212 protein-coding genes, 8 pseudogenes and 2 riboswitches are annotated in these 225,930 nt (G+C 71.2%); of the genes and pseudogenes, 91 read left to right on the top strand and 129 right to left on the bottom strand.

The genetic code is table 11. From position 1 onward, the window contains the following. Window positions 1–36: 36 nt before the first annotated feature. From NOO62_RS37210 to NOO62_RS37200, 3 genes are all read right to left on the bottom strand, one after another. Entirely contained in the window at window positions 37–1,218 is a 1,182-nt protein-coding gene (locus NOO62_RS37210) for an LCP family protein (RefSeq protein ID WP_268775197.1), read from the bottom strand. A 56-nt stretch (window positions 1,219–1,274) separates the two neighbouring features. After that, a complete protein-coding gene (locus NOO62_RS37205; RefSeq protein ID WP_268775196.1) occupies window positions 1,275–2,618 on the bottom strand; it encodes an ATP-binding protein in 1,344 nt (447 codons plus the stop codon). A gap of 100 nt (window positions 2,619–2,718) precedes the next feature. Then, a complete protein-coding gene (locus NOO62_RS37200) occupies window positions 2,719–3,396 on the bottom strand; it encodes a response regulator transcription factor (RefSeq protein WP_268775195.1) in 678 nt (225 codons plus the stop codon). 380 nt (window positions 3,397–3,776) lie between these two features. Between NOO62_RS37200 and NOO62_RS37195 the strand changes: the two genes are divergently transcribed. From NOO62_RS37195 to NOO62_RS37175, 5 genes are all read left to right on the top strand, one after another. Continuing rightward, window positions 3,777–5,510 carry an ABC transporter permease gene (locus tag NOO62_RS37195; RefSeq protein ID WP_268775194.1) on the top strand — a complete coding sequence of 578 codons (1,734 nt, stop codon included), beginning with the start codon at window positions 3,777–3,779 and terminating at the stop codon, window positions 5,508–5,510. A 101-nt stretch (window positions 5,511–5,611) separates the two neighbouring features. Beyond that, the gene (locus tag NOO62_RS37190) at window positions 5,612–6,949 is read left to right on the top strand and encodes a nitrate/sulfonate/bicarbonate ABC transporter ATP-binding protein (protein WP_268775193.1); all 1,338 of its coding nucleotides are present in this window, start codon (window positions 5,612–5,614) and stop codon (window positions 6,947–6,949) included. Continuing rightward, complete coding sequence (locus NOO62_RS37185) at window positions 6,946–7,161, top strand: hypothetical protein (protein ID WP_268775192.1); 216 nt, start codon at window positions 6,946–6,948, stop codon at window positions 7,159–7,161. The genes NOO62_RS37190 and NOO62_RS37185 overlap by 4 nt, the downstream gene beginning before the upstream one ends. An 18-nt stretch (window positions 7,162–7,179) precedes the next feature. Then, window positions 7,180–8,097 carry an endonuclease/exonuclease/phosphatase family protein gene (locus tag NOO62_RS37180; protein ID WP_268775191.1) on the top strand — a complete coding sequence of 306 codons (918 nt, stop codon included), beginning with the start codon at window positions 7,180–7,182 and terminating at the stop codon, window positions 8,095–8,097. 145 nt (window positions 8,098–8,242) lie between these two features. Next, window positions 8,243–9,358 carry a hypothetical protein gene (locus NOO62_RS37175; protein WP_268775190.1) on the top strand — a complete coding sequence of 372 codons (1,116 nt, stop codon included), beginning with the start codon at window positions 8,243–8,245 and terminating at the stop codon, window positions 9,356–9,358. A 39-nt stretch (window positions 9,359–9,397) separates the two neighbouring features. Here the strand turns inward: NOO62_RS37175 and NOO62_RS37170 are convergent, their stop codons facing one another. Beyond that, window positions 9,398–11,779, bottom strand: coding sequence for a glycoside hydrolase family 95 protein (locus tag NOO62_RS37170; protein ID WP_268775189.1), 2,382 nt, complete (start codon window positions 11,777–11,779; stop codon window positions 9,398–9,400). Window positions 11,780–11,938: 159 nt separating this feature from the next. Beyond that, window positions 11,939–12,439: a hypothetical protein gene (locus tag NOO62_RS37165; protein ID WP_150187755.1), complete on the bottom strand. Its 501-nt coding sequence runs from the start codon at window positions 12,437–12,439 to the stop codon at window positions 11,939–11,941. A gap of 113 nt (window positions 12,440–12,552) precedes the next feature. Between NOO62_RS37165 and NOO62_RS39380 the strand changes: the two genes are divergently transcribed. Next, window positions 12,553–12,870, top strand: a complete 318-nt coding sequence (locus NOO62_RS39380; RefSeq protein WP_414930951.1) for a hypothetical protein — start codon at window positions 12,553–12,555, stop codon at window positions 12,868–12,870. Window positions 12,871–12,895: 25 nt separating this feature from the next. On the opposite strand, the gene NOO62_RS37155 is transcribed toward NOO62_RS39380, so the two are convergent. From NOO62_RS37155 to NOO62_RS37130, 6 genes are all read right to left on the bottom strand, one after another. Continuing rightward, window positions 12,896–13,795, bottom strand: coding sequence for a universal stress protein (locus NOO62_RS37155; protein WP_268775953.1), 900 nt, complete (start codon window positions 13,793–13,795; stop codon window positions 12,896–12,898). 147 nt (window positions 13,796–13,942) lie between these two features. Next, entirely contained in the window at window positions 13,943–14,185 is a 243-nt protein-coding gene (locus NOO62_RS37150; RefSeq protein WP_268775188.1) for a DUF397 domain-containing protein, read from the bottom strand. Window positions 14,186–14,293: 108 nt separating this feature from the next. Beyond that, window positions 14,294–15,460 carry a thiolase domain-containing protein gene (locus NOO62_RS37145; protein WP_268775187.1) on the bottom strand — a complete coding sequence of 389 codons (1,167 nt, stop codon included), beginning with the start codon at window positions 15,458–15,460 and terminating at the stop codon, window positions 14,294–14,296. Next, window positions 15,453–16,517, bottom strand: coding sequence for a thiolase domain-containing protein (locus tag NOO62_RS37140; protein ID WP_268775186.1), 1,065 nt, complete (start codon window positions 16,515–16,517; stop codon window positions 15,453–15,455). The genes NOO62_RS37145 and NOO62_RS37140 overlap by 8 nt, the downstream gene beginning before the upstream one ends. Then, entirely contained in the window at window positions 16,518–17,480 is a 963-nt protein-coding gene (locus NOO62_RS37135) for a Zn-ribbon domain-containing OB-fold protein (RefSeq protein ID WP_268775185.1), read from the bottom strand. A 95-nt stretch (window positions 17,481–17,575) separates the two neighbouring features. After that, window positions 17,576–18,400, bottom strand: a complete 825-nt coding sequence (locus NOO62_RS37130; protein WP_268775184.1) for a crotonase/enoyl-CoA hydratase family protein — start codon at window positions 18,398–18,400, stop codon at window positions 17,576–17,578. Between the two features lie 210 nt (window positions 18,401–18,610). Between NOO62_RS37130 and NOO62_RS37125 the strand changes: the two genes are divergently transcribed. Next, the gene (locus tag NOO62_RS37125; protein ID WP_268775183.1) at window positions 18,611–20,224 is read left to right on the top strand and encodes an acyl-CoA synthetase; all 1,614 of its coding nucleotides are present in this window, start codon (window positions 18,611–18,613) and stop codon (window positions 20,222–20,224) included. Between the two features lie 73 nt (window positions 20,225–20,297). Here NOO62_RS37125 and NOO62_RS37120 read toward each other — a convergent pair whose 3' ends face one another. Together NOO62_RS37120 and NOO62_RS37115 are read right to left on the bottom strand one after the other, a co-directional pair. After that, complete coding sequence (locus NOO62_RS37120; protein ID WP_268775182.1) at window positions 20,298–21,164, bottom strand: SigB/SigF/SigG family RNA polymerase sigma factor; 867 nt, start codon at window positions 21,162–21,164, stop codon at window positions 20,298–20,300. Between the two features lie 107 nt (window positions 21,165–21,271). Beyond that, the gene (locus NOO62_RS37115) at window positions 21,272–21,661 is read right to left on the bottom strand and encodes an ATP-binding protein (RefSeq protein WP_268775181.1); all 390 of its coding nucleotides are present in this window, start codon (window positions 21,659–21,661) and stop codon (window positions 21,272–21,274) included. Window positions 21,662–21,889: 228 nt separating this feature from the next. On the opposite strand from NOO62_RS37115, the gene NOO62_RS37110 reads away from it, so the two are divergent. The 5 genes from NOO62_RS37110 (at window position 21,890) to NOO62_RS37090 (ending at window position 25,022) form a co-directional block, all read left to right on the top strand. After that, entirely contained in the window at window positions 21,890–22,255 is a 366-nt protein-coding gene (locus tag NOO62_RS37110) for an STAS domain-containing protein (protein WP_268775180.1), read from the top strand. Between the two features lie 75 nt (window positions 22,256–22,330). Then, window positions 22,331–22,504, top strand: a complete 174-nt coding sequence (locus tag NOO62_RS37105; protein ID WP_268775179.1) for a CsbD family protein — start codon at window positions 22,331–22,333, stop codon at window positions 22,502–22,504. A 78-nt stretch (window positions 22,505–22,582) separates the two neighbouring features. Then, the gene (locus NOO62_RS37100) at window positions 22,583–23,386 is read left to right on the top strand and encodes an alpha/beta fold hydrolase (protein ID WP_268775178.1); all 804 of its coding nucleotides are present in this window, start codon (window positions 22,583–22,585) and stop codon (window positions 23,384–23,386) included. Then, the gene (locus NOO62_RS37095) at window positions 23,386–24,687 is read left to right on the top strand and encodes a PP2C family protein-serine/threonine phosphatase (RefSeq protein ID WP_268775177.1); all 1,302 of its coding nucleotides are present in this window, start codon (window positions 23,386–23,388) and stop codon (window positions 24,685–24,687) included. The genes NOO62_RS37100 and NOO62_RS37095 overlap by 1 nt, the downstream gene beginning before the upstream one ends. Then, window positions 24,684–25,022, top strand: coding sequence for an STAS domain-containing protein (locus NOO62_RS37090; RefSeq protein WP_268775176.1), 339 nt, complete (start codon window positions 24,684–24,686; stop codon window positions 25,020–25,022). The genes NOO62_RS37095 and NOO62_RS37090 overlap by 4 nt, the downstream gene beginning before the upstream one ends. A gap of 39 nt (window positions 25,023–25,061) precedes the next feature. Here NOO62_RS37090 and NOO62_RS37085 read toward each other — a convergent pair whose 3' ends face one another. Beyond that, window positions 25,062–26,528, bottom strand: coding sequence for a PLP-dependent aminotransferase family protein (locus NOO62_RS37085; RefSeq protein WP_268775952.1), 1,467 nt, complete (start codon window positions 26,526–26,528; stop codon window positions 25,062–25,064). A gap of 103 nt (window positions 26,529–26,631) precedes the next feature. Here NOO62_RS37085 and NOO62_RS37080 point away from each other — a divergent pair, with 103 nt between their 5' ends. After that, window positions 26,632–27,276, top strand: coding sequence for a YczE/YyaS/YitT family protein (locus tag NOO62_RS37080; RefSeq protein WP_268775175.1), 645 nt, complete (start codon window positions 26,632–26,634; stop codon window positions 27,274–27,276). Here the strand turns inward: NOO62_RS37080 and NOO62_RS37075 are convergent. Both NOO62_RS37075 and NOO62_RS37070 read right to left on the bottom strand, forming a co-directional pair. Continuing rightward, window positions 27,259–27,453, bottom strand: a complete 195-nt coding sequence (locus NOO62_RS37075; RefSeq protein WP_414930950.1) for a hypothetical protein — start codon at window positions 27,451–27,453, stop codon at window positions 27,259–27,261. The genes NOO62_RS37080 and NOO62_RS37075 overlap by 18 nt on opposite strands. Before the next feature lie 16 nt (window positions 27,454–27,469). Continuing rightward, on the bottom strand, window positions 27,470–28,315 hold the full coding sequence (locus tag NOO62_RS37070) for an alpha/beta fold hydrolase (RefSeq protein WP_268775174.1): 846 nt from the start codon (window positions 28,313–28,315) through the stop codon (window positions 27,470–27,472). 234 nt (window positions 28,316–28,549) lie between these two features. Here NOO62_RS37070 and paaK point away from each other — a divergent pair, with 234 nt between their 5' ends. Then, entirely contained in the window at window positions 28,550–29,833 is a 1,284-nt protein-coding gene (gene paaK / locus NOO62_RS37065) for a phenylacetate--CoA ligase PaaK (protein ID WP_268775951.1), read from the top strand. A gap of 21 nt (window positions 29,834–29,854) precedes the next feature. On the opposite strand, the gene NOO62_RS37060 is transcribed toward paaK, so the two are convergent. Further along, on the bottom strand, window positions 29,855–30,673 hold the full coding sequence (locus tag NOO62_RS37060; protein ID WP_268775173.1) for an ANTAR domain-containing protein: 819 nt from the start codon (window positions 30,671–30,673) through the stop codon (window positions 29,855–29,857). 127 nt (window positions 30,674–30,800) lie between these two features. On the opposite strand from NOO62_RS37060, the gene NOO62_RS37055 reads away from it, so the two are divergent. Continuing rightward, the gene (locus NOO62_RS37055; RefSeq protein WP_268775172.1) at window positions 30,801–31,151 is read left to right on the top strand and encodes a helix-turn-helix transcriptional regulator; all 351 of its coding nucleotides are present in this window, start codon (window positions 30,801–30,803) and stop codon (window positions 31,149–31,151) included. A 56-nt stretch (window positions 31,152–31,207) separates the two neighbouring features. On the opposite strand, the gene NOO62_RS37050 is transcribed toward NOO62_RS37055, so the two are convergent. Continuing rightward, window positions 31,208–32,728, bottom strand: coding sequence for an acyl-CoA synthetase (locus NOO62_RS37050; protein ID WP_268775171.1), 1,521 nt, complete (start codon window positions 32,726–32,728; stop codon window positions 31,208–31,210). Window positions 32,729–32,846: 118 nt separating this feature from the next. Here NOO62_RS37050 and NOO62_RS37045 point away from each other — a divergent pair, with 118 nt between their 5' ends. Beyond that, window positions 32,847–35,270 carry a penicillin acylase family protein gene (locus NOO62_RS37045; protein ID WP_268775170.1) on the top strand — a complete coding sequence of 808 codons (2,424 nt, stop codon included), beginning with the start codon at window positions 32,847–32,849 and terminating at the stop codon, window positions 35,268–35,270. Between the two features lie 49 nt (window positions 35,271–35,319). Here the strand turns inward: NOO62_RS37045 and NOO62_RS37040 are convergent, their stop codons facing one another. Then, on the bottom strand, window positions 35,320–36,870 hold the full coding sequence (locus NOO62_RS37040; protein ID WP_268775169.1) for an acyl-CoA synthetase: 1,551 nt from the start codon (window positions 36,868–36,870) through the stop codon (window positions 35,320–35,322). Continuing rightward, window positions 36,867–37,979, bottom strand: coding sequence for a nitronate monooxygenase (locus NOO62_RS37035; RefSeq protein ID WP_268775168.1), 1,113 nt, complete (start codon window positions 37,977–37,979; stop codon window positions 36,867–36,869). The genes NOO62_RS37040 and NOO62_RS37035 overlap by 4 nt, the downstream gene beginning before the upstream one ends. A 127-nt stretch (window positions 37,980–38,106) precedes the next feature. Here NOO62_RS37035 and NOO62_RS37030 point away from each other — a divergent pair, with 127 nt between their 5' ends. Continuing rightward, entirely contained in the window at window positions 38,107–38,559 is a 453-nt protein-coding gene (locus NOO62_RS37030) for a VOC family protein (RefSeq protein WP_268775167.1), read from the top strand. Window positions 38,560–38,608: 49 nt separating this feature from the next. Next, complete coding sequence (locus tag NOO62_RS37025) at window positions 38,609–38,947, top strand: VOC family protein (protein WP_268775166.1); 339 nt, start codon at window positions 38,609–38,611, stop codon at window positions 38,945–38,947. Window positions 38,948–38,973: 26 nt separating this feature from the next. Here the strand turns inward: NOO62_RS37025 and NOO62_RS37020 are convergent, their stop codons facing one another. Beyond that, on the bottom strand, window positions 38,974–40,179 hold the full coding sequence (locus NOO62_RS37020; RefSeq protein ID WP_268775165.1) for a beta-ketoacyl-[acyl-carrier-protein] synthase family protein: 1,206 nt from the start codon (window positions 40,177–40,179) through the stop codon (window positions 38,974–38,976). Next, complete coding sequence (locus tag NOO62_RS37015) at window positions 40,176–40,469, bottom strand: acyl carrier protein (RefSeq protein WP_268775164.1); 294 nt, start codon at window positions 40,467–40,469, stop codon at window positions 40,176–40,178. Before NOO62_RS37015 ends, NOO62_RS37020 begins: the two co-directional genes overlap by 4 nt. A 109-nt stretch (window positions 40,470–40,578) precedes the next feature. On the opposite strand from NOO62_RS37015, the gene NOO62_RS37010 reads away from it, so the two are divergent. After that, window positions 40,579–41,343, top strand: a complete 765-nt coding sequence (locus NOO62_RS37010; protein WP_268775163.1) for a 1-acyl-sn-glycerol-3-phosphate acyltransferase — start codon at window positions 40,579–40,581, stop codon at window positions 41,341–41,343. Between the two features lie 3 nt (window positions 41,344–41,346). Here the strand turns inward: NOO62_RS37010 and NOO62_RS37005 are convergent, their stop codons facing one another. Together NOO62_RS37005 and NOO62_RS37000 are read right to left on the bottom strand one after the other, a co-directional pair. Then, a complete protein-coding gene (locus tag NOO62_RS37005) occupies window positions 41,347–42,813 on the bottom strand; it encodes a hypothetical protein (protein ID WP_268775162.1) in 1,467 nt (488 codons plus the stop codon). A 36-nt stretch (window positions 42,814–42,849) separates the two neighbouring features. Then, window positions 42,850–44,334, bottom strand: coding sequence for a lipase family protein (locus NOO62_RS37000; RefSeq protein ID WP_268775161.1), 1,485 nt, complete (start codon window positions 44,332–44,334; stop codon window positions 42,850–42,852). Between the two features lie 148 nt (window positions 44,335–44,482). Here NOO62_RS37000 and NOO62_RS36995 point away from each other — a divergent pair, with 148 nt between their 5' ends. Together NOO62_RS36995 and NOO62_RS36990 are read left to right on the top strand one after the other, a co-directional pair. Beyond that, window positions 44,483–45,883, top strand: a complete 1,401-nt coding sequence (locus NOO62_RS36995) for a hypothetical protein (RefSeq protein ID WP_268775160.1) — start codon at window positions 44,483–44,485, stop codon at window positions 45,881–45,883. 27 nt (window positions 45,884–45,910) lie between these two features. Continuing rightward, entirely contained in the window at window positions 45,911–46,651 is a 741-nt protein-coding gene (locus tag NOO62_RS36990) for a DUF4239 domain-containing protein (protein ID WP_268775159.1), read from the top strand. On the opposite strand, the gene NOO62_RS36985 is transcribed toward NOO62_RS36990, so the two are convergent. Further along, window positions 46,635–48,221, bottom strand: coding sequence for a phytoene desaturase family protein (locus NOO62_RS36985; RefSeq protein ID WP_268775158.1), 1,587 nt, complete (start codon window positions 48,219–48,221; stop codon window positions 46,635–46,637). The genes NOO62_RS36990 and NOO62_RS36985 overlap by 17 nt on opposite strands. Window positions 48,222–48,358: 137 nt before the next feature. Between NOO62_RS36985 and NOO62_RS36980 the strand changes: the two genes are divergently transcribed. Continuing rightward, on the top strand, window positions 48,359–48,700 hold the full coding sequence (locus NOO62_RS36980; RefSeq protein WP_268775157.1) for an FtsX-like permease family protein: 342 nt from the start codon (window positions 48,359–48,361) through the stop codon (window positions 48,698–48,700). A gap of 63 nt (window positions 48,701–48,763) precedes the next feature. Here NOO62_RS36980 and NOO62_RS36975 read toward each other — a convergent pair whose 3' ends face one another. Beyond that, window positions 48,764–51,001 carry a serine/threonine-protein kinase gene (locus tag NOO62_RS36975; protein WP_268775156.1) on the bottom strand — a complete coding sequence of 746 codons (2,238 nt, stop codon included), beginning with the start codon at window positions 50,999–51,001 and terminating at the stop codon, window positions 48,764–48,766. Then, a complete protein-coding gene (locus NOO62_RS36970; RefSeq protein WP_268775155.1) occupies window positions 50,983–51,963 on the bottom strand; it encodes an oxygenase MpaB family protein in 981 nt (326 codons plus the stop codon). Before NOO62_RS36970 ends, NOO62_RS36975 begins: the two co-directional genes overlap by 19 nt. Before the next feature lie 247 nt (window positions 51,964–52,210). On the opposite strand from NOO62_RS36970, the gene NOO62_RS36965 reads away from it, so the two are divergent. After that, complete coding sequence (locus NOO62_RS36965; RefSeq protein WP_268775988.1) at window positions 52,211–52,609, top strand: hypothetical protein; 399 nt, start codon at window positions 52,211–52,213, stop codon at window positions 52,607–52,609. Between the two features lie 9 nt (window positions 52,610–52,618). On the opposite strand, the pseudogene NOO62_RS36960 reads toward NOO62_RS36965, so the two are convergent. Then, a pseudogene (locus NOO62_RS36960) lies at window positions 52,619–52,808 on the bottom strand (phytanoyl-CoA dioxygenase); the annotation flags it as partial. A 263-nt stretch (window positions 52,809–53,071) separates the two neighbouring features. Here NOO62_RS36960 and NOO62_RS36955 point away from each other — a divergent pair. Then, a complete protein-coding gene (locus NOO62_RS36955; RefSeq protein WP_268775154.1) occupies window positions 53,072–53,674 on the top strand; it encodes a hypothetical protein in 603 nt (200 codons plus the stop codon). Between the two features lie 178 nt (window positions 53,675–53,852). Here the strand turns inward: NOO62_RS36955 and NOO62_RS36950 are convergent, their stop codons facing one another. From NOO62_RS36950 to NOO62_RS36935, 4 genes are all read right to left on the bottom strand, one after another. Next, entirely contained in the window at window positions 53,853–54,899 is a 1,047-nt protein-coding gene (locus NOO62_RS36950) for a methyltransferase (RefSeq protein WP_268775153.1), read from the bottom strand. A gap of 270 nt (window positions 54,900–55,169) precedes the next feature. Next, complete coding sequence (locus NOO62_RS36945) at window positions 55,170–55,592, bottom strand: peptidase inhibitor family I36 protein (protein ID WP_268775152.1); 423 nt, start codon at window positions 55,590–55,592, stop codon at window positions 55,170–55,172. Between the two features lie 33 nt (window positions 55,593–55,625). Beyond that, entirely contained in the window at window positions 55,626–56,717 is a 1,092-nt protein-coding gene (locus NOO62_RS36940; protein ID WP_268775151.1) for a helix-turn-helix domain-containing protein, read from the bottom strand. 158 nt (window positions 56,718–56,875) lie between these two features. Continuing rightward, the gene (locus NOO62_RS36935) at window positions 56,876–57,508 is read right to left on the bottom strand and encodes a hypothetical protein (protein WP_268775150.1); all 633 of its coding nucleotides are present in this window, start codon (window positions 57,506–57,508) and stop codon (window positions 56,876–56,878) included. A 91-nt stretch (window positions 57,509–57,599) separates the two neighbouring features. On the opposite strand from NOO62_RS36935, the gene NOO62_RS36930 reads away from it, so the two are divergent. After that, entirely contained in the window at window positions 57,600–58,307 is a 708-nt protein-coding gene (locus NOO62_RS36930; protein ID WP_268775149.1) for a restriction endonuclease, read from the top strand. A 28-nt stretch (window positions 58,308–58,335) separates the two neighbouring features. On the opposite strand, the gene NOO62_RS36925 is transcribed toward NOO62_RS36930, so the two are convergent. Then, complete coding sequence (locus tag NOO62_RS36925) at window positions 58,336–58,794, bottom strand: Lrp/AsnC family transcriptional regulator (RefSeq protein WP_268775148.1); 459 nt, start codon at window positions 58,792–58,794, stop codon at window positions 58,336–58,338. Window positions 58,795–58,856: 62 nt separating this feature from the next. Between NOO62_RS36925 and NOO62_RS36920 the strand changes: the two genes are divergently transcribed. Then, on the top strand, window positions 58,857–59,636 hold the full coding sequence (locus tag NOO62_RS36920) for an AzlC family ABC transporter permease (RefSeq protein WP_268775147.1): 780 nt from the start codon (window positions 58,857–58,859) through the stop codon (window positions 59,634–59,636). Beyond that, window positions 59,629–59,958 (top strand): branched-chain amino acid transporter permease, encoded by a 330-nt coding sequence (locus tag NOO62_RS36915; protein WP_268775146.1) that lies wholly within the window; start codon window positions 59,629–59,631, stop codon window positions 59,956–59,958. Before NOO62_RS36920 ends, NOO62_RS36915 begins: the two co-directional genes overlap by 8 nt. 84 nt (window positions 59,959–60,042) lie before the next feature. Here NOO62_RS36915 and NOO62_RS36910 read toward each other — a convergent pair whose 3' ends face one another. Both NOO62_RS36910 and NOO62_RS36905 read right to left on the bottom strand, forming a co-directional pair. Continuing rightward, entirely contained in the window at window positions 60,043–62,250 is a 2,208-nt protein-coding gene (locus tag NOO62_RS36910) for a glycosyltransferase (protein WP_268775145.1), read from the bottom strand. A 555-nt stretch (window positions 62,251–62,805) separates the two neighbouring features. Continuing rightward, on the bottom strand, window positions 62,806–62,997 hold the full coding sequence (locus tag NOO62_RS36905) for a hypothetical protein (protein ID WP_268775144.1): 192 nt from the start codon (window positions 62,995–62,997) through the stop codon (window positions 62,806–62,808). 385 nt (window positions 62,998–63,382) lie between these two features. On the opposite strand from NOO62_RS36905, the gene NOO62_RS36900 reads away from it, so the two are divergent. Together NOO62_RS36900 and NOO62_RS36895 are read left to right on the top strand one after the other, a co-directional pair. Next, window positions 63,383–64,027 carry a hypothetical protein gene (locus NOO62_RS36900; protein ID WP_268775143.1) on the top strand — a complete coding sequence of 215 codons (645 nt, stop codon included), beginning with the start codon at window positions 63,383–63,385 and terminating at the stop codon, window positions 64,025–64,027. Beyond that, complete coding sequence (locus NOO62_RS36895) at window positions 64,018–65,061, top strand: hypothetical protein (RefSeq protein ID WP_268775142.1); 1,044 nt, start codon at window positions 64,018–64,020, stop codon at window positions 65,059–65,061. Before NOO62_RS36900 ends, NOO62_RS36895 begins: the two co-directional genes overlap by 10 nt. A gap of 383 nt (window positions 65,062–65,444) precedes the next feature. Here the strand turns inward: NOO62_RS36895 and NOO62_RS36890 are convergent, their stop codons facing one another. After that, window positions 65,445–65,732 (bottom strand): hypothetical protein, encoded by a 288-nt coding sequence (locus NOO62_RS36890; RefSeq protein ID WP_268775141.1) that lies wholly within the window; start codon window positions 65,730–65,732, stop codon window positions 65,445–65,447. 29 nt (window positions 65,733–65,761) lie between these two features. Between NOO62_RS36890 and NOO62_RS36885 the strand changes: the two are divergent. Beyond that, window positions 65,762–67,123 (top strand): annotated as a pseudogene (locus tag NOO62_RS36885) (RHS repeat-associated core domain-containing protein); the annotation flags it as partial. Between the two features lie 400 nt (window positions 67,124–67,523). Continuing rightward, complete coding sequence (locus NOO62_RS36880; RefSeq protein ID WP_268775140.1) at window positions 67,524–67,817, top strand: hypothetical protein; 294 nt, start codon at window positions 67,524–67,526, stop codon at window positions 67,815–67,817. A gap of 34 nt (window positions 67,818–67,851) precedes the next feature. Here the strand turns inward: NOO62_RS36880 and NOO62_RS36875 are convergent, their stop codons facing one another. The 11 genes from NOO62_RS36875 to NOO62_RS36825 all read right to left on the bottom strand — a co-directional run bounded on the left by NOO62_RS36875 (window position 67,852) and on the right by NOO62_RS36825 (window position 80,162). Then, on the bottom strand, window positions 67,852–68,961 hold the full coding sequence (locus NOO62_RS36875; RefSeq protein ID WP_268775139.1) for an alpha-hydroxy acid oxidase: 1,110 nt from the start codon (window positions 68,959–68,961) through the stop codon (window positions 67,852–67,854). Then, complete coding sequence (locus NOO62_RS36870) at window positions 68,958–70,214, bottom strand: ATP-grasp domain-containing protein (protein WP_268775138.1); 1,257 nt, start codon at window positions 70,212–70,214, stop codon at window positions 68,958–68,960. The genes NOO62_RS36875 and NOO62_RS36870 overlap by 4 nt, the downstream gene beginning before the upstream one ends. A 38-nt stretch (window positions 70,215–70,252) precedes the next feature. After that, window positions 70,253–71,173, bottom strand: a complete 921-nt coding sequence (locus NOO62_RS36865; RefSeq protein WP_268775137.1) for a branched-chain amino acid transaminase — start codon at window positions 71,171–71,173, stop codon at window positions 70,253–70,255. Then, a complete protein-coding gene (locus tag NOO62_RS36860) occupies window positions 71,170–72,477 on the bottom strand; it encodes a GNAT family N-acetyltransferase (RefSeq protein WP_268775136.1) in 1,308 nt (435 codons plus the stop codon). The genes NOO62_RS36865 and NOO62_RS36860 overlap by 4 nt, the downstream gene beginning before the upstream one ends. Beyond that, window positions 72,474–73,736, bottom strand: a complete 1,263-nt coding sequence (locus NOO62_RS36855; RefSeq protein WP_268775135.1) for an ATP-grasp domain-containing protein — start codon at window positions 73,734–73,736, stop codon at window positions 72,474–72,476. The genes NOO62_RS36860 and NOO62_RS36855 overlap by 4 nt, the downstream gene beginning before the upstream one ends. Beyond that, window positions 73,733–74,836, bottom strand: coding sequence for an Ldh family oxidoreductase (locus NOO62_RS36850; protein WP_268775134.1), 1,104 nt, complete (start codon window positions 74,834–74,836; stop codon window positions 73,733–73,735). The genes NOO62_RS36855 and NOO62_RS36850 overlap by 4 nt, the downstream gene beginning before the upstream one ends. After that, entirely contained in the window at window positions 74,833–76,335 is a 1,503-nt protein-coding gene (locus tag NOO62_RS36845) for a GNAT family N-acetyltransferase (protein ID WP_268775133.1), read from the bottom strand. The genes NOO62_RS36850 and NOO62_RS36845 overlap by 4 nt, the downstream gene beginning before the upstream one ends. Further along, window positions 76,332–77,642: a KamA family radical SAM protein gene (locus tag NOO62_RS36840; RefSeq protein ID WP_268775132.1), complete on the bottom strand. Its 1,311-nt coding sequence runs from the start codon at window positions 77,640–77,642 to the stop codon at window positions 76,332–76,334. Before NOO62_RS36840 ends, NOO62_RS36845 begins: the two co-directional genes overlap by 4 nt. 62 nt (window positions 77,643–77,704) lie before the next feature. Further along, the gene (locus tag NOO62_RS36835) at window positions 77,705–78,742 is read right to left on the bottom strand and encodes an AurF N-oxygenase family protein (protein ID WP_268775131.1); all 1,038 of its coding nucleotides are present in this window, start codon (window positions 78,740–78,742) and stop codon (window positions 77,705–77,707) included. A gap of 102 nt (window positions 78,743–78,844) precedes the next feature. After that, window positions 78,845–79,573: a TauD/TfdA family dioxygenase gene (locus NOO62_RS36830; protein WP_268775130.1), complete on the bottom strand. Its 729-nt coding sequence runs from the start codon at window positions 79,571–79,573 to the stop codon at window positions 78,845–78,847. Window positions 79,574–79,952: 379 nt separating this feature from the next. Next, window positions 79,953–80,162, bottom strand: coding sequence for a hypothetical protein (locus tag NOO62_RS36825; RefSeq protein ID WP_268775129.1), 210 nt, complete (start codon window positions 80,160–80,162; stop codon window positions 79,953–79,955). A 1,075-nt stretch (window positions 80,163–81,237) separates the two neighbouring features. Here NOO62_RS36825 and NOO62_RS36820 point away from each other — a divergent pair. Together NOO62_RS36820 and NOO62_RS36815 are read left to right on the top strand one after the other, a co-directional pair. Then, complete coding sequence (locus NOO62_RS36820; protein WP_268775128.1) at window positions 81,238–82,572, top strand: MFS transporter; 1,335 nt, start codon at window positions 81,238–81,240, stop codon at window positions 82,570–82,572. 583 nt (window positions 82,573–83,155) lie between these two features. Beyond that, a complete protein-coding gene (locus tag NOO62_RS36815) occupies window positions 83,156–84,154 on the top strand; it encodes a helix-turn-helix transcriptional regulator (RefSeq protein WP_268775127.1) in 999 nt (332 codons plus the stop codon). 127 nt (window positions 84,155–84,281) lie between these two features. On the opposite strand, the gene NOO62_RS36810 is transcribed toward NOO62_RS36815, so the two are convergent. Continuing rightward, complete coding sequence (locus NOO62_RS36810) at window positions 84,282–85,391, bottom strand: aminotransferase class V-fold PLP-dependent enzyme (protein WP_268775126.1); 1,110 nt, start codon at window positions 85,389–85,391, stop codon at window positions 84,282–84,284. Window positions 85,392–85,433: 42 nt separating this feature from the next. Here NOO62_RS36810 and NOO62_RS36805 point away from each other — a divergent pair, with 42 nt between their 5' ends. Then, the gene (locus NOO62_RS36805) at window positions 85,434–85,568 is read left to right on the top strand and encodes a hypothetical protein (RefSeq protein WP_268775125.1); all 135 of its coding nucleotides are present in this window, start codon (window positions 85,434–85,436) and stop codon (window positions 85,566–85,568) included. A gap of 34 nt (window positions 85,569–85,602) precedes the next feature. Here NOO62_RS36805 and NOO62_RS36800 read toward each other — a convergent pair whose 3' ends face one another. Next, window positions 85,603–86,283: a class I SAM-dependent methyltransferase gene (locus NOO62_RS36800; RefSeq protein WP_268775124.1), complete on the bottom strand. Its 681-nt coding sequence runs from the start codon at window positions 86,281–86,283 to the stop codon at window positions 85,603–85,605. A gap of 341 nt (window positions 86,284–86,624) precedes the next feature. Between NOO62_RS36800 and NOO62_RS36795 the strand changes: the two genes are divergently transcribed. The 4 genes from NOO62_RS36795 to NOO62_RS36780 all read left to right on the top strand — a co-directional run bounded on the left by NOO62_RS36795 (window position 86,625) and on the right by NOO62_RS36780 (window position 89,177). Beyond that, window positions 86,625–87,422 (top strand): DUF998 domain-containing protein, encoded by a 798-nt coding sequence (locus NOO62_RS36795; protein ID WP_268775123.1) that lies wholly within the window; start codon window positions 86,625–86,627, stop codon window positions 87,420–87,422. 9 nt (window positions 87,423–87,431) lie between these two features. Beyond that, a complete protein-coding gene (locus tag NOO62_RS36790) occupies window positions 87,432–88,304 on the top strand; it encodes a DMT family transporter (protein ID WP_268775122.1) in 873 nt (290 codons plus the stop codon). 175 nt (window positions 88,305–88,479) lie between these two features. Continuing rightward, the gene (locus NOO62_RS36785) at window positions 88,480–88,980 is read left to right on the top strand and encodes a phosphotransferase (protein ID WP_268775121.1); all 501 of its coding nucleotides are present in this window, start codon (window positions 88,480–88,482) and stop codon (window positions 88,978–88,980) included. Window positions 88,981–89,006: 26 nt separating this feature from the next. Continuing rightward, window positions 89,007–89,177, top strand: coding sequence for a hypothetical protein (locus tag NOO62_RS36780; protein WP_268775120.1), 171 nt, complete (start codon window positions 89,007–89,009; stop codon window positions 89,175–89,177). Window positions 89,178–89,256: 79 nt separating this feature from the next. Here NOO62_RS36780 and NOO62_RS36775 read toward each other — a convergent pair whose 3' ends face one another. Both NOO62_RS36775 and NOO62_RS36770 read right to left on the bottom strand, forming a co-directional pair. Next, window positions 89,257–90,687: an erythromycin esterase family protein gene (locus tag NOO62_RS36775; protein WP_268775119.1), complete on the bottom strand. Its 1,431-nt coding sequence runs from the start codon at window positions 90,685–90,687 to the stop codon at window positions 89,257–89,259. Window positions 90,688–90,963: 276 nt separating this feature from the next. Continuing rightward, entirely contained in the window at window positions 90,964–91,701 is a 738-nt protein-coding gene (locus NOO62_RS36770) for a dienelactone hydrolase family protein (protein WP_268775950.1), read from the bottom strand. A gap of 275 nt (window positions 91,702–91,976) precedes the next feature. Between NOO62_RS36770 and NOO62_RS36765 the strand changes: the two genes are divergently transcribed. From NOO62_RS36765 to NOO62_RS36750, 4 genes are all read left to right on the top strand, one after another. Further along, window positions 91,977–92,603 carry a hypothetical protein gene (locus tag NOO62_RS36765; protein WP_268775118.1) on the top strand — a complete coding sequence of 209 codons (627 nt, stop codon included), beginning with the start codon at window positions 91,977–91,979 and terminating at the stop codon, window positions 92,601–92,603. Then, window positions 92,603–92,842, top strand: coding sequence for a helix-turn-helix domain-containing protein (locus tag NOO62_RS36760; RefSeq protein ID WP_268775117.1), 240 nt, complete (start codon window positions 92,603–92,605; stop codon window positions 92,840–92,842). The genes NOO62_RS36765 and NOO62_RS36760 overlap by 1 nt, the downstream gene beginning before the upstream one ends. 522 nt (window positions 92,843–93,364) lie before the next feature. Next, the gene (locus tag NOO62_RS36755; protein WP_268775116.1) at window positions 93,365–93,628 is read left to right on the top strand and encodes a hypothetical protein; all 264 of its coding nucleotides are present in this window, start codon (window positions 93,365–93,367) and stop codon (window positions 93,626–93,628) included. A gap of 71 nt (window positions 93,629–93,699) precedes the next feature. Continuing rightward, complete coding sequence (locus tag NOO62_RS36750) at window positions 93,700–94,269, top strand: hypothetical protein (protein WP_268775115.1); 570 nt, start codon at window positions 93,700–93,702, stop codon at window positions 94,267–94,269. Window positions 94,270–94,651: 382 nt separating this feature from the next. Here the strand turns inward: NOO62_RS36750 and NOO62_RS36745 are convergent, their stop codons facing one another. Both NOO62_RS36745 and NOO62_RS36740 read right to left on the bottom strand, forming a co-directional pair. After that, the gene (locus NOO62_RS36745) at window positions 94,652–95,233 is read right to left on the bottom strand and encodes a hypothetical protein (RefSeq protein WP_268775114.1); all 582 of its coding nucleotides are present in this window, start codon (window positions 95,231–95,233) and stop codon (window positions 94,652–94,654) included. Then, complete coding sequence (locus tag NOO62_RS36740; protein WP_268775113.1) at window positions 95,230–95,700, bottom strand: hypothetical protein; 471 nt, start codon at window positions 95,698–95,700, stop codon at window positions 95,230–95,232. The genes NOO62_RS36745 and NOO62_RS36740 overlap by 4 nt, the downstream gene beginning before the upstream one ends. Before the next feature lie 174 nt (window positions 95,701–95,874). Here NOO62_RS36740 and NOO62_RS36735 point away from each other — a divergent pair. Then, a pseudogene (locus NOO62_RS36735) lies at window positions 95,875–95,973 on the top strand (IS5/IS1182 family transposase); the annotation flags it as partial. Window positions 95,974–96,077: 104 nt separating this feature from the next. On the opposite strand, the pseudogene NOO62_RS36730 reads toward NOO62_RS36735, so the two are convergent. After that, a pseudogene (locus NOO62_RS36730) lies at window positions 96,078–96,338 on the bottom strand (winged helix-turn-helix transcriptional regulator); the annotation flags it as partial. A 39-nt stretch (window positions 96,339–96,377) separates the two neighbouring features. On the opposite strand from NOO62_RS36730, the pseudogene NOO62_RS36725 reads away from it, so the two are divergent. Together NOO62_RS36725 and NOO62_RS36720 are read left to right on the top strand one after the other, a co-directional pair. Continuing rightward, window positions 96,378–96,605, top strand: a pseudogene (locus NOO62_RS36725) (MFS transporter); the annotation flags it as partial. 234 nt (window positions 96,606–96,839) lie between these two features. Beyond that, window positions 96,840–97,004 (top strand): annotated as a pseudogene (locus NOO62_RS36720) (transposase); the annotation flags it as partial. Between the two features lie 18 nt (window positions 97,005–97,022). On the opposite strand, the gene NOO62_RS36715 reads toward NOO62_RS36720, so the two are convergent. The 3 genes from NOO62_RS36715 to NOO62_RS36700 form a co-directional block, all read right to left on the bottom strand. Beyond that, a complete protein-coding gene (locus NOO62_RS36715) occupies window positions 97,023–97,508 on the bottom strand; it encodes a hypothetical protein (RefSeq protein WP_268775112.1) in 486 nt (161 codons plus the stop codon). Window positions 97,509–97,761: 253 nt separating this feature from the next. After that, complete coding sequence (locus NOO62_RS36705) at window positions 97,762–98,595, bottom strand: PIG-L family deacetylase (protein ID WP_268775111.1); 834 nt, start codon at window positions 98,593–98,595, stop codon at window positions 97,762–97,764. 197 nt (window positions 98,596–98,792) lie between these two features. After that, window positions 98,793–99,365, bottom strand: coding sequence for a TetR/AcrR family transcriptional regulator (locus NOO62_RS36700; RefSeq protein WP_268775110.1), 573 nt, complete (start codon window positions 99,363–99,365; stop codon window positions 98,793–98,795). 326 nt (window positions 99,366–99,691) lie between these two features. Between NOO62_RS36700 and NOO62_RS36695 the strand changes: the two genes are divergently transcribed. Beyond that, window positions 99,692–100,330 (top strand): CatB-related O-acetyltransferase, encoded by a 639-nt coding sequence (locus NOO62_RS36695; protein WP_268775109.1) that lies wholly within the window; start codon window positions 99,692–99,694, stop codon window positions 100,328–100,330. A gap of 109 nt (window positions 100,331–100,439) precedes the next feature. After that, window positions 100,440–101,675 carry a serine hydrolase domain-containing protein gene (locus NOO62_RS36690; RefSeq protein ID WP_268775108.1) on the top strand — a complete coding sequence of 412 codons (1,236 nt, stop codon included), beginning with the start codon at window positions 100,440–100,442 and terminating at the stop codon, window positions 101,673–101,675. 10 nt (window positions 101,676–101,685) lie between these two features. On the opposite strand, the gene NOO62_RS36685 is transcribed toward NOO62_RS36690, so the two are convergent. The 16 genes and pseudogenes from NOO62_RS36685 to NOO62_RS36610 form a co-directional block, all read right to left on the bottom strand. Next, on the bottom strand, window positions 101,686–102,633 hold the full coding sequence (locus tag NOO62_RS36685; RefSeq protein ID WP_268775107.1) for a hypothetical protein: 948 nt from the start codon (window positions 102,631–102,633) through the stop codon (window positions 101,686–101,688). Window position 102,634: 1 nt separating this feature from the next. Beyond that, window positions 102,635–102,880, bottom strand: coding sequence for a class I SAM-dependent methyltransferase (locus NOO62_RS36680; RefSeq protein WP_268775106.1), 246 nt, complete (start codon window positions 102,878–102,880; stop codon window positions 102,635–102,637). Between the two features lie 137 nt (window positions 102,881–103,017). Next, window positions 103,018–104,217 carry an acyl-CoA dehydrogenase family protein gene (locus NOO62_RS36675; protein ID WP_268775105.1) on the bottom strand — a complete coding sequence of 400 codons (1,200 nt, stop codon included), beginning with the start codon at window positions 104,215–104,217 and terminating at the stop codon, window positions 103,018–103,020. 128 nt (window positions 104,218–104,345) lie between these two features. Further along, window positions 104,346–105,575 (bottom strand): MFS transporter, encoded by a 1,230-nt coding sequence (locus NOO62_RS36670; protein ID WP_268775104.1) that lies wholly within the window; start codon window positions 105,573–105,575, stop codon window positions 104,346–104,348. Further along, on the bottom strand, window positions 105,572–106,813 hold the full coding sequence (locus tag NOO62_RS36665; RefSeq protein WP_268775103.1) for an ATP-grasp domain-containing protein: 1,242 nt from the start codon (window positions 106,811–106,813) through the stop codon (window positions 105,572–105,574). The genes NOO62_RS36670 and NOO62_RS36665 overlap by 4 nt, the downstream gene beginning before the upstream one ends. After that, window positions 106,810–107,970, bottom strand: a complete 1,161-nt coding sequence (locus NOO62_RS36660; RefSeq protein WP_268775949.1) for a pyridoxal-phosphate dependent enzyme — start codon at window positions 107,968–107,970, stop codon at window positions 106,810–106,812. The genes NOO62_RS36665 and NOO62_RS36660 overlap by 4 nt, the downstream gene beginning before the upstream one ends. 92 nt (window positions 107,971–108,062) lie before the next feature. Further along, a complete protein-coding gene (locus tag NOO62_RS36655; RefSeq protein WP_268775102.1) occupies window positions 108,063–109,091 on the bottom strand; it encodes an ABC transporter substrate-binding protein in 1,029 nt (342 codons plus the stop codon). Then, window positions 109,088–109,915 carry an ABC transporter ATP-binding protein gene (locus NOO62_RS36650; RefSeq protein ID WP_268775101.1) on the bottom strand — a complete coding sequence of 276 codons (828 nt, stop codon included), beginning with the start codon at window positions 109,913–109,915 and terminating at the stop codon, window positions 109,088–109,090. Before NOO62_RS36650 ends, NOO62_RS36655 begins: the two co-directional genes overlap by 4 nt. Then, a complete protein-coding gene (locus tag NOO62_RS36645; protein ID WP_268775948.1) occupies window positions 109,916–110,935 on the bottom strand; it encodes a FecCD family ABC transporter permease in 1,020 nt (339 codons plus the stop codon). It abuts the gene before it with no gap. Between the two features lie 86 nt (window positions 110,936–111,021). Next, on the bottom strand, window positions 111,022–111,795 hold the full coding sequence (locus NOO62_RS36640; protein WP_268775100.1) for a class I SAM-dependent methyltransferase: 774 nt from the start codon (window positions 111,793–111,795) through the stop codon (window positions 111,022–111,024). 132 nt (window positions 111,796–111,927) lie between these two features. Further along, window positions 111,928–112,377 (bottom strand): ferredoxin, encoded by a 450-nt coding sequence (locus NOO62_RS36635; RefSeq protein ID WP_321170639.1) that lies wholly within the window; start codon window positions 112,375–112,377, stop codon window positions 111,928–111,930. A 273-nt stretch (window positions 112,378–112,650) separates the two neighbouring features. Continuing rightward, a complete protein-coding gene (gene mmsB, locus NOO62_RS36630) occupies window positions 112,651–113,595 on the bottom strand; it encodes a 3-hydroxyisobutyrate dehydrogenase (protein WP_268775099.1) in 945 nt (314 codons plus the stop codon). Next, window positions 113,592–114,668 (bottom strand): enoyl-CoA hydratase/isomerase family protein, encoded by a 1,077-nt coding sequence (locus tag NOO62_RS36625; protein WP_268775098.1) that lies wholly within the window; start codon window positions 114,666–114,668, stop codon window positions 113,592–113,594. The genes mmsB and NOO62_RS36625 overlap by 4 nt, the downstream gene beginning before the upstream one ends. Continuing rightward, the gene (locus NOO62_RS36620) at window positions 114,665–115,810 is read right to left on the bottom strand and encodes an acyl-CoA dehydrogenase family protein (RefSeq protein WP_414931042.1); all 1,146 of its coding nucleotides are present in this window, start codon (window positions 115,808–115,810) and stop codon (window positions 114,665–114,667) included. Before NOO62_RS36620 ends, NOO62_RS36625 begins: the two co-directional genes overlap by 4 nt. 14 nt (window positions 115,811–115,824) lie before the next feature. Further along, entirely contained in the window at window positions 115,825–117,324 is a 1,500-nt protein-coding gene (locus tag NOO62_RS36615; RefSeq protein ID WP_268775096.1) for a CoA-acylating methylmalonate-semialdehyde dehydrogenase, read from the bottom strand. A 221-nt stretch (window positions 117,325–117,545) separates the two neighbouring features. Beyond that, window positions 117,546–117,726, bottom strand: a riboswitch (cobalamin riboswitch). A gap of 182 nt (window positions 117,727–117,908) precedes the next feature. Beyond that, window positions 117,909–118,798: pseudogene (locus NOO62_RS36610) on the bottom strand (helix-turn-helix transcriptional regulator). Window positions 118,799–118,895: 97 nt separating this feature from the next. On the opposite strand from NOO62_RS36610, the gene NOO62_RS36605 reads away from it, so the two are divergent. Continuing rightward, window positions 118,896–119,291: a RidA family protein gene (locus tag NOO62_RS36605; RefSeq protein WP_268775095.1), complete on the top strand. Its 396-nt coding sequence runs from the start codon at window positions 118,896–118,898 to the stop codon at window positions 119,289–119,291. Window positions 119,292–119,365: 74 nt separating this feature from the next. On the opposite strand, the gene pstS is transcribed toward NOO62_RS36605, so the two are convergent. The 4 genes from pstS to NOO62_RS36585 all read right to left on the bottom strand — a co-directional run bounded on the left by pstS (window position 119,366) and on the right by NOO62_RS36585 (window position 123,408). Next, window positions 119,366–120,529, bottom strand: coding sequence for a phosphate ABC transporter substrate-binding protein PstS (gene pstS / locus NOO62_RS36600; protein ID WP_268775094.1), 1,164 nt, complete (start codon window positions 120,527–120,529; stop codon window positions 119,366–119,368). A gap of 137 nt (window positions 120,530–120,666) precedes the next feature. Continuing rightward, window positions 120,667–121,437 carry an SDR family oxidoreductase gene (locus NOO62_RS36595; RefSeq protein WP_268775093.1) on the bottom strand — a complete coding sequence of 257 codons (771 nt, stop codon included), beginning with the start codon at window positions 121,435–121,437 and terminating at the stop codon, window positions 120,667–120,669. Then, on the bottom strand, window positions 121,434–122,654 hold the full coding sequence (locus tag NOO62_RS36590) for an acyl-CoA dehydrogenase family protein (protein WP_268775092.1): 1,221 nt from the start codon (window positions 122,652–122,654) through the stop codon (window positions 121,434–121,436). The genes NOO62_RS36595 and NOO62_RS36590 overlap by 4 nt, the downstream gene beginning before the upstream one ends. A 94-nt stretch (window positions 122,655–122,748) precedes the next feature. Further along, entirely contained in the window at window positions 122,749–123,408 is a 660-nt protein-coding gene (locus NOO62_RS36585; RefSeq protein ID WP_268775091.1) for an HAD family hydrolase, read from the bottom strand. A gap of 184 nt (window positions 123,409–123,592) precedes the next feature. Here NOO62_RS36585 and NOO62_RS36580 point away from each other — a divergent pair, with 184 nt between their 5' ends. Together NOO62_RS36580 and NOO62_RS36575 are read left to right on the top strand one after the other, a co-directional pair. Next, window positions 123,593–124,534 carry an alpha/beta fold hydrolase gene (locus tag NOO62_RS36580; RefSeq protein ID WP_268775090.1) on the top strand — a complete coding sequence of 314 codons (942 nt, stop codon included), beginning with the start codon at window positions 123,593–123,595 and terminating at the stop codon, window positions 124,532–124,534. A 69-nt stretch (window positions 124,535–124,603) separates the two neighbouring features. After that, complete coding sequence (locus NOO62_RS36575; RefSeq protein ID WP_268775089.1) at window positions 124,604–125,254, top strand: TetR/AcrR family transcriptional regulator; 651 nt, start codon at window positions 124,604–124,606, stop codon at window positions 125,252–125,254. 27 nt (window positions 125,255–125,281) lie between these two features. Here the strand turns inward: NOO62_RS36575 and NOO62_RS36570 are convergent, their stop codons facing one another. Beyond that, on the bottom strand, window positions 125,282–126,277 hold the full coding sequence (locus NOO62_RS36570; protein ID WP_268775088.1) for a LysR family transcriptional regulator: 996 nt from the start codon (window positions 126,275–126,277) through the stop codon (window positions 125,282–125,284). A 65-nt stretch (window positions 126,278–126,342) separates the two neighbouring features. Further along, the gene (locus NOO62_RS36565) at window positions 126,343–127,215 is read right to left on the bottom strand and encodes an LLM class flavin-dependent oxidoreductase (protein WP_268775087.1); all 873 of its coding nucleotides are present in this window, start codon (window positions 127,213–127,215) and stop codon (window positions 126,343–126,345) included. A 110-nt stretch (window positions 127,216–127,325) separates the two neighbouring features. On the opposite strand from NOO62_RS36565, the gene NOO62_RS36560 reads away from it, so the two are divergent. The 3 genes from NOO62_RS36560 (at window position 127,326) to NOO62_RS36550 (ending at window position 130,691) form a co-directional block, all read left to right on the top strand. Beyond that, complete coding sequence (locus tag NOO62_RS36560; RefSeq protein WP_268775086.1) at window positions 127,326–127,850, top strand: GNAT family N-acetyltransferase; 525 nt, start codon at window positions 127,326–127,328, stop codon at window positions 127,848–127,850. Window positions 127,851–127,926: 76 nt separating this feature from the next. Beyond that, window positions 127,927–128,382, top strand: a complete 456-nt coding sequence (locus tag NOO62_RS36555; RefSeq protein WP_268775085.1) for a hypothetical protein — start codon at window positions 127,927–127,929, stop codon at window positions 128,380–128,382. A gap of 74 nt (window positions 128,383–128,456) precedes the next feature. Next, window positions 128,457–130,691 (top strand): hypothetical protein, encoded by a 2,235-nt coding sequence (locus tag NOO62_RS36550; RefSeq protein ID WP_268775084.1) that lies wholly within the window; start codon window positions 128,457–128,459, stop codon window positions 130,689–130,691. Here the strand turns inward: NOO62_RS36550 and NOO62_RS36545 are convergent. Continuing rightward, a complete protein-coding gene (locus NOO62_RS36545) occupies window positions 130,675–131,466 on the bottom strand; it encodes a GNAT family N-acetyltransferase (protein WP_268775946.1) in 792 nt (263 codons plus the stop codon). The two genes, NOO62_RS36550 and NOO62_RS36545, sit on opposite strands and share 17 nt — an antisense overlap. 107 nt (window positions 131,467–131,573) lie before the next feature. After that, a complete protein-coding gene (locus tag NOO62_RS36540; protein ID WP_268775083.1) occupies window positions 131,574–133,049 on the bottom strand; it encodes a short-chain fatty acyl-CoA regulator family protein in 1,476 nt (491 codons plus the stop codon). Between the two features lie 305 nt (window positions 133,050–133,354). Here NOO62_RS36540 and aceA point away from each other — a divergent pair, with 305 nt between their 5' ends. The 4 genes and pseudogenes from aceA (at window position 133,355) to NOO62_RS36520 (ending at window position 139,214) form a co-directional block, all read left to right on the top strand. Next, window positions 133,355–134,638: an isocitrate lyase gene (aceA, locus tag NOO62_RS36535; RefSeq protein WP_268775082.1), complete on the top strand. Its 1,284-nt coding sequence runs from the start codon at window positions 133,355–133,357 to the stop codon at window positions 134,636–134,638. 127 nt (window positions 134,639–134,765) lie between these two features. Then, window positions 134,766–135,686 (top strand): annotated as a pseudogene (locus NOO62_RS36530) (malate synthase); the annotation flags it as partial. Between the two features lie 191 nt (window positions 135,687–135,877). Beyond that, a riboswitch (cobalamin riboswitch) is annotated at window positions 135,878–136,097 on the top strand. Between the two features lie 163 nt (window positions 136,098–136,260). Beyond that, a complete protein-coding gene (gene metE / locus NOO62_RS36525; protein WP_268775081.1) occupies window positions 136,261–138,585 on the top strand; it encodes a 5-methyltetrahydropteroyltriglutamate--homocysteine S-methyltransferase in 2,325 nt (774 codons plus the stop codon). 212 nt (window positions 138,586–138,797) lie between these two features. Beyond that, window positions 138,798–139,214, top strand: coding sequence for a hypothetical protein (locus NOO62_RS36520; protein WP_268775080.1), 417 nt, complete (start codon window positions 138,798–138,800; stop codon window positions 139,212–139,214). Here the strand turns inward: NOO62_RS36520 and NOO62_RS36515 are convergent, their stop codons facing one another. After that, on the bottom strand, window positions 139,215–139,748 hold the full coding sequence (locus tag NOO62_RS36515; protein ID WP_268775079.1) for a MarR family winged helix-turn-helix transcriptional regulator: 534 nt from the start codon (window positions 139,746–139,748) through the stop codon (window positions 139,215–139,217). Between the two features lie 81 nt (window positions 139,749–139,829). Between NOO62_RS36515 and NOO62_RS36510 the strand changes: the two genes are divergently transcribed. Further along, a complete protein-coding gene (locus NOO62_RS36510) occupies window positions 139,830–140,693 on the top strand; it encodes an alpha/beta fold hydrolase (RefSeq protein ID WP_268775078.1) in 864 nt (287 codons plus the stop codon). A 28-nt stretch (window positions 140,694–140,721) separates the two neighbouring features. Here the strand turns inward: NOO62_RS36510 and NOO62_RS36505 are convergent, their stop codons facing one another. The 5 genes from NOO62_RS36505 to NOO62_RS36485 form a co-directional block, all read right to left on the bottom strand. Continuing rightward, window positions 140,722–143,457, bottom strand: coding sequence for a discoidin domain-containing protein (locus NOO62_RS36505; RefSeq protein WP_268775077.1), 2,736 nt, complete (start codon window positions 143,455–143,457; stop codon window positions 140,722–140,724). A 205-nt stretch (window positions 143,458–143,662) separates the two neighbouring features. Then, entirely contained in the window at window positions 143,663–145,084 is a 1,422-nt protein-coding gene (locus tag NOO62_RS36500; RefSeq protein WP_268775076.1) for a pyridine nucleotide-disulfide oxidoreductase, read from the bottom strand. Between the two features lie 211 nt (window positions 145,085–145,295). Next, window positions 145,296–145,970, bottom strand: a complete 675-nt coding sequence (locus NOO62_RS36495) for a hypothetical protein (RefSeq protein ID WP_268775075.1) — start codon at window positions 145,968–145,970, stop codon at window positions 145,296–145,298. An 89-nt stretch (window positions 145,971–146,059) separates the two neighbouring features. Beyond that, window positions 146,060–146,254 carry an antitoxin gene (locus NOO62_RS36490; RefSeq protein ID WP_268775074.1) on the bottom strand — a complete coding sequence of 65 codons (195 nt, stop codon included), beginning with the start codon at window positions 146,252–146,254 and terminating at the stop codon, window positions 146,060–146,062. 116 nt (window positions 146,255–146,370) lie between these two features. Next, window positions 146,371–146,784 carry a hypothetical protein gene (locus NOO62_RS36485; protein WP_268775073.1) on the bottom strand — a complete coding sequence of 138 codons (414 nt, stop codon included), beginning with the start codon at window positions 146,782–146,784 and terminating at the stop codon, window positions 146,371–146,373. Between the two features lie 178 nt (window positions 146,785–146,962). Here NOO62_RS36485 and NOO62_RS36480 point away from each other — a divergent pair, with 178 nt between their 5' ends. The 3 genes from NOO62_RS36480 (at window position 146,963) to NOO62_RS36470 (ending at window position 149,118) form a co-directional block, all read left to right on the top strand. Continuing rightward, window positions 146,963–147,772 (top strand): NPP1 family protein, encoded by an 810-nt coding sequence (locus NOO62_RS36480; RefSeq protein ID WP_268775072.1) that lies wholly within the window; start codon window positions 146,963–146,965, stop codon window positions 147,770–147,772. Window positions 147,773–147,898: 126 nt separating this feature from the next. Further along, a complete protein-coding gene (locus tag NOO62_RS36475; RefSeq protein WP_268775945.1) occupies window positions 147,899–148,657 on the top strand; it encodes an alpha/beta fold hydrolase in 759 nt (252 codons plus the stop codon). Beyond that, window positions 148,654–149,118 (top strand): hypothetical protein, encoded by a 465-nt coding sequence (locus tag NOO62_RS36470; RefSeq protein ID WP_268775071.1) that lies wholly within the window; start codon window positions 148,654–148,656, stop codon window positions 149,116–149,118. Before NOO62_RS36475 ends, NOO62_RS36470 begins: the two co-directional genes overlap by 4 nt. Before the next feature lie 53 nt (window positions 149,119–149,171). Here NOO62_RS36470 and NOO62_RS36465 read toward each other — a convergent pair whose 3' ends face one another. Further along, a complete protein-coding gene (locus NOO62_RS36465) occupies window positions 149,172–150,074 on the bottom strand; it encodes an endonuclease/exonuclease/phosphatase family protein (protein ID WP_414930949.1) in 903 nt (300 codons plus the stop codon). Between the two features lie 49 nt (window positions 150,075–150,123). Between NOO62_RS36465 and NOO62_RS36460 the strand changes: the two genes are divergently transcribed. Both NOO62_RS36460 and NOO62_RS36455 read left to right on the top strand, forming a co-directional pair. Continuing rightward, window positions 150,124–150,666, top strand: a complete 543-nt coding sequence (locus tag NOO62_RS36460) for a DapH/DapD/GlmU-related protein (protein ID WP_268775070.1) — start codon at window positions 150,124–150,126, stop codon at window positions 150,664–150,666. Window positions 150,667–150,812: 146 nt separating this feature from the next. Beyond that, entirely contained in the window at window positions 150,813–151,805 is a 993-nt protein-coding gene (locus NOO62_RS36455) for an aminoglycoside phosphotransferase family protein (RefSeq protein WP_268775069.1), read from the top strand. A gap of 47 nt (window positions 151,806–151,852) precedes the next feature. Here the strand turns inward: NOO62_RS36455 and NOO62_RS36450 are convergent, their stop codons facing one another. Next, complete coding sequence (locus NOO62_RS36450; protein WP_268775068.1) at window positions 151,853–152,227, bottom strand: VOC family protein; 375 nt, start codon at window positions 152,225–152,227, stop codon at window positions 151,853–151,855. 185 nt (window positions 152,228–152,412) lie between these two features. Here NOO62_RS36450 and NOO62_RS36445 point away from each other — a divergent pair, with 185 nt between their 5' ends. Both NOO62_RS36445 and NOO62_RS36440 read left to right on the top strand, forming a co-directional pair. Further along, window positions 152,413–153,045, top strand: coding sequence for an RNA polymerase sigma factor (locus NOO62_RS36445; RefSeq protein WP_268775943.1), 633 nt, complete (start codon window positions 152,413–152,415; stop codon window positions 153,043–153,045). Next, on the top strand, window positions 153,042–154,151 hold the full coding sequence (locus tag NOO62_RS36440; RefSeq protein ID WP_268775067.1) for a CU044_5270 family protein: 1,110 nt from the start codon (window positions 153,042–153,044) through the stop codon (window positions 154,149–154,151). The genes NOO62_RS36445 and NOO62_RS36440 overlap by 4 nt, the downstream gene beginning before the upstream one ends. Window positions 154,152–154,218: 67 nt before the next feature. Here NOO62_RS36440 and NOO62_RS36435 read toward each other — a convergent pair whose 3' ends face one another. Then, a complete protein-coding gene (locus tag NOO62_RS36435; protein ID WP_268775066.1) occupies window positions 154,219–154,515 on the bottom strand; it encodes a hypothetical protein in 297 nt (98 codons plus the stop codon). A 4-nt stretch (window positions 154,516–154,519) separates the two neighbouring features. Continuing rightward, entirely contained in the window at window positions 154,520–154,969 is a 450-nt protein-coding gene (locus NOO62_RS36430) for a MarR family winged helix-turn-helix transcriptional regulator (RefSeq protein ID WP_268775065.1), read from the bottom strand. Between the two features lie 204 nt (window positions 154,970–155,173). Here NOO62_RS36430 and eno point away from each other — a divergent pair, with 204 nt between their 5' ends. Next, window positions 155,174–156,529 (top strand): phosphopyruvate hydratase, encoded by a 1,356-nt coding sequence (gene eno, locus NOO62_RS36425; RefSeq protein ID WP_414930948.1) that lies wholly within the window; start codon window positions 155,174–155,176, stop codon window positions 156,527–156,529. Between the two features lie 87 nt (window positions 156,530–156,616). On the opposite strand, the gene NOO62_RS36420 is transcribed toward eno, so the two are convergent. Further along, complete coding sequence (locus NOO62_RS36420) at window positions 156,617–158,224, bottom strand: AMP-binding protein (protein ID WP_268775064.1); 1,608 nt, start codon at window positions 158,222–158,224, stop codon at window positions 156,617–156,619. A 308-nt stretch (window positions 158,225–158,532) separates the two neighbouring features. On the opposite strand from NOO62_RS36420, the gene NOO62_RS36415 reads away from it, so the two are divergent. The 3 genes from NOO62_RS36415 to NOO62_RS36400 all read left to right on the top strand — a co-directional run bounded on the left by NOO62_RS36415 (window position 158,533) and on the right by NOO62_RS36400 (window position 161,200). Continuing rightward, window positions 158,533–160,110, top strand: a complete 1,578-nt coding sequence (locus NOO62_RS36415; protein ID WP_268775063.1) for an amidase family protein — start codon at window positions 158,533–158,535, stop codon at window positions 160,108–160,110. A 222-nt stretch (window positions 160,111–160,332) separates the two neighbouring features. After that, window positions 160,333–160,923, top strand: a complete 591-nt coding sequence (locus NOO62_RS36405) for a DUF2975 domain-containing protein (RefSeq protein WP_268775062.1) — start codon at window positions 160,333–160,335, stop codon at window positions 160,921–160,923. A 31-nt stretch (window positions 160,924–160,954) separates the two neighbouring features. Further along, complete coding sequence (locus NOO62_RS36400) at window positions 160,955–161,200, top strand: helix-turn-helix domain-containing protein (RefSeq protein ID WP_268775061.1); 246 nt, start codon at window positions 160,955–160,957, stop codon at window positions 161,198–161,200. Here NOO62_RS36400 and NOO62_RS36395 read toward each other — a convergent pair. The 6 genes from NOO62_RS36395 to NOO62_RS36370 form a co-directional block, all read right to left on the bottom strand. Then, window positions 161,143–162,291, bottom strand: a complete 1,149-nt coding sequence (locus tag NOO62_RS36395) for a hypothetical protein (protein ID WP_268775060.1) — start codon at window positions 162,289–162,291, stop codon at window positions 161,143–161,145. The two genes, NOO62_RS36400 and NOO62_RS36395, sit on opposite strands and share 58 nt — an antisense overlap. Before the next feature lie 80 nt (window positions 162,292–162,371). Continuing rightward, window positions 162,372–163,421, bottom strand: a complete 1,050-nt coding sequence (locus tag NOO62_RS36390) for a hypothetical protein (protein ID WP_268775059.1) — start codon at window positions 163,419–163,421, stop codon at window positions 162,372–162,374. Beyond that, complete coding sequence (locus tag NOO62_RS36385; RefSeq protein WP_268775058.1) at window positions 163,418–164,281, bottom strand: hypothetical protein; 864 nt, start codon at window positions 164,279–164,281, stop codon at window positions 163,418–163,420. Before NOO62_RS36385 ends, NOO62_RS36390 begins: the two co-directional genes overlap by 4 nt. A 14-nt stretch (window positions 164,282–164,295) precedes the next feature. After that, on the bottom strand, window positions 164,296–168,219 hold the full coding sequence (gene fxsT, locus NOO62_RS36380) for an FxSxx-COOH system tetratricopeptide repeat protein (RefSeq protein ID WP_268775057.1): 3,924 nt from the start codon (window positions 168,217–168,219) through the stop codon (window positions 164,296–164,298). Window positions 168,220–168,243: 24 nt separating this feature from the next. Then, window positions 168,244–169,023: a hypothetical protein gene (locus NOO62_RS36375; RefSeq protein WP_268775056.1), complete on the bottom strand. Its 780-nt coding sequence runs from the start codon at window positions 169,021–169,023 to the stop codon at window positions 168,244–168,246. After that, a complete protein-coding gene (locus tag NOO62_RS36370) occupies window positions 169,020–170,231 on the bottom strand; it encodes an FxsB family cyclophane-forming radical SAM/SPASM peptide maturase (protein ID WP_268775055.1) in 1,212 nt (403 codons plus the stop codon). Before NOO62_RS36370 ends, NOO62_RS36375 begins: the two co-directional genes overlap by 4 nt. A gap of 531 nt (window positions 170,232–170,762) precedes the next feature. Here NOO62_RS36370 and NOO62_RS36365 point away from each other — a divergent pair. Genes NOO62_RS36365 through NOO62_RS36355 form a run of 3 tightly spaced genes read left to right on the top strand, consistent with a single transcriptional unit; the run spans window position 170,763 to window position 174,066 of the window. Beyond that, the gene (locus tag NOO62_RS36365; protein WP_268775054.1) at window positions 170,763–171,854 is read left to right on the top strand and encodes a toll/interleukin-1 receptor domain-containing protein; all 1,092 of its coding nucleotides are present in this window, start codon (window positions 170,763–170,765) and stop codon (window positions 171,852–171,854) included. Beyond that, window positions 171,851–173,566, top strand: a complete 1,716-nt coding sequence (locus NOO62_RS36360; protein WP_268775053.1) for a hypothetical protein — start codon at window positions 171,851–171,853, stop codon at window positions 173,564–173,566. The genes NOO62_RS36365 and NOO62_RS36360 overlap by 4 nt, the downstream gene beginning before the upstream one ends. Before the next feature lie 35 nt (window positions 173,567–173,601). Next, window positions 173,602–174,066, top strand: a complete 465-nt coding sequence (locus NOO62_RS36355; RefSeq protein ID WP_268775052.1) for an HIT family protein — start codon at window positions 173,602–173,604, stop codon at window positions 174,064–174,066. Here the strand turns inward: NOO62_RS36355 and NOO62_RS36350 are convergent. Beyond that, window positions 174,052–174,495 (bottom strand): hypothetical protein, encoded by a 444-nt coding sequence (locus NOO62_RS36350; protein WP_268775051.1) that lies wholly within the window; start codon window positions 174,493–174,495, stop codon window positions 174,052–174,054. The genes NOO62_RS36355 and NOO62_RS36350 overlap by 15 nt on opposite strands. Window positions 174,496–174,702: 207 nt before the next feature. Between NOO62_RS36350 and NOO62_RS36345 the strand changes: the two genes are divergently transcribed. Then, window positions 174,703–176,904, top strand: coding sequence for an ATP-binding protein (locus NOO62_RS36345; RefSeq protein WP_268775050.1), 2,202 nt, complete (start codon window positions 174,703–174,705; stop codon window positions 176,902–176,904). Between the two features lie 23 nt (window positions 176,905–176,927). On the opposite strand, the gene NOO62_RS36340 is transcribed toward NOO62_RS36345, so the two are convergent. Together NOO62_RS36340 and NOO62_RS36335 are read right to left on the bottom strand one after the other, a co-directional pair. Further along, the gene (locus tag NOO62_RS36340; RefSeq protein WP_268775049.1) at window positions 176,928–178,592 is read right to left on the bottom strand and encodes an AMP-binding protein; all 1,665 of its coding nucleotides are present in this window, start codon (window positions 178,590–178,592) and stop codon (window positions 176,928–176,930) included. Then, window positions 178,585–179,205 carry an ester cyclase gene (locus NOO62_RS36335; RefSeq protein ID WP_268775048.1) on the bottom strand — a complete coding sequence of 207 codons (621 nt, stop codon included), beginning with the start codon at window positions 179,203–179,205 and terminating at the stop codon, window positions 178,585–178,587. Before NOO62_RS36335 ends, NOO62_RS36340 begins: the two co-directional genes overlap by 8 nt. 72 nt (window positions 179,206–179,277) lie before the next feature. Here NOO62_RS36335 and NOO62_RS36330 point away from each other — a divergent pair, with 72 nt between their 5' ends. After that, a complete protein-coding gene (locus NOO62_RS36330; RefSeq protein WP_268775047.1) occupies window positions 179,278–180,795 on the top strand; it encodes a DHA2 family efflux MFS transporter permease subunit in 1,518 nt (505 codons plus the stop codon). A 194-nt stretch (window positions 180,796–180,989) separates the two neighbouring features. Further along, a complete protein-coding gene (gene sigJ / locus NOO62_RS36325; RefSeq protein WP_268775046.1) occupies window positions 180,990–181,901 on the top strand; it encodes an RNA polymerase sigma factor SigJ in 912 nt (303 codons plus the stop codon). Window positions 181,902–181,915: 14 nt separating this feature from the next. Here sigJ and NOO62_RS36320 read toward each other — a convergent pair whose 3' ends face one another. From NOO62_RS36320 to NOO62_RS36290, 7 genes are all read right to left on the bottom strand, one after another. Next, window positions 181,916–184,264, bottom strand: a complete 2,349-nt coding sequence (locus tag NOO62_RS36320) for a helix-turn-helix transcriptional regulator (protein WP_268775045.1) — start codon at window positions 184,262–184,264, stop codon at window positions 181,916–181,918. 121 nt (window positions 184,265–184,385) lie between these two features. After that, complete coding sequence (locus NOO62_RS36315) at window positions 184,386–185,633, bottom strand: benzoate/H(+) symporter BenE family transporter (RefSeq protein ID WP_268775044.1); 1,248 nt, start codon at window positions 185,631–185,633, stop codon at window positions 184,386–184,388. Continuing rightward, complete coding sequence (locus NOO62_RS36310) at window positions 185,633–186,934, bottom strand: nucleotide sugar dehydrogenase (protein ID WP_268775043.1); 1,302 nt, start codon at window positions 186,932–186,934, stop codon at window positions 185,633–185,635. The genes NOO62_RS36315 and NOO62_RS36310 overlap by 1 nt, the downstream gene beginning before the upstream one ends. Window positions 186,935–186,945: 11 nt before the next feature. Continuing rightward, the gene (locus NOO62_RS36305) at window positions 186,946–187,902 is read right to left on the bottom strand and encodes a UbiA family prenyltransferase (RefSeq protein WP_268775042.1); all 957 of its coding nucleotides are present in this window, start codon (window positions 187,900–187,902) and stop codon (window positions 186,946–186,948) included. Further along, complete coding sequence (locus NOO62_RS36300) at window positions 187,899–188,711, bottom strand: class I SAM-dependent methyltransferase (protein ID WP_268775041.1); 813 nt, start codon at window positions 188,709–188,711, stop codon at window positions 187,899–187,901. Before NOO62_RS36300 ends, NOO62_RS36305 begins: the two co-directional genes overlap by 4 nt. A 29-nt stretch (window positions 188,712–188,740) precedes the next feature. Next, window positions 188,741–189,859, bottom strand: coding sequence for a DegT/DnrJ/EryC1/StrS family aminotransferase (locus NOO62_RS36295; RefSeq protein WP_268775040.1), 1,119 nt, complete (start codon window positions 189,857–189,859; stop codon window positions 188,741–188,743). Continuing rightward, window positions 189,856–191,061, bottom strand: coding sequence for a DegT/DnrJ/EryC1/StrS family aminotransferase (locus NOO62_RS36290; RefSeq protein ID WP_268775039.1), 1,206 nt, complete (start codon window positions 191,059–191,061; stop codon window positions 189,856–189,858). The genes NOO62_RS36295 and NOO62_RS36290 overlap by 4 nt, the downstream gene beginning before the upstream one ends. A gap of 473 nt (window positions 191,062–191,534) precedes the next feature. On the opposite strand from NOO62_RS36290, the gene NOO62_RS36285 reads away from it, so the two are divergent. From NOO62_RS36285 to NOO62_RS36245, 9 genes are all read left to right on the top strand, one after another. Beyond that, window positions 191,535–192,566 carry a polyprenyl synthetase family protein gene (locus NOO62_RS36285; protein ID WP_268775038.1) on the top strand — a complete coding sequence of 344 codons (1,032 nt, stop codon included), beginning with the start codon at window positions 191,535–191,537 and terminating at the stop codon, window positions 192,564–192,566. Between the two features lie 73 nt (window positions 192,567–192,639). Continuing rightward, window positions 192,640–193,692, top strand: coding sequence for a Gfo/Idh/MocA family oxidoreductase (locus tag NOO62_RS36280; protein ID WP_268775037.1), 1,053 nt, complete (start codon window positions 192,640–192,642; stop codon window positions 193,690–193,692). A gap of 49 nt (window positions 193,693–193,741) precedes the next feature. Then, a complete protein-coding gene (locus NOO62_RS36275) occupies window positions 193,742–194,665 on the top strand; it encodes a sugar phosphate isomerase/epimerase family protein (RefSeq protein WP_268775036.1) in 924 nt (307 codons plus the stop codon). 50 nt (window positions 194,666–194,715) lie between these two features. Continuing rightward, window positions 194,716–196,011 carry a M20/M25/M40 family metallo-hydrolase gene (locus NOO62_RS36270; RefSeq protein WP_268775035.1) on the top strand — a complete coding sequence of 432 codons (1,296 nt, stop codon included), beginning with the start codon at window positions 194,716–194,718 and terminating at the stop codon, window positions 196,009–196,011. After that, window positions 196,008–197,168 (top strand): Ldh family oxidoreductase, encoded by a 1,161-nt coding sequence (locus tag NOO62_RS36265; protein ID WP_268775034.1) that lies wholly within the window; start codon window positions 196,008–196,010, stop codon window positions 197,166–197,168. Before NOO62_RS36270 ends, NOO62_RS36265 begins: the two co-directional genes overlap by 4 nt. Continuing rightward, entirely contained in the window at window positions 197,165–198,097 is a 933-nt protein-coding gene (locus NOO62_RS36260; protein WP_268775033.1) for a Gfo/Idh/MocA family protein, read from the top strand. Before NOO62_RS36265 ends, NOO62_RS36260 begins: the two co-directional genes overlap by 4 nt. Beyond that, window positions 198,094–198,510 carry a DUF6917 domain-containing protein gene (locus NOO62_RS36255; RefSeq protein WP_268775032.1) on the top strand — a complete coding sequence of 139 codons (417 nt, stop codon included), beginning with the start codon at window positions 198,094–198,096 and terminating at the stop codon, window positions 198,508–198,510. Before NOO62_RS36260 ends, NOO62_RS36255 begins: the two co-directional genes overlap by 4 nt. A 74-nt stretch (window positions 198,511–198,584) precedes the next feature. Further along, window positions 198,585–199,523, top strand: a complete 939-nt coding sequence (locus tag NOO62_RS36250) for an alpha/beta hydrolase (protein WP_268775031.1) — start codon at window positions 198,585–198,587, stop codon at window positions 199,521–199,523. 21 nt (window positions 199,524–199,544) lie between these two features. Next, complete coding sequence (locus tag NOO62_RS36245; protein ID WP_268775030.1) at window positions 199,545–201,677, top strand: methyltransferase domain-containing protein; 2,133 nt, start codon at window positions 199,545–199,547, stop codon at window positions 201,675–201,677. On the opposite strand, the gene NOO62_RS36240 is transcribed toward NOO62_RS36245, so the two are convergent. From NOO62_RS36240 to NOO62_RS36230, 3 genes are all read right to left on the bottom strand, one after another. Beyond that, a complete protein-coding gene (locus NOO62_RS36240) occupies window positions 201,642–201,851 on the bottom strand; it encodes a hypothetical protein (protein WP_268775029.1) in 210 nt (69 codons plus the stop codon). The genes NOO62_RS36245 and NOO62_RS36240 overlap by 36 nt on opposite strands. 137 nt (window positions 201,852–201,988) lie before the next feature. Further along, window positions 201,989–203,098, bottom strand: a complete 1,110-nt coding sequence (locus NOO62_RS36235) for a hypothetical protein (protein WP_268775028.1) — start codon at window positions 203,096–203,098, stop codon at window positions 201,989–201,991. A gap of 113 nt (window positions 203,099–203,211) precedes the next feature. Next, window positions 203,212–204,042 carry a helix-turn-helix transcriptional regulator gene (locus NOO62_RS36230; protein ID WP_268775027.1) on the bottom strand — a complete coding sequence of 277 codons (831 nt, stop codon included), beginning with the start codon at window positions 204,040–204,042 and terminating at the stop codon, window positions 203,212–203,214. 120 nt (window positions 204,043–204,162) lie between these two features. Here NOO62_RS36230 and NOO62_RS36225 point away from each other — a divergent pair, with 120 nt between their 5' ends. Then, on the top strand, window positions 204,163–205,224 hold the full coding sequence (locus NOO62_RS36225; protein ID WP_268775026.1) for an aldo/keto reductase: 1,062 nt from the start codon (window positions 204,163–204,165) through the stop codon (window positions 205,222–205,224). A 98-nt stretch (window positions 205,225–205,322) separates the two neighbouring features. On the opposite strand, the gene NOO62_RS36220 is transcribed toward NOO62_RS36225, so the two are convergent. Both NOO62_RS36220 and NOO62_RS36215 read right to left on the bottom strand, forming a co-directional pair. Continuing rightward, complete coding sequence (locus NOO62_RS36220) at window positions 205,323–206,441, bottom strand: fatty acid desaturase family protein (RefSeq protein ID WP_268775025.1); 1,119 nt, start codon at window positions 206,439–206,441, stop codon at window positions 205,323–205,325. A 7-nt stretch (window positions 206,442–206,448) separates the two neighbouring features. Further along, window positions 206,449–207,459, bottom strand: coding sequence for a ferredoxin reductase (locus tag NOO62_RS36215; RefSeq protein WP_268775941.1), 1,011 nt, complete (start codon window positions 207,457–207,459; stop codon window positions 206,449–206,451). Between the two features lie 132 nt (window positions 207,460–207,591). Between NOO62_RS36215 and NOO62_RS36210 the strand changes: the two genes are divergently transcribed. Beyond that, window positions 207,592–208,731, top strand: coding sequence for a PucR family transcriptional regulator (locus tag NOO62_RS36210; RefSeq protein ID WP_268775024.1), 1,140 nt, complete (start codon window positions 207,592–207,594; stop codon window positions 208,729–208,731). Between the two features lie 30 nt (window positions 208,732–208,761). On the opposite strand, the gene NOO62_RS36205 is transcribed toward NOO62_RS36210, so the two are convergent. The 5 genes from NOO62_RS36205 to NOO62_RS36185 form a co-directional block, all read right to left on the bottom strand. Next, window positions 208,762–209,313, bottom strand: coding sequence for an EF-hand domain-containing protein (locus NOO62_RS36205; RefSeq protein WP_268775023.1), 552 nt, complete (start codon window positions 209,311–209,313; stop codon window positions 208,762–208,764). Window positions 209,314–209,655: 342 nt separating this feature from the next. Next, entirely contained in the window at window positions 209,656–209,850 is a 195-nt protein-coding gene (locus tag NOO62_RS36200; RefSeq protein ID WP_268775022.1) for a hypothetical protein, read from the bottom strand. Continuing rightward, a complete protein-coding gene (locus tag NOO62_RS36195) occupies window positions 209,847–210,131 on the bottom strand; it encodes a hypothetical protein (RefSeq protein ID WP_268775021.1) in 285 nt (94 codons plus the stop codon). The genes NOO62_RS36200 and NOO62_RS36195 overlap by 4 nt, the downstream gene beginning before the upstream one ends. Continuing rightward, a complete protein-coding gene (locus NOO62_RS36190; protein ID WP_268775020.1) occupies window positions 210,122–210,253 on the bottom strand; it encodes a hypothetical protein in 132 nt (43 codons plus the stop codon). Before NOO62_RS36190 ends, NOO62_RS36195 begins: the two co-directional genes overlap by 10 nt. Window positions 210,254–210,255: 2 nt before the next feature. Next, entirely contained in the window at window positions 210,256–210,795 is a 540-nt protein-coding gene (locus NOO62_RS36185; protein WP_268775019.1) for a VOC family protein, read from the bottom strand. A 138-nt stretch (window positions 210,796–210,933) separates the two neighbouring features. Here NOO62_RS36185 and NOO62_RS36180 point away from each other — a divergent pair, with 138 nt between their 5' ends. After that, window positions 210,934–211,989 (top strand): type II toxin-antitoxin system Phd/YefM family antitoxin, encoded by a 1,056-nt coding sequence (locus tag NOO62_RS36180; RefSeq protein WP_268775018.1) that lies wholly within the window; start codon window positions 210,934–210,936, stop codon window positions 211,987–211,989. A 253-nt stretch (window positions 211,990–212,242) separates the two neighbouring features. Here NOO62_RS36180 and NOO62_RS36175 read toward each other — a convergent pair whose 3' ends face one another. The 3 genes from NOO62_RS36175 to NOO62_RS39375 form a co-directional block, all read right to left on the bottom strand. After that, entirely contained in the window at window positions 212,243–213,469 is a 1,227-nt protein-coding gene (locus NOO62_RS36175) for a cytochrome P450 (protein ID WP_268775017.1), read from the bottom strand. Between the two features lie 161 nt (window positions 213,470–213,630). Then, window positions 213,631–214,809: a cytochrome P450 gene (locus NOO62_RS36170; RefSeq protein ID WP_268775016.1), complete on the bottom strand. Its 1,179-nt coding sequence runs from the start codon at window positions 214,807–214,809 to the stop codon at window positions 213,631–213,633. A gap of 315 nt (window positions 214,810–215,124) precedes the next feature. Then, window positions 215,125–215,502 carry a transposase gene (locus tag NOO62_RS39375; RefSeq protein WP_414931040.1) on the bottom strand — a complete coding sequence of 126 codons (378 nt, stop codon included), beginning with the start codon at window positions 215,500–215,502 and terminating at the stop codon, window positions 215,125–215,127. Here NOO62_RS39375 and NOO62_RS39370 point away from each other — a divergent pair. Continuing rightward, a complete protein-coding gene (locus tag NOO62_RS39370) occupies window positions 215,407–215,640 on the top strand; it encodes a hypothetical protein (protein ID WP_414931045.1) in 234 nt (77 codons plus the stop codon). The genes NOO62_RS39375 and NOO62_RS39370 overlap by 96 nt on opposite strands. Before the next feature lie 211 nt (window positions 215,641–215,851). Here the strand turns inward: NOO62_RS39370 and NOO62_RS36160 are convergent, their stop codons facing one another. Next, the gene (locus NOO62_RS36160) at window positions 215,852–216,346 is read right to left on the bottom strand and encodes a DinB family protein (protein ID WP_268775015.1); all 495 of its coding nucleotides are present in this window, start codon (window positions 216,344–216,346) and stop codon (window positions 215,852–215,854) included. A 112-nt stretch (window positions 216,347–216,458) separates the two neighbouring features. On the opposite strand from NOO62_RS36160, the gene NOO62_RS36155 reads away from it, so the two are divergent. After that, window positions 216,459–217,007 carry a hypothetical protein gene (locus NOO62_RS36155; protein ID WP_268775014.1) on the top strand — a complete coding sequence of 183 codons (549 nt, stop codon included), beginning with the start codon at window positions 216,459–216,461 and terminating at the stop codon, window positions 217,005–217,007. Between the two features lie 360 nt (window positions 217,008–217,367). Here the strand turns inward: NOO62_RS36155 and dapF are convergent, their stop codons facing one another. Next, complete coding sequence (dapF, locus tag NOO62_RS36150; protein WP_268775013.1) at window positions 217,368–218,264, bottom strand: diaminopimelate epimerase; 897 nt, start codon at window positions 218,262–218,264, stop codon at window positions 217,368–217,370. 406 nt (window positions 218,265–218,670) lie between these two features. Here dapF and NOO62_RS36145 point away from each other — a divergent pair, with 406 nt between their 5' ends. After that, window positions 218,671–219,861, top strand: coding sequence for a cytochrome P450 (locus NOO62_RS36145; protein ID WP_268775012.1), 1,191 nt, complete (start codon window positions 218,671–218,673; stop codon window positions 219,859–219,861). Window positions 219,862–220,262: 401 nt separating this feature from the next. Here NOO62_RS36145 and NOO62_RS36140 read toward each other — a convergent pair whose 3' ends face one another. Beyond that, entirely contained in the window at window positions 220,263–221,228 is a 966-nt protein-coding gene (locus NOO62_RS36140) for a pirin family protein (RefSeq protein ID WP_268775011.1), read from the bottom strand. A gap of 131 nt (window positions 221,229–221,359) precedes the next feature. On the opposite strand from NOO62_RS36140, the gene NOO62_RS36135 reads away from it, so the two are divergent. Then, window positions 221,360–221,701 (top strand): tetratricopeptide repeat protein, encoded by a 342-nt coding sequence (locus NOO62_RS36135; protein ID WP_268775010.1) that lies wholly within the window; start codon window positions 221,360–221,362, stop codon window positions 221,699–221,701. Window positions 221,702–221,709: 8 nt separating this feature from the next. On the opposite strand, the gene crcB (NOO62_RS36130) is transcribed toward NOO62_RS36135, so the two are convergent. The 5 genes from crcB (NOO62_RS36130) to NOO62_RS36110 all read right to left on the bottom strand — a co-directional run bounded on the left by crcB (NOO62_RS36130) (window position 221,710) and on the right by NOO62_RS36110 (window position 225,801). Continuing rightward, window positions 221,710–222,084: a fluoride efflux transporter CrcB gene (gene crcB, locus NOO62_RS36130; protein WP_268775940.1), complete on the bottom strand. Its 375-nt coding sequence runs from the start codon at window positions 222,082–222,084 to the stop codon at window positions 221,710–221,712. After that, the gene (gene crcB / locus NOO62_RS36125; protein WP_414930947.1) at window positions 222,081–222,539 is read right to left on the bottom strand and encodes a fluoride efflux transporter CrcB; all 459 of its coding nucleotides are present in this window, start codon (window positions 222,537–222,539) and stop codon (window positions 222,081–222,083) included. Before crcB (NOO62_RS36125) ends, crcB (NOO62_RS36130) begins: the two co-directional genes overlap by 4 nt. Before the next feature lie 170 nt (window positions 222,540–222,709). Further along, the gene (locus tag NOO62_RS36120) at window positions 222,710–223,822 is read right to left on the bottom strand and encodes a glutamate--cysteine ligase (RefSeq protein WP_268775008.1); all 1,113 of its coding nucleotides are present in this window, start codon (window positions 223,820–223,822) and stop codon (window positions 222,710–222,712) included. A 70-nt stretch (window positions 223,823–223,892) separates the two neighbouring features. Then, entirely contained in the window at window positions 223,893–224,999 is a 1,107-nt protein-coding gene (locus tag NOO62_RS36115; RefSeq protein ID WP_414931038.1) for a M20/M25/M40 family metallo-hydrolase, read from the bottom strand. 28 nt (window positions 225,000–225,027) lie between these two features. Continuing rightward, window positions 225,028–225,801 carry a PAS domain-containing protein gene (locus tag NOO62_RS36110; protein WP_268775006.1) on the bottom strand — a complete coding sequence of 258 codons (774 nt, stop codon included), beginning with the start codon at window positions 225,799–225,801 and terminating at the stop codon, window positions 225,028–225,030. Window positions 225,802–225,930: the final 129 nt, after the last annotated feature.

Here is a 225,930-nt window from a genome sequence, read left to right as displayed (position 1 = left end):
GGGCGTCGAGGGCGCGAGGGCCTGCGTCGCGGGCGTTCAGTCCACGCACGGCACACCTCCTCCGGCGACCTTCGGGGAGTGGTCCCCGGAGTGGCTTCCGGAGGTGTCCTCGGACTTCTTCCCACCCTTGTCACCGGTCCCCTTCCCGGCTTCCCGCACCCGTTTGCGCACCAGGTCGCGGTCGACGATGTTCACGTCCTCGCCGTTGTGCTCGGCGAAGCTCTCCACCGGCAGGGTCGTGAACTCCACCTTTCCGCCGGTGAGGTTCTTGGCCTGCCGGACGAAGGAGAAGACGCCCCAGCCCTTGTCGAGGACGACGTTGTCCTTGGCGACGTTCTTCAGGTCGAGCAGGCGGGCGGGGTTGGTGAGGGTGCCGACGCTGTTCACCTGGTGCAGGGCGGAGGCGAGGAACGCCTGCTGGCGGCGGGTGCGGTCCAGGTCGCCACGGTGCAGGCCGTGCCGCTGGCGTACGAAGGCGAGTGCCTGCTGTCCGTCGAGTTCCTGCTTGCCCGCGGGGAAGTCGGCGCCCGAGTAGCGGTCCTTGACCGGGTGGTTGAGGCAGACCTCGACGCCGTCGAGCGCGTCGGCCAGGCGGTAGAAGCCGGAGAGGCTGACCTCGGCGAAGTGGTCGATGGGGACGCCCAGGAAGTCGCGCACGGTCCGGATCTGGGACTGGCGGCCCGCCTCCCGGCCCTCGTGCTCCAGCTGGTGCCCGTCCGTGACGCCCTCGCGGCGCAGTTTCTCCTCCTCCGCCGCCTTCGCGAGCCCGTACGCCTTCTTGATCTTGTCCTTGCCGTACCCCGGTATGTCGACGAGGTCGTCGCGCGGGATGGAGAAGCCCTTGGCCTTGCCGCCGTCGGCCGGGACGTGCAGCAGGATCAGCGTGTTGGCGTTGTAGCCGCCGATGTCGGAGCTCCCGGCGTGCAGTTTCTTCAGCACGTCCTCGGGCAGGTCGTCCCCGTTCTGGTCCTTCCGCGTGTCGAGGCCCATCAGCAGGATGTTCGTCGAGCCGTCCTTCGACTTGGGTGCGTCGGTGCCGAGAGCGGCCGAGGAGCCGATGCTGTCGATCTCGCGGTACAGGTACCAGGCCGCGGCGCCGCCGCAGAGCACCAGGACACCGGTGAGGGCCAGCAGCGTGCGGCCGAGCCGGGCCCGGCGGGAGAGGCGACGCGCGCGATGTCGTCGGGAGCGGGGGCTGACGGCTCGGTGCTGGGGCATGGGGACGATCCTGAACGTCCGTTCCTGAGCGGATCCTGAGGAATCGGAAGGGGTCTTCAGGAACGGGGTGGAGCGTGCGTGTCAGCCGTCGGGAGCCGCAGGGCCAGGCGTGCGCCGCGCTCGCTCGGCTCCACCCGCAGGCTCCCGCCGTGGGCGCGGGCGATCTCACGAGCGATCGCGAGGCCGAGGCCGGTGCCGCCGCTGGCCCGGTCGCGGTCCGCCTCCAGCCGGGTGAACCGGTCGAAGACCTCCTCCGTCGCCTCGGGCGGGATGCCGGGCCCGTCATCGGTCACTTCGAGCAGAGCCCTGCCGGTGGCCCGGTCGGTCGCGGTGCTGACGCGCACCTCGGAGTCGGCGAACCGCTGGGCGTTGTCCAGGAGGTTCGCGAGCAGCCGCTCCAGCTGTCCTGGATCGGCGCGTACGAGGACCGGATCGTCGTCCGGTACGAGGAGCAGCGGCACCCGTGCCGAACGGCGCCGGGCGATCAGCTCGGCCGCGAGCAGCGACAGGTCGACGAGCTCCACGTTCGGCGGCTGCTGCGCGTCGAGCCGGGCGAGGAGCAGGAGGTCGGCAGCGATCCGCTCCAGTCGTACGGTCGAGTCGAGGGCCTGGGCGAGTGAGGCCGCGGTGTCGGGGCCGGGCTTGTTGAGGAGGGCCAGTTCGAGTTCGGCGCGGGCCGCGGCGATGGGGTTGCGCAGCTCGTGCGAGGCGTCGGCGACGAACTGGCGCTGCCGGGTGACGGAGTGCTCGAGCCGTTCCAGGGTGTCGTTGACGGTCTCTGCGAGCCGGGTGATCTCGTCCTGGCCGCCCGGCGCGGGCACGCGGCGGCTGAGCCGGTCCGCGGAGACGGCGACGAGCTCTCTGCGCATGGACTCGACGGGCCGCAGCGCGGCACCGGTCACCGACCAGGCGATGAGTCCGGTGAGCAGGACGACCAGCGGGCCGCCGACGAGGACGGTGACGCCGAGGGCCCGCTCGGCGTCGGCCACGGCGTCGAGGACGGTCAGCGCGTAGACGTAGAGGTCGCCGTCACCGTTCGGCGAAGGGGTGCGGACGACCGCGACGACACTGGTGTGGCTGGCCAGCGCGGGCGCGGCGGCGAAGTCCCGTACCGCGGAGTCCTCGCCGCGGCCGGGGCGGAACCCCGCGAGGACGGCGGCGCGGGCGGCGGGGCGCGGGGCGGTGCTGGCGAGCGGGCGCCCCTGGTCGTCCAGGACGAGTACGGCGTCCACGCCGCCGTCGGGCTCCGGCATGTCGCCGTGCGGGCGGCCCTGCTCGGCGGCGATGTCCGCGGCGGCCTGCCGGGCGGCGAGTTCGGTGCGGGCGCCCGCGTTGTCGATCAGGTTGCCGCGCAGGGTGACGTACAGCCAGCCGCCGCCGATGGAGAGGGCCACGACCATGATGAGGACGGCCGCGGCGGTGGCCCGGCCTCGGAGGGTGCGGGGGATGCGGGGGCGGAGGCCGCGGGGTCGACGGGGCCCCCGGGCCGCACGGGTTCTGTCAGGGGGCATCGGGAGCCAGCCGGTAGCCGATGCCGCGCACCGTGCGGATGGTGTGCCTGCCGAAGGGTGCGTCGACCTTCTTGCGCAGCGAGCTGACGTACACCTCGACGATGTTGGGGTCGAGGTCGGACGGCGAGTCCCACACCTCGTCGAGGATGTCCTGCTTGGAGACCGTGCCGCCGTCCACGGCCAGCAGACAGCCGAGCACCTCGACCTCACGCGCGGTCAGCTCGATCGTCTGCTCGCCGCGCTTGCAGAGCCGGGCGACGACGTCGAGGGTGAGGTCGCCGACCTGGAGGGTGGCGGGGCGCTCGCGTCCGGCGCGGCGGCCGAGGGCGCGCAGCCTGGCGAGGAGCACGACGAGGGAGAACGGCTTGGTCAGGTAGTCGTCCGCGCCCGCGTCGAGGCCATCGGCCTCGTCGTACTCGCTGTCCTTGGCGGTGAGGATCAGGACGAGGGCGTGCTCGTCGTGGCTGCGCAGCCTGCGGCAGACCTCCAGGCCGCTGAGCCCCGGCAGCATCAGATCGAGCACGACCACGTCGTAGCCGCCGGTCAGGGCCAGCTCAAGGCCGGTGTGCCCGTCGTGGGCGACGTCCACCCAGTGGCCGTCCGAGGAGATGGCCCGGCGCAGGGTGTCGGCGAGTGCGTGCTCGTCTTCGATGACCAGGATCTTCACGGTGCAAATATCACATATCCGAAGAAGGGGAAGCTGAAGAGGCGTTCAGGTCGCTCAGGTTCTCTTCAGCGGCGTGGCGGGATCCTTTGGGGACCGGTGCGAGAAACGCGCTGCCCGAAGAGGTGAGGAGGTGGTCGTTGTGCTCTACGGCGACCCTCCCAGTCGCGTGTCCCGCTGCTCCATGCGTGCCGTCACCGCTGGACCGCAGCGGCGGACCGCCGTCTGACGCACACCGTCACGGCGGGCTTTCCCCTCCCCTTCCCCCGGGCCCTTCCGCGCGCGGTGCCCTCCGCGGCATGCCGCCGTACCGCCGTGCCGCCGTACCGCCGTGCCGTCACGCCGTCGCGCTGTCGTGCCCGCAGAACACATTCGGGTTCCCCATGTCCAAGCTCCGTCAGTTCCCCTCCCGCGGCGCCGTGCGCGTCGCCCGTATGCGCCCCGTGGACCTCCTCGTGCTGCTCGGGGTCGTCGCGCTCTTCTACGTCGTGGCGCGGGTCGGCGCCTCGACCGACCAGCCCTACGACGTCGACGAGCCCCCGGTCGTCTCCACCGATCCGGGCGAGCTGCCCTACTACGCGGCACGCTCCCTGCTGCGGATGTTCGCCGGGCTCGTGCCCGCCGTGCTCTTCACCTTCGTCTTCGGCACGTGGGCGGCCCGCTCGCGGCGCGCGGCGAAGGTGATCGTGCCGGCCATCGACATCCTGCAGTCGGTGCCGGTCCTGACCTTCCTCAGCATCACCGTCACCGGTTTCATCGCACTGTTCCCCGGCTCCACCCTGGGGCTCGAACTCGCCTCCGTCTTCGCCGTGTTCACCGCACTGGTGTGGAACATGGCGATGGCCTTCTACCAGTCCCTCATCACCCAGTCCAAGGAGCTGGACGAGGCGGCACGGCTGATGCGCCTCACCCGCTGGCAGCGGTTCTGGAAGGTGGACGTGCCCAGCGGCATGATCGCCCAGGTCTGGAACGGCATGATCAGCTTCGGGGCCGCGTGGTTCGCGCTCTCGGCCTCCGAGACGATCAGCGTCAACGGCAGCGACAACGGGCTGCCGGGCGTGGGCTCCTACGTCGCGCAGGCCCTGGACAACGGCGAGGGCACGCGGGTCACGCTCGCCATCGTCGTCATGATCGCGATGGTCGTGTCCGTGAACTTCTTCTTCTGGCGGCCGATCACCGCCTGGGCGGAGCGGTTCCGCACCGAGGACTGCGAGCTCGCCGAGCAGCCCCGCAGCTGGTTCCTCACCCTCCTGCGCCGCTCCACGGTGCCGTCGCTGCTCGGCCGCACGGCGCGTCCGGCCGGTGAGCGGCTCGACCGTGCGATGCGTGTCCTCGGCACGAGCCCGGGGCGGCTGCACCACGATCCGGTCCGCCGCAGGCGCGCCGACATCGCCTTCTACGTGCTGTACACCGCCGCGGTCGCGGCGATCCTCTGGCAGGCCTGCACGTACATCCTGGACAACGTCCCGGTGGGCGAGATCGGGCACGCGGCGTGGCTCGCGCTGGTCACGTACGGCCGCGTGATGATCCTCGTGGTGTTCTCCACGCTCGTCTGGGTACCGATCGGTGCCTGGATCGGCATGAACCCGAAGGTCAACCGGATCGCCCAGCCGGTCGTGCAGGTCCTTGCCTCGTTCCCGTCCAACTTCCTCTTCCCGCTCGCCGTCGTGGTGCTCGGCGCCTCGGGCATCTCGCTGAACTGGGGTGCCGTCGCGCTGATGGCGCTCGGTGCCCAGTGGTACGTCCTGTTCAACGTGATCGCCGGCGCCAGCTCCATCCCCGGCGATCTGCGCGAGGCCTCCGACGACCTGGGGCTGCGTGGCCGGCTGCGCTGGAAGAAGCTCATCCTGCCCGCCGTCCTCCCGTCGTACACGACCGGTGCGCTGGCCGCGTCCGGCGGCGCCTGGAACGCCTCGATCCCCGGCGAACTCGTCAGCTACGGCACGACGACGCTCACCGCCGTCGGCATCGGCGCCTACATCACGCAGGCCACGGATTCGGGGGACTTCGCCCGCAACTTCCTGGGTGCCGTCCTGATGAGCGTCTACGTCGTCATCATCAACCGGCTGCTGTGGCGGCGTCTGTACCGGTTCGCGCAGAAGCGGTGCGCGCTGTGACGGCGCACCGTCACAGGTACCGGGCCCGAGCGCACCGGGTGCGCACGCGGCGTCGCTGCCACCTCCACCACCCCACCACCCCGTCGCCGAGGAGCGATTCCATGAACAACACCTCAGCCGTCGCCGTCGCGGACCCCACGGTCATCACCGTCCGCGGCCTGCACAAGCACTTCGCCTCCCCCACCGGCGGTGTGCTGCCGGTCCTCCAGGACATCGACCTGACCGTGCGCGAGGGCGAGATCGTCGCGCTCCTGGGCAAGTCCGGTTCCGGCAAGTCGACGCTGCTGCGCCACATCGCGGGCCTCCTCGCCCCGTCCGCCGGCACGGTCCACTACCGGGGCAGGCGGGTGAACGGCCCGAACCCGGGCACGGCCATGCTCTTCCAGTCGTTCGCCCTCATGCCGTGGCTCACGGTGCAGCAGAACGTCGAACTCGGCCTCCAGGCGCAGGGCGTCGAGCCGATCGCGCGCCGGGAGCGGGCCCTTGCGGCCATCGACATGGTCGGCCTCGACGGCTTCGAGAACGCCTACCCGAAGGAGCTCTCCGGCGGTATGCGCCAGCGGGTCGGCTTCGCTCGTGCCCTGGTCGTCGAGCCGGACGTGCTGCTGATGGACGAGCCGTTCTCCGCCCTCGACGTACTGACCGCGCAGACCCTGCGCAACGAACTCGTCGAACTGCTCACCCGTCCCGAAAGCCCCACCTGTACCGCCCTCCTGGTCACCCACTCCATCGAGGAGGCCGTCCAGCTCGCCGACCGCATCCTGATACTCGGCACCGACCCCGGCACCATCGAGGTCGAGCTGCGGGTGGACCTCCCGCGCCCCCGCAACCGCCGTACCCGCGGCTTCGAGGCGCTCATCGAGGACGCGTACGAATGCCTGACCGGCGAGCGGGCCGAACTCCCGCCCGCCCTCGGCACGCACGACCCGCTCCGGGCCGCCTCTCCCCTGCCGCACGCCGACGTGGAGCAGCTCACCGGGCTCCTTGAGGAGCTCGACAGCCGGGGCGGCGCCGTGGACCTCCCCTCTCTGGCGGACGCGCTGAACTACGAGGTCGACGACCTGATGCCGTTGGTGGAGGCGGCGGTGACGCTCGCCTACGCCCGGATCCGGGCCGGTGAGCTGCGGCTCACCACCACCGGCAGCGGCTTCGCCTGCGCCGACATCCTCACCCGCAAGCATCTCTTCGCCGCCGCCGTGCTCGCCAACGTCCCGCTCATCGCCACCATTCGTACGCTCCTCATGGCGTCCGGCAGCGGGCGCCTTCGGGAGCACCACGTCACGGAACGGCTGCGCGCGAGCTCCTCGGACCGCGCCTCGCGGCAGCAGCTCAACACCGCCATCACGTGGGGCCGTTACGCCGAACTCTTCGAGTACGACGCCCGTGACCGCGTCCTGCTGCTGCCGCGCGAGGACCAGGTGGCGGGGGACGAGCGATGACGTCGCGCGAGTCCCTGCGGGCCGCCGCCGCCCTGGTCGCGGTCGCCGCCGTCCTGCTGGCCGCGGTGTCCACCGCGGCTCCCGGGGCGGCCCGGCTGCTCTGCGGTGTGCTGCTCGGCGCCTCGGTCACGGCGGTGGCGTTCGCCCTGGTGGGCTGGGGTGTGGCTGGGCGAGGCGTGACCGGGCGGGGCGCCCGCGGTGGCGACTTCTGAGAGGGGACGGTGCCGACGATGCGTATCGCCCTCCCCGCCGTCCTCCTCACGGCGCTCCTGGTCTTCCCCGGCGTGCTGCCCAACACGCCGGGGCACCTGGGGAGTCTGGTGGAGACCGCGCTGCCGTGGTTCGGCCTCGGCATTCCGCTCCTGCTGGCGGCGGCAGCGGTGCGCCGCTCGCTCAAGGGGCTCGCCTTCGCCCTGGTCCCGACGGTCGCCTGGGCCGCCCTGTTCGGTCCGGGCCTCGTCTCCTTGCCCCAACCGAGCCCCGGCCGTACCGACTTCCAGGTCCTCACCCTCAACGTCGGCGGCGACCGCACCGCGCCACGCGACGTCGCCCGCGACATCCTCGCCGCCGACGCCGACGTGGTGGCCTTGGAGAAGGTGCCGAACGGCGCCATGAAGACGTACGAGCAGGAGCTCCACGCCATCTACCCGCACCGCGCGACGGGCGACACGCTCGGTCTGTGGTCCCGGTATCCGCTGCACGGAGTCGAGAAGCTCGACCTGGGCGGTGCCTGGCCGCACGCGGTACGGGCCGTGGCCCGCACGCCCGTCGGCGACACGGCGGTGTACGCGGTGCGGCTGCCGTCCGTACGGGTCACCGTCCGCGAAGGCTTCGCCGTGCGGCGGCGCGACGCGAGCGCGGCCCGGCTGGCCGAGCGGGTCGCCCGGGATCCGGCGCGGCGCGTGGTGGTCCTCGGCGACCTCAACGGCAGTCTGCGGGACCGGGGCCTGGCCCCGCTGACCCACAGGCTGCGCCCCGCGGGTGGCGGGTCGGGCCACGGCCCGGGTTTCACCTGGCCCGCCGCGTTCCCCGTCGTCCGTCTCGACCACGTCCTGCTGCGCGGCCTCACGCCGACGGGGACGACGGTCCTTCCGGACCTGGGCAGCGACCACCGGCCGGTCCTCACCGGGCTGCGGTCCTTCCGGTGAGCGCCCACGGAGTCGCCAGGACCAGAGGGCCAAAGGCCCCCGCTTTGAGGACCTTCGCCAGGTCGATCGGCGGTGTCGAACTGTGACGATCAAGGTGTACGCAAAGATCATCCGTCACCGTGAGAACGTGCGAAAGGGTGCCCCGATGACCCCGATGACCTCCCTCTCGGACTCGGACGATCCACTCGTCCACGGCTTCCTGCCTCAGCGGCTTCCCGCGCCTCACCTCTCCGGAGGCTGGACGGATCTGGACGCGCTGGCCCACGCGGCCGCCGCCGCGCCGAGCCGGGAGGAGGCCCGCCTTCTCGTGGAGGAGGCCTGCCGGTCGACCGAGCTGCCGCTGTTGCGTCATCGTGTCGCCCGTCTTTCGGAGCATCGGGCGAGAGCGGCCGCGATGCGTCTTGCGGTGATCGTGGCGGCCTGCGGGTGGACCGACCTCGACCCGTCCTCGGCCGGGGCCGGGCGCGTGGCGAACGAGCGGTTCCTCGCCCTGTGGACGTCCCTCGCGCACCGCAGTGACCACTCCCGGCTCGTCGGACTTCCCATGCTGGCGCTCTTCAACTGGGCACCGCTGCGCAAGCCGGGACGCGCCCTGCCGGTCGACCAGCTGGCCCGTACCGAATCCCTCGTGCCGATCGTGCGCTGGTCGGCCAGGGGTGAGCCGCTGTCCCGCCTGGACCGGCTGATGCTGGCCACCGTGCGCCTGGAGGCCCACGGCGTCTGGCTGTGCCGGCTCGCCGAGACGCTGGCGGGCCGGTCCCCCGGCGACCGGTCCGTCTCCGTGGCGCTGTGCCGCATGACCCGCGTCCAGCACGCGCTGCACGGTCAACTGCGGTCGGCCGCCGTGAAGTTGAACCTGGCGCCCGCGTCCGGGCAGCAGTGCGCGGTGCTCGCCTCGCTGGCCGGGAAGGAGGCGCTGGAACCGCCGGTGCTGCTCGCCGCCGACGCCGTCCTCGGCATGGGCGGCCCCCTGGGTGTCGGCAGCCGGTACCAGCAGCGTCGGCACCTCGCCGCCCGGCACCGCGCCTGGCTGTCCACCCTGGACCGCCGCAGCACGGCCGTCAGAACCCTCGCGCACCGGCGCGGACCGGACGCGGACGCCTACCGCGACGCCCAGGAGTCCCTGGTCGCGCTGCGCTGCGCGTACGCGGAACTGGTCCGGATCGCCGCGCAGCCCGCCGCGACAGGCTGCGCGGGACCGGCGCACCGCGTCGTCGGTGACATGCGGCGGAACGGGATGACCGTCGACGGCGCGGCCTGACCGACGGGCCACGCGCCCGCCTCCGCGGGAGGTCCAGGGTCAGCCGCCGAAGACGTAACGCTTGCCCGCACGCACCTTCAGCGTCCTCGCGCCGCCGCTGAACAGCCCACTGCGCAGGGAGAGTTCGCGCGTACGCGAGGCAAGCAGCACAACACGCGTGGCGCGGCCCGACGCCCAGTCGATGCCGATCGTCGCGCCGCCGCGGGCCCGCAGGCCGCGCACCGAACCGTCGGGCCAGCCGGACGGCAGTGCGGGCAATATCTCGATCACGCCGTGCTGGCTCTGCAGCAGCATCTCGACGACGCCCGACGTCGCGCCGAAGTTGCCGTCGATCTGGAACGGCGGGTGGGTGTCCCAGAGGTTGGGAAGCGTCGAGGACTTCAGCTGTTCGCGGAGCATCTTGTGCGCGTGGTCGCCGTCCAGGAGCCGCGCCCAGAAGTTGATTTTCCAGGCCTTGGACCAGCCGGTGCCGCCGTCGCCCCGCGCGGTGAGGGAGACCTTCGCCGCCTCGGCCCACTTGCTGCCGGGTTCGATGTGGCGGCCGGGGTGCAGGGCGTAGAGGTGGGAGACGTGCCGGTGGCCGTCCGTACGGTCGTCCAAGTCGGCCTTCCACTCCTGGAGTTGTCCCCAGGAGCCGATGCGCAGTCCGGGGTCCAGTGCACCCAGGGTCTTCTGCAGCTCGGCGCGGAAGGCCGGTGAGTCCCCCAGGACGCGGGCCGCCTCCAGGGTGTTGGTGAACAGGTCGTGGACGATCTGCTGGGCCATCGCGGCGCCCGCGGTGAAGTCGCCGTGCTCGGGCGAGTAGCTGGGCGTCACGATCAGGGTGCCGTCGCGCGGGTCGGTGCGCAGGTTGTCGAGCCAGAACTCGACGGCCTCCTTCATCGCCGGGTAGGCGGTGGTGCGCAGGTAGTCCGTGGAGCCGCCGAAGCGGTAGTGCTCGTAGAGCTGCGCAGTGAGCCAGGCCGCGGCTTCGGGGAACCAGAACGCGGTCGACCAGTCGTGGACGCCGGTGAAGCCGTAGGGGTTGGTCTCGTTGTGCACGACCCAGCCGCGGCTGCCGAACATCTCTTTCGCCGTACGTCGCCCGGGAGCGCGCAGCGCCTCGACGAAACGGTCGTACGGGGCGGTCGTCTCGGGCAGGTTCGCGGCCTCGGCGAGCCAGTAGTTCATCTGCAGGTTGATGTTGGTGTGGTAGTCGGCGGACCAGGGCGGTGTGGTGCTGTTGTTCCAGACTCCCTGCAAGTTGGCGGGGAGCGATCCGGCGCGTGAGGAGGCGATGAGGAGGTAGCGGCCGTACTGGAAGAACAGCGCCTCCAGCGCCCGGTCGGCCGCCCGGCCCGCGGTGGTGTCCGTCCCCGTCCCGTACTGCTTGAGCAGCCGGTCCGTGGGCAGGTCGGCGGGGAGTGCCTGGCCGATGTCGAGCGTGACGCGGCCGAACAGGGCGCGGTGGTCGCGCAGATGGCGGGCGCGCAGCGTTCCGTGGCCCGCCGCGACGGCTCTGTCGACGGTGCGGGTGACGGTGGCGTGCGGATCGGTGCCGCGGTAGCCGGGGTAGGTGTCGGCGTAGTCGGTGCCCGCGGCGAGGACGAACCACACGTGGTCGGCGCCGGTCACGGTGATGCTGCCGTCGTCGTGCGCGGTGCGCGTGCCGCCCTGGTGCCGGATGCGGAGCTGGGCCTCGAACTTCAGGGCGTTGTCGGCGAGTTCACCGCGTACGGTGAGCCGGTCGCCGGTCGCCTTCGCGGTGCGGTCGGCGCGGGGCGAGGTGTACCGGAAGGTGCAGGTGAACTGGGCGGGGCGGTCGGCGGAGAGTCGGCCGACGATCACTCCATCAGGGTACGAGGCGAAGAACTCCCTTTCGTGCCGCACCTGTTCCCTGCGGTACGTGACGGTCGCGAGAGCCTGCCCGAGGTCGAGGGCGCGGCGATACGTGGCGTCGGGCGCGTCGGGAGCGCCGGGGACGTCGACGTGGAGGTCACCGAAGGTCTGGTGGGCGCCGTAGCCGCGCCGGGGCTGGCCGAGGTCGGCCGCGACGTCGTCCGGGTTCAGTCTGCCCTTCGCGTCGAGCTCGTCGCGCACGGCGTCGAGGGCGCCGGGCCGGGGCGCGCGCCAGTTGCCCGAGTCGTAGCCCTCCCGGGAGCCGGGGCCGCCGGTCCACAGGGTCTTCTCGTTGAACTGGAGTCGCTCGGAGGCGAGCGTGCCGAAGACCATGGCGCCGAGGGCGCCGTTGCCGATGGGGAGGGCCTCGCGCTCCCAGTCGGCGGCGGGGGCGGCGTACCAGAGCAGCGATTCATCGGAGGTGTCCGGCTCCGACTTCCCGTCCTCCTCGGCCCGCTCCGTGGCGGCCGAAGCCGTCGGGGCGCCGCCGAGAGCGACGCCACCCGCTGTCAGAGCGGCCGCTCCGCCGACGGCGGACTTCATGGTTGTCCTTCGCGTGATCCCCTGAGTCATGACCGGTCACGTTAAAAGTCCGATGACTGGTTGACAAGAGTCTGCACAACCCTGCGGGGGCGCGACGCAAAACTGCCCCGCTCCTCGGACGGAACGGGGCAGGACGCGGGATGTGGGCCGGCCGTGCGGTCAGCCCTGCTGGAAGAGCTCGGCGGGCAGCGGCTTCAGGAGCGCGTACAGGTCGTCGGTGATCGGCCGGTCCCAGGCGGCGATGGTCACCAGGACGTTGTCGCTGCGGTCGAACTGCACGCAGGAGATCCGGCTCTCGGAGAGCTTGAGGCGTCGCACGATCAGGAGGTTGTCCCCCTGCATCACCGGTACGTCCTCGCTGGAGACGACCGTGACGTCCTCGTCGTTCTCCAGGGCGAGCAGCAGCTGGGCCACCTCGAAGGGGACCTCGCCCTCGGCGGTCTCGCGCGCGGGCGAACCCTCGGGGAGGTTGCCGATGATCATCGCGGGGCCGCGGCCGCCGAAGAGGTCGTAGCGCAGGAAGACGCCCTGGCAGCTGCCGTCGGGGGCGGGCAGGAGGCCCGCGCCGAGATTGCCGGGCCAGTCACCGGGGTCCATGGCCAGGACATCGAAGTCCGGGCCCGCGGGAGTGGCGGAGCTGCGGCGGCGGAGGAAGGACATGCGCCCATGGTACGTGGCCTGCGGGGCGTTCCGGCGCGGGGGCGGGCGCGTCCCGGGGCACCGGCGACTGCCCCACCAGCCACGGAGCGGACCCGGCCGACCCCTCGGCCACAATGACGACGACTCGGGTACGCCCGAAGACCACCCTGCGAGCGCCCCGGGAGCAACCGAAAAGCCCGCAGACCACACCCCGGCCGCACCCACATCGCACTCTGACCGCGTCCGCAGCACACCCCGACCGCACCCCAGCCGTACCCGCACCCCCCGGGCTGCGCCGCCTGGACCTGCGCGGCAACCCCCTCGCCGCGCTGCCCGACTGGCTGGCCGAGCTGCCCGCGCTCGAGAAGCTCGACCTGCGCTGGACCGACGCCCCGGTCGGCCGGAACCTGCTGGACGGGTTGGAGAGCAGGGGCTGCGTCGTCCTGTACTGATCCGGAGCGGACGGCGCCGGTTCCGCTACGCCCCCGCGGTCTCCGGCGGCACCACCGCCACCGGGCACGCCGCGTGCAGCAGCACCGCGTGGGTGACCGAGCCGAGGATGCGGCCGGGGGCGAGCCTGCGGCGGTGGCGGCCGACCACCACCAGGTCGGCGGCGTGGGAGGCGTCCACCAGGTGGCGGGCCGCGTCGCCCGGGGCGACGAACACGTCCACCGGGACATCGGGGTGGCGTTTTTGGTGCGGGGTGAGCAGGTCGTCGGTGAGGGCCGCGTAGTCCCGTTCCGTTTCCTCGTCCGCGACGGCCTTCATCACGAACTCCCCGGCGGGCGTGGAGCTGAGGACCGGCCACGGATACGCGGCGACGACCTGAAGCCGCGCCCCGCGCCGCCCGGCCTCGGCGAAGGCGAACGCGACGGAGTGCTCGTCCGGCGCGGGCGCCGAAAGGCCGAGGACCACGCGCGCTGCGGTGTCCGGCGCCTCGGGCCCCGCGGGGCGCGGCACGACCACCACAGGACAGGCCGCCTCACGGGCGCACGCGAGACCGTTCGAGCCGAGCAGCAGGCTGGCGAAGCCGCCCCGGCCGCGGGAGCCGAGGACCAGCAGTCCGGCCCCCGCACCGAGCCGCGGCAGCTCGCGCCCCGGGCTGCCGTCCACCGTGACGAACTCGAGCTCGGGCAGACCGGCCCGCCCCACGAGAGCATCGCGGGCCCAGTCCACCACCGGGTCGCTCTCGTCGCGCTCCAGTACGGACGCGAAGGGGCCGTCGACCAGCGGTACGTCGTATCCCCGTACGTGCACGATCCGCAGCGGCACGTCGCGCAGCGCGGCGGCGGCCAGCGCCCATTCCAGGGCGCGGCCGCTGCCCTTCGAACCGTCCACGGCCACGACGACGGGTCCACCGCCGCCCTCCGGCCCCATGCCGCTCACGGACCCACTGCTCACGCTGCCGACCGGTTCGCTGCTCATGGCTTCAGCTTCGTGCAGTCCGGGGCGCGCGACGAGAGTCGAAGGTCACGTGATCGGCAGGGACCGAAGACCGTCGCGGCCGCGTGCCGTGCCGGCGTGCTACGTCAGGTCGAACTCGCCCTCCCGGGCGCCGTGGACGAAGGCTCCCCACTCCGCCGGGGTGAAGATCAGGGAAGGGCTCTCCGGGCGGTCGCCGTTGCGCATGGCGATGAAGCCCTCGACGAAGGCGATCTCGACGTCTCCGCGCCCCTCGCTGCTCGATCGCCAGTCCGCCGTGCTGAGGTCGAGCTCCGGCTTGTCCCAGCCCGCGAGCGGATGTTGCTGAGTGGTGCTGTCGGCCACGTCCGTGCTCCTCCCGAATGCGTCGGTCCGGCCGTCAGCCTAGCTTTCGCTCCGGGCGCCGGACAGGCCGCGGTGACAGGACCTCGGTCCGTCCGGCGCCGGGCTCCGTCAGCCGGTGGGCGGTTCGGCGCCGACGAGCCACATGGAGAAGAACTGCGAGCCGCCTCCATAGGCGTGCCCAAGTGCCTTGCGCGCTCCGTCCACTTGGTGGTCCCCCGCCCGGCCGCGCACCTGAAGTGCCGCTTCGGCGAAGCGGATCATGCCGGATGCGCCGATGGGGTTGGTGGACAGGACGCCGCCGGACATGTTGACGGGCAGGTCGCCGTCCAGTTCCGTGACGCCGGATTCGGTGAGTTTCCAGCCCTCGCCCTCCTCGGCGAAGCCCAGGTTCTCCAGCCACATCGGCTCGTACCAGGAGAACGGCACGTACATCTCGACGGCGTCGATCTCCCTGCGCGGGTCCGCGATGCCGGCCTGCCGGTAGACGTCGGCCGCGCAGTCCTTGCCCGCCTGCGGCGAGACGAAGTCCTTGCCCGCGAAGAGCGTCGGCTCGCTGCGCATCGCGCCGCCGTGCATCCAGGCGGGCGGTCCGGGCGAACGGGCCGCGCCCGCGCGGTCGGTGAGGATCATGGCGCAGGCGCCGTCGGAGGACGGGCAGGTCTCCGAGTAGCGGATCGGGTCCCAGAGCATGGGCGAGGCCTGGACCTTCTCCAGGGTGACGTCGTGCTCGTGGAGGTGCGCGTAGGGGTTCTTCAGGGCGTTGCGCCGGTCCTTGTACGCGACGAGGGAGCCGACCGTGTCGGGGGCGCCGGTGCGCCGCATGTACGCCCGCACGTGCGGGGCGAAGAAGCCGCCCGCGCCCGCGAGCAGCGGCTGCTGGAACGGCACGGGCAGGGAGAGGCCCCACATCGCGTTGGATTCCGACTGTTTTTCGAAGGCGAGGGTGAGGACGGTGCCGTGGACGCGCCCGGCGACGAGGTTCGCGGCGACGAGTGCCGTGGAGCCGCCGACGGAGCCCGCCGTGTGGACGCGGAGCATGGGTTTGCCGACGGCGCCGAGCGCATCGGCGAGGTACAGCTCCGGCATCATGACGCCTTCGAAGAAGTCGGGCGCCTTGCCGATGACGACGGCGTCGATGTCGGCCCACGTCAACTCGGCGTCCCGCAGGGCGCTTTGGGCGGCTTCGCGGACCAGGCCCGCGATCGACACGTCACGGCGTGCGGCCACGTGCTTGGTCTGGCCGATCCCGACGACCGCCACGGGTTCCTTAGCCACGGGTCTCTCCTTCCAGGAGGGCGACCAGGTTCTGCTGAAGGCAGGGGCCGGACGTGGCGTGGGCGACGGCCCGGTCCGAGGCGCCCCGGTGGATGCGCGCGGCGGCCTCGCCGATGCGGATGAGTCCGGCGGCCATCATGGGGTTGGCGGCGAGGGCGCCGCCGGACGGGTTGACGGTGACGTCGTCCGCCAGGCGCAGGGCCTTGCGCAGGACGACTTCCTGCGAGGTGAAGGGGGCGTGCAACTCAGCCGTGTCGACGGGGCGTTCGAAGACTCCGGCGCGTTCGGCGGCCAGGCGGGTGGACGGTGAGTCGGTGAGGTCGCGGACGCCGAGGCCGTGTGCCTCGATGCGGTGGTCGATGCCGCGGATCCACGCCGGCCGCTCGCAGAGCTCCCGGGCTCGCTCCCCCGCGGCGAGGATCACGGCGGCGGCGCCGTCGCCGACGGGCGGGCAGTCGCCGGTGCGCAGGGGGCGTACGGCGTACTCGCCCCGCGCGACCGCACCGCGCAGTTGCGCGTGCGGATTGGTGGCGGCGGCCGTCCGGCTCCGGGTCGCGACCCCGGCGAGCGCGGGTTCGTCGGTCTCGCCCGCGTCGATCAGTGCCTGTGCCTGTAGTGCGGCGAGCGCCACGGAGTCGGGCCAGAGCGGGGCGACGTAGTACGGGTCCAGCTGCCGGGTGAGCACGTCGCGCACGGAGCCGGGCGAGGACTTGCCGTAGGAGTAGACGAGCGCGGTGTCGGCCTCGCCGGTCTGGAGTTTCACCCAGGCCTCGTACAGGGCCCAGGCGCCGTCCATCTCGACGTGCGACTCGGAGATCGGCGGCCAGGCGCCCACCCCGTCGAGCGCCATCGTGAAGGAGAAGGCGCGGCCCGCGAGGTAGTCCGACGAACCGGAGCAGGTGAAGCCGATGTCGCTGGTCTTCAGGCCGGTGGCGGCGAGGACTTCGTGCAGCACCGGCATGAGCATCTCGACCTCGGAGACCTCGTCGGTGGTGCGCCGGTGGTCGCTCTGCCCGAAGGCGACGACGGTGACGGGCCGCCGCTCGTGGGGCGCCATCTACACCAGCTCCTTGTACGTGTCGTAGTCGGCGTCGGGTTCGCCCGTGGGCCGGTAGTGGTCGGGGTAGCGGCCGCCCTCGGTCCAGACCGGTTCCACGCGCAGGCCCATGCGGACCTGGTCGCAGGGGATGCCCGCGATGCGGGCGTGCAGGGCCAGGTCGGCCCCGTCGAGGGCGATGTGCGCGTAGACGTAGGGGACTTCGATGTCGAGGTTCTTCGCCTTGATGTTGACGATGCAGTACGTCGTGACGGTGCCGCGCGGTCCGACCTCCACGCGCTCCACCGTGGCGACCCCGCAGGTGGGGCAGGCGCCGCGCGGGGGGACGTACACCTTGCGGCAGGACGGGCACCGCTCGCCGACAGTGCGCCGATCGGAGAGGGCGTTGATGTACGCGGACTGCGCGCGGCCGGGCGAGTAGGTGTAGTCGAGTCGTGCGGCGGCGACGATGCCGGTGACGGGGTCGTCGAACGCGCCGGTGTGCGGTGCGGGCCCGGCCTCCGCCGCCTCCCCCTCGTACGCCTCGAAGCAGGCGATGTCCGTGATGGCGCCGACGCGTTCGCCGGCCCAGCGGACGCGGACCCGCATGCCGGTGCGCACGGCGTCGGGCCCCGGCACGTCCAGTGCGTGGAGCAGGGCGGTGTCGGCGCCGTCGAGCCTGACGAGAACCCAGGCGAACGGGGTGTCGAGGGGCTGGCCGCGGCGCGGTGCGTGGTTCCAGGCCCAGGTGGTGACGGTGCCGGTGGCGGCGACCTCGACGAGGTCACGGATCTCCTCGGCGGTCACGGGGTCGTACTCGACGGGCGGGACGAGGGTGCGGCCGTCACCGGTCCGCACGCCGAGCACGGTGCGCTCACGCAGCCCGGTGAGGAAGGCGCTCTGCACGGGCCCGAGCGAGCGGGTGAAGGGAAACTCGACGACGAGAGGGGCTCGAAGCACTTCTGGGGAGGGGACGGACGCCATGAGGGGACTCCGTTTCCAAGTGGGCGGGGCGCCCCTGAGAGGGGCGCGGGGAACTGCGCGACCTGCCACAACAGGCCCGCGGCAGAAGAACGGCCCTACGCACGCCGGAAGACAGGTGCCCGCTTCTCCGCGAAGGCTCTGGAGCCCTCTTTCGCGTCGGCCGTGTCGAAGACGGGCCACCCCCGTTTCAGCTCGGCCGCGAGGCCGTCCGCCTCGGTCATCCCGGCGGTCTCGTACACGGACGCCTTCACCGCCTCCACGGCGAGCGGCCCGCACGCGTTGATCTGTTCGGCGATGACGAGTGCCTTCTCCAGGGCCGTGCCGTCCGGCACCACGTGTCCGATGAGGCCGATGGCCGCGGCCTCCGCCGCCGAGTAGGGCCGCCCGGTGAGCAGCATCTCCAGGGCGTGCGTACGGGGGATCTGCCGCGGCAGCCGTACCGTCGAGCCGCCGATGGGGAAGAGCCCGCGTGCCACTTCGAACAGGCCGAACGTCGCCGACTCCCCCGCCACACGGATGTCCGTGCCTTGCAGGATCTCCGTGCCGCCGGCCACGCAGTACCCCTCGACGGCGGCGATGAGGGGTTTGCGGGGGCGGTGGTGGCGCAGCATCGCCTTCCAGTGCAGATCGGGGTCGGCCTTGAGGCGGTCCCGGTGCTGTTCGCCCTCCATGCCTTTGCCTGCGAGCGCCTTGAGGTCCATGCCCGCGCAGAAGGAGCCGCCCGCGCCGGTGAGCACGATGGAGCGGACCCCGTCGTCGTCGTCGGCCTCGACCCACCCGTCGTACAGGCCGACGAGCATCGCGAGCGACAGCGCGTTCTTCGCTTCGGGCCTGTTCAGCGTGAGGACCAGTGTGGCGCCCTCGCGCCGCACGGAGAAATGTTCCGTCCCACGTTCCGTACCGCTTTCCGTCCCGCCCATCGCCCTGCTCCCTCCATCGACGGCCGCCCGTGCGGCCGGCCTGTCGGCTGCGGACCTGGAACAGGTTGCAGTAGCCGGGGAGCCAGTTCAATAGTTTTCTGACACTCAGTCAGTTTTCTTCCGCGGGGACCCTTCCCACTTGTGGGCCCCTCTGCTCTGATGACCGCCAGGCGAGACGTCAGTGTGGACGCCGGGGTCAGGAGGAGTGCGGTGGAGTACAACCTTGCCGACCTGTTCGAGTCGGTCGTCGACGTGGTCCCCGACCGCGAGGCGCTCGTCTACATCGACCACCCCGGCACGGGAGCGGAACGCCGCCTCACCTACGCCGAGCTCGACGCGGCCGCCAACCGCGTCGCCCACCACCTCGTCGACAGCGGCCTGCGCCCCGGCGAGCACCTGGGCCTGCACCTGTACAACGGCGTCGAGTACCTGCAGACGGTCCTCGGCTGCCTGAAGGCACGTCTCGTACCGGTCAATGTGAACTACCGCTACGTGGAGGAGGAGCTGGTCTACCTCTACCGCGACGCGGACCTCGCGGCGCTCGTTTTCGACGCCGAGTTCACCGAGCGGGTCGCGGCGGCGCTGCCGCGCACGGAGAAGCTGCGGCACCTGGTGCGGGTCGGCGGGCCGCCCGTCGGCGCGCCCGCGCTCGACGTGGTCGCGTTCGCCGACGCGGAGGCTTCGGGGTCGCCGGAGCGCGGGTTCGGGCCCCGCTCGGCCGACGACCTGTTCATCATCTACACGGGCGGCACGACGGGCATGCCCAAGGGCGTCATGTGGCGCCAGGAGGACCTGTTCTTCGCCGGGCTCTTCGGCGGGGAACCGGCGGGCGAGCCGGTGAAGCGGCCCGAGGAACTCGCCGAGCGGGTCGCGGCGGGCGGGCCCGGCATCACGTTCTTCCCCGCGCCCCCGCTGATGCACGGCACGTCGACCCTGACGTCGTTCATCGCCTTCAACTACGGGCAGCGGGTCGCCCTGCACCGCAAGTACGTCCCCGAGGAACTGCTTCGTACGATCGAGAAGGAGCGGGTGTCCAGCGTCTCGCTGGTCGGCGACGCGATGCTCAGGCCGCTCATCGACGCGCTGCGCGGGCCGCTCAAGGGCACCGACCTGTCCTCCCTGTTCAGCGTCTCCTCGTCCGGGGCGATCATGTCGGAGACCGTCCGCGCCCAGTTCCAGGAGCTCGCGCCCGACGTGCTGCTCCTGAACAACTTCGGTTCCTCCGAGTCGGGCTCCAACGGCAAGGCGACGGACGACTCGGGGCCGGAGAAGGGCTTCCGGCTCGAGGTCAACGAGCGGACGCAGGTGGTGGACCTGGTCACGCACGAGCCGGTGCCGGTGGGCGAGCCGGGGCGCCTGGCCCAGCGTGGCCACGTGCCGCTCGGCTACTACAACGACGCCGGGAAAACCGCGGAGACCTTCTTCCAGAAGGACGGCGAGCGCTGGGTGCTGCTCGGAGACATGGCTACGGTGGACGAGGACGGCATCGTCACCGTGCTCGGCCGCGGCTCGCAGTGCATCAACACGGGCGGCGAGAAGGTGTACCCGGAGGAGGTCGAGCAGGCCCTCAAGTCGCACCCCGACGTGTACGACGTGCTGGTCGCCGGGGTCCCCGACGAGCGGTGGGGCAGCCATGTGGCCGCCGTCGTCCAGCTCAGGGACGGCGCGGCCGCGCTGGACCTGGAGGCGGTGCAGACGCACTGCCGAGCCCTCCTCGCCGGCTACAAGATCCCGCGGTCCGTGGTCTTCACCGACCACATCCAGCGCTCCCCCAGCGGCAAGGCGGACTACCGCTGGGCCAAGGCGGTGGCCGCCGAGGGCTGACACGACGAAGGCCCCCACCCGACCGCTCCGGTCGGGTGGGGGCCTTCGTCGTGGCGGAGGGGTGAGCCGCGGATCAGTCGGTGGTCAGCAGGCCCGCGCGGAGCTTGCCCACGACGCGGGAGAGCAGCCGGGACACGTGCATCTGCGAGCAGCCCAGGGTGTCCGCGATCTGCTGCTGGGTCTGCTCCTCGACGAAGCGGAGGTGGATGAGGGTGCGGTCCCTTTCGTCGAGGTCCGCGATGAGCGGTGCCAGGGAGTGGAAGTTCTCGACGAGTTCGAAGGATTCCTCGTCGATGCCGATGAAGTCGGCCAGCATCGTGTCGGACTCGTCGTCCTGGCCGTTGACCGCGGCGTTCAGGGAGACCGCGCTGTAGCCGTTGGACGCCTTCTGCGCCTCGGAGACCTCCGCGGGCTCCAGCTGCATCAGCTCCGCGAGCTCGGCGGTGGACGGCATGCGCCCGAGCCGGGTGCGCAGTTCCTCCGTCGCCTTGGACAGCTCGATCCGCGCTTCCTGGAGCCGGCGCGGCACGTGCACGGCCCAGGAGGTGTCGCGGAAGAACCGCTTGATCTCGCCTGTGATGTACGGAACGGCGAAGGAGGTGAACTCGACCTCACGGGTGAGCTCGAACCGGTCGATCGCCTTGATCAGACCGATGGTGCCGACCTGAATGATGTCTTCCATCTCCTGCTGGCCGCGGTGCTTGAAGCGCGATGCCGCGTACTGCACCAGCGAGAGGTTCATTTCGATCAGCGCGTTACGCACGTACTGGTACTCGTGCGTACCCTCCTCGAGCTGCGTGAGGCGGTCGAAGAACCGCTTGCCGACCTCACGCGCGTCCCTCGGCGCGATGGAGGAGGGGTCCGTGTACGCGCGCTCGACGAGGTCCTCCCCGGCACGGGTGGCCGTGTCCTGCGTCTGCCCCTGCGTCACGGTAATCATGGCGTTCCGCTCCTTGTTCAGCTCGGCTGTTTACCCCCGCAGCGCCACGGTTACCCCGTCGATCGCATCTCACGCGTACAGTTTTTCGAAGAATTCGCGCCGAGCCCTCAAGGCAGGTTCAGAGCGGCGACGATGGTCTTGCCCCCGTCCTCCGCCTCGACCGTGACGCTGGAGCTGAGGCGCTGGACCATCAGCCAGCCGAAACCGCCGGGCCGGGCCGGATCCGAGGGCACCTGAACCGGCACCCCCTCGCTCCGGTCGCTCACGCGGATCAGCAGGGCACCGCCCTGGACGCGGACAGTAAGTCCACTCAGGCCCCCGCCGTGCCGCATCGCGTTGGCCACCAACTCGCTCACCACCAGCAGCGCGTCCTCGTTCACCCGCCGCGCCTGCTCGGCCGGCAGCCCCTGACTCACCGTCAGCAGTGCCGCGTCGACCTCGGCGCGGGCCCGAGCGCAGGTCGTCCGCACTGTGTCCGGCATCTCGGGAGCGCTCATAAAGCTGTGATCCTTTCCCTGCACACGTGCAAACGCGACCGCATCGCACCCTTCCTTGTGTTCGCATGCCCGACGCCATTGCCCGCACACCCCCCGCACCCCACAAGGACGAAACACGTTCACAACAGTGAAACGGCCTCCTGTGGGTCCTCTCTCGCGGCGGCCCGCTCCACCCGTGAAAGGGCCGCTCCATTCTCACCCGGCTGCGGCATATGACAAGGTCGGGGCATGTCCCTCAACAGCATCGAAGTCACCAGACAGGACCGGGTGGCGGTCGTCACGTTGCGCCACGACATCGACCTCGAGAACGGCAGCGAGGTCACCGCCGCCTTCCAGCGCGCCCGGACCGAGAGCGGCACCGAGGCCACCCTGCTCGACCTCGCCGGGCTGACCTTCGCCGACAGTGCCCTGCTCAACCTGATCCTGCTGGCGCGCGCCGAGCACGAACAGGCGCAGCGCCCCTTCGTCCTCTGCGGCCCCCTGCACAGCGCCATCCGGCGGCTGTTCGAGATCACGGGTGTCATCGACATCCTGATCCTGGCCGACACGCACGAGGACGGTCTGCGGCAGCTGAACAAGCTCCTCGACGGCTGACGATGTTTGACACGGCGCTGAGCGGTCAGGCGGATCTTCAGCACATGATGTCGATGCCAAGGAGCGTGAGCGGACATGACCGCCAACGAGAAGGCCAAGGCGAAGACCGAGCAGACCAAGGGCGCCGCCAAGGAAGCGGCCGGTCGCGCTGTCGGGAACGAGCGTCTCACCGCGGAGGGCCGCGCCGAGCAGATGAAGGGTGACGCGCGCCAGGCCAAGGAGAAGACCAAGGACATCGGCAAGCACTGACCGCAGCACCGTTCGACGCCGTCGGGGCGGCCCCCTTGGAGGGGCCGCCCCTTCCGGGTGTCTGAGATCATGGAAGTCATGGACATCATCCACAGGAACAACGTCACCGTCACCGGCAACCCGCAAGGGCCGACGGTGGTGCTGGCCCACGGTTTCGGCTGTGACCAGAACATGTGGCGCCTGACCGTGCCCGCCCTGGAGCCGCACTACCGCGTGGTCCTGTTCGACTATGTGGGCGCGGGCCGGTCGGACCTGTCCGCGTTCTCCGCGGAGCGGTACGGCTCGCTGGACGGCTACGCCCAGGACGTGGTGGAGGTGTGCGAGCGGCTCGACCTGCGCGACGCCGTGTTCGTCGGTCACTCGGTGAGCTCCATGATCGGTGTGCTGGCCGCCAGGCGGGCCCCCGAACGGATCAAGGCCCTCGTGATGGTCGCCCCGTCCCCTCGGTACATCGACGACGACGGCTACCGCGGCGGCTTCAGCGAGGAGGACATCGACGAGCTCCTGGAGTCCCTCGAGGCGAACTACCTGGGCTGGTCGGCGGCGATGGCCCCGCTCATCATGGGCAACCCTGAGCGGCCCGAGCTCGGCGACGAGCTCAAGAACAGCTTCTGCGCCACCGACCCGGAGATGGCCCTGGTCTTCGCCAGGACGACGTTCCTCTCGGACGCCCGGGAAGAGCTGACGAGCGTACGCATCCCGACGCTGGTCATCGAGTGCACGCAGGACGCGATCGCGCCCCGCGAGGTCGGCGCCTACGTGCACCGGGCCGTGCCCTCCTCCCAGCTGGTCACCCTCGACGCGACGGGACACTGCCCGCACCTGTCCGCGCCGGACGCGACCAACGCGGCGATCACCGCGTTCCTGGCAGGCCTCGGGTGATGTGCCGCACCGGAACGGGTCCGGGTCCCGAGGAGGCCGACGGCAGCACCTCTTCGGACTCCGTGTTCGCCGCCCTTCTTGAGGACAGCTCCGAGGACCTGTACGAGAACGCGCCGTGCGGCTACCTGTCCACGCTGATGGACGGCACCGTCGTGAAGATCAACGGCACGTTGCTGGACTGGCTGGGGCTCGACCGGGACGCCGTGGTGGGCCGGCTGCGGTTCACGGACCTGCTGCCCGTGGGCGGCAGGCTGTACCACGAGACGCACTTCGCGCCGCTGCTGCGCATGCAGGGCGAGATCAGCGGGGTGGCCCTGGAGGTCAAGCAGGCCGACGGCGGCCGCAGGCCGGTCCTCGTCTCCGCCGTCCTGAAGTACGGCAGCACCGGCACGCCGCTGCTGACCCGCGTCACCCTCTTCGACGCCACCGACCGCCGTGCCTACGAGACGGAGCTGCTGCGCAGCCGCAAGGCAGCCGAGGAGTCCGCGCGGCAGGCCCGCGCCGACCGGGCCCGGCTCCAGCAGGCGCTGGCCGTGCTCCAGCAGTCGCTGCTCCCCGCCTCCCTGCCCCCGATTCCCGGCGTCGAGACAGCCACGTACTACCACACGGCCTCCCCCGACCAGCTCGGCGGCGACTTCTACGACGTCTTCCCGCTGGACGGCAGACGCTTCGGCTTCTTCCTCGGCGATGTCTGCGGCAAGGGCCCCCAGGCGGCCGCGGTCACCTCGCTGACCCGGTACACGCTGCGCGCCGCGGCCCTGCACGATCCCGACCCCGTGGCCGCGCTGACCACGCTCAACCAGGTCCTGCACGACCGGTACTCGGGCGACGACCCGCGTTTCTGCACCGTCATCTTCGGCGTCCTGGACCCCGACCCCGTCTCCGGGTACGTCTCCGTGGAGCTGGCGTCCGGCGGTCACCCGCCGGCCCTCGTCCTGCGCAGCGGCGGTACGGCGGAGTACCTCCCCACCCCGGGCGGCCTCCTCGTCGGCGCGCTGCCCAACCCCCACTTCACGGCAGCCACCACCACCCTCGCCCCCGGCGACACGCTCCTCCTCTACACCGACGGCGTCACCGAGGCCCGCACCGGCGCCGACCGCTCGGACCTCTTCGGGGACGAGGCACTGCGCGCCTTCACCGCCGAGCAGGCCGACACCTCCGCCGGGGCCGTCGTCGCCGCCCTCACCGAGCTGCTCACCGGCCTCGCCGCAGGCCTGGACGACGACACCGCCCTGCTCGCACTGGGGGCTGCCTCCGCAACGCCGACGCCTGAGCCCCTGACGACGAAGACCACGCCATGAGACCACTGAAGATCATCACAGGCGACTCCGCGACGGGCCCGGTCCTGGAGGTCATCGGCGACCTCGACCACCACACCGCCCCCGAGCTGCGCGACGTGCTCCCCACGGTCGACCTGCGGCCCGGCGGCCGCCTCGTCCTCGACCTGACCGCGATGCACTTCTGCGACTCCAGCGGCATCACCGCCCTGCTGGCAGCCCGCAACCACGCCCAGGCCGCCGGAGCGGACATCGCGCTGGCCGCGGTCCCCGCCAACACCCTGCGGATCCTGCGCATCGTCGGGCTCGACCAGATCTTCGCGCTGCACGAGGACGTCGCGACCGCCACGCGCCCCTGACGCCCCGCCTGCCTCACCGGCGCACCTCACCGGCGCACCTCACGCCACCCAGCGCGGCCGCCCCGCACCGGACACCGCGCCCAGACCGGCCGCCGAGGCGACCGCCATGCGACGCACCGCCTCGCGCAGCGCGTCGGGCGGAGCGGTGTACGGGATGCGGAGCCGCTGCTCGAAAACGCCCGGGTCGGTGGCGAAGCAGGAGCCGCTCTCGATCCGTACGCCCTTGTCGCGGGCCCGCTCGGCCAGCGCCGACGCGACGGGTTCGCCCAGGTCGACCCAGAGCGAGAGGCCGCCGGGCGGAAGACTCCAGCTCCACGCCGGAAAGTGCTCCTCCAGGGCGGCGCAGAGCGCGGCCCGCTGCACGCGCAGCCGCTCCAGGCGGGCCGGAAGCAGTGCGTCGGTCCTGCCCAGGAGGTCGAGCGCCACCAGCTGGTCGAGGACCGAGCCGCCCATGTCGGTGGCGACGCGCTGTCCCGCGAGTTCGGTGACGAGCCTTGCGGGGGCGCGCAGCCAGCCGATGCGCAGCCCGGCCCAGTGCGTCTTGCTCATGGAGCCGACGGTGATGAGCTTCGCCGCGCCGCCGGGTGCCGCGTGGGAGGCGAGCGGCGGCGGCGCGGGCACGTCGAGGGCGAGTTCGGCGAGGGTCTCGTCGACGACGAGCCAGCTGCCGGACCGCTGCGCGGCACGCAGCACCCGGATCCGCTCCTCCTCGGGCATGAGGCAGCCGGTCGGGTTGTGGAAGTCCGGTATCAGATAGGCGAGTTGCGGGACGGTTTCGCGGAACACGGCCTCGACGACGCCGACGTCCCAGCCCGCCTCCGTCACGGGCACGGACCGCGGCCGCAGACGTGCGCGCCGCATGGCCTCCAGCGCATTGGGATAGGACGGGTTCTCGGTGAGGACGCGGTCGCCGGGCCCGCACAGGAGCCCCAGCACGAGGGTGAGTGCGTGCTGGGCGCCGGAGGTCACCAGGATCTGTTCCGGCACGGTGGCCAGGCCTCGCCGGGTGAAGCGCCCGGCGATGGCGGCCCGGAGCTCCGGCAGGCCGTACGGGTGGTAGCCGGGGGTGTGCGCGTGCTCCGCGAGGCGCGGTGCGATCCGGGCGACGGTGTCGGTGAGCTCCTGGCCCGGCAGGCCCGGTGCGGCTCTGGCCAGGTCGATGACGGTGTCCTCGGTCGCGGTGTCCTCGGTCGCGGTGTTCTGGGCCGTGCTGTTCCGGGCCGTTGTGTTCTCGGCCGCGAGGAGTCGCCGCACGCCGCTGGGCGCGGCTTTCTCGGGCAGCGCCGTCCAGGTGCCCGCGCCTTGGCGGCTGTGTGCGTAGCCGTGCGAGCGCAGCAGGTCGTACATGGCGGTGACGGTCGTTCGGCTGGTTCCGAGGGCGACGGCCAGGTCGCGTTCGGCGGGGAGCCTGACGTGCAGGGCGATGCGGCCGTCCAGGATCAGTCCGCTGAGGGCGTGGGCGAGATGCCGGTAGGCGGGACGCGTGCCGGACGGGTCGGGCAGCATCGCCGCGAGCCGACGGCCGCCCAGCGTTCGATCGGCGTCAACCAAACCATTCTCCCGTGATTGGCCGTGTTTTCCAGGCCAATCACTCTACAGAGTTGCCGAAATGGCCATCTCTTACGTCCCCCTGCACGAACGCCCCTCCCGGCGGCTGCCCCAACTGCTCCTCGGTCTCGCCCTCTACGGGTTCAGCCTGTCGGTCCTGGTCCGGGCCTCTCTGGGCGTGAATCCGTGGAGTGTCCTGTACGAGGGCCTGGAGCGCCGCACGCCCCTCAGTTTCGGCATGATCAGTGCTGTCCTCGGGGTGCTCGTCCTGCTGCTGTGGATACCGCTCAAGCAGCGGCCGACGTTCGGCACCGTCGCCAACATCGTGGTCCTGGCCGTCTCTTCGGACCTCGGCCTGCTCGTCATTCCCGACTCCCTCGACCTGCCCGTCCGGGTGGGCCTGCTGGTCGCGGGGGTCGTCCTCAACGGCCTGGCCGTGGCCGTCTACGTAGGCGCGCGCTTCGGCCCGGGACCGCGCGACGGCCTGATGACGGGCACGGCCGCGCTGACGGGTCTGTCGCTGCGCCTCGTCCGCACCCTCATCGAGCTCGCCGTGCTCAACGTCGGCTGGCTGCTCGGCGGGACCGTGGGCGTCGGCACGGTGCTCTACGCCGTCGCGGTCGGCACCGTCACCCAGTTCTTCCTGCCGCGCTTCGCCTACCGCAGCCCTCGCGACGAGCCGCAGGCCTCAGTGCGCACAGGTTGACGGCAGCGCCCGCCCCAGGGCGGCGGACCGCACCAGCTCGCCGTTGACACGGTTGATCTCCTTGCGCACCCCGGCGAGGTCGGGCCGTTCAGTCGGCGCCTGCGACGGGTCGGCGTCCCAGCGCCGGAACAGTCCTCGCTGGACGAGCGTCCGCGCACGGTCCGGCCGGTCGCGCACGGTCCCGCCGGTCGCGTCAGTCCTGCGCGAGGAACCCCGCGACCCGCCGCACGAACCACTCCGGGTCGTCCAGCCACGGGAAGTGCCCGGCTCGGGGTTGCACTTGGCGCACGCCGTGCGGGAAGAGCCCGGCGAGTTCCTCCGCGTGTGCGGGGTTCGGGCCCCCGTCCCACTCCCCCGCGAGTACGAGGACCGGCGCGGCCAGTTCCGTCAGGCCGTCGCGGGTGGCGGCCGGGTCGAACGCGCCGTCGCCGTAGAACGCGGCTGCCGCCTCCGCGTTCTTCTCCGACGCGCTCGCCGCGCGGTGCGCCCGCGCCGCCGCGTCCCAGCGTCCGTAGGCCAGGGGCGCGAGGGCGTCCGCCACTTCGGCGAAGCCGCGTCCGGCGGCGAGCTCGTCCAGCGCGGCCACGGCGGCCGGGTACCAGGGCTCGTCCGCGCGCAGCGCCGCCGCCTCGCGGTGGTCCCGGTCGGTGACGGTGAGGCCGAGGGCGTGCGTCGCCGGGGCGACCAGGACGAGGGCGCGGACCCGCTTCGGGTGGCGGGCCGCGTACAGCGTCGCGATGTTGCCGGACGCGGAGTGCCCGAGCAGGTCGACCTGGTCGAGCCCCAGGTGCTCGCGGAGCGCCTCGACGTCGTCGACGAGCCGGTCGCAGCGGTACGTCGCCGGGTCGTCCGGCGCCGCGGAGTCGCCCGTGCCGCGCAGGTCGAGCAGGATCAGGCGGCGGTGCGCGGTGAGCCCGCCGAGGTCGCCGAGGTAGGTGGAGGCACGCATGGGGCCGCCCGGCACACACAGCAGCGGTTCGCCGTCCCCCTTTTCGTGGTAGGCGAGCTCCGTCCCGTCGTACGCGCTGAATGTCGGCATGGGGGTGATCATCACATCCCGTGTGCCACCCGGGCAACGCTGTGCCGGCGTGGCCCATGACGGTGGCCCATGCCGCCGTCCGTGCCGCTGCCCGTACCGTCTCGCCGCAGCTCAAAGCCGCTGTGCGAGATCCCTTGACGCCCACCGCCCGGCCTGGATTACTGAGCTGCACAGAAGATCGACGACCGAATGATCGGTCGCCCGTTCAGGACGGGAGCATTCCCTATGACGCGTATGCCGCTACTGCTGGACGCGGCCGAACGCCTCGGCCCGCGCGAGCTCGCAGCCCTGCAGCTGGAGCGCCTCCAGGACACCTTGTTGCATGCGTACGAGAACGTCCCGTTCTACCGGGCGGCGTTCGACAAGGCGGGGCTGCGCCCCGACGACTGCCGCTCGCTCGACGACCTCTCGCGGTTCCCCTTCACCACCAAGGACGACCTGCGGGCCAACTACCCGTTCGGGATGTTCGCCGTGGAGCAGTCCGAGGTGCGCCGCCTGCACGCGTCGAGCGGTACGACGGGGCTGCCGACGGTGGTCGGGTACACGGAGCAGGATCTGTCCATGTGGGCGGACGTCGTGGCGCGTTCGATACGGGCCGCGGGCGGCCGACCCGGCGAGAAGGTCCACGTGGCGTACGGGTACGGCCTGTTCACGGGCGGCCTTGGCGCGCACTACGGAGCGGAGCGGCTGGGGTGCACGGTGATCCCCGCGTCGGGCGGCATGACGGCGCGGCAGGTCCGGCTGATCCAGGACTTCCGCCCCGAGATCATCATGGTGACGCCCTCGTACATGCTCACGCTCCTGGAGGAGTTCGAGCGGCAGGGCGTCGATCCCCGTACGACGTCACTCCGGGTCGGCATCTTCGGTGCGGAGCCGTGGACGGAGGAGATGCGGCGCGAGATCGAGGAGCGCTTCGCCATCGACGCCGTGGACATATACGGACTCTCGGAGGTGATCGGTCCCGGCGTCGCGCAGGAGTGCGTGGAGACCAAGGACGGGCTGCATATCTGGGAGGACCACTTCTACCCGGAGGTCGTCGATCCGATCACGGGTGAGGTGCTGCCGGACGGTGAGCGCGGCGAGCTGGTGTTCACGTCGCTGACGAAGGAGGCCATGCCGGTCATCCGTTACCGGACGCGGGACTTGACGCGCCTGCTGCCCGGTACGGCGCGCATCTTCCGGCGCATGGAGAAGGTGACGGGCCGCAGCGACGACATGGTGATCCTGCGGGGCGTGAACCTCTTCCCCACCCAGATCGAGGAGATCGTGCTGCGCACGGCGGGCATCGCGCCGCACTTCCAGCTACGGCTGACACGTGAGGGCCGCATGGACGCCCTGACGGTACGGGCCGAGGCGCGCGCGGACACGCCGACGGAGCGGCGCGAGGCCGCGGCCCGCGAGATCGCGGCGGCGGTGAAGGACGGCGTCGGCGTCTCGGTCGGCGTGGAGATCGTCGATCCGGAGACGCTGGAACGGTCGGTGGGCAAGTTCAAGCGGATCGTGGATCTGCGGGGCTGACGCTGCCCAGGAAGCGGCCAGTCATGGCACGCCGTCCGCGGGAGGGCTGGGGTCGACCGCCGAGACGGCCAGGTCGGACAGCGACTCGGTTCGCGACGCCGCGTGTGCCGGGCGAGCGGCGTGCGCGTCGCCCGCCTTGGTGATCGCGGCATCGAGCTGCTTGCGCACCTCGTCGGGCAGAGCGGTTCCCTGGACGGTGCCGACCACGTCCCCGGCCAGCACGTGCAGCTTGGTGTTGGTGTTCTGCGATGCCGTGACCAGTACGTCCCAGGCGGCTTCGGGGCTCAGGTTGAAGGTGGACATCAGGATGCCCCGTGCCAGGTCGATGGTGGGCCGGGTCTTCATGGCGCGGCGCAGTTGGGCCACGACGACGTGCAGATCCTGCTCGGACCCCTCGGGCCGACTCGCCTCGTGCACGACGGGACAGGGCGTCTCCTCGGGCTCGGGCTTCGGCTCGGGGGGCACGAACAGGCTTCGGGTCCCGGTCAGTTCGAGGAGTCGGTCCACGACGGGGCTGCTGTGGCTGATGACTACGGTCTTGCCCTGCTGCACCGCGTGCTGACGCAGGCTGAGCAGGAGGTTCAGGCCGGAGCAGTCACAGAAGTCCACCTCGCGCAGGTCCAGATCCACACCGGCGGCCGTGTCGGTGAGCGCGCGGTACAGATCGATCCGGAGCCGTTGACCGGTGTCGAGGTCGAGTTCCCCCCGCACCACCAGATCCCTCCTGCCACCTATGGCGTTGCCGTCCCGCGGCGACGAGGCGGTGGGAATGCGGCTGCCCTGACTGTGCTCGCCACTCCCACCCTCGAAGGGCTGCCGAGTGAACGCGGGCTCTGGCATGGCCTCTCCTCACCTCGCTGCCTTCCGCTGCTCCCAGGCTGCCCGTCCCGGGGCACGCACGTCAACTGATACATGAAATCGAGTACGTGTTTTTGAAAGCGTGAATCAGAGGCACTAGAGTTGTCGCATGGATGGAGTGCCGGAGCCACATACTGGATGGACATTTCTCACGAACCACGCGCGCGTGCTGGCGGCCATTGCCGACAACCACAACGCCCGCATCCGTGACATCGCCGCACACTGTCGGCTCACGGACCGGGCTGTCCAGAAGATCATTGCCGACCTCGAAGAGGACGGCTACCTCTCCCACACCCGGGAGGGGCGCACGAATACCTACCAGATCGACCCCGCGAAGGTCCTGCGCCACCCGGCCGAATCCGGCCTCTCCGTCGCCTCATTGTTGTCCCTGCTCGCCCGGGACGAGGCCGACCGCGCCGCTTCCGGCCAAGACGGCGGACGACACCCCGCGGCGACGTGATCCCGACCCGACCGACCGTTGCCAGGTCTCGGCCCAGCCCCCGCCGGGCCCTCGGCTCAGTCGGCGGCGAACAGGTCCCGCAGCTCTCGCTTGAGGATCTTCCCACTGGCGTTGCGCGGCAGCTCGTCCACGAAGACCACCCTCTTGGGGGCCTTGAAGTGGGCGAGCCTCTCGCGTGCGTGAGCGATGAGCTCGTCCTCCGTGACGCCCTTCTCACCTCGCACGACGACGGCCGTCACCGCCTCGATCCAGCGCTCGTCCGGCAGCCCGATCACTGCCGCCTCCGCGACCCCCGCGTGCTCGTACAGCGCGTCCTCGACCTGCCGCGAGGCGACCAGGACTCCCCCCGAATTGATGACGTCCTTCACGCGGTCGACGACGGTGAAGTACCCCTCGGCGTCCCGCACCGCGAGGTCCCCCGAGCGGAACCAGCCGTCGCGGAACGCCTCGGCGGTCTCCTCCGGCTTGTCCCAGTAGCCCTCGCACAACTGCGGTGAGCGGTAGACGACTTCCCCCTGGGTGCCGTCCGGCACCTCACGGCCGTCCTCGCCGACGACACGCGCCTCGACGAACAGCACGGGCCGCCCGCACGAAGCCATCCGCCCCTCGTGCTCGTCGGGCCCGAGGACGGTGGCGAGCGGGCCGATCTCGCTCTGCCCGAAGCAGTTGTAGAAGGCGAGCTCCGGCAGCCTGGCCCGCAGCCGCTCCAGGACCGGCACGGGCATGATCGACGCACCGTAGTAGGCCTTGCGCAGCGCCCGGAGGTCACGCGTCGCGAAGCCGGGGTGCCGCGAGAGGCCGATCCACACGGTGGGCGGCGCGAAGAGGCTGTCGGCCCGGCCGGCCTCGACGAGGTCGAAGATCCGCTCGGCGTCGGGCCCGTCGAGGATGGTGTTCTCGGCCCCGACGGCCAGGTAGGGCATGAGGAAGACGTGCATCTGCGCCGAGTGGTAGAGCGGCAGCGAGTGGACGGGCCTGTCGGTCTCCTTGAGGTCCAGGGCGGTGATCGCGCTGACGTACTCGTGGACGAGCGCCCGGTGCGAGAGCATCGCACCCTTGGGGAGTGCCGTCGTCCCCGAGGTGTAGAGCAGCTGCGCCAGGTCGTCGCCCCGGGGACCGTCTTCTTCGTACGCCGAGTACGACGCGGACGCCGATGAGCCCGCCAGCCACGTCAGCAGCGAGTCCTCCGCGTCCCGCAGGGCCATCACCGGTACGCCGGACGGCAGGCGTCCCGCGAGGTCCGGGTCGGCGAGGACGAGGGAGCAGCCGGACTGCCGGACGATGTACGCGAGGTCGTCGCCGGTCAGGTTCTGATTGACCGGCACGTGGACCAGACCGGCCCGCGCGCACGCGAGGAAGCCGATCAGGTAGGCGTCGGAGTTGTGGGCGTAGGCGCCGACACGGTCCCCGCGGGACAGACCACTGTCGCGCAGCGCGCCGGCCGCGCGCGACACGGCGCCGTCGAGTTCCTCGTACGTCCACGCACGCTCGCCGTAGCGCAGCGCCGTGCGCCGTGGCGTGCGGCGCGCGCTGCGCGTGAGGACTCCGTCGACCGTGTTGTCGCGTACACCCGTCATGGCGTGATCCTCGGCCCCCGCACCGGTGGGGTCAAGAGATCCGTTCCACGGCGGATCAAAGTGACCGACCGCTTGGTACGCTCAACAGCCCCTTCCCGAACTCCAGTTGGGAGGCATGATGCGCATCCGCACAAGACGCACGACGGCCGTGGGAATCACCCTGCTGACGGCATTGGCCCTGCTCCCGTCGTCCGGCGCGGGCGCCGCGCCGAAGGACGCACGCCCCTCGGGCGGCAGCCTGAACGCCACCATCCGCTACACCGAGTACGGCATCCCGCACATCCTCGCCAAGGACTACGCGAACCTCGGCTTCGGCACCGGCTGGGCGCAGGCCGCCGACCAGGTGTGCACGCTCGCCGACGGCTATGTGACCGTACGCGGCGAGCGCTCGCGGCACTTCGGCCCCGCCGCCTCGCCCGGTGCCGCGCTGTCGTCGGCGTCCACGAACCTCGGCAGTGACCTGTACTTCCGCGGTGTGCGGGAGGCCGGGACCGTGGAGAAGCTCCTCGCGCAGCCCGCGCCCGCCGGGCCGAGCCGCCGCACGAAGGAGCTGATGCGGGGCTTCGCCGCGGGCTACAACGCCTGGCTGAAGCAGAACCGCATCACCGATCCGGCCTGCGCCAAGGCCGACTGGGTACGCCCGATCACCGCGCTCGACGTGGCGCGGCAGGGCTTCGCCGTGCAGGTGCTCGGCGGACAGGGCCGCGGGATCGACGGCATCACGGCCGCCGCACCGCCATCCGCCGCGCGACCGGGTGCGCCCACCCGGCAGCCCGTTCCCGACCCGCGGCGCACCGCGGAGGCAGCCCGTGAGCTGTTCTCCTCGCAGGACGCCGACATGGGTTCCAACGCCGTCGCGTTCGGCGGAGAGACCACCGCGAACGGGCGGGGCCTGCTGCTCGGCAACCCGCACTACCCCTGGCAGGGTGGCCGCCGCTTCTGGCAGTCGCAGCAGACCATACCCGGCGAACTGAACGTGTCCGGCGGCTCGTTGCTCGGCACGAGCGTGGTCAACATAGGGTTCAACGGTGATGTGGCGTGGAGCCACACGGTCGCGTCCGGCGTCACCCTCAACCTGCATCAGCTCACCCTGGACCCGTCCGACCCGACCGCCTATCTGGTGGACGGCAAGCGCAGGCAGATGACGAAGCGCACGGTCACGGTGCCGGTCAAGGACGGCGCCCCGGTGACGCGCACCCAGTACTGGACCCGGTACGGCCCGGTCGTCACGGGCCTCGGCGCCCAGCTGCCGCTGCCCTGGTCCTCGACCACGGCGTACGCGCTCAACGACCCCAACGCGGTCAACCTGCGCGGCAGCGACACCGACCTGGGCTTCGGGAAGGCACGCTCGACCGCGGGCATCCTCAAGTCCCTGCGCGAGACACAGGGGTTGCCCTGGGTGAACACCGTCGCCGCCGACCGGCACGGTCACTCGCTGCTCAGCCAGTCGCAGGTGCTCCCCCGCATCACCGACGACCTCGCCGAGCGATGCAGCACGCCGCTCGGGAAGGTCACCTACCCGGCCTCGGGTGTTGCCGTCCTCGACGGATCACGCGGCGCGTGCGACCTGGGTTCGGACAAGGACGCGGTGCAGCCCGGCATCTTCGGCCCGTCGCGGATGCCGACCCTGAAGGACGCCCCGTACGCGGAGAACTCCAACGACAGCGCCTGGCTGACCAACGCCGACCACCCGATCACCGGCTACGAGCGGATCTTCGGCACCGTCGGCACGCAGCGCTCGATGCGCACCCGCGGCGCCGTCGAGGACGTGGCGGCGATGGCGGACAAGGGGGACCTCACCGTTCGGGACCTCCAGCGCCAGCAGTTCGCGAACCGCGTCCCGGCCGCCGGCCTCGCGGCGGACGACACGGCGAAGGCCTGCGCGACACTCCCCGGTGGCACGGCAACGGGCAGCGACGGAACGGCTGTTGACGTACGCAAGGCCTGCGGGGTCCTGGCCCGCTGGGACCACCGTATGGACACCGAAAGCCGCGGCGCCCTGCTCTTCGACCGCTTCTGGCGCAAGCTGACGGCGACCGTGCCCAACGCGCAGCTGTGGAAGGTGCCGTTCTCGGCGGCCGACCCGGTGCGCACTCCGAACACCCTCGACACCTCGCTGCCCGGCTTCCGTACCGCACTCGCCGACGCGGTGACCGAGCTGACGGCGGCGGGCACCGCCCTGGACGCACCGCTCGGCGCCAACCAGTACGTCGTGCGGGGCGGCAAGCGCATCCCGGTCTCCGGCGGCACCGAGTCCCTCGGCGTCTGGAACAAGATCGAGGCGAACTGGGACAAGAAGGCGGGTTACACGGAGGTCGCCCACGGGTCGAGCCACATCCAGGCGGTCGGCTGGAACTCCGGCAACTGCCCCGATGCCCGCACGCTCCTGTCGTACTCCCAGTCGTCCAACCCCAACTCGCCGCACTACAGCGACCAGACGACCCTGTACGGGAAGGAGCGCTGGGTGACGTCGCGCTTCTGCGAGAAGGACATCCTCCGCGATCCGGAGCTGAAGGTGGTGCGGGTGCGCGAGCGCCGCTGAGCCCCTGCCCGTATGGAGATCAGGAGACCGGAAGACCAGGGGGCGCGGCCTACACGGCGCGCTCCCTTCCCTCCCAGTACGGCTCGCGCAACCGTCGCTTGTACAGCTTGCCGTTGGGGTCGCGGGGCATCTTCTCGATGAAGTCGACGCTCTTGGGGCGCTTGTAGCCCGCGAGATGCTGCTCGCAGTGGGCGAGGATCTCGGCGGCGAGGGCGTCGTCGCCGGTCCGGTCCTCGGTGACCTCGACGACGGCCTTCACCTCCTCGCCCCAGTCGTCGTGGGGGATGCCGAAGGCGGCGGCGTCCGCGACGGCGGGGTGGGTGAGCAGCGCGGATTCGATCTCGGCGGGATAGATGTTGACGCCGCCCGAGATGATCATGTCGATCTTCCGGTCGCGCAGGAAGAGATAGCCGTCCTCGTCGAGGAGGCCGAGGTCGCCGACGGTGAAGAAGTCGCCGATGCGGTTCTTCCTCGTCTTCGACTCGTCCTTGTGGTACGAGAATCCGCCGGTGGACATCTTCATGTAGACGGTGCCGAGCTCGCCGGGGCCGAGGCGGTCGCCGTCGTCGTCGAAGACCGCCAACTCGCTGATGGGCCAGGCCTTTCCGACCGTCCCCGGTTTCTTCAGCCAGTCCTGGGCGGTGGCGAAGGCCCCGCCTCCCTCACTCGCCGCGTAGTACTCCTCGACGCACTCGCCCCACCAGTCGATCATCGCCCGTTTCACGTGGTCGGGGCAGGGCGCGGCGCCGTGGATGGCGTGCCGCATCGACGTCACGTCGTACGCGGCGCGTGTCGCCTCCGGGAGCGCGAGCAGGCGGTGGAACTGGGTCGGCACCATGTGCGTGTGCGTGCACTTGTGTACGTCGATGAGGCGGAGCATCTCCTCGGGCGTCCACTTGTCCATCAGGACCAGCGGGTGGCCGATGTGCAGGGCGGCGCCCGCGAACTGGAGGACGGCCGTGTGGTAGAGCGGTGAGCAGACCAGGTGGACGTTGCCTTCGAAGGGCTTGATCCCGAAGATGCCGAGGAAACCGCCGAGGTAGGACTCCTCGGGGAGCTTGCCGGAGAGGGGGCGGCGGATGCCGCGCGGGCGGCCGGTCGTGCCCGAGGTGTAGTTCATGACCCAGCCGAGCGTGCGGTCGGGCGGGGCGGAGTCGGGCTGCCCGTCGAGGAGTTGGCCGTACGGGCGGAAGCCGGGCACGTCGCCGACGGCGTAGCGGTGGGTCGCGGGCAGGCCCGCCTCGTCGGCCGCCGCCTTCGCGGCGTCCGCGAACTTCTCGTGGGCGATGAGCACCTTGGCGCCGGAGTCGGAGACGATCCAGGCGATCTCGGGGCCGACCAGGTGGTGGTTGACGGGGACGAGGTAGAAGCCCGCCTGGGACGCGGCCAGGTACGCGGTGAAGAACTCCACACCGTTGGGCAGCACGACGGCGAACGCGTCCCCGCGCTCGAGGCCCGCGGCCCGCAGCCCATGCACCAGCTGGTTGACGGCGCCGTGCAACCGGCCCGCCGTCCACTCCTCGCCACCCGGCGCCACGAGGACGGTACGGCCGGGATCGGCCGACGCCTGGGCCCAGAAACCATTCGGGGGTGTGCTCACGACTGGCTCTCCCTTCCCGCGATACGGATGACACGGTCGACGGCCCGCTCGAAGCCGCGCGTCAGATCGTCGAAGACGGCCTGCACGCTGCGTTCACTGTTCATCCGGCCGACGATCTGCCCGACCGGGGTGCCGAGCAGCTCCCGCACCTCGTGCTTCTGGATCCGCGAGACGGCCTCGGCGACCAGCAGCCCCTGCAACGGCATCGGCAGCGTGCCCGGGCCCTGCGGGTCGTCCCAGGCGTCGGTCCACTCCGTACGCAACTGGCGTGCGGGCTTGCCGGTGAGGGCGCGCGAGCGGACCGTGTCACCGGAACCGGCCGCCAGGAGCTTCCGGGTCAGCGCGGGCGAGTGCAGGTCGGCCTCCGTGGTGGTGAGCCAGAGCGATCCGAGCCACACGCCCTGCGCGCCGAGCGCGAGCGCGGCCGCGATCTGCTGCCCGCTGCCGATGCCCCCCGCGGCGAGCACCGGGAGCGGCGCGACCGCGTCGACGGCCTCCGGGGTGAGCACCATGGAGGCGATCTCACCGGTGTGGCCGCCCGCCTCGTACCCCTGGGCGACCACGATGTCGATGCCGGCGTCCGCGTGCTTGCGGGCGTGCCGGGCGCTGCCCGCGAGGGCCGCGACGAGGACGTCGTGGTCGTGGGCGCGTTGGATGACGTCGGCAGGAGGGGAGCCGAGCGCGTTGGCGAGGAGTTTGATCGGGTAGTCGAAGGCGACGTCCAGCTGGTCACGGGCGACCTGCTCCATCCAGCCGGTGATGCGCCAGCCCGACGCCTCGCCCTCGGCGAGCTCGGGCACGCCGTGCTTGGCGAGGGTGTCCCGCACGAACTGCCGGTGCCCCTCCGGGATCATCGCCTCGACATCGGCCTCCGTGACGCCCTCGACCTTCTTGGCGGGCATGACGACGTCGAGTCCGTAGGGCTTTCCGTCGACGTGCTCCGCCAACCAGTCGAGGTCCCTGGCCAGTTCGTCGGGTGCCGTGTAGCGGACCGCGCCGAGCACTCCGAACCCGCCCGCCCTGCTGATGGCGGCGGCCACCGCGGGGAACGGCGTGAATCCGAAGATGGCGTGCTCGACTCCCAGTCTCCTGCTCAACTCCGTCTGCATGGGCGCAGGATGCCGCAGCGGCCCGGCCGAGGGAAGAGATTTTCTGATGCAGTGTCAGGTGCGCCGGAGTTTCCCGGGCCCCGACAATCCTCTGGCCTCCTGTGCCGCCACAGCCGATCATGGACGGATGGCTGCCTTCTACCACGTGTGCTTCGCCGTCCCCGACCTCGAACGGGCCATGCGCGACTTCCAGCGCTCCGCCGGTGTCGAATGGAGCGAGCCCGTCTCCGACCGGCTCGGGGCCTGGGACTACCGGATCGTCTTCACGTCGGGCGGAGCCCCATTCATCGAACTCATCGAGGGCGCTCCCGGCAGCCCGTGGCATACGGAGGACGGGGCCAGGTTCGATCACATCGGCTTCTGGTCGAGCGACATCCGGGAGGGCTCCCGGCGCCTGGAACGAGAGGGCTTCCCCGTGGACTTCTCGGGCTGCCCCCACGGGCGCCCGTTCGCCTACCACCGGCTGGACAGCATCGGAGCACGCGTCGAACTCGTCGACGTCGGCCGCCAGGAAGCCTTCCTCCAGGCGTGGCATCCGGGCGGCGCACCGATGCCGGCCATCGAGGAGCCGCCCGGGTGAGCCGGCCTCTCGACACGCGGCCGGGACCGGCTCTTCCTACGATGGCCGCATGTCCCTCGATCTGTTCTCCGGCATCCCGGTCAGCGACTACGCGTCGGCCATGACGTGGTACGAACGCCTGCTGGGCAGCCCTCCCACGTTCTCCCCGAACGATGCCGAAGCCGTCTGGGAACTCGCGGAACACCGCTACCTGTACGTCGAGCACCTCCCCGACCATGCGGGCCACGCCCGGCTCACCGTCTTCGTCGGTGACTTCGACGAGCGCGTCGCGCGGATCACGGGCCGGGGCCTCGCCCCGGCCCGGCGGGAGACGTACGCGAACGGCGTCCGCAAGGCGACGTACCGCGATCCCGACGGGAACGAGATCGGTCTCGGCGGCGCGCCGTAGGCGTTCGCGGGCCGACGCTGACAGGCTCACTCCCGGGCGAGGACCACGACCGCGTTGTGCCCGCCGAAGCCGAACGAGTTGCTGACGGCGACGTCCGCGGTCAGGGGCCGGGCACGGCCGGCGACCACGTCGATGTCGAGGGCCGCGTCCGGGTCGGTCAGCCCGGCCGTGGGCGGGACGACGTCTTCGCGCAGGGCGAGCACCGTCAGGGCGGCCTCGACCGCGCCGGCCGCGCCGAGGGTGTGGCCCAGGCTGCCCTTGGCGGAGGTGACGGGCGGCCGGTGCGGGAGGACCCGGGCCAGGAGCGTCGCCTCCATCGCGTCGCCGCGCGGTGTCGACGTGCCGTGCGCGTTGACGTGACCGACGTCGCCGGGGGCGACGCCCGCCTCGGCGAGCGCGGCGCGCAGGGCCCGCTCGGCGTGGCGCCCTTCGGGGTGCGGGGCCACGAGGTGGTGGGCGTCGCTGCTCGCCCCGTAGCCGATGAACCGGGCGAGCCGGGGCGCCGAGCGGGCGGCCGCGTGCTCGGGGCGCTCCAGGACCAGGGCGCCCGCACCCTCGGCGATGACGAAGCCGTCACGGGCCCGGTCGAACGGGCGCGAGCACTGATCGGAGAGCGCGCGGAGCTGGGAGAAGCCGGTCACGACGAGAGGGGTCACGGCCGCGTCGGCGCCGACGACCACGGCGATGTCGCACCGGCCCGAGGCGAGCAGGTCGCGGGCGGTACCGAGGGCGGTGGCCCCCGAGGCGCACGCGGTCGCGACGTTCAGGGTCGGCCCGGTCACGCCGAGGTGCAGGGAGATGGCACCGCACACCATGTTGGGCAGGTAGCCGGTCAGGAAGTACGGCGACACGCACTCCGGGCCGTCCGACGCGAGGCGCGACGCGGCCGTCCGCTGGGCCTGCATCCCGCCGACGGAGCAGCCCGTGACGACGGCCACGCGCGTCGGGTCCCACTCCGCGGGGTCGAGCTTGGCGGCGTCCAGGGCCTGGGTGGCGGCTGCCAGGCCCATCCGGGCCACGGGGTCGAGGTGCGCGGTGCCGGGCTGCCGGGGGCGCAGCCCGTCCATGCCGTCGACGCGGCAGCTCAGGGAGACCGGCAGGTCCCGCAGTTCGGGGTCGCGCCGGGCGGTCGCCCGCCCGGACCGGACCGCGGCCCAGGTGCTCTCCGTGTCGCGCCCTGCCGCGGTCACGAGGCCGAGACCCGTCACCGCGGCGGTGGCGTCCCGCGTCATCCGGCGCGGCGCTCGTCGAGGCTGCTCTCGTCGAGGCGGCGCTCGTCGAGGCGGCGCTCGTCGAGGCGGGCGGCGAATTCGGCGAGCGTGAGCTCCCGCAGTTCGTCCTCGGTGGCGTCGACACGCAGTTCGTCCTTGAGCGTGATGGCCATCTCGACGACCATCAGCGAGTCGACGAGCAGATCGGTCATCCGCACGTCGGGGCGCACGGCGTCCGGGTCGACGTCGAACCTGTCGATGAGCAGGCCGGTGATCAGATCCGCGGTCGCGGGTGACGCAGAGGTACTCATGAGGGGCCTTTCCTGAACGGCGCCCGGAATTCGGGCGCTAGGAAGAGAGACCACCTCAATGGCACCTTTAGTCTTGCGGTGACCCATTTTCAGCTGAAAGTGGGATCTTGTGACCGAAGCGAGTGCGGGACCGCGGACCGAGGCCCCGACCGGCCTGCTGGACGACGTCGGAATCGATCTGCTGGACGGCCTGCTGGGGTGGCTCGCCGACGACTACCTCCGCGCCGAGGTGTCGGGCCTGGAGCACATCCCGCGCTCGGGACCCGCTCTCGTCGTCGCCAACCACTCGGGCGCCTGGGGCCTCGACGCCTTCGTCCTGCACAAGCTCCTCCACCGGGAGCTGCGCAGACCGGTGCACGTCTACGCCTCCCCCGTGGTCTTCCGGCTGCCGGCCGTGGCCGCGTACGCCCGCCGGTACTCCGCCTTCACCGACGATCCGACGCTGGGCCGGGACCGGTTGGCGGCGGGGCACCTGGTCGCGCTGTTCCCGGAAGGGCTCGACGGGGTCGGCAAGCGCTTCTCGCAGCGCTACCGGCTGCGCCCCTTCAGCCCCGGCTTCGCGGTGACCGCGGTGCGGGCCGGCGTACCGGTGGTGCCCGTGTCGATCGTGGGTGCCGAGGAGACGTTGCCGAAGTTCGGTGAGATCCGGACGCTGGCCCGTCGGTTCGGCCTGCCGTGCTTCCCGGTGACCACGCCGCTGCCGCTGCCCTTCAAGTGGCGGATCAGCATCGGCGAACCGATCCCGGCCCCGGCCCGCGCCGCGTCGTTCGCCGCCCGTGCCGCGGCTGCTCAGCAGCTGTGCGACGAGGTGTGGTTCACGGTCCAGGGGATGGTGGACCGGGACCGGCGCCGCAGGGGGGCGCCGTTCCGGTAGTCGTCAGTTCGCCAGCCACTCGGCGGCCCTGCGGGCGTCGGCGGCCGCCCGAGTGCAGCGCTCGGCGTGGGCGAGGAGCGTCATCCGGCACTGTTCGCCGAACGCGTCGTGGTTCCAGCCGGACTGCTGTGCGCAGTCGGTGAGCCTCCTGGCGTGCTCCTCCAGGCTGCAGGCGCCCGCCTCGGCGGACGCGGCGTAGTGGGCGGGACTCTGTCCGCCCGCGGGTGCCACGTATCCGTCGGCCACAGGGCGGGCGGCCGGGTCGGCTGCCTCGTGTGCGTCGTCCGCGAGGGCGAGGCGGAGGGACGCGGCGGGCAGCTCGGCCGGCAGCGCGTCGGGGGTGAGGTGCGGGGAGAGGACGACCGGTTCGGCGTGCCGGGTGAGGGCGCGGACGAGTTCGGCGACGGTGAGGACGGCGAGTTCGGCGGCGGCGCACGGTCCCGGTGCCGCGCACAGGGAGGCCGACGGGTCGTGGCTGCCGTGCCCCTGCGCCTCGTCCAGGTCGCGCAGCCAGGCCGTCGCGCAGAGGATCTCGGTGCCCGCGTCGACCTCCAGATCGTGCCAGGTGAAGGGGGCGCGGACCTCGTGCAGGCTGGCGGCCAGCGGAGGATAGCGACGCAGGGCCTCGCCGACGGCCCGCTCCGTGCGGTCGGTGGCGGGCATCAGCGGCTGCACCGTGAGCAGCGCGAGGGCCTGCGGCGCGGTGTCGGCGAGGGCCCGGGTGAGGGTCTCGAGGACGTGCTCGACGACGGCGTCCCTGCTGTCGTCCGCGGCGTCCTCGGTGACGTCGTCGCGGACCGCCCCCATGAGTCCGCCCGGGTGCACGGCATGGACGTACGCGTCGAGACGCCGCCGGAGCGCGGCCGCGCGGGCCGCGTACTCGGTGCTGTCCTCCGCCTGGGCCACGGCTTCGAGGATGGCGCTGATCAGGCTGTCGTCGGCGGCGGCGGCCCCGAGGACGATCCGCCGCGCGAGGCGCGCCGTGAGCGCGCACCAGTCGTCGCGGGCGACGCTGCCGTCCGTGCGGCGCGCCGCGTAGATCTCGGCGGCCTCCTGGCCGACGGCCTCCCGCACCTGGGCCCGCACCGCGCCCAGAGCGACGGGCAGCGCCGCGTGCGGTGTGACCCGCAGGCGGCGCCCCTCCGCGGTGAGGGCGGTGACGGTACCCCGGGCGCCGGTCTCCTCGGCGCGGTCGATCAGGCCCGTGGCGTCGTCGACGTTCAGCGGCATCAGGAAGGTGCCGAACGCGGTGCGCAGCCGGGTGGGCCGCCCGTTCGCGGTGCGCCGCAGCTGGGCGAGGACCTGCCGGGTCAGATGTTGCCGGGTGAACGGTTTGAGTCCGAGGGCGCGGGCCGGGGCGTCGATCCAGGACACGCGCTGGGCCGCCAGCGCGGCGCTGATCAGGGCGCTCTCCAGAGGCCAGGCCTTCGGCGGGCGGCGGGAAGCGGTCGTGGTGTCACTGGCGTTCATCGCCGGTCTCCCTCTGGGGTCTGCTGGACCGCGGCGTCACTTGTCGCGCACCAGGTAGGGCTGGTTGCCGACGATCTCGCCGTCGTAGCGGGTGATGAGCTCGTTGACGCGGTCGCGGTGCGGGACCTCGCCTCTGCGCAGGGTGTCGGCGTACGCCTGCGGGGCGTGGGAGAGCGGATAGTCGTACGTCTCGTCCAGCCAGGCGCACTCGACCCAGCTGGCCGGGGTGTCGTTCGCGGAGGCCGGTCCGCGCCCGTCGAGGCCGGGGATCACGTCGTGCTCGTTGACGAGGCTGACCACCTGCGTGGTGGGGTCGACGGGGCGCTTGGTGTCGATGGGCGAGCCGACGGTGACCACATGGGTGAGCCGGTACGTGGACACGAAGTCGAGGTCGCAGGCCAGGTTCATGGCGGTGATGCCGCCGAGGCTGTGCCCGACGATCATCAGTTCCGCGCCCTCGGGTACGCCCGCGCGGAGCAGTACCTGCCGGGCGGAGCGGCTGTACGTGGTGTCGGTGCGCAGCAGCGCGTCGAACGCTCCGACGAGGTCCTGCGGGGTGCTGTTGCTCAGCCGTCCGAAGCTGGTGCCGGGCAGCAGCAGGACGTATCGCGTGGCGCCGTCCGTGCAGTCGATCCTCCGCAGCAGGGCGAGCCCGTGGTTGCCGAGGGCGGAGATGTCGTCGATGTAGCGGACGATGTCGTTGCCCGACCGGGCCAGGACGCGGGCCAGCATCGCGTCGGCGTCGCAGCGTTCGGCCCGGCCGGGGCCCGGGTTGAGGTGCCTGATGAGGACGGAGGGCAGGCCGAGCAGCGGGTCGGTGGTGGGGACTCCGCCGGTCAGGGTGACCCAGGCGAAGCTGTCGTTGGTCGGGTTCTCGTCGAGCAGCCCGGCCAGTGCGAGCAGCTCCATGACGACGGGGCTGATGGTGGTCAGGGTGCGGGTGACGCCGAGCAGCTCCACCAACTCCCGTGCGGCGCGCAGTGCTTCGATCCTGCGCCCGGCGACGATGGCGTTGGTGAGCCGCTTGGCGAGCGGCGCCGCGAGGCTCGGGTGTTCTCGGGCGGCGGCCTCGATGCGCATCGCGAAGGCGTCCACGGCCATGGCGACGCAGGCGGGCCGCCGCCGCGCCACGGCTCCCAGGGACCGGACGGTCTCGCCGACCAGGCCGCCGTTGGCGGCGAGGCCGAGCCCCGCGGGGTTCGACATCGCGCGGGCCGCGGACAGTGCGGTGCCGAGGGCCCACGCGGGGCGGCGCAGCGCCTGCAGACCGACCCGCCAGCTGGCGCCCGCCACGGTGAGTTCGGCGCCGGTCCTGCGAGCGGCGAGCGCGGCGTCCGCGAGCAGGATCGAGGCCGAGATCAGAAGCTCGGGATCGGTCTGCTCCAGTTGTTCGTGCGGCAGGGGGTGTTGCTTCCGTGTGGAGTGTTGCTTCCGTGCGGGGTGCTCCTGCCGTACGGGTCCTTCTCCCCGTACGGGCATCGCCTCGTCGACCTCGACCGCGTCGGCTGCCCGGGCTGTCATCCCCGCCACCTCTTCCCTCGGCGTCACTCCCAGCAGTAGACCTGCCCGCGTGCCGGTCGGCAGGGCCGCTGCCGCCGCTCAGGTGAATCACCGAGCGTGCGCGCGTGCCGGGGTCGACGGCCGGGACGTCCCGTACCAGCATCCCGGTGTGATCATCGGGACAATGGCCGCGGGATCGGCGCGGGCGCGGTGGCTGCTCGTCGGCCTCCTCCTGACCGGGGGCTGCTGGTCGGCCGCCGGGCCCTCCGCCGCAGACGGCCCCACGGCCAACGGGCTCGCCCTGGAGGTCACGGTCAACACCCGCCCCGGCCTCGGCGCCCTCAACCCCGGCATCCGGACCGGTGCCGCGGTCGTGAAGTCGTACCGCCTCATCAACCGCGGTGGCGCCGACCTGCACGACGTACGGGTGCACGACCCCGCCATGCCCGGCGCCGCGATCCGGTGCGTCGGCGGTCTCGACCGCGTGCCGATGCTGGCGGGACTGCGCTCGGCGTACTGCACGGCGACCACGCCCGCGCGCCCCGGGTCCTGGGTCGGCGACGTACGGGCGGTCGGTCAGCAGCCCTACCTGCGCGCGATGGTGCAGGCGACCGCGCGCTCCGGGTACGCCGGAGTCGGCGCGGCCCTCGGCCTGACGGAGACGGCGCGCGTCACCGGACCCGACCGGGCGGAGGTCCGCTATGTCGTGGCCAACCACGGCAACAAGCCGGTCCACGGCGTACGGGTCACGGACGCGGCGCTGCCCGCGGAGCGGATCGGCTGTGCGGGGTCCGCGCAGCCGGTCGTCGCCCATCTCGCCCCCGGCGCGCGGGCGACGTGTGTCGTCGTGGTGCGGCGCGCTCCCGGTACGTACGAGAGCCGGGGGCAGGCCGACGGCAGCGACCTGCTCCGCACGCTCGACACCCGCGGCGGCGCGGTGGCGCCGCCGCGGCTGACGGCGCGTTCCTCGGCACGGTTCACGCTCCGCGTGCCACCGCCGGTCGCTCGCGTGCCGCGGCCTCCCCGGCCCGCGGCGGTCGCACCGCGGCGCCCGCCCGCTCCGCCGCCCCCGCCCCCGGCGCGGCCGCGCATCGCGCCACCGCTGCCCGGGCCTCCCCTCATCGCGCTCTTCCCCCTGCCACCGCCGCCCCCGGGCATCGCGGCACCGGTGATCGGCCCCGTCGGCCCCGCCCCGCCGCCGGGGGCGGGGGCGGGGCTGGCTCCGGGGGTGTTCCCGCCGGGAGCGCTCCCGCCGGGCGCCTTACCACCAGGGGCCCTGCCGCCGGGTGCGGTGCCGCCGGGTGCCGTACCACCAGGGGCCCTGCCGCCGGGGATCCTGCCGCCGGGCGTGGCACGCAATCAGGTGCAGCCGCCGAAGAAGAACAAGTCACGTACCGAACGACGCGACGAACGACGAACCGAACGACGAACCGAGCCACGGCGCTCCCTGGCCGGGCGCCTCATCCGCAGGGACCGCACGCCCACCGGACTCGGCATGCTGGCCGCGCTGTTCCTCATCCTGCTCCCCGCAGCCATCGCGGCCGCCGTGTTCGGCTCCCGCAGACTCTGACCGCGCCGCAACGAATCGGGACCGCAGATGATCGAGATTTTCGCCATCGTCCTGGGCGTCGCCCTGCTCGCCGCGGCGGCCGTCCTCCTCAAACACAGGTTCTGGCCCCCGGGACCGGACGACGAACCGCGCGAGGACGTCGCCGAGTACATCTCGATGATGGTCGGCGTCCTGTACGCCCTCGTCCTCGGCCTCGCCCTGGTGTCGGTGTGGGACGCCAACGCCGGCGCCGAGGACCACGTCGCCACCGAGGCCAGCGCCGCGCACCAGATCCATCTGCTCGCGGCGGGGCTGCCCGCCGGACAGGCCGACCGGATGCGCGGCGACATCGAGTCGTACATCCGGCACGTCACCGACACGGAGTGGCCCGCCATGGCCGAGCGCGCGCCACTCGGCACGACGGGCTGGCAGCTGCTCGACAAGGTGCGCGCGACGGGTCAGGTCACCGCCGATGCCACGCCCGCCCAACAGGCCACGGGTCAGGAGACGCTGGCGCAGCTGAGCATCCTGGACGAGGCACGCCGCGGACGTGAGGCCGACGCCGCGGCACAGCTGTCCCCGGTGATCTGGTTCGGCCTGATCGTCGGGGGCGCCCTCACCATCGCCTTCATGTTCATGTTCGGCGTGCAGCGCAGCTTCACCCACGTGGTGATGGTGATGGGCCTGTCCGGCCTGATCACCTTCACCGTCCTCCTCATCTACCAGCTGGACAGCCCCTTCGACGGCTTCTTCGCCGTGGACGCGACCCCGTTCACGCGCTACTTCTGACCTGCTCCCCTGCTCCCGCGTCCGACTCCAGCGCCGCCATCGCGGCGTTGTGCCCCGGGATGCCGCTGACACCGCCGCCGCGCACCGCACCCGCGCCGCACAGCAGGACGTTGGCGTGCCGGGTTTCCACGCCCCAACGTCCCGTGCCCTCCTGGGCGTAGGGGAACGCGAGATCGCGGTGGAAGATGTTGCCGCCGGGCAGCCGGAGGTCCCGCTCCAGGTCCAGCGGGGTCTTCGCCTCGATGCAAGGGCGGCCCTGCGCGTCGAGGGCCAGGCAGTCGGCGATCGGCTCCGCGAGGTGCGCGTCGAGCTGGGCGAGGGTCGACTTGAGGAGTTCGGCGCGCGCGGTGTCGTGGTCGCCGGCGAAGAGCCGTGCCGGTGTGTGCAGACCGAAGAGGGTCAGGGTCTGGCAGCCGCGTTCGACGAGGTCGGGGCCGAGGATGGTGGGGTCGGTGAGCGAATGGCAGTAGATCTCGGAGGGCGGCGCGGCGGGCAGCGTCCCGGCGGCGGCCTGGGCGTACGCGGCCCCCAACTCCTCGTACCCCTCGGCGATGTGGAAGGTTCCGGCGAAGGCCTCGCGCGGGTCGACGGACGTGTCGCGGAGCCGCGGCAGCCGTTCCAGCAGCATGTTGACCTTGAACTGGGCGCCTTCGGCGGGCTCGGGAGCCTCGTCGCCGAGGAGCCCGGCGAGAGCCTCCGGTGAGGCGTTGACCAGGACGTGACGTGCGGAGGCGGTGTGTTCGTCGCCCTCCGTCCGGTACGTCACCTCGGCGCGCCGCCCGTCCGTGTCGATCCGTGTGACCTCGCACCCGGTGCGCAGCCGGGCGCCCGACATCCGCGCCGAGTCGGCGATGGCGGAGGTGAGGGCGCCCATGCCGCCGACGGGCACGTTCCAGTCGCCGGTGCCGCCGCCGATGACGTGGTAGAGGAAGCAGCGGTTCTGCCGCAGGGACGGATCGTGGGCGTCGGCGAACGTGCCGATGAGTCCGTCGGTGAGGACGACGCCGCGCACCAGGTCGTCGGCGAAGCGCTCCTCGACGGCGGTGCCGATGGGCTCTTCGAAGAGGGTGCGCCAAGCGGTGTCGTCGTCGACGCGGGCGCGCAGTTCGGCGCGGCTGGGCAGGGGTTCGGTGAGGGTGGGGAAGACGCGGCGGGCGACCTCGCCGGTCATGGCGTAGAACTCCCGCCAGGCGTCGTACTCGTGCTGTCCGCCGGTGAGCCGCGCGAAGGCCTGCCGGGTGCGGGCCTCGCCGCCGCCGACCAGCAGCCCGGTGGGGCGGCCACCGCGCTCGGTGGGGGTGTAGGAGGACACGGTGCGGGTGCGCACCCTGAAGTTCAGGTCGAGGTCCCGGACGATCTTCTTGGGCAGCAGGCTGACGAGGTACGAGTAGCGGGAGAGCCGCGCGTCGACCCCGGGGAAGGGCCGGCTGGAGACGGCGGCGCCCCCGGTTCCGGAGAGCCGCTCCAGGAGCAGCACGGATCGTCCGGCGCGGGCGAGATAGGCGGCGGCGACAAGACCGTTGTGGCCACCGCCGACGATGACGGCGTCGTACGCATCACGATCGGGCATGGCTCTTCCTAGCACGGGCCGCCCGGCTTCGCGGACCGGTCACCGTCCCCTCCCACCGTCACCGGTCGCCGCCGGAGTGCGCGGTCGGCCCGGTTGAGCACCGGCTGATACAGCATTGCGGCCGGACTGCCGTATCGATGACGCAGGGTCGGACCGGTGCGATCCGGATCGGTTCGCCTCGGCGGTTCGGTGCGCCATGTCTCGGCCTGGCCCGCGCCCAGGTCACCCGCATGATCCGCTGGGAGGCACTGATCGTCGGCGCGTTCGGCGCGACTCTCGGAACGGTGCTCGGCATCTTCCTGGGCTGGGCACTGGGCCACACCCTCCAGGAAACGGTCACCGGCTACACACTCGTACTGCCCTGGGGACGCCTGGCCACAGGCATCGCGGCCGCAATGACGATCGCCCTGCTCGCCTCCCTGTGGCCGGCCCGCAAGGCGTCCCGAGTAGCCATCACCACGGCAACATCCGCGACCTGACCGAGCGCCCGACCCGAGCACCCACCAAGACGGCGAACGCGCGGTGCAACGAGAGGCCGGGGGTCAATGGCCCCCACCAACCCCCCTCTGCCGCACCACCGCCACCCTCCGGTACACCTCGACCGCCTCCGCCCCCCGCCCCAGCTGCTCCAGGCAGTGAGCCTCGTCGTTGTGGCTGGCGAGGGTGTCGGGGTGGTCCGGGCCCAGGACCTGTTCGCGGGACATGGCCACCCTGCGGTACTCCGCGAGCGCGTCGGTCCAACGGCCGAGCCAGCCGAGGCCCACGGCGACCTCGCGGCGGCTGACGAGAGTGTCGGGGTGGTCGGGGCCAAGCACCCGTTCGCGGATGGCGCACACGTCGCGGGCCTCCGCCAGCGCCTCCTCCCAGCGTCCGAGCCGTCCGAGGTTGACGCCCAGTCCGTGGCGGGCCCGGAGCGTTTCGGGGTCGGCGGGGCCGTTGACGCGGGTGCGGTCGTCGATGAGGTGGCGGTAGAGGTCCAGGGCCTCGCCGCTGCGGCCGAGTCGGCCCAGGCTGATGCCGACCTCGTAGCGAGCGGTGAGCGTGTCGGGGTGGTCGGGGCCGAGTGCCCGTACGCGGGCGTCGGCGACCTCCCGGTAGGCCTGGAGTGCCTCCGGCCAGCGGCCCAACTGGCCCAGTGCGTACGCCACTTCGTAGCGCGTGACCAACGTGTCGGGGTGGGACGGGCCAAGGACCCGGGCCCGCGCCTCCGCGACTTCCTCGGCGAGCCGGTAGGAGTCCTCCAGGCGGCCGAGACGGCTCAGGTTGTACGCGAGGTTGTGGCGGCAGCGCAGCGTGTCCGGATGGTCGGTGCCCGCCGTGCGCTCACGGACGGCGAGCACCGAGGTGTACGTCTGGTGCGCCTCGAAGTGCCTGCCGAGCTGACCCAGTACGTACGCCATCTCCTGGCGCGCGGCGAGCGTCTCCGGGTGTTCGGGGCCGAGCGTCCGCTCCCGCCCCTGCGCGACGCGGCTGTACTCGCGCAGGGCGTCGGAGGCACGGCCGGTGCGGCTGAGCGTGAAACCGACCTCGTACCGGCTGGCGAGCGTGTCGGGGTGGTCGGGGCCGAGGGCGTGCTCGCGTTCGGCGGCGACCGAGCGGTGCACCTCGCCCGCCTCCGCCCAGCGGCCGAGCCGGCCGAGGCTCAGACCGGCGTTGTGGCGGTTGGTGAGGGTGGAGACCAGTTCGGGTGGCGGTGTGGGCCGCTCGGTGGGCCGGGGGTCCGCGGCGCGACGCGCGTCGACCCGCGGGATCCACTCGCCGGTCAGGCCCGCGGCCGCGTCGGGCGGAGTGGTGCGCAGCACGGACGCGCCGCTCGCCTTGTGGCCCGTGGTCATGCCCCGCGTCCAGGAGGGCAGGCGTGGCTCGTGGGTGGGCGCAGGTTCGGAGCGGCGGACGGGGGGCGTCGCGACGGTGGGGACGTACGTGAGCGAGGTGCGTCCCGCGGCGATGCGGCGGCCGAGCTCCCGCGCGTCGTGCGGCCGTGCCGTGGGTTCCTTGGCGAGCAGGTCGAGGACGATGCGGTCGAAGTACGCGGGCAGTTCGTCGCGGTGTCTGCGGGGCGGCTCGGGTGTGGTGTCGCGGTGTCCGACCAGGACGGCCCAGGCGTCCTCCATGTCGAAGGGCGGGGCGCCGGTGGCGATCTCGTACAGCACGCACCCGAAGGAGTAGAGGTCGCTGCGCTGGTCGACGGGGTCGCCGCTGATCTGCTCGGGCGACATGTAGTGCGGGGTGCCCATCGCGATGCCCGTGCCGGTCAGGCGGGAGGTGAAGCCGATGTCGGCGCCGAGGCGGGCGATGCCGAAGTCGCAGATCTTCACCGTGCCGTCGGCGAGCCGCATGATGTTCGCGGGCTTCAGGTCCCGGTGCACGATGCCCTGTTCGTGGGTGTAGGCGAGGGCGCCCGCGACCTGGCCGGCGATCTCCACGACGTCCTCGACGGGCAGCGGGTGCTGCTTGTTGTCCTCCATGAGCTGGCTGAGGTTGCGGCCGTCGAGGAGTTCCATCACCAGGTACAGGACGCCGTCGTGCTCGCCGAAGTCGTGGACGACGGTGACGCCCCGGTGCTGGAGCGCGGCCGCGACGCGCGCCTCCCGCCGGAAGCGCTCGCGCAGCACGCGCGTGAACGCCTGGTCGTGCTGCGGCCCCATCGGCTTGAGGCATTTGACCGCGACCTGGCGGCCCAGCGACTCGTCGCGGGCCCGCCACACCTCGCCCATGCCGCCGCGCCCGATCAGATCCAGGAGCCGGTAGCGGCTCTGGATCAGCCTGGTGTCCGCCATCTCGTGTTGTCGCCCCCGTTGCCTCGCCGCGCCCTCCCCGCCCCGTCCAGTATGGCGTCCCGTCTGTCGAGTTTGTACGGGGCCGGGCGGCTGCCGGGGCCGAGTCGGGCCATGGCGCGCAGGATGTGCTTGGGCGGGAGTTGCCAGCGCACACGGTTGGGGACGGCGCGCAGGACGGTGCCGGTGAGGGCGAGGCGGCGGGTCACCGTGGCGGGTGGCGGGGCCGCTCTGCCGTACAGCTCGTGGGCGTACGGCGGCAGCGAGGCGTACGCCAGGTTCGCCACACGCCTCCACAGCAGTTCGCGCGCCGGAACGAGCAGGGCGTGTGTGGGCGGGCGCTGCAGGAAGTCGTCGACGGCGCGCGCGTCGGCCCCGGCGGCGAGCCGCGGCCGCGTCTCCTCGAAATACGCGGCGAGTGCGCCCGTCGACGCCGGTACGTCCGCGGGGTCGAGCCCCACGAGGCGGGCGCTCTGCCGGTGCTCGTCGACGTACCGGTCGGCCAGCACGTCGGTGAGGCGGAACCCCGAGCGGCGTACGACGTGGAGGTAGGAGTCGATCTCGGCGCAGTGCACCCAGAGCAGCAGTTCGGGCTCGTCGACGCCGTACTGCTCCCCCGTCTCCGGGTCGGTGGCCCCGAGCATGGTGTGGATCTTCCGCACGCGGGCGCCCGCCTTCTCGGCGACCTCGGTCGTTCCGTAGGTGGTCGTGCCCACGAAGTTGGCGGTCCGCATGAGGCGGCCCCACGCGTCCTTGCGGAAGTCGGAGTTCTCCATGACGCCGCGGACCGCGCGGGGATGCAGGGCCTGGAGGTACAGGGCCCTGATCCCGGCGACCCACATCATCGGGTCGGCGTGCGCCTGCCAAGTCACGGATGACGGACCGAAGAGCCCGGGGTCGGGGTCGGGGTCGGGTGCGGGATCGGTTGCGGGTATGGATGTGCGCGCCTGCGTGCGCTCCGGCATGGTGCGACCAACTCCTGACGGGTGACGGTCCGACCGCCAAGTGTGGCCGCGTTCCCGTCGGTCTGACCAGGACCCCTCATTCCCGCCCCGGCGGCGGCCAGTCATGCCTGGACAACATTGTCCAGGGTGGACAGAGTGTGACGCTGACCTGGCCAGGCAAGTACCACCTGATTCGGGGTAGTTGAAGTGCCTGTGCAGGTCGGGCGGCCGAAGGGGCCTGTCCGCCGCGAAGGAACGGGGTGCTGTGATGAGTCCTGCTGTCTCGGACATGGTGTTGGCGCGCGGGAACAGCATGGACGGGCCGGGTGACTGGGCCCTGCTGATCGGGATCCTCGTGCTCTATCTGGCGGTCGGCTTCGGGCTCGAGTACCGGGCGAAGCGGCGCCGGGGTGCGGATCAGCCGGTGAAGGCGGCGGCGAGAGGGCTGTTCGCGGAGCGGGAGGGCAGCGCCGCCGCCGATCCGCAGCAGTACTTCGCCAGTCGCATGGTGATGCTGGTGGGCGGCGCCGCGACAGGCCTGGCCGGTTTCCTCACGCGAGGCGCGCCGGTCGCCGTGCAGGCCCTGGTGATGGGGGCGGTAGCGGTCGTGGGGATCTTCGCGTGGGCGTACTTCGACTACCGCACGGAGCCGCGCGAGGAGTCGTGACCTTCGGTTGCGCGGGGGCGTCCCGTGGTGCGGTTGCGCCGCGTGCACCAGGAACGGATGGCACAGGTAGACGCCGCCCGGTGCCCCGGTGGCGAGGGCGAGGGACCGGTGGTCGGACACCGCCACCGGATCGGACGCGAGCGTCAACCCGCTCCCCCCGTCCTCCCCCTTACTTCTCCAGCGCCTTCGGTACGTCAACGAAGGTCTCCATACCCATCAGCTCGCCGTATCAGCCCGTATTCTTCACTGACCGTGCTTGAGTTGCCGACGGTGCAGATGGGCAACCAGTCTCAAGAAGCACCCTCAAATGCGCCCACGGCCGAGTGCTGCGTCCCCAGCACGACCGCCATCCGCACGATTCCCCCCACCCGCACGATCCCCACCCGCTCACTCCCCCGCACGCCCGCGTGCGCACACGAAGAGGTCACCTCCATGTCAGACGTTCAGCCGGAAACTCCCGGAGTGCAGGCTCAGTACGCCGCCCGGGTCGCCGCGGATCTGGAGACCAACCGCAAGGAACAAGAACGCATCGGGTCCGAGGTCGCGGCTCTGCAGGAGCAGTTGCAGGCACTGGAGAACGACCACGCCGTGTTGCTGAGCATGCAGCAAGCGCTGGGCTCACCCGGTACCGCGCCGGGCAACGCCAAGCAGCCGGCTCGCCGCAAGAAGGCAGTCCCGGCCCCCAGGGCCAGTGCGAACGGTTCCCGTGCGACCCGGTCGAAGAAGGCCGTAGCGACCAAGGACAAGGCTACGACGGACGCGCCGAAGGCCACGGCGGAGCAGCCTGCCGCACCCGAGTCCAAGTCGACGCTGGTCGAACTGATCGACAACCACCTCGGCCGCCAGAACGAACCGCGCTCCGCCGCCGAGATCGCCACCGCACTCGCCCAGGCGCTGCCCGACCGCACCGTCAAGACCACGGTTGTACGCACCACGGTGGAGGGCCTGGTCGCCAAGGGCCGAGCCCAGCGTTCCAAGCAAGGTTCGTCGGTGTTCTACACCTCGGCGGCCCCAGCGGCAGAGCAGTCCGCCGCACCACGGCAGGAGCCCTCCTCCACCAACTGAACGGCCCCACAGGGGCCACCGTCCGTGGCAGGGCCCGTCGGAACACTCCCACGTGGCCCTGCCCGCCCCTGTTCGCGGCTCCGGACAGCGAGGTGATGCAGTCCGCCCGTAGGTCGGGTACGGCCGGTGGTCGAGAGAGTCGTACCGGACCCGGTCGGCCGGGGCGGGACGGGCCCGGCTACGCCGCCTTCGCCTCGATGAGGCCGAATCCGTAGGCCTCGTCGATCGGGCGCACCGACAAGATCACGAGTCCCGCACGGCCGCACAGTTCTTCGAAGTCCTTGCGCGTGCGTTCCCGGCCACCCGCGCCCACGAGCATGTGGAGATCGCTCAGGTAGGTGAGGCCGGCGGTCCGCGGCTCGACGACCTCGGGCAGCAGGGGATCCACGATCAGCACCCGCCCGTCGGGGGGCAGCACCTCGCGGCAGTGGCTCAGGATGGTCGCCGCCAGGTCGTCGGGCCAGTCGTGCAGCACGCTCTTGATCAGATAGACGTCGGACCCCTCGGGCACCGACTTGAAGAAGTCCCCGGCCACCAGGGTGCACCGGCTCGTGAGGTCGTGCTCCCGGAGCCTCTCGGGGGCCTGGGCGAGTCCCTCCTCCGAGTCGTAGACGACTCCGCTCAGGGCCGGATGCGCGCGGAGCACCGCGGTCAGCAGTGTGCCGTCGCCACCGCCGACATCGGTGACCTTCGTGAACCGGCCGAAGTCGAAGGCGTGCGGCAGCGCGGCGGCGGTCGCCGCGGTGCCCTGGCTCATCGCGGCGTTGAACTGCGCGGACAGCTCCGGGCGTTCCTTGATGTAGGAGAAGAAGTCCTTGCCGAAGACCGTCTCGAATGTACTGGCACCGGTCCGTATGCCCTGCTCCAGGAGTTCCCAGGGGCGCAGGATCTCGGGGTCGGTGAGCATGCCCACCAGGGCCGCCATGGAGTCGGGGCGCCCCGTGTCGAGCAGTGTCCCCGCGGGCGTCGCCGCGAAGGAACCCGGGGCCCGCTCGGTGAGGAGGCCGAGGCCGGCCAGGGCCCGCAGCAGCCGGTTCATGGCCTGCGGCTGGGCCCCGGCCGCCCCGGCCACCTCGGCGGCCGTACGTTCCTCGTCGCGGATCAGGTCGAACACCTTCAACCGCGTCGCGGCGCGCAGGGTCTGGACCACCATGTTCCCGAAGGCCAGCTGGGCCACGTGCCCTCGGGCCGCCTGCTCGGCCTCCCGGGTGTCCTCGTTCGCCACAGGTGCTCCCCTTCCGCTCCGGCCGGCGCGCGACCGGCTCTCACCGGCCGGCCGCGCGAGTGGAGTCAGGCTAACCGTCCGACTCACCAGCCACAGTGGGATATTCGGGCACAAACGGCTGCCGGATATGGACCGGGAGGGGACGGCAGGTGGTCCACCCGCTGCCCCCTCCCTCCCCTCCGTTCCTTCCCTCCGTTCCTTCACCTCCTCTCTGCTCCCCTCCCTCCCTCACCTCGACCGGGCAGGCACGCGCACCGGCGCGTCGGGCTGTCAGCAGTCCGCGAAGACGGCGCTCATCACGTCGTTGTGCCCGGACGCGAGGTTGCCCTGGAACCAGCCGGGGACGGTGCCCAGGTACCCGCTGTAGTCACTGTGCTTGTAGATGTGGATCCGGGTGGGCGTGCGGTTCCAGGCCGAACTCGCCCGGTCCTCGAACCAGGAGGGCACCTTGTGGTGGCCGCAGCTGGGCACCACCCAGAGCCAGCCGCCGCCATTGGAGTTCTGGAAGAAGCACGAGCCGCTGCCGCACTCGGACCAGGCCCGGGTGCCGTAATCCTTGCCGCTGACCCAGTACAGGCCCTCCACGCCCGGCATCTTGGTGACGCTGGTCTCCTCGGCGCTCGCCGCCGTCGGTGCGGCGAGCGCGAAAGCCGCCGCCATCGCCGCCACGGTCGCCGCAATTCTCTTGCGCATGTCCCCTCCTGAAGTCACTGGAACGCTGTGCGTTCACTGTGGGCCGTGGCGGCCCGGGGATCGTCGGCAACGAGCGCACGCTTCCTGGGCATCCAGCGCACGCGCCCGTGCCCGGACCCCCGCCCGCACCTCGCTCGGCGGGACTCCGTACGCCTTGCGGAAGGCGCGGCCGAAGTCCGCGGGATGGCGGAAGCCCCAGCGCGCGGCCGTCGCGGCGAGGGTGCGGTGGCCCAGCGCCGGATCGGTCAGGTCCGCGTGGCAGCGTTCCAGGCGCAGCCGCCTGATCATGGCGCCCACGGTCTCCGGCTCGTGCCGGAACAGGAGGTGGAGGCTGCGCACGGATATGTGGTGCTGGGCGGCGATCCCCGCGGGGACCAGTTCCGGATCGCCCAGGTTGTGCTCGATGAACAGCTTGATCCGGGCACGCAGGACGGCCTTGCGCGTCTCCGGGGACAGCGTGTCCTGGGCGCCGAGCCGCCCCGCGAGGACGGTCGCGGCCAGATCGACCCCGATCGCGCCCAGCCGGGCCAACTCCGCCGGATCGCAGGCGTGGGCGGCCGCCGGAAGCCCGCTCAGGTACGACCCGAGCAGTGCCGCCGACCCGGACCCGGGCCGGGTGGACAGCGACTCGGCCAGCAGCCGGTCCGCCCGGCCACCGGCCAGCGGCAGCGCCGACCGCGCCAGCCGCAGCAACGTCAGCCGGGTCTGCCGGCCCTGGTCGAGGAAGTCGCTGACGAGCGGAGCCGAAGTGGAGAACAGGGCCATGTCACCGGCCTCTAGGCAAGCCACGCTGCCGGCCTGTTCCAGCCGGACGGGGCTTCCCTGGACGAGGACCAGGTAGTACTCCTCCAGATCGTGGCGCCTGATCTGCAGGGGTGAACGGCGCGCGGTCATCGGGGAGAAGGCGAAGGCCGCCACCTGGCTGTGCGGCATCCCCACGGCCTCCACACTGCCTCTGAAGCGGGCCGCGTGCGGGCTGCGGATCGTCACAGGCATGACCTCGTCGCCGACCATGTCGGACCACCAGCCGAACCGCTCCGCCGCCGGGACCACATCGGTGTTCGCAGAGACCACGGGCCCTTCCGCGCCGTCGTCGGCCTGCCGCGTCTTATGGATGATGGACATTCAATGATGCTCGCTGCCGGGTACCCGCCGGGAAAGCCGGCCGCCGGCCAGGAGGCGCCGGATTTTCTCCTGCCAGCCGCAGCAGTCGCAGCAGTCGCAGTTTCCGCAGCAGCCGCGAGGAGGTCAACGACATCCGGCGGAAGAGCACGACCGTGCAGCTACTGGCGTTCCGCTTCCAGACGGTCGATCTCCTCCTGCACCTTGCGCGTAACCGGGTTGCTGCGGCGGTCGCGGTCACCGAGAACCCTGAGCACGGCCCGGCCGTCTGCAGCAACGACACGTATGAGCGGCCACATAGCCACCCAGGCAACGCCGAGAACGACGCAGAGCATGCATACGTCGTCCGCCAGAGGATGCATCGACCCGGGATCGCGCAAGGCGGACAGAGCCACCACCATCGCCACCGCCTGGGCCCCCATGACGGCTGTCCACAAGAAGAGAGACGCCAGCCGCACCCAGTTGTCCAGCCCCGCGGTGCTCCACCCCGCCTTCACTCCCATCCGACGCGCCGCCAGCCTTGCAAGCCACGGATACAGCTCCACCCAGGTCAGCACGGACCGTAGCCGGGCAATCCTCCGGTCCGTCTCATCCCAGTCGGAGCGTTCCTCCATCCCCTCCACCCACGCCTCGGCCATACGCTGCGCCCTCTCGCGCCTGAGGCGCTCGTGCCCCCCAACCTCCACGACTGCCACCAGGAGCACCACGGGTGCCACCGCCGCCACGGTCGCGGCGAACGCCTCTGTCATCTCTGCTGCCATCCCCACTGCATTCCGCAGGAGGATCGAAGCCATGCCCCGTCGAGTCCGTCAGGTGGCCGGTGAAGCCCTCTTGTCGGGTGCGGGCGGGGACTTCACACTGCGGGGCACGGGAGATGGGGAGCTCATGGCTGCAGCACGACGACGGCGTCGGTACTTACGGAAGAAGACGCGCCGACAGGTGCGGTTCTGGGGCACCGCGGTCGCGGTGGTCGCCGCCATGTGGGCGGCCGGGAACTGGGCGAGTGTATGGCCGGTCCTGTTGACCGTGCTGGTCGTAGCCGTGGTGGGCGGCGCGGGGTACGGGCTGTGGCAGGCGCACCGCCTCGCGGTCGGCAAGGACCGCGCGTGGCGGCTGGAGGAGGACGCGCGGGCTCGGGAGCTGTCGATGGCCGAGGTCGACGCGCTCTCCTGGCAGGATTTCGAGCGGTACGTCGCCGACCTGTGCCGTCGGGACGGCTGCACGCGTGTCCTCGTGAGCGGGAAGACCGGTGACTTGGGCGCCGATGTGATCGGCTACCTCGCGGACGGCCGCAAGCTGGTGATCCAGTGCAAGAAGTACGCGCCGGAGCGCAGCGTGTCCTCTCAGGACATGCAGAAGTTCCTCGGCACGGCCCGCAACGAACACGGCGCGGACGTCGCCCTGTTCGTCACCACCTGCCGCAGGTTCACCGCAGCCGCGCTGGGTCTGGCGGTACGGCACGACATCATCGCGGTCCACCGCGATCTGCTGGGGGTGTGGGTCAAGGGCGCCCGGCTGGACAGCCTGATCCCACTGAACGGCCACGGCGACGGCCACGGCAACGGACGCGGACAGCGCCGCTCGCCAGCCTGACGGAGGCAAGACGCCTCGTCGGCCCGGGTCAGCCGACCGACTTGATCGTCTTCATCGTGAGGTGGGAGGTGAAGCGCTGGACGCCGGGCAGTCCGCTCAGCTTGCCGGTGAGGAACGCCTCGCACGCCTCGTGGTCGGCGACGGCGGCGCGGATGAAATAGTCCGGGCGGCCGTACATGCGGCGGAACTCCGTGACCTCCTCGTACGAAGCGACGATCTCCTCGAACTCCTCGAAGCTCTTGCGGTCGTTGGCGTAGATCTCCACGTCGATGAGCACCTCCAGGCCGCGCCCGAGCGCGGCCGGGTCCGTCACGGCCCGATACCCGGTGATGATGCCCGCCTCCTCCAGCCGCCTGACACGGCGCAGGCACGGGGGCGGTGTGAGGCCGACCCGTTTGGCCAGTTCGACGTTGGTCAGACGTCCGTCCTCGCGCAAGAGCAACAGGATTTCACGGTCGATCGCATCTAGTGCCCATTCATTGCCCATGAAGCGATTATACGGTCACAATACGCAACCAAATAAGGGGACAACTTTCCTAACATGTCTCCATGCATATACGTACTGCCCTACGACCTGCCGCTGACGTGGCTCCCCCGCAGCCGCCGCCCGTCCCGGCTCCGGCGGGCCGGGACCCGTCCGAGGCACGTACGGCGTTCAGGGACTCCCTCTCGGTGGGCATGGCGTTCGTCCCACTGGGGCTCGCCTTCGGCGCGCTGGCCGTCCAGTCGGGGCTGGACTGGTGGTGGGCAACGCTGTCGGCCGCCGTCGCCTTCGGCGGCTCGTTCGAGTTCCTGCTGATCGGTCTCGTCGTCGCCATGACCCCACTCGCCTCGATCGCGGTCGCCGCGTTCATGGTGAACCTCCGGCACGTCTTCTACGCACTGTCGTTCCCCCTGCACCGCGTGCCCGGCCGCCTCGGCAAGGCGTACGGCACGTTCGCGCTCTGCGACGAGGCCTACGCGTTGGCCACCGCCGAGAAGGCCCGCTCGTGGCCCGGCCCGCGCATCTTGTGGACGCAGTTCTTCCTGCACGCGTACTGGACGGGGAGCGCGACCGCGGGCGCCCTGCTGGGCGCCCTCATCCCCGAAGGCGTCACCGGCCTGGACTTCGCCCTGCCCGCCCTGTTCACCGTGCTGGCCCTCGACGCGCTACGGGACCTGCGGGACCGGCGCGGCGACCTGCCCACCCCACTGCTGGCCCTGTCGAGCGCCCTCGTGGCCCGTGCCGTCTTCCCGGACCAGATGCTGCTGGTCGCGTTCGCCCTGTTCACCGCCGGGCTCCTGGCCCGGCACCTGCTCACCACCACGCGAAGGCCCTGCCATGCCTGACCCCACGTACGCCATCGCCGCGGTCCTCCTCACCGCCGCCGTCACCTGGGCGCTGCGTGCTCTGCCGTTCGCCGCCCTGGCCCCGCTGCGCGCGAGCGGCACGGTGCGGTACCTGAGCGCGCGCATGCCGGTCGGCGTCATGATCATCCTGGTCGTCTACTGCCTGCGCGACCTCCCGGTCACCGAAGCCCGCGCCGCGGCCCCGCTCTCCGCGCTGGCCGTCACCGTCGCCCTGCACGTGTGGCGACGCAACGCCCTGCTCAGCATCGTCGGCGGCACGGCCGTGCACGTCGTACTGACCAGCACCGTCTTCGCCACCTGAGCCTTACCCTGTTCTGCTCGCCCTGCCCTGCCCTGCCCTGCCCTGCCCTGCCCTGCCCCAGAAGGCGGTACGCGCGCGGCGTCCTCAGGTCGTGCTCTCCGGAGACTCGTCCACGTCCCGCAAGCTCAGCGCCAAGTCGTTGGTCACGGTGAAGAAGGGCTTGGCACGTGTCGTGCCGCGCGTGCTGTGCGGCACGTGGACGGCCGGGACCACGTCGGTCTTCTTGCGGTCGACGATGTCGCCCCCGATGCGGCCGATGGTGACGGGCGGGCTGGCGTGTCCCACGTAGAGGCGTAGGTCCCACACGTCGTGTGCGCTGCTCCGTCGGGCGAGCGCCCGGGAGTAGGGCAGCGTGAAGGAGAAGTGCAGCAGCCCGTCCGTGAGCGGAGTCGCAGGGGTGGTGGGCACGGTGGTGGGCGCGGCCGCGGGTGTGGTGGGGACCGTGAAGTCGTAGGCGTCGCCCTGCCGGGAGACGGCGATCACCGTGGCGTCGTACAAGGGGTGGGGCAGGTCGGCTGCGAGAAGGCGCGCGGTGACGGTGGCGTGGTCGTCGCCGGTGGTGATGCCGGTGATCTCGGCGTGTGCGGGGCGCTGCCAGGTGCGCAGGGCCAGGAATCCGTCGGCCGTGGTGTAGGGCAGTACGGCCGTCACGTTGCTGTCGACGAGTGCGGGGGCCGAGCCCACGCTGCGCGCCTGTTCCGCCAGGGCGCAGACGAGCCGTGCCCGCTTCACCGCTGTGCCGTGGCCCGTGACGTAGCAGTCCCAGCGGCCCTCCGGCAGTTCGTGCTCGGTCGGGTCGAGGGTGATGCGGGGGTCGGGTGCGCCCGGCGCGGTGGCCGCGGGCGGCAGGGGGATACGGATGTGCCGGCCTTTGGGGTCGCGGCGCAGGCGGGCCAGGAAGTCGAGGGGGCCGGGCGGCAGCGATGCCGCGTCGAGGCGGATGCTGATGCTGCGCTGTGTGGTGACACGGGCGAAGGCGACGGGGGGCGTGGCCGGTTGAGGGCCGGCCAAGGGCTCGGGCGCGGGGGTGGGTGCGGGTGACGGTTCGCCGCGCGTGTCGGGTCCGGTCGGCAGCGCGGCTCTCAGTCTCGACCACCACGTGCCGTGGTGTGCGGTCTTGGCCGCGTGCTTGCGGGGCAGGGCCGCGAGTTCTTGGAACAGGGTCTCGTAACGCAGGGCCAGGGCGGACGGCGCGTAGGTCTGGGCCCGTCTTCGCGCCGCGGCGCCCAGACGTTCGCGGAGGAACACGTCGGCCATGAGACGGTCGAGGGCCTCCGCGTACCCGTCCACACCGGCGTCCAGGGGCACCAGGACCCCGTTCGTCTCGTCGATGATCTCCGCGGGTCCGTGAGGGCAGTCGGTGGAGATCACGGGGACGCCGCAGTGCATGGCCTCGACGATGGTCATGCCGAAGGACTCCATGTCGGAGGAGACGGCGGCGATGGCGCCCTTCGCCCATTCGGTCTCGATCGGGGAGACCGGGCCCATGAGGAACACGCGGTCGTACAGGCCGAGTTCATCGATCCGGCGGCGCAGTTTCGGCCGTTCGGGGCCTCGTCCGTAGAGGCGCAGCGACCAGGTGGGGTGGAGGGCGGCGACCTTCGCGAAGGCGTCGATGAGTCGGTCGTAGCGCTTGACGGCGATGAGGCGTCCTGCAGCGACGACGACGTCCGAGCGCAGGTCCGAGGGCTCGACGGCGGGCTGGGGGACGCTGTTGGGGATGCACAGGATGCGGGCGGGCACGTCCGGCAGCGCTCGGCGGTACTGCGCGGCGTCGGCGCCTGACACGGTGACGAAGGCGTCCAGTTGAGCGATCGCCTTGTTCTGGTGCGCACGCAACGTGGGGTTGTGGGCGCCCAGGCTCAGGTGTTCCTGGCCGATGCGCAGGTACCGGTTCTGGCCGTCACGGGCGAGGTAGCCGTTGAGGTCGGGGCGGGTGGCGATCACCACCTCCGCGTCGGTCTCGCGCAGCCATGCGCCGATGCGCTCGTCCTGCAGGGCGGAGTAGAGCAGGCGCGTGGAGTTCAGGGCGGCGCCGGTGTCCGGGAACATCGTGCACGGCTCGGCAGTGAGCGGGTGGTCGCCTTCGTAGGTGGGGCTTTCCGTGCGCATGTCGATGAGCGCGGTCAGCTTCACCCGTTCGTCGAAGGCGAGTTCAGGCTTGTCACTGACCTGGTGGACGCTCACGACCTCGACGTCGTGCCGGTCGGCCAGCGCGCGCGAGAGATTGACCGTGGCGCGGATCGTCCCCCCGATGCCATAGGCGTTGTTGATTAAGAACGCGATCTTCACTGATTGCTCCCCCCGCGCAGCCGCTCCGGTCAAGGGCGTGCGCCATCTGCCCTGCGCGGGGATCGGCACCGTGCAGGGCTTGTGTCTCTGTCGCTTGCTCTCCGCGTGCCGTACGCATGGATGCGGCTACCCAAGCTGATCCATCTTGGTCGCGTTGGCCATGAAGGACTCGCATGCGAAAAGGCACTGCCGGACGATGCCGCCAAGCGCGGGAAACGAGTTGGCGTCCCGCGCCCCAACGTCATCTTCAGCATGTGAATGGAGCCATTCAAATCCACAGAGTGTTCACATGTCCAGTGTGACGTGCGGGTCATTACGGGTGAAATTGGCGTTTTCCACCAAGCGGTGTGAGCCCTATTCGCTTCGCTGTGGCGGAGAGTGTGACGGATACGTGAAGATCCGGAAGATGTACTTCAGGTTGCCCAAAAAGGAGTGACGAACCCATAACGAATTGAACGTGTCGTTATCTCGGGGATAGCGGAAGTCGGTTACCGGAAGCCGGTCGTCGGCCGGCAGAAGCCGGCCGACGGCCGCACGCGAGGCCGCGAGCCCGATTCAGATTCCGGATCCGCCGCCCATGTTCTGATTCCTGGCATGCGACGCGCTCAGTCCCTGCGCGAATCCCTGATCGGCCGCGCCACGCTCCAGCGCGCCGCGCTGACCCGTGTTCCCTCGGCGTCGCAGTACGACCCAGCACGCGCCGATCGCCAGCGCGGCCACGACCAACATGGAGATGATGACGGTCATACGTTCCCCTACCCAGTCCCCTGCTTGTACGGCGGCACGGATGTGCGGGCCGCCCTGATCTTCATTGTCGCCCCGACACCGGAGCTCGGTCCACCGTGCGGGAGTTGACCTCGGCACCGTCGCCCTGACACCCAGCTCGCTGAACGCCGATGCCTGATGACGACCGCCTGACATGTGGCCGCTTGCATTAGCGGATACGGGACGACTTCCCCGTCACCACGACGACCGCCTCGTGCGCCACGCGCCGGACAGGGGCGAAAGGAGCAGCCATCAGCGGGTATGCCCCGTACGTCTCCCCCGAAGTCCGACCCGCCCTCCGCACCGCCGGGCGCCCAAAGATAGCGTTGCTTCGCTTGAGCTAACCCCCACCTCACCGGAGACAACAGTGAATCGCTCGACCAGGCTCGCGGTTGCCGCGCTCACGGCTTCCGCTGCCCTGCTGCTGACTGCCTGCGGTGGTGGTTCGGACGACGACAACGGCAACGACAAGATCGCGGGCGCGGACACCGGCACGAAGGAATCGGCGTCGCCGTCCGCGACGGCGGACGGGATCGACCGGCCGGAGATCAAGCTCCCGAGTGACGACAAGCTCGTCTTCGAAGAGCCCGATGACGCGAAAGAGGCGTCCGTACTCGATGACAACCAGCAGTTCATCCGGGCCACGGACGACGCCGTCGTCCGCGGGAATCCCAAGTCGGCGGCTCTGAGGTTCTACGCCAAGGGTGAAGCCCTGAAGGTCAGCGTGGACTGGGTGAAGCAGTTCGTGGATGCCGGCCAGTCCATCTCCGGGACGGTTCGCTACTACAACCGCAAGGTGACGTTCCTCAAGGACGGCTCCGCGGGGCTCACTTACTGCGGCGACGAGACCAAGGCGTACAACAAGGACCGGAAGACCGGTAAGCGTTCCGATGGGGTCTCATCGAGCAGCGACGCATACGTGTTCTACAACCTGCACCTCGAGAAGGATCCGCGGGGGGTCTGGCAGGTCGAGCAGATGATGTCGAAGAGGGGGGCACAGCAGTGCCGTTGACCACGTTCGCGAAGTCCGCCCTGGCCATGGGGACGCTGACCGTCGCCACGATCGTCTCGGCCTCTCCGGTCGCCTTCGCCGAAGGGCGCGCCCCGGGCGGTGGCGCGAAGCCCGGCTCCCAGGGCGGCGAACAGACCGGCGGGAGCAAGGGCCAGGAGATCAGCGCCAAGATCACCTACGACCTGTCCAAGAACGGGTCGGGCGGGCATGTCGGCGCCATCCAGCCGGTGGGCGATTGGACACCGCCGCCCTGCTGGTTCGCGCCGAAGTACACACCCGCCCAGTACAAGGCATACAAGAAGGACAGCTGGTCCGTCGGTGGCGATCAAGCGGAGTGGGTGAAGAAGGAGGAGAAGCAGTTCGCGAAGGGGGAGCCCGACGACGACTTCCACCTCAAGGACAAGGAAGAGGGCTACTGGTGGGGCCACTTCATCAACCATGACCGCATGGACGAAGAGGCTGCCTGGGAGTGCATGTTCCGCGACCCGTGGTGGGTGAAGAAGGGCGATGACCCCAAGGTGGAGAACGCCATATCTCCGAAGATCCTCGCCGGGCTCGCCTACGACAAGATCCGCGTTCCTGACACCTCCGTGTCGATGAAGCCCGAGGGCACACAGAAGGTAAAGCTCAACACGTGGTTGTGGCTCGACAAGGCCACGTTCAAGCCCGTGTCCGTCACCGCCGGTCTGCCGAGCCTGGGCATGACGGCGACGACCACCGCCGAACCCGTCGGCCTCCACATCGAGCCGGGTACCGAGGACGCCAAGGTCTTCCCCGCCTCCGGTGACTGCCCGATCAACGCGGACGGCAGCATCGGCGAGCCGTACGCCAAGGGCAAGGCGGATCAGGAGCCACCGTGCGGGATGGCCTACCTCAGGTCCACGTCCGGGACGGGTCCGTACCAGTTCAAGGCTTCCGTCACATGGAAGATCTCCTGGCACGGGTCGGGTGGCGCGAAGGGTGAGCTGCCGGACGGCACCTTCGAGACCACCCAGGACGTGAACGTCCAGGAGATCCAGTCCATCAACCGCTGACCGCGGTCGTCGGACAGTCAGCACACAAGGCGCGCGGAACCATCTCGGGCCAACGGGGGCCGGACACATATGTCGGACTTGAAGAAGAATGCGGCAGCCTTGCACAAGGCGTCGTCGGCGCTGGGCAAGGTGGATGACCACACACGCAAACCGCTGCACGACTTCAAGGCCGCTTCGCACGACATGTCCGCGTTCGGTGTGCTGGGCTCGTTGATGGGCGCCAAGGACGACATCCAGGACGGCATGGACACCATCGCCGACCTCACCCAGGGGCCTGCACAAGGAGTGGGAGGCCGAGGCGAAGTTCCTGGGCGATGTCTCCGACGCCTTCGACCTCCTGGATGTCCTCCTGTCGGCCCCGGCACGCGCGAAGAAGGGCTGAGTCACCCATGGGCTTCGACATCATCCCTGGTGACATCGACGTCGACATCGACGCCGAGGACCTCAACCCGCTGAAGTGGATCAACAAGGCCAACCACGCCTTCGGCGACACCCTCGCCAGCGGCCTGGAGTTCCTCGGCATCACCGACCCCGCCGTCGGCCCCGACGGCATCCGCGAGATGGCCAAGCAGTGGCGGGCCCTGGCCAAAGGACTCGATGGCGCCGCATGCGACGCCAAGTCTGCGCTCAAGGATCTGGAGTGGGAGCGCGAGGCAGCCAAGGCTCTGCACAAGCGGGCCAAGGCCTCCCGTACACAGGCATCCGCCAGACCGACGACGACAAGACCACCACCTTCACGTACACGGCCGACGGCGAGCTCGCCTCCGCCACCACCCCGGACGCGACGGTCCAGCGGCGGTACGACCCCGCCGGCCGCCTCCTCGCCGAGACGGTCGACGGGCACACGATCACCTATGCCTACGACGCGATGGGGCGCCGCACACGGCGCACCACCCCCTCCGGTGTCGTCGGCACCTGGCGCTACGACGCGGCGGGCAACCGCGTCGAGCGGACCAGCGCCGACCACACGATCCGCTTCGACCGCGACGCCGTCGGCCGCGAGCTGCACCGGCACATCGATTCCGCCCTCACCCTCACGAACACGTTCGACGCCCTCGGCCGACTCACCACGCAGTCCGCGACGGACCACACGGTCGCGCGCAGCCTCCTCCGGCGCAGCTACACCTACCGCGCCGGCGGCCGACTCACCGCTGTCGGTCAGCAGGCCAACGGCACACGCCGCTTCGGCCTCGACGCCGCGGGGCGCGTGACGACCGTCGACGCGGCCGACTGGACCGAGCAGTACGCCTACGACGAGGCAGGCAACCAGACCGACGCCTCCTGGCCCACCGGGCACCCCGGTGGCGACGCCACCGGCACCCGCACCTACATGGGCACCAGCCTCGTCCGAGCCGGCGGCGTCCGCTTCGAACACGACGCGGCCGGCCGCGTCACACTGCGGCAGAAGACCCGCCTGTCGCGTAAACCCGCCACCTGGCACTACACCTGGGACAGCGAAGACCGCCTCACGGCGGTGGTCACACCCGACGACACCCGTTGGCGTTACCTCTACGACGCGCTCGGCCGCCGCATCGCCAAGCAGCGTCTGGGCCAGGACGGGAGCGTCGTCGAGGAGACCTCGTTCACCTGGGACGGAAGCACCCTCTGCGAACAGAGCACCACTACGCCCGGGACACCTCGGCCCACCGTGCTCACCTGGGACCACGACGGCCTGCGCCCGATAGCGCAGACCGAGCGGCGCACGGCGCACGACGCACCGCAGGAGGACATCGACTCCCGGTTCTTCGCGATCGTCACCGACCTCGTCGGCACGCCCACGGAACTCATCGACGAATCCGGCGCCATCGCCTGGCAGGCACGCTCGACGCTGTGGGGCAACACCTCCTCGGAGCCCGGCGGTGCGACCACCACACCCCTGCGCTTCCCGGGCCAGTACCACGACCCCGAGACAGAGCTCCACTACAACTACTTCCGGCACTACGACCCCGAAACGGGCCGCTACCTCTCCCTCGACCCCCTCGGACTCGCCCCGGCGCCCAACCCGGCGACCTATGTGACGGACCCCCACTCCTGGTCCGACCCGCTGGGCCTCGCCCCGTACAAGACCGGTATGCCGGACCCGTACGCCGGCACCAAGGAGGCCTCGCGGCTGCTCCGCGACGCGGGCGTCCCCCGGCCCTTCCGTGTGCAGGTCATGCAGTCCTTCGAAGACGGCACGCACTCAGTGCGCCGGGCCGGCGACAGCGACTACGGGATGCGCTTCTACGACAACGAGAACGCATGGGCGCGCGGCCGCTACCTGACCACGCAATGGCCGGCCACACGTGAGGAGATCGCCGTCAAGGCGTCCTGGAACCAGTTCACCTACCTCAAGCAATGGCAGATCCGGCCAGGTGCGCCCATCATCGAGGGCAGAGTCGGGCCACAGGGGGTCGGGTACCCTGGCGGCGGAAAACAGACCTACGTACTGAACCCCGACAGGGACTTGCTGGAGCCATAAAGTGTCCGAGCCCACCACGCGGAAGGCCCTCGCCACGACCGAGCGGGCCCTGTCCGAGATCGACCAGGAGCTGGAGCGGCACGCGGCTGGCCGGGGCCAGGTCAGCACCCCCGGGCAACTGACCTCGCTGCGCCGACAGCTGGCGCAGATGGCAGCACAGCTCTCCACGCCCCAACTGCCGCCCAAGGACCAGCGCCTGCGAGGCATCGGCCGTGTCGTCGCCGACTCCTGGCCGTACGACAACCCGCTCGGCGGCACGATCCTGGAAGCCGAGCGGCGCTACCTCAAGGCCTAGGACACAGGCCCTGGACAGCAGAGCACCGCCCGGATCACCAGGACGGGCGTACGAGGTCCGGGGTCAGGGCGGCCAGGTCGGGGGCGCCGAGGAGGGCGAGGGCCAGTTCGGTCTCCCGGTGCAGGGCGTTCAGGGCGGCGGTGACCCCTTCGGCGCCGCCCGCGGCCAGGCTCCAGACGTAGGGACGCCCGATCGCCACGGCGTCCGCGCCGAGCGCCAGCGCCTTCACCACGTCGGTGCCCCGGCGGATACCTCCGTCGATGAGGACCGGAACCCGGCCCGCCACGGCCTCGGCGACGGCGGGCAGGGTGACGAGCGGGGTGATCGCGGTGTCCAGGTTGCGGCCCCCGTGGTTGGACATCCAGACGCCGATCCCGGCCTCCGCGGCCCGGCGGGCGTCGTCGGGGCGCACGATGCCCTTGGCCAGGACCGGCAGCCCGGAGACCGAGCGCAGCCATTCGAGGTCGGACCAGCCGACGGCGGGGTCGATCCGCGGGTCGTGGATGCCGCGGTGCGCGGGGTCGGCCGCGTTCCGGCCGGGCTCCCCGGCGTGCCCGGCCAGGTTGGCGGGCATGCCGTGGGAAGGGAGGGCGAATCCGTTGCGCAGGTCCCTCTCCCGAAGACCCGTCACCGGGGTGTCGACGGTGACGACGCAGGCGGTGGCGCCGGCCGCACGGGCCCGGAGCACCAGGTCCTCGGTGAGGGCCCGGTCCCTCTGCACATAGAGCTGGAACCACCAGGGTGCGGTAGCGGCTGCGCCTATCTCCTCCAGCGTCAGTGTGGAGAAGGTGCTCACCGTGGTGAGGGTTCCCGCGGCGGCGGCGCCCCGCACGGTCGCCGCTTCCGCGTCGGGGTGGAACAGGCCGTGCGAAGCGGTCGGCGCGAGCAGGACGGGGGCGGGGAGTTCCGTGCCGTAGAGGGTGCGGCGGGTGTCCACGCCCGCGGTGCCGGTGAGGACCCGGGGCAGCAGCGCCAGCCGCTCGTACGCCTCGGCGTTCCAGCGCACGGTCCGTTCGTCCGCCGCGCCGCCCTGCAAGTAGTCGTAGGCGGGGGCGGGCAGTACGTCGCGGGCCGCGTCGTGGAAGTCGGCCAGGGTGATGCGCTGGGGATGCGAGGTGGCGGGGCGCGGCAGCGAGGTCGTCACAGTGCTCCCTGGTCGGCGGCGTGCACGCGCAGGTGGAAGGTGAGGCGGTTGATCGCCTCGCGGGCGGCGGCCAGCGCCTCGTCGGCGCTCGGCGCGATCGCGCGGGCGTGGGCGACCCGGGAGGTGGAGGATTGCAGGGTGTCGACGGCGGCGTCCGGCGGGACCAGCAACTGCACTTCGGTCACCCCGGGTATCGCGCGGGCCTCGTCCAGTCCCGTGGTCTCGGCGAGCACTCCGGGGGCGGGCAGCGCGGCGAACCAGATCGCCGAACTGCGGGGAGTGCGCGGTGCGGCGAGGGCGGCTCGGATGCCGGGCAGGACCTTCTCGCCGAGGGTGTGGCGGATGAGGCAGTCGGCGATGTCGACGCCGGTCACGTCGTGGGCGAGGGACGGGATCTCGTCGCCGCCCATGCGGACGTGCGTCTCGATCAACTGCGGTCCGCTCTCGCCGAGGACGACTTCGGTGTGGGTGGCGCCGGCCCTGATGCCGAGGGCGTCGAGGATCCGTTCCACGTAGTCGTGGACCTGCTTCTCCTGGACTGGGGTGAGTGGTGCGGGGCTGACGTGGCCCAGTTCGACGAAGTTCAGCGGGTCGGAGTACTTGCGGGTGATCGCGACGATCTGGTGGTCGCCGTCCTCCGAGAAGGCTTCGACGCTGAACTGCGGGCCCTCGTGGAACTGTTCCACCAGGACCGGCGTGCCGTCGGCGTCCCCGAGTCCGCCGCCCGCCCGTGCGAAGGCGTCGGCGGCCTCCTCGGCGTCACGGGCCAGGGTGATGCCCTTGCTGAAGGAGCCGCTGCCCGGTTTCACGATGCAGGGGGTGTCGTGCGCGGCGAGGAACGCCCGCAGTTCCGCCACGTCGGAGACCTGGGCGCAGGCCGTGGTGTCGATGCCTGCTTCACGCAGCCGGGCCCGCATGGCGTGTTTGTCGTAGACCAGAGCAGTGGTCCGCGGGGAGTGCGCGGCGAGGCCCAGCGCCTGGCCGACGAGCGCGCACTTGTCCTGGTCCCGCTCGCCGAAGGCCACGATCCGGGTGAACGGGTGCCGGGCGTGCACGGCCTCGGCGAACGCGACCCATTCGTCGTCCGGCGCATCGGGGCTCACCCCGATGATCCGGGTGTGTTCCGTCGTCTCACGGAGTTTGGAGAGGTAGTCCAGTCGGCAGATGACGGTGGTGCGGGTGCCTGCCCGGGCGCGGCGCAGCCGGGTGGGCAGGTCTCGGCCGCTGCCGATGACCAGGACGTGCTCGGACATGAAGGTCGACCTCGCTGGAGTAGGCGTGATGGCGGTGGTCAGAGATGGGTGAGCCAGCCGTGGGGGTCGTCCGTCCGGCCGTGGACCACGTCCTGGAACGCCTGGCGCAGTCGCCGCGTGATGGGTCCGCTGCCCGCTTCGGTGACGGGGCGGTCGTCGACCGAGGCGATGGGGACGATCTCGGCGGCGGTACCGGTGAGGAACGCCTCGTCGGCGACGTAGAGCTCGCTGCGGGTCAGGCTCTGCTCCCGCACCTCGTGGCCGAGGTCGCGGGCGAGGGTGATCGCGGTGTCCCTGGTGATGCCGGGCAGGATGTTGTCGCTGACCGGCGGGGTGGTGATCACTCCGTCGCGTACGGCGAAGACGTTGGCGGCGGACGCCTCGGCCACGTGGCCGCCGGGGGTGAGCATGAGGGCGTCGTCGTAGCCCGCACGGATCGCGGCGACCTTGGCGAGCGCGGAGTTGACGTACGCGCCGGTGGCCTTGGCCAGTGGCGGCACCGCGTGCACGCCGTTGCGCTGCCAGCTGCTGACCATCAGCCGGCAGCCTTCCTGATCGGCCTTCTCCCCCAGGTACGAGCCCCAGGGCCAGGCCGCGATGGCGACCCTGGCGCTGTCCAGGCGCGGAGCGACGCCCATGGTGCCGTATTCGAGGTAGACGAGGGGGCGCAGGTAGCCGCTCTCCAGGCCGGTGCGGCGCAGCAGTTCGAGGCACGCCTCGGTGAGTTCGTCGACGCTGTGGCCGGGGTCCATGAGGTAGACGCGCGCCGAGTCGTGCAGCCGCTGGAGGTGTTCGCGCAACCGGAAGACGGCCGGGCCCCGCTCCGTCGGGTAGGCGCGGATGCCTTCGTAGACGCCCCAGCCGTAGTGCAGGCTGGGGGTGAGGACGTGTACCTGTGCCTGATCCCAGGGGACGAACTTGCCGTCCATCCAGATGTCGCTGGTGGGCGTGAGCTTCATCGTGCGGCTCCGTAAACGGTGGATGAGGGCGGGAGGGTACGGGACGGGACCGGGGTGGCCGGGCTGCCGACGTGCTCCAGTCGGCGTTCGATGCTGCGGGACTGGAGGGCCAGCACCTCGTGGAAGACTTCGGCGTCCGGCCCGTGGAAGGCGAACCAGCCCCAGCGGGGTCGCAGCGCGCAGCCGCGCTGGAACTTGGCCTCGTAGGTGGCGAGTCCGTAATGGATGCGGCGGATGCCGTTCTCCAGCGCCCAGCGGGTTGTCTCGTGGTAGGTGAGGGCGAGGTAGCAGCCCGAGGCCTCGGGGGCGAAGCCCACGGTGCGCAGGAAGAGGGCGTCGCCCGCTCTGAGGTACAGCGCGAAACCGAGCACGCGGCCCTCGTGGGCGGCGCCGAGGACGACGCACGACTCGCCGATCTCCTCGCGCAGGGCGTCGAAGTCGCGGCGGACACGCTCGTGTCCGCCGGGCAGTCCGTACTTCGCCCGGTGGGCCACCTGGAGGGCGGTCACCGTGTCATCGAGGGCTTCCGGGCCGGTGGTGGCCACGGTGTGGAAGCCGCTGTTCTCGTAGGCGGTGACCTCTTTGCGCAGTCCTCTTCGGCGGCGGCTGCTGAGCCCGGCCACGTACTGCTCCCAGTCGTCGGCGCTCAACTCGTGCACGGCGTCGGCGCCGAGGAGCGTCGCGTGGTAGCCGGCACGGGTGGCGGCGGCGTCCACCCCCTCTGCCTCGGGCTCACCCACGTAGAGCAACGCCGTGCTGCGGCAGCCGAGTTGCTCCGATATCTGCTGAAGGAGGGCGGGGAGCGCCGCCATGACCGACCGGCGCTGCTCCGGGGAGCGCCCGTGGGTGTGGGCCACGCCGTGATGGTTGCCGAAGGTGGCGAGGGCCAGGGAGGGGTAGTGGTCGGCGCGGCCCTCGGGCAGGGATGCCGTGAGGCGGTCCCACTGTTCGCGCTCGGCCTCGTCGAGGAGTTCGGGCTCGGCCATGGGTGAGGCGGTGCCCGCCAGCCTCGGGGCGTCGTAGAAGAGCAGCCCGCCGGGCTCCTGGGTGACGAGCAGCGTGGCCAGCGCCACCGGCCGGTCCTCTTCGAGTACTTGGAGGCAGTGCGTCTCGTGGAGGTCGGTCCGCGCGGTGAAGCGCAGCCAGCGGGCGTCGTCCCAGATCAGGTCTGAAGCGCCCTCCCCAGTACCGTCCTGCCCGATGCCGTCCTGCCCGGTGCCGTCGTGGTGTGCCGGGTGATGGCCGGGCGGGAGCAGCCGGGCGGTGAACGAACCGTGGTGCGCGGTGGCCGCCGTCGTGGTCATCGCGCCCCTCCTTCGGTGCGGCCTGCGGTGGCGGGGACCGGCGCGGGCGGCTCGGTGTCGTCCCAGCCGAAGCCCGCGCCGACCAGTTGTGCGGTGGCGTCGAGTCTGCTGTCCAGGACGGCGGGGTCGGGGTCGGTGATCACCCAGGTGGCGAGGAAGTCGCCGGACTTGCGCAGCCGGTAGCGCTCCCCGCTCCAGTCGTCGCCGATCCGGGTGTTGAGGACGAAGTCCGTCGTTCCCGGCGGCGGTTCGGGCAACCGCAGGACCCGGCCGTGCTTCGGCGGAATGCCGCAGAAGGCGGCGCGGGGGGCGGTGCGCGCGTGGTTGCGTACGGCGTCGAGCGCGACGGGCAGCCCGCACTCGACGCGGGCCCACAGCTCTCGCGGGTCGGTGCCCAGGATGTGGCGGAGCATGGCGGGGATCGGTCCGCCGCCGATCCGGGCGGCCACTTCGCACAGCACGATCCGGCCGCTGTCGGTGACGAAGAACTCCGCGTGCGCGCAGAGGGTGGCCGGCGAGGGCAGCGCGTCGATCAGTCGCCACGTCTCATCGACCAAACGCTCGTGGAGCGGATCGGCGGGGTCGAGGTTGCGCGAGCCGAGCGGGGCGTCCTCCCAGTGGGTCAGGCACCCGGCGCCGGTGTACCGGGAGGCGACGGCCGCGACGGGCTCGCCCTCGGCCCGGAAGACGTCCACGTGGTGCAGGGTTCCGTCGATGAACTCCTCGACCTCGTACGAGCCGCCCGCCACCTGCTCGGCGAGCGCGTACGCCTGGCCGGGTGCGTCGAGCACGTGCACGCCCGTCGATCCGGAGCCGCTCCTCGGCTTGACCACGACCCGGCCGGGGCGGGCGGCCATGAAGTCCGTGATGTCGCCGACGGTCGCGACGGGCGCGAAGGCGGGGACGGGCAGGCCCGCGGCGCTCGCGTACTGCTTCATCAGGACCTTGTCGCGGTATGCGGCGGCCGTGGTGCTGTCGAGGCCGGGCAGGGCCAGCTCGCGGCGCAGCAGGGCGGCGCGCTCGACGTCGGCCTCGGCCAGCGCCAGTACGGCACGGGGACGGTGTCTGCGGGCGGCCGCACGGGCGGCGGTGAGCACGGCGTCGTCGTCGGTGTAGTCGGCGACGGTGACGACCTCCGTGAAGCCCTCGCCCACGGGGGCGCCATCGGCGGTGACCGCGACGAGCCTGCCCGCCTCCTCCGGCAGCCACTGGGCGAACGGGAGCCCTGCCTGGCGGGGGCTGATCAGGACGAGGATCACGCGGACGCCTCCTCGGTCCCGGGGAGGCCGAGCCGCGCGGCGAGCTCGTCCAGGGCGGAGGCGGTGCCCGCGTCCAGGGGGATGCCGTGGGTCTCCCGGTGCCGTTCGTGGGCGCGTTGCGGGTCACCGGGGGCCAGCACGGGCCGGTCCGTCGCGGCGGTCGCGGTGCGCACCGTGGTCAGCAGATCCGTCAGTCCGGTGGCGAAGCTGTCCGCGCCGGTGAACGCGGCCGGGTCGAGGGCGAGTACGAGATGCCCGATGCCGCGGCTCGCTCCGGCGCCGCCCGCACCGACCTGGGAGAGCCGCCAGTCGGGTGCGGTGCCGGTGAGTACGGCGCCGAGCAGGGTGACGGCCATGGCCAGGCCCTGCCCCTTGTATCCGCCGAGCGGCGAGAGCGCGTACGCCTCCTCGGGGTGCGTGGTGGGCCGGCCCGCGCTGTCGGTGGCCCAGCCGTCGTCCAGGCCGCGGCCTTCGGCCCTGCGCTGCTTCACCTCGCCGAAGCAGACCTGGCTGGTGGCCATGTCCAGGGCGAATTCCTCGTCGCCGCCGCCCGCGGCGACGCTGATGGGGTTGGTGCCGAACAGCGGCTCGACGCCCCCGTACGGTGCCACCCGGGAGGCGGCCGAGGTGACGGCGATGCCCACCAGTCCCGTTCGGGCCAGGGTGCGCGTGTAGACCGACGCGGCCCCGAAGTGGTTGGAGTTGCGCACGCCGACGGCGGCCACCCCGTACCGGGCGGCCCGCTCCGCCGCGAGCCGTGCGGCCGTCAGTCCGGCGAGGACGCCGAGCGAGCCGTCGGCGTCCAGGAGCAGTCCGGCGCCCCTGTCCCGCACGACGGTCGGCTCCGCCGCCGCGCGGGCCACTCCGGTGGACAGCTCGTTGAGGTACTGCGGGAGCAGGCGCAGGCCGTGCGTGTCGATGCCGCGCAGCGAGGTGGTGACCAGTGCGTCGGCCACCTGGTCGGCCTCCTCCGGGGGCAGGTCCGCCGCGACGAGTGCCTCGCGGGCGAGGTTTCGTGCCTGTCGTGGGTGGATGGTGCGGCCCGTGGCGGGCGGCGCGGGCTCGGCTCGGGGTGTCCCGGCCGGGGCTTCGGTGGTCAACGGGTGCTCCTGTGCACGAAGTGATGGGGACCGGCCCCCGGCAGGTCGACGGGCCGGCCGAGGACGTCGAAACGGTGCTTGCGGTAGAAGCCGAGGGCCGCGTCGGGGACGTGGCCCCAGACCGTTTCGGCGCCGTCCAGGGCCGCGACGGTCAGGGCGGTGCGCAGGAGCGCACTGCCCGCACCCGTACCGCGTGCCTCGTCGAGGGTGGCCATGCCGTACAGGCGCCGGGCGCCGCCGGGGCGCGGGTCCGGCAGGTCGTGGCCGGCCGGGGGGTCCTCGGCGTACAGGGAGGCGGCGCCCACCTCGCGGCCCTGGAGCAGCGCCGCGAGGTGCCGGGCAGCGGGGTGTTCGTCCTGCGGGTGGCCTGCGCCCGGCACGGCCGGTGCGGAGTCCGGTACCTGACGGCGTACGAGGTGCGCACGCCCGGCCGGGACGTGGTGCACGTACCAGCCGTGGGCCGTGGCGTCCGGGAGGTATCCGGAGCCGGGGCGGTCGGGCAGCGCGACGTGGCCGGTGGCGTCGAGGCTGAGCCCGTGTCCGGTGTCCACCGCGAGCAGGTCGACCACGTCGACGTCGAGGTGGTCGACGAGACCGCCGAGGTGGGCGGTGGCGGAGACGCCCGCGGCGGACTCGGGCATGCAGCCGAGCATGGTGATCAGGCCGCGTTCCCGTGCGGCCCGCAGCATGGCCAGGGCCGGGGTGAGGCCGCCCGCCTTCATCGGCTTGACGTTGATGCCGTGGAACGCGTCCGCGCAGGCGTCCAGGTCGGATGGGGAGGTGATGCTCTCGTCGGCGATGACGGGGATCGGGCTGATCTCCTTGAGGCTGCGGGCGTCGTCCCAGGCCGTGCGGGGGTAGGGCTGTTCGATCAGCCGCACCCCCAGGCCGTGCAGGTGGGGCAGGGCGGGGACGAGCCGGTCCGGATCCCAGCCGCAGTTGCCGTCGATGAGGAAGGGTGCGTCGGTCCGGCGGCGCAGTTCGCGCAGGATGCCGAGGTCACCGGGGTCCGCGAGCTTGACCTTGTACGCGCACCAGCCCGGCCGTTCGCGCAGTTTCCCGGCCATCGCCTCGGGGGTGTCGAGGCCGATGCTGTAACTGGAGCGCAGGTTCCGCGGCGGGTCCAGGCCCAGGGACTTCCACAGCGGGACGCTGAGCAGGCGGGCCCGCAGGTCGTGGAGGGCCGAGTCGAGTGCCGCGAGCACGAACGGGGAGTCGGGCAGCTCGGCGGCCAGCCGCCGCCAGACGGTGTCGGCGTCGCCGTCCGGCCCGCGGACGTCGAGGGTGGCCAGCAGGGGCGCCGTTCGCCGTAGGTCGGCGTGCATCCGCTCCAGGCCGGAGTTGTAGTGGTCCGTCATGAAGCAGGAGGCTTCGCCGTAGCCGGATACGCCGTCCTGCTCCGCCTCGACGATGACCGTACGCGTGATCGGGATGGCCTCCCGCGCGGAGCGCCAGAGGTGACGTTGGGTCAGGCTGGCCTCGTGCGCGGTGACCCTCACCGGTCACCCGCTCGTGGCGACTGGGACGCTTCGGGGTCCGGCTGCCCGGGGAACCAGGAGCCCAGCGCGGGGCGGAGGTCGTCGAACCACTCCGCCTTCGGGTCGTACCGCGCGAAGAACTGCCGCCCCACCAGCCGGGCATCACGGGCCTGGAGCAGCCGCAGCGAGAAGACCCGCTCCCCCGCGACGGTGGTCACCGAGTCCAGCAGGACCTTCCCCGGCGAGGCCGACATCACCGGGCCCCGGGCGGAGCGGGCAAGCCCGGAGACGCCGCGGATGGCGTTGTTGTAGATGTCCAGCGCCTCGGCGAGCGGCACACCGAAGTAGCTGCGGGCGCCGGTGTCCCGCTCGACGAACATGTAGTACGGCACCACGCCGAGCTCCACGAGCTGCTGCCACATCCGCGACCAGGCGTCCGCGCGGTCGTTGACGTGAGCGATCAGCGGTGCCTGGGCGCGGATCACCGCGCCGGTCGACCGCAGACGCGCGATGGCCTCCCGCACCACCGGGGTCTCCAGCTCCCTCGGGTGGGAGAAGTGCGCCATGACCGCGACGTGCCGGCCGGCCGCGACACAGCGTTCGAGGAGCCGCAGCAGATCGTCCGCGTCGGCGTCGCCGGTGAAGCGGGCCGGCCAGTAGGAGAGCGCCTTGGTCCCGAAGCGCAGCGTGCGCACGCTCTCCATGGCCGGGTCGAGCAGCGGCTCGATCCAGCGCTTCAGCACCGCGGTCTTCATGATCATGGGGTCGCCGCCGGTGAAGAGGACGTCGGTGACCTCGCGGTGGTTCGCCAGGTAGCCGGTGAGGTCCTCGGGTGAGCGCAGCGCCTGCCTGAGTTCGGCCACCCCGACGAACTGGGCCCAGCGGAAGCAGTATCCGCAGTACGCGTGGCAGGTCTGGCCCTGTGAGGGGAAGACCAGCAGGGTTTCGTCGTACTTGTGCTGGAGCCCGTCGAGCCTGCGTCCGTCCAGTGTCGGCACATTGGCCTCGAGCTGGTCGCCGGGGTGGGGGTTGAGCAGTTCCTGGGCGTCGGCGGCGGCCTTGCGCAGGACGTCGCGCGGCGCCTCGCTGTCATGGAGGGCCGCGATGTTCCCGAAGACGTCCGGCGGGAGCATGTCGCGGTGCGGGAAGGTGAGCCGGAAGATCGGGTCGTCGGGCGCCGCCGACCAGTCGATGAGCTGGTCGGCGACGTACTCGTTCACCTTGAAGGGCAGGACGGAGGAGACGACCCGCAGGTCGCGCAGGTACTCCTCGGACATCCCGCGGTCGCGAGCGAGCGCCGCCAGGCGTTCGTGGGAGTAGGTCTTCACACGGAATCCTCATGGGTCCTCGGTGGCGGGGCACCCGCCACCGGTCGCGTGCCAGGGCAGCGTCAGTGGGCGATGTGGGAGCGGGACCAGTCGAAGTCCACCTGGTCGGACACGCCCATCTGCTCCACCAGCTTGTGCAGTCCGGTGTAGTCGCGGACCAGCCGCGCACGGCCCGCGTCCGCCTGGCAGTCCGCGAGCATCTCGTGCCCGCCGTCGATGCCGGCGAGGTCGACGATCCGGTGCCAGGTCGAGTAGTCGTTGGCCACGAAGGCGTCGAGGCCCTGCATCAGCATGTCCAGGAAGTACCTGCGCTGGCGGGCGTCGAGGTGGTGGTAGACCATCTCGGCGAGCACGTGCGAGATGGACGCGTGACAGTACTCGTCGCGGTTGTGCAGCTTCGCGGTCGTGCTGTTGATCGGCTGGATCGTCGTGTCCTCGGCGAGCAGGTCGAGGTACGCGTTGATGGAGATCTCCGAGACCGTCGCGAAGGCCAGCGTCGTCAGGGACTTCTCCCAGCGCTCGCCCGCTCGGTCCCGCAGTTCCTGGTGGACGCGCGCGGTGTGGGAGAGCGGCAGCGCGTTGTCCGGCATGGCGTGCCCCCGCTTCCTGCGGGTCACCGCGCTCGCGTTGAGGTGCATGAGCGTGTGGTACTGCTCATCGACCATCGCCTGGGCCAGTGACAGGTTGAGCGCCTCCCCGGTGAGGCCCGGGTACTCCCCCTCCATGACCAGCGCGAACGCGGGGTTGGCCACCTTCTGCTCGGCCATGACGGTGTGCCGGTTGTACGCGATCCACGCCCAGCTCAGCAGTTCGGCCCGCTTCTCCGGGTCCAGGCCGAGGAACGTCGGGTGGTCACGGAAGGGCAGGATCCGCTCGGGGTAGTCCGCGCGTGACAGGTCGAACAGTTCGTCGAGGTCGGGCTCCTCCCGCTTGACGGTGGCACGGCGGTGCCAGTTGCCGACGAGTCGGCGGATCACCGCGTTCTCCACCGGGTCGTTCGGGTCGAAGGTCGGGATGCCCTCGGGGAGCGGGGGGCCCGGGATCTCCTGCCCGACCGCGTCATCGGGGCCGCCTTCAAGGATCGGGGTGTCGCTGTTCATCACATTCCTCACGGGGAGCGGTGCCGACCGGCACCGCGGGTGGTGGGGGCTCCGCCTTCCAGCGGCGCCGGGGGCCCACGGTGGGGTTCAACGACAGGCTTCTTAGGACTCCTGGAGCCAGTAGCGCGTGAGGTGGCGTCGCGCGTCGCTGTAGGAGGAGCGGGCGTGCAGCATCCGCTGGTTGTCCCAGACGAGGATCGAGTCCTCCGGAATGAGGACGGACACCTTGTTGTCCCGGAAGAACGTCTCGGCCCGCACGGCCAGTTCGCGTCCCAGGGAGCCCAACGGCAGTTCGTCGGCGGGTACGTCGGCGTCGACCGGAGGGTCGTAGTGGCCGGCGGTCAGCAGGTTGTAGCTGAACCGGACGATGTCACGGCCCTCGGGAGTGCTCTCCACCGCGGGGCGGCGCACTCCGGCGGTGCCGGTGCCACCGGTGTTGTGGCCTACCCAGTCGATGGCTTCGCCCTGCACCGTCCGACGCTCCTCCTCGCTGAGGGAGGCGATGAAGGCGTACGCGTCGGCGAGTTCGGTCTGTCCGCTGCCGCACCGGGCCTGGACGCGGCAGTGGAGAGCGAGGTAACGGGGCGGCGGGTTCCAGCCGGGTGCCTCGGTGTGCACGAGGATGGTGTTGGTGCTCTTGGAGTAGCGCCGGTCCTCGAAGCCGGGGGCGGCCTTCACCTGATAGCGCAGCTGCCCGTCGTACTGCGGTATGAGGGCGCCGAGATCCTGTAGGGCCGCGGCGGCCTGTTCGTCGGTGGTGATGCCGTCGAGCAGGGTGTAGCCCTGGTCGAGGAGTTCCTGCTGGGTGCGCGGGGTGAGGGCAGTCGTCATGGTCTGCGTTGCTCCATGTCAGTTCCTGGGATGGGGAGGCATGGGCCGGGCGCGGCAACACGCGAAGCCGCCGCCGCGCCGGGGGCGGGCTCCACTGAAGAATGGATGTGCGGTGCACGGCCGAGGGAGCGTGCTCGACGAACACGTCCCGAAGCGCTACGGGTGCCGGGCGACTCGGCGTCGGCCGGGGGAGGACCACTGCGGCTCACTGCGGCCGGGGACGCGGCGACACGTCACCGTGATCGGCGTGGGCCGACGTCCGTGCGCGCCTCTCGCTCATGCGGGGGTGTCGCGGCAGGGGGCCGGAGCGTGGTCGCGTACGACGAGGGGCGCCGCGCTCACCCGACCTGCGCGGCGGGGGTGAAGGGAGCGCCCGGGCTCAACTGCCCCAGGTCACATCGGCGCTGTGCATCACGTCCGGGATGAGCTGGGACAGGTCGCCCGCCGGCACGGTGGCGGCGGACGTGCTTTCGGAACGTACCTGGGGGGAGGCCTGAGCACTGCCCGGGGAGACCGCCTGAGCCATGAGGAGGGCGCCGAGCGCGATGCTGCCGGCTGCGACGATCCTGAAAGTCGGGGTGAGTCTCACGGAACGGCCTTTCGGTGAATTGCGTTCTGCATTTTCGGCGAACTTCCGGAATCCGCTCGGAGTGCTTTTGGCTCTCCTCGCCGCGCCGGTGCCCCTACTCTGGCAACTCGCCGTCCCCTTCGGAAGGGGGTTCCGGTGGACGGAACATGTTGTGTCCTATCCCGTCCACGGGTGACGGGGACGCCATGCGATCCCAGAACTCCGGAATCAGCACCACTCCGCAGGACGCCATCCGGAAGGGCGCCAAGGGGAAATGCGCGGCGAGTGATCGCAAGCACAGGGCCGCGGCCCTCAGTTCCGCGACGGCCAGGCTCGGAGCGGTCAGGAAGAGGCCGACCACGGGTCCGCCGGGCCCGTCCGGGTCCACGCTGACGTGCTCCAGGCCGTCTCCCGGCTCGGCGCAGGAGGCCAAGGCAGCTCCCGTCCCCGTCGGCAGCGGCACATCAGCGGGCCCGTCCAGACGGACATGTACGAGATACATGGCGCCCCCTCCCCCATCACCCTTGTTCCTGTGCTCGGTTGACGTTCTTGTGCTCGGCCGACATTCCCGTGCTCCGCCGGACATTCCCGTGCTCGGCCGACGGCGGTCCCGGCCGCGAACGGCCCCGCGCACCCGCCGGTCGCCCGCACGCCCGGGCAGCATCCTCTGCGTTCACTCGACGCGGCGGCCAGGTCCGTACCGGCGCGGACCACGACGTCAGCGTAGGTGAGGCACGTGTTCCTCACAGAGCGGGCCCGCTTCACCGGCGGTTGACACCCAGGCCGTCCGTCCGTCATCCGACGCACTATTGATACACCACCCGCAAAGCTGCGGTGTCCTTTCCCCAGGCCGCCGTCGGACGGTTCCATGCCTGGCCGATGAATGCAGTGGCCGATACCGTCCAGGCCGAAGGGGTTGATGGGGGCCGTTCCCCGATCGCATGGTGTTCTGAGCGTGCGACGCCACGAATTCCACGGCGAACCGGCAATTCAGGGCGGGTCGATGCCGTCACCTCACCCTCTACCACATCCCTTGACGCGACTCGTGACTTCGCAGCCCGAAGAGAGCTGAACAACCGGTGGAGACACAGCCTTTATGACGAATGCCTTGACCTCAGCGGCGCCCGTCCGCCCTTCGCCCCTGGCGTTCCGCGTCTTCCTCGCCGGGCAGAGCGTCTCACTGATCGGCGACGGTCTCGCGATCCTCGCGATTCCCCTGCTCGTCCTCGAGGTCAGCGGTTCCCCGTACGCGGCGGTGATGGCCGCCATCCCGCGGACCGTCGGCTATCTCCTTGTCGGCCTGCCCGCCGGTGCGCTGGTGGACCGGCTGAACCCCCGTAACGTCATGCTGACCATGGACGTCGTACGGTTCGGGGTCTTCCTCTCCCTCGCCGTACTCGCGGCCACCTCGCAGCTCGCCGTCCCGGTGATCCTCGCCCTCGCGTTCGTCGCGGCGGGGGCCGGCGTGTTCTTCGAGACCGCGCTCACCGTGGCGGTGCGGGACCTGGTCGAGGAGGAACGCCTGGTCCGTACGAACTCGCTCCTGGAGGCCGCGAATCAGAGCGCGCAGATCGTCGGCCCGGGGCTGGTCGGCGTGCTGTCGGCACTGTGGGGCCTCCAGGTCGCGCTCCTGGTCAACGCCTGCACCTTCGCGGTGTCCTTCGTTTCCGTCCTGCACGTACTGCGCGGCAAGGGCCGGGCGAGCCGACCCCCGTCCCCGCCGCTGCGCGAGGCCCTGCGCGGGGTGCGGGGCGACCTGGTCGAGGGCTTCCGCTGTCTGCGGTCCCTGCGTGTCGTGCTCGTGGTGACCTGCTTGCAGGCAAGCGCCAATCTCTTCCTCGCCGTCGGCTACCTCCTGGTCTTCTACCTGCGCGACACCCTCCACCTCAGCGCCTCCGAGGCGAGTGCCGTCGTCGCGGCAGGCGGCGTGGGCGGGGTGCTCGGCACCGCGGTGGCCCTCCGGCTCGGCCGCAGGATGCGGCACGAGACCCTCATCGCACTCAGCGCGGCCTGTCTGGGGACCACACTGGCGTCCCTGGGGGTGGCGACCTCCCTGGTCCCGCTCCTGGTGCTGAATTTGCTGCTCGGGGGTTCCACGGTGACAGCGGTGGTACTCATCCGCACGCTGCGCCAACGCCTGGTGCCACGAGCCCTGTTGGGCCGGGTCACCGCCACGGCCAAGGTGGCCGCGCTGGCGGCGAGCCCGGTCGGAGCCCTCGCGGGCGGTGCGCTCACCACGCTCAATCACGGCGATCCCCGCCCGGTGTTCCTGGCAGCCGGCCTCCTCAGCGTCCTGACGACCGCGGCCGCCTGGGCACTGGGTCTGCGGACCGGCTCACATTCTCCGTCCGGCGCGGAACAGGGGCCCACCGCGCCCGGGGCGTCCGCCATACCCGCACCGGAGGCCGACGGGGCCGCCAAGGCGCCCTGACCGACGGCGTCACCTCACACCCCCCCGCGCGACAGACGCCCCCGCCCCGCGAACGGGGCGGTCACAGCGCCTGCGCGCGGGCGCCTGCCGAAGGCCAAGCCGTCGTAAAAATTGTGCCTTCGCGGGCAGGCTTGATTACAGGCCTCGCACCTGGCACGACTTCACGGGTACGAGCGGGCCGAAGGCCACGCGCCCGCGGCCCGCGAAGTCGTCGCGGGCCGCCGACGGTTCGGCATCCGTCATGGTCAGCCCGGTCCTCCATGGCGCCGGACAGAGCCGGTACGTCCCGGACGATCTGTCGGCCGAACGGCGGAAGCTGCCTTTACGAGGCCGGTCCTGCACGGTGGTGGCCGGGTTCGGCAGCCCCGTATGGATGGGTTCGTGGGCCGAAAGGTGACCTTGACAAGATCACTCACGCATCGGAAGTTCATTCCATGCCCCATGCACACACCAGACGTCGTCGCACCGTGTCCGCAGGACCACCCAAAGGCTGATCGCCCGGTTGCCCCGCCCGTCGCGGAGACCACCGCGCCTCCCTCCCCACGCCTTTCCGGACACGTTCACCGATCGGGAGAAACACCTCATGCTGGCCGCACTCGGACTCGACACGGACACCGAACGCGTCTACCGCGCCATGCTGGACCATCGTGACGACGGGATATCCGCACTGTCCCAGCGACTCGCACTGCCGGAGGACCGGTTACGGAACTGCCTCGACCGGCTCCATTCCCTCGCACTCGTCCGACCGACGGCCAAGGCCGACAGTGCTTTCCGGGTACTGGGCCCGGAACAGGCGATGAAGTTGCTGCTCGCCCGCCAGCAGGCCGAACTCGCCGCCCACCAGGAGCGTCTGGAGACCGCTAGGGTCGCGGCCGCGCAACTCGTCGCGGAGTGCGCCTCCCTGTACAGACCCTCGGCCGGCTTACACACCGAGGAGCTGACCGGTGCGGAGGAGATACGCGACCGGCTCGCCCGACTCGCCTCCGACGTCCGCCACGAGATCATGACCCTCGCTCCGGGCGGCGCCCATTCGGAGAGCGACCTGCAGGCCAGCCGCAAGCCGAACGCGACCCTGCTGGACCGCGGTGTCACGGTACGGACCATCTACCTCGACAGCGTCCGCAACCATCAGCCCACGCTCCGGCACGTCCAGTGGCTCCACGAACGCGGCGGCCACGTCCGCACCGCTCCCAGCCTGCCGATCCGCATGATCATCGCGGACCGGACCGAGGCCGTCCTCCCCCTGGACCCCGCGGACGCGAGCTGCGGCGCCGTGGTCCTCACGGGGCAGGGCGTCATCACGGCCCTGTGCGAGCTGTTCGACAGCACCTGGCAGGCCGCGAACCCCTTGGTGCCCACGGTGGAACGGGACACCGACGGCCTCACCCCGCAGCACCGCGAGGCCCTCCGGCTGCTCGCCCAGGGGCTGAAGGACGATGCGATCGCCAAGCGCCTGGGCGTCTCCACCCGCACCGCCCGCCGCTTCGCGGCCGAACTCATGGACGCACTCCAGGCACGCAGCCGCTTCGAGGCGGGCGTCCACGCGGTCCAGAACGGCTGGCTCCCCGCGCACCGCACCTGACGGCCCGGCGGCGGGGGCGCGCCACTGTTCGGCTGCCGGACATCAACCGAGGGCCGACGGCCGACTCAAGTCACCCCCTCCCCCCCCTCACCCCTCCCCCCTCCCCCCTCCCCCACGTCAACGGCCTTTACTGCTCCAGCAGTTCGGCCAGGCGGGCAAGGATGGAGTCGATCTCGTCCGCTGTGAGGGGTACGAGTTCGAACAGCAGCTCCTCCGCTTCCCGCGAGCCGGGCATGGCCCAGATCGACGGTGACCCCGCTCGCAGCGCTTCGTCCAGAGCGGCCGAGTCCATGGCCGACACGGCGGGATCCACCACCAGCCGGGCGCGGGCGAAGGGCAGGCCGGTCGGGTCGGGGACGGACGACGCGGTGATGCCCCGGACGGCACCCGCCCGCTCGACGAAGTCCGCCACCTTGTCCGCCTGCTGTTGCCGCCACACCGCCATGTCCAGCTCCTGCCGCGCCTCGAGCGCGGCGAGGACGCCGATCACCGCCTCCTTGCTCGCCTTCATCGCACGGCCGATGCCCCGTTCCTGCGCCCGCACCGCCGCCACCGGACCAGCCCGGCCCACCACCAGACCCGCGGTCGGGGAACCCAGGTACTTCTGGCCACTGACCGCCACCAAGTCCGCTCCGGTGGCGAGCAGTTCACCGACCCTGAAGTCTTGCGCGGCACCATCGACGACGACGGGAACCCCACGACGGTGCGCGACCGCCACGGCGTCGGCCAGCGCGGCACCGGCGCCGCGCACGAGACGGGACGACACCAGCAGCAGGCACGCGACGTCCTGTCGCGCGAGGCCCGTCTCCAGATCCTCCAGCGTGAACCCGGTCTCCGCCCCCACGGGAACCGGGACCGCACCCGCCAGTCGGACGGCCTGCACGATGGAGTGTCCGTAGTTGACCGCGTGTCCCGTCGGAAGGACGACTGCGCCGGGCATACCGGTCGTGTCCGGCAGCGCCTCGACGCGCTCCGGGGACTCCCCCGTCATCGCGGCGGCGACCGCGAGAGTGATCGCCGAGGCCGTGCAGTGCACGACGGTCCCCGCCTCCGCCCCGGTGAACCGAGCGAGGGCCCGGTCGGCCGCCTCTTGCAGTTCGTCCATCACGAAGAACTCCGACAGCGCCCCGGCGACCGCGGCGCCGACGTCGTCCCCACTGCGTGAGACACCGAGGGGCGTGTAGGGCCCTCGTGCGTTGATGATCCGGCTGAGCCCGTATGCGGTGTGCAGTCCCATGGGGCCATCCTGCCCTTACCGGGGCTGTGTTCGGTGACGCCGGTGAAGCGCCTGTTCTCACGCGGCCCGGACGAGTTCGGAGCGACCGCCCGGGTCAATGTGCTGGATACCATCCCGATTGTCGGCAGTTCCGGTGGCCCGGTCATCCAGTCCGCCCGGATGCCGGGCCTGCTGTGACGCATGCTGTGACGCCTGCTGTGAGTGGAGGGGCTCAGCGCAGCCGTCGCGCACGCAGTACCACGTCGTCGGTATGGTGCGCGCCTGCGCCGCCGTCGGGTGCCACGCGTGGTCGCTGCTCGTTCACCTCCACCTTCCAGTCGTCGGTGAGCAGCGCGGCGACCATCGAGGGCCAGACGTAGTCAGCCGGGTCGAAGCCGCTGTCGTGCGCCTGCTGGGTGTCCATCCCCGCGTGGTGTACGAGCAGCAGCACGCCGCCGGGCGCGACGGCCGCGAGCAGCGCTCGCTCGGCCGCGGCGTCGGGCGTGCGCAACAGGGCCGGATACTGCGCGGAGACCAGGTCGAAGGAGGCCGGCGGGAGCGCCGCTTCCGTCAGCGCGGCATGTACCCAGCGAACGGCGACGCCGGCGTCCCGCGCATGCCCGGTCGCCCGCTCCAGCGCCACGCCCGACACCTCGAGTGCGGTCACGTCCCAGCCGCCGCGCGCGAGCCAGACGGCGTCCGCGCCCTCGCCGCAGCCGACGTCGAGCACCCGCCCGGGCGTGAGCCCGGCGACCTCGGCCACGAGCGCACCGTTGGGCCGGCCGCTCCACAGCTGTTGTCGGTCGGCGTATCGGTTGTCCCACTCCGCCCTTACGGCGGGGTCTCCGACGTATCCGTCGCCGGGCAGGGAAGTGTCGGACGCGGGCGATCCCGCTGTGATGTTGTCGGTCATGGGCCCAACGTCGCCCCTCGTGACCCGGTCACGCCACTCCTGTTGCCGCTCCGGCAAAAGCACGACCAAGGGGCAAGGGCCAAGGTCAGGGTCAGGGTCAACCGGGGGTTCCAGCTCCTGCGCACGCTCTGTCATGCCATCAGCCTGGAAGCCCATGCCTTCCGTCGGCCATCCGACAATCGCTGATGAAAACCCGTAGGGAAAAGCTGCGGGCTCCTCGTGGCAGCGGCCGCACGAAGGTGCGCGGGTTGTGGCCGGCGTGGCTGCCACACGGGTGATTTGGGCGGCGTCAGTCCCGGTGAAGCATGGAACTCCGCTGACGAGGCCTCATGATCGGGACGATGACGCACAGTCGCCGCGCACCGGGGCCTCGTACCCCTTCCTGGACGGTGGTCGTACCGCTGGCGGTGGCCGCGCTTCTGTACAACGCCTGGCTCCTTGAGGCCGTTGTCCCTACGGGGTTGGACGCACGGCACTCCTACGTGAGCGAGTTGTACGCGGAAGGCAGCCCGTACCGATGGCTGTTCGGCGGGCTGGAGCTGAGTTGTGCCGTTCTCGTCGTGGCGGGTGCCACGGCCGGTGGCATGAGGGCCGTGGGCGTGGTTGCCCGAACCGGATGGTGGGCGCTGGCCGGAGTCGGCGTCTCCTCCGTGGCCGATGTGCTGATGCCGATGACGTGCGTGCCATCGTTGCAGCCCGATTGCCGGTCCGTGCACCCTGCCCACACCCTTACCAGCGCCGCAGTGCACTTCTGCCTCTTCGCGTCCATGATCCTGATCATCTGGGATGCACGGAGGCGCGGGAAGCCCGAAAACGTCGCCCGGTGGGGGCCGCCCCTCGGTGCGGCCGCGCTGGTGTCGTCACTGTGCACGGTGGGCCCGCTGATCGGATACGGCGGATGGCACGGCGCCGCCCAGCGGTGCCATCTGCTGCTGGTGGGCGCATGGCTGGCGATGCTCTCACTCGGGGCCCTTCGGGCGGTACGCCCGGCGCCCGAGGCCGCCCCCGGCACCCCCGGGCGGCTCGCCCCTGCCGACCGGGACTCCCGCGGCAGATCCGGCCGCCGCGCGCCGAAAGGCCTGGCCGCCCCGCCCGGAGTTCCGCTCTCCCCGGACCCGCCTCCCGACCGGGCAGGGTGAGGAGCCGGCGTGGACGCGTCCGTGCTGTCCGCCCTGTTCGCGGTGCTGACCGCCCTGGCCAACGCCGCCGGCACCGTCCTGCAACGGGTGGCCGCCCGTACGGTTCCGCGCGGTGACGCCTTCAGCCCACGCCTCGTCCGGTATCTGGTGCACCACCGCGCCTGGCTCGCGGGCATCGCCGTCATCGTCGCCGCGGCGGTGTTGCAGGCACTGGCCCTCGCCTTCGGCCCGCTCTCGCTCGTACAGCCCATCCTGGTACTCGAACTGCCCCTCGCCCTGGTCATCGCCCAGCTCTTCACCCGGACAACGGCGTCTGCGGGCGGCTGGCGGGCCTGCATCCTCACCACCGCCGGCCTGGCGCTCCTCCTCGGGGCGGCAGCACCGGCCGAGGGCGGCCGCGAGGTCCCGGCCGCTGCCTGGAGCGCCGCTCTCCTGGCCGTGGGCCTCGGTACCGCCGCCTGCACCGCGATCGCCCTGACGCGTCCACGCGGCGCGGCACGCGCCGCCTTGTTCGGCACCGCCTCCGCGCTCGCCTACGCGCTGACCGCCACGCTGATGAACGCCGCCATCGACTCCCTCAAGGACTCCGGAGTCCACGCGTTGGCCACCACGTGGCAGACATACGGGTGCGTGGCGACGGGCGCATGCGCACTGTTCCTGCTCGCCAACGCCATGGAGTCCGGCCCCCTGATCGCCTCCCAGCCCGCCCTCACCCTCGGCGAGGCCGCCGCCAGCCTCGCTCTCGGCATCACCCTCAACGGCGACCAGCTGCGCGCCGGTTGGTGGTACGCACCACAAGCGGCCGGCGCGGCCATGGTGATCTGGGGCGTCCTCCTGCTCTCCCGGCTCGGCACCCCGAGGTCTGCTGGGCCACCGGCCTGATCGGATGCGGCCCCTCGTCGCGCATCGGCTCGGACCCAAACGACCGGCCCCGGCCGCCTGGCCCGAACACCCGTGGCCTGTGTCCGTGTCCTCGCTTCTGTCGATATGCGCATGCATGGCGGCAGCTCGGGCTGCAAGCTACCGGGGTGGATATGGAAGGGGTCGGCGCGCCCGGTTGGCGGGACTATTCGGACCCGAGGCCGAGGACTGGCTCACTGAGGTTCCGAACCTCGCTGCGCGGCTGGCCGTGCGGTGGGGTTTCCAGGTTGGTGAGCTGTTCGCCAGTGGGGCCGCCTCCGTCGTCTGGCGCTGCCAATGGCCTGACGGAACGCCGACGGTTCTCAAACTCGGTCCGGATCGGGCGCTGTTGACCGAACAGGTGGAGATGCTGCGTGTGTGCGCGCCGTCGGGTCGGGTGCCGACCGTGTTGGCTGCCGACGCGCAAGCCGGGGCGATGGCATTGGCGGAGGTCCTGCCCGGCACCGAGGCCGAGGACATGCCGCAGACGTCATTGCCGCAGCAGTGGGCAGAGCTACTTGCCGCACTGCACTCCGTGAGCCCACCCGCGCAATGGCGCCTGGACCTACGCGGTCGTCGGTTGGACGAGGCTTTCGTCCGGATCGGCCGTCGACTGTCGGAGCCGACTGTCGGCGCACACGTTGGCCACGCCACGTGACAGCGAGCGAGACGGCGCTGTGAGACATGGCTGGACAGCCAGTCCGAGCCGTGTCGCTGCACGGCGATCTGCGCCTCGGCAACGTCCTGGACGGCGACCCGTCGCGCGGTCTGTCCACGCGGTCGACGTGGGGGTGCGTGGATGACTCCGGTGGCCGGGCGGTCACCGCGGTGCTCGCGGTACAGCGCGAGCGCTGAGGGCGGGGAACGCCGCGGCGGCGCGAGACATCGGACCGGCCGACCTCCCGCGCCGTCGCCGCGCCGTGCGGGTCCGATGTCACTTGAGCATGTCGGCCGCCTCCACTCGGTGGAGGTGGATCACGATGTCGTGGGTCTGTGCGAGCCGGATCTGTGCGGCGTTGCCGTTCCAGGGGTAGGCAGCGCCTATGTTCTTGACGGTGCGCGGCGCGGCGAGCCAGGCGCGGGCCGGGGCGGGGGCTGTGCGCAGGTCCACCATGAAGTCGCGGTGGCGTACCCGGTCCAGGGTGTGCTCGGTGGTGCCGGGTGCGGCCGGGCCGACGGTGAAGCGGTGGATGTCGCCGTCCTGGCCCAGGGCGTTGAACGAGCCATGGTCGAAGGTGAGGCCGACACTGAGGTAGTCGCGGCCCAACTGTTCGCGGAGGAAGTCACCCTGGGCCTTCGGGTGGGTGTTGGGGACGTAGGTCTTGAGGGCGACATGGCTGTTGTGGGCGGAGAGCAGGATCTTGTCGCCGGTCCGGTGCTGCCACCAGGCGACGTTCTGTGCCATGACCTGGTCGCGGTAGCGCATGGCGTCGGCGATGTTCTGCGGGTCGTCCAGGTCGAAGGCGTACATGGTGGTCATCTGGTGGATCGCGGTGGCGTGCTGTACGGCCCAGGCGTGCGCGTCGGCGTCGGTGTCCTTGCCGGGCCGCTGTTTGAGCAGGTCCAGTGCCCGGCCTGTCCGCTCGGCGAGCTCCTTGCGTTCGGCCGGCGGCTTCGACAAGTAGTCCTCGACGTAGGCCTCGGCGTCGGTGGTGGGCCGCAGGCCCCGGTACAGCTCGGTGAGCCGCGCGCTGAGTTCGGGGCGGGCAGCGGCCGCGTAGGCGCTCACTTTGTCGTACAGCCCGGCACCGGCGAACCCGTTGTCGTCGCCGACGAAGTGGAGTGGATCCTTGGGGTGTTCGATGTTGTATGCGCGCATCCACTTGAGCAGATCGCGGTATTCGGTGTTGTTCCAGAACTGGTAGGTGCCCTGGAACTCCTCGTCCATGATCTGCTTCAAGTCGCCCTCGCCGCGTTGGAGGTAGGCGTCGAGGCGCAGCCCGCTGCTCCAGGGTGCTTCGAGGGCGAAGGCCCGGAAGCCCTTCTTCTCGACCAGGTATCGCAGGGTGCGGTGCTTGAGGGTGAAGAACTCGTGCGAGTTGTGGGTGGCCTCGCCCAGGCCCACCACCTTGGCGTCGCCGACCATCCGGCCGAACGGCCGGAGGTCGGCCAGACCGCCGCGCGGCTCTGTGGTGCGCAGTGGGTGGGCCGCCCGGTCAAGGGCTGCCTCCGGGGAGCGGAACCGGGCAGCCGCAGGCTTTTGCGGGCCGACGGGCGCGGGGGCGTTGGCGTCGGCGGAGACCGATGCGGCGGCCAGGGGGCGCGGGGTGGCGGCGGAGGCGGAGGCGGAGGCGGCCGGAACGACAGCCAGGGTGGCACCGAGCGGGACGAGGAGGGCGGCGAGCAGGGCCTTGTGCGTTCTCATGGCCCCAACTCTCACCGGGCAGGGGCGCTTCGGACCATCCAGCGCGCCCCCCGAGCCTTCCGGGAGCTAGCTGCACCCCGCCAGGAGCGGGAACCAGGACCCTGGTACCGGTCCTGGTCCTGGGACTGGGACTGGGCCGGGGTGGGGACGGGAGCGGGGACGGTAACCGGGGTGGGGACAGGAGCGGGGGCAAGTAGCGTCACTCAGGGCCGACTCGCGCTTGGCCGGGTCAGCGCATGACGTCGACCGACCCCGGTTCCAGCATGCTCGCCTGGGTCATGCCCCCAGATCCTCCGTCACGGGCAGGCACTCGGCGAGCAGGTCGACGACGTCGCGCCAGGCGCGCTGCGCGTGCTGTGGGTGGTAGCCGACGCCGGGGACAGTGGGGTGATCGACCGGCGGGTGGTGGAAGGCGTGCGAGGCGCCGCCGTAGACCGTGAGGCGCCAGTCGACACCGGCGGCCTGCATCTCGGCGGTGAACGCGTCCCGTTGCGCGGGCGGCATGATCGGGTCTTCCGACCCGACCCCGGCCCACACCGGACAGCGAATGCGTGCTGCCTCGCCCGGTCGACCCGTGGTAGTTGCGTTGACTGTCCCGATCGCGCGCAGGCTGACGCCGGCACGCCCGAGTTCCAGCCCGACGGCTCCCCCGGTGCCGTAACCGACGGCGGCGATCCGGCCGGGGTCGGTCCGCGGTTCGGTGCGCAACACGTCGAGCGCCGCATGGCCGATGCCCCTCATTCGGTCGGGGTCGGCGAGCAGCGGCAGGCAACGGGCCAGCATCTCCTCGGGATCACTTAAATAGCGTCCGCCGTGCAGGTCGAAGGCCAGCGCCACGTATCCCAGCTCGGCGAGAGCATCGGCCCGGCGGCGCTCGACGTCGCTGAGTCCCATGCCCTCTGGTCCCACCAGCACCGCGGGCCGGCGGTCGGCACCGGCCGGGAGCGCGAGGTGCCCGATCATCGTCAAACCGTCGGCCGGGTACTCGACCGTCCGCGTCGTGATCGTCGTGATCGTCGTCATGAGACTGGACTGTAGTGATCGTCGAGCCCGGCCCGGCCGCTGTTCTGCCAGTGGCAGAACAGCGTGCGTATCCGCCCGTCCGCCCGTCCGCCTGTCCGTCCGCCTGGGCAGCCCGCCACACAGCGAGCATGGCTCGTCGGCCAGACGGGACTGGCCGGCTGGGCGAGCTCTTGGTTCGGCGTTGTCGCGTTGCCTTCGGCGAATGCCAGACGTATCGTTATTCGATAACATCGTTTTTCGATAACAGGACCAACAGGATGGTAGTCATGGTCGATGACCGTAAGTTGCTCGAGCCCCTCTTCAGCGCGGTGTCACTGGTCCTCCGCGTGTTGCTCGGCATGATGGTGGCGGGCTTCGTCCTGAGCCTGTTCGTCGACGGCATCCATGTCGGCTTCATCGGAGGCGATGTGTGCGTTACTGCGGACGGGATATCCGGCAGCTCATCCGACACCGACGAGATGTTCGGTGGACGTGAGGGGGTCACCGTCAACGTGTCCCCCGAGTACTGCACATCACATGCTTCTGTCAGTCAGCAAGCCTTCGAGGTCCTCCACGACCTGCCTCCGGTCATCTTGCTGTTCGGCGGGTTGCTGCTGCTCAACAGGCTGCTCAGGGGAGCGGCCCGGGACGGGGTCTACACCGCGCAGACCGCGTCCCGGCTGCGGATGCTCGGTTGGTGGCTGCTGGTCGGCAGCCTGGTCACCGAAGCCGCACAGGCCATCGCCAAGGTGGAACTGTTCCCGACATTTGTCCGGGGGGACATGGCCGATGCCCTCGGCGACGTGTGGGAGATCCCCTTCCTCTCCCTCTTCACTGCACTGGGTCTGTTCACCTTCGTCCGGATCGTGCGTGCGGGCGTCGTGATGCGCGAAGACGTCGAGGCCACCATTTGATGAACGACGAACAGACACCGGACGGTCACGCGATCGAAGTGCACCTCGATCGTCTCCTCGCGGAGCGAGGGATGACTCTCGCCGAGTTGGCGGCGCGCGTCGGCGTGACCAACGTCAATCTCTCCATCCTCAAGAACGGCCGGGCCAAAGCCATCCGCTTCACCACCCTCACCCGCATCTGCGAGGTACTGGACTGCCAGCCGGGCGACCTGCTCAGCCACCATCCGACCCGTGACTGACACTCCGGCCGTCGCGGGCCAGGTTGGCAGACCGCGCCGACGGCCGGACGCACTGCTGACCGAACGCGGCTACGACCACGACTGTTTCCTAGCCGGGTGCGGGCAATCAGCTGCTTCGGCGCTCTCTCGTGCCATCTACCAGCCGCGCTTGCCTGCGAAAGTATGCGGAAGGACAGCAGTCAGTTCTTCGGAAGGCGGGCGGAGTTGGTTGCTCCACCCGCCCGGGTGGCAGCCGGTCAAGGCGGCCGACTGCACCTCACCGCATGCCCGCTCCCGCTTTCACTGACGGTGTCCGTCAGCCCAGCCGCCGAAGGCGGCGATCACCTCCTCCTGGGAGATCGTCCGGGTCCGATAGTGCTCTGCCGCGGTCCCATCGCGGAACTCGAGCTGGACTGAGTAAGGCCAAGGACGGCGTCTGGAAAACGACGACAGTCCAGTCGGAGCGGGGAGCCTGCAAGTGACGTTGCTGAGGGAACGGCGACCGGGCCGGAGTTGGGTGCGAAAGTCTCCCGCTCCCGCATCATGGTCAAGCAGACCGGAGGCGGCACGGCCAAGCCGTCCGCCGACAGCCTGGCCGCTTGTCGACCCGAACTGGAAGCCACCCGCGTGAGCACGTGCTCGACGCGTTCGGCGGGCAGAAGCCGCAGGCTCGTCGTCGGCGTCTCCTGGTGGTGCTCGGCCCCGTACCGAGTCGACGTCGCGCGGCTCGTGACCGGAGTCTCCACACGCCCGACCTCGGACGTCAGGTACGACAAGCCCCCACCGTGCCCGGACAACCCGGGCTAGGTGCTACTGCTCAGACCGGCTGAGTAGCAGAGCGCTGCCCCGCATTCCGCCGGGCGGCTTTGATCGACAGCATGAAGTCGAAGATCGTGGTCCCTGCGCTTGGTGTCGCCCTGGTGGCTCTCCTCGGGCTGACGGCCAAGGCGTGCGAGACCATACAAGGCGGGCCCGTTCACAGCACCGAGGAGTTCCGTGACCATGTCCGGGCCACCACCCGGGCCGGTGAGGATACCTACCGCGCGCTGTCCCCGGCACCGTCCAAGGAGCCGTACGCCTCCCGGCAGGGCAGTTCCTCGTGCGTGGACGACTTGGGCTTCGACGACACCGGCGTCAGCCGGGACGAGCCCATTCTCACCTGGGACCTGGACTTCGCCGGCGACGACGACTACCGCGCGGCGCTGGCAGCCCTTCGGGCCACCTGGCGCAAGGACGGCCGCACCGTCGAGAAGGTCGACAACGGCATCGCCACCACACTCGATGACGGCATCCGGGTCACCCTCCACCTCGGCTACTACGACGGCGAGCCCGAACTGCGCGCCGAGGGTACGTGTATGCGCTACCAGCACAACTACGGCGACGCATACGACTACATGTACGACGACAACGGAGACGGCACGATCGACGAATACGAGCGGCCGAACTGAGCACGCGGCAGCACGCGGCAGCACGCGTGCGGCCGCCCGGGTCCTCACGTGTCCGATTCCGCCGAAGGCGGCCCCACAACAACATCGCTGACGCGATCGAGGACGTCGAGGGCCGGAGCGAGACCGCCCTGAGCATCGCCCTGGTCCGCGCCTGCGTACCGACCGACGTCGCTCATGACCTCGCGAGGGCACGGCCCGCCTCAGAAACTGGCCACTTACGCCAGCGTCGCCACGCAGCGGGGCCGACGCCAGGCTCCCAAGGACGACCACGCCGCACTCGGGTAGTTGCCGCCGAGGCGCTTGACTGCGTCGCGCACGCGATCATGCTCGTCCCGATCTGAGTCTTTTCCCATGAGCTTCGGCCGCGCTCTCCTTGCCCTGCTCACTCGTATGCTTGGCAAAGTCGGCCGTCGCCGAGGATCGCCTCGTGCCACTTCTCGGCCTTGGCGAGATGGGGGCCGCTCACTTCGGTGGAGCCCGCGGCGTAGGCGAGCCAGCGCAGTTCGTCGCAGGCGAAGAAGGACTCGCCCCAGGTGTCGGCCCAGATCCGGACGGTGCCGTCCGACGAGTTCGTCAGGTCCCACCACGCCCAGCCCCGGGTCTCGGAGTCGGGGTCGAACTCGTGAAGCCAGGCGTGGAGTTCCCAGGGACCGCCACGGACCGCCGCCGCGTAACACTCTCTGCCCTGCCGCGCGAACACGGGTGCCTCCGCGAAGCGTGGGCCGCTCACCGCGGCGAACCACTCGGGGACGGCGGCCGTGGGCAGTTCCTCCTCGCCGAAGTCCGCGGCGAGGGCCAGCCCCAGGGCGACGTCGAGCACGGACCGCAGGCGGGACGCGTACACGTCGAAGGGCACCGTAGGAGTGACGTCGAACCAGCACAGCACGGGCGGCGCGTCCCGGGCGGAGGGCCGCCGGGCGACACGGAGCCTCTCCTGCTCGATGTCCTCGATCTCGTGCATCATGTCGTCGGCACCTCATTCATCGGCCAGTCGGCGGCCGTGTGCCGCAGCCAGCGCTGCAGGGCTTCCCGCGTGTCCTGCGGCGTCTCGGGCGACGCGGCCATGCGGGTGCCGAGCTCACGCATCGCCGGGAGGCGGTGCGGGTCTTTCAGGAGGACGCAGTCCGTCCACTCCCGCCCCTCCACCCCTCGTACGACGACGGTACCGTCGAGGGAGAGCATCGCGAAGTCGATGTGGCCCGCTCCGCGCCCCGTCACCCGCGCCTCGGCACCGGCGCCCGCGATGTCGGAGTGCCCGGTCAGGGCCACCCTTGCCCAGCTCAAGGGTTCGGCGGGCACCGCTTCCCTGTCACCGACGGCGATCAGGAACTCCGGGTTGTCCATCGGGAAGAGCCGTTGGTCGGCACTGAGCAAGTACCAGCCGTGATCCACCTTCTCCTGGAGGTCAGGCTCGTCGGATTCCACGCTCACAGCCCATTCCTGGCCGTCGGTTTCCACGGAATCCGCGAGGAATGCGAGGCATGGAGGCATCAGCGGGGCGGAGGCATCCGCCGGTCCCAGATAGCACAGTCCGGCCTTGGCCAGCGAATTCGCCAGTTCTACGTCCCGCACGCCATTCCTTTGAAGTGTGTTGCCTGACCCCGCGGCTTCCGTCGCCTACGCATCCGCTGGGAGCGGCGCGACGACATCCACGAAGCGTTTCTCGCACTCGCCGTCTGCGTGACCATCCACCGCCACGTCCAACGACGCTGTCAGGGCAGAAAGGCGCCGGGCGAGGGCACTCACAACCCCGCTCACACCCCCGCTCGCGTCACCACTCTTCCCTCTCCACTCTCCCACTCTCCCGCTCACACGACGGGGTCGGCCGCGTCCCGGTCGTACGTCACCCGCGCGTCGGCGATGGCCGATCGGTGACGCTCGGCCCACTTCGCCAGGCCCACCAGAGACTCGTACAGCTCCAGGGCCATCGGCGTCGCCGTGTACTCCACCTTGGGCGGCACCGTCGGGTAGACCGTCCTGGTCAGCAGGCCGTCCCGTTCCAGATTGCGCAGCGTCAGTGTCAGCATGCGGCGGCTGATGCCCTTGACCGCGCGCTCCAGCTCGGTGAAGGCATCACCCTGTTCACGGCGGCATCACTGCTCTGCGGAATGGCGGGCAGTCAGGAACTGCTGATCGCAGGCCGGTTCGTCCAGGGCGTCGGCGGCGCCATGGCCAGTGCCGTGACCCTCGGCATGATCGTGACGTTGTTTCAGGAACCCCGCGAACAGGCCAAGTCGATCAGCATCTTCAGCTTCGTCGCCACCGCCGGCGGCTCCATCGGCGTCATCGCCGGCGGCGTCCTCACCGAGGCGGCCGGCTGGAACTCCATCTTCTTCATCAACGTACCGATCGGAGCAGTCATCCTCTTCGCCGCCGCCCGTCTCTTCGAGCCCGACCAGGGCCTCGGCTTCGGCACCGGTGCCGACCTGCTGGGTGCGTTCCTGGTGACCTCGGGCCTGATGCTCCTCGTCTACGCGATCAACGGGATCGAAAGCGAGGGTCCCGGCTCCGTCAGAACCCTCGGCTACGGCAGCTCGGTGCCGAGGCAAGGGCTGCCGGGAATTGGCGCGGGAATTGGCGTCAGGACCGGAGCCAGGATTCTGATCGAGGTCGAGGTCGGCGACGGCAGCACCTTCCCGACCGCCGGGCACCTCGCCGCCTACGCCGGCCTCGCACCAGCAACCAGGAGCTCGGGCTCCTCAATCCGCGGCGAACAGCCCTCACTTTCTACGAATCCCGGTCCACGGTCGCGGTCACATGACGGGCGGCTCAGCCAGGAGGACGACGCGATCGGCCTCGACATCGAAGCCGAGTACCGGATGGCCGTAGTCGCCCTCCGGATCCATCAGGACGGGCTTGCCCAACCGGCGGCCGATCTCCCGCAAGAAGCCGCAGAACACATCCAGTCGTTCCTGGCCCTGCAACTCCCGCAGGTCGACGTCGAAGTCGATGACCTCGTCGTCATGGAAACGGAAGATCGCCAGCACATCGGCAGCCGGCCAGACCCGCAGGTCCGGGCATTCGGCATCCGCCGGACGGGACAGCACGGCCCCCGCCCGGGGCACCGGAAGCACCGTCTCTCCCTCGGAGTACTGGCACTTCCAGCCCCTGGCCTCGACAAGATCAAGGACCGCCTGCCAGTCCTCCACCGAACAATCCGGGATACGTACGTCCGGCAGCGACCCCATGAGATCCGGGTCGAAGAAACAGCTCACGTCATCCCACAGCAGATCAGCCACACCGCCATGCTGCCTGACTCCCCGATCCGACGCAGCCCTCGCCGACCTGCAGGAAAGGTGAGTTGGGCGCAATGGCGAACGGGCCCTGCGCCATACCGCCCACCCGGCGCACGGGCCCTGTCCACGTCGACGGACCTTCCGGATCGCAGCCCGCCAAACGACGCCGGCCCCGGCCGCCCGCCACTTTCCGCACCCCTTCTGTCGGGCAGCGGGGCAACGCTCTGCGCCAGGCGAGGCGAGGCCGACGTCCTGATCAGCGCAGTCCGGCGAAGAGATCGTTCTCGGGGACGGGCGCGCCCGTGGTGTCCTGGACACGGACGAAGGTCTCCATGCCCATCAGCTCGCCGAACCTCTCCTTGCCCATCTTGAGGAAGAAGATGTTCTCGCCCTGACTGGCGTGCGCGGCCAGCGCGTCGAACTTCTGACCGCTGAACGGGGTGGTGTCCACCCACGTGGTGATCTCGTCGTCGGGCAGACCGATCTCGGCCAGCGCGGCGGCCTCGGCGGGATCCGGCTCCGGCATGTCGTCGCCGAACTCGCGCATGATCTCCCCGAACCGCTGCATCGACGAGCGAGGCATCGTCGTCCAGTACACCTTGGGTGTCAGGTCGGTCATCTCGAGCGCCGCCATCGTGATGCGGTGAGCCTGGATGTGGTCGGGGTGGCCGTAGAAACCGTTCTCGTCGTAGGTGACGACGACGTCAGGCCGGTAGTGACGCATGAGTTCCGCGAGCCGGGCGGCGCCTTCCTCGACGGGGGTCCGCCAGAATGATCCGGGGGCGTCGTTGCTCGACCAGCCCGCCATCCCGGAGTCGGCATAGTCCAACATCTCAAGGTCGCTGATCTTCAGGGCTTCACAGCTCGCCAGAAGCTCCTGACGGCGCATCGCGGCGACGGCCGCGGGATCGTGGCCGGGATCGCCCGGTTTCACACCCCCCGGCCCATCACCGCAACCGCCGTCGGTACACGTCACGAGAACCGTGCGAACGCCCTCCGCCGCGTACTGCGCGAGGACCCCTCCGGTTCCGGTGGCCTCGTCATCGGGGTGGGCGTGCACCGCCATGAGCGTCAAGGGCCGGTCAGTCATGAAACAGTCCTTCTGCAGAAAGTGAGCAAGGGTGCGATACGGGTGTGCGGTGGGGCACCACGGCCCTGAGCTCGCCGGTCCCCCGGTCGATCAACAGCATGGGCCGGACCGGTTGTTCCCGCGCACCTCGAAAGCTTTCGCCCCGCGGTTTCGCCTCTTGCGGACGGTTATGGCGTCGCCGCATCTACCGTGCCGCGTTAGGACTCGCCCATGCCCGCGAAGAGCGCGTCGACGATCCGGTCGGCATACGCGTGGGTCAGGGGCTCCTGGGTGATCAGGAACTGGAAGTAGAGCGGGCCCGAGAGGATCGCCATGGCCAGGTCCAGGTCGAAGTCGGGCGACAGCTGACCCTGGTCCTTCGCCGTCTTCAGCCGGGCGACGGTCAGCTCGGTCAGTGGGGTGATGAAGCGCTCGTTCAGCGCGGCGGCGACCTGGGGGTCGCCCTGTGCCTCGCCGACCAGGGCCTGGTAGAGCGGCCCGAAGGGTGGACTGGCCAGCAAGTCGATGGCCGCGTGCATCTGTGAGCGCAGGTCGGCGACGATGTCGCCCGTGTCGGTGAAGTTCAGGGTCGACCGGTGCAGCGAGAGCAGGGAGTCGAGGAGCAGTGCGCCCTTGGAGGGCCATCGGCGGTAGATCGTGTGCTTGCCCGCGCCGGCCCGGGCCGCGATCGCTTCGATGCTGAGCTTGGCGTACCCGATCTCCTGGCCCAGTTCGAGCGTGGTCCGCATGATGGCCTCGGTACGGGCGGCGCCGCGGTGGGAGTCGGTCATGACACCACCTTAACGGCACGGTACGTGCCGTGCTTGACGGGAGGCGGGTCGGTGCTGTTTCTTTGCGGCACGACACGTGCCGTTCCGAGGGGAGACCGGTGTTGCGCGGAGCGCTCCTGTTGTTCGGCACCCGTGAACTGCACCGGATGTGCCCACCACGGCCGTCACGATCACCACGGCCATCACCACCACAGCCATCACCACCACAGTCGTCTCGGACACCACAGTCGTCTCGGACGCCACAGTCACCGCCACCAGAGGCACCACGCCGCCCGGCCCGCCCTGCTGTGCCGACATCCACCCCCTCCGGAAGGAAGCGATCACAGATGCCGCCCGTCCCCGCCGACCCCACCCAGGTGCATCCGATGCCCGACCAGCCGCGCGTCGTGCTGCTCAAGCCGTTGGTGACCTCACCGCTGATCGAGGTCGGGGAGTTCACGTACTACGACGATCCCGCGGACCCGACCGCGTTCGAGACCCGCAACGTCCTGTACCACTACGGGCCCGAGAAGCTGGTGATCGGGAAGTTCTGTGCGCTGGGCGAGGGCGTGCGGTTCATCATGAACGGCGCCAACCACCGTATGGACGGCCCCTCCACGTTCCCCTTCCCCATCATGGGCGGTTCCTGGACCGACCACTTCGACCTCATCACCGGCCTGCCCGGACGGGGCGACACCGTGGTGGGCAACGACGTCTGGTTCGGTTACCGGACCACCGTGATGCCCGGCGTCCGCATCGGCCACGGAGCGGTCATCGCCTCCGGCTCCGTCGTCGTCGACGACGTCCCCGACTACGGCATCGTCGGCGGCAACCCCGCGCGTCTGCTGCGACGCCGCTACAGCGACACCGACATCGCCCGCCTCCTCGCCCTGGCCTGGTGGGACTGGCCCCTGCCGCACCTCACCGAGCACCTGCGCACGGTCATGTCCGGCAGCGTCGACGACCTGGAGGCCGCAGCGCCGTGAGAGCGCGCCGCGCGCGGCCACTCCGCCACGGCGACACAGTCCACCCCCTCCCCCCCAACCGGCCCGCTGTCCCACGACATCGTGGTCACCGCGTGCAAGGAGATCCGTGATGAACAACGGCAACAACGGCTTGTCCGAAGCAGGGCTGCGTCGACTGCGCGAGATATTGGAGGCGCACGTCGCATCCAAGAAGATCCCCGGGCTCGTGGCCCTCGTCGGCCGGGGCGACGAGACCCACGTGGAAGCGATCGGGACGATGCGCCACGACGGTGGCGCGCCGATGCGACGGGACACCATCTTCCGGATGGCCTCGACGAGCAAGCCGGTCGCGGTCGCCGGGACGATGGTCCTGCTGGACGAGTGCCGACTGCGCCTCGACGACCCGGTGGATCAGTGGCTGCCGGAACTGGCCGATCGGCAGGTCCTGAGGACGCCCGACGGCCCGCTGGACGACACCGTGCCCGCGCAGCGCCCGATCATCGTGCGGGACCTCCTCACCTGCACCAGCGGGCTCGGCCTGAACACGACGGCGATGGGCTCCCCCATGATGCGCGCCTACTTCGAGCAGAAGGTCTACGGCGAGAACGGGTGGCTGCTGCCGGCGGTGGAGCCGGACGAGTGGATGCGGCGCCTCGGCACGCTCCCGCTGATGTACCAGCCCGGGGAGCGGTGGCTGTACAACGTGAGCGACGATCTGCTCGGAGTGCTGGTCGCCAGGGTCACGGGCCAACCGTTCGAGACATTCCTGCGCGAGCGCATCTTCGAACCGCTCGGGATGAAGGACACCGGGTTCCACGTGCCCGCCGACAAGATGCACCGGCTGCCGCCCCTGTACGCCCCCGACCCGCAGACCGGCGAGTTCCTCGTGGAGGACGAGGCTGAAGGCGGACGTCACAGCGTTCCGCCGGCCTTCCCCTCCAGCGGCGGCGGGCTCGACTCCACCGTCGACGACTACCACGCCTACTTCCGGATGCTGCTCAACCACGGCATGCACGGCGACCGGCGGATCCTGTCCCGGCCCGCCGTCGAGCTGATGACCACCAACCGCCTCACGCCCGACCAGTCGGCCGCCATGCAGGCCTGGGCCCGCAGCGTCGTCCATCTGTCGCACGGGCAGGGGCAGACCGGCGGCTGGGGCTTCGGCATGACGGTGCGCACCTACCGGGGCGACTACGCGCCCGTCGGCCAGTTCGGCTGGGACGGCGGGGCCGGTACGACGACGTACGCCGATCCGAAGAACCAGCTCGTGGGCATCCTGCTCACCCAGACCGGCATGTCCACCCCTGATTCGGCACGGGCGATGCGGGACTTCTGGACCATGCTCTACCAAGCGTTGGACGACTGAACCGCTCCGACTACCGCCGTGCCGAGCTGTTTCTGGCCGCCATCGTGTGGAACACCTTCTTCGGTTCCCAGCGCCTCTCGTCGAGCATCCGCACGACGCCGTACGAGCCGAGGTCGTGCTTCCTGGGCCTGCTGTAACCGGCGAAGGTGAACCAGAGCGCGGTGTCCACGCCCTCCTCCTCGAAGACGTCCAGCAGTTCGGTGAAGTAGCGCGACTGCTCGTCCTCGTCCGGGATCGCGCCGCGCGGCACCTGCCAGGCCATGCCGCCGCGTTCTCCCGCGCCCCGGTACGCGCAGGTGCCGTACTCGGTCACGGCGACGGGCTTGCCGTGCCTCAGGTGCGCGCGCAGCTCGTCGCGGAAGCTGTCGGCGTTGTAGGCGGCCCGGTAGGCGTCGACGCCGACGACGTCGAACGGGCCCCAGTCGACGGCCTCCCAGGGGGCCGCGGCGTAGGTGACGCGCCCGCCGAAGTGCGGGCGGACGGTCACGGCGACCTCGGAGAGGAAGTCGTTCACGCGTTCCTGCACCGGTCCGAGGGAGGACCACCACTCCATGTCGGCGTCGCCCATGGTCCGCAGCCGGTCGCCGTAGGTCTTCCCCGGCAGGAAGCCGCCGCAGAACGCGCTGACCTCGCAGCCCGCGACGAACACCACTTCGGCGCCGGCCTCCCGCACGGCTTCGGCCCGGGCGGCGCAGTCGGCGAAGTACGGGAGCAACCGGTCGCGGGGATGGTCCACGGGAAAGGGGGCGAACCAGACCTCGAGGCCCGCGTCCGCGGCGTACCCGGCAGCGATGCTCAGCCGTTCGGGCTCTCGTCCTGATACACGTACGGCGTCACAGTGAAGTTCCTCGGCGATCACCCTCATGTCGTGCCGGACCGTTTCAGGGGTGAAGTCCTTGCGGGAGAGTTCTTTCCCTGGGAGGAACCCGGTGTCGTAGTTGATGCCTCGTGCGCGCACGTCAGTACCCCTTCGCTTGACCGTGGCCGGGTGCCGACCGCTGCGGATGACGTCGTGCGAGCAGAATTCCCCCGAGGCGGTGGACGTAGACCTTCATCGGGTGGCCGCCGTAGCCCTCCGTCTTCAGCTTCGGCTCGTCCCCGACGTGGAAACTGAGGAGCAACGACCCACCGGGGCGCAGGACCCGGTGGAAGTGCGCGAGGACCGTTGCGATCTCGGCGTCGGGATGTGGATGAGCGAGAACCACAGGACCCCGCGCTCCCCAGGCATCTCGTCCAGCCAGTCTTCCGTGTTCGCGTCCGTATCGCTCTCCACGCCCGCAGGGTACTCAACCGGGGCCGTACGACTGCCTCTTGACGGGGCGCAGCGGCACGCAACGGGTTCTCAGCGGCGGACCCTCGGCATTCCCAGGCCGATCCACGAGATGATCTCGCGCTGGATCTCGTTGTTGCCGCCGCCGAACGTGAAGATCACCGCCGAGCGGTAGCCGCGTTCCAGCTCACCGTGGAGGACCGCGCCCGACGAGCCCTCTTTCAGGGCGCCGGCCGAGGCGACGACCTCCATCAGCCAGGCGTACGCGTCGCGGCGCGCCTCCGAGCCGTAGACCTTCACCGCGGAGGCGTCCTGTGGAGTGAGGGTGCCGTTCTGGACGGCGTTCACCATCTGCCAGTTGAGGAGCTTCATCGCGTCCAGCCTCGCGTGGGTCTTCGCGAGGCGTCCGCGGACCCAGTTGAGGTCGATGACGCGGCGGCCGTCGGCCAGTTTGGTGTCCATCGCCCAGCGTTGGACATTGTGGAGGGCGCGGATCGCCATGGTGCCGTGCGCGGCGAGCGTGACGCGTTCGTGGTTGAGCTGGTTCGTGATCAGGCGCCAGCCCTTGTTCTCCTCGCCGACGCGCCGGGAGACGGGGACGCGGACGTTCTCGTAGTAGCTGGCGGTCGTGTCGTGCGAGGCGAGGGTGTTGATGAGGGTGCAGGAGTAGCCGGGGTCGCTCGTGGGGACCAGGAGCATGGTGATGCCCTTGTGGAGCGGGACGCCCTCCTCCGGAGTCGCCGTGCGGACGGCCAGCCAGACCCAGTCCGCCGTGTCGCCGTTCGTGGTCCAGATCTTCTGTCCGTTGACCGTGTAGTAACCGGTCTCCTCGTCGCCCTCCCGCACCGCCTTCGTCTTCAGCGAGGCGAGGTCCGTACCGGCGTCGGGTTCGCTGTAGCCGATGGCGAAGTCGAGTTCGCCGGAGAGGATCCGCGGCAGGAAGTAGGCCTTCTGCTCGTCCGTTCCGAACTGCATGATCGTCGGTCCTACGGTGTTCAGCGCCATCAGCGGCAGTGGTACGCCCGCCTGCGCCGCCTCGTCGAAGAAGATGAACTGCTCCATGGGCGACAGGCCCCGGCCGCCGTACTCCTCGGGCCAGCCCACCCCCAGCCAGCCGTCCGACCCCAGGCGGCGGACCGTCTCCCGGTAGAAGCGCTTCTGGGCGGCCGGTTCGCCGTACCGTGCAGAGGCGTCGTCCGGAACCAGCTCGGCGAAGTACGCGCGCAACTCGGTGCGCAACTGCTGTTGCTCAGGCGTGTATTCGAGGTGCACTGCCCCTCCAGCTCTACTGGCCAGGCTCTACTGGCGCGACGCTCGGCTCGCTCGGTCCCGGACCTGACGGCGCACAGAGTAGAACCCGTTGCAGAAATAGGGAAGCGGGCTGCTGGCTGCTGGCTGCTCTAGCCACGGGAGCCGGGGGCGTTACGGGACGATGTGCGCAGGGCGCGGAGCAACAGCGGCGGCAGCAGCGCGCACTGCGCCGCGACCGCAAGCCAGAACAGAGCCACATGGTCCGTGCGTTCGGCCCACGCATAGCCCTCTCCCCCTACGATTCCGCTGGCGAACGCGCCGATCCCGGCCGCCAGGCGTTGGCGGCCGAAGACGACGGCGGGCGAGCGGGTGGACCTCGACAGCGCTTCGAGGTCGTTCTTCAGGAACAGGACGACCTCGCCCACACAGATGAGCAAGGCCCCTCCGAGGATCGCGGCGGGGTGGCCGACGGCCAGCGCCGTCATGCCCGTGGCCATGGCGGTGAAGCCGATGCGCAGGGCGCGCGGGTAGGGCAGGTGCGCTATCCAGTCCGACAGGAGGGGTTGGGTGACCACGAGGAGGAGGGCGTAGAGGGCGAGGACCAGGCCGTAGAAGAAGGTTGATGTCCTGCCCACCGCGTAGAGCGCCAGGTAGTGCTGGAAGAACATGAAGACGTACACGCTCAGTACGGTGATCGCGAAGGGGAGGAGGGGCCGTTCGGCACCCGACTCCCGCTCACCGTGGTCGACCTCCGGAGTCGCTTGCGCAGGCGCCTCCGGGATCGCCTCCGGCAGCAGCGCGTGGCCCGCCGTGATCAGAGCGAACAGTACGGTGACCGCGGTGAAGAGGCCCGCCGACGCCGTGAGGACGAAGGGTGCGGCCGCGATCGGGCCCAGTGCGATACCCGCGTTGAGCGCCGAGCCGCTCGCGGAGAGGAGCGGGGCACGCCGGTCCTCCGTCACCCCCGTGACCAGGTACGCCTTGTTCGCGGGCAGGTAGAGCGCGGCCCCGATGGAGACGAGGAACAGCGCCGCGACCGCCCACGTCGGCCTGCTCAGGCCCGGCAGGAATGCCGCGAAGCCCGCCGTGCGGATCGTCAGGGCCAGCAGCATGGTGCGTCGCAGACCGATGCGTTCGGCGAGTGCCGCCCCGACGACACCGCCCGAGAACTGTACGAACGAGGCGACGGCAAGCACCACGCCGACGGCGCCGAGTCCTATGCCGAGCCGTTCGTGCAGCAGGACCGACATGAAGGGCAGCACGGCGAAGCTGCCCAGGGGTATGAGGAAGGACCCGGTGAGGAGGAAGTACTGGGGGCCGGTGAACTGGGCGAAGGGTGCGAGGCGGGTCGGTGTCGGCGGGTGGGGCGGCGGGGTCATTCTCGGTCGTCGTCGCCCACGACGGTCGGGCGTATGCTGCCGGCCGCGCTGAGCGCCCTGTGCAGGGCCAGTTCGGCGGTTTCGGCCTCGGCCAGCACGATTCCCGTACATCCGCGCTGGTCGCTCAGGTGTTCCACGCGGCGCCCCGGGAGCGCGGTGGGATACCACTCGGGCGTGCCGGGGAACGCCGACAGGCCGTCGAGGCCGGTCCAGCCGGTGAGGGTGCCGGGGCGGTCGGGGTAGACGAGGACGAAAGCCGTGGCCGGGCCGCCGGGGGCGGTGCCGGGCGTCACCGCGTCCAGGAGTGCGGGGCGGCGGCCGAGCGCCGTGTCGACCATCGCGTCGTAGACGTTGGTGTCCAGGGCCCGGCACAGGGCCTCGCCGACGAGGGCGCCGCCGATGCGGCGGTTGATCTCCACGAGCTCAGGGCCGTCCGCGGTGAGGACGAACTCCACGTGTGCGAAGCCGCTGTCGTGGCCCGCGGCGGCCAGTACGCGTCCCGCCCAGTCCTCGATGCGGCCGAGCTCGGGGAGCGGGAAGGCCACCGGGAACGCCGCTGCCTCCTCGCGGACGGAGGGCTCGGGTGACATCTGGCGGCTCAGGACACCGAGCAGTTTCGTCTCGCCCTCCCAGCCGAGGGTCTCCGCGCTGTAGACAGGACCGGAGAAGAAGCGCTCCGCGAACAGCTGCCCGTTGAAAGGGAGTTGTGACGCCTCGGCGAGCGCGGCGTGCAGCTGCCGCTCGTCCCGCACCGGCCATACGTTGCGGGAGGACGTGCCCGCGGAGTCCTTGAGGATGGCGGGCAGGCCGACCTCGCGGAGGATGTCGGCGGCCGAGGAGATCCACGCAGGAACGGCCACGGCGCGGCTTCCGCTCAGGCCCCGCTCGTGGAGGAGCGCGCGCACCCGGCTCTTGTCGCGCAGCAGTCGGACCGCGCTCGGGTCCGGCCCCGGCAGGCCGAACTTGGCGGCGAGGTCGGCGCCGGGCACGCTCCAGGTGTCGGTCGAGTTGATGAGCCCGCTCAGGTCGGGCAAGGCCGACAGGGCGGCCGCGCAGGCCCCGGCGTCGTTGGTGTCGATGTCGATGATGTCGAGTGCCCCGGGGGCGAGGTGGGCGAGTTCGTGACGGTAGACGTCGCGGTCGCCGGTGAGCAGGCACAGGCGGTGCCCGGCGTTGCCCGCCGCCTCGATGAGGCGGCCCAGGCCGAAGGTGAGTGCTTCGAGTGCGGCGATGGTCACGGTGCCTGGTCCTCCTGGGGCGGTACGCCGAGCGGGTCGCTCGCAAGGGTGAGGGGGTCTGTCGCTCGTACGAGCTGGGGCTTCGCCTCCGTCGCATGTACGAGCTGGGGCGGCGCATCGGTCACGCGTATGGGATGGGCTTTCGCCGACGCCGGTACGGCTCCCCCGCGGCGTACCTCGTACCGCCGCCGGTTCCACTCCATCGCCGACCAGGGCGGTGTGAGGTCCGCGAGGTCGGTGATCTGGTGCGGTTTCAGGGTGCGCGGGTCGAGTGCCTCGCGGTGGCGGGCGAAGACGCGGTCGGTGTAGCGGTGTCCCGTGTCGGCGCCGATGACCAGATGCGTGCGCTCGGGGTCACGCGCGGCCTCCCAGCCCGCGGCCAGGTGCGCCGCACCGGTCGACAGGCCGGCGAACACGGCGTGGTCGCGCAGCAGTCCCACCGCGCCCGCCATGGCGTGCCGGAAGTCGAGCCAGTGGAGGGTGTCATACAGGTCGTGGTGGACGTTGTCGAAGGGGATGGAGCTGCCGATCCCCGCGATGATCGCCTCCGGGTCGCTGAACCCCTCGCTGCCGAACGTGACGCTGCCGAAGGGCTGCACGCCCAGCAGGCGCACGTCGCGGTCCCGCCCGCGCAGCGCCTCGACGAGTCCGCCGCTGGAGGAGCCGGTCCCGACGGCACCGACCACGGTCAGTGGTACGTCGGGCAGCGCGCGGTCGACGAGGGCGGCGAACTCCCGGTAGCCGGTGTAGTGGACGGCGTCGTGGTACTGCCGCATCCAGTGCATGCCGGGCCGCTCGGCGAGCAGTCGTCGGACGCGTCTGACCCTGCCCTCCTGGTCGAGTCGCAGGTCCTCGGAGGGCGGCATCTGGTCCACGGTGGCGCCGAGCACCTCCAGTTGGGCGCGCATCGTGGCGTCGACCGTGGTGGAGGCGACGATGTGGCAGTGCAGGCCGTAGCGGTGGCAGGCCATGGCAAGGGCGAGGGCGTAGATGCCGCTGGAGCTGTCGACGAGGGTCTGGCCGGGTTTCACGGTTCCGCGTTCGAGGAGGGTACGGACCGCGCCGAGGGCGGCGTAGACCTTGAGGGTCTCGAAACGGGCGAGTACGACGTTGTCCGACAGCCGCAGGAGGTCCGGGGCCTTTATCGCGTCGGTGATGTGGTCGTGGACCGGGGCGGTCCCGGGTTCGTACGAGGAAAGGCGCGCGTCGAGGGGCGTGGCGTCGGTGTGCGTGGGGGTCACGGTCGCCGTCACCGCCCGACCGAACGCAGGTAGCGGCCCAGGTCCTCGGCTCCCGCGACGTTGCGGGGACCGCTGACGACATCGCCGTACGACATCACGTGGAAGCGGTTGTTCCGCACCGCAGGTACGGACTTCAGGCTCGGCAGCTTCTTGAGGTAGGCGATCTTGTCCTTCGCGGGCTGGTCGGCGTAGTCGACGATCACGATGACCTCGGGCTTCGCCTTGATGACCGGCTCCCAGCCGACCGTCGTCCACCCCTTGTCGAGGTCCCCGAAGACGTTGACGCCCCCGGCGGCGGTGATGATGTCGTCGGGCGCGGCGTGCCGCCCCGCCGTGAACGGCTGGTCGGTGCCGGAGTCGTAGACGAACACCTTGGCCGGGTCGCCCTTCGCGGGCCACGTCTTCTTCAGTGCGGCGACCCGCTTCTTGAGGTCGCCGACCAGTTCGTCGGCCCGCTTCTCGACGCCGAAGATCTTCCCCAGGTTGTCCAGGTCCGTGTAGAGCGCCTGGAGCGGCGACGTGTCGACGCTCTTGTTGCCGTAGTCCCAGCAGGTCTCGGTGTGCAGGTAGCTGGCGACGCCGACCTTGTCCAGCAGGGCGGGCGTGATGCCGCGTTCCTCGCTGAAGCCGGAGTTCCAGCCGGCGAGGACCCAGTCGGCCTTCGCGTCGACGACGATCTCGCGGGTGATGCGTTCGTTGCCGAGGCGGTCGACGTCGGCGTACTTCTCGCGCCAGGGCGAGCCCTTGATGGACGGGTCGCCGAGCTTGTTCATGACGTAGCCGCGCATGCGGTCGGCGAGCCCCAGGGCGAACATCTTCTCCGCGCCGCTCACGTCGTAGGCGATCGCGCGCTCGGGGCGGGTGTACGTGATGTCTTTGCCGCAGTTGGAGACGGTGACGGTGACGGCGCCCTTGCCTGCGCCGGTGCCGGGCTCGCTGCCGGCCGCCGATTCGACCTCGGCGCCGCAGCCGGTCAGCAGGAGCCCGGTGGCCAGCAGCCCGGCGGCGAGGGCGCGGGGGAACGGTGGTCGGGTCACGAGTGGGGTCCTTCCGGGGACGGGGAGGCGGGCGTGGGGATGAGGGGGTCGACCCGGGCCGGGGCGAGGTCGTAGAGGAGTTGCGGGAGGCCCGTACGCGGGTGCGGTACGACGACCGCGTCGACGCCGAACACCTTGCGCACCAGCTCGGGGGTGAGCACCTCGGCCGGGTCACCGGCTGCGACCAGGCATCCCGCTGCGAGCACGGCGATCCGGTCGCAGACCTGCGCCGCCAGATTGAGGTCGTGCAGGGCCGTGAACACGGTCAGCCCGGAGCCGCGCAGGAAGGACAGCAGCTCCACCTGGTGGCGTACGTCGAGGTGGTTGGTGGGCTCGTCGAGGACCAGGAGGCGGGGCTCCTGGGCGAGGGCGCGCGCCACGAGTACGCGTTGGCGCTCGCCGCCGGAGAGGCTCAGGACGCTGCGGTCGGCGAGGTGGGCGACGTCGAGCCGGTCCATCGCCTCGTCGCACAGTTCCCGTTCGCGGGCGGTCAGGGGGTGGTTGCCCTGCGCGTGCGGGGCGCGGCCGAGGGCGACCACTTCCTCGACGGTGAAATCGAGTTCGGTGTGGCTCTCCTGGGTGAGGGCGGCGACGGAGCGGGCGCTGTCGCGGAGTTTCAGGGAGGTCAGGTCGGTGCCGTCGAGCAGTACGGCTCCGGAGGTCGGCTTCAGCGCGCGGTAGACGCAGCGCAGCGCGGTCGACTTGCCGCTGCCGTTGGGGCCGACGAGTCCGACGATCGAACCGGCTGCCACGTCGAGGTCGAGCCGGTCGACGAGGGCGCGTCCGGCCGCCTCGACGGTCAGTTCGCGGAGGGAGAGAACCATCTACCGGCCTCCGAAGAGATAGCCGCGGCGGCGCATCAGGACGACGAACACCGGCACGCCGATCAGCGCGGTGATCACCCCGAGCGGCAGTTCCTCGGGGGCGAAGGCGGTACGGGCCACGAGGTCGACCCACACCATGAAGCAGGCGCCGGCGAGCGGCGCGACGGCGAGGACCCGCCGGTGCGTGGAGCCGACCCAGATCCGCACCACGTGCGGCAGGACGAGGCCGACGAAGCCGATCGCGCCGCTGACCGCGACGATCAGGCCGGTGACGGCGGCGGTGAGCACGAAGAGGCCGCGGCGCAACGCGTCCGCGTCCACGCCCAGACTCGCCGCGGTCTCGTCGCCGAGCGACAGCACGTCGAGCGACCGGCTGTGCCGCAGGAGTACGACGACCGCGACGAGCACCGCCGCCGTCACCAGGGGCAGGGACTCCCAGGTCGCGGAGCCGAGACTGCCGAGCAGCCAGAAGAGCACGGTGCGCGCGGCCTGCCCGTTCGGCGCGAGGAACACCAGCACGCTCATGAGCGCCTGGAAGCCGTACGCCAGCGCCACTCCGGTCAGCACCAGCCGCAGCGGCGTGAGCCCGAGCGGTCCGCGCGCGGCCAGGTACACCAGCACGGTCGCGCCGAGAGCGCCGAGGAAGGCGGCGGCCGAGAGGGCCCAGACCCCGAGTCCGGCGAAGACCCCGAACACGACGACGGCGGTGGCCCCCACCGAGGCGCCGGACGAGATGCCGAGCACGAACGGATCCGCGAGGGCGTTGCGCACCAGCGCCTGGATGGCGACGCCGACGACGGAGAGCCCGGCTCCCACGACCGCGGCCAGCAGGACCCGTGGCGTGCGCACGTGCCAGACGATGGCGTACCCCGACGCGTCGTCCGCGTCGATGCTGCCTCCGGTGAGTGCCGCGGTGAGGAAGTGCACGACGTCGCCGAGCGGTACGACGGTCGGTCCCAGCGCGATACCGGCTAGGACGGAGGCCACGAGTGTCGCGGAGAGTGTCACGAGCGTGGTCAGGAGCCTGCCGCGGCCCGCGGGCCGCTCCTCGGCGGGCCGGTGCGGTGCGGCGCGGCTCGCGGGTGGCGTCGCGGATGTCGCCTCGGTCACGAAGTCTTCTCGTTCACCCGCGAGGCGAGTTCCGGCCGGGTGCCGGTCACGATGAGCCGTTTGGAGTGGTTGTCGTACGGGCCGCCGTCGAAGTCGCCGTAACAGCGCACGTCGGTGAAGCCGGTCGCCTCGAAGAGCGCGGTCAGCTCGGCCGCGCTGTAGAGGAAGGAGGTGATAGACGCCTCGCGCGCCTCCCCGTCGCGGACCAGCGTCCAGTCGGTGCGCAGCCGGGTCCAGCTGTCCAGGACGGTGTCGCGCTGCAGCACGTACGCGCCGCCGTCGAGGTCGACGACCTGGGGTCGGCCGATCCAGCCCGCGAGGACTTCCTTGCCCATGACGTCGATGAGCAGCCGTCCGCCCGGTACGAGCGAGTCGTGGGCGTTGCGCAGTACGCGTTCGTTGTCCAGTGGGTCGTCGAAGTAGCCGAACGAGGTGAAGAGGTTGAGCACGACGTCGTACGTCTCCGGCTCGACGTGCGTCAGCATGTCCCCTCGTACCAGCCGGACGTCGACGCCCGCCGCCTCGCACGCGGCGCCGGCGCGCTTCAGCATGGCGGGGCTGAGGTCGACCCCGGTGACCTCGCCGCCGCCGCGGGCCAGCGGCACGAGGTACAGGCCGGGTCCGCAGCACAGGTCGAGGACCCGGCTCCCGGCCGGGAAGCGGAGCAGCGGCGCTCCGTCGACGAGGGCCTCCACCTCCGCGCGCCTGCGCTCGGAGAACATGGTCTCGGCGAAGTCCGACCAGAAATCGTCGTCCTCGTACCAGTTCATGGGGCTGCTACCTCGTTCCAGAGCGTGGGTGCGCGTGACCGCGTGGGGACTCTGGAACAGTGGTCGGACGGGCAGCGCTTCTGGTTCCCGGCCCGTGCCGACCGGTTTACTGGCGGCCGCCCCGCCCGCCTGTCAGCCCAGCGTCGTCAGGAAGGCGTCGCATGCCTTCGCGCAGCGGCGGCAGGCTTCCGCGCAGGCGGCGGACGCGGGGTGCAGGTCGCAGAGGGAGGCGCACTGGAGACAGATCGCGCGGCACCACTCGACCTGCATGCGGACGCGTTGCTCGTCCTGGTCGCTCTGTTCGGCCAGGACGCGGGACGTCGCCTCGCACACGTCCGCGCAGGCGGTGTTGAGGCGGGGCGCGTCTCCCGGCTCGGCAGGACCCTCACGCACGAGGCATACGCGTGCGCAGTCGTCGCAGGCCTGTGCACAGGCGAACCGGTCCTCCAGATAGCGGACGAGGTCCTTGTGGCTGGGCTCCTCCGGCTCCTTCGTCGCTGGGGTCGCGGACGCGGTCATGGACGTGTCGTACACCGCGGTCGGCCTCGCCTGGACGCCTGGCGGGGTTGTCGTGGCTGTCACGGGGACCCCTCCTTTCGGTGCGGGACGGGTAGCCGTGGCGCGGTGAACGAAACCCTACGGTCCTGCATGGGCGGGGGGCCGGTACTCGTTCCGCACGGTCCCGTCCGCGCTGAACGGGGTCGCCCGCTGCCCCGATGCGGCACCGGAATCCCCCCCCTCGGAAACTCGGCAGGCCCCGCCGCGACGGGGGAGACACGGCGGGACCCACACATCGATTGCCCGCTGAGGACACGCTCACACCCATGAAGGCGCAGCGAGTTATGACACAGGCTCTCAGCGGTCCGAGCGCCTCCGGATCGCCCGCACGATCGCCGAGAAGTCGCGGTCCGCCCCGCCCTCCGCTGCGAACTCCTCGTACAGTTCGGCCGCGCGCAGGCCGAGTGTGGCGTCCACGCCCGTCGCGCGTGCCGCCCCCGCCGCCAGGCCGAGGTCCTTCGCCATGAGGGCGGCGGCGAAGCCGGGTTGATAGTCCCGGTTGGCGGGGCTCGCGGGGACCGGGCCCGGCACGGGGCAGTTGGAGGTGAGCGCCCAGCACTGGCCGGATGCGGTGGAGGCCACGTCGTAGAGTGCCTGGGCGGTCAGGCCCAGGCTCTCGCCGAGTACGAAGGCCTCGCTGACGGCGACCATCGAGACGCCGAGGATCATGTTGTTGCAGATCTTCGCAGCCTGCCCGGCACCGGCGTCCCCGCAGTGCACGGCACGCTTCCCCATCGCGGCGAGCAGGGGTTCCGCCTCCGCGAACTCGTCCGCGCCGCCGCCCGCCATGAACGTCAGCGTGCCTGCCTCGGCCCCCACCACACCTCCGGAGACCGGTGCGTCCAGGCCGCGGTGGCCCGCGGCGACCGCGGCCTCGTGCGCGGTACGGGCGTCCGTGACGTCGATGGTGGAGCAGTCGACGAACAGCGTGCCCGGCGCGGCCGCGGCGAGCAGTCCCTCGTCACGGTAGAGCGCGAGGACGTGGCGTCCGGCGGGGAGCATGGTGATCACGACGTCGGCGCCGGGTACCGTCTCGACGGCCGAGGCGGCGGGCACCACTCCCCTCCGCGCCGCGGCGGCCAGCGCGTCGGCCGACAGGTCGTGGCCTACGACGCGGTGTCCCGCGGCGACCAGGTTCGCGGCCATCGGCCCGCCCATGTTGCCGAGGCCGATGAACGCGACGGTGCTTGCCGTCAGTGACTCCGCCGTTCCTGACGATCCCGATTCCGTGGTCCCGTTCACCACGCCACCTCCTGCGTCACGGTGCCACCGTCCAGGCCGAGTTCCCGGTCTCCGAGCGGCGCGAAGAAACGTACGACGTCGTCCGCGGTCACCTCGGCGAGCGTGCCGGGGTTCCAGCGCGGCGAGCGGTCCTTGTCGATGACCTGGGCGCGGATGCCCTCCGCGAGGTCGGGTGCGGTGAGGGCGGCGCACGACACGCGGTACTCCTGCCCCAACACCGCTTCGAGCGACCCCAGTTCACGTGCGCGCCGCAGCGCCTCCAGGGTCACCTTCAGTGCCGTCGGCGAGCGGCCGAGCAGCGTTTCGGCGGCTTCCTTCGCGGCGCGTGAGCCGTCCGCGTGGAGACGGTCGACGATCTCCTCGACGGTGTCGGCGGCGTAGCAGTGGTCGATCCACTGCCGCTCGTCGGCGAGTTGACCGGGCGGCGCGTCCTCGACGTACCGCGCCAGGACCTCACGTACCGGTGACTCGGCGAGGTCGGCGATCAGGCCGGGCAGCGACGACGACGGTACGAAGTGGTCGGCGAGCCCGCACCTGAGCGCGTCGCCCGCCGCCAACTGCGCGCCCGTCAAGGCGATATGGGCGCCGAGGCCACCGGGCACGAGGCTCAGGAGGTATGTGCCGCCGACGTCCGGAACGAAGCCGATGCCCGTCTCCGGCATGGCCACCCGGGACCGTTCGGTGACCACGCGCACGGCGGCGTGCGCAGAGACGCCGACTCCGCCGCCCATCACGATGCCGTCCATGACGGCGACGAACGGCTTCGGGTAGCGGGCGATGCGCGCGTCGAGGCGGTACTCGTCGCGCCAGAAGTCCCGCGTAGCCCCTCCGTCGCCGGTCGTGACGTCCTCGTGGATGGACCGGATGTCGCCGCCCGCGCACAGCCCGCGGTCCCCCGCGCCGGTGAGGACGACGGTCTCCACGGCGGGGTCCTGTTCCCAGGCGGCCAGCGCCTCGTCGATGCGGAGCACCATGGCGTGGGTGAGGGCGTTGAGGGACTTGGGGCGGTTGAGGATCAGGCGGCCTGCTCGGCCCTCGACGTACGTCGACACGGAGTCCTCGGCCGCCGTCATCGGACGGCCTCGGTCAGTCCGCGGGCCACGATCAGGCGCATGATCTCGTTGGTTCCTTCCAGGATCTGGTGGACCCGCAGGTCCCGGACGATCTTCTCGATGCCGTACTCGCTCAAATAGCCGTAGCCTCCGTGCAGTTGGAGGGCGCGGTCGGCCACGGAGTACCCGGTGTCGGTGGCGAATCGCTTGGCCATGGCGCACAGCTGCGGGGCGCGCGGGTCGTTCCGGTCGAGCGCGTCCGCGGCCTGGCGCACCAGCGCGCGGGCGGCGGTCAGCTCGGTGGCCATGTCGGCGAGCCGGAACCGCAGCGCCTGGGCGTCCAGGAGGGACGCGCCGAACGCCTCACGGTCGGCGAGGTGGGCCAGGCTGCGGTGCAGTGCGCTCTGGGCGCCGCCCAGGGAGCAGGCGGCGATGCCGAGCCGTCCGCCGTTGAGGCCGCTCATGGCGATGCGGAAACCCTCGCCCTCCTTGCCGAGGCGCCGGTCGGTGGGCACGCGCACGCCGTCGAGGAGCACTTGGCGGGTGGGCTGGGCGTTCCAGCCCATTTTGCGTTCGTCGGCGCCGAAGGTGAGGCCGGGGTCGTCGCGTTCGACGACGAACGCGGAGATGCCGCCGGGGCCTTCCTCGCCGGTGCGGGCCATGACGACGTACACGTGCGAGGCGCCCGCTCCGGAGATGAACTGTTTGACGCCGGTGAGGACATAAGTGTCGCCGTCGCGTTCGGCGCGGGTCCGCAGGGCGGCGGCGTCCGATCCGGCGCCCGGCTCGGTGAGGCAGTAGCTGCCCAGCGATGCCGCGGTGCACAGGTCCGGCAGCCAGCGGGCGCGCTGGTCCCCGTCGCCGTACCGGTCGATCATCCAGGCGACCATGTTGTGGATGGAGAGGTAGCCGGCGATGGAGGGGCAGCCGGTGGCGAGGGCCTCGAAGACGAGGGTGCCGTCGGTGCGGCCGAGTCCCGAACCGCCGTGCTCCTCGCGTACGTAGACACCGCCGAGGCCGAGTTCGGCGGCCTTGCGCAGCACGTCGACGGGGAAGTGCTTGTCGCGGTCCCAGGCGACGGCGTGCGGGGCGAGGTGCTCGTCGGCGAAGTCGAGCGTGACCTCGGCCAGGGCGAGCTGGTCCTTGGTGAGGGCTGTGGCCATGCTGGTCATCGCCGTCATCCCATCGTCGGGATGGTGAAGCTCGCGCCTTCCCTGGCTCCGGAGGGCCAGCGCGAGGTGACGGTCTTGGTGCGGGTGTAGAAGCGGACGGCGTCGGGGCCGTGCTGGTTGAGGTCGCCGAAGCCGGACCGCTTCCAGCCGCCGAACGTGTGGTACGCCACCGGGACGGGGATCGGCACGTTGACGCCGACCATGCCGGCGCCGACGCGGCGCGTGAAGTCGCGGGCGGTGTCGCCGTCCCTGGTGAAGATGGCGACGCCGTTGCCGTAGGGGTGTTCGCTGGGCAGGCGCAGGGCCGCCTCGTAGTCCGCGGCGCGGGTCACGCACAGCACCGGGCCGAAGATCTCCTCGCGGTAGATCCGCATGCGCGGTGAGACGCGGTCGAAGAGGGTGGCTCCGGCGAAGAAGCCGTTCTCGTGCCCGGGGAGGGTGAAGTCGCGCCCGTCCACGACGAGTTCGGCGCCTTCGTTGACGCCGATGTCCACGTAGCGGCGAACCCGGTCGAGCGCGTCGCGGCTGACCAGCGGCCCGAAGTCGGCCTCCGGGTCGTCGGAACGCCCGATGCGCAGCTCGGCGACGCGTTCCTTGAGCCGGTTGACGAGCGCGTCGGCGGTCTCCTCGCCGACGGGGACGGCGACCGCGATGGCCATGCAGCGCTCCCCCGCCGAGCCGTACCCGGCGCCGATGAGGGCGTCCACGGCCTGGTCGAGGTCGGCGTCCGGCATCACGATCATGTGGTTCTTGGCGCCGCCGAAGCACTGGGCGCGTTTGCCGTGCGCGGCGGCGGTGGCGTAGATGTGCGCGGCGACAGGAGTGGAGCCGACGAAGCCGAGCGCTTGCACGCGTGAGTCTTCCAGGAGGATGTCCACGGCGTCCTTGCCGCCGTTGACGACGTTCAGGACGCCGGGCGGCAGGCCCGCCTCCAGGAACAGTTCGGCGAGCCGGAGCGGCACGGAGGGTGCCCGTTCGGACGGCTTGAGGATGAAGGAGTTTCCGCAGGCCAGTGCGGGGGCCGCCTTCCACAGCGGGATCATCGCGGGGAAGTTGAACGGGGTGATGCCCGCGGTGACGCCGAGGGGTACGCGCAGGGAGTGCACGTCGATGCCGGAGCCGGCGTTGTCGGTGAACTCCCCCTTCTGCAGGTGCGGGATCCCGGCCGCGAACTCAACGACCTCAAGGCCGCGTTGCAGGTCGCCGTGGGCGTCGGCGACGGTCTTCCCGTGTTCGCCGGAGAGCAGCTGTGCGAGTGATTCCCGCTCTCCTTCGACGAGTTGCAGGAACCGCAGCAGCACGCGGGCGCGCCGCTGCGGATTCCACTCGCCCCATGCGCGCTGGGCGGCGTGGGCGTCGGCGATCGCCGCGGTGGTCTCTTCGCGTCCGGCCAGCGGCACGTGTGCCTGTACGGCACCGGAGTTGGGGTCGTACACGTCGGCGAAGAGCCCGGACGTGCCGGGTACGCGCTTGCCGCCGATGAAGTGTGTCAGTTCACGGACCATGAGAGCCTGCTCTCGTCAGGTGAGTCCGGGGATGGCACGACAGGCCGACGGCGCCACCGGGTGAGGCGGGCGGGCGGTTCTGTCGTGGGACGCGAAGGCTAGAAGCCGTCGTGGAGTCGAGCGCGGACCGGGGCCGGGGCCGGGGTCGTCGCTCGCTTCGCCGGTTCACCTGGGTCGTGGGTACGGACCGGTGCCATGCGTGTCTGCTCCATCCTCGTGGACAACACGGAACACCCCGCGGCCGGTATCCTGACTCCCGGATCAGCGCGCGTTCTCCCGCCTTCCCGACGGAACTTCTCCGTCAGTGGCGTATCGCTCGGCGAGAACGCACTTCCCGGTCACAGTGGCGGGACCGCGCCGGATTCACACCGGCTTCCCTGCACCGCGGGCTCTGGTCACGAACATATAGTTGGACGTCCTAGTAAGTCCACCCCCACTTTCGGCGGGGGCGGCAGGACGACGGGACGAAGGGGCGCCGCCGCAACGGTCGATCGTCGGTTACTGACCGTCCTTCAACTTGATGAGGCTCCTCCCCGTCGGGCTGGCACGCGGACCCTCTGCTGCCCACGTGCAGGACCGGATACTCACCGCCCTGAGCGGTCTTCTCGGCGAGGCGGCGGCGCGTAGAGCGCGGCGATCGCGGCGGCACGGTCGTGCAGCGACGTGCGCAACCACTCCGGGGCCAGGACCTCGGCATGCGTGGTGAGCTGCCACAGGGCCCACTCGGCGTGCCGGGCATTCTGAAAGACGAGGCCCAACCACAGCCGCCCCTCGTCCTCTCCGTCCTCGTCGCACACTGCCAGCGCCGTGGCCACGAGGTCTTTGCGACGTTCCGGGGCCACCCTTACCCGCACGGTGACCCGGTCGTCGCCGCCGTCGCGGAACCGCGTGTTGCGTTCCTGCCAGGCGCGGTCCAGGTCGACCGCTTCCGGTCGCCGCGCGGGTTCGTCGAGTGCCACTTCGGAGCCTGGCCCACAGCCGTGTAGTGGATGCGCGGCCTGTGCCCGGCGAACACCGCGCGCCGGACCTCGGCCACGATCGCCTCGGGCAGGTCTTCGCTGTCGACGCGGCGCGCGAGGAGGTCCGTCTCCGGGTCGATGAGCAAGCGTTGGGCCGCGCCCGCCGCGGAGCCCTTGAGGCTCTCGGGCAGCGCGTCGAACACCTTCAGCATGGCCGAGGCGAGCGCCGAGCCGAGGCCGAACAGCTGCGCGCCGCGCCGTGATCCGGCGACCAGAAGGGCGAGCGCCTCGTCGTGGTTCAGTCCGGTGAGTGCCGTCCGGAAGTCCGGCAGCAGCGCGAACCCGCCGTTTCGGCCGCGCTCGGCGTAGACGGGGACACCGGCCACGGAGAGCGCTTCCATGTCGCGCAGCACTGTGCGGGTGGACACCTCCAGCTCACCGGCGAGCGCGTCCGCCGTCATCCGGCCGCGCCGACGCAGGAGGAGCACCAGGAAAACCAGTCGGTCGGCGCGCATACGAAAACCCTGGCGAAATACATGACGAGGGATGTCATGTATTGCTGCGAGGCTCCTGCAAGCGATGCGAAGCAGACCGAATGGAGCGAGCGAGATCATGGAACGAAACGCAGTCAACCCGGTGACCTGGTCGACGGAGATGGGCTTCAACCAGGGCGAGCTCGTCTCCGGGCACGCACGCACCTTGTACATCTCGGGTCAGACCGCGATGAGCGGCGCAGGCAAGCCCGAACACGACGGTGACATGGCCGCGCAACTGGCGCTGAGCGTCGACAACGTGAAGGCGGTGCTCACCGAGTCCGGCATGTCCCTCGCGAACCTCGTCCGCCTCAACGTCTACACGACCGACGTCGACCTGCTCTTCCAGCACTACGGCGTCCTGGCAGGCCGGTTGGCCGCCGCCGACGTCGCACCGACCACCACGATGCTCGGGGTGACGCGCCTGGCGGTCCCCGGCCAGCTGGTCGAGTTGGAGGGGACCGCGGTGGCGTAGGTGCGGCCGTGGACGAGGCGGGCGCGCTCGACTGCCCGCCGACGCCACCTTCAGGGCCGAAGTCGACGCCCGCGTCAGGAGAGTGTGTCCACCACGTCGCGTACCTGTCCGGCGACCGTCTCCGGCAGGGGGGCGTAGTTCAGGCGGGACAGGTCCTTCTGTCCTGCCTTGCTCGCGGTGTAGGTCAGGAACGACTTGAGCGCGGGCAGGGTCGCCTGGGGGTTGCCCTTGTCGCAGACGATCTCGTAGGTGACCTGGACGATCGGGTACGCGCCTGGCGTCGAGACGCCGTAGCGGAACTTCAGTTTCATGTCCTTGCCCTGGCCGGCGACCTGAGCGGCCGCGATGCCCGCCGACGCCGTCGCGGGAGTCGGTGCGACCGGGGTCGGCGCGCCCGTGTCGATGTTCACCGTCTTGATCTGACGGGCCCGCGCGAAGGACAGCTCGAAGTATCCGATCGCTCCGACGCCGGAGGTCACCTCCGAGGCGACGCCGCTCGACCCGCTCGCGGACGCGCCGCCCCTCCCCTGCCAGGACTTGGCCACCGGGTGGGGCCAGGCCGCGGGGGCCGCGCCCGCGAGGTAGGCCTGGAAGTTCTGGGTCGTGCCGGAGTCGTCCGACCGGTGCACGGGACGGATGGGCATCGCCGGCAGCTCGGCGCCCGGGTTGAGCCGCCGGATCTCCGGGTCGTCCCACTCGGTGATCCTCCGGTCGAAGATCTTGGCGAGGGTGGGCGCGTCGAGCACCAGGTCGTCGGCGCCCGGCACGTCGTAGCCGATCGCGATGGGGCCGCCGACCATGGGCAGGTCGATGGCCCGCCCGCCCCGGCAGACGTCCTTCGAGCGCTCGATCTCGTCCGGCTTGAGCGCGCTGTCGGAGCCGCCGAACGCGGTCGCCCCCCGCAGGAACTGCGCGCCGCCCGCGCCGGACCCGATCGGGTTGTAGGCGATCCGCACCTTCGGGCACGCGCGCTGGTAGTGCTTGATCCAGTACTTCATCGCGTTCTGCTGAGCGCTCGACCCGGTCCCCTGGACCTTGCCCGCGTCGGCACAGTCGATCCCGGCGATGGCGGCGGCACCCGCGGCCGCCCCCTCGTCCCCGCCCCCGTCGTCACCGTCGCCCCCGAGGCCCGCGACACCGCAGCCCGTCAGTAACAGCGACAGCAGAGCCGTGAGGGAGACCGCGACACGCGCTCCCCCTCCTCGGTGGTACGTACGTCCTGGACGTGGGCGTTGCAACGTTGTCCCCTCGGGGTACCGCGAAATGGATCTCGACCTGACCCCAGATGTTCGCCCACTCGCGGATCGGGCGGGTGACGCGGGGGCGAACATCGGGCGACGTCCTGCGGTACGGAGGACATGCGGTAGGCGGAGCGTTACAGCGGGCCGCCCCCGAGGAGCTGGCCGCCGTCCACCACCAGGGTCTCCCCCGTGATCCAGCGGGCGCCGTCCCCGGCGAGGAACGCCACGGCCTCCCCCAGGTCCTCGGGTTCGCCGATGCGGCCCAGCGGGGTGGCCGCGGCGACCCGGGCCTCGTTCTCCTCCCACAGCGCCTCGGCGAGCTTCGTGCGGACCACTCCTGGAGCGATGGCGTTGACGCGGACCTTCGGGGCGAGCTCCAGGGCGAGTTGCTTGGTGAGGTGGATGAGCGCGGCCCTGGAGACGTGGTAGATGCCGACGTCCTGGGCGACCGAGAGGCCGCCGATGGAGGCGGTGTTGACGACGGAGCCGCCGTGCTCGCCCATCCACGCCTTCACCGCGAGCGACGTCCACAGGATCGGCGCCCAGAGGTTGACGTCCATCGTCTTGGCGAAGCGCCCGTGGTCCTGGTCGACGACCGGGCCGTACGCGGGGTTCGTACCGGCGTTGTTGACGAGGATGTCGAGGCTGCCGTACGTCGCGACGGTGTGCTCGACGCAGGCGCGCGCGGCGTCCTCGTCGGTGGCGTGGGCGCCGAAGCCGGTCACCCCGTCGCCGAGTCGGGACGCCGCCTCCTTGGCTCGCTCCTCGCTGCGCGAGGTGACGACGACCTGCGCCCCGCGGTCGCGCAGCGCGGCGGCCGCCGCGAGTCCGATGCCCCGCGAGGCGCCGGTGACGACGGCGACCTTCCCGGACAGGGAGCCCTGCGGGGCACGCGGCGCGCTCATCGGCCCGTCCGCTCGTTGTCGCGGCGGCGCAGTTCCCGCAGGGCGATGGCGCGCTTGTGCACCTCGTCCGGACCGTCCGCGAGCCGCAGGGTGCGCAGATGGGCGTACATGCTGGCGAGCGGGAAGTCGTCGCTGACACCGGCGCCGCCGTGCACCTGGATGGCCCGGTCGACGACCTTGAGCGCGACCTCGGGCGCGGCGACCTTGATGGCGGCGATCTCCGTCCGCGCCTCCTTGTTGCCGACGGTGTCCATCAGGTACGCGGCCCTGAGGGTCAGCAGGCGCGCCATGTCGATCTCGACGCGGGACTCGGCGATCCAGTCCTGGATGTTCGCCCGGTCGGCGAGCGGCGCCCCGAACGTCGTACGGGACCGGGCGCGGTCGATCATCAGGTCCAGCGCACGCTCCGCCATGCCGATCGTGCGCATGCAGTGGTGGATGCGGCCGGGGCCGAGCCGCGCCTGGCTGATCATGAAGCCGTCGCCCTCGCCCGCGAGCAGTGCCGTGGCGGGGACGCGTACGTCCTCGAAGAGCACCTCCGCGTGGCCCTCGCGGTCCTGGTAGCCGAAGACGGGGAGGTTGCGCAGGACCGTGACGCCGGGGGTGTCGAGCGGGACGACCATCATGCTCTGCTGGCGGTGGCCCGGCCCGTCCGGGTCGGTCTTGCCCATGACGATGAGCACCCGGCAGTTCTTGTGCAGGGCGTTGGAGGTCCACCATTTGCGGCCGTTGAGTACGTAGTCGTCGCCGTCGCGGACCATCCGCATCTCGATGTTGCGGGCGTCGGAGCTGGCGACGGCGGGCTCGGTCATGGCGAACGCGGAGGCGATCTCACCGGCGAGCAGCGGCTTCAGCCACTTCTCCTTGTGCTCCTCGGTGCCGAAGAGCGTGAGGACCTCCATGTTGCCGGTGTCCGGCGCGTTGCAGTTGGTGGCTTCGGGGGCGAGGTGCGCGCTGCGGCCCATGATCTCGGCCAGCGTGGCGTACTCCAGGTTGGTCAGGCCCGGGCCCCACTCGGGGTGCGGGTGGAAGAGGTTCCACAGACCCTGCTTCCTCGCCTCCGCCTTGAGCTCCTCGAGGACCGGCGGGTGGAAGTGCGGGTCGCCCGACTCCGCCATCTGGGCCTCGTACACCGCCTCGGCGGGGTAGACGTGCTCGTCCATGAAGGCGAGCAGCCGCTCCTGGTACTCCTTGGCCCTGTCGGTCACGTCGAACACGGGTCGTCCTCCAACGGTGGTGGGTCAGGCAATCCTGGTCCGGAGTCTCGTCCGGATCCTGGTCCGGAGCCGGGTCCGGGCGCAGGGGTTTTCCTCAGCTGCGCCGCGGCCCGCTCCGCCCGTCCGCGGACGGCGGTGCGAGGAGTTTCGCCAGCCCGGTCGCGGTCGTGGGAGCGTCGCGGTGTACGACGCCGGCGATGCCGAGCCGCTCCGCCGCGACGATGTTCTGCGGCAAGTCGTCCACCATCACGGTGTCCTCGGGCCGTACGCCGAGACGCTCGCAGGCGACGGCGTAGGCGCGGCGGGACGGCTTGCGCACGCCGATCTCCCCGGACACCGTGACGGCGTCGAACATCGCGGGCAGGTCGAAGCCTTCGTAGCAGCGGTCTCCGAGGGAGTTGGAGAGCAGGCCCACGCGTCGCCCCTCGGCCCGGAGCGTTGCCACGAGAGTGATCATGTCGGGGTCGGGGCGCAGTCCTGTCTGGATGCGGCGCACGAGCCCGGGGCCCTCGACCGGCGCGCCGTGGGCCCGCAGCCGCGCCGCGAGGCCGTTCTCGAACTCCGACTCCTTGATGCGGCCTTCCTCGTGCGCCACGAGCAGGGCGCTGCTCTCCTCGTCCTTGGAGAGGAGCCGTAGCAACAGTTCCGGATCGTCGGCGATTTCCGTGCCGAGCTCCTCGAAGGCGGTGACGACGCTGGTGGTCAGCACCCCGCCGAAGTCGAACAGGACCGCCGTGCGTACCCGTACGTTCATGTCACCCCTCGTCGTCGCCGACGCGCCTTGAGCCGCCTTGGGCCGCTTTGAGTTCCGTCAACGTATTTGAATCCGGGTTCAGGTTCAAGAGTGCGAGAGGCCGCCGCGCCCGCCGGACGACCGCTTCGGCTTGTATATTGAATCCAACGTCAAGTTCAGAGCGCGGACCACGGAGGTTCTGCACATGCCGACACACGTCACCCGCGCCGAGTGGGAGCGCGTCGCGACGCGCGAGGTCACCTCGGGCGACATCACACTCCGCGTCTTCGACCATGGTGAGGCGCGGCCGGGCAGGCCTCCGGTGGTCCTGTGCCATGGCTTCCCTGAGCTGGCGTTCTCCTGGCGTCACCAGGTCTTCGCGCTGGCGAGCGCGGGGTACCGCGTCCTCGTCCCCGACATGCGGGGGTACGGCGGGAGCTCGCGGCCTGCCGACGTCGAGGCGTACGACATCCTGACGCTCTGCGGCGACCTGGCCGCGGTCCTCGACGACGTGGGCGCGGACGACGCCGTCTTCGTGGGGCACGACTGGGGTGCCATGGTGGTGTGGCAGATGGCCCTGGCCCGCCCGGAGCGGGTGCGGGCCGTCGCCGGGATGAGCGTGCCGGTGACGCGGCGGGCCCCGGCTCCCCCGATCCCGATCCTGCGCAAGCGGCTCGGCGAGGACTTCTACATGGTGTGGTTCCAGGAGCCCGGCGCGGCGGACGCGGCCCTCGGCCGCAACGTGCGCAGGACGCTCGTGGCGAAGGAGATCTACTCCGCCCGTTGGGCCGAGCAGCACGACGAGCCGTCGTCGCCCCCGCCGTGGCTCGACGAGGCGGAACTCGCCTACTACGTCGAGACGTTCGAGCGCACCGGGTTCACCGGCGGGCTCAACTACTACCGCAACCTCGACCGCAACTGGGAGCTCACCGAGCACCTGGCCGACCGCCGCGTCACCCAGCCCTCACTGTTCCTCACCGGCTCCAAGGACCCCGTCGGCCAGTTCATGCCGGCGAAGGACCTCGACCACATGCTGACCGATCAGCGCGGCCACATCGTGCTCGAAGGCGGCGGCCACTGGATCCAGCAGCAGCGGCCCGACGAGGTGAACGCTGCTCTCCTCGACTTCCTCTCCCAGGTCGGCTGATAGCATCCGCTGCCACCGATACGTACAGGTTCGACCGACAGTGGTTCGACCGAGAGTGAATGGATCGCAGTGGCTGCCCAGGCCCCGGCCGCAGACGGCGGCCAGAAGCAACCGATCACACCCCGCAGCGCCCGTGGCGTCAGGACGCGCAACGCGCTGATCGCCGCCGCGCGCGAGGTGTTCGAGCGCGACGGGTACCTGGACGCCCGCATCACGGACATCTCCAAGGCGGCCCACGTCGCCTCCGGGTCGTTCTACACGTATTTCAACAGCAAGGAAGAGATCTTCCAGGCGCTGGTCGAGCAGGTGCAGGAGGAGATGCTCCATCCGCACCTGCGCGAGCGCACCGGCATCACCGACCCCCGCAAGCTCATCGACGCGTCGAACCGCGAGTATCTGCGGGCGTACAAGAAGAACGCCCGCCTCATGGCGCTGTTCGAGCAAGTCGCCCAGGTCGACGAGCAGTTCATGGCGTTGCGCATCGAGCGTGGCAACGCGTTCGCCCGGCGCAACGCCAAGCTCATCCGCACCCTCCAGGAGAACGGCCGGGCCGACACCGCCCTGGATCCGCTGGTCACCGCGCACGCCCTGTCCGTGATGGTGAGCCGCATGGCGTACATGGTGTTCGTGCTCGGGCAGCGCATCCCGTACGAGCGGCTCGTCACGACGCTCAACACGATCTGGGAGAACGGGTTGCAGCTGCGGGACGCCGAGGACTGATTCCGGCCGCAACCCCGGTCCCCCCGGCTACCAGCCGCGCGCGGACTCCAGAAGGTGGTCTCTTACCAGGGCTACGTGCGGGTTGTCCGAGGAGCCGGGGCGCTGGACGAGGTAGCCGGTGTTGATGGGCGGGTCGTCCGGGTCGTTGAGCAGGACCAGTGCGCCGGACGACAGTTCGTCGAGGCACAGGTAGCGGGGCAGCACGCTGAAGCCCGCGCCGCCCACGACGGCCGCCTTGACCGCGCGCAGGTCCGGCATGGTGACGGCGGGCTTGCAGACCAGGCGCTTGCCGAAGACGTGGCGCCAGTAGCGGCGGACGATGGGCAGGTCTTCGGCGTACGCCACCAGGGGGACGCCATGCAGCACCGCGGGGCCGTCCACGGCGAGCCGCGCCGCCCCGCCGGTCCGCGCCGCCCAGACCGCCGAGGTGACCAGGACGAACTCCTCGTCGGCGAGTGGCACGGAAGCCAGCGCCCGGGCTCGGGGACGGGCCGTGGCGATGAGAAGGTCGTGCCGGCCCGCGCGCATCTCCTCCAGGAGGTCGTCCGTCAGGCCGGTCGCGACGCGCAGCACCACTCCCCTCTCCACCAGCGGAGCGATGCGCGGCAGGACACAGTGGGAGAGGAGCTCCGCCGGACCCGCCACGTGCACCGGCTCGGCCGCGCTGTCGCCACCGTGGCCCGCGACCTCGGCGAGCGCGTCCAGCGGCTCGACGATGCGGGCCGCCAGCTCGTCCGCGAAGGGCGCGGGCGCCGCGCCGCGCGGGAGCCGCTCGAAGAGCTCCCGGTCGAGCCTGCGCTCCAGGGACCGGATCTGCGCGGTCACCGTGGGCTGCGACAGGCCCAGGAGGCGGGCGGCCGCGGTGAAGGACCCGGAGCGGTAGACGGCGAGGAAGGTGCGGAGTTGGTTCAGGTCGAGCGAGGCGGGGCTGCTCGCGGTGCCTGATTCACCGGGCGCTGTTCTGTCCCGATCGTCGGCATCGGCGGCTGTGACGGTGACAGCATCGGCATTCCTATGTCCCATGTGCGGGAGCATAGGGTGTGCCGATGGGCCGGGCGATCCGCGATCGGCGCGTCGGCGATGGTTGGTCAGGACATCAGCGGAGCCACCTTGTCCGTGACGAAGCGGATGTACCCCTCCGGGTCCGGTTCGTCGGCGGTGGGTTGCAGGACGACCGTGTCGGCCCCCGCGTCGGCGAGTCGCCGGACGGCCTCCGCGACGGCCTCCGCGTCCCCGGCGACTCCGAGGCCCTCGATCCCGTCCCGCCCCTCGCCGCGGAGCTCGGCGCGCAGCCGGGTCTCCGCGTCCGGTCCGGTCGCGGCGAGCAGGTAGACGACCACGGGGTGGGCGCCCTCACGCCCGGCCGACTTCCGCCCCTCGTCGATGAGTTGGCGTGCCCGGCGTACGTCGTCCGGTGTCACGCTCGCGTCCAGGATGGTGCCGTCCGCCGCCTCCCCTGTGAGCCGCAGCGAGCGCGGACCCCGCGCGCCCGCGTACACCGCGGGGGCGGACGCGGGCGGCCAGTCGAGCGCCACGCCGTCGAGGTGGACGTACCGCCCGTGGGTCGTCACGCGTTCGCCCGCCAGCAGCGCCCGCATCGCGTCGAGGTGTTCGCGCAGGAGAGTGACCGGCGACTCGGCCCGTGCGCCCACCTGCCCCATCCAGTCCTGTACGCCGTGTCCGACGCCGAGCATGGCGCGGTCGGGGAAGAGGCGGTGCAGCGTGGCCGCCTCCATGGTGGCGAGGGCGACGTTCCGCAGCGGCACGGGCAGGAGTCCCACCCCCACGCGCAGCCGCTCGGACCAGGCGAGGGCGGCGGACGCGGCGGCGATGCCGCTCTCCAGGAAGCAGTCCTCCCAGAGCCACAGCTCGTCGAGTCCCGCGTCGTCGGCGGTGCGCACCATGGCGCGCAGGCGCTCGGGGGGAAGTTGGGGGCGGAAGACCACGCCGAGAGTCGTCATGGCGCCTTCCTATCCCGGTCCGTCGCCCGCGCTCAACAGGGAATCGCTCTCCTCGTCACTCGCACGGTAAGGGTTGTGGTGTACAAGACCCTTACTGGACGGTGATGGGCATGAACCGGACCGACGGACAACAACTCACCGTGCCCAGCCGAGGCGTTACCCACGTGCGCCGGGCCGTGGCGGCGGACGTTCCCGAACTCGTACGCCTGCGGTCGCTGCTCTTCGCGACCCGCGACGGGGAGTACTTCAAGCCCGCGTCGGTCGAGGACGACTGGCGCCACAACCTCGCCTCGGTGCTGAGGGAACAGCTGACGTCCGACGCCACGCGCATCCTCGTCGTGGACGGCGCGCACGGGCTCGCGGCCTGCGGAATCGGCACCGTCGAGCAGTGGTTCCCCGGCCCGCACAGCGTCTCCGGCCGGGTCGGCCACGTGATCGGCGTGGTCACGGACCCCGCGTACCGGCGGCGCGGGCACAGCCGGGCCATCATGCGGGAGCTGCTCGACTGGTTCCGTACGCAGGACGTCTCCCGCGTCGACCTGTACGCCTCCGCGGACGGCGAGCCGCTGTACCGGGACCTCGGCTTCGTCGACCACCCCGACCCCGCGCTGTACTGGCGCCCAGCACAACGCTGAGCCGCGCGGGCCCAGTTGCCCGAAGAGATCCCGGACTTCGCCCCTCCGCAGCATCATGGGAGCAGGCGAAACGGGGGTGCCGACACGGCTGTTCGCTTCGGTTCAGGTGGCGACCGGGTACCGGCGTGGGCTCACCGCCGTCCTCTTCTACTTCGGCTGGGCGAGCACGGACGGCGAGACCAAGGCGCTCGGGCTGCGCGACACCGTGTTCCACCTCTCCACCAGCGACTACCTGTTGCGCACCGTCGGAGCGCTCTACCTCCCCGCGTGGCTCGCCGCAGGTGTCGCGCTCGGCACGCCCGGGCTGCTCCGCTGGACCGCGGGCGAACCGGAGCGGCTGGCCCGTGCGGTCCGTGTGCTGCGGGTTCGCCTGGGCCGTCCCGCTCGCCCTCGTACCGCTGTATCCGCTCAGTCCCTGGCTGTTCGACCTGCTGCTGCCGCTCACGGCGATCGGCGGTTCGCGCTCAACGCGTACGCCCGCACGCGCGAACGCAGGGACCTGCGGCTGTGGGGGATCACCCTCTTCAACTGAGAGGTCCGGTGCCGAGGGGCCGGTGCCGAGGGGCCGGTGTGGCGCCGCGCCGCGGGCCGGAGGATGATCGTTTCGTGAGTGGCAGCGACGCGGGGAGCACGGGCGCTACCGCGGCGACGCCCCCGCGGCAGCGGTGGCGGCGGCCGGCGTCCTGGCTGCGGCCCGTGGCCTGGGGCGTGCTGGCCCTGTCCACCGTCGTCCTCGTCCTCGCCGGATGCGCCCGCGCGACCGTCCTGAACCGTGTCTTCTACCAGGCCGTGCTGGACGAGCAGGGCGCGTACGAGCGGCTGTACGACGAAGTGCTCGTCGACCCCGCGACGGCACGCGTCACCCGTGAGCTCCTCGGCCGCCTGCCGGTGCCCGAGGCACAGGTGACGGCGAACCTGAAGAACGTGCTGCCGCCCGCCACCCTGCGCACCCTGGTGGACGAGCAGATCGGTCACGCCGTGGCGTACCTGCGCGGGCAGGAGCCGCGCCTGCGCCTCTCCGTCGATCTGCGGCCCGTCCTGACGAACATCGGCAGCTTCGCCGAGATCTACCTCGGTGACCTGGTCGCCTCCACGCAGGGCCGCGCATCGCCCGACTTCGCCGCGTTCACGCGGGAGCTGACGGCCGCTCTGGACGACATCTCCCGTGGCCACCGGCCCGACAACCTCCCCGAGCTGCGCCTGGCGCCGACCGCCGCACGGCAGGCGGCGGAGTGGCTCATGGGCGCCGTCCCCGAGGACCGGCGGGCAGCCCTGCGCCCCGAGGTGGAGGCGTCGCTCGGCACCGGAGACGTGGCGTCGGCGCTGGCCGCCGTGGGACCGTACGCGCTCGGCGACCGGGTGCCCGGCGCCGCCGCCGACCTGTCGACGCTCACGGACGACGGCCGCTGGAACGCCGTACCGGACCTGAAGGCCGCGGGTGTCGACCTGGGAGCGGCCGAGCAGGCCCGGTACTTCACCAGGCTGGCGCTGGGGTGGGTCCAGGGCATCGCGGGCGTGCTCGCTCTCGCGTCGGGCTGCGTGCTGGCCTTCACCGGCTCCGCGTCCTGGGCGGTGCGGGTGCGCCGCGTGGGCACGGCGCCGGCTGTGGGAGGTGCGCTGTCGGTGGTGGTCCTCGCGGTGGCGCGGTGGCGGGTCGGGGAGCTGATGGCCCGTCCGCCTTCGAGCTGGCCGCCCTCGGTCGGCAAGCTACTCGACGACGTCCAGCACGGTGCCGCCGACGCCCTCGTCTCGGTGGGGCTGATCACGTCGGCGCTCCCGCTGCTCGCGGGGCTGGCTCTGGCCGGGGCGCCGTGGGCGTACGAGAAGGTGGTGGCGCGGCGCGGGGCGCGGCTGACGGGACGGCGGCGGAGCGCGGTCCTCGGTACGGCGGGCGGCGTCCTCGTGGCCGTCGCGATGGTGGGCGCGGTGCTGGCTCCTCTCGCGGCGGGCAAGGACGCCCGCGAGCTGTGCCTGGGCTCGGAGTCGCTCTGCGACAGGCCGTACGACCAGGCCGCCTTCCTGGCCACGCACAACGCGATGTCGACGACCGCCGACCGGTTCATCGGCCCGCTCCAGGACCCGGACATCGTCGCGCAGTTGGACGCCGGAGCCCGCGGCCTCCTGATCGACACCCAGACGTGGGAGACCCCCGAGGAGGTGTCCGAACGGCTTCGGGAAGCGGACTTCCCGCCCGACATGAAGCAGCAGATCACCCGCCTGGCGGAGCGCGCCAACCCGCCGCGCCCCGGCATGTGGCTCTGCCACGCGGTGTGCAGGGCCGGGGCGATCCCCCTGGTGGAGACGCTGCGCACGATCGGCACCTGGCTCGACGAGCACCCCGGTGAACTGGTCACCCTGATCGTCCAGGACGCCATCGACGGCGAACAGACGCGGGACGCGTTCCACGAGGCGGGGCTGGACCGGCTGCTGTTCACACCGGACTCCGACCCCGACCGCCCCTGGCCCACCCTGGGCGAAATGATCGACAAAGGGCGCCGCCTCGTGGTCTTCGCCGAAGAGGCCGACGGTCCCGCGCCCTGGTACCGCAACTTCTACCGGTACGGCATGGAGACCCCGTTCGCGTACACCGCACCGGACCAGATGAACTGCGTCCCGCACCGCGGCGGCACCGGCAAGCGGCTGTTCCTGCTGAACCACTTCATCACCGACATGGGCGGCAGCCGTCTCGACGCCGCCGTCGTCAACAAACGCGACTTCATCCTGGAACGGGTGCGTCGCTGCGAGAAGGAGCGCGGCAGGCCGGTCAATTTCGTCGCCGTCGACTTCGCGACGATCGGCGATGCGCTGGGCGCGGTCGACACGCTCAACCGGAGGCGTTGATCCGCGACTCTGCGCGCAGCAGGGCGTGTTCGGTGAACCGGCCGCAGGAGCGGAAGCCGAGACGGCGGTAGACGGGCTCGCCCTCGGCCGACGCCTGGAGAACGGCCAGGGAGTGGCCCAGGCGGCGGGCGGTGTGGAGCGCGGCGAGGGTGATCGCGCCGCCGTAGCCGCGTCCTCGGTGCGCGGTCAGGGTGCTGATGTTGTAGATCCCGGCGACGCCCGCGTACGCGAACACCTCGGCGGAGCAGACCGCTTCGTCCGCCACGTAGCCGACGAGGTGGCGGGCCGAGCAGTCCGGGGCGAGTGCCTGTGGGGCGGCGCGGGCGTAGAAGCGGCGTACCGTCTCGGCGGGCGGGGTCCAGTTCGCGGCGAGGACCGTGGCGTAGTCGGCGAGTTGCCGGGGTGTCGTCACGGGCCGGATGCCCAGGCGCGGCACGGAAGGCAGCGGCGGGAGCTCGTCCAGGTGCGCCCACATCGCCGTCTCCCGTTCCGAAGCGGGCAGTCCGGCGGCCGTCAGGCGGGCCGACAGATCCGGCGGTGCCGATGCGGGACCGACCCACCAGGAGAAGGGGCGACCCGTCGCGACCAGCGCCCGTGCGGTGACGGCGACGCGCGCCGGGGCGGTCTCGGCGGTGAAGCGGGCCAGGGCGACGACGTTGAACGTGTCGTCGTCGAGGCCGCTGTCGGCGATCACGAGGTCGTCGGTCGCCACGACGGTCGCCCCCGGCAGGCCCCGGTGGAGGTGGCAGGCGTGCTCGGCCAGGTTCCGTTCCATCCTGTCGAGCGGGTCGGCGCGGTCGGCCTGCTCCAGAGGCGGCGCGTCGTCGCGGCGATCGTCGGTCATACTTCCGTAGCTTGCCGCGCCACGGCGCGGCTCGCCGCTCAATTCGGGGCGTCGGTCACCGGGTAGGGCACGAACGTGCTGCTGTTCTGGTCGATGCGCAGGGGGCGGCCCAGCGGCGGTGCGGCTCGTTGGGGGCAGTCGAGGCGTTCGCAGACGCGGCAGCCCATCCCAATGGGGGTGGCGGCCGCCGCAGTGGAGAGGTCGAGTCCGTCGGAGTAGACGAGGCGGTGGGCGTGGCGGATCTCGCAGCCGAGGCCGATGGCGAAGGTCTTGCCCGGTTCGCCCCAGCCGCCGCGGTGCCGGGTGATGGCGCGGGCGGTCCACAAGTAGCGCTGCCCGTCGGGCATTTCGGCGATCTGTACGTGGATGCGGCCGGGCGCGGCGAAGGCCTCGTACACGTTCCAGAGCGGGCAGGTGCCACCGGTGCGTGAGAAGTGGAAGCCCGTGGCGGACTGGCGCTTGGAGAGGTTGCCCGCCCGGTCTACCCGGACGAAGGAGAAGGGCACGCCCCGCAGGCGCGGGCGTTGGAGGGTGCTGAGCCGGTGGCAGACGGTTTCGTAGCCGAGGCCGTAGCGGTCGGTGAGCCGTTCGATGTCGTACCGGACCTCTTCGGCCGCCGCGTGGAAGGCGCGGTACGGCAGGACGAGTGCGGCGGCGAAGTAGTGGGCGATGCCGATGCGGGCGAGGGCGTGGGTCGGCGTGCCGGGCGTGAAGTCGTCGGCGGCCTGGCGGTCGAGTACGTCGCCGTGTTCGAGGAGCGCGAGCTGGGTGGCCATGCGGAAGGCGCGCTGGCCGGGGCGCAGACGGCTGGAGAGGTGGAGGGTGCGGGTCGTTTCGTCGTAGTGGTGCAGGCGGTCGCCGGTCCCGGCGGTCGGGCGGTCGCTGGGCCCGGCGGTCAGGCGGTCACCGGCCCCGGCCCCGGCCCCGGCCCCGGCGGTCAGGCGTACGCCGTGGGCGTCGGTGAGCCGTGCGGTCAGGGCGCGCGTGACCTCGCCGGGCCGGATGCCCAGCTCCTCGGCGAGATGCTCGGCGGCGATGTCGGTGTCGTGGAGGTAGTTCCTGCGGCGGTAGAAGAAGTCGCGGATCTCGTCGTGGGGTGAGCGGGGCAGGTCGGGGGCCGCGCCGTCGCGGCCGTCCGCGGCTTCCGCGAGGCGTTCGGACAGGAGCTGGCCGCGGCGGCCGAGGTCCAGCAGGACCTGCGCGACCGCGGGCATGCGCGAGGCGAGCTCGGCGAGGTCGGAAGGGGAGACACGGGCTTCGGTGATCTCGCCGACCAGCGCCTCCCTCAGGTCCGCCACGAGCCGGGTCGTGTCCCGCTCGGAGAAGAAGCCCGGGTCCACGCCGAAGGTCTCGGTCAGCCGGAGCAGAACGGGCACGGTGAGGGGGCGGGAGTCGTGCTCCATCTGGTTGAGGTAGCTCGGCGAGATGGCCAGGGTGCGGGCGAGCTCGGCCTGGCTCATCCGGCGCTCCTCGCGCAGCCGCCGCAGTCGCGCGCCCGCGTACGTCTTGCTCACCGTGTGCTCCTCCGTGCTCCATCGTGCCCCGCGCGCATGCTCCAGCACGGTGACGGGTGGGCGTCAGCGTACGGGAACCGCCCTGCCGCGAACCCTTCGCAACCTTGGCAGTTCCCCGCCCGAAGATTCGCAGAAGTTGGCACGCGTCCACGATTGATGGCACTGCGTGCCAGTGCCATCGTCTGCAGTGCGGCCGCAACACGCAGTGCATCCAGTCAGACCAGTGACACCCCGTGCCAGCACAGCCCGCGCGGCGACGGGGCATTGGCAGACGACACCCGGACGTCAAGGAGACGGTGACAGCAATGGCAGACGCGAGGAAGCACGCGGCCGAAGAGCTCGCACGGCGCTGGGCCACCGACCCCCGGTGGCAGGGCATCGACCGCACGTACAGCGCCGACGACGTCGTCCGGCTCGCCGGCAGCGTCCGCGAGGAGCACACCCTGGCGCGCCGCGGCGCGGAGCGGCTGTGGCGGCAGCTGCACGACCTGGACTACGTCCACGCGCTGGGCGCGCTGACCGGTGGACAGGCGGTGCAGCAGGTCAAGGCCGGTCTCCAGGCCGTCTACCTGTCCGGCTGGCAGGTCGCGGCCGACGCCAACCAGGCCGGTCACACCTACCCGGACCAGAGCCTGTACCCCGCCAACTCCGTTCCCCAGGTGGTGCGTCGCATCAACAACGCGCTGCTGCGCGCCGACCAGATCGCCACGAGCGAGGGCGACGGGGACGTGACGGACTGGCTCGCGCCGGTCGTCGCCGACGCGGAGGCGGGCTTCGGCGGCCCGCTCAACGCCTTCGAGCTGACCAAAGCCATGATCGCGGCGGGTGCGGCGGGCATCCACTATGAGGACCAGCTCGCCTCCGAGAAGAAGTGCGGTCATCTCGGCGGCAAGGTGCTCGTGCCGACCGGCCAGCACATCCGTACCCTCAACGCGGCCCGGCTCGCCGCGGACATCGCCGACGTGCCGACCCTGATCGTGGCCCGCACGGACGCGCTCGCCGCCAACCTCCTCACCAGCGACGTCGACGAGCGCGACGCGGAGTTCGTGACGGGCGAGCGGACGGCGGAGGGCTTCTACCGGGTCAGGAACGGCATGGCCCCGGTGATCGCGCGCGGCCTCGCCTACGCCCCGTACGCCGATCTCATCTGGGTGGAGACCAGCACGCCGGACCTGGCGCAGGCCCGCGAGTTCGCCGAGGCGATCCACGCCGAGCACCCGGACCAGATGCTGGCCTACAACTGCTCGCCGTCCTTCAACTGGAAGGCCGCCCTCGACGACGACGAGATCGCCAAGTTCCAGCGCGAGCTGGGCGCGTTGGGCTACAAGTTCCAGTTCATCACCCTGGCCGGTTTCCACTCCCTCAACCACGGCATGTTCGACCTGGCACGCGGCTACGCGGACCACGGCATGACCGCGTACGTCGACCTCCAGGAGCGGGAGTTCGCGGCGCAGGAACACGGTTTCACCGCGGTCAGGCACCAGCGCGAGGTCGGTACCGGCTACTTCGACCTCGTGTCGACCGCGGTCAACCCCGCCTCCTCCACGACCGCGCTGGCGGGCTCCACGGAGGCGGAGCAGTTCCACTAGGTCTCCGCCGAGGGCAACACCCCGTGCCGACGCGGGGCGTGAGGTCGGCCGACCCGCCGTCCCCCGCGCCCCGCCTCCCCTCCTCCGCTCACCCCCTCCGCTCTCCCTCCCGCCCCAGGAGACCCCCATGCCCGCCAACACCCTCACCCGCCCCATCCGCGTCCTCGCCCCACCCTCCCCGCCCGGACACCGCCACGACGAGATCCTCACCCCGGCCGCCCTGGACTTCGTCGGCCGACTGGCCGCCCTCTTCGGCGAGCGGCGCGATGAGCTGCTGAAGGAACGGCGCCGCCAGGCCCTGCGGCTCGCGGCGGGCACGCCGCTCGACTTCCCCCTCGTCACCTCCGCCGTGCGCGACGACCCGACCTGGCACGTCGCCCCTCCGGCCCCCGGCCTCACCGACCGCCGCGTGGAGATCACAGGTCCGCCGGACCGCCGTATGACGGTCAACGCGCTCAACTCGGGGGCGCGGGTGTGGATGGCCGACTTCGAGGACGCCACCTCTCCGACCTGGGACAACGTGATCGGCGGGCAGCTGAACCTGCTGGACGCCATCGAGCGGCGCATCGACTTCACCGCTCCCGAGGGCAAGGAGTACCGGCTCGCCGACCGCGACCGGCTCGCCACGATCGTGGTCCGCCCGCGCGGCTGGCACCTGTCCGAGGAGCACCTGGAGTACGACGGCGAGCCCGTGCCCGCCTCCCTCGTCGACTTCGGCCTGTACTTCTTCCACTGCGCGCGGCGCCAGATCGACGCGGGTCACGGCCCGTACTTCTACCTGCCCAAGCTGGAGAACCGCTACGAGGCACGCCTGTGGAACAACGTCTTCGTCGCCGCGCAGGAGCTTTTGGGCATCCCCCGCGGAACGGTCCGTGCCACCGTCCTCATCGAGACGATCACGGCCGCCGTGCAGATGGAGGAGATCCTCTTCGAGCTCCGCGAGCACAGTTCGGGGCTCAACGCCGGTCGCTGGGACTACCTGTTCAGCCTCATCAAGACCTTCGGGCACCGCACGGACTTCCTGCTGCGTGAGCGCACCCGACCGACCCGATGACCTGGGCTGAGGGGCCCGGAGGCGGCCGCCCGCCGAGGGGGCGGGCGGTCGTCCGCGCGGACGGGCGGGAGGCAGCGGAGTGTGCCGCCTTCCCGCCCGCCCCGTGTGCGAAGCACATCGCGCACGTGTTCCACCTCACCTTGCGATTGCCGGGCACGGCCCGGCTCGTCGGCGGACGGCGCCGTAAGGTGATCAGTGCAGCTGGTTCGCCCCGTCCGCCAGACGGGAGCGTCGCAAGAGGGAACCCGGTGGGAATCCGGGACTGCCCCGCAGCGGTGAGCGGGAACGACCGCCGTCACATGCACTGGGACCGACGAACGGTCCTGGGAAGCGACGGCCAGTAGGTGTCCTCCCCGGAGGACGTGCCCGCGAGTCCGAAGACCTGCCCGCTGTCCGTGCCCGAACCATTCGTGCGCGGATATCCCGGTGACCTCGTGGGCGGGTCGGCGAACACATCTGACGGACGGCCGCGCCCGACGCGCGTACCCGGGCCGTCCGGTGCGTCACCCCTTCGCGCTCTCGTCCCGTCGCCGGGATCTCAGGGATTCATCTCGCGAAGGAGATCTCCGTGACCACCAGGACCGCAGCCGCGGCAGCACGGGCCACCGTGTACGGCTACCCCCGCCAGGGCCCGAACCGTGAACTGAAGAAGGCCGTCGAGGGCTACTGGAAGGGCCGCGTCACCGCCGACGCCCTCCGCGCCGCCGCCGCCGACCTCCGCCGCGCCAACTGGCGCGAGCTCGCCGACGCCGGCATGGGCGAAGTCCCCACCGGCGACTTCTCGTACTACGACCACGTCCTGGACACCACCGTCATGGTGGGCGCGATCCCGGAGCGGCACCGCGCCGCGGCCGACGCGGACGCCCTCGACGGCTACTTCGCCATGGCGCGCGGCACGCAGGACGTGGCGCCGCTCGAGATGACGAAGTGGTTCGACACCAACTATCACTATCTGGTACCGGAGTTGGGTCCGGGCACGGTGTTCACCGCCGACTCGTCCAAGCAGGTGGCCGAGTTCAAGGAGGCCCGTGCGCTGGGGCTGACGGCGCGGCCCGTGCTCGTCGGGCCGGTCACGTACCTCCTGCTGGCCAAGCCCGCGCCCGGGGTCGCCGCCGACTTCGACCCGCTGACACTCCTCGACCGGCTGCTTCCCGTGTACGCGGAGGTCCTCGCCGACCTGCGCGCGGCGGGCGCCGAATGGATCCAGCTGGACGAGCCCGCCCTCGTCCAGGACCGCACGGCCGCCGACCTCAACGCGGCCGAGCGCGCCTACCGTGACCTCGGCGCCCTCACCGACCGGCCCAAGCTGCTCGTCGCGTCGTACTTCGACCGGCTCGGCGACGCACTCCCCGTACTCGCCAAGGCTCCGGTCGAGGGTCTCGCCCTCGACTTCACCGGGGCGGCCGCCGCCAACCTCGAAGCGCTGGCCTCCGTGGGCGGACTGCCCGGCAAGCGTCTGGTCGCCGGTGTCGTCAACGGCCGCAACATCTGGGTCAACGATATGGAGAAGTCCCTGGCCATCCTCGGCACCCTGCTCGGCCTCGCCGAGCGGGTCGACGTGGCCGCGTCCTGCTCCCTCCTCCACGTCCCCATCGACACGGGCCTCGAACGGGACATCGAGCCACAGATCCTGCGCTGGCTGGCCTTCGCCCGCCAGAAGACGGGCGAGATCGTGACGCTCGCCCGCGGCCTGGCCCGCGGCACCCACACGATCTCCACCCAACTCGCCGCGAACCGCGCCGACCTGGCCTCCCGGGCGGGCTCCCCCATCACCCGCGACCCGGCCGTCCGCGCCCGCACCGGCGCCGTCACGGACGCCGACGCACGGCGCTCCCAGCCGTATGCGGAGCGGGCCGCCGCCCAGCGCACCGCGCTCGGCCTGCCGCTGCTGCCGACGACGACCATCGGGTCGTTCCCGCAGACCGGTGAACTGCGCACGGCCCGCGCCGACCTGCGGGCCGGGCGGATCGACGGCGCCGGGTACGAGGAGCGCATCAAGGCCGAGATCCAGGAGGTGATCTCGTTCCAGGAGAAGACGGGCATCGACGTCCTGGTGCACGGCGAGCCCGAGCGCAACGACATGGTGCAGTACTTCGCCGAGCAGCTCACCGGCTACCTCGCCACGCAGCACGGCTGGGTCCAGTCGTACGGCACCCGCTATGTGCGCCCGCCGATCCTCGCCGGTGACATCTCCCGCCCCGAACCGATGACGGTGCGCTGGACGACGTACGCGCAGTCCCTGACCGGCCGTCCCGTCAAGGGCATGCTCACCGGCCCGGTCACCATGCTCGCCTGGTCCTTCGTCCGTGACGACCAGCCGCTCGGCGACACCGCACGCCAGGTCGCCCTCGCCTTGCGCGACGAGGTCGACGACCTGGAGGCGGCGGGCACTTCGGTCATCCAGGTCGACGAGCCCGCCCTGCGCGAGACGCTGCCCCTGCGCGCCGCCGACCACCCCGCCTATCTGGCCTGGGCCACCGAGTCCTTCCGCCTCACCACGAGCGGGGTACGGCCGGACACCCAGATCCACACCCACATGTGCTACGCGGAGTTCGGCGACATCGTCCAGGCCATCGACGACCTCGACGCCGACGTCATCAGCCTGGAGGCCGCCCGCTCCCACATGCAGGTCGCCCGCGAGCTCGCCGCCCACGGCTATCCGCGCGAGGCGGGCCCCGGCGTGTACGACATCCACTCGCCGCGCGTCCCCGGCGCCGAGGAGGCCGCCGCCCTGCTGCGCGAGGGACTCGAAGCGATCCCCGCCGAACGGCTCTGGGTCAACCCCGACTGCGGTCTGAAGACGCGTGGTTGGCCGGAGACCCGCTCCTCGCTGGAGAACCTGGTCGCGGCGGCCAGGACGGTCCGCGAGGAAATCGGGACGAGCACGTCCTGACGCGTGTGACGAGCACGCCCGTACGGGTGTGATGAGCACGTCCTGACGGGTGTGTGCGGCGCTGCGGTTCGAACCGGAGCCGCGGCACACACCCGTACACACCTGTGGCTCGTAACGCTCACTCATGCCGCTTCGCGCTCTGCGTCGCGTTGCACCGTGCAAGGATGCGTCCACCCGAGCTGTACTCCGCGCCTCCCCCAAGGCCCCGCCTCATGAGACAAGTCCCCTCGCTCATGTTCGTCCTGTACGTGGCCTGCGCCGTGTGCAAGGCACATATCGCGCACCTCGAGTTCACCCCTCCCGGCGCGCATCCCGTGAGCATGCCGCGCTGGGACGCGATGGGCCGGGCCGCCTACGCCGCGTCCAGAGACCACTCGCTCTGGTGGTTCACCGTGGAGAGCGAGGCATACACGAACGGCGCGGGTGAGAACGTTTCGGACGACGACGCGGACCGCTGCCGAAGAGCCTTCCGCTATCCGCGCACCTTCGGCCGCGTCCACACGGCAGGCCTCAAGGGGGACGCGGGTTTCTGCGCGCGGTGCGACGTCCCCTACTGCGCCCGGCACTGGCGCCGCGAGGAGACGGGCGACGAGGGCACGACGCTCTGTCCGCTGGGCCACCGGCGCTGATCAGGCCCCGCGGCCGGCCGTCGCCTCGGCCCAGCCGAGCGGCTGTGGCGTCCGGCCGTCCGCGTCCGCCACCTGCGGTTCACCGCCTGCTTCGTTGAACGCGGTCAACGCCGCCACCAGCGCCCCGCGTTGCTCGGGAGCGAGCCGTTCGACGATGGCCGTGACCTCTTCCCGGCGCCGGGCGGTGACGGTCTCGACGGTCCGCCGCCCCTCCTCGGTGACCTGGAGCGACGTCTCACGCCGGTCGTGAGGGTTCACCTGCCGGTCGGCCAGCCCCATCGCGATGAGCCGGTCCACCATCCGCATGGCGGTCGACGGCGCCACCTGCAGATGCTCGGCGAGCGTGACCAGTTTCGTGGCGCCCCGCGTCGACAGGACGACGAGCATGCGGAACTGAGGGAGCGTCACTCGTTCCTCGACCTGCGCCAGGGATCGCGCCGACACGGCGATGAGCAGCCTCGACGCCGTCAGGACCGCTCGGGTCACCGCCTCGACGTCGTCCACGTCCTCACGACACTTCCCGGGTTCGGCCATGTGTCCTTTCTACTCCTTCCCGGCGGGTACCCGTCCGCCCCCTACGGTGACCGGGACACCGGTTGAGGCACAGGAGGCCATGTGTTCGACGACTTCGAGCTGACGTGGTGCGAGGGCGACGGCGTGCGACTGCGGGTCCGGCACGGAGGGGCCGGGCCCGCGGTGCTGCTCCTGCACGGTCACCCTCGTACCCACGTGACGTGGCATCGAGTCGCCCCGCTGCTGGTCACGGCCGGCTATACGGTCGTCTGCCCGGACCTGCGGGGCTACGGCGGCTCCGAGAAGCCGCCGACCGACGAGCGGCACAGTCCGTACTCCAAGCGCGCCATGGCACGTGACTGCCTCGCGGTGATGCGCGGACTCGGGCACGAACGGTTCGCCGTGGTGGGGCACGACCGGGGCGCGTACGTGGCGTCGCGCCTCACCCTGGACCACCCGGAGTCCGTGTCCGCCCTGAGCGTCCTCGACGCCGTCCCCATCGGCGAGGCACTGCGGCGCTGCGACGCGACGTTCGCCGCGCGATGGTGGCACTGGTTCTTCCTCGGCCAGACCGACAAGTGCGCCGAACGCGTCATCGACGCCGACCCCGACGCCTGGTACAGGGCCGGCCCCGAGCAGATGGGTGCCGACGCGTACGAGGACTACCGGCGCGCCATCCACGACCCGGCCACCGTGCACGCCATGTGCGAGGACTACCGGGCGGGCCTCGGCGTCGACCGGGAGCACGACGACGCCGACCGGCGGACCGGTCGGCGCATCGAGTGTCCTCTGCAGGTGCTGTGGGCCACCCGCGACGACATGGTGGATCTCTACGGCGACGTGCTGGGCGTCTGGCGTGACTGGGCGGCCGGCCCGCCGGTCGGGGGCCCCGTCGCATCCGGCCACCACATGGCCGAGGAGGCCCCCGACGAACTCGCCGCCGCCCTGGTCGGGTTCTGGAGCTGAGCCGCCACAGAACTATCTGACTCGGTAGCTAATCAACCGTCAGTTCCGCGACTCCCGGGTGCTTCTTCGCCCCCTCCTCACCGCGCACCGTCACCCGCACGTACCGCGCGAGCCGCGGGTCGTCCGCGTCCATCCGGTGCCAGTTCCGCCCGTCGAGGGAGAGCTCGACGCTGTGGGCGGTCGGCTCGGTGTCGCTCCAGGTGGGGGTGACCTTCTTGACGCGCACCGGCTTGGTGAGGTCCGTCGTGAGGCGGCCGTTCGCGCCGTCGGGGACCCAGGCCGTGGCCGAGTTGCCGTCGAGGGCGGCGCCCGCGTACATGCCGGGCTGCTCGGAGGAGGCCTTGGCGGTGGTGCAGCGGGCCAAGTTGGTCGTGGGGGTCAGGTCGGGGCGGCGGGTCTCCAGGACGACGGGGGCTCCCTTGTCGAGCGTCCGCTTGCCCTGCGGGGTGTCGAGTGTCATGGGCGCGCCGTCGGTGAGGCGCACGGTCGTGCGGCGGGCGCCGATCTCGATGTCGTACGTGCGCCCCTGCCAGGAAAGGCCGCGCAGGGTGACGCCGGGGTCGAGCTGCGGAGGCAGCATCGGGTCGAGGTGGAGGCTGCTCTCCCGCATCCGCATGCCGGTCAGACCGTTGGTGAAGGTCTGCAGGAAGCCGCCCTTGCCGGTGAGGAAGTCGTGCGCGGGCGAGCCCGACAGGGGGTCCTCGGCGCCCGCCTTGTCGCCGCGGGCCTCCGAGAACTGCGCGAAGGGGCCGCGGACGAACGGCTTGATGGAGCGCTCCAGGTAGGTGTACGTGGAGCAGCCCGGCTCACCGATCCCGGCGGCGTCGATGGCGTGCACCGAGTCCGTCATGGCCGGTCCGTCCGGGTCGGTGCGCTGCGCGTAGTAGTCGAGGGTGGCGGCCGCCGCGCCCTCGGGCATCTTCCACTCCAGCGGGTACATCAGGAGGACCGTGTCGGCCTGCTTGATGGTGCTGCCCTTGTAACCGTCGTACTGCTGGAAGACCTTGCGTCCCTCGTCGTACGGGATGCGGATGCGGTCGGCGATGGTCTTCCACTTGGCGGGTGCCCGCTCCCCGGCCAGTTCGGCGGCGCGGGTGGCGTGGCGCAGGGCGGTGACGGCCCCCGCGTTGGTGAAGACCGCGTCGTCGACGCCGTTGCTGTACTCGTCGGGCCCGGCCGTGTCCTTGATCGAGTAGCTGCCGTCCTTGTTGCGGCTGACGCGGCCCGCCCAGAACTCGGCGATGCCCTTCATGACCGGGTAACCGCGCTCGCGCAGCCAGTCCGTGTCCTTGGTGGCCAGGTAGTACTGCCAGGTGGCGAGGGAGATGTCGGACTGGAGGTGGATCTGGGTGCGGCAGTGCGGCGGATCGACGCTGTGGCACTCCTTGCCGAGGTTGCCCGAACTACCGCTGTTCCAGGGGTAGAAGAGCCCTTCGTAGCCGAGCTTCCTGGCGTTCTCGCGGGCGCCCGCGCGGGTGCGGTAGCGGTAGTCGACCACGGACTTGGCGAGCTCGGGCCGAGTGGCGAGCAGACCCGGGTACATCCAGGTCTCGGCGTCCCAGAAGACGAGACCCGCATAATTGTCGCTGGTCAGGCCCGCGGGAGCGATGCTGTTGGAGGCGCCTTCGCGGGTGTTGGCGAGCAGCCCGTACTGCGCTGACCGCACCCATGACTGCATCTCGCGCTGCCCGCGCACCTCGATGTCGGCGCGCCACAGTTCGGCCCACGCGGCGGTGTGCGACCGCAGCATGGTCTTCCAGCCGCGGTCGGCGGCCCGTTGCGAGGTGGCGGTGGCGTCCCGGCGCGGTGCACGGGAGGTCAGACCCGTATCGATGCCGACGTACTTGGTGAAGTCGTACGACTGTCCGCGCCGGACCGGCAGGGCGAAGCCCTGGCGTGCCGTCAGGTCCTGGGCACGCGCGGCCTGTTGGGCCATGGCTCCGTGCGCTCCGTGGCCCGCGCGCAGCGTGGAGGCGACGGCGCCGTCGACCTTCGTGCCGTCCGTGCGGAAGGCGACGTCCATGCTCGGCGCGGTCCGGGAGCCGTCACGGTGTCCGCCAATCCGGTCGCCGCCGCCGGTCTGCTGGATGCGGCGGGCGCCGCGGCCGTCCAGCATGTCGGTGACGGTGGCCCTGCCGCTCCAGTGCGGCGTCATCTTCATCCGCACGGCACCGACGTGCGGGTTGGTGCGGTCGGCGAGCACCTCGTAGACGAGGTCGGTGCGGCGGCCGTCGGCGGCCGTCCAGGTCAGCGACGTACGGACGACACCGCAGTGCAGGAGGAGCGACTGGCGGTAGTCGGAGATGCGGCCGGACGGCGTAGAAGAGTTGAAGGTATCGCCGTGCTCTCCGCCCGTGCTGACCGTGAGGGCGGTCCAGTTGGGCAGGGCGGCGACGGCCTGACGGTCCTCGGCGGTCTTCTTGTTGTGTGCGTAGAGGCCGGACACGAAGGAGCCGTCGTAGCGCGGGGTGAAGAGCGGCCAGCCCGTCTTGGCCTCGCTTTCGGTGTATCCGGCACCATTGGGCGGTACGCGTTGCCCCAGGTAGCCGTTGCCGACGAAGGCGTGGTGGGTGTCCTTCGCGTCGGCCCGGGTCGTGGTGCCGAGGGTCCAGCCGTCACCCGTGCGGCAGTGCGCGGCGGGGGTGGTGTCGCCGTCCGGGGCCGCCTTCGCGGCGACCGACGGCACCGAGGCGACGAGGGTTCCGGCCAGCAGCACCGCGGTCAGTCGGGCGGCGCGCGGCCGCGCACCGAGGGAGTACGTCATTGTTCTCCGTCACTCTGGTTCGCCTTGCGAGGGTCCAGGGACCATAAATTTCCTGAACGAGTCACGTCAATAGATCCGTGTTCTCGGTCAAGTCTCGAAGACATGGAGAACGTGTGAGGGCGCGCGTGGTCACGCCGGGACGGCTGAGACGGCTGAGATGGCTGAGACGACTGGGACGGCTGGGATGGCTGGGGGGGGGTCGCGCTCAGCGTCGCGTACTGCTCAGTCCGCACACCGCGAGCTCCTCGGGTGTGATGGACGGCCCCGTCTGGGCGTCCCGTCCCGGCCCCCGGGCGACGCCGAGCAGCACCTGCGGCCTGGCCAGGCAGGTCAGGGGCGCGGAGAGGGTCATGAGGTCGGTGAGTGCGCGCAGGACCGCCGTGTTACCGGTGGCGGTGCGCATCATCCGCTGGGTGTATCCGCGCAACAGGCGTGCGGCGGCCGGGAGTTGAGGTCCCGTGGTGTCGGGGTAGTTGAGGTCCTCGCCGGTGGCCAGGTCCCAGGGGCCGCCCGTCGCACGGGCCACGGACCGCTGGACGTGCCGGGCGAATCCCTCGCGGCGGGCAGGGCGCTCGCCGAGGGCCCGGTCCAGAGCGGCGGCGCTGTGGGCGGCCACCGACAGGCCCTGGCCGTAGACGGGGTTGAAGGTGGCGACCGCGTCGCCCAGGGCGACGAACCCGTCCGGCGCTGCGGGCAGCCGGTCGAAGCGGCGGCGTCGGTTGACGGTGCTGCGGGTGAGGTGGACGTCGGTCAGTGGCTCGGCGCGTGAGATCAGGTCGGCCACGAGAGGGTCGCGCAGGCTGCGGGCGAACGGCTCGAAGTCGACGGCGCCCCTGGTGGGTTCGCCGCCGCGGGTGCCGGCGATGGTGACCAGCCAGCGGCCGCCCTCGACGGGCAGCAGGGTGGCGCCCCGGCCGGGTGTTCCGGCGCGCGGGTCGGCCTGGAGGCTGACGAGCGGGAAGTCCTGCGTGCCGGGCGGCGCGCGGAACAGCCGGGTGGCGTAGACCTGCCCGGCGTCCACGACCTCTTCCTGGACGGCGGGCACTCCGAGCCTGGCGAGGTGCCGGGAGGCCTGCGAGCCGCGGCCCGAGGCGTCGACGACGAGGTCCGCCTCCAGATTCTCCACGGTGCCGCTGTCGATGTCCCGCACGGCCACTCCGGTGACCCGGCGCAGGTCGCCGAGGAGCTCCACGGCCTCGGCGCCTTCCCGCAGTGCCACTTGCGGCAGACCCAGGACGCGTGCGCGCACCACCGCGTCGAGGAGGTCCCGGGTGCAGGAGACGAGGAACTTGCTGCCGGGCCTGCGCGGGAACCAGCCCTGGGGCCCGAGCACGACGATGCCGTCCGTCACTCCCAGCTTCCGCGCCCCCGCGGCCACCCAGGCGTCGACGGTGCCGGGCAGCAGGGCGTCGATGACGCTCGCGCCGCCCGACATCACCATGTGCGCGTGGCGGGCCTGCGGCAGCCCGCGGCGCGGTCCTGCCGTCTCCGGCATGCGGTCCCGGTCGACGAGCACCACCTCGTCCATCCGGCCCGCCAGGACGGCGGCCGCCAGCATCCCGGCCATGCCCGCGCCCAGGACGACCGTGCGACCGCCTCGGCCGGTCTCCCCGACTCGTACGTTCATGACCACGGCCTCCCGGGCGGGACTTGCGGCGCCGGACGCCCCGGCGGCTCGTACGAGCACATTCCGTCCGGGGACTCAGGCCAAACTGCGGCAGAGGGAGCGTGGCGGGCACAAGTCGTGAATCGGACTGTCGGGTGGGGCTCGGTGTCGCGGGTTCCGCGGGTTCCGCGGGTTCCATGGGTGGTGACGACTGCCGCCGCGGCGCCGAGTTCTACCGCGGGGTGCCGAATTCTGCCGTAGTAACGATTTCCACCGTGGTGACGACGCGGGTCAGGGACGGCCGACGGGGCACGGACCCGAAGCCGAAGCGGACCGGGGGCTCCACCGCGGTGAGTGCCCCCAGATCCCGCCCGTCCCACGACGCGCGCGCCGACGTGATGGTGCGCAGGTCCCTGGCCGCGTACCACTCTCTGCGCCCCCTGCCCGCGCTGCCGCGCGTCCGTACGCCCGGCATCAGCAGGCGGGCCGGCACGTCGCACAGGGCGGCCCAGCCGGGGCTGCTCGCCAGGCGGCCCGGGACCAGGCGCAGCAGGCGGCCGAGCGCGGTGGACCGGCCGGGTTGGAAAGCGAGCCGCAGCGGCCCCGCGGTCACGGTCCACTGCCCCTGCCTATGCCCCTGCCCCTGCCCCTGCCCCTGCCCCTGCCCCTGCCCCTGCCCCTGCCCAGCCTCGACGGCCACGGGACACATGACGATCTCGTCGAAGCGGTACGTGGCGGAGACGAACTCCGCGACCTGTTGCGACGGCGCGAGGAGCACGCGGTGGCCGTCGGCGCGCTCCACCATGACGTCGGCGAAGGGTCCCAGCGGGGACACGGGCCAGTATCCGACGACCAGGCGCACTCCGGCACCGGTGCCGAGCCCCGCGATCCATCCGTCGAAGCGCATGCGGCGCGAGGTCCTGCGCAGCGGGCCCCCGCCCCTCCCTGTCCTACGGAGGGGCGGGGGCCCGCGCCTTGCTCGAATGCGCCGCCCGCCTAGCTCTGCGGCGGGTCCTGCTGGGACCGGTCCGAGCCGAACTGGTCCTTGAGCTTGTCCTGGGCGGTGTCGACCTGGCTGGAGTACTTGCCCTGGGTCCTGTCGTCGACGAAGTCGCCTGCCTTGTCGATTCCCTGCCCGGCCTTGTCCTCGTGCCCCTTGAGCATCTGCTTGAGCTTGTCCATGACCGACATGGGCTGTACCTGCCTCTCGACTCTTCCCGTCCCTCCCCTTCCCATCCAGATTCAGGGCGCGATGCCGGATCCGCATCCTGTGGAGGCGACGGAATTCGAACGCGTGACCTACCCCCTCACTGCTGACCCCTGAGTGGAGCCGCGAAAGGGACGGTGACGGTGAGGTGGCCGTCACGGTCCGGGCGAGGGGCGTCGAGGGCCTCCAGACGGGTGGCGAGGTGGCCGATCACCCGGGCGGTGAGCGGCTCGTCCGGGGTGGCCGTGCCTTCCGGAGGCAGAAGGGCCTCGTCGCGACTCGGCGGGTTGTCGCCGAAGTACCGCGCCGTGTCCTTGTTGGCGACCCAGCAGGCGAGCGAGACCTCGACCCGGCCCTGAGCCACCGGACCCACGCGGACGTGCGCGTGCATGTCGAATCCGTCTCCGCCGAGAGTGACCGTCGTGGAACGCTCACGGCCGTCGACACACTGCCGCATCAGCTCACGCACGGCCGGTTCCACGACCGCTCGCGCCATCGGTTGCGCGTAGACCACCTGATTCCCCCCTCAAACGCCGAAGTGTCCCCGGGTGAGGCTCTCGACGACCACGCCCGCCCGTCAACTCCCCTACGCATACGCGTAACTCCTCGTACGCGTGACTCCGAGATGTTGCGGGCATGACAAGGCTGCCCCAGCTGCCCATCCCCGTCCCGAAGTGCCCGAGGAGAATTCTGTGAAGCCGGAGTCGAAGCCAGAGCCAGAGCCGAAGTCGAAGTCGAAGTCGCGCAGAGTGGTCCGCCGTGCGTCCCTGTCCGTCGGCGGTGCCCTCACCCTGGTCGTGGCCTTCGCGGGATCGGCCGTCGCCGCGCCGCCGCAGGCCCTGCCCGCGAACGCCGACGGCACCGAGCAGACGTTCCAGCCCGCCTACGACTACGACGGCGACGGCTGCTACCCGACGCCCGCCATCGGCCCCGACGGAACGGTGAACGGCGGACTCAAGCCGAGCGGCGCCGTCAACGGGCAGTGCCGCGACGCGAGCGACCTCGCCAACACCAACGGATACTCCCGCACCAAGTGCGACAACGGCTGGTGCGCCGTCATGTACGGCCTCTACTTCGAGAAGGACCAGGCCGTGGCCGGCAGCGGCCTCGGCGGCCACCGGCACGACTGGGAGCACGTCGTGGTGTGGGTGAAGGACGGGCGAGCCGAGTACGTCGCCACGTCCGCCCACGGCAAGTTCCGCATCCACCCGCGCGACCAGATCCGCTGGGACGGCACCCACCCGAAGGTCGTCTACCACAAGGACGGCATCGGCACCCACTGCTTCCGCGCCGCGACCGCGGGCGACGAGCCGCCCGAGAACCACCGCGGCAACTGGCAGTTCCCCGCGCTCATCGGCTGGAACGGCTATCCGGCGGGCCTACGGGACCGACTGAGCGCCCACGACTTCGGCAGCGCCACCTTCGGCCTCAAGGACGCGAGCTTCCCCGGTCACCTGGCCGCGGCGCTGCCGGCCGGTGTGCCGTTCGACGTCAACGCCTGAGACACCCGCAACGCCTGAGACACCCGCAACCCTTGAGACGCGCGTCGGCTCGCCGCCGCTTTATGCGTTTCAGGCGTGTCATACCTTTTGGGCGGTACGAGAAGCGATCGTGGGCACGTGGATCACATGACTGATGTCCGCTTCTTCGCCCGCAGGTACGGGCCTCCACCGCGCGAGGCCCGCCCGTCCTTCGTGCTCGTCCACGGACTCGGGCTCTCGGGCCGCTACTTCGTGCCGCTCGCGCGTCGGTTGGCCGCGGGCGGCACGAGCGTTCTCGTGCCGGATCTGCCGGGCAACGGGCGCTCTCGGTCCGCCGTACGCCGTGCGCCCGATGTCGGACAGCTCGCGGATGCCCTGGCGCACGGCCTGGCGCGCGGCCTGGGCCGTGCGTTCTCGACGGGGCCCACTGTCCTGGTGGCCAACTCGGTCGGCTGCCAGGTGGTCGCGGCCCTGGCCGCCCGCCACCCCCACCTGGTGAGCCACCTGGTGCTGGTCGGCCCCGCGCTCGACCCCGGCCTCTCCGGGCTGCGTCAGTTCGGGCGGCTCGTCGCCGACGCCCCCAGGGAGCCCCTGAGCCTGCTCGCGCTGGCCGGGTTCGACTACCTGGTCACCGGCCCCCTGCGCTGCGCTGCCTCCTTCCGCCACTCGCTGCGGGACGCGGCCGCCGCATTCGAGGCGAACCTGTCCCGGGTCCGCGCGCCCACCCTCGTCGTACGTGGAGCGGGTGACACCATCGCCTCCGACGCGTGGACGCGACGCGTGGCGGATCTCGTCGCCGACGGGTACGCGCGGGATCTCCCGGACGCCGCCCACGCGGCCCACTTCGGCGCGCCGGATGCCCTCGCCGCGCTGATCGAGAACTTCATGGCGGGAGAGCCCGGATGACGTCCCACCCCTCGCCCTGGCTGCGCCTGCTGCCCGGCATCTCCCCGAAGCGCCGAGGTTTCGTCCTCGCCTGGTGGGGGTTCGCCCTGACCTTCGGCGGAATGCGGCTGCTCACCTGGCTCATCCACATCGACGCCGCCGGGGTCGGTGACATGCAGGCCGGCGGGGTGCACATCCATCACTACGTGTGGGGAATCCTGCTGCTCGCGGGGGTGGGCGCGGCGGGCCTTGCCGAACGCTCCGCCAGGGCGCGCGCCTGGATGGGGCTTGCCTACGGGGTCGGCCTCGCCCTCGTCGTCGACGAGGCGGCGCTGTTGATCAGCCTGGAGGACGTGTACTGGGACACGCGGGGCGGGTTCAGCATCGCCCTGGCCATCGCGGTGATCGCCGTCGCCGGCAGCGTCCTCGCGGTCACGAGGGGGCGCCGGGCATCCAAGAACGATGTGGACGAGGACGACTGAGGTCGACTGAGGATGACTGGGGTCGGATGAGGTCGGCGGTCGCCGTGAGCGGCCTACTCCGGCTCCACGTCGGTGTGCAGCATGTGGTGGTCCGAGTACGGCGTGGGCTGTACGCGGTGCTCGCGCGCGGCGAAGCCACGTAGGAAGACGTAGTCGAACTTGCTGTGCCAGTCGGTCGTCGGCTCGCAGGGACCCGTGGGCACGGGGTGACACTCGGAGTCCGTGTCCTCGGCCAGCTCCCAGATGCGGCTGAGTTCGGGGGCGTCCGGCACCGCGTTGAAGTCGCCGAGAACGATCGCGCGGTCGTGCCGGGCGACTGCCGCGGCCAGTACGCCGGCCTGCGCCGCCCGGACCGATTCCTGCTGCCGCTGGGCGAGGTGCGTGTTGAAGACCCGGACGGACCGGCCGCCCACGGTAGTGGTGACCGCCATGTATCCGCGGTCCTCGGATCCGCCGTCCGGATACTCCACGGTGACCGGGTCCTTCATGGGTGCGGCCGAGAGGACCGCCTGCCCGAAGCCTCCCGGATTCCACGGCACTCCGCCGCAGCGGCCCCAGTCCTGGAGGACCGTCCCGTACTTGACGCGGTACTCCAGCCCGTAGAAGCTCCGCAGGTGGTTCCGGATCCTCTCGACGTCCCGCACGCACGCTTCCTGCAATCCGATGACCTGGGGCGCGTACGTGGCGATGTCCGCCGCACGGTCGATGTTGCTCACGTCGCAGGGATTGCAGATGTTCCACGTCATGACCCGGTTCGGTACGACCTCGCCGACGGCGTCGACGGGCAGCGACCTGACGAAGAGGGCACCGCTTGGAGCGCTGGGGCCTACGAGCATCATGAAGACCGCGAACATGGTGCCCGCCAGCAACCGCGTGCCCTTACGGAACACCCTCGCCTCCCCGATCCGACGTCGACCCGCAGCCCCCGGAGTCCCCACCGTCCCTGCAGTGTTCATGCAAGAGATTATGGGACGGCCTCGGAACACGAGAAGAAGGGACCCTGCCATGCCCGGCGACCGGCTCATGCGCATCCACAGCCCCGAGTTCAAGGCCATGTCCGAACGGGTCCTCCGGGCCACCGAACTCACGTCCCGCCTGAACGTCCTGCCCTTCGAGGACGAGGAGGGCAAGGCAGCCCTGTTCGAACAGATCCTGGGCAAGCCGCTGCCCCCGAAAGTCACGATCTACCCGCCCTTCTACACGGACCACGGCCTCAACCTGGACCTCGCCGAGCGCGTGTTCATCAACCAGAACTGCACGTTCCTGGATTACGCCGGTATCCGGATCGCCGAGCGCGTGATGATCGCACCCAAGGTCACGTTCATCACCGTCGGCCACCCGGTCGACCCCGAGGAGCGTCGGAGCCGGCTGACCGGCGGGCCCATCGACGTGGCGGAGAACGTGTGGATCGGCGCCGGTGCGACGATCCTTCCAGGCGTCAGCATCGGCCGTGACGCGGTCGTCGCCGCGGGCGCGGTCGTCGCCGACGACGTGCCCCCGGCCACCCTGGTGACCGGAAGCAAGGCGACGGTGCACCGCCAGTGGTGAGGCCGTCGCCGGTCTCGTCCGGACCGCGACACGTCTCTGAAGGCGCAGTCGGTAGCAGGGAAAACGGATCGACAGGCGTGCCTGTGAGGGGCTGGGATGGCTCCGACTGCCCGCCGTGACGAGCGGGCCCGGCACAGGAGTTGTTTTTGACGACCGGACGAACCGCGGGCCTCCGCCCTGCGATCGACGCCACACTGGCCAGACGTCTGGTCGACACGCAGTTCCCGCGGTGGTCCGCACTGCCTCTCGAACTGCTCGAACCGGCGGGCTCGGACCACGTGATCTACCGTCTGGGGGACGACCTTGCGGTCCGGCTGCCCCGCCATGACGGGGCCATCGGGCAGGCCGCGAAGGAGTCCGCCTGGCTCCCCCGGCTCGCACCGCACCTGCCGTTGGCGATCCCGGTCCCGGTCGCGGTGGGCGAGCCGGACTTCGGCTATCCGTGGCCGTGGGCCGTCTCCCGTTGGCTGGACGGCGAGGTGGCGACCACGGAGTCCCTGGGCGACTCGCCCGGGGCCGCCGTCCAACTGGCACAGTTCCTCACCGCCTTGCAGGCGTTCGTACCGGAGGACGTTCCGGTGGCGGGGGCCGCAGGCATCGCGGGCGCCGACAGGGACTTGGCCCACGGGGGCCTGGTCGGCGGGGAGCTGGGCGACCGGGCCCTGGCGGACAGGGGCCTGGGGGCCGAGCACTTGGCCGGTGAACCGCTGGCCGAACGGGACCGCGCGACACGGGCCGCCATCGCGGAGCTCGACGGCGTGTTCGACGCAGCGGCCATGACCGAGCTGTGGGACGCGGCGCTCGACGCACCCGCATGGGGCCGCCCGCCGGTCTGGTTCCACGGCGACTTCCACACCGGCAACCTGCTGACCGTCGACGGCCGCCTGAGCGCGGTCATCGACTTCGGCGGCCTCGGCATCGGCGACCCGGCCTGCGACCTGACCATCGCCTACACCCTGATGTCCGCGAGAAGCCGGGCCGCCTTCCGCACCGCGCTCGGCGTCGACGACGCCACGTGGGCCCGCGGCCGCGGCTGGGCGCTGGCCACCGGCCTGAACGCCTACACCACGTACGCCGCCGTCAGCCCCAGGGTCGCCGCGCAGACCTACCGCCAGATCACCGAGGCGCTGATCGGCTGAGCAACTCCCCTGACGTAGGGTCAAGGTCAACCTGGGCCGGGCCGCGTTCAGGCGCCCGGGAGGAAGAGACAGACCAGATGTCCGTGCGGGTCACGGAGGATCCGTACGTCCTTCAGCGGCTGGTGCTCCTCCGGCGTCGCCCCCAGCGCGCAGGCACGCTCGGTCTCCGCCTCCAGGTCGTCGACCTGTACGTCGAGGTGTGCCTGCATCTGCTGCGTACCGGGGCGTTGCGGCCACGTAGGGGGCGTGTGGTCGGGTTCCAGCTGGAAGCTGAGGCCGGGCCGCTCCGATTCCAGCGGTCGCAGACGGACCCACTCCGGGCTTCGCTCGACCTCCTCCCAGCCGAGCAGGGCGCGGTAGAAATCGGCCAGCGCGGGCGGATCGGGCGTACCGAGGACGTAGGCGGCGAGCATCGCAGTCATGCCCCCACACTGTCATGCCCCTTCACACTGCCCCCGCCCCTCGCACCCGCACCATCGGCACCGGCCTCACCCCCACCGACGTCGCCGTACTCGAGAACGGCCGGGCGAAGGCGGTATGGCGCAGGTCACAGGAACTCCGCCGGTGCGGCGGAGAGGGAATGACTGTGAGGGACTCAGAAAACGATCTGCGCGAACGCGTGAGAGCCGGCGAACGTGACGCGTTCGCCGAGCTGTACGACCAGTACGCCCGGCAGGTCTACCAGCATGCGCTGTGGCTCACCGGCGACTGGTCGTCCGCGGAGGACATCATGTCGGAGACATTCCTGGCCGCGTGGCGGGGGCGAGAACGGCTCCACGCGGACGAGGGCTCCCTGCGCCCCTGGCTGCTGGGCATCGCCACGCACAGGGCGGAGAACACCCGGCGCGGCCTGCGCCGCCGCCTGGCGTTCCTGGCCCGCCAGCGACAGCAGACCGTGGTCGCCGACTTCGCCCCCGAGATCGCCGGACGCATCGACGACGCGCGCCGACTGCGCGCCGTACAGGCCGCGTTGGGCAGGCTGAAGCGGCACGAACGGGAAGTCCTGACGCTGTGCGTGTGGTCGGGTCTCGACTATCAGCAGACGGCCGAGGCGCTCGGCGTCCCCGTCGGCACGGTGCGCTCACGGCTGTCCCGGGCGCGGGCGAAGCTCGCCCGGTTCGCCGACGAGGCGGCCGCGGACGAAAGAACGGTCAGTATCAGGGAACCGCGCATCGCTCGCGGAGAGATGACGGGTGAAGCCGCGCTCGCGGCCCTGCCCGTGCGGGAGGAAACGGCATGAACCACAGGGACACCCCCTCGACCGGGGCCCGGCGTTCGGACGCCGACATCGAGGCGATCGCCCGACTGCTGCCGCCCCCGGCCCACCGGGGCCTCCCGCACGAGCAGCACCTCCACCACAAGGAACGACTGATGCGCACCATCGACCGAGACAAGGCCGACCGGACCGACCGGACCGACCACACCGGCCGGAGCGACCGAACCGACCAGGCCGCCCCCGGCTCCCGCCCCGCCCGCCGCCTGCTGCGCCCCGCCCTCCTCGTACCCGTCACGGCCCTCGCCCTCGGCGGCATCCTCGTCACGGGTGTCGCCCTCACGACCGGAGACGACGCACCGGCCGGCGCGGCGACCGGTCGGCACGACGCACGGAACATGCAGCCCGCGGCGGCGCTCCTCGACCGGATCTCCGACGCCGCGGGCCGGGGCGACGCGCTGCACGTCGAGGACGACCAGTTCGTGTACACCCGGTCCAAGGTCCGCGAGGCCGACCTCACCAGCGGCAAGGCGGTCGTCGGCCCGGTCAGGGACACGGAGTCCTGGGTGTCCCAGGAGCCGGGCCCGTTGCGCAAGCTCGGACTCACCCGCAGCGAGGGCGAGACCCTGCCCATCAACGCCCAACTGGGCGACACCCACGGCACGCCGGAAGGCCTCGGCAGGCCCACGTACCACTGGCTGTCCACCCTGCCCACCGACCCCGAGAAGCTGCTCGACCACCTGTACGCCAAGGTGCCGAAGTCCGACGAGGCGGAGCGCGACCAAGCCGTCTTCGACAGCATCGGCAGCCTCCTCGGCGGAGCGACACCGCCCGACACCGCCGCTGCCCTCTACCGGGCCGCGGCCAGGATTCCCGGCGTCACGAAGGTGCCATCGGCCAAGGACCTCACCGGACGGACCGGCGTCGCCATCGCCCGCGACGACAAGACGTTCGGCGCCCGCACAGAATGGGTCTTCGATCCGCAGGACCTGACGTTCCTCGGGTCGCGGAGCTATCTCTTCCGGGACACCACGTACGGCAAGGCCGGAACGCTCATGTCGGCCGAGGCCGTGATCGACGTCGCGGTGGTCGACAAGGCGGGTCAGGCGCCCGCCACGTCACAGGAGAGCTGAGCGCCACTGTCATGACCCCGGCCCAGGTGGTCGCCGCCCGGCCGGGGTCAAGACACGGGCTTGTACTTCACCGGCAGGCCGGTGTCCTCCTTGTCGCGGTAGTGCGCGTAGAAGGTGGCGCGGCCGACGGGCCCCGGAACTCACGGCCGAGCCAGGCCCTGCCGATCTCCAGGCGGCGTGCGGTTTCCACCATGTTGCAGAAGCTTCTGCCGCCCGCCGCACGGCCGCTGCGCTTGTCCGTGATGTGGAAGGCGACGCGTCGTCCCGACAGGTGTTCGCGGAGCAGGCCCTCGAGGTACGTGTCGAAGTCCGCGTCGGTTTCGACCCTGTCGACGGTGTAGCGCCGGGATCCGGCGCCGCACATCTGCTCAGCGCGAGGCGAGCCGCTCCAGCAGCGCCGCGCTGCGCTCCAGCAACGCCCGCTCCTCGTCCGTGAGTTCGTCCTCGATGGCCTGCGCGAGCCAGCCGACCCTGCGGCCGCGCTCCGCTTCGAGTGCCGCCCGGCCCTCGTCCGACAGCTCGACCAGTGACTTGCGGCCGTCCGTGGGGTGCGCCCTGCGCGTGATCAGGTTCTGTTCCATGAGCAGACCCACGGCGCGTGCCATCGACTGGGGGCGTACGCGCTGGTCGGCGGCGAGGTCGCTGGTGGTCATGGCGCCGTCGCGGTCGAGCGCACCGAGGACGGCGACCTGGCCCAGCGGGATGCTGTCCTCGTGCTTGACGCGCCGGGTGAGCTTGCCCATCGCGGTACGCAGTTCGGCGGCGATGGCGGCGGCTTCCGAGGGGCGCGCGGTCGGCGTGGCGGGCGAGGTGGGCATAGGGCACTTTACCGCGCCGGCCTGCGACGTCGCGTATCCGACCTACGCGGGCCCAGTGCTGCGCGGGGGTACTGCCAAGCAAAGCTGTACAGCCAGGCTGAGCAGCCAGACTGAGCAGCATTGCTGTACTGTTCCTTCTCGTCGGGCTCAGCGCCAGCGTTGTCGCAGCCGGGACCCGGCACACGACAACGGGGAGGAACTCCCATGTCCAGCACGGCCATATCCAGCACAGCCACGTCCGGCAAGGCAGCCGGAACCATCGACGCCTCTAGCGCTCCCGTCGCTCCCATCGAGACCGTCACCGGCCGCCGGATCATCGACAGCCGGGGCAACCCCACGGTCGAGGTCGATGTCGTTCTGGCCGACGGGTCCATGGGGCGCGCGGCCGTCCCTTCCGGCGCCTCCACCGGCGCCCGTGAGGCCGTGGAACTGCGCGACGGCGACTCGGCGCGCTGGCACGGCAAGGGCGTCGACCGGGCGGTGGCCCACGTCAACGGAGAGATCGCGGCCTCCGTGCGCGGCCGGGACGCGGCGGACCAGGCGGGGCTCGACGCCGCGCTCGTCGCCCTCGACGGCACCCCGACCAAGTCCCGGCTCGGCGCCAACGCGGTACTCGGCGTCTCCCTCGCCACCGCGAAGGCCGCCGCGGCGGCCCACCGCCAGCCCCTCTACCGCTACCTCGGCGGCGCCGACGCCCACCTCCTGCCGCTGCCGATGATGAACATCGTCAACGGCGGTGCGCACGCCGACAATCCGCTGGACTTCCAGGAGTTCATGATCGCTCCCGTGGGCGCGGACACCTTCGCCGAAGCGGTCCGCATGGGCAGCGAGGTCTTCCACACCCTGCGCCGTGACCTGCTGGCCGCCGGGCACTCCACCGGCGTCGGCGACGAGGGCGGCTTCGCGCCCGCGCTGCGCACCGCCGAGGAAGCGCTCGACTTCGTGATGGCCGCCATCGAGCGCACGGGCTACCGCCCCGGTACGGACATCGCCCTGCTCATGGACCCCGCGTCGTCGGAGTTCTTCCACGACGGGGTGTACGACTACGCGGGTGAGGGTGTTCGCCGTACGCCGTCCGAGAACGTCGACTACCTGGCCGGACTCATCGACGCCTACCCGATCGTCTCCATCGAGGACCCGATGGCGGAGGACGACCTGGACGGCTGGCGGGAACTGACCGCCCGCGTCGGCGACCGCTGCCAGCTCACCGGCGACGACGTGTTCTGCACCGACGAGACGCTGCTGCGCGAGGGTATCCGCACCGGCGTCGGCAACTCGATCCTGGTCAAGGTCAATCAGATCGGCACCCTGACCGAGGCCCTGGCCGCGGTCGCCACGGCCCAGCGGGCGGGCTGGACGGCCGTCATGTCCCACCGCTCGGGCGAGACGGAGGACACGACCATCGCGGACCTGGCGGTGGCGACCGGCTGCGGCCAGATCAAGACCGGCTCGCTCTCCCGCTCCGACCGCACCGCCAAGTACAACCAACTCATCCGGATCGAGGAGGAGTTGGGCGACTCGGCGCGGTACGCGGGCGGTTCTGTGCTGCGTCGGGTGTGAGGGGCAGCGCCGAGAGGGGACGGTGGACGACAGTCGTGCGGGCCGCCGGTCAGGAGCCGTGACCCGCACGGGTTGTGGAGCGTGCGGTCAGCTCGCCAGCGCGGCGCGCAGCGCCTTCTTGTCGACCTTGCCGACCTTCGTCGTCGGGAGCCGGTCGAGCAGGACCGTCTTCCGGGGCGTGTACAGGTCTCCCAGCTCGGCGGTCACCGCCGCGCCGACCGCGTCGGGGTCGACGTCGGCGCCTTCCGCCGTGGCGAGGAAGATCTGTACGGCCTCGCCGTACTCGTCGTCCGGTACGCCCAGCGCAGCCGCGTTGCGCACGCCGGGCAGCGTGAGCAGGAAGTCCTCGAGGACCCGCGAGTAGACGTTGTCGCTGGTGCTGCCGGTGACGATGATGTCCTTGGCCCGGTCGACGAGGTAGAGGTAGCCCTCCGCGTCGAGGTAGCCCATGTCCCCGGTGCGCAGCCAGCCGTCGCGCAGTGCCTCCGCGGTGCGCTCCGGGTCCTCGTAGTAGCCGAGCATCACCGTCTCGCCCCGCACGCACACCTCGCCGACCTGCCGGACGGCCAGCGCCGCGGCGCTGTCCTCACCGCGGATCTCGATCTCGGTGTCGGTGATGGCGCGACCGCAGCTGCGCCAGAGCTCGGGGCGCCGGGCCCCCTCCGACGCGAGGTCCTCCGCGCCGAACGCGGCGATGCCGAGGGCCTCCGACTGCCCGTAACCCTGGCTGAGCACGGGCCCGAAGACCTCGACGGCCTGCTGCAGCCGGCTGGGCGACGTCGCCGCGCCGCCGACGACGACGCGCCGGAGGTCGGGGAGGGCTCCCGGTACGCACTCCGGGTGGTCGAGGAGCGCGTACAGCATGGGCGGTACGAACATCGTGGCCGTGATGCGCTCCTCGCGCAGCACCGTGAGCGCCGCACCCGCCTCAAACTCGGGGAGTACGACGAGGGGTGCCCCCGTCACCAGCGCCTGGAGCGATATGAGGTGCCCGCTGCCGTGGGTGAGCAGCGTGGAGACGAGCACGCGGTCGGCGGCCGGGGCCATGGGCAGGAAGAGGGTGGGGCCGGCGTCCTGCTGGGTGTCGTCGACCAGGCCCACCAGCGCGTCGTACAGCCGGTGGCTGTGCGCGGCGAGCTTGGGGCGGCCGAGGGTACCGCCGGTGTAGAGGACGGTGACGGCCTCGTCCGGCGCCGGGGCGGGGATGCCTTCGGGGCGTACCGCCGGGCACTCGGCCGCCAGGGCCAGGAGGTCCGTGCACTGCTCCGCGCAGGGCCCGAGGCTGAGCAGCGCGGGGGCGTGAACGCTGCGGCCCGCCGCGTCGGCGGCCCGCTCCGCGAAGAGCGGGTCGGTGACGACGGCGCGCGCCCGGGACTGCTCGACCAGCGCGGCGAGCTCGCCGGGCCCCGGCTCGGGCGGCAGGAAGACGACGCGGCAGCCGATGAGATGCACGGCGAGCTGCACCAGTACGGAGTCCACGCGATTGGCCAGGAACAGTCCCACCCCGTCGCCGGGCTCCAGCCCCTGCCGACGCAGCGCCTGCCCCAGACCGAACAGCCGCTGCCGAGCCTCTCTCCTGGTCAGCCGCTGCTCACCCTGGACGAGCGCTTCGGCGCTGTCGTCCGTGTGCCAGTGCTCCAGGATGCGGTCCACGTATGTACGCGACTCGGTTGTTTGCTGTGCGTTGACGATCATGGACATATGCAAACATGCGACGCGAGGGCCCGGGCGGCGCAGGGGGCGGGTTCGGCCGGAAACAGGCGGAGTATTATGCCCCGCTTTAGGGATATTGGCGGTTCGCTGCGCGCCACCAGGACAGTACGGGATGGCCCGCAGGGCAGGGAACGCTGCCCCTCCGGCCCTTGCCCTGAAGGCCATCCAGGCCGTGTGCGAGCGCGATCCGCCACCCCTTGCCCATGTATGGGCCATGGAAGTGGTGGTTCATGTCGCGGACACCTCGCACCCCTTGCGTCGAGTGGTGCGCATGTAGTGCGCTGATCCCCATGGGGAAGAGAAGCATGGCCGCAATGACCGCCGCCCTTGTCGCGGGGTCCCTTCTGACAGGCGTATCGGGTACGAGCGCGAGTGCGGGCACCACTGATGGTGCGGATGCGCGGTCGACCGGCTCGGGCCGGGTGCCCGGAGTCGACCTCGACACCGTGACCATCCCGGAATTACAGGCACGCATGGCAAAGGGTTCGCTGACCTCGTCGGCACTGACCCGGGCGTACCTGCGGCGGATCGAGAAGGTCGATCCGAAGATCCACGCCGTGCTGCGCACCAGTCCGACGGCGCTGCGCGAGGCGGCCGCGAGTGACGCGCGGCACCGGCACGGCAAGACCCTCGGGCCGCTGGACGGTATCCCCGTCCTGCTCAAGGACAACGTGAACACCCGGGACATGCCGACCACCGCCGGGTCGCTCGCGCTCGCCGGAAGCCCGCCCGGCACCGACGCCGCGCTCGTGACCCGGCTGCGCGAGGCGGGCGCGGTGATCCTCGGCAAGACGAACCTGTCGGAGTGGGCCAACTTCCGTGCGGCGAAGCCGACGTCGGGTTGGTCGGCGGTGGGCGGCCAGACCAACAACCCCTACGTCCTCGACCGCAATCCGTGCGGATCGTCGTCCGGCTCCGCGGCCGCGCTCGCCGCGTCGCTGGCGCAGGTGGCGATCGGCACCGAGACGGACGGCTCCATCGTGTGCCCGGCCGGCATGAACGGCGTCGTCGGCCACAAGCCCAGCCTCGGCGTGGTCAGCCAGTCGGGCGTCGTCCCGATCTCCGCCGAGCAGGACACCGCGGGGCCCATGGCACGCAACGTGACCGACACCGCGCTCACGCTGTCCGCACTGAGTGAGGACAAGGGCGCGTACGGCGACGCCGCCCCCGGCAGCCTCCGCGGCAAGCGGATCGGCCTGTGGCGCCTGCCCTCGCTCGGGGCCGACGTCGACGCGCTGATGACACGTACGGCCAAGAAGCTGCGCAAGGCAGGAGCCGTGGTCGTCGAGGTGACGCCCCCGTACCAGGCGCGTCTCGCGGAGCTCGAATTCCCGGCGCTGCTCAGCGAGTTCCACCGGGACATCGACGCGTACCTCGCGACGCGCGAGGGCCCGCGGAACCTCGCGGAGCTGATCGAGTTCAACCGCACCCACCCCCAGGAGCAGAGCTGCTTCGCGGGCCAGGAACTGTTCGAGCAGGCGCTCGCCGCGCCGCCCACGACGGACCCCAAGTACCGTGCGATGCGGGCCGAGTTGAAGGACCTCTCCCAGCGCTCCCTGGACGAGACCCTGTCCACCCACCACCTTGACGCCATCGCCGCACCCACGAACCCGCCCGCCTGGACGACGGACTGCGCACGCGGCGACAACGACGTCATCCCCTCCTCCACCCCCGCGGCCGTCGCCGGATACCCGTCCCTCTCGGTGCCCGCCGGATCCGTGGGCGAACTCCCCGTCGGCCTGCTCCTGATGTCCGGCAACCACCAGGACGCGAAGCTGCTGTCGCTGGGAGCGTCGGTGGAAGACCAGCTCAAGGCGTGGCGAGCACCGCGCTATCTGCCGACGGCGGGGGACGGTACGGACAAGTGAACACCGCGCGCTTTTACGCCAGTTGCCGCACTCGCTGACGGCCACTCAGAGGACACCCAGGCCGCGGGCGTGCAGCACGGCCTGGGTGCGGTCCCGCAGGCCGAGGCGCGCGAGGATGCGGGAGACGTGGTTCTTCACCGCGCCCTCGCCGAGGTCGAGTTGTCGTTTATCGATATGCTCCGCTAGCCTGCGGCATATCGATAAACGATAGGAAGGCTTGCCATGGACACGCGACTCACGAGGACGCTGGCCTCCGTCACCTTCGCGCTGGCGGCGCTCTGCGGGCTCGCCTTCGCCGGTACGGCGGTCACACACATGCTCGACGACGGAGCCGTCTGCGTGGAGACGGACTTCTGGCGCAACGCCTCGTTGGCGTCGGAGGACCCGCTGCCCATCAGCAAGGGCGTGCAGGCCTCAAGCAGTGCCGCCCGCCTCTGTCAGGACGGCCCGTCCGTCGCGCAGCGCGCCGCCGACCTCGGGAGCGAACTGCCGTGGCTGCTGTTCGGCGCCTTGGCGCTGTTGCTCTTCTCCCGGCTGCTCAGGACCGTCCTCGGGACAGGGCCGTTCACCGACGCCGCGGCGCGGCGGCTCTCCGCCCTCGGATGGTTCGTCACGGTCGGCACGCCCGTCGCCGGGCTCGTCGTCGGCTGGTCGCAGTCCTGGCTCGCCGGGAGCATGGCGCCGGTCGCGGGTTCGGAACCGACGGTCGTCGGGCCGCAGGCGCTCATCCTCGCCGGTCTCGCCGCGGTGATCATGGGAAAGATCATGCGCGAGGGCGTTCGTATGCGGGAGGATCTCGAAGGGACCGTCTGAGGCCCGATCCCGAGCCCGAAGAGACCAGCTGATGCCCGAAGAGGAACTGCACTCGATCCGGATCCACCTCGACCGGCTTCTGGCCGAGCGCGGCATGACCCTCACCGAACTGTCGGAGAAGGTCGGGATCACCGTCGTCAACCTGTCCGTGCTCAAGAACGGGCGGGCCAAGGCCGTACGTTTCTCGACCCTGTCGCGCATCTGCGACGTCCTCCGCTGTCAGCCGGGCGACTTGATCACACACGACCCCGGAGACGGCGCGGGAGAGCAGGGCTGAGTCGGCTCATCGGAGACGGGCGGCGGACGTCGGTTCCACAGCTCGTTCGTCACGAAGTGCAGGACGTTGACCGTGACGACGGCAGGCGCGACGATCGCCACCGTGCGCGGGAACGCGGGCTGCAGGGACAGCGCGAGAACGACCGCCGTCACACCGTTCTGCTGGCCGAGCGCCAGGGACACCCGGTCGTAGCGGTCCAGGTTCCGGGCGATCAGCCACCCGACGATCATCTGGGCGACGAAAGCGGCCGCCCCCAAGGCGATCCCGGGCCCCGGCTCGACCCCGTCGACCAGCAGCAGTCCGAGAGCGACCAGCGCCAGGTAGTACGCCGTGGCCAGCGCCCGGCCGAGCACCGGCGCCAGTACGGGCGGCCGGTAGAACAGGCCGACGAGGGCCACGCCGAGCATCAGGCCGTACGCGGTGGCCGCGGCGAGGGCGCAGGCCAGCACCAGCAGGCAGGCGGCGGTACGCAGCAGACCGTGCCACCCGCCCGCCACGCCCCTCCGCGGTCGCAACACGTACCAGGCCAGCGCGGAGACCACGACCAGGGCCACGTTCCCCAGCATCGTCAAGGCGTACGCGTCCGGCGTGACGGGCAGCGCGGAGGAGTCCGCCCCGCCGTCCAGCGCGCTCAGCGCCACCGGCGCCAGATAGGCCGTGAGCAGCACGGTGACCGGGTCGTCGAAGGACGACCAGACCGAGAGCACCGTCTTGCCGCGCTCCGACATGCGGCTGCGCGAGCGCAGGGCCGCCACCGAGAGCGGGTCGATCTGGGCGACCGCGACCGCCAGGATGAGGTACGCCGGTTCGCCGACCGCGAGCCACAGCACCGGCACGATCAGCGCGGCCTTGGCGAGCACGCCGACGGTGACGGCAAGGAGCAGCGTGCGCAGGTCGCCGCGGGCCTCGGCGACGTCGATGCCGGAGGTCGAGCCGTACAGTCCGACGGCGAGCAGCAGCGACACGATCACCGGGTAGGCCGCGGAGTCGGTCAGGAGGCCGGTCCCCGTGACGGCGGAGAGCGCCCAGCCGAGACCGAGCACGGCGAGCATGATCCACAGGTGGTACGCCGCTCTCAGCGTCCTTGCCATGACCCACTCCCGTCCGGCCGGCTGCCTACGGCGAAGAGCATCCCAGCTGTGGGGCGTGCCGGGACCGGATGCCCGGGAGTTCAGCGGTTTCCGTCCGGTTCCGCACCCCGTTCCGCGCCCGTCGCCGACACCAGGTGCACCAGATCGTTCATCCGGCGGTCGGCGCGCGCCACTTGGCTCTGGTCGAGGGTGACGCCCAGCAGGAAGTGGTCCTCGGGACGGTCGACGTAGAAGAGGGCTCCCTCCTCGACGTCGAGGACGACCCGCGAGAGGCGGCCCGGCATCACGGCGCGCAGGGACTGGTTGAGGCGTGCCACGACGTAGTGCAGGCGCTCGCCGAGTTCCGTGTAGCGCGTGCGCCGTTCGTCGCGGGTGAGGCTGCCGCCGAAGAAGCGGGACAGCTGCGGGTCGTTGAAGACGTCGGCGCTGAGCCGGCCGGTGCCCGGTGCGTCGTATCCGGCGTAGTGCAGGGCGTCGGGGGAGACCGACGCGACGCAGTGGTCGAGCAGTTCGGGTTCCGTCGTCCCCCAGTCTCCGTCCACGACCCGGTGGGGCTCCTTCGCCACTGCGAGAGGCGTCCGCTCGACGACCGGCAGCGACGATTCCGAATCGAAGCTGCCCGGATTCATCGAGGGCAGCCCGATCTCGCGGCGGAACGCCCCCACCAGTTCGGCCATGGCCCGGTCGCCCGCGTCCACCGTGTCGGCGCCCAGCGAGACGCCGGTGAGGCAGTCGTCCGCGCGGAAGTAGTAGTGGAAGACGGCGCCGTCACCGACCTGGAGCACGCTGCGGATGAGTTTGCCGCTGTCGACCGAACGCAGCACGTGGTCCATCCGGCCGAGGACGTAGTGGAGTTGGCGTCCCAGGCGTACGAACCGTTCACGCCTGGTGTCCTGTTCCTTGCCGCCGGGTCCGCCGAACCCGCCGCCCTGCGCCTCGGGCAGCCGGTCCAGGATGTCCGCCGAGTAGCCGAAGACACCCCAGCGGTACTGGGCCACATGGTGGAGTCCGGTCTCGCTCAGCGCGTTCGCGCAGAGGTCGATGAACACGTCGCTGTCGTCGGTCACATGCGACGCGCGGCGCACCTCCGGCGGCGCCCCGGTACCGGTCACAGTCCTGTCATCGCTCATCTCGCCCCCATGGCCCCGTCGTTGAGAACGTCCGGCCACCGCGCCAGCATCTGCTCGCACAGCGCACGGACCAGCGGACTGCCGGGGCCCGGCAGCCGCCCCAGGGCGATCGTGGCCGCGCCGCCCCGGTCGTACGGCAGTCGCATCAGTGCGGGAGTGGCCTCCGTGGCCGCGGACGCCCCGGGCCGCGTGCCGCTCGGGTCGTTGCACACCCGGCCGAGGACCTTCTCGCGCAGGCCGCGCTCCGTCAGCCACGTCATGAGTTCGGCGGTCTCCGCGTCGCTCGCCGGCCCCGCCCCGCCGATCAGGACGATGTGCTGGACCTGGCGGCACACTTCGAGCGTGACCGGGGTGCGGACGACGCCGCAGTCGACGATCAGGCAGCCCTGAAGGTCCATCAGCCGCTCGACCGCGGCGCCGACGGTGTCCTGGAGCGTCCCGTTGGTCGGCAGGTGTTCGCCCGGCTTGTCGCCGGGGCCGAGGGGGAAGACGGCCATGTCCTGGCGGCGGGCGTCTCCGGTGTGCGCGTGGCGCAGGTAGCCGTGCACGGAGCGGTTGGCCAGCTCGATGGGGTCCGCGGCGAAACCGATGAGGCCGTCGGTCCCGGCCTCGGAGGTGGCGTTCCAGTACCGGGTCAGTTCGGTGAGGCCGCCGCCGTCGGTGTCGGCGTCCATCAGGACCACCGTCTGCCCGACGCGGCCCACCGCGTCGTCGACGATCAGGCCGGCCGCGGCCGTCAGCAGCGTCGCGCCGCAGCCGCGGGCCGTGGAGAGCACCGCCACCGCGTGCGGGACGCCGATCGACCCCGTCCACGGATACGCCATCGGGTCCTCCTCGTTCCGTTCCGTGCTGTCGCTCACAGCTGCGGTACTTCTCAGATCTTCGGTACGTCCAGTTCGATGCTGATCCGGTTGTCCGGACTCGCGTGGCCCCCCGCGTCCGCCCGCAGCCCCAGGTGCGCGGCGACGGTCAGGGTGAGGGGGTGGTCGGGGCCGAACTTCTCGCGCAGACCCCGGTGCGTCACCTCGTCGAGTTCCCGCGCCGCCCTCGAATCGCCCGCGAAGACGAGCATGTTGGCGTGGCACAGGGCCGCGGTCAGGATCAGCGGATGGTGCGGATCCACGTAGAGGATCTCCTTGAGGCCTCGCAGGCCCCGCTCGCTGAGTTCGGCGGCGGTCTCATCCTCCGCGTCGCGCAGCACCAGGGCGAGGTTCACCTCGCAGATCCGGGTGAAGAGATGGCCCTCGCCCCACTCGCGGAAAGCCGCGAGGTTCTCCTCGGCCAGCGCCCGCGCCCCGTGGGGTCCGTCGATCCGGCCCAGGACCCGCAGGTCGGCCGCGAGTCCCACGCCCGAGACCAGCGCCTCGGGGTGCCGCGGGCCGCCGTACACCACGAAGGCGTCCCTCGCCCGAGCGTTGAGCATGCGGGCGGAGTCCGCCTTCGCCTTGCGGGTCTGCGAGGACAGCCCCGGGGCGAGCGTGGCGATGTGCCGCAGGGTCGAGGCCAGCGAGCAGGCCGCGAGGAGCGTCGTCATGTGCGCCCAGCCGAGCTCCTCGTTCGTCTGGGTGAGCCGGTAGATCTCCTGGAGCCGGGTCAGCGAGTCCTCGTACCGGCCGATCTCACGCAGCCGGCTGGCCACGTGCACGGAGCTGCGCAGGGTCAGCTCGTGCTGCTCGCCGAGGACCCGCATCCGCTGCCCGTGCACCTCCTGGTGCTGCTCCAGCGAGTCGTTCGGCAGGCCGACCATGTCCAGGGAGAGTCCGAGGTTGCTGCCCGCCATGAGGGTGAAGTGGTTCTCCGGCCCGTACTTGGAGCACAGGATGTCCCGGGTGGACTGGTCCTCGGCGAGTGCGTCCTGGGGACGGCCGAGGGCCCGCAGCTCACCGCCCCGCCCGAGCGCGCTGCGCAACGTGAACTCGCCGTCCAGGTCCTGGAGCCTGCGCAGTTCCTCCAGCGCGGCGCCGTTGATCCGGTTGGCCTCCGGGTACCGTCCGGCGTCGGTGTGGATGTTGGCCAGTTCCACGCGCAGGCGCAGGAGAAGGAGGAGGCGCTCGTCGTCGCCGGTCGACCCGGCGGTCCAGGCCTGCTCGAGCCGCTGGGCCAGAGTGAACGCGCTCTCCAGGCACTGGGTGCGGCGCCGGTAGCGCACCTGGTTGACCAGCCAGCGGCGGACCTCGGGGTTGTCGTCCAGGACGGCGCCCGAGGACTCCACGTGGAGGTCGAGCTCCGCGTAGCGCGGGTACATGTCCTGGTCGTCGACCCGGTCGTCCGGGGGCGCGTAGGCGGCGAGGACGCGACGGACGCCTGCGGCGATCTCCGCGGCCTCCGCCGGTTCCAGCTCCCTGAGCTGCGCCGCGAGGATCATCCGGGACGCCGTGAGCCGCTTGCCGTCCTGGCCGCGGCGCGCCTGGGACCTGGTGAGCAGCCCGCGGGCCGCGAAGCCGAGCTGATGGCGGCCCTCCGCGCCCTCGGGCAGCCCGAGGAACTCCAGGGCGGCCGATGACTCGAGGAGGTCCCAGCTCGCGCCCTCCGGTGACAGCGCCGTCAGCATCCGCAGCAGGTCGAGGGCGGCCGGGCGCTCCTTGCCCAGGTCCTCGACGACGCTCTGCCAGACCGCGGAGGAGAACTCCAGGCCGACGGCCTGCCGGTTGCCGACGTTCTGCACGAACTCGGCCACCGCGGCCTCCGGCGGACGTGCGGTGCTCCGCAGGTAGGCGGCCATCTGATCGAGGAGCTGCGGCAGCGTCTCCCCGAGACCCACCAGCCGCTCGGCGAGTTCGGGGGTCAGCTGGGGTGCCTTGCGCCGCAGGTACCGTACGGCCTCCTCGGGGGACGGCGGCTCGATGCAGATGGGGTGGGCCAGTGTGTCCCAGTCCGGGTTCTCCGACGTGATGAGCACGTGCACCTGGTTGCTGTTGAAGAGCAGGCTCTCGATCTCGTCGGGGTGGCGGGCGTCCTCGTAGACGAGGAGCAGCCGCTCGGGCCCGCCGTGCCGGCCTTCGAGGAGTTCGCGCAGGGCGTCCACGGCCCGGGGCGACGAGCGCCGCGACGCGCCCAACTGGGCGCTGAGGAGCACCAGTTCGCGTACGACGTTCTCGGAGCTGTCGGCCGTCATCCACCACACGATGTCGTAGTCGGCGCGGAACCGGCTGAGGTACTCCAGTGCGTAGGTCCGCTTGCCCACTCCGGGCGGGCCGTGCAGCACGACGGGTTTCCTCGCGGCCTGGCCGGGCGGCAGCGCGTTCCGCACCTCTTGCAGGCAGTCCTCGCGGCCCAGGAACTCGCCCTGGCGCAGCGGTGGGACGTGGGAGATCTGGGGGTGCCTGCCGGGGAAGCGCGGGCCGCTCCCCGACCGGTCCGCCCACGGGACGCCGCGGCGGTCGCCGGGGATGAAGTGCGACAGGAGGGCGTTGCGTGCCGGTCCCTCCTCCAGCGTGTGGAGCCTGGGGCCCGGCCGGTCGCGGAACGGCGGATGCACCTCGACGTCCTCGAGCCAGGCCACGTCGACCCTCCGGCGGCCGATGAGCCCGTCCGGATTCAGGTGTGCCGTCAGACCGGTGAGGCGGGGGGAGCCGACCATGACGGACGACATCAGGACCAGGTAGGTGACCGTCGTGTCGCCGCGGGCGGCCCGCTCGCCGGATCCGCGGTCGAACTCGCACATGATTCCGTTCGCGAAGAGTTCGGCACGGATCCAATCCGCCCACCTGCGCTCCTGCGGCTCGAACACGAGCCGTACGACGCGGGAGGCAGCGGGCACCTCGGCGAACGCCTCGGCGTAGTCGTCGCGGACGCGGGCCGCGACGGGGGCGAAGCGCAGGTCGGCGTCGCCGCTGATCTCCCGGCCGAGGCGTTCGTAGGCCTGCTTCTGGAGCGAGGGTTCGTAGTTCTGCAGGGCGAAGGGGATGAGGACTTCCTCGTACGCGACGCTGGGCAGGTGGCCCACCTCGACCTCGCGCCAGAACTGCTCCTCGCTGGTGAGCAGGATCGGGCTGGCCGCGCCCATGAACTGGTCCCTGGCCCGGGACCGGCGGCGCTCGGCCTGCTCCGGATGGGAGCGGTCCACGCGCATCGGGACCGGCAGGACCCTGATCCGTCCCCCGGACTGCTCCCTGACCTGCCGGGCTACGGCGGCGGACCCCTCGATGGACTGGTTGCTGAAGTTGAAGCCGACGACGACCACGTCGGGCAGGAGCAGCGTGCACAGGCTGGCGTTGTCCGAGTGGCCGGTGCGGCTGTCGATGAGCACGTAGTCGTAGTCGTCGGCGCGCAGGCTCTCCCTGAGCGCCTCGGCGAAGAGCCGTCCGCTCTGCTCCTGGTAGAACCGGGCCCAGTCGAAGGTCGCGACGCGCCTGCCGTAGAGCCCGTCCTGGCAGCCCGGTCCGAGGAAGTCGATCCGGCCGGTGGGGCGCGAGAAGCGGTAGGAGAGCGAGTCGGTGTGCATGCCCACCTGTGTGTGCCGCTCCAGGAGCTCCGCCAGTCTGGTCTCCTTCTCGGCGTCGGGGAGGTCCTCGGCCGCCAGCGCCTCGACGGCGCGGCCGTAGTCCTGGACCATCTCCACCACGCCGGTGGATTCGGTCAGTTCGGGGTTCCGCAGGAAGGGGCGCAGATAGCGGTGGAGCCCGGGTGACTCCAGGTCCCAGTCGATGACGAGGACGCGACGGCCCGCGTCGGCCAGCAGCCAGGCGACGTTGGCCAGCGCCATCGTCCGACCGACTCCGCCTTTGTACGAGTAGAAGGTGACGACGGTCGCCTGGTTTCCACCACGTACGGAACCGGACGGCTCGGCACTGCTCATCGATGTCGCTCCAGCGTGGGTGCGTCAGCTGTGAGGCCCCCGGAGGATGGGCCGCTCGTCGCTCTCCGGAGCGGAGAACCAGGAACGGTGAGGGGCTGCCTCCCACCATGCCTCGGCAGGGCGGGACGGTGGTGCGGCGTGCGTTGGCTGCCACGGTACCCGCACCGGAGCGAACTGCCTATCTAGGAATTTCCTGCCCGAGAGCGGAATTCTCGGCATTCCCGAAACGCCTGGGGAAACAGTGAAGTACAGGTCTTCGGGCGTCATGACGGGAGGCGAGTGACGGGCCCCGGTGACGATTCGTTCGACCACGGCCCGCAGCACCTTCAGATACCCGCCGCGGGCCTGTGGTGCCCCTACGAGTCCTCCCAGGCCGGATCGTGTGTAGTCGCCGACCGGCACGGCCAGGGTGTCGGGTTCCTTGCGCGGCGGCAGCCCTTGGGTGCTCCACGGCACGAGGACGAGGGCGGGCGACCGCTCGCCGGTCTGGTGCTGCCCCCACAGCAGCCGTCGGCGGAACACCTCCAGGTCGCGGACGGTGCGCGGCTCCTTGTAGTAGCGCTCGGTGAGCAGGACGAGCAGCGTGCGGCAGCGCATGGCGGGCGTCCAGTCCTGGCCTTCCGCCGTCGCGTGGCCGCGGCAGGGTTCCGAGAGGAGGCCCGAGTGGCCGGGTCCTGGGCCGAGGCGGCGGTGCATCTCGGTCTGGACGTCGGTGTGGAACTCCCGCAGCCAGGGGTCCGAGGGGACCGGCAGGGCGTGGCTGATGTAGTAGTAGGGAGCGTCTGGACTGCGGTGCGCGGTCATGCGCTCCACCCCTCTCGGTCAAGGTGCGTGCGCAACGTGCTGACGCCGTGCGTGAGCCGCTCCCGTACGTGGTCGATGAGGAACCGGAGGTCGGCGCAGAAGCACGACGGGTTGTCGAAGCCGTTCTCGGGGCGGTGGCGGTGGGCGCGGAGCCCGCCTCCGCAGATGTCGACGACCGGGCAGGACCGGCACTGTGCGCAGAGCCCGGTGAGGCCGGCGCGCTCGGCGGCGAAGCCGGGGTCGGCGGCCGCGCGGTCGAAGTCGTGGGCCCCGATGTGGAGTACGGAGCGGGCGGCCCGCGCGCTCACGGTCTTGAGGATGTCGTTGTACTCGATGAGCCCGGACGGCTGGATCACCACGACGTCCGAGCCGTAGGGGCCCCACATCTCGCTGGTGCTCGTGCCGCCCAGGTGCAGGTCGAGCAGCGAGTCGAAGAGCCGCAGCGAGGTCTCTCGCCGCGGGGCGTCGAACCAGCGGTCGAACACGGCGGCCAGCCATCGCCCGTAGGCCGCCTCGGCCGCGTCCGGGGGCCGGGGTGGCGGGAACTGCCAGGTGGCGTGCGGGAGCAGCAGGTCGATGGTGGGCGGCTCGTGTTCGAGGAGTGCCTCGTACGTCTCCACTGGGTCGGCCTCGATGTCCACGACGCAGAGCAGTCCGCCGTACAGCTGCCGGTAGCGCGGGGTGCGGAGCAGGGACAGGGCGCGGGCCACTTCGGTGTACGTGCCGCGGCCTGCCCGGTCGGGCCGTCTCCGGTCGTGTGAGCGGGCGGTGCCGTCGACGCTGACGCCGACCGTGACGTCGTAGCGGCGGAAGATCTCCAGGAAGGTCCGGTCGATACGGGAGGCGTTCGTCTGGACGAGCAGTTCGACCCGGGTGGCGAGGTCCTTGCAGTCGGCGCGCAGGCGGCGGGCGAAGCGCTCCAGGATCACGGGTCCGGCCAGCAGGGGTTCGCCTCCGTGCAGGACCACCTGGGCCCGTTCCGGGGCGTGCCTGCTCAGGTGTTCGGTGATTCTGCCGGAGAGCCGTCTCATCACGGCGGGGCCCATGACCAGGGGCTGCTCGGTCCAGCCGCGGTCGCGGTGCTCGTACACGTAGCAGTCGGGGCAGCCGAAGTTGCAGCGGCTGTAGAGCTTCACCACGAACTGGGTGAACGTCGCCGCCGGTCCGTCGGGGGGCGGTGTGGCGCGGGGTGCGGTCTCACACCGCACTTTCCCACCTCGGCCGCTCGGGTCCCGCGGTTCGGCCGGCGTTGCGCAGCAGGGCCTCGACGAGGGCGCTGCGGGGGAGCCGGCTCAGGGTGAGGGCGTCGGGCGGGCCGTGCGGTGCGTGGTCCGCGGATAACGCGACGCCGTGTGCCGTGTGCTGTGCCGCGTCATGTGCCATAACGCAGGCTCCCCCCGACTGCTCGGCTCCGCGACGCGCGGAGGCCGCCCAACATGCCACGGTCGAACGAAAGTGCCTCTGCGGGGAATCGTGCGGCTGCTGCTACAGTCCGGGGCTCGTGCATCCTCGGACCGGTCGTCCCCCCGCTCGTGAATGCGTCGGTGCGCTCACCGAGCGCTCCCACCAGATGCCTGTGAGTATATCGGCCGGGGCCAAGTAAGCCTATCCTCTGGGGTATTGAGGGAGTATGAACCGGCCTCGGAGGAGCCGCCGCTGACCGACCGGCCATCCGTTCTCACCGAGTCTGCGCGAATGTCCATCACGCCGGACCGTTGGCGGAAGTTTGTGAGGGGCGCGTGGATCCAGCCGCTTTCTTCTATACGAGTTGTGTACGTGCTGATGGCTGGCGTGCGCTGACGCGTTTCCACGCCGATCTGGAGTACCGGCTGCGAATCCAGGAAGGGTTCGGCGTCAGCGGCGTACTGGGCGCGGTGGCGGAGCCCGAGTCGGCCCGTGAGGGCGACGTGACCAGGGCCGGAGTCATGATCGTGCTGTACTCCCCCCGATATTTCACCGACCGCGGCGCGGGACTCGAATGGGCGGTCTTCGACGCCCGGATGCGCCACCACGAGGACATCCGGGGTGTGCCGGCGCGCGGCTGCCTGGTCCCGCTGTGCTGGAAGCCGGTCGCCGACGACCAGGTTCCGGCGGGCGTACGCACATCGGTGGAGGGGCCCGGAGCCTTCGACTGGCTGCGGCAGTACGGACTGGAGTCCCTGGCGGCCTCGCACGGGGCGGAGAACGAAGTACGGTATTACGCGCTCCTCGAACAGTTGGCCAAAACCGTTGCCGAGGCGGGGCGTACGGAACTGGAACGACTGGACCTGGCCGATGCCCAGGAGCTGGACCCGGCGTTCGGCAGCGAGAGCGCGGCGCAGGCCGGGCAGCCCGCCGACGTCGAGGTGCGGAACTGGGCGCGCTGGCCCGAGATCCTCGACGCGGGGACGCTGCAGCGGCGCGTGCCGGGTTCGGTCGCGATCAGTTATGTCGGCGCCGACCAGCCGTGGGCCGACTGGATGTCGGAGGTGCTCGGCCAGCGGGGGCACGATGTCGTGCAGCGCCGCTGGCGGGCCAGCCGCGAGAGTCTCCAGGACGCGGTCGCGCAGGCGCGGGCGGCGGCGGAGCGCATGCTCGTCATCTTCTCGCGCAACTACTTCGCCGCGGGGAACACGAGCCCCACCGAGTGGGCGGACACGTTCGCCAACTCCCCCGGCCGCCCGTCCCAGGCCGTCCTGGTGCAGATCGACGCGGCGCCCCGGCCGCTGCTCGTCCGTGATGCGAACGTCGTCGTCCTCGCGGGCGCGGATCCCGCGGAGGCCGAGCACCTGATCGAGCAGGTGCTCCCCGAGACCCCGCAGCAGTCGGCGGATCGTGGGAGCGGCCGGTGAGCCCGTCACGGCGTCCGCCCCGGGAGCTGCCGCAGATCAACAACCTCCCGCCGCTGCCGGCGCCGTTCGTCGGCAGGGACGAGGAGATCGCGGACGCGCACCGGCTGCTCATGGACCACCGCACCGTGCTCGTGCACGACCCGGAGGACCGTCCGTACGGGTACGGGTCCTCGCAGTTGGCCATTTCCTACGGCCACCTCTACACCCAGCACTACGAACTGATGTGGGTCTTCGACTGCGCCCGTGAACCGGACCCGGCCCGGCTCGCGGGCCGGATGGCGGAGCAGACGGAGCAGCTGCGCGAGGCGTTCGAGCAGGATCTGGGGCGGCCGCTGGACGGTCCCACGGCTGCCGACTGGCTCTACATCTTCGACAACGCGGCGGACCCGGACACCTTGTGGCAGCACTTCCCGCAGGGCAACGCGCGCGTTCTGGTCACCTCGCGCGGGACCGGCGCGTGGAAGCCGGACGCCCGGCTGCTCGTGGGCCCGCTGGCCCGGCCCGACGTGGTCCGGCTCCTCATGGAGAACATGGGTCTCGACAAGCGGCAGGCCGCGCGGCTCGCGGACACCTTCGACGGGCATCCGCATCAGATCGTGCGCGCCGGAGAGGCCGTTCTTTCGGGCAAGGTCACCGTGGAACAGGTCGCCACCGTTACGGAGATAGCCCGCATGGCCCCACCACCGCCCGAACAGCCCAAACCGTCCCCCGCGCTCCCCGCGCAGCACCGGGCCGACGTGCCCGACAGGGCGCGCACCAGCCTGCGGTCCAGCCTGCTGCGTTCGACGGTGTGCAGGGACACCGGCAGCTACCGGCGCTGGATGGAGGCCCTGCGGCTGCGGTCGACGGCGACCGTGCTGCCCGAAGCGGTGTCCGTGGGTGTGGACCTCCTGTCCATGGCGGAGCGCGTCGACCTGCTGCTCGACGCGGTGTTCGAGCAGGAGGATCCCGGGTTCGTGCGGGCGCTGGCCGACACGGTGGCGGAGGCCACCGAGGAGGCGCGGACCGGCCGTCAGATGGCCGACAGCGTGCGAGGGATCGCCGAGGAACTGGCGGGGCGCTGGTCCGGGACCCGGGAGGAGGCACAGACGCAGCCGACGGCGCCTGCCGAGGCGGCCTCCTGCTTCTTCTTCACCAGTTGGCACAACCGGGACGTCGACTTCGAGGAGGCGCTCAGGTTCCACAACCTGCTGGAGAAGCGGGTGACGGCCAAGCTCGGCGGGCGGGTCACGAAGTCCGGCTTCTTCGACAAGATGATGCAGCACGGGGCCACCTGGGAGCCCAAGCTCATCGAGGCGATCCGCACCACGCGGCTGATGGTCCCCCTGATCACGGAGGGGTACTTCCAGCGCGACTGGTGCCGGCGCGAGTGGGCCGTCATGGTGCAGCGCATGGCGAACCTCAACGCCGTCCCCGGCCAGGAGCCCATCGCCATCCTGCCCGTGTTCTGGGTCAGGCCGCTCGGGGACTGGGAGATGCCGGCCGACTTCGTGCCGTACCAGTACGCGGTGCATTCGGAAGGCAGGCCGCAGTACGGCGGGGACGTGTACGACCTGGTCGCGGACAACAAGGAGACGGAGCTCAACAACTACGTCTCCACGCTCGCCCAGTCGATGGTCGCCGAGTCCAGGACCCACCTGCCCCACCTCGACAGGGACCTGGTGAAGCGGCTCCCCCTGGCATTCCGCGACGTCAACGACCGCGCCGTCTGAGGAACACGTCACCCCTCACGCCTATCGTTCGCCTCATGGCTGCCGAACACCACGACCCCGACTGCGTCTTCTGCGAGGTCGACGCGGGAACCCGACCGGCCCGTGTCGTCGACGGAACCACGGACACCCTGACCTTCCTCCCCCTCACCCCGGTCCACCCGGGACACGTCCTCGTCGCGCCCCGCCGCCACGTCGCGGACATCTGGGACCTCGACGAGGCGACGGCGGCGGCCGTGGGGACGGCGGTGCTCAGGGCCGCACACGCGGTCCGGGCGGTTCACCGCCCCGAGGGGCTGAACGTCATCCAGTCGTCCGGTGCGGTCGCCACCCAGTCCGTGTTCCACCTCCACGTCCACGTCGTACCGCGCTACGCGGGCGACCGGATGCCCCGGCTGTGGCCCGAGCCCATCGAGACGGACGCGGCCCGCCTCGACGACTCGGTGCGGCGCCTGCGTGCGGCACTGGACACACCGCACGTACGCCCCTCACAACACGAATAGCAGCGCGAACGCCTGGGCCAGGGTGAGGCCTCCGTAGAACCCGGCCACGGTGAAGGAACCGGCGGCCTTCAGCACGCCCGCCTTCTCCCTGCCCGGCGCCACGTCCATGGCGAACGGTTCGATCGCGTTCGTCGCGGAGTTGCTGCGCACGCGCTCGTAGAGACGTCGGAACAGCCGCTCCTGGTAGAGGAAGTAGCCGTCCAGGGCCCAGAAGGCGAGCACCGGCACGAAGCCGACCAGTGCGATGGCGCTCTTGTCGTTGCCGACGGCGTAGGCGAGCAGGGCGCCTGTGACCGTCAGCGACCACCCCTTGATGAGGAAGGAGTTGTTGCCCATCCGGGTCACGATCGTCTGGATCAACTCCAGATGCCGCATCCGGCCTTCGTCCAGCCCCGCCGACATGTGTCCCCCCGACAACTCGTCTTCCACGGATCTTAGTCAGTGCGCGCTGTCGGAGGGGAGGCGTGCTGCTCACCCGGCTCTGCCCGGACCCCATAGACTCAGGAACAGACCCACATCCCGGTTTTGAACACCAAGGTTTTCCTCAGGATCGACGGGGGCGTCGGAATGACCCGAAAGGCACCGGTTTCCTATGCGGAGCATTCGTCGCGGTCCGAGGCGCGGGCTCGTGCGCCCATGGTCGGACGCGGCATCGACCTGCTGAACCTCTCCCTGCAACTCAGGCAGCACAGAGCCAGGTTGTTGACCCTCACCGGTCCCGACGGCGTCGGCAAGACCCGGCTCGCCGAGGCCGCGGTGGCCGACGCCGCGCTGCCCGTCGTGCACCATGTGGACGCGCACGGCATGGAGGGCCCTCAAGCGCTGGCCGCGGCGAGGGACATCCACCCGGTGTCGGGCGAGGCCTGGCTGGTCCTCGACGGGTTCGAGCTGTCGGGGGACACCGCGCCCGCCGCGGTCGAGGCGTTCCTCGACGAGCGGCCCCTGCTGCGGATCCTGGCCACCGGCCGCGGGCCGCTGCGGGTCCTCGGCGAGCAGGTGTTTCCCGTGCAGCCGCTGTCCGCGCCGGCACCTCCCTACCGGCAAGAGGTGTCGGAGCTCCACGAGTACCCCGCGGTGACGCTCTTCGTCGAGCGGGCCAGGAGGATCGTCCCCTCCTTCGCCCTGACCGCGTACAACGCCCGGTCCGTCGCCGAGATCTGTGCCCGCCTAAACGGCATCCCGCTCGCCGTCGAACTCGCCGCCAACCGGCTGCACCTGCTGGACCTCGACGCACTCCTGGCCCGGCTGCGGGAAGGCAGGCCGGTCCTCGGCGGGTCGCACCCCGCGCGCTCGCCGCAGCACCGCTCCATCAGCGCGATCTCGCAGCACATCAACCGTCCGCTCGACGGGCATCAGCGCGAGCTGCTCGCCCGCCTTTCGGTGGCGGTCGGCGGTGTGCGCCTCACCACGGTCGGGGAGCTCTGGGAGCTGCCCGTCGACCGGGCGCGGCAGGCCGCCGACGCCCTCGTCGCCCATGAGCTGTTGCGCGTGGACACCGCCGGCTCCGAGAGCCGGTACTCCGCGTACGACATCGTCCGGGAGTGCGGTCTGGCCCGGCTCGCCGCGGCCGGCACCCTGGTCGGCGCCCGCGATCGGCACGCCGAGCTGTTCCTGGCGGAGGCGCTGCGGGCAGAACCTCATCTGGCGGGGCCGCGGCAGCACGAATGGCTGAACCTGCTGGAGTCGGACCACGACAACCTCCAGGCCGCCCTCACCCAACTCGCCGCGCGGGGGCGGCAGTACGACGCGGCCCTGGCCGCACTCGCCCTGCGCCGTTACTGGTTGACGCGGGGTCACCTCGCCGCCGGGGAGCGATGGCTGACGGACGCCGCGGCCGTGTTCCTCAACGCCGCCGGACAGCGGCACCTCACCGCGCGGGCCGAGGCGGCGCGCGGCGCGCTGGCCATGGCCACCGGGGACAGCCTCCTCGCGTCGGACTGCTTCCGGCGGGCCGCCATCGCCTACGCGGAGTGCGGCCGGCGCCACCAGGAGCTGACCGCCCTCGCCCAACTGGCCGCGGCGCGGCCCGGCACGGCAGCGGGCGACTCCCGCGTCCTCGCGGACCACGTACTCAAGACCGCGCGGACCTCCCCCGCGCCCGAGGAGGCCGGGGAGGCGGCGCTCGCGCTCGCCGCGCGGGTACGCCGGACCGACGTCAAACTGGCCTCGGACCTCCTCGACGCGGCGGAGAGCGTGTACGCGCGAGCACCGGACGTACGCGGCCAGGGCCTGGTCCTCATGCAGCGCGCCGATCTGAGCATCGCGCGCGGCGATCAGGAGGTGGCCGAGAGCCTTCTCCACGAAGGCCTGCTCCGGCTCCAGGCCGTCGGGGAGTGCACCATGCTGCCCCGGGCCCTGGAAGCCCGCGCCCATCTGCTGTGGCAGCGTCTGCCGGACCAGGGCCCGCGGGTCGCCCGGATACTCGCCGCCGCGGCGGCCATCCGGGAGGCGACCGGAGCGAACCCGCTGCCGGCCACGGCCCTGCCCACCGCCGCGGCCGCACGGGAACTGCACACGTCCTTCTCCACTCCGGAGTACGAGGCCGTACGGCGGGAGGGGCGGGCCCTGACTCCGTGGGCCGCGGCCCAAGAAGCGCTGGCCTGCCCCCTGTCCGCCAGGCCCGCGCCGTCGGCGGCGCCCCGCTCCGCGCGTCTTTCGACCCGTCAGTACGAGGTGGCTCTGCTCGTCAGCAACGGGTTGACCAACCGGCAGATCGCCAGTCGGCTCGACCTGTCGGAGTGGACCGTGGTGAACCACGTACGACACATCATGCGCCGACTGGACGTGCCGTCCCGTGTCCACATCGCCCAGTGGGTGGCGCAGCGGCAGACGCGATAGCGGACGGGAGACAGCGGGGAGCGTCAGCCCAGGAGCGGACGCAGCTGCCCGACGACGACCTTTCCGTTCTCGTTCTTGGGAAGCTCCGCGACCGCCAGCACCCGTTCGGGGATGTACCACTCCGTCATTCCGCGCCGGGAGAGAAACGCGCGCAGCTCGGCCAGGTCCGGTGTCCGGTCCGCACGGGGCGCGAGTACCGCACACGCGCGTTCCTGGCCGTCCTCTCCGCTGTAGCCGATGATCACGGCCTCGCGCACATCGGGGTGGTGCAGGATCTCCCCCTCCACGTCCGCCACGGGGATCATGTACGGTCCCCCGACCCGGCGGCTCGCCCGCCCCTCGAAGCGCACGCCGCCCGCGCCGTCGTCGCGCACCAGGTCACCGGTGTCCATCCACCCGTCGTCGTGCGTCCAGGTCGGCCGCGCCGCCCCACCGTCCGCCCCGGGCGACCACACGGCCACGCATACGGAGGGTCCACGGACCCAGAGCCGGTGCACGCCGTCCTCCCCCGCGACCTCCCGCAGGGAGATCTCCAGGCCCGCGAGGGGACGACCGTCACTGCGGACGGCACCGGCCGGTGGCCCCCCTTCCGGGGTGCGGATGCCCATGCCGAGTTCGGTCATTCCCCAGCAGGTACGCACCGGCACCGAGAAGGCGTCGGTGACGTCGGCCACGAGCTTCGGCACCACGGGTGCGCCCCCGCACATGACGAACCGCAGGGCGGGCACCTCACGCGGGTCGGCCCGCTGTGCCTCGACCAGCTGCGCCGCGAACGGTGGCGCGGCGAACACCTGGTTGGCCTGCGCGTCGGCCATCAGCTTCAGCTGCTCCGCCGCGTTCCACGTGTCCAGGTACACCCCGGCACCTCGGGCGAGGATCGGCCCCCAGAGGCAGTACAGGAGACCGGCGAGCCCCGAGATGGGGTGGGGTGAACAGAACACCTCGCCCGTGTCCCAGCCTCGCTCGGCGACGCCCGCCGCGGCGGCGGTCCCGGCGTAGAGCGTGTTCTCGGTGTGCAGCACGGCCTTGCGCTCGCCCGTGGTGCCGGAGGTGAACATCACCAGGATCACGGAGTCGAGGTCCTGCCCGGACGGCACTTCGAGCGGGTGGGGCAGGCGGGCCTCGTGCTCGGTGTGCAGGAAGTACGTGGCGAAGTCGATGGTTCCGTCGGGCGCCTCGTCACCGTGGACGACCCGGTGGCGCAGTTCGGGGAGCCTGGGCGCGATCTCCTCCAGGACCGCCGCGTAGTCGTGGCCGCCCCAGGTGTCCGGGACGACGCAGAGACGCGCCCCGGCCACCCGGAGCAGGCGCTCGACCTCGCGGCCGCGCATCGTGGGCAGCAGCGGTACCGCGACGGCTCCCGTCCAGGCGCAGGCCAGGGTCAGTGCCGCGGACTCCCACCAGCCGGGGAGCTGGAAGGCGACCCGGTCACCGCGGCGGATCCCGAGGGAGAGCAGGGCGGCGCCGAACCGTTCGGCGTGGCGCGCGAGTTGGGCGTACGTGATGGTGACCGGGTCGGCCGCGTCGGTGCGGGCGGCGACGACCGCGGGGGCCTCGGGATGCTCGGCGGCCGCGTCGAGCAGGTCCTGGATGATGGACCGGTCGCGCCACCACCCCTGCTCGCGCATGCGCGCGGCGACGTTCCCGGGCGGCCGGGTCGTGAAGGGGATGCCCGTGCGCTCAGCCATGCGTTCCCCCGCCCTGCGGGGAGGACATGATCTCGGGCGCGGGGTCGACCAGGTCGCGGGGGAACTCCATGCCCCAGCGCACGAGTTCGATGTACGGCAGGTGCAAGGACCCGACGGCCACGACCTGTTCGGTGATGCGGCCCGCGCGGACCCGCACGGTGTGGGCCTCGATGCTCGACCCGCGCTCCCCGGTGGGCTCATGCCCGAGGAACGGCCCGGTGTTGTGCCAGTGCATCGAGAAACGGAACGCCGTCCGGGTGCCGTCCGCGTTGGAGAACTCGTCGTGCAGGGCGACCCGTACGCCGGGGAAGCCCTGGTGTACGGCCTTGCAGAACTGGACCATGAACGGGACGCCTTTGACTCCCCACTTGAGGGGCGTGTAGAAGACCGCGTCCTCGTCGTAGAGCTCGGTGAGGGTGTCCCAGTCCTGCTCTCCCAAGGCCCGGATGTATCGCTGGATGAGCGTCTCGCCGTTCAATTCCCGTCCTGCCTTCGATGTCGTGGTGCCCGTGTCGGCACGTCGTAGGTGACGGGGCGGTCCTCCCGCGGCCGGTCGGGGCCCCCTCAACCAGTACCGACGCAGCCGCGCCGCGAAGTGTGACAGGACGCCCATGTCACGGTTTCGCGTCCGGCTGCGTCGGTCCTGTTGAAGTACCTCACCCGACGACGAACGAGAGGCCGCGCGATGGTCACGGACGCACCACCTACCCGACAGCGGAACCCCTGGCTGGTGCTGACGGTGCTCTGCGCGAGCTCCTTCATGACGCTGCTCGACACGACGATCGTCACGATCGCCATCCCCGAGATGGCGGCGGGCCTGGGCGCGTCACTGGACGACATCCTGTGGTTCGCCAACGCCTACATGCTCGTCTTCGCAGCCCTGCTGCTGCTCTCTGGACGGCTCGGCGACCGCTTCGGCGCTCAGCGGGTCTTCGCCGCCGGACTCGCCGTCTTCACCCTGGCATCGGTGGTGTGCGGCCTCGTGGACACCCCGGGACAGATGATCGCGGCCCGGGCGGTCCAGGGGCTCGGCGCCGCCGTGATGATGCCGCAGACCCTGGCCCTGATCAGCGCCGTCTTCCCGGCCGAGCGGCGCGGGGCGGCGTTCGGCGTGTGGTCGGCGGTCGCTGGCCTCGCCACGGTCGCCGGGCCGACCCTCGGCGGTGCGCTGGTCTCCGGTCTCGACTGGCGCTGGATCTTCTTCATCAACCTTCCGATCGGCGCGGCGGCCCTGGTGGGCGCGCTGGTCGTGGTGCCCGACATCCGCAGGGAGCAGCGACCTCCGCTGGACCTGGTGGGCGCCGTGCTGTCCACGGCGGGCCTGAGCCTGATCGTGTACGGGCTGATCGAGGGTGAGCGCTACGACTGGGGCACCATCGAGTCCTTCCTCAGCATCCCGCTCGTTCTCGTGCTCGGTGTCGCGCTCCTCGGGGTCTTCGCCCTGCACCAGCGGACCCGTCAGGACCGGCGTCCGCTGGTGCCGTTCGAACTGTTCGGCAGCCGCGGGTTCACCGTCTCCGCCCTGCTCGGCGCGATGCTGCTGTTCGGTTCCATCGGCGTGCTGCTGCCGCTCACCCTCTACCTGCAGTCCGTGCTGGGGCTCTCCGCGGGGGAAGCCGGTCTCGCGCTGGTGCCCGGCCCGTTGGTCTCGATGGTCGTGGCGCCGCTGGCCGGCAACGCGGTCGGCAGACTGGGTGGCCGCAAGCTTCTCGTGCCCGGCCTGCTGATCTTCGGAGCCGGTATCGCCCTCATCGCGGTCATGGCCGAGCCGGACTCCGACGTGTGGGCCATCATCCCGGGTCAGATCGTCTTCGGTATCGGCATGGGCCTGGTGTTCGCGCCCACCAGCACGCTCGCCATGCAGGAGATCCCGCCGCAGCTGACCGGTGTCGCCTCCGGCATGTTCACCACGTTCCGGCAGATCGGCGCGGTCGTCGGAGGCGCCGCGGTCGGCGCCCTCCTGCAGAACCGCCTCGCGGCCGAGGGCGTCCCCGAGGAGGTCCGGCAGCAGGCGGGCCGGCTCACGGATTCGATGTACGCCGACGGCCTCACCGACGCGGTGCGCTACGGCCTGTTCCTCACGGTCGCGGTGGCCGTCATCGGCTCCGCACTCGCCATGCTCCTGCCACCGGCCCGGCGCCCCGAGCCGGAATTGTCCGCGCAGCCCCGGACGGAATCGGATGTCGTCCACACCCGGGACTAGCGGAATTCTTTCCACCCCCCTTCTCGACGCACCGAAATCCCGGAGAGGAATTCCGCACGCCGGAATGTGGCCCGGCCACCGAGAACGGCAGGATTCGGTGGGAGAGGCGGGGGGCCAAGATTGTAGACTCGGCACGGCAGTTGGCGATCGGACACGATCCGCCGTGAACCCGAGTGAACGTGGAACGGAGAGTCATGGCCGAGGCGACAGCCATCTCCGAGCGATCCGGCACCTCGGATCCGTTCGAACAGTACCGGCAGCTGCTGTTCGGAATCTCGTACCGCATGCTCGGCACCGTCACCGACGCCGAGGACGTCGTCCAGGAGACCTGGCTGCGCTGGCAGCGCATCGACCGGGACGACGTGGCCGATCCTCGTGGTTACCTGGTGCGGGCCGTCACCCGCACCTCCATCGACGAGATGCGCCGCAGCCGGGCCCGGCGCGAGGAGTACGTGGGACCCTGGCTGCCCGAACCGCTGCTGGTCTCCTCCGACGTCGCGGTGGAGTCCTCACTGCTCGGCGAGTCCGTGAGCATGGCGGTCCTGGTGATGATGGAGACGCTGTCCCCGCTGGAGCGCGTGGTGTTCGTGCTGCACGAGGTGTTCGGGTTCAGCTTCCCCGAAGTCGCCCGGGCGATCGACCGCACCGAACAGGCCGTACGGCAGCTCGGCAGCCGGGCCCGGCGCCGTGTGCGGCTGAAGGACCGGCGCTTCGAATCGGACCGCCGACGGGTCCGCGAGATCACCGAGCGCTTCGTCGCCGCCTGCCTCGACGGCGACGTGGAGGCACTCATGACGGTGCTCGCGCCCGACGTGACCATGTGGGCGGACGGCAACGGCCACGCGGAGACCCCGCGCGTTCCGCTGCACGGAGCCACCGGTGTCGCCGAGTACTTCGCGTCCACCGCGGGCCGGTACCCGCCCGGACTCGTGGTCCGGATGGACGTGCAGCACGACGGCACGCCCGCCGCCGTACTGGCCACGCCCGCAGAAGTGTTCGCCGTGGTCACCGCGGACATCGACCTGACCGGCGACCGCCCCCGGATCACCGCCGTGCGCGCCGTACGCAACCCCGAGAAGCTGAGCCGGATCCCGGCGACGCCCTGAGCCGGCGCGACACCTCAGGCCACGATGTCCGGACCGTCGTGCTGCTGACGTCCCAGCACCCACTTCGCCACGTGGAGGCGCGACGGCACCTCCAACCGGCGCATGACCTCCCGGACATGGTTGACCACGGTCCACTCCGACAACCGGAGCTGCTGTGCGATCTGGCGGTTGGTCATCCCCTGACTGACCAGCACGGCCACCTCATGCTGCCGGGCCGTGAGCGGCGTCGGACGGGGCGCCGCCGCGGCGGGCCCGGAGGGCGGCGGTCCAAAGGCCAGCGCCTCGCCCGCGGCCGCGACGGCGGAGAGCCCCCGCCCCTCCCGCCACGCCGCCGCGTATTCGGAACCGGACAGCAGACGGCGCACGTCGGGCAGGGCGGCGGCCGCGCCGTGGACGATCGGCGGCGGATGCGCCCCGGTCGACTCCCGCACGGCGGACGCGGCCGCGAACAGCCGGGCCACCCGGTGCCCCTGGTGCGGCAGCCGGTGCCACAGGTGCACCGCATGGCTTTCGAGCACCATGGGCAGCACCATGTGTTCCCCGATGGAGCGCAGCCGGTACAGCCCCTCCCACAGCAGTTGTTCCGACAGCGCCTGGTCGCCCCGGGAGTCGGCCATGGCGCCGCGCATGCCGAGCACGTACCCCTCGCCCCGGACGTCCCTCGCCCGCCCGAACAGGGCGTTCGCCGCGTCCAGCAGGTCGGCGGTGAGCTTGGCATCGGTGGACGAACTCCCGGCAGCCAAGGGGAGGGCGGCGTGCGCCACCTCGACGGTCGCCCGCTCGTGGGCGGCCATGCGGAGCAGGTGCACCGCGGCTCTGTGGACCGCCCCGGGACCCGTGGGGCGGTGGTCGGTGGAGGCGAGCCAGGCCAGCGCGGCTCCCTCGTGGGCGGTGTCGCCCCGCTCGCGGTAGACGCGGGCGGCGCGCCAGAAGCAGTCGGCCGCCAGCCGCACGCTGCCGCGCACGAGGGCCACCTCCCCCCGGGCCGACTCGGCCCGCGCGGTCTGCTCCTCGTATCCGGAAGTGACTGCGAACGTCTGCGCCGCTCTGGCCAGCCACTGTTCGGCGAGGTCGAGGTGGCCGCGCACCAGCCAGAAACGGTGCAGGGCGAGGGTGGCGCGCGCCGCGTCCAGTCGGCGGCCGCTCGCTTCGAGACAGGTCAGCGCGGCCAGCAGGTCCGCGTGCAGTGGGGCGAGGCGCTGGAACCACTGCGCCTGTCGCGGCCCGGTGAGGTGGGGCCCGGCTTCCAGGGCGAGGAGCAGAAAGTGCTCCGCGTGGTGGCGCCGGGCGTCCGGCAACTCGCCTGCGGCGGACAGTCGTTCCAGGCAGTACTCGCGGACGGTGTTGAACATCGTGAACTGCGGTTCGTCGCCGCCCGGCGTCACCCGTAGCAGATGGTGGCCGACCAGTGTCTCCACCGCCTGTTCCGTCCGGGGCGCGGGGAGGTTCCAGAACTCCCCGGCCGTGGGGAAGTTCGTGCCGGCCGTGAAGACCGAGAGCCGGGTGAGCAGCGCGCGCTGGTCCTCGTCGAGCAGCCGGAAGCTGTGTTCCGTGATCGAGCGGATGCGGCGGTGCAGCGGCGGGCGCACGGCGGGGTGGCCGTCCGGCTCCGGCCGGTCCTCGCCCGGCCGGTTCAGCAGACCGTCCACCCGGTGGAGGCGCAGCTTCTCCGCCATCAGCTCGATCGCCAGTGGCAGTCCGTCCATGCGGTCGCAGATCTCCGCCACCGCCCGGGCGTTCCGCGCGGTCAGCGTGAACGACGGATCGACCGCCCGGGCCCGGTCGACGAACAACTGCACCGCGGCGTAGTCCTGGAGTTCGCGGACGTCCTGCCGGTACGGCGGGGGCGGGGTCGGCAGCGGCGGTACGGGAAAGAACTGCTCCCCGTACAGGTGCAGGGCACGGCGGCTGGTGGCGAGGACGCGCAGTCCGGGCGTGTGGCTCAACAGGGTGTCGACCGCGGCGGCGGTGGCGTCGGCGGTCTGTTCGCACCCGTCGAGCACCAGCAGGCACGGCTCGTCCGGCAGGTGGGCGGCCAGGGTCTCGGTGAGGTCGTCGTGCCCGGTGGTCCCGTGCAGGTCCAGACGGACGACCCGGGTGATCCTGGCATCGGCCACGGCCTCGCGGGCCAGTCGGCTCTTGCCGACCCCGCCGGGGCCTGTCAGGGTGATCAGCCGGTGCGTCTCCTCACCGAGCAGCGCGGAGAGGGTGAGGACTTCCAGGTCGCGTCCCACCAGCGTGCCGCGATGGCCGGGCAGGCCGGACGGTGTGTCGACGATCAGCTGCGGGCACGGTTCACCGGTGGCGAGCGCCACGGCGGTCATCGGGATGACACGATCACGAATCGTGCGCGTCGTGGGCATTCAGGTAAATGGGATTTCGCATTCCGCATAACACTACCCCCGTAGTCTCTGTGCGTGATCCTAGGAACAGAGCATACGGACCGCATATCTCCAGGGGAACCTCCTTTACGCATTCATGGCTCTACTCTTGCCGCCCCTTCAGATCACTGGATGAGCGGTCTCCGTCGGCATTCCTATTCTGTTCTGGTTTCTTCAGTACGACCCGGCAGAGCATCCCGAAGACAAGACCCCACAAAGCCGCTCCGAGTCCCCACAAGGTGAGCCCGGAAGCCGTGGTGAGAAATGCGACGATCGCGGGGGTCCGGCTGTCCGCCTCGGTGAAGGCCGTCGAGATGCTGCCGCCCAGAGCGCCCAGCAGGGCGACGCCCGCGGCCGCCGAGATCAGCTCCTGCGGCAGCGCCGCGAACAGGCCGGCGACGGTCGCCCCGCACAGGCCCACCACGACGTAGAACACGCCACAGCTCAGCCCGGCCACGTAGCGGCGGGCACGGTCCTCGTGAGCGTCCGGGCCCGCACAGATCGCCGCCGTGATCGCGCCGAGGTTGATCGCGTGTGCGCCGAACGGCGCGAAGACAGCCGATGCCACACCCGTGTCACGGACCAGCCGCCCCGAGGGCACCGCGTACCCGGCCTCCCTGAGCGCCCCGACCCCCGGTGCGTTCTGTGCCGACATGGTGACGAGGAACAGCGGCAGCGTCAGACTCACCAACGCCTCGCCGGGCCATGCGGGCGTAGTGAACACCGGTGCTGCGAGGGATAGTTGGGTGCCGCCGAGGGACAGCGTGCCGGTGGCGCCCGCCACCGCGACAGCCGCGGCGAGCGGCGCCGCGATGGCGTACCGGGGCGCCACCCGCTGGCATACGACGTACCCGGCGAGCATCACCCCGGCCACGGCCGGACCGCTCTCCAGGGCCCGGAAGGCATCCAGGCCGAAGCGCAGCAGGATCCCGGCCAGGACGGCGGAGACGACAGCCCCCGGGATGCGCCGCATCAGCGCGTCGAACCAGCCCGTCACCCCCACCAGCACGGTGAGCGCGGCGGCAGCGAGATACGCCCCGATCGCCGTCGCGTACGGGACCTCGTCCAGCTGGGTGACGAGCAGTGCCGCGCCCGGCGTCGACCAGGCGGCCACGACGGGCACGCGGAGCCGCAGGCTCAGTACGAACCCGGTCACCCCGCTGCCCACGGCGATCGCCCAGATCCACGAGGAGAGCCGGGCCTCGTCCAGATCGCCGGCGTGCGCGGCCTGGACGACGATGGTCAGGGGCCCCGCGAAGGAGACGACGACCGCGACGGCCCCCGCGACCACCGCGGAGACGGACGCGTCCTGCCACATCCGACGTGCCCGGCCGCCGAGGGCCTGCGCCATCAGAGGAGCTCGACGTTGGCGGCGGGCCGCAGCCTCCGCTGGCAGTCGAGGACATGCCGGGCGCCGCGCAGGACCACGTCGTAGTCGAAGTCGTCGTGGGCGGTGAGCAGTACCACCGCGTCCGCGGCGGCCACCTCCTCCTCGGTCAGTTCCACCCTGCGCACGCGGGTGTCCAGCGGCACGGACTCGCGTACGTGCGGGTCCACCGCGTGCACGTGTGCGCCGGTGCGCAGCAGGAGTTCGGCGACCTTCACCGCGGGCGACTCGCGGGCGTCCCCGGTGTTGCGCTTGTACGCGAGGCCGAGCAGCAGCACGCGGGAGCCGTTCGCCGGGCGCTGGAGCTCGTTGAGGGCCTGGACGAGACGCTGCACCACGTAGTGCGGCATCTGGCTGTTGACGTCGTTGGCGAGGTCGACGAAACGGAACCGGCGGCCCAGCTCACGCTCCACCCGCCAGGAGAGATAGCGGGGGTCGACGGGCAGGCAGTGGCCGCCCACTCCGGGGCCCGGTGTGAACGGCATGAAACCGAACGGTTTGGAGGAGGCCGCGTCGATCGCTTCCCAGACGTCCACGCCGAGTTCGCGCGCGATCACCGCCATCTCGTTGACGAGTGCGATGTTGACGTGGCGATAGGTGTTCTCCAGGAGCTTGGTCAGCTCGGCGGTCTTCGGATCGCGCACCGGGACGGTCCGCTCGACCACCGTGTCGTAGAACTCCGCGGTGCGGCGCAGGGACTCCGCGTCCACGCCCGAAACGATCTTGGGGGTGGTCTCCAGGGACCAGCGCTTGTTTCCGGGGTCGATGCGCTCGGGGCTGTACCCGAGGTTGAAGTCGGCGCCGGGGCACAGGCCGCTCTCCTTCTGCAGCAGCGCGCCGAATACGTCCTCGGTGGTACCCGGGTAGGTGGTGGACTCCAGAACGATCAGTGCGCCGGGCCGCAGATGCGCGGCCAGCGTCAGCGCCGCCTCCTCGATGCAGGTCAGGTCGGGGACGTCGTCAAGGAGCGGGGTCGGCACGGTGACCACGGCCACGTCGAATCCGGCGAGCTCCGCCGCGTCGGTCGTGGGGCGGTAGGCGCCGGATTCCAGTGCCTTGGCCAGTCGCCCCGCGTCCACGTCCTCCACGTAGGAGTCGCCCGACCGCAGCCGGGCGATCCGGCCCGCGTCCACGTCGTATCCCACGACGGTGTGGCCGGCCTCCACCGCCCCCACGGCCAGCGGCAGACCCACGTACCCCTGGCCGACCACCACCACCCGGCGCCCCGCCTTCCGCGGGACGGCGTCCTTCTTCGTTGCGGACATCGTGTGCCCTTTCAGCCGTTGTGCACGAGCGCCAGGTTCGCGGCGACCATCAGGACGACGCCCCAGCGGTGGATGGTGACGCCTTGTTTGCGGGCCGCGAGGACCTCGCCCGCGACCAGTCCGGCGTGTGCCTGCCGGGCGCGCAGCCCCATCACGGGCAGCAGGAACGCACAGAACCACCAGGGCACCGCGCCGACCGCCGCGGTGACGGCGATCGCGCCGGTCTCGGCGAGCGAGAGCCCGGCGATGAAGCCCCGGTAGACGCCCGGGGAGACGCTCGTCGCCAGGTTGCGGCGGCCGGCCAGCCGGTCGCCGTCCACGTCGTTGATGTTGGAGTAGACCGAGACCATGAGGCTCCACAGTCCGAACAGGAAGCACGCGAGCCACGCCGCCCCGGTCATCTCCCCGTTCAGCAGGGCGAAGGGGACGAGGACGCACAGGCCGGTGCTCAGCCAGATGACCGCCTCCTGGCCGCCCCGGTAGCTGAGCTTGAGTCCGTAGGAGTACTGCACGCTGATGACCACCGAGAAGGCCGCGGCCACCAGCGCCCACCAGGGCCGGTGCGGTGCGACCAGCGCGGTGAGCGCCCACAGGGCGCTGCCCCCGACGGCGCATCCCCAGCCGAAGCGCAGCGCTTGCCGCGCGGTGAGCAGGCCGTCGAGCAGTGGCTTGCGGTCCCGGGCCCGCAGCGATTCCTGCGGGTCGTAGTTGCGGGCGTCACTGCCGTCCCGTACGCCGGTGACGTCGTCCAGTGCGACGGTGGCCGCCACGATCCCCACCCAGCCGAGGTCGAACAGCACCAGGACCCACCAGGTGCGCGGCTCGTCCCGGGCGGTGGCGGGCATCATCGCCAGGACCACGAAGACACACAGGTAGTAGTCGAAGAACGACAGCTTCGCCAGCTTCGCGTACGCGGCCGCACGCTCCCGGACGCCCGGGCGCGGTGGCGCTGAGGTCGTCGCCGTCATCGTGCCTGCTCCGCTCCGCTCTTGCGGCCGACCGTGCTGATCAGCACCTGGCTCAGCCAGTGGTGGGACGGGTCGGCCATCTCGGCCAGGGCCGCGTCGATCCGGGCGTCGTCGAGGAGTCCGGCGGCCACGATGCGCGAGCGCATGAACTCCAGCCACAGCATGTAGTGCCGGGCCTGGTCGGAGCCGCCGCGCACCATCACGGCCCGGCCCTCCGCCGTCGCCTCGAGACCGGCCGCCAGGACCAGCTGGAGATCGACGTGGCCGCCGCGCGGGTCATGGCCCGACTCGCGCATCAGGCCGTACCCCGCGGCCCGCACGTCCTGGAGGAAGTCCTCCGAAAGGGCGGAGCGGAACAGTGTGGAGGAGTCGGTGTCCTCCAGGAACAGCACCCCGCCGGGCCGCAGTGAGCGCACCATGCGGTCCACGACGGCCGCCCGGTCGGGCAGGTGCTGGAGCACCATGCGGGAGTGCACGAGGTCGAACGCCGCTTCGGGCAGATCCTCCTCCCGCAGATCGTGCCGTACGGCCTCCACCTGCGGCAGCGATGCCAGTGAGGCGAGGCGCTCGGTCTGCAGGTCGGTGGCGAGGACGCGGCCGGACGGACCCACGCGGTCGGCGAGCCAGCGTGCCACGGAACCGGATCCCGCGCCGATCTCCAGGCAGTGCCAGCCCAGCCGCACGCCCAGTGCGGCGAGCCGCTCCAGGGTGCCCGGGTCCCAGATCGCCTCGTTGGTCCGAAGGCGCTCGGTCTCCTTCTCCCAGACCGGGTCGAAGACGTACTCCCGCTGTGCCGGTGGGCTCGTCATGATGATCTCCATAGGCTGCTCGCGCGTACTCATGCGTAGAACTCGCAGACCGTGTCGGCGATGTACTCGACCTCGGCGTCGCTCAGGTGCGGCCAGATCGGGATGGCCAGGTTGTGGGCGGAGGCCAGCTCGGCGTTCGGCCAGCTGACGTCGGGTGCGGCCCACGGTGCGAAGGCGGGCTGCCGGGGCAGCGGCACGGGGTAGTAGATGTGACTGCCGATCTCGCGTTCCGCCAGGTGGGCGCTGAGTTCCTCGCGCCGGTCGACCAGCAGCGAGTAGACGTAGTAGCAGCGGCCGTTGCGTCCCGCGGGCGGGGCCAGCGCGCCGCGTTCGCGCAGGTCCTCGAAGCGCTCGGTGTAGTAGTCGGCGATCCGGGCACGGCGTTCCAGCCGGTCGGGGAAGCCGGGCAGCCGGTGCAGCTGGAAGGCGGCGAGCACCTCGTCGAACCGGTTGTTCTGACCGATCCGGTGGTGCAGGAAACGGTGGACGCCGTCCTGACCGTGGTTGCGCAACATCCGTACGTTGCGCGCGAGTTCCGGATCGTCGGTGAGGACCACGCCGCCCTCCCCCGCCGTGCCGAACGCCTTGACCTGGAAGAAGGAGAACACCCCGAGGTCGCCCCAGCGCCCGGCGGGCCGTCCGTCCAGGACGGCGCCCTGGGCGACCGCCGCGTCCTCGATCAGTGCCACGCCGTGATCGCGGGCGATCGCTCCCAGCTGCTCCATGTCCGCCATGATCGAGAAGACATGGGCCGGCATCAGGGCCTTCGTGCGTTCGGTGATGAGTGCCTTCGTGGCGTCGGGGTCCAGGACCATCGTCCACGGGTCGACGTCGGCGAAGACCGGGGTGGCCCCCGTGTTCGCCACCGAACTGGCCACCGGCTGGCAGCAGAAGGCCGGCACGATCACCTCGTCGCCGGGGCCGATGCCCAGAGCACGCACGGACAGCTCAAGCCCTCCGGTGCCGCTGGCGCAGGCGATGACGTGGTCGGCGCCGGTCATCTCGCGCAGCGCGTCCTCCAGTTCGGCGGTGCGCGCGCCGAGGATGAACCGCTGTTCGGGGCCCGTGCCCAGCTCGTGCACGGCCGCGAGCAGTGCCTCCCGGTCCTCCTCGAAGAGGTCGGGGGGAAAGAAGGGCAGAGTCCTCATGATGCGGCCCCCGTGTAGAAGCGGCGGATGGACTCGCTCACTCGGTGTACGTCGTCGAGGGCGAGGTCGGGATGGAAGGGGAGCGCGACGGTGCGCTCACAGGCCGCCTCGGCGTGGGGGAAGTCACCCTTCCGGTGGCCGAGTTCGGCGAAGCAGGGCTGGAGGTGGAGCGGGATCGGGTAGAAGACCTCGGTGCCGATGCCGTCCCGGGTGAGGTGTTCCACCAGAGCGTCCCGGCGCTCCACCTCGATCACGTACACGTAGAAGACCGGGTTCGCCGACACGCCCCGATCGACCACCGTGGGCAGCCGCAGGACGCCCGGTATGCCGCGCAGCAGCTCCGTGAGGACCGACGCGAGCTCCGTGCGGCGTGCGATCGCCGCATCGAGCCGGGGCAACTTGCCGAGCAGCACGGACGCCTGGATGTCGTCCATCTTGCTGTTGGTGCCCGACGCCCCCGAGAGGTTGGAGATGCCGGCGATGTGGTCCACGGTGCGGCCCATCCGGCCGTGGTGGCGCAGGATCGCCACCTGCTCGGCGATCTCCGGATCGTCCGTCAGGACGGCGCCGGCGTCGCCCAGTGCGCCCAGGGTCTTGGTGGGGAAGAACGACAGCACACCGGCATCGCCCAGCAGTCCGGCGTGGACACCGCCGCGGCGCATGCCGATCGCTTCCGCGCTGTCCTCCACCACCTTCACGCCGTGCCGCTCCGCCAAGGCGCAGAGCGCGCCCATGTCGGCGAGCTGCCAGAACAGGTGCACCGGCATGATCGCCTTGGTGCGCGGGGTGATGACCGCCTCGACGGACCGCGGATCGAGCGAGTAGCTCTCCGGTTCGATGTCGGCGAAGACCGGTGTGGCGCGGGCCAGTGCCACCGAGGTGGCCGTGGCGGCGAAGCTGAAGGCCGGCACGACGACCTCGTCACCCGGGCCGACGCCACAGGCTCGCAGCAGCAGGACGAGGGCGTCCGTGCCGCTGTTCACCGCCACCACATGCCGTGCTCCGGTGTATTCGGCGAGCGCCTTTTCCAGGGCCGCGACCTGTCGGCCGTGGGAGTACTTTCCCCGGTCGAACATCTCGTTGAGGTGGCGGTTTATGTCCGGCCAACAGGCGTTGAAGGTGTCGGCCTGGGTGAAGAACGGAACCGGGTCTCCGATTTCTCGTTCCGCGTTGGGATCGACGTTCCGGGCAGGGGAGATCACACAGTCCTCCGTGTAGCAGGCCGGAGATATGGATGATGCGAAGCTAGGCGGGTCACTTTCCCCATGGCAATGACAAACCCTTGCCGGGGCCCAGGGCGAGAACCCGGCAAGCATCAGCCATACCGGATCGTCGGAGGGAGCCAACTGCCAGGTCAGGGCGGGCAGATGAAGGACGCAAACCGACACTCCTGACCGGCTGCGGGCGTCGGGCGCTTGACAGGGGCTGCCCCCTCGGCGCAGCTTTTCCCAAGAGCCGCCGCAGAGCCGTGGCATTGCCGGACACACGTTCCGGAGCCCGATCATCGGGTTACAGAGGATGTGCTCCCTCAGCGCATTCTCGGCGATCCCGGAGGGCCGACAAACCCGACGGCGCCTCATCCGAGAAATACGGCTCCTGCCGAGCGCGAGGAATTCCAGGGAACTCGTCCGGAAAGCATCGTGGGCAGTCCGCCATACCTGACGAAAGGCACCGTATGAGCGACGACGACGTGCTGACCCGGTCGTTGGACGCGGTCCAGGAACGCATCGACACCGTCCTCACCCAGGAGAGCGCGCGCTGGACCGCCGTGGATCCGCGCTTCGCCCCGTTCGTCGACAGCGTCACCGCCATCACCACGGCCAAGGGCAAACAGCTGCGCCCCCGCTTCTGCCTCCTCGGCCATCTCGCCGCCGGTGGCGAACCCGGGAGCGACCGGGCCGTCGACGCGGCCGCCGCCCTCGAACTCCTGCACACCTTCGCGCTGTTGCGGGACGACGTACTCGACGACTCGGCGCTGCGCCGGGGCGCCGTCACCGCCCACGAACGGCACGCCAAAGAGCACCGGGCGCGCCTGTTGCGCGGCGAACCCCGCCGTTACGGAGAGGGCATCGCCAACCTCGCCGCCGACCTCGCGCACGTCTACGCCGACCGGCTTGCCCACGCTCTGCCCGCGGCTGCCCAGGCGGTGTGGGACGAGACCCGGATCGAGGTCACCGTGGGCCAGTACCTCGACATCGCCGTCGCCGCCGAGGGCGTGGCCGACCCCGAGCTCTCGCGCTGGATCGCCGTGTGCAAGTCCGGCCGCTACACCATCCAGCGCCCCCTGCAACTCGGCTCCGCGCTGGCGGGCCGGCCCGACCTCGCCGACGTCTTCGAGCGGTACGGCCTGCCGCTGGGTGAGGCGTTCCAGCTCCGGGACGACCTCATCGACACCTTCGGCGATGCCGAGGACACCGGCAAGCCCGCCGGTCTCGACCTCGAACGGTTCAAGATGAGCTACCTGCTCAGTCTCGCCGTACGCCGGGACGGCCGGATCCGGGAACTCGCCGCCACGCCCGCCGTCCCCGACAGCGCGGCCAGAATGCGCGAACTGCTCGTCACGACCGGTGTCGCCGATGAGGTCGAACAGCGCATCGCGAACCTCGTGGACCAGGCGCGCAAGGCGGTGGCCGAGGCACCACTGGTGCCCCGGTGGCGGACTGAACTCATGGAACTCACCACGCGCGTGGCATACCGAAACCACTGAGCCGTACGCGCTGCACGCAGCGGTACGGGACCCACGACGTCGTACCCGATCCACCGAAAGGAACCGCACCGGCATGGACCGAACACTGATCATCGGGCTCGGGCGGGCGGGCCTCGGACTGCACTGGGCGGTCCTGCGCAAGCTGCGCGCCGCCGGGCGGCACACCGACCTCTTCGACACCGCCCCCGTCCTGACGCTCGACCCCGCGGCGCCCCAGGCACTCGCGCGCGCCGAGGGATTACGTCCTGTCGGCTCGGTCGCCCAGGCCCGCACCCTGCTGGACCCCGAGCACACCGTCGTACACCTGTGCACGCCGCCCATCGCCCGTCTCGGTCTGCTGCACGAACTGGCCGCCGCGGGTTTCCGGCGGATCATCGTGGAGAAGCCCCTGGCGGTCGACCGCGAGTCCGTCCGCGAGATCCTCGCCCTCGCCCGCACCGAGCGGCTGCGCCTGGCGATCGTCGCTCCCTGGCTGGCCAGCGCGCTGACCGCACGGCTCGACCGCGTCGTGAAGGAGGGCGCCCTCGGCGAGCTGCGCTCCATCGACATACGGCAGAGCAAGCCACGCATGCGCCGCACGCTGACCGACGGCGGCCACCCCACCGCGTTCGACGTGGAACCCCCGCACTCCCTCGGGCTCTGCCTGCGGCTCGCCGGGGACGCCGCTCTCGCCGCCGCCGAGCTGACCGACATGCGGATCGGCGACACCACCATCCCCGGCATGGGCCGTGCCGAACTCGTCTTCCGGCACCGGGAGGCGACCACCCGGATCGTCTCCGACCTCACCGCCCCGGTCCGCGAACGCCGCGTCCAGCTGGAGTTCACCGACGGCCGGGCGGTCGCGCACTATCCCAACGGCGAGGACGACCACTACGCCCAGCTGAGGTTCAGCCGCACCGGGCGCCCCGAGACCTGGGAGGTCTTTCCCGACGACGCGCTGTCCGCGTACTTCGTCGACACGTACCGCGCCCTGCGCGACGGCGCCGACCTGGAACCCCAACTGCGCCTTTCCGCACGGGTGGTGGAGCTGCTGGCCGACGCCAAGGACGCGACGCGGCGGCTCGGCCCGGCCGGCACCCACTCCCCCGCCGGGTCCGGCGGGCGGCAGGTGAGCCATGCGGGGTGACACAGCGTCAGGTGCGCCGGCGTCGGGCGACATGACATCAGCTGACACGATGACGAGCGATACGGCAGCACATGGCTCCCGGCTCCCGCCGCCCCCCGGCATTCGCTACGCGGGCATCGGCGACGAGGCCGCCCCCGACCTCGCCGGTCAGATCCGCGCCCACCAGCTCCTCGGCTGGTCGGCGATCGAGCTGCGCGACATCGACGGCACCGCGGTCGCCGACCTCGACGACGCCGCGTTCGACCACGTCGTCACGGCCTTGCACGAGGCGCGCCTCGACGTGGTGTGCGTCGACTCCCGCATCGCCAACTGGGCCCGCCCCATCACCGGTGACTTCGAGCTCGACTGCGGCGAGCTGGAGCGCCTCGCCCCGATGTGCGCCGCTCTCGGCACCCGTCACATCCGGGTGATGTCGTACCCGAACGACCCCGGCGCGCCGCTCGACGAGCCGGAGTGGGCCCGCCGCACGATCTCCCGGATGTCGCGCCTGGCCCGGCAGGCCGAGGACGCCGGGCTCGTCCTGCTGCACGAGAACTGCGCGGGGTGGGCCGGCGCCGACCCGGCCCGCACGCTGCGGCTGCTCGCGGAAGTCGACAGCCCGGCGTTGCGGCTGCTGTTCGACACCGGTAACGGAGTGGCGTACGGCTACGAGGCGTACGACCTGCTCACCGAACTCATCACGTGGGTCGACCACGTGCAGGTCAAGGACGCGCGGGCCGAGGCGGACGGTGCGGTCTACACCCTGCCGGGGGAAGGCAGTTGCCAGGTGGCGGACTGTCTGGGGCTCCTTCTCGACCGGGGCCACGCGGGCACCTGGACCATCGAGCCCCACCGCACGGTCCGCCCCCACGAGGGCCGGACGGACGCGGGCGGCAACGGCATCGACGAGTTCGTGCGGTACGGCCGCGAGCTGGAACGCCTGGCCACACGGCTGCCCGCCACCGCGGCTGCCCGCCGGGGGGTCTTGCGATGACTCCGCTGATTCCGACGCCTTCGACGACTTCGACGCCTTCGATGACTTCGATGACGAGGCTGACCCGCGCCGAACGCGACCTGCTGCTGCGCCTCCTCGAACTCCCCACCGTCAGCATGCTGGAGAGCGAGGACGAGCCCCGCCTGTGGGAGGCCCAGCGAAGTTACGCGGACGCCGCACGCGACCTGGGTTTCGACGTCGTGCACCACGCCGCCGCCGAAGCGTCCGAGCTGACGGGTGACCAAGTCCCGCTCGCCGTACGCCGGGCCGTCGAGGACCGTCCCGGCTTCCTGGCCGCGCAGCCCTCCCTGGTCCTCGCGCTCGGCCCCGATCTGCCGCGGACGAGCACGGTGATGTTCAACGTGCACCTCGACACCGTCGCCGGTCTCGAACCGGTCGGGTTCGACGGGCGACGCTTCACCGGGCGCGGCGCGATCGACGCCAAGGGTCCCGCCGTGGCCCTGCTGGCCGGTATCCGAGCGGCACTCGCCGCCGCCCCCGACCGTCTCGCGGACACCCGCGTGCTCATCCAGGCGGTGTCCGGCGAGGAGGGCGGCGCCATGGGCGTGTTCGGTACCCGGCCGCTGCTGCGCCGTGGCTGGTACGGGCGCCTCAACGTGTTCTGCGAGCCCACCGGAATGCGGGTCCTTTCGCGTTCCACGGCCGCCATGACCGCCTGTGTCCGGGTCGACGGGGACGACGCCATCGACGACCGCCCCGCCGCGGGGCACAACGCCACCGTCCTCCTCGGCCACCTCGCACAACGTCTCGCCGTCCGGCTCCCGGAGCACGCGGCCGGCGGCCAGGTCTGCGTCGCGGGACTGCACACCGGGCACCTCCACAACCGGGTGTACGGGACCGGCCGCCTGCTGCTCAACTGCTCCTACCCCGACTCCGCCACCGGCCGCGCTCTGGCCGGCCACCTGGAGAGGGAAGTGGCCGACGGCGTACGGGAGTTCGCCGACGCCTACCGGACCCACCGGGTCCTGGCCCGTACCGCGGCGGACGCCGCTGCGATCACCCGCGTCGAGTGGCACAAGCGCGGCCTGCCCGCGCTCCCGGCCGCGGTGGGCCCCTGGGCCATCGACCTGATGACGCCGGAGGGCGGGCCGGGCCGCTGGCCCGCCGACGAACCCGCGTTCACCTGCGACGCGATATGGATGGCGGGCCTGCCCGGCGCCCACACCGCCATCCTCGGCCCCGGCGACCTCGACCGCAATCACGCGCACGCGGCCGGAGAGTACGCCGACCTGTCCGATCTCGAAGCCTTCGCCGGGGCGGTGAGCGGCATCCTCGTCCGCTTCGCCGCCCGGCAGCACGCCACCACAGGAGGAATGCGACAGTGACCCAGTCGACCGATGCCCCGCCGCGCGGCGGGGTGACCGTCCCGCACGACGCCCTCGTGGCCTTCAGCGCCGAGGTCCTCACCGGCCGCGGGGTGCCGGAGGGCCGGGCCCGCACCGCCGCGGAGGCTCTCGTCCACGGCGATCTCACCGGACTCACCTCGCACGGTCTGGCCAATCTCACCCGGCTGTACCTGCCCGCGCTCGACGCGGGCCGTATCGACGCCACCGCGGAGCCGGAGAAGATCACCGATACCGGTGCCGCCGTCCTCCTCGACGGACGCCGCTCCCTCGGCCTGTGGGCGGCGACGGAGGCACTTGAGCTGGCCGCCGACCGCGCCGCGCAGACCGGCGTCGCCCTCGTGACCATGCGGAACGCCACCCACTTCGGCTGCGCGGGACACCACACGGCGCGGATCGCCCGGCGCGGCATGGTGGCCTTCCTCGCCTCCAACTGCGGCCGCCAGCGCATCGCACGCCCGCCGGGCGGCCGGGCCGCGATGCTGGGCACCAACCCGTTCAGCATCGCCGCACCCGCGGGCGACCGTCCGCCGTACGTCCTCGACATGAGCACCACTGTGGTGCCGACCGGCAAGGTGCGGGCCGCCGCCCGCGCCGGGGAACCGATACCGGAGGGCTGGCTGGAGGATGCCGAGGGGCGCCCGGTGACCGACCCGCACGCCCTCGACGCAGGCGAGGGCTATCTGCGCTGGCTCGGCGGCGACCCCGCCACCGGCGCCTACAAGGGGTACGGACTCGGCCTGATGGTCGAGGTGCTCGCCGCGCTGGTGCCCGGCGCCGGGCTCGGCCCCGCTCCGGAGGCCCTGACCGGCGAAGGACAGCCCTCCGGGCGCGACGACGACATCGGGCTCACCGCCCTCGTCATGGCCCCCGGCGCGCTCCGCCCCGGCCCGGACTTCCACGCCGAGGCGGACGGGCTCTTCGGAGCGCTCCTCGACTGCCCGCCCCTCGACCCCGCCCGGCCGGTGAGCTACCCCGGACGGCCCGAGGAACTGACCGCGGCGCACCGCAGGAGGCACGGCGTACCGCTGTCCGCCCAGTGCCACGCCGAACTCACCGCGCTCGCCGCGGAACAGGGCATCGGATTTCCCGAGCCGGTCGCGGCGCGGGACGCTCTCCCCACGGCAGGTGCCCGATGACCCGCCGCCCCGAAGCCCGGACCCGTGTCGGCCTCATCGGCCTGGGCGTCATATCGAAGTTCTACGTCGCCGGCTTCGACCGGCTGCCCGGCCTCGACCTCACCGCCGTGTGCGATCTGCGGCCCGCCGCTCTGGAGCCGTTCCAGAACGTGGCCAAGTGCTACACCGGTCACGCCGAACTCCTCGCCGACGCCGCCGTGGACGCGGTCGTCGTGAACGTTCCCAACGACGCGCACGCCACGGTGTGCCGGGACGCCCTCGCCGCGGGGGTCGCGGTCTGCGTGGAGAAGCCGCTCGCCATCCGTGTCGAGGACGGCCGGGCGCTCGCCGCTCTGGCCCGCGAGAAGAACGTGACCCTCTTCACGTCCTTCCACCGCCGCTACAACTCCGCCGTCCTGCGTCTGCTCGACGACGTCCTGGCGGCGGGCTCCCCTCTGCGCTCCCTCACCGTCCGCTACCTCGAACGCATCGAGGAGCACGCGGGCAGCGACCGCTGGTACCTCGACGCCGAGCGCTGCGGCGGCGGCTGCGTGGCCGACAACGGCCCCAACGCCTTCGACTTGGTACGGCTGTTCCTCGGCGATGTCGACCTGGCCGCGGCCGACGTCGTCCGCGACGGACCGGGCACCGACCGGCAAGCCTCGGTCGACCTGCGCTCGAAGGACGGAGTCACCGCCCGGGTCGAACTCGACTGGGCCTACGACGGCGAGGTCAAAGACGTCACGGCCGAACTCGAGGACGGCACGCGGCTGTACGCCGACATGCTCGACGGCCACCCCGAGTTCAAGGGATCACTCTGGCACGAGTACGTCGGCGTGCTCACGGACTTCGACACCCGCCTGCGCGGTGGGCAGGACGCCTCCCACGACGGCCTCGCCGCCCTCGAACTGGTCGACGCCGTCTACCGCGCGGAAGGAGCGGGCCGGTGAACCCGGGCGAGGACGGCGCCAAACGCACCGTGCACGCCACGGTGGTGAAGGTGCTGACCCACCGCCGCGACGACCGGGGCATGCGCCTGGAGGAGTTCACCAGCCGCTGCGTCCGCACGGGCGAGGTACACGAACTGGTCACCACCGACCAGACCGGCAGTGCGCCCGGGTCCCGTATCGACCGGGTCGGCTTCCTCGGCTTCGCCGAGATCCAGAGCGCCGGGGTGATCGACCGGGGCGACGAGGTGTGGCTGGACGGCCGCCTCGCGGGCACGGTGCTCGGCTTCGACTCCTGCCACTTCCCCAACCACTACAACGTGCTGATCGCCGTCGACGACCTGATCACGGGGCGTGCCCTGGACCTGCGGCCGGAAACGCGGCTGTCCTTCCGCCAGGAACGGCCGACCGCCTGAATCGCTGACCACGGACCGCTGACCAGTGCCGACTGACCACATCAACAATCTGGAAGCAGAAGGGTGCAATTCGCATGCATCACGTCACCTTCGATGTGACCCCACCGCACGCCCCCGGCACCACCTGGCGGCTCCACGCGGAGCTGTTCCTGCCGCCCGGCAAGGCGCCCGACACCGTGCAACTGCTGCTGCCGGGGCTCACCTACGACCGCCGCTACTGGACCGCGCCCGGCGCCCTGGACTACACCCGGCACGCGATCGGCGAGGGCTACGCCGTCCTCGCCCTCGACCGCCCCGGCACCGGTTCGAGCGAGCACCCGCCGGCCGAGCAGGTCACGGTGGAGAGCAACGTGGAGGCCGTGCACCAGGTGGTGACAGCCCTGCGCCGGGGCGCTCCCGGACTGCCCGCCTTCCGCCGTGTGGTCGCCGTCGGGCACTCCTTGGGCTCCGGCATCGCCCTGATCGAGGCGGCCCGCCACCGCGACCTGGACGCCTTGGTGGTCACCGGACTGCTGCACGCGGTCGGTCCGCTCTACCCGGAGGCGATGCCGGCCCTGTACCCGGCCGCCGAGGACCCGTTGCTCGCCCCGACGAACCCGCCGGAGAACTACCTGACCACCCGCCCCGGCCGACGCGCCGCCCTGTACGAGCACCCGGCCGGCATCGACCCCGGTGTGTCCGCCTGGCACGAGGACACCAAGTCGACGGTGACCGCCGGGGAGGGTTTCACCCTGGATGCCATCTACCAGCCGGAGGTGGCCGCCGAGGTACGGGTGCCCGTCCTGCTGGCCGTCGGCCGGGAGGACCGTCTCTTCGGCGGCGGGGACGCCTCCACCGAGGACGCCGCGTCCGTGGCCGCGTACGAGCGGAAGTTCTACACCGGCACCGCCGACCTGGAGGCGTTCGTCGTCCCCGACGCCGCGCACTCCCTCAACGTCCACCGCACCGCCCCGAGTTGGTATGCCGCCGCGCACGAGTGGCTCGACCGCCGTTGCCCCGCCCGTGGGCGCTGAGCCGAGAGGAGGGGACAGGACATGACCGACCGCAGCACCCGTCCACAGGACGGCAGTCACGCCGTCGTCCTCGGCGGCAGCCTCGCCGGACTCTGCGCGGCCGCCGCGCTGGCCCCGCACGTGGCGCGGGTCACGCTCGTGGAGCGCGACCGCTACCCGGACGAACCGCGGTGGCGCCGCGGCGTGCCCCAGGCCCGCCACACCCACAACCTGCTGGGCGCCGGGCAGCGCTCCCTCGAAGTGCTCTTCCCCGGCCTCCTCGGCGAACTGCGTGACCTGGGCATGGTCGAGGTCCGCATGCCGCAGGACATGCTGCTCATGGTGCCGGGCGGCTGGGTGGACCGCTTCGAGGGCCCCCACATGGTCCTGTCCGGCTCGCGCGACCTCCTCGACTGGGCCGTCCGGCGCCGCCTGCGGCAGCTGTCCACGGTGGAGATCCTGGAGGAGACGGAGGCGGTCGGCCTCGTGGCCGGACAGGGCGACACGGTCCGCGGCGTACTGCTCCGCGACCGGCGTCCCGGGGCGCGCGCAGACGGGGGCCGGCCGTACGAGCAGCGGGCCGACCTGGTCGTGGACGCCACCGGCCGCGGTTCCCGTGCCCCGGCCTGGCTCAAGGAGCTCGGCTACCGCACGCCCGACGAGAGCGTCGTCGACGCCGGCTGCGCCTACTCCACGTGCATTCTGGAGCCCGCTCCGGGGAACACCGCCGACTGGAAGTGCATCCTGCTCCAGTCCACACCGCAGGAGCCCCGTTCGGGCATCCTCAACCCCATCGAGAACGGCCGCTGGATGGTCTCCGTGGCAGGGCTCGGCGGCGAGCGTCCGCCGCTCGACCACGCGGGCTTCGTCGACTTCGCCAAAGGCCTGCGCAGCACTGCCCTGTACGACGCGATCCGCGACGCGAAGCCTCTCGGTGACGTGTACGGCTCGGGCCGTACGGAGAATCGCTGGCGCCACTTCGAGCGGCTGACGCGCTGGCCCGACCGCTTCCTCGTGCTCGGCGACGCCGTGGGCGCCTTCAACCCGGCCTACGGGCAGGGTATTTCCGTCGCCGGTACGAGTGCGCTCGTGGTGCGCAAGGCCCTGGAGCGGGCCGTAACGCCTGGCACCGGCCGGATCCCGGACGGTCTGACCGGCTCCCTGCGCAAGCCGATCGCGGGCTGTGTGGAGGCCGCGTGGATGCTGTCGGGCAACGCCGATCTGGCGTACCCGGGGGCCTCTGACGGTCCACTGCCGCTCGCCGCACGGCTCGGCAAGCGCTACACCGACCGGCTCCTGAAGGTGGCGACCACCGACCGGACCGTTGCCATGGCCCTGCTCGACATGACGCACCTGCTGGCCCCGCCCCGGGCCGTACTCAGGCCGAGGGTGCTGGCCTCGGTCCTGCGCGGCCCCAGAAACCCGCCGTCCCCGGCCGCCCCGCTCCCCGCCCCCGCCCGGACCGGCCCGCCGCCCACCCGAGGAGAGCCCATGACCACCGAGTCCGAACGCATGGTGAAGGTCTACCGCAAGCGAGCCAAACGCTACGACCTCACCTCCAACCGCCTCTACCTCATCGGCCAGCGCACGATGGCCTACAAACACCTGGCGCTGGAGCAGCTGGCGTTGCGCCCCGGCGACACGGTCGTCGACGCGGGCTGCGGCACGGGCCACAACCTGCCGATGCTCGCCGAGGCCGTGGGGCCGACCGGCCGGGTGATCGGCGTGGACCTCACCGACGCCATGCTGGAACAGGCGGAGGACCGGGTACGGCGCGCCGGACTGTCCCAAGTCTCCCTGGTCCAGGCCGATCTGACGACGTACGAGTACCCGGAGAACGTCCGCGGGATCTCCGCCTGCTTCTCGCTGACCCTCATCAGCGAGTACGCCAAGGTGATCGAGCGCGGCTACGAGGCACTCGCTCCCGGCGGGCGCTGGGTGGTCCTCGACTACCGGCTGCCGCGCTGGTGGCCGGACCGGCTCATCCCCGCGCTCGGCCCGATGATCGCCCCGTTCGGCGGCGACACCAGTATGGTCCAGCGCCATCCGTGGGAACCGATCCAGGAGGGCGCCGCCCGCCACCGCGTGCTGACCCGGTACGGCGGCTGGGTGTACGTCGCGGTCGGCGAGGCCGCCGGGTCAGGTGCGCGCGGGCGGGTCGAGGCGTCGGGCTGAGTGGACGCGAAGGGCCAGGACCGTGAGCGCGGCGACGAGGACCCGGGACACCAGCACGAGCCAGTAGCCGGGTGCGGCGGCGACCGCGAGCCACCGCACCGAGGGAGACGGGCCCGGCGGCCCGTCTCCGCCGGAGGGGTGGGTGGCTGCGGCCGTGGTGTTCCGCGAGGTCATGGGTTCCGCCCTGGGTAGGCCTGTGGTGACACGGCTGTCAGTGGAACAGGCTGTGCACGCACGGGCGGAGCTGGCGGTTCCCCGACGTCACCCTCGTCGCGCTGGAGCGTCAGGACTGGACGGTCGGGACCGGACGATCAGGAGAAGCGGCGCAGGAAGACGTCCGACTTGCCGTTGGTGTCGCCGGGCACGATGTCGTCGGCCGTGGACTCGAAGACCACGTCGTGCCCGCCGGTGCTGACCGCGTCGACCTCTGCCGAGGCCGGCCGGTCCGAGACCACCTGGTCGGTGTCCGACGTCAGGTCGCGCAGCACGAGGGACGGTCCGGTCGTGTCGTTCGGGGCGTACAGCAGATGGGCGCCGGTGGGGTCGATGGCCAGGCCCTTGACGTCCGGGATGCGTCGGGCCGTGCCCGAGCTCACGTCGTGGACGTAGGTGTCGGAGCCGGAGAGGTAGACGACCTTGCTGCCGTCCTCGCTGATCTGGACGATCGTCGCCTCCTTGGAGGGGCCCTCGATCGGTTCCGAGGTGGAGCCGTGGTCCCCGTCCCACAGGAAGACGTCCTTGGTCTTGCCGTCCTGGTAGGCGACGAAGCGGCCGTCACCGCTGATGGACGGGCGGGACGGTGCGGTGTGGGCGAACCAGGCGAGTTCCTGCTTGGTGTTGGCCTGCCAGTCCCATACGTCGATGCGCTGACTGGTCGAGGGTCGGCCGATGGTGGCGACATTGGCGACGTAGCGACCGTCGCCGCTCAGCGAAGGCTGACTGCAGTTGAGGGCATCACAGTTGAGGCCGATCGAGCTGCCCGCGGTCCACTGGGCCAGCTTGACCTTGGTGTCCCTGAACAACAGCACCCAGTAGGCGGCGTATTCGCCATCACCGCTGATCACCGGCGAGTCGACGGGGTAGCTGCCCACGCTCTTGAGCTGCCCCGACGGCTCGTCGCGCAGGTACACCCTTTCACTTCCGGCGGCGTTGCCCGGCGTGGCGTTGGTCGCCGACGACGAGAAGACGATGCGGCGGCCGTCGGTCGTGATCGCGCCACCGGTGGAATCGCGGTCCAACTGGGTGCCGTCAGCCGCGACACTGACTCTCTCGACACCGACGCCGACACTGCTGTTACCGGCACCGTCGGCGGGCTCGGCCGAAGCGACTCCGGGCAGCGCCGTGATGACCGCGCCCATCACGACCGCCGCCCTTAATGCACGCCGCACGCGTCTGGTGCTCCGGTCTGTGTGTCTGCTCATTTTTTCCCCCACTCGGAAAGAGGTCTCGCCCCCGGCTCCCCACCGGAGGGTCTCCCAGCATGTCTGGGTCATGGGGGAAATCGCTACATGGCAGACCTCGGCAACTCCGCGGCTCACCGTTGGCGCAACCGGTCCAGTGCCGACTGAGCCTCCGCGTCAGCGGCACGGTAGATCACCAACCGCTGTTCCGGATCCTGGAGTGGCGCGAGGACTTCGAATTCCACCGCGAGCACGCCGACGTCGGGATGCCGCAACACCTTCTGCCCGCGGCCGTTGACCTTGACGTCCCGCTCGCCCCACATGCGCGCGAATTCCGCGTCCCGAGCGGTGAATTCGGCGATGCGATCGGCCAACTCCCGGTCCTCGGGATACGCGGCCCACGCGGCGCGCAGATGGGCGACGCCCTCCCGTACGACGAGTTCTCGGTCGGCATACAAATCGCGCGTTCCCGGATGCATGAGGCACAGCCACATCGCATTGCGCTGCGACGGCGGAAGCGTGTCGAAATCCAGCAGCAGTCTCGCTATTTCGTCGTTCCAGGCCACGATGTCGTAGCGGTGGTTCATCAGCATGGCGGGCAACGGCGACAGGTCGGCGACCAGCCGGGCCAGTTGTGGCGGCGCCGTGGTGGCAGGCTTTCCGGCTTTACGGGGCCGGTGCTGGGCCAGATCGAAGAGATAGAGGTGTTCGTCGGGGGTCAGTCGCAGCGCTCGGGACAACGCTTCCAACACGTCTGCGGAGGGGCGCAGGCCGCGGCCCTGTTCCAGCCGTACGACGTAGTCGATGCTGATGCCGGCCAGTTCGGCGACTTCTTCGCGGCGCAGTCCCGGGGTCCGTCGGGGCCGCCGGCGCGTCGGCAGACCGACATCGTGCGGGTCCAGGCGCTCCCGCCGGGTGCGCAGGAACGCGGCCAACTCCTGTGTGGTGTCCACGGTGCGCGTCATCGTGTTCGATGCTACCGCCAGGGTAGGACCGGCTTTCCCAGGAACTCCTCTCCCTTACCCCCGCTTCGCGGCGGTCGCAGGCTTGGTTCCGGCAACGGATCACAAGCACAGGAGAGCACGATGTCGCTCACGCTGGACACATATCGGCTATTGGGCCGTTCCGGGCTACGGGTCTCACCGCTGGCGCTGGGAGCGGCGACCTTCGGCACCGAGTGGGGGTGGGGTGCCGAGCGGGACGAGGCGCGCAAGCTGTTCGACCTGTACGTCGAGCGCGGCGGCAACTTCATCGACACCGCCAGCACGTATACCGACGGCAGTTCGGAGCGCCTGCTGGGCGAGTTCACGCGCGGCAGCCGCGAAAGCCTGGTGCTGGCGACGAAGTTCTCGACGCTGCGCCGGCCCGGCGATCCGAATTCCGGGGGCAATCACCGCAAAGCGCTCCTCGCTTCGGTGGAGGCCAGTCTGCGCCGGCTGAACACGGACTACATCGACCTGCTCTACCTGCACGTGTGGGACTTCACGACGCCGGTCGAGGAATTTCTGCGCGCCATGGACGACCTGGTCCGGCAGGGAAAGGTGCTGTACGTGGGGATCTGCAACGTCCCGGCCTGGCAGGTCTCCCGGATGCAGGCGATCGCCGATCTGCGCGGCTGGTCGCCGCTGGTCGCGTTGCAGACCGAGTACAACCTGATCGAGCGCACCGCGGAACGCGACCTGATTCCCATGGCACGCGAGATGGGACTGGGCGTGGTCCCGTTCTCCCCGCTGGCCGGCGGCGTGCTCACCGGCAAATACAGTCGCGCCGACCTGACCGCGGCGCAAGCCCGCGCGGACGGCACCCGCAAGGGGTTCAACCTCGCGAACGGCGCGCTCACGGAACGCAATCTCGCCATCGCGGATGTCGTGCGGGAGGTCGCCGCGGAGCAGGGCAGGACCCCCGGCCAGGTCGGGCTGGCGTGGCCCCTGCGGAGACCGGGAGTGACGGCCCCGATCATCGGCGCCCGCACGCCCGCGCAGCTGAAGGACAATCTGGGCGCCCTGGACGTCGATCTCACCGCCTCGCAACTGTCCCGCCTCGAAGAGGCCGGCGCGATCGACCTCGGCTTCCCGCACGACTTCCTCGCCGGTGAGAGGGGCCGCAGGTCGAACAGCGGCGACCTGAAGATCGAGCCGCGCCGCTGATCCACCGCCGAGGCACCGGTCAACGAGCTGCCGCCCTCGGACGGTTTCGAACCTGAGGGCGGGCGGCGGTCCTGCGAGCCCGCCCGTCATTCCCTCGATCAGGCCGCGACGAGCTCGCGCTCGCGGTGCGGCGTCGTCACCTTGGGCTTCTTGTTCGGCAGGGAGAGCCGGAAGACCTTGTGCCACGCGGAGAACACCTGCTTGGGCAGCGGCCCGGTGACGTACTCCAGCTCGTACTTCTCGAAGAGCGCGCGCACCTTCACCGCGACCTCTGCGTACCGGTTGCTCGGCAGGTCCGGGAACAGGTGGTGCTCGATCTGGTGGGACAGGTTGCCGGTCATGAAGTGCATGGCCTTGCTGCCGCTGATGTTCGCCGAGCCCATCATCTGGCGCAGGTACCACTGGCCGCGCGTCTCGCCCTTGATCGACCGGCGCTCGAAGACCTGCACGCCCTCGGGGAAGTGCCCGCACATGATCACCGAGTGGGACCAGATGTTGCGGACCAGGTTCGCGGTGAACGTGGCGCCGAGCGTGGGGAGGAAGGACGGGCCCGACAGGAGCGGGTGGATCACGTAGTCCTTGAGCACCTGCTTGCGGATCTTGCGGCCCACGGCCTTGGCCCGCGCGCGGAACTCCGGGCTCTTGCGGCGGCGCTTCTCCAGGTTCTTGCCGAGCTCCAGGTCGTACGCCGCGATGCCGTACTCGAAGAAGCAGGCGTTGATGAGGTTCCACAGCGGCTGGCCGAGGTGGACCGGGTGCCACTTCTGGTCCTCGTCGACGCGCATGATGCCGTAGCCGAGGTCGTTGTCCTTGCCGATCACGTTGGTGTACGTGTGGTGCAGTTCGTTGTGCGAGTGCTTCCACTGCTCGGACGGCGAGACGTGGTCCCACTCCCAGGTGGTGGAGTGGATCTTCGGGTCCCGCATCCAGTCCCACTGGCCGTGCAGGACGTTGTGGCCGATCTCCATGTTGTCCATGATCTTCGCCACGGACAGTCCTGCGGTTCCGATCAGCCAGGCGGGCGGGAAGCTCGAGAACAGCAGCACGCCCCTGCTTACCAGCTCGAGCTTGCGCTGCGCCGCGATGACCTTACGGATGTAGGCGGCGTCTTTCTCGCCGCGCCCGGCGATCACCTCGTCGCGGATCGCGTCCAGCTCGCGGCCGAGCTCCTCGATCTGCTCCGCGGTCAGGTGGGCGGTGGGGTCGATGGCGGTCAAAATGCTCCTACCGTTCGATGTCGCAGGGGCCCGCCGCGGCGGACACGCAGGTCTGGATGAGGACGCCGGGATCGGCCTCGGTGATCTCGCCGGTGCGCAGGTCGCGGACGGCGCCCGCCTTGAGCGGCGTGACGCAGCCGAAGCAGATGCCCATGCGGCACCCGGAGGGCATGAGCACGCCGGCCTCCTCGCCGACGTCAAGGAGCGGCGTGGCGCCGTCCGCGTCGACGGACGTGCCGGTGGCGCTGAACGTGACCTCGCCGCCGTCACCGGCGACGACGATGCTGGGGCGGAAGCGTTCGGTGTGCAGGCGCTCCTGTACGCCGTGCTCGTTCCAGTGCTCCTCTGCGGCGTCGAGCAGGCCCGCGGGCCCGCAGGCCCAGGTCTCGCGCTCGGTCCAGTCGGGCACGAGTTCGTCGAGACGGGCGATGTCGAGCATGCCGTCCGTGTCGGTGTGCACCTCGGTGAGCCGCAGCTTCTTGTCCGCGACCAGACCGTGCAGTTCGTCGCGGAAGATCACGTCCTGCGGCCGCGGCGCGCAGTGGATCATGACGGCGTCGTCGAACTCGCTGTCGCGCAGCATGCCCATGACGGGCGTGATGCCGCTGCCGCCCGTCAGGTAGAGCACCTTGGCGGGCTTGGCCCGCGGCAGCACGAAGTCACCGGTCGGCTGGTCGAGCTGGATCAGTGTGCCCGGTTTCGCCCTGCGGACCAGATGGTTGCTGACCTTGCCGTCCGGGATCGCCTTCACGGTGATCGTGACGCGGCCGTCCCGGCGGTGTGTCGGCGAGGTGAGGGAGTAGGCACGCCACAGGCGCACCCCGTCGACGTCGACCCCGACCCGCACGTACTGACCGGCCGTGTGGCCGCGCCAGTCCCGTCCCGGTCTGATCACGATGGTCGCGGCGTCACCCGTCTCGGGGTGCACGGCCTCGATGCGCCCCCGCAGGTCAGCGCCCGCACGCAGCGGGCTGGCCAGGTCGAGGTAGTCCGACGGCAACAGCGGCGTCGTCACCATCTCCAGCAGTTTCCACGCCCTGCTGCGGAGGGCTGTACTCGTCATGGCTACAGCTTGCTGCGCCTCAGGGCGTAAAGTCCTGACCGCAGGACGTAAATCTGGTCGACTGAATTGTTCGCAGGGAACAAAAACGTGAGCCATGCAATCCGGAGGGTCAGCGAACTGGCCCTGGATGAGACGACGGTCACCGCCATTCGGGCCGCGCTGAAGACCACCGCCGACGAAATCGTCCAGGCGATCATCGACGAGGTCCCTCCCTACGCCAACGCCCTTTCGGGCCGCATGGGCGGCACCATCCGCCGAGCCGTCCGCACCGCCCTGGGGCACTATCTGGACCTCGCCAGCGGGAACGCCACGGGCGGCGACGCCGGTGACGCGGCCTACGAGCTGGGCCGCGGTGAGGTGCGCGACGGCCGTTCGATGGACGCCCTGCTCGGCGCCTACCGCGTCGGCGCCCGGGTGGCCTGGCGATGCCTGGCAGCGGGCGCCGTACCCGCGGGTCTGCCCGCCGCCGAGGTCGCCAAGTTCGCCGAGCTGACCTTCGCCTACATCGACGAGCTCTCCGCCGCGAGCGCCGCGGGCCACGCCGACGAGCTGGCCGCCCGGGGCAGGGCCCACGAGCGCCACCTGGAAGTCCTGGCCCGCGACCTCCTCGCCGGCGCGAGCCCGGACGTGCTGCTTGCCTCTGCGCAACGGGCCGGGTGGCAGCCCCCGGATTCGCTGACCGCGGTCCTGCTCCCCGCCGCCCAGGCCCGGCCCGCCTACCGCACCCTCGACCCGAGCACCCTCGTCCTCGACGATCTGCCGGACGCCACCGGTGTGCTGCTCGTCCCCGACGCCGACCGGTCACGCCTCCTGCGGCAGCTGACCGACCGCACCGCCGTGGTCGGCCCGGCCCGGCCGTGGACTCGCGCGTCCGCCTCGTACGCACGAGCCGTACGCGCGCGCTCCCTCTCCTCCGACATCCGCGACACCGAGGACCACCTGCCCGAGCTGGTGCTCAGCGCCGACGTGGACGCGTTCGCGGACCTGCGCGCCCGGGCCCTCGCACCGTTGCGGCCCCTGCCTGCCGCGACCGCACGGCGGCTGGAGGAGACGCTGCGGGAATGGCTGCTGCACCAGGGCAGGCGGGACGAGGTGGCGGCGGCGCTGTTCGTCCATCCCCAGACCGTCCGGTACCGCATGTCGCAGCTGCGGGAGCTGTTCCCGGATCTCGCGTCGCCACAGCGGGTCCTCGAACTGACGCTGGCCGTCGGTCTTCGGGGCAGCTGACGCTCAGGTCGCCGGCGGTTGACCGGGACCTCACCCCTGCGGCAGCGGCGAACCGAGCAGCCAGTTGCCGGGGGCCTCCGTGTCGGTGCTGAGGTAGAACTCCTCGATGGCGGTGCGGAACTCGTCGTGGGTGATGGTGCCGCTGCCGTTGCGGTCCAGGCGCTGGAAGGCCGCACCGGAGGTGGCCGGGTCGATGCCGAGCGCGTCATACATACGGACGTACTCGTCTGCGGTGAGTGCGCCGCTCCGGTCGGTGTCCAGGGCCCGCATGAGGGCATCGATGATGGGCATCACCAGGCGTTCGACGGTCTTGGCGTCGGGGGCGATGTGGGATCGCATGGCGGTGATGAACCGGGCGGGCCCGATACGGCCCTGCGCGTCGGGCGCTCCGGCCTCGCCCAGGACGTCCCACCAGAGCACGAACGCCTCGCGCAGCGCGCTCTTCTCTTCCTCTTGCGGTGCCACCGCGGCGAACACCTCGCCGAACTCCTGGAAATCGTCACGGGTCAGAGAGCCGTCGCCGTTGCGGTCGAACCAAGCGAACAGGGTGGTGAACTTCTGCTCGATGCTGCTCTGCGCCATGGTGACCTCCTGGAACACCCCTGAACACGGCGTGCGCTCACCGCGACGCCGTCCTGCCGCATGCGCGGCCCGTCCATAGGCGCACGCTAGGTGCGTGTCAGCGGTTGGACTAGGTGCATTCCCGGCCTCACGTTGAGGCGTGAGGAAGGGCGGCCACGGCTCACTCGGAGAGGCGATTGGGTTCGTGCGACCGACCACGCGGCCCATCGCGTTGCGCACCGCGAGTCCCGGCCCCCCACCCGACACGAGACCTGTGCCGGCGGTCTGATGGCACATCGAGCGTGGCGGGCCGGTAGGCGGCACCTGCCTTGAGCTGCCAGGTGGCGAACCCGACCGGCGGGATCACCGACCGGCGCTCCCGTTGCCCCGGCGGTCGACATCGAGGGTGAGCTGGAGCGCATCCAGCACGCTCGCCGGGGCGATCTCGTTCTCGGCCTCGCCGCGCAAACAGGCCAGGACGTGGTCGATCATCGCCGCGTACTGGTCGGCGGGCTCCAGTTCCACCTCCCGGACGCCGTCGGCGGTGTACACGGTCACGGCGCCGGCCGGCCGTCATAACTCATCGTGGACACCGACTCCAGCACGCCCTCGCTGAAGGTGGCCGTGTAGCCGACCCGGGCGCCCCACGCCATGGGCGCCAGTGAGGAGACGGAGTCGCGGACCAGCGCGCCGTCGAAGCCGAGCACCGCCTCGATCGCGGCGCTGTCGTCGTCGCGCGCGACGGTGCTGACCTCGACGCGTTCCGGCATGCCGAACAGGCGGGTGACGATGTCCATGTCGCTGTGCATGGCCTCCAGCGGCAGCGCCTTCAGCCCCAAGGGGCCCCCGGCCACAGGTGCCCCGTCCGGTTCCACAGGGACAGCTGTTCCAGGCGGCCGTAGGTGCCCTTGTGTACGGCGTCGGACAGCGCCCGGTTGGCGGGGACGAACCGCTCGAACATGTCTACGAACACGAGAGGCCGAAGCGGTTGCCGCACGGGTCGATGATCCGGGAGCAGACCGACCCGTCGGGGTTGGCGTCCGGGCCGACCTCGACGGTGGCGCCCAGTTGGCGGGCCCTGGCCGTCACCGCGGGCACGTCGGTGACGAGGAAGTCGGGCATCAGGTAGTCAGCGGCGTCCCCGCGGTCGACGCCGACCGCGCCCGCGTCGTACATGCCGCCCGACGGCCGCTCGTTGCCGGTGAAGATGTTCGAGTACGGCTTGCCGCCCGCCCTGTCGTCGAAGACGATCTTCCAGCCGAAGGCACGGCTGTAGAAGTCCTTGGTCGCCTCGGCGTCGGCGGTGCCGATCTCGAACCAGGCGTACGCGCCGGGCACGGGCCTGCCCGCCATTTCCCGCATCTGCTCCTGGCCTTGCTCGGCGAACTCCTGCAGCCGCTCGGGCGTCCGGTTGTTCTGGAACAGCGAGAAGACGTTGCCCCGCGGGTCGGCGAGCCGGGCGAAGACGGTGACGTCGCTGACCGTGGTGGCGGGGACGATCACCCTCGCGCCGAGCTTCGCCAGCTTCTCCGCGCACGCGGGAATCTCCCAGCTGATGTCTCCCAGCTGATGTACGGCAGCTTCTGGACCGAGCCCCCCCCGGTCCCGGCCGCCGCAGCACCGCCAGTAATGTCCCCTCGTGTGGACAACGTTGAACTGAGCGACGCCATAGCGGACTTCGCGGGTCTCGTCGCTCGCGTCGAGGAGACCGGCGAGCGGATCTGTGTCGTCGACGGCGGCGAGCCGACGAGTGTGCTCCTCCCCGCGGCGGAACTCGCCGAGCTGGAGCACTTCGCCCAACGGGCCCGCGACGGCGCGCGGCACCGGCCCAGATCCGGGACAGGGCAGGGGCACCCGCTCGGTCCGGACCCGCAGGGCCCGTACATCCGGTACGTGCACGCTGACGGGGGGCGGATGACCTTCGTGCGGGACCGGGCGGTCGTGGCCGAACTGAGGTCCGTGGCGGAACTCGACTGGCTGGAGGACAGGGCGCGCACGGCCCGCCAGGGCTACATGCCCCCGAAGCAGGCGGCCGCCTTCGAGGAGTTCCTCGCCCGCCAGGGCCCGGTGGGCGACGGCATGGCGTGGATCGCCGGCGGTTGGCAGAGCCAAGAGCCCTTCACGGAACTCGTGTTCATCAAGGGGCCGTCCGCCGAGGAGGTCGCCCTCGCCTACGGGGCCGACGCGCAGGACATCGCCGACGGCCTGCTGCTCCACCAGGTCGAGGAGCGGGACGCCCGGGAGGGCACCGACGACCTCACCCGCGTACTGGCCTTCGGGGAGGAGAACGGCTGGACGTGGCTGGGCTACCACGACTTCGACCATGCCTTCTCGCGCTCCCTCGACCCGCCTCCCGAGCAGCAGATCACGCTCAGCGCGACGATGGCCAAGGCCATCTACGACTTCAGCTACTCCAAGGACGGGGTGTACCAGAACCCCTTCCCGATCGAGGACGGCGCCGAAGACCAGCGGGACATGTACGAGCTCATCTGGTACACCCCGGGGGAGGCGCCGTTCGCCCCGGAAGCGCCGCTGGCCTTCCTCAACCTGCACCTCCGCATCGCGGAAAAGGCAGGAAACTGGACGGACAACATCGCGCTGTTCTTCGAAGGCCTGGAACGGGCCTTCGGCCTCGCTCTGCCCCGGGACGCGATCACCTCCGGGAACGTGCGCTGCGCCCGTCCGGCCCACCGCTGAACCAGGGGCGGCCCGGACAGCGGCGAGGAATCGGCTGCCGCCTGCGTTCTGGATGCGGGCGACGGTCTGCGGGGCGATGCAGATACAGGACGTACGCCGAGAGGGCCACCGACCTGTTCACCCACCTCGGCCCACTACCCGAATGGCGCTCCAGCCCAACCTGAGCGGGTGGCAGCCGATGTTCCAGCGAAGACAGCGTGGTTTTCTCCTGCACGCTGGCCGACGCCTCGGTCTTCCAGCGCACCAAGAGCCGTCATGCACGGGTGAGGCGACCTTGGAAGTGCTGCGGTACCGGAGCGAAGCGGCAGGCCATGGTGACGGTGTCGGCGTTCGGGACGGTGAGGCGGTAGCGGGTGCACAACAGGTGGCACAGCGCCATGAGTTGGAGGGTGCCGATGTCTGCGCCTATGCATTTCTTCGGCGCCCAGCCGAACGGTACGTAGCACGTCCGGTCGGCCGGGCCGTGCGGCGCGCCGGGCAGGAAGCGGTCGGGATTGAAGGTGTCGGCCTGCTGCCAGTACCGCTGATCGCGGTGGATCATGTGCGGGCTGACCAGATAGCTCTGCCCCTTCTCCAGCCGGATGGCACCGAGATCGGACGAGACCCGGGCACGCCGGACCAGCAGGAGCGGGGGGCTCCACATGCGCAGCACTTCCTTGACGAACCGGTGGGTGACCGGTGCGGCCTTGGTCGGCGCTGCACAGAACTCGGCCCGGCCCACACCCTCCAGTTCGCTGGTGAGCTGTTGTGCCCACCGCGGGTTGCGGACGAACTCGTATAGCACGCTCGCGGCCGCGGAGCCGGGTGGCCCGCCGATCGCGGTGAGCACGGCCGTGACGACGTCGAGTGCGCGGTCCATGCCGAGTTCGGGGAGCAGATCGACGATCGGGTCGGTGAGGTCCGGTTCACGAACGCGTCGGCCCGAGGCGCGGTCGCGCAGCACCTTTCGTACCACGAGACCGGCACGGATCTGAACGGCGACGAACCGCGCGTGATGGCGTAGCCCGCGGCCGGGGTGGCGGTCGATCAGGCGTAACAGCTTCTGGTGCAAGTCCTCTGTGATGAGGGCCGATTCGCGGGCGGTGAGGCCGGACAAGGCGACGGGCAGGATGGACTGCACGGCGACGTCCTGGGCGAGCAGGACGAGGTCGATGTCGTCGCCCAGCCGGGCATCGATGATCCGTTCCATCCGTGTGATCATTTCGGCGGTGCGCTCACCGGTGCCGAGCGCGTGCAGTTGTGTGAGCCAGGCGGTGCGTACGCGGGCCCACGGGACGGGCGTGCTGTGGCGCCGCCGGATCATGTCGACGAGCCGGTCAGGCATGACGAGGCCGTTCCAGTTGGCACGGCTCACCAGGCGTGCCGTGTCCGGTTCGAACACGGCGAGCAGATCGTCGTTCAGCCAGAAGACGCCGCCCTCGGCCGCGCTGCGCAGCCGCAGGTCGTGCAGGAAGTCCTCGCCGTGATGCGGTGTGGTCATGGCACTGCCTCTCACGGCCGGGGTGGGCGGCGGCCACTCGGCAGCCGCCCACCCCGATTCCGATCAGATGTGGTGGTAGACGTACCAGAAGTGGACCCCGCCGTAACCGGACCGGATGTTGAGGACCGATTTGGCCGTGCGCATGAGCTTCCTCATGTCATTCACCTCCTCTCCGGGGCGGCGGCTCGGTGGTGCAGCTCCGCGGTGAAACGTGGCGGAGCCAATGCGGGACCCAGCTGGGGCCCGCTGCCGCTCGCGGTGATCGAAAGGTGCCAGTCGCGGGTGATGATGCGGATCAGGTCTTCCAGGAGCGTCATCGTCACGGTCGCCCCGGCGCACGTGTGCGGGCCGAAGCCGAACGGCATGTACGCCGCATCCCGTGGAGGCGCCGCCCAGCGACGCGGTACGAACTCGTCCGGACGCTCCCAGTGCTGGGGGTGGCGGTGCACGAGGTACAGGCACACGTTCACCTCGTCGCGCGGGTCGGCCGTGATTCCGGCCAGTGTGTGCGCGCGGCTCGGTGTCCGGGCGAACAGCCAGGCCACCGGCCACAGGCGCAGCGCCTCCCGGACGATCCAGGCGGGCTCGTTCCCGGCGGTGTCCGGATGTGTACCGGTGAGCTGGACCGCCCAGCCGAGGGCGAAGCCGATGGAGCCGACCGTGGCGAACAGGAACGAGAGGTACACCTCGGCCACCTGGCCGGGATCCGCCGCCGGACCGCCGCCGATGACGGCGACGTCCAGCAGATCGCGTGGCTCGGCGGCGCGGGCACTCCGGCGCGCTTGGACCTCCCGGCCGAGCGCACTCATCGCCCTGTGGCGGAATCGGAGCCGGGACAGGACCGCGTGGTGCTCTCGTGCACCGGCCAGTACCGCCCGGGCGATGATGCCGTCGACCACCGCATGCAGTTCTGCGGGCGAGTCCGGGCACAGAAGTACGTCCCGCAGGTGCTCGCGGATCAGCAGGTTTCCCGCATCCGGCCAGGTACTGGTGGGGGCCAACCGCGTGCCGACCAGGCGGGGCAGGTCAGCGCGGTGGGCGTCGAGGTGACGGCGTACCAGGTCGCGTGCCGCGCGCCCGATGGCGATCTGGGCTGCTCGGGGGCCGAAGACCCCGGTTCGGGTGTGGAAGAAGTCGGAGGTTTCCCTGAAGGCGCCCTGCCGATTACCCAGCACGTCACGGGCCACCTGCGGGCCCGCCACGCAGAGCCGGCCCGACGCCGAGCGCCACACGTCCCGGGTGCCCTCGAACTCCGCCGCCAGGAACCGCAGTGGATCGTGCCGGTAGGCGGCTGCGCCGCGACGCTGTCGAGCCCCTTTGTCGTCGGCCAACCGGGCCATCGCGTCCCCCTCGATCGAACAGGTGGCCAGTGCCGCCGACGCGGCCGGCCGAACCCGGCTCCCGGGGTGCCCCCTCCGAAGACGCCGGACCGCTCGAAAGACAGCCTCCTCCGCAGCGCGCGTCCTGGGAAGGCTTCTATGCGTTGGGTCCGCGACCGCCAACGACACAGCGGTGGCCTCCATCACGCCGTCCAGGCCCTTACTGGCGCAGAGCACTTGTTCACGTCCTTGGGTACTCCCGGCCGGGCGAGCAGAGCTGACATGGTCGCCTGAACCCGGCGACGGCCTCTGCGGTGCCCTGCGATGGTTCACACGTCAACTGGACGCCGAAGGCTGGCTGCAGCGAAGCGTGTTCGAAGTGAGGGCCGGGTCGAGAGTGTCGTCCCTCGACCCGCCGTGCGGAACTCCGGTCCGTGCATGGGCGGTCGGCCGCCCTTGGGGTCGTAGACGTGCGGGGGGCTTCGACAGCCGCAGGACGCGATCCGAACGAAGGCGCCCGACCACTTCGACGGGCAGCTCCCGCAGGACCCAGGCCAGGCGCATCGCGTCGTAACCCGCGTCCGTCACGACCAGTACGTCCCGGTCACCCTCCTGCCAGTGGCCAGCCGCGACCAGGCGCTCGACAGTGGCCCGCAGTTGGTCGGCAGTGACGGCCGCGGCGTCATCTGCAAGGCCGAGTCGGACCGCGTCCAGGACCTGCGTCCACGAGGAACGGTCCGGGGTGAGTGCGGCAACGAACGAGTACGGCCGGCCCGCGTCGGGCTGTCCGCCCATAACAGCGCGTCGGTCAGCTCGAAGAACGCATCCGCCCGCGCAGATAGGCACCTGTAGAAGGCCGCCCGGAAGCGGCACAGTTCCGCGAGCGCCTCCCGCCCGTCGATCTGCGGCGACACACTCACTCTGCGGCCTTCCTGCTTAACTCTCGCACTCAGTAGCAGAGTTCAGCATCGCGAGGATGCCCAGCCCCCAAGCCCGGCGCCTACCGAAATCCGTCTCAAGTTCGAGGCCTGTTCAAGCCCGCTGAAAATGGAGGAGATCGAAATCAGGGCTGCGGGTGGTCCCCGGTGGTGCCGTCGAGGAGTTCACGCACGATGTCCATGTGGCCCGCGTGCCGGGCGGTGTCCTCAAGCATATGGATGAGGACCCAGCGCAAGGACACCCTGTTGCCGTTCCAGGCAGTGCCCAGGTCGTCGAGGTCCAGCTCGGCGATCGTCGCGTCCGCGGCTGCCCGAGCCCGTCCGTAGAACTCCACGATCTGTACGGTGGTTTCACTCGCGGCCACGAGCATGTCTTCCGTGAAGGGATCGAACCAGAACGGCTCGGTCTCGCGTCCGAACGTCGTGCAGAACCACCCGTACTCGACGGTCGCCAGATGCTTCACCAGGCTCAGCAGATTCGTCCCTGATGGAGTCATCGGCCGCCGTAGCGCGTCATCGTTCAACTCATCGAGCTTCCAGAGGACCGCATCGCGGTGCCGGTCGAGGCTCGCGTGCAGACTCTGCTTCTCACTGCCGTTGAACGGCACATGCTTGATCATGCGCGGAACGTAGCAGCGTGGTCTGACAACAGCTGTTCTGGCACGTGGTCGGTGCCCCGTCGTGCCCTCGAAGATCGCGTGAACGGAGATCAGAGCTGGCAAACTGCTCGGCATGGAGAAGATACGTCTGCCTCATTCGGGGCTGGGGAACGGCAAGGTTCCTGTCAGCCATGCCCCGAGTGGCTTGGCCACGGTGGTGGAGATGAAGAGCGGGATTCTCTCGAGCCTCTTCGTATACGGAGTGATCGATACGCCCGAGCAACTCGAGAAGGGAGACATGCTTCTGACGCACGGCACAGGCAGCAGACACCGTGCACGGGCCCTCGTGCCCAGGGAATACACCCATATCGCTGTCGACAAGTCAAAGGTTGGCTCGTTCCCCCGTTGGAGACTCGGATTTCGCGCGTCCGACTCGCTGTCGACGTTGATGAAGCATGCCGAAGGCCGCCACCCAGACGTCCTGCAGTACACCGGCGGGCGCGGCACGGCGAAGCTGGACGTGGACGACGGGTACGTTTACATCAAGCACCGTTCACCTAGCGGCGAGGGCGAAGAGGAACTCCACCACAGCAGCGGCCCCTTCCGCGGCACCTTCCAGCTGCCAGGCCCTGGCCTGATCATGGTGGACTGCCTCGCGCGCTGGTCGGTCACGTTGCGGTGATGAGTAGCGATGTTCCCAAGGCCGGCAAGCCTCATAGGGGCGTCGGCCCGGTCGACGGCATGCTCGGCGAGCAGGCGCGCCTCCCGGGTCCGGTCCATGCTGATCTGGATCGGCGCCTGCCTCTGAGCGACCGAGCTGTCAGTCGCCTGGTGAATTGCCCCGGCGACGTGTAGGCAGCCCCGCTCTTCTGGCACCCATCGCGCCCGACCGAGGGTGGGCCGGGCGCGACGTCCGCGGCGCACGCGCGCGCTCGGGCCATACGCTCAGGCCCTACCGGTGTGCCCTCGCTGTACTGTCGCCCCGGCGCGTTTCAGCCGTCGGACCGACAGAGGGGACCGCTCTCGCTCCCGCGGTCCCGTTTCATCTGGCCTGCGGGAGGAGGAGGGTTCCGTAGGCGACGATCACGGCGGGGCCGGACAGTTGCATGGTCCCGCCGGGCAATACGGTGACCTCGAGGGCGCCGCCGGGGAAGCGGACCGTGTAGGTCGCCGTCGCGGTGCTGCGGCGCCGGTGGCGGTGAGCCGCGACAGCCGCGCATGCGGCGGTGCCGCAGGCTGGGGTCTCCCCCACACCGCGCTCGTGGACACGAACTTCCAGTGTCCGATCGTCCAGAGCCGCGACAAGGCTGATGGTGATGCCTTCCGCAAACGCGGCGGCCGGAGCGACAGAGGGCGGGGGACGCAGGTTGAGACCAGGATCAAGGGCGTCGAGGAACGTGACGGCATGGGGTGTACCGACGTCCACGTGAACGGCGGGGCGCCGTGAACCGGCGGCTGTCACAGTGAGGTCGTAGGGCGGCAGGATGAGTGGCGGGGGCATCCAGGTCCGTACCGCAGCCTGGGGCCGCGAGTTCGTGGCGTCTGCTTGGACACGACGGAGGCCGGCTCGGGTGGCGATGGTGTGCTCTCCTGGCCTGCACAGGCCGGTGTCCACAAGGTAGCGGGTAAGGACCCGTAGACCGTTGCCGCACATCGTGTCCCAGGAGCCGTCGGCGTTACGGACGTCCATGAACCACGAGACGCCGGACGCCGGAGCCTGGGCGCTGGTCCGCGTGCTGCATGCGGTGAGATGGAGCAGGCCGTCACTGCCGATCCCGACGTGGCGGTCACAGATGGCGGCAACATCATGCCCGGACAGGCGCAGGCGCGCCGCCGGGTCATCGAGGATGACGAAGTCGTTGCCGAGGCTATGGCCTTTGGCGAAAGGTACGGCCCGGCCTGGCGGCTCTGAACCTGCGAGTGTGAACTTGGCCGACATGAAAGCGTCACATACCGCGCGACAGGCAGACGAACCTGCGGGCAGCGCCTTTCCACCCCACCGGCCGAGCCCTTTGAGCCAAGGGGCAGACCAGCCACGGATTCCCGACCGCGCCGACGCGGTGCGGCTCTGCGAGGAGCTGACGCAGGATCCTGACGAACGCGTCGCCCTGGGAGCCCGCGAGCTGAACGAAACCCTGAGCGGGATCTACTGCGTTCTTCACCCCGAATAGTGCGAGGGCACACGGCACCGTAGGCGCCCAGGCGCTCGACGACCGCCTGGCACGCTCACACGGGCCGCGTGGGTGCGGCGCGGCCCTCCACCTCCGCTCAACGAGCAGACCTGCCCCTTTTGGGCGTGTAATGGATCCCGGGGGAATCGGAACCCACCGCCTGCGAGGTGTTCCATGTCCGAGAAGACCGTTGCCTTCCCTCAGGACCGAACCTGCCCCTACCAGCCGCCAGCGGCCTACGACCCCCTACGGACGGGGCCGCCGATCTGCCGGGTCACCCTCTTCGACGGCCGCTCCGCCTGGCTGGTCTCCGGGCACGCGGAAGCGCGCGCCTTGCTCTCCGACGACCGGCTCTCCGCCGACCGACACAACCTCTCCTTCCCGGCCTCCAGCAGGCGTCTGCAGGACGCGCGGGGCTACGCCGCCCTGTTCGGCGCCGACGACCCCACCCACAACACGCAGCGGCGGATGCTCATCCCGCGCTTCGCGCTGAAGCGCACCCAAGCGCTGCGTCCCTGGATCCAGGAGACCGTGGACGGGCTGATCGAGTCGATGACCGCGACCAGCCCTCACGCTGAACTGGTCGGCGACTTCGCTCTGCCGCTGGCATCGATGGTGACCTGCGAGGTACTCGGCGTCCCGTATGCGGACCACGAGTTCTTCGTGATCCAGTCCCGGCGGCTGCACAACGGCCCGGAAGCCGCCGACGTGGACGACGCCCGCACGCAGCTCAACGGCTATCTCCACAAGCTCATCGAAGACAAACGTCAAAAGCGGGGCAGCGGGCTGCTGGACGAACTGATCGTCCAGCGCCTGGAGACCGGCGAGATCGATGTCCAGCAGCTGGCCGACCTGACCTCGGCCCTGCTCGTCGCGGGTCACGAAACCACCGCCAACATGATCGCGCTCGGCGCGTTCACCCTACTCAGCCACCCCGAGCAACTCGCCGAGCTGCGCGACGACCCCTCCCTGATGCCGACGGCGGTGGAGGAGCTGATGCGGTTCCTGTCGATCGCGGACGGCATGTTCCGCGTGGCCACCCAGGACATCGATATCGGCGGGGTGACCGTCCGCACCGGCGACGGGGTGATCTTCTCCACCTCGGTGATCAACCGTGACGAGGCCGTCTTCGACGAGCCCGACACCCTCAACTGGCACCGGCCTACCCGGCACCACCTGGGATTCGGCTTCGGCGTCCACCAGTGCCTGGGCCAGAACCTGGCCCGTGCAGAGATGGAGATCGCACTCGGCACCCTCTTCGAACGGCTGCCCGGGCTGCGGCTGGCGGGCGAGCCGGGTCAGATTCCGGTCAAGCCCGGGCACGACACCATCCAGGGCGTCGTCGAACTTCCCGTGACGTGGTGAGCGTTCCGACGCCTCCTCATCTCGCGAGTAGCCAATTGCGCGTGGCGGGTGCCGCAGTCTGGTCCGGCCAGCCGTGTGCCACCGGTCCCCTGTCCAGCTCACGCTCCGGCACGGCGAACAGTTCGTCGCTGAGCACCGGCAACGACCCGGGCCCCCTTGAAGCCAGGGCTCTCGGCCCGCCCTGGGACCAGGCTCTGCGCCGGCGCCGCACCGGCCGGACATTGACCCGCAACTCGTGCGCGATGACCGTGTTCTCCTCGCCCGGGGCGAACCGCTCGGCTGCCTCCAGCCGCCGCCTCTCGCGAAAGGCCCGTCGCTCGTCGGCCAGCCCGCCCCCTTACCTGACCAACAACCTCCCCCTACACCTCGGCGACCATCAGCATCAGACCCATAACCCCGGGTCAACGCACCCGACCCCGCGGCTTCAGCGCCACCGGCGGCAGCTCCGGGGCGGGTAGCGGCGCGCCGTCGTAACCCTTCACCTCGCCGAAGCGGGAACCCGTCATCCAGTCACCTCGCGCCTGCTCGATCTCCTCATGGCTGCGGCCCACGAAGTTCCACCACATGACGAGCTCCTCCTCGAACGGCTCGCCGCCCAGGAGCATCAGGCCCGCCTCCGACTCCGCGCGCAGGGCGAGTTCCGTGCGGCCGCAGCCCAGGTAGAGCATCGAGCCGGGGAGGACGGGTACGCCGTCGACGTGGGTCTCGCCCGACATGGCGAGGACCGCGTACTCGAAGTCCCGTTCCAGCGGGAGGCGTACGTCCGCGCCGCGGGACAGGGCGAGGTCCGCGCCGACGATCGGTGTGTACGTCGTGCCGGGTGACGTCGAGCCGTCCAGGGTGCCCAGGAGGAGCGTCGCGGTCAGGCCGGGGGCCGTGATCCGCGGCAGCTCCGCGTGGTGCTCGAAGTGCGGGGACGTGTGGCGGTCGCTGTCGGGCAGGGCCACCCACAGCTGCGCGCCGTGCAGGAAGCGGGCGTGCGGGCGCGGGCTCTCCTCGGAGTGGGAGATCGCGCGCCCCGAGGTCATCAGGCCCAGCTCGCGGGGGCGGATCGTCTGCAGGCCGCCGGTGGAGTCGCGGTGCAGCACCTCGCCGTCGTGCAGCCAGCTGACGGTCTGCAGGCCCATGTGCGGGTGGGGCGGCACCTGCATGCCGGGCTCGTCGGCGATGTCGTCGGGGCCGTAGTGATCGACGAAGCACCAGGCTCCGACCATGCGGCGCCCGAGGTTCGGCAGCAGGCGACGGACCTCCGTGGACTCGCCGAGGGTGACCCGCCGCGGGCTGAGGAGCTCCCGTACCGGTTCCGCGACGACGAATCCCCGGCCGCCGCACAAGGAGGGGACCGCCTCGCGATCGAGATTGCTCATGCCGCACAACCTAGCCCCGCGGGCGCCCGGGAGGCAGTCGGCTATCCGCCACCGCCTGTGCCCGGCACCCCTGAAAGCGGTCGTGGAATATTCAACTACACGGGCTCGTTGCAGGCCACCAAGGAGGAACAATGACCTACTACGACCACGGGACCGCGGCCGAGCGCTGGGAGCGTGCGCAGCTCTTCTTCGACGCCAAGGAGTACGCCACGGCGGCCCGCATCCTCGACACCCTGGCCGACGAGGCGCCGGAGCAGGTCGCCCCGCGGCTGCTGCTCGCTCGCGCCTACTATCACTCCGCCCAACTGGGGCGCGCCGAGCTGGCGTTGTGCAAGGTGATCGAGCTCGACCCGGTCGAGAGCTACGTCCGGCTCATGCTCGGACGCACCCTGCAGCGGCAGAACCGCCCCGACGACGCGGCGCCCCACCTGCGCATGGCCGCCGCGCTGAACGGGGACTTCGCGAAGGTCTGAGGCGCGGCTCACCTCCACAGGGCCTCGGCCGCGGCCGCCCCCGCGAACGCCGCGCCGAGGCCCGCCGACACGCTTCCCAGCGCGTTGGCCGCCGCGTAGAACCGGTTGCCGCTCTCGGCGAGGCGCAGTGTCTCGTACGAGAAGGTCGAGTACGTCGTCAGCGCCCCGCACAGGCCCGTGCCGAGGAACAGCTGGGCGTGCGACGACGCGGCGCCCGCCACGACCGCGCCGGTCAGTACGCCGAGGATCAGGCAGCCCGCGACGTTGACGGTGAGGATGCCCCAGGGGAAGTCGGTGCCGTACCGTTTCCGCAGAGCCACGTCGGTCAGGTGGCGCAAGGGTGCGCCGATCATGCCGCCGACGATCACAAGCAGCCAGTTCACGCCCGCCGCCCCACTGCCGCCGCCGCCCGGCGCGTCGTCCACACCGCGCCCCACACCGCCGCCAGCGCCGCGATCAGGGTCAGGGCCAGGTAGGCGAGGCCCGTACGGGCGTGGCCGTCGCGTACGAGGCGTTCGATGTCCACGGCGTACGTCGAGAACGTGGTGAATCCGCCGAGGAAACCCGTGCCGAGGAACGGCCGTACCAAGGGGTGGGCCGTCCGCACCTCCGTGACCAGCACCATGAGGACGCCGATCGCGGCGCAGCCCGCGGCGTTCACGAGGAGCGTCGGGAAGGGGAAGCTTTCGGGGGCCGTCGGCCACCCCAACGAGACCGCGTACCGGGCCGCCGCGCCCAGGCCGCCGCCCGCGGCCACCGCCGCGACGACCCTTCCTTCGTCCCGCGTCAACGTTCCTCCTACTCGCCGGCGCCCGTCACAGGGCGCACCCGTTCGCAAGTAGGGACCGTTGGCGGCGCCGTCGCCGCGGTTCGGGTACGGCGAGCCCCACCGCCGCGCGGCGCGTCCGCGCCGCTCCGCTCAGGTTAACCGGCCCGGACGGGCGCCGTGTCGTCAGCCACGCGAGGGCCGGGCCTGCCCGGACCATCAGCCCGGACCTGCCCGGGCCATCACGCCACGTCGCGGAAGCAGGCCACCAGCGCGTCCACGGTGTCCTCCAAGCGGCCCTCGCCGCAGTGCGCCGCCCGCTGCCGTTCCGCGCCCGTGCCGCGTGCGCGGAGCCGTGCCCAGGCCGCCCGGGCCCAGGCGTCGTCCCCGTTGTCCTCCAGGGCCGGGCGGACGTGGGCGTAGAGCCGGTCGGCCAGGACCGGAGCGGGTTCGAGCCGGTGCGTGTGTACGTCGAGGCCGTGGCCGCGCAGGCCGTCGCGGGCCGCCCGCCAGTACGCCGCCCGCAGCACCTCCGGCGCGGGGTTCAGGACCGGCTCACCGGCGTGCGCGGCGCGCAGTTCCGTCAGCGCCAGCGCCCTTACCAGCGCCGCGTACAGGACCGTCTCCCCCGCGGTCATCTGCGCGTCGGCCACGCGGATCTCCAGCGTCGGCAGATGCGACGAGGGCCGTACGTCCCAGTAGAGGCCGCTCGGGTCCATGACCGCCCCGGTCGCGTGCAGGTGACCGACCAGTTCCTCGAAGTGCGCCACGGAGTCGAAGTACGGCGGCGGTCCCGCGACCGGCCAGCGCGCCCAGGACAGGGTCCGCCAGCTCGCGTAACCGGTCCAACGGCCCGACCAGTACGGTGAGTTCACGGTCAGCGACACCAGCACCGGCAGCCACGGCCGCAACCGGTTGCTCACCTCCAGGGCCGTCGCCCGGTCCGCGATGCCGACGTGGACGTGGCAGGCGGCCGCGCACTGCTCGTCGTCCAGCGCGCGGAACACCGCCAGGCTGTCGGCGTAGCGCGGCCCTCGGGTGAGCGGGAGCGGCCGCAGCTCTCCCAGTACCGGTGCGCCGGACGACACGACCGCGAGCCTCTGCCGCCGCGCCGCGTCCGCGACCGCGCCACGCATCGCGTTGATGTCGTCGGCGAGATCGGCCAGGCGGGTGTGCGGGCTCGTCCTCGCCTCGACCTGGAAGCGGGTGATCTCGTCGCCCACCTGTTCCTTGCCGAGCCGCTCGGCGGCCAGGGCGGCCACCTGTGCGCCATACGGACGTACCTCACGCGACGCAGGATCGACGAGGAGGTACTCCTCCTCCACCCCGAACGACATCCGTCCCTCGGCCCTCATGGACGGGAGCTTCTCACGGCGGGCGGCACGGGCGCAGGACCGCGTGGCTGCGGGGGCGACCGTCGGGTGGCTAGAGCGTGACCTCGCCGGCGCGGATCGCGCGCACCAGGCCCGTCACGAGGTTCGCGCGTTCGGCCATCGCCTCGACCACCACGTACTCGTGGTCGGCGTGTGCTCCGCCGCCGGCCGCCCCGAGGCCGTCGAGCGTCGGTACGCCGAGCGCGGCCGTGAAGTTGCCGTCGCTGCCGCCGCCGACCGCCCTGCCCTCCAGGCCCGGCATCAGCCGCTGGGCCGCCGCGAAGAGCCCGGCCGCCGCCGACTCGGGCATCGGGGGGCGGCCGATGCCTCCCCGGACCGTGATCCGTGCCCCTTCGAGGCGAGGAGTCAGGGCGGCGAAGGCGGCTTCGACACGGTCCTTCTCCTCCGCCGACTCCACCCGGACGTCGACGACGACGGTCGCCTCGGCGGGGACGACGTTGTCCAGCGTGCCCGCGGAGGCGACGGTCGGGGTGACGGTCGTGCCGATGCCGGGGCGGCCGAGCGCCTCGATGGCGAGCACCTGATGGGCCGCTTCGACCAGGGCGTTGATGCCCGCCTCGGGTTCGAGACCCGCGTGCGACGCGCGACCGGTGACGGAGACTTCGAACGTGCCGCAACCCTTGCGGCCCGTCTTCACTCCCCCGCCGTCGGCGGCGCCCTCGAACACCAAAACCGCGCCGCACGCACGGGCGCGTTCCTCGATGAGGGCGCGGGATGAGCCGGAGCCGACCTCCTCGTCCGCCGTCACCAGGATCTCGACGCCCGAGCGGTCGTCGAGCGCCGCCAGGCCGTGCACGGCCTGCACCAGGCCGCCCAGCATGTCGAAGACGCCGGGGCCCGTGGCGTGCCCGTCCGCCACCGCGAACGGGCGGCGGGCGAGGGTGCCGAGGGGGAACACGGTGTCGTGGTGGCCGAGGATCAGGACGCGGGGGTCGCCGCCCGCCGACCAGTGCACGTGCGGGCCCGCGTCGCTCCGCACGAGCGCCGCATGGCCTCCGAGCCGGGCCTCGATGACGCCCGCGACGGTTTCCGCAGACTCCGTCAGGGCGTCGCGGTCGCGCGAAGGCGACTCGACTTCCACGAGGGTCCTGAGGTCTTCGATCATCGCGTCGACACTCACGTCGACCGGCTCGCGCATCGTCACGCCCGACAGGGTACGTGCGCGCTCACGCACCGCCCCTGGTGGGACCGCTCCGGCGTCCGACGGGCCCGGACAGTTGTGGTGGCCAGGCCTCCGGGGCGAGCATTCCGAGTACGTAGGCCCTGGCCACCAGCGCCGTGCGGTTCGGGACGCGCAGGCGGCGGCAGAGGCGCGTGAGGTGGTAGTTGACGCCGTCGACGCCGATGCCGATCGTGCGCGCGACGACGGCTGTCGTGGCGCCGCCCGCGACGAGGCGCAGGACGCGGGCCTCCTGTGCGCTGAGGGCGGGGTGGGCGAGCTCGTCCTCCGCGTCCGTGCCCACCGGCCGACCGGCGCGGGCCGGGGTGCCGTTCCCCGAGGGCCGCTCCCGCTCCTCCGCCACGCGCAGCGTCACGATCAGGGGCGGGGTGTCCTCCAGCGGGTCGGTGACGGGTTCGACGGTGACCTGTCCGTGGCGGACCGTGCCGCGCGCCTTCCAGCACGCCTCGACCGGGTAGCGGGACCTGCGGCCGGAGCGCATGGCCTCGTCGAGTTTGCGGAGCTGCTCGCTGTTGGTGGGGGTGAGCAGGTCGAGCAGGAGCCGGTTCGCCACGCGGCCCGGCTGGAGTCCCAGGGCGCCGGCGAAGGCGGGGTTGGCGACGGAGACGAGCCCGTTCGTGCCGGCGATCGCGGTCGGCGTCGGGGAACGGTCGAGGAGCGTGAGGAACCGCCCGCGCCACACGGCGGCGTCGGCCTCTCCTTGCTTCGCCGCGGCTGCCTCCGACGCGCCGTCCACCGCCCCGCTCGACTCCTTCTTCACGACCGTTCCTCCCTCTCTTCACATCCGCACCCGCCTCCGTCGCGCACAACCCATTCGCGTCCCCCGCGCAAGCGCCGGGGCGGAAAAGACCCCTACAAGATTATGTAGTCCTCGCCCGGAACCGCCGCT

The sequence above is a fragment of the Streptomyces sp. Je 1-369 genome, assembly GCF_026810505.1.
Taxonomy (GTDB): Bacteria; Actinomycetota; Actinomycetes; order Streptomycetales; family Streptomycetaceae; genus Streptomyces.
The sequence above is the reverse complement of the archived record's forward strand: the minus strand, read 5'-3'. Positions and strand labels throughout refer to the sequence as shown.

Coding starts and splice junctions, on each gene's coding strand:
- NOO62_RS37005 (WP_268775162.1), bottom strand. CDS start 42,813: ATGAACGCCAGTGACACCACGACCGCTTCCCGCCGCCCGCCGAAGGCC.
- NOO62_RS36260 (WP_268775033.1), top strand. CDS start 197,165: ATGACCCGCCGCCCCGAAGCCCGGACCCGTGTCGGCCTCATCGGCCTG.
- NOO62_RS36245 (WP_268775030.1), top strand. CDS start 199,545: ATGACCGACCGCAGCACCCGTCCACAGGACGGCAGTCACGCCGTCGTC.
- NOO62_RS37135 (WP_268775185.1), bottom strand. CDS start 17,480: ATGGCGTCCGTCCCCTCCCCAGAAGTGCTTCGAGCCCCTCTCGTCGTC.
- NOO62_RS36595 (WP_268775093.1), bottom strand. CDS start 121,437: ATGAGCGCGCCGCGTGCCCCGCAGGGCTCCCTGTCCGGGAAGGTCGCC.
- NOO62_RS36345 (WP_268775050.1), top strand. CDS start 174,703: ATGGTCGGACGCGGCATCGACCTGCTGAACCTCTCCCTGCAACTCAGG.
- NOO62_RS37045 (WP_268775170.1), top strand. CDS start 32,847: ATGCGCATCCGCACAAGACGCACGACGGCCGTGGGAATCACCCTGCTG.
- NOO62_RS37130 (WP_268775184.1), bottom strand. CDS start 18,400: ATGGGCGGGACGGAAAGCGGTACGGAACGTGGGACGGAACATTTCTCC.
- NOO62_RS36990 (WP_268775159.1), top strand. CDS start 45,911: ATGATCGAGATTTTCGCCATCGTCCTGGGCGTCGCCCTGCTCGCCGCG.
- NOO62_RS37100 (WP_268775178.1), top strand. CDS start 22,583: ATGGACATCATCCACAGGAACAACGTCACCGTCACCGGCAACCCGCAA.
- NOO62_RS36585 (WP_268775091.1), bottom strand. CDS start 123,408: ATGAACGTACGGGTACGCACGGCGGTCCTGTTCGACTTCGGCGGGGTG.
- NOO62_RS36775 (WP_268775119.1), bottom strand. CDS start 90,687: ATGAGAACGCACAAGGCCCTGCTCGCCGCCCTCCTCGTCCCGCTCGGT.
- sigJ (WP_268775046.1), top strand. CDS start 180,990: ATGGCCGAGGCGACAGCCATCTCCGAGCGATCCGGCACCTCGGATCCG.
- NOO62_RS36240 (WP_268775029.1), bottom strand. CDS start 201,851: ATGACCTCGCGGAACACCACGGCCGCAGCCACCCACCCCTCCGGCGGA.
- NOO62_RS36340 (WP_268775049.1), bottom strand. CDS start 178,592: ATGGCTGAGCGCACGGGCATCCCCTTCACGACCCGGCCGCCCGGGAAC.
- NOO62_RS36400 (WP_268775061.1), top strand. CDS start 160,955: ATGCCCGAAGAGGAACTGCACTCGATCCGGATCCACCTCGACCGGCTT.
- NOO62_RS36905 (WP_268775144.1), bottom strand. CDS start 62,997: ATGACCGTCATCATCTCCATGTTGGTCGTGGCCGCGCTGGCGATCGGC.
- NOO62_RS36935 (WP_268775150.1), bottom strand. CDS start 57,508: ATGGCTTCGATCCTCCTGCGGAATGCAGTGGGGATGGCAGCAGAGATG.
- NOO62_RS37085 (WP_268775952.1), bottom strand. CDS start 26,528: ATGCTGCCCGACCCGTCCGGCACGCGTCCCGCCTACCGGCATCTCGCC.
- NOO62_RS36205 (WP_268775023.1), bottom strand. CDS start 209,313: ATGGCGCAGAGCAGCATCGAGCAGAAGTTCACCACCCTGTTCGCTTGG.
- NOO62_RS36545 (WP_268775946.1), bottom strand. CDS start 131,466: ATGGAACGGAACCTGGCCGAGCACGCCTGCCACCTCCACCGGGGCCTG.
- NOO62_RS37170 (WP_268775189.1), bottom strand. CDS start 11,779: ATGAAGTCCGCCGTCGGCGGAGCGGCCGCTCTGACAGCGGGTGGCGTC.
- NOO62_RS36870 (WP_268775138.1), bottom strand. CDS start 70,214: ATGTCCGAGCACGTCCTGGTCATCGGCAGCGGCCGAGACCTGCCCACC.
- NOO62_RS36145 (WP_268775012.1), top strand. CDS start 218,671: ATGTCCGAGAAGACCGTTGCCTTCCCTCAGGACCGAACCTGCCCCTAC.
- NOO62_RS36700 (WP_268775110.1), bottom strand. CDS start 99,365: ATGACCGACTCCCACCGCGGCGCCGCCCGTACCGAGGCCATCATGCGG.
- NOO62_RS36965 (WP_268775988.1), top strand. CDS start 52,211: ATGAGTCCTGCTGTCTCGGACATGGTGTTGGCGCGCGGGAACAGCATG.
- NOO62_RS36280 (WP_268775037.1), top strand. CDS start 192,640: ATGGACCGAACACTGATCATCGGGCTCGGGCGGGCGGGCCTCGGACTG.
- NOO62_RS36270 (WP_268775035.1), top strand. CDS start 194,716: ATGACGAGGCTGACCCGCGCCGAACGCGACCTGCTGCTGCGCCTCCTC.
- NOO62_RS36250 (WP_268775031.1), top strand. CDS start 198,585: ATGCATCACGTCACCTTCGATGTGACCCCACCGCACGCCCCCGGCACC.
- NOO62_RS36940 (WP_268775151.1), bottom strand. CDS start 56,717: ATGTCCATCATCCATAAGACGCGGCAGGCCGACGACGGCGCGGAAGGG.
- NOO62_RS36705 (WP_268775111.1), bottom strand. CDS start 98,595: ATGACTGACCGGCCCTTGACGCTCATGGCGGTGCACGCCCACCCCGAT.
- NOO62_RS36750 (WP_268775115.1), top strand. CDS start 93,700: ATGAAGTCGAAGATCGTGGTCCCTGCGCTTGGTGTCGCCCTGGTGGCT.
- NOO62_RS37175 (WP_268775190.1), top strand. CDS start 8,243: ATGACCCCGATGACCTCCCTCTCGGACTCGGACGATCCACTCGTCCAC.
- NOO62_RS37205 (WP_268775196.1), bottom strand. CDS start 2,618: ATGGTCGTGGCCCTCTCCATCGGCGGCGGCTGGCTGTACGTCACCCTG.
- paaK (WP_268775951.1), top strand. CDS start 28,550: ATGCCGCTACTGCTGGACGCGGCCGAACGCCTCGGCCCGCGCGAGCTC.
- NOO62_RS36800 (WP_268775124.1), bottom strand. CDS start 86,283: ATGACCGACAACATCACAGCGGGATCGCCCGCGTCCGACACTTCCCTG.
- NOO62_RS37070 (WP_268775174.1), bottom strand. CDS start 28,315: ATGCCGACATTCAGCGCGTACGACGGGACGGAGCTCGCCTACCACGAA.
- NOO62_RS36140 (WP_268775011.1), bottom strand. CDS start 221,228: ATGAGCAATCTCGATCGCGAGGCGGTCCCCTCCTTGTGCGGCGGCCGG.
- NOO62_RS37195 (WP_268775194.1), top strand. CDS start 3,777: ATGTCCAAGCTCCGTCAGTTCCCCTCCCGCGGCGCCGTGCGCGTCGCC.
- NOO62_RS36605 (WP_268775095.1), top strand. CDS start 118,896: ATGGAACGAAACGCAGTCAACCCGGTGACCTGGTCGACGGAGATGGGC.
- NOO62_RS36190 (WP_268775020.1), bottom strand. CDS start 210,253: ATGTTCGAGCGGTTCGTCCCCGCCAACCGGGCGCTGTCCGACGCCGTA.
- NOO62_RS36170 (WP_268775016.1), bottom strand. CDS start 214,809: ATGGCCCGGTTGGCCGACGACAAAGGGGCTCGACAGCGTCGCGGCGCA.
- NOO62_RS36335 (WP_268775048.1), bottom strand. CDS start 179,205: ATGGGCGTCCTGTCACACTTCGCGGCGCGGCTGCGTCGGTACTGGTTG.
- NOO62_RS36560 (WP_268775086.1), top strand. CDS start 127,326: ATGAACCGGACCGACGGACAACAACTCACCGTGCCCAGCCGAGGCGTT.
- NOO62_RS37165 (WP_150187755.1), bottom strand. CDS start 12,439: ATGTCCTTCCTCCGCCGCCGCAGCTCCGCCACTCCCGCGGGCCCGGAC.
- NOO62_RS36570 (WP_268775088.1), bottom strand. CDS start 126,277: ATGGGACATAGGAATGCCGATGCTGTCACCGTCACAGCCGCCGATGCC.
- NOO62_RS36450 (WP_268775068.1), bottom strand. CDS start 152,227: ATGACTGCGATGCTCGCCGCCTACGTCCTCGGTACGCCCGATCCGCCC.
- NOO62_RS36565 (WP_268775087.1), bottom strand. CDS start 127,215: ATGACGACTCTCGGCGTGGTCTTCCGCCCCCAACTTCCCCCCGAGCGC.
- NOO62_RS37000 (WP_268775161.1), bottom strand. CDS start 44,334: ATGACAGCCCGGGCAGCCGACGCGGTCGAGGTCGACGAGGCGATGCCC.
- NOO62_RS36235 (WP_268775028.1), bottom strand. CDS start 203,098: ATGAGCAGACACACAGACCGGAGCACCAGACGCGTGCGGCGTGCATTA.
- NOO62_RS36860 (WP_268775136.1), bottom strand. CDS start 72,477: ATGACCACGACGGCGGCCACCGCGCACCACGGTTCGTTCACCGCCCGG.
- NOO62_RS36945 (WP_268775152.1), bottom strand. CDS start 55,592: ATGCGCAAGAGAATTGCGGCGACCGTGGCGGCGATGGCGGCGGCTTTC.
- NOO62_RS36615 (WP_268775096.1), bottom strand. CDS start 117,324: ATGGTCCGTGAACTGACACACTTCATCGGCGGCAAGCGCGTACCCGGC.
- NOO62_RS37210 (WP_268775197.1), bottom strand. CDS start 1,218: ATGCCCCAGCACCGAGCCGTCAGCCCCCGCTCCCGACGACATCGCGCG.
- NOO62_RS36495 (WP_268775075.1), bottom strand. CDS start 145,970: ATGCGCTTCGACGGATGGATCGCGGGGCTCGGCACCGGTGCCGGAGTG.
- NOO62_RS37060 (WP_268775173.1), bottom strand. CDS start 30,673: ATGCCAGAGCCCGCGTTCACTCGGCAGCCCTTCGAGGGTGGGAGTGGC.
- NOO62_RS36465 (WP_414930949.1), bottom strand. CDS start 150,074: ATGAACACTGCAGGGACGGTGGGGACTCCGGGGGCTGCGGGTCGACGT.
- NOO62_RS37035 (WP_268775168.1), bottom strand. CDS start 37,979: ATGCAGACGGAGTTGAGCAGGAGACTGGGAGTCGAGCACGCCATCTTC.
- NOO62_RS36925 (WP_268775148.1), bottom strand. CDS start 58,794: ATGGGCAATGAATGGGCACTAGATGCGATCGACCGTGAAATCCTGTTG.
- NOO62_RS37015 (WP_268775164.1), bottom strand. CDS start 40,469: ATGAGTACCTCTGCGTCACCCGCGACCGCGGATCTGATCACCGGCCTG.
- NOO62_RS36695 (WP_268775109.1), top strand. CDS start 99,692: ATGCCGCCCGTCCCCGCCGACCCCACCCAGGTGCATCCGATGCCCGAC.
- NOO62_RS36815 (WP_268775127.1), top strand. CDS start 83,156: ATGCTGGCCGCACTCGGACTCGACACGGACACCGAACGCGTCTACCGC.
- NOO62_RS36355 (WP_268775052.1), top strand. CDS start 173,602: ATGGCTGCCGAACACCACGACCCCGACTGCGTCTTCTGCGAGGTCGAC.
- NOO62_RS36980 (WP_268775157.1), top strand. CDS start 48,359: ATGACGCAGGGTCGGACCGGTGCGATCCGGATCGGTTCGCCTCGGCGG.
- NOO62_RS37185 (WP_268775192.1), top strand. CDS start 6,946: ATGACGTCGCGCGAGTCCCTGCGGGCCGCCGCCGCCCTGGTCGCGGTC.
- NOO62_RS36620 (WP_414931042.1), bottom strand. CDS start 115,810: ATGGCCACAGCCCTCACCAAGGACCAGCTCGCCCTGGCCGAGGTCACG.
- NOO62_RS36230 (WP_268775027.1), bottom strand. CDS start 204,042: ATGACGCGCACCGTGGACACCACACAGGAGTTGGCCGCGTTCCTGCGC.
- NOO62_RS36670 (WP_268775104.1), bottom strand. CDS start 105,575: ATGACCCCGCCGCCCCACCCGCCGACACCGACCCGCCTCGCACCCTTC.
- NOO62_RS37090 (WP_268775176.1), top strand. CDS start 24,684: ATGAGACCACTGAAGATCATCACAGGCGACTCCGCGACGGGCCCGGTC.
- NOO62_RS36390 (WP_268775059.1), bottom strand. CDS start 163,421: ATGAGCGATGACAGGACTGTGACCGGTACCGGGGCGCCGCCGGAGGTG.
- NOO62_RS36375 (WP_268775056.1), bottom strand. CDS start 169,023: ATGACCGCGCACCGCAGTCCAGACGCTCCCTACTACTACATCAGCCAC.
- NOO62_RS36215 (WP_268775941.1), bottom strand. CDS start 207,459: ATGGTGACGACGCCGCTGTTGCCGTCGGACTACCTCGACCTGGCCAGC.
- NOO62_RS37055 (WP_268775172.1), top strand. CDS start 30,801: ATGGATGGAGTGCCGGAGCCACATACTGGATGGACATTTCTCACGAAC.
- NOO62_RS36120 (WP_268775008.1), bottom strand. CDS start 223,822: ATGAGGGCCGAGGGACGGATGTCGTTCGGGGTGGAGGAGGAGTACCTC.
- NOO62_RS36395 (WP_268775060.1), bottom strand. CDS start 162,291: ATGGCAAGGACGCTGAGAGCGGCGTACCACCTGTGGATCATGCTCGCC.
- NOO62_RS36310 (WP_268775043.1), bottom strand. CDS start 186,934: ATGTCCGCAACGAAGAAGGACGCCGTCCCGCGGAAGGCGGGGCGCCGG.
- NOO62_RS36285 (WP_268775038.1), top strand. CDS start 191,535: ATGAGCGACGACGACGTGCTGACCCGGTCGTTGGACGCGGTCCAGGAA.
- NOO62_RS36135 (WP_268775010.1), top strand. CDS start 221,360: ATGACCTACTACGACCACGGGACCGCGGCCGAGCGCTGGGAGCGTGCG.
- NOO62_RS36625 (WP_268775098.1), bottom strand. CDS start 114,668: ATGACGGCGGCCGAGGACTCCGTGTCGACGTACGTCGAGGGCCGAGCA.
- NOO62_RS36915 (WP_268775146.1), top strand. CDS start 59,629: ATGCCTGACCCCACGTACGCCATCGCCGCGGTCCTCCTCACCGCCGCC.
- NOO62_RS36305 (WP_268775042.1), bottom strand. CDS start 187,902: ATGACGGCGACGACCTCAGCGCCACCGCGCCCGGGCGTCCGGGAGCGT.
- eno (WP_414930948.1), top strand. CDS start 155,174: ATGTCCAGCACGGCCATATCCAGCACAGCCACGTCCGGCAAGGCAGCC.
- NOO62_RS36515 (WP_268775079.1), bottom strand. CDS start 139,748: ATGGCCGAACCCGGGAAGTGTCGTGAGGACGTGGACGACGTCGAGGCG.
- NOO62_RS36415 (WP_268775063.1), top strand. CDS start 158,533: ATGGGGAAGAGAAGCATGGCCGCAATGACCGCCGCCCTTGTCGCGGGG.
- NOO62_RS37155 (WP_268775953.1), bottom strand. CDS start 13,795: ATGGGGCCGGAGGGCGGCGGTGGACCCGTCGTCGTGGCCGTGGACGGT.
- NOO62_RS36440 (WP_268775067.1), top strand. CDS start 153,042: ATGAACCACAGGGACACCCCCTCGACCGGGGCCCGGCGTTCGGACGCC.
- NOO62_RS36470 (WP_268775071.1), top strand. CDS start 148,654: ATGACGTCCCACCCCTCGCCCTGGCTGCGCCTGCTGCCCGGCATCTCC.
- aceA (WP_268775082.1), top strand. CDS start 133,355: ATGGCAGACGCGAGGAAGCACGCGGCCGAAGAGCTCGCACGGCGCTGG.
- NOO62_RS36320 (WP_268775045.1), bottom strand. CDS start 184,264: ATGCCCACGACGCGCACGATTCGTGATCGTGTCATCCCGATGACCGCC.
- NOO62_RS36650 (WP_268775101.1), bottom strand. CDS start 109,915: ATGGTTCTCTCCCTCCGCGAACTGACCGTCGAGGCGGCCGGACGCGCC.
- NOO62_RS36795 (WP_268775123.1), top strand. CDS start 86,625: ATGACGCACAGTCGCCGCGCACCGGGGCCTCGTACCCCTTCCTGGACG.
- NOO62_RS36835 (WP_268775131.1), bottom strand. CDS start 78,742: ATGAACAGCGACACCCCGATCCTTGAAGGCGGCCCCGATGACGCGGTC.
- NOO62_RS36315 (WP_268775044.1), bottom strand. CDS start 185,633: ATGGCGCAGGCCCTCGGCGGCCGGGCACGTCGGATGTGGCAGGACGCG.
- NOO62_RS36970 (WP_268775155.1), bottom strand. CDS start 51,963: ATGCCGGAGCGCACGCAGGCGCGCACATCCATACCCGCAACCGATCCC.
- NOO62_RS37120 (WP_268775182.1), bottom strand. CDS start 21,164: ATGATTACCGTGACGCAGGGGCAGACGCAGGACACGGCCACCCGTGCC.
- NOO62_RS36640 (WP_268775100.1), bottom strand. CDS start 111,795: ATGAACTGGTACGAGGACGACGATTTCTGGTCGGACTTCGCCGAGACC.
- NOO62_RS37025 (WP_268775166.1), top strand. CDS start 38,609: ATGTCCCTCGATCTGTTCTCCGGCATCCCGGTCAGCGACTACGCGTCG.
- NOO62_RS36810 (WP_268775126.1), bottom strand. CDS start 85,391: ATGGGACTGCACACCGCATACGGGCTCAGCCGGATCATCAACGCACGA.
- NOO62_RS36300 (WP_268775041.1), bottom strand. CDS start 188,711: ATGACGAGCCCACCGGCACAGCGGGAGTACGTCTTCGACCCGGTCTGG.
- NOO62_RS36780 (WP_268775120.1), top strand. CDS start 89,007: ATGGCTGGACAGCCAGTCCGAGCCGTGTCGCTGCACGGCGATCTGCGC.
- NOO62_RS36765 (WP_268775118.1), top strand. CDS start 91,977: ATGGTCGATGACCGTAAGTTGCTCGAGCCCCTCTTCAGCGCGGTGTCA.
- NOO62_RS36295 (WP_268775040.1), bottom strand. CDS start 189,859: ATGAGGACTCTGCCCTTCTTTCCCCCCGACCTCTTCGAGGAGGACCGG.
- NOO62_RS37105 (WP_268775179.1), top strand. CDS start 22,331: ATGACCGCCAACGAGAAGGCCAAGGCGAAGACCGAGCAGACCAAGGGC.
- NOO62_RS36435 (WP_268775066.1), bottom strand. CDS start 154,515: ATGTGCGGCGCCGGATCCCGGCGCTACACCGTCGACAGGGTCGAAACC.
- dapF (WP_268775013.1), bottom strand. CDS start 218,264: ATGTCGGCCAAGTTCACACTCGCAGGTTCAGAGCCGCCAGGCCGGGCC.
- NOO62_RS36975 (WP_268775156.1), bottom strand. CDS start 51,001: ATGGCGGACACCAGGCTGATCCAGAGCCGCTACCGGCTCCTGGATCTG.
- NOO62_RS36275 (WP_268775036.1), top strand. CDS start 193,742: ATGACGAGCGATACGGCAGCACATGGCTCCCGGCTCCCGCCGCCCCCC.
- NOO62_RS36985 (WP_268775158.1), bottom strand. CDS start 48,221: ATGCCCGATCGTGATGCGTACGACGCCGTCATCGTCGGCGGTGGCCAC.
- NOO62_RS36690 (WP_268775108.1), top strand. CDS start 100,440: ATGAACAACGGCAACAACGGCTTGTCCGAAGCAGGGCTGCGTCGACTG.
- NOO62_RS37020 (WP_268775165.1), bottom strand. CDS start 40,179: ATGACGCGGGACGCCACCGCCGCGGTGACGGGTCTCGGCCTCGTGACC.
- NOO62_RS36405 (WP_268775062.1), top strand. CDS start 160,333: ATGGACACGCGACTCACGAGGACGCTGGCCTCCGTCACCTTCGCGCTG.
- NOO62_RS36760 (WP_268775117.1), top strand. CDS start 92,603: ATGAACGACGAACAGACACCGGACGGTCACGCGATCGAAGTGCACCTC.
- NOO62_RS36430 (WP_268775065.1), bottom strand. CDS start 154,969: ATGCCCACCTCGCCCGCCACGCCGACCGCGCGCCCCTCGGAAGCCGCC.
- NOO62_RS36865 (WP_268775137.1), bottom strand. CDS start 71,173: ATGAAGCTCACGCCCACCAGCGACATCTGGATGGACGGCAAGTTCGTC.
- NOO62_RS36830 (WP_268775130.1), bottom strand. CDS start 79,573: ATGACGACTGCCCTCACCCCGCGCACCCAGCAGGAACTCCTCGACCAG.
- NOO62_RS36460 (WP_268775070.1), top strand. CDS start 150,124: ATGCCCGGCGACCGGCTCATGCGCATCCACAGCCCCGAGTTCAAGGCC.
- NOO62_RS36820 (WP_268775128.1), top strand. CDS start 81,238: ATGACGAATGCCTTGACCTCAGCGGCGCCCGTCCGCCCTTCGCCCCTG.
- NOO62_RS36155 (WP_268775014.1), top strand. CDS start 216,459: ATGGAGAAGATACGTCTGCCTCATTCGGGGCTGGGGAACGGCAAGGTT.
- NOO62_RS36580 (WP_268775090.1), top strand. CDS start 123,593: ATGCCGACACACGTCACCCGCGCCGAGTGGGAGCGCGTCGCGACGCGC.
- NOO62_RS36930 (WP_268775149.1), top strand. CDS start 57,600: ATGGCTGCAGCACGACGACGGCGTCGGTACTTACGGAAGAAGACGCGC.
- NOO62_RS37190 (WP_268775193.1), top strand. CDS start 5,612: ATGAACAACACCTCAGCCGTCGCCGTCGCGGACCCCACGGTCATCACC.
- NOO62_RS37140 (WP_268775186.1), bottom strand. CDS start 16,517: ATGGCGCCCCACGAGCGGCGGCCCGTCACCGTCGTCGCCTTCGGGCAG.
- NOO62_RS37095 (WP_268775177.1), top strand. CDS start 23,386: ATGTGCCGCACCGGAACGGGTCCGGGTCCCGAGGAGGCCGACGGCAGC.
- NOO62_RS36755 (WP_268775116.1), top strand. CDS start 93,365: ATGGTCAAGCAGACCGGAGGCGGCACGGCCAAGCCGTCCGCCGACAGC.
- NOO62_RS36475 (WP_268775945.1), top strand. CDS start 147,899: ATGACTGATGTCCGCTTCTTCGCCCGCAGGTACGGGCCTCCACCGCGC.
- NOO62_RS36330 (WP_268775047.1), top strand. CDS start 179,278: ATGGTCACGGACGCACCACCTACCCGACAGCGGAACCCCTGGCTGGTG.
- NOO62_RS37115 (WP_268775181.1), bottom strand. CDS start 21,661: ATGAGCGCTCCCGAGATGCCGGACACAGTGCGGACGACCTGCGCTCGG.
- NOO62_RS36115 (WP_414931038.1), bottom strand. CDS start 224,999: ATGCGCGAGCCGGTCGACGTGAGTGTCGACGCGATGATCGAAGACCTC.
- NOO62_RS37180 (WP_268775191.1), top strand. CDS start 7,180: ATGCGTATCGCCCTCCCCGCCGTCCTCCTCACGGCGCTCCTGGTCTTC.
- NOO62_RS36920 (WP_268775147.1), top strand. CDS start 58,857: ATGCATATACGTACTGCCCTACGACCTGCCGCTGACGTGGCTCCCCCG.
- NOO62_RS36420 (WP_268775064.1), bottom strand. CDS start 158,224: ATGATCGTCAACGCACAGCAAACAACCGAGTCGCGTACATACGTGGAC.
- NOO62_RS37080 (WP_268775175.1), top strand. CDS start 26,632: ATGGCCATCTCTTACGTCCCCCTGCACGAACGCCCCTCCCGGCGGCTG.
- NOO62_RS36225 (WP_268775026.1), top strand. CDS start 204,163: ATGTCGCTCACGCTGGACACATATCGGCTATTGGGCCGTTCCGGGCTA.
- NOO62_RS36505 (WP_268775077.1), bottom strand. CDS start 143,457: ATGACGTACTCCCTCGGTGCGCGGCCGCGCGCCGCCCGACTGACCGCG.
- NOO62_RS36520 (WP_268775080.1), top strand. CDS start 138,798: ATGAGACAAGTCCCCTCGCTCATGTTCGTCCTGTACGTGGCCTGCGCC.
- NOO62_RS36745 (WP_268775114.1), bottom strand. CDS start 95,233: ATGATGCACGAGATCGAGGACATCGAGCAGGAGAGGCTCCGTGTCGCC.
- NOO62_RS39380 (WP_414930951.1), top strand. CDS start 12,553: ATGACGACGACTCGGGTACGCCCGAAGACCACCCTGCGAGCGCCCCGG.
- NOO62_RS37030 (WP_268775167.1), top strand. CDS start 38,107: ATGGCTGCCTTCTACCACGTGTGCTTCGCCGTCCCCGACCTCGAACGG.
- NOO62_RS37050 (WP_268775171.1), bottom strand. CDS start 32,728: ATGACGGGTGTACGCGACAACACGGTCGACGGAGTCCTCACGCGCAGC.
- NOO62_RS37110 (WP_268775180.1), top strand. CDS start 21,890: ATGTCCCTCAACAGCATCGAAGTCACCAGACAGGACCGGGTGGCGGTC.
- NOO62_RS36500 (WP_268775076.1), bottom strand. CDS start 145,084: ATGAACGTACGAGTCGGGGAGACCGGCCGAGGCGGTCGCACGGTCGTC.
- NOO62_RS36490 (WP_268775074.1), bottom strand. CDS start 146,254: ATGTCGGTCATGGACAAGCTCAAGCAGATGCTCAAGGGGCACGAGGAC.
- fxsT (WP_268775057.1), bottom strand. CDS start 168,219: ATGAGCAGTGCCGAGCCGTCCGGTTCCGTACGTGGTGGAAACCAGGCG.
- NOO62_RS36175 (WP_268775017.1), bottom strand. CDS start 213,469: ATGACCACACCGCATCACGGCGAGGACTTCCTGCACGACCTGCGGCTG.
- NOO62_RS36160 (WP_268775015.1), bottom strand. CDS start 216,346: ATGATCAAGCATGTGCCGTTCAACGGCAGTGAGAAGCAGAGTCTGCAC.